The organism is Microbispora sp. H13382 (assembly GCF_014161445.1).
Classification (GTDB): domain Bacteria; phylum Actinomycetota; class Actinomycetes; order Streptosporangiales; family Streptosporangiaceae; genus Microbispora.
Window position 1 is genome coordinate 57,148 of the sequence record NZ_JABBXA010000010.1, and the last position, 228,357, is coordinate 285,504.

Below are 228,357 nucleotides of genomic sequence, written 5' to 3' on the forward strand. Positions count from 1 at the left end.
GCTGACCGTCGTGCTGCTCACCAACAACGTGCATCCCCTCCGGGGGCGGCCCGGCATCCGCGACCTGCGGCACGCCGTCGCGGCGGAGGCGCTGCGCCTGGCGGGCTGATGTTTGCCCCTCCTCGTCCGGGTCAGTAGGGAGACGGTGCAGCAGGCAGACCGATCCGTCCCCCCAAGGAGAGGAGCCGTGATGACGACCGCGCATCAGGCGGGCCGGCGGCTGGAAGGCACGGCCCGGAGAGCGGCCGACCATCCTGTCCTGGAGAAGCTCGCCAAGGTAGGGTTCGCCGCCCGGGGCGTCCTGTACGCGATCATCGGCCTGGTCGCCCTCCAGATCGCCTTCGGCGGGGGAGGGGAGGCCGACAAGAGCAGCGCGCTTCATATCGTCCGCGACGCGCCCTTGGGCGACACGCTGCTGTGGATCATGGCCGTCGGCTTGGCCGCCCTCGCGATCTGGCAGATCTCCGAGGCCGTCTGGGGCCGTCCCGGCGTCAAGGACCGCGTGGAGTCCGTGGCCAGGGCCGTCGTCTACGCGGCCCTCGTGTTCTCGATGGTGGCCCTGCTCACGCGGAACAAGGCCGCCTCCTCGTCCGACAGCCAGTCGCAGGACGTCACCAAGGCGCTGTTCGAGCTGCCGGGCGGACAGTTCCTGGTCGGCCTGATGGCGCTCGGTGTGATCGCCCTCGGCGTCTTCTGGATCTACGAAGGCTGGACCGAGAAGTTCATGAAGGACATGCACGTGACCGGGCCTCGTGCCCGCGGCGTCGTGACCAAGCTCGGCAAGGCCGGCTACATCGCCCGCGGCGTGATCGCGCTGGCCGCCGGCGTCCTGATCGGCCGGGCCGCCCTCACGTACGACCCCGACAAGGCGGCCGGCATCGACGGCGCGCTCAAGGCGCTCGCCGACACCCCGGCCGGTCCGTGGCTGCTCGTCGTGGTCGCGATCGGCCTGGTGCTGTTCGCCGCCTACTGCTTCGCGGAGGCCCGCTGGCACCGCGTGTGAGCGTCTCCGCCGGGGCGGCGTCTCAGGTGGACCTGCTCCACCTGAGATGTCCGCCACGGTCCGCTCCGGATGAGACCTGGCCTCACCTGGGCGGACTCCCTCGGATCTCGGTCTTCTCCCACACGGTCACTGTCCGATCGGTCAGATCCTGTCCGATCGGTCAGCTAGGGTGTCTCCCATGGCGCGTTCCGTAACCACCCTGCGCGCGGACATCCTCGACTCGGCGGTGCGGCTGTTCGCCGCCCACGGTTTCCGCGGCACCTCTCTCCAGGAGATCGCCACGGACGCCGGCTGCTCCAAGGCGTCCTTGCTCTACCACTTCACGAACAAGGACGCGATCTTGACCGAGCTGCTGGCGCCCGTCGGGTCGCAGGTCGCCGAACTCGAGGCACGGCTCGCCGGGCTGGACGGTGAGGCGGCCGCCCGTGCCGCCGTCGCCGCGCTCGTCGACCTGTCCCTGCGCTTCCGGCTGCAGGTGAAGATCCTCATGCAGGACGTCGACGCGCTGATCAACCGGCCGGAACTGCCGGACGTGGACGGCTTCATCGAACGGCTGACGGACGCCCTGTCCGGCCGTTCGGCCGCCCCCGAGGCCCGGGTCTGGGCCTGGATGGCGATGCTGGGGATCATCCTGACCAGCGCCGGCGAGCTCGCGGTTCCGGAGGAGACGCTGCGCGCGGAACTGACCCGCGGGGCGTTGCGGACGCTCGGTCTGCAGGCCGACTGACCTTCAGAAGAAAGAGATCTGTTTTGGCAACCCTGCTGTACCGGCTGGGCCGGTTCTCCTTCCGCAGGCGCGGGCGCGTGGCCGCCGTGTGGCTGCTGCTGCTCGTGGTCCTGGGCCTGGCCGCGGCAGCCTTCCACGGCCCGACCGGCGACAAGTTCGCCATGCCCGGCACCGAGTCGCAGCGGGCGCTGGACGCCCTGGCCAAGGAGTTCCCGCAGGCCAGCGGGGCCACCGGCACCATCGTCGTGGCCGCCCCGCAGGGCCGCAAGCTCGACCCCGCCGCGGTCGCGCCGCTGGTCGAGGAGGCCGCCGCCGTCCCCGGCGTCGTCGCCGCCCTCGACCCGTTCAAGTCCGGCGCCGTCTCCGCCGACGGCCGCCACGCCCTGATCCAGGTGCAGTTCGACCGCGAGGCCCAGGACGTGACCGAGGCGCAGCGCGCGGCGTACCTGAAGGCCGGCTCCTCCGCGCAGGGGCTGCGGGTCGAGCACGGCGGCGAGATCCTGAACGGCGCGCCGGAGGTCGGCGGGTCGGAAGGGATCGGCGTCGTGATCGCCGCGGTGGTCCTCATCGTCACCTTCGGCTCGCTGGTGGCCGCCGGCATGACTCTGCTGAACGCGCTGATCGGCGTGGGGGCCGGCATGGGCGGCCTGTTCGCGCTCAGCGGCGTCGTCGAGCTGACCTCCGTCACGCCCGTGCTGGCGCTGATGCTGGGCCTGGCCGTCGGTATCGACTACTCGCTGTTCATCACCTCCCGCTACCGCCAGTTCCTGGCCGAGGGCGTGACGCCGGAGGAGGCCGCGGGCCGGGCGGTCGGCACCGCCGGATCGGCGGTCGTGTTCGCCGGGGCCACCGTGGTCATCGCGCTCGCCGGCCTGTCGGTGGTCGGCATCCCGTTCCTGAGCGTGATGGGCCTGGCCGCCGCCGGCACCGTGGCCGTCGCCGTCCTGGTCGCCCTCACGCTGCTGCCCGCCTTCCTGTCGTACGCCGGTGCCCGCGTGCTGCCCCGCAAGCAGCGCACCGGTCAGAGCACGGGCGCGGGTGCGGAGGGCTTCGGCTACAGGTGGGGACGGGTCGTCACCCGGCTGCGCGTGCCGATCCTGCTGGCCGGCGTGATCGGCCTCGGCGCGCTCACGCTGCCGGCCCAGGACCTGCGCCTGGCCCTGCCCGACGCCGGCACCGCCGCCCCCGGCACCCCGGCCCGCGAGGCCTACGACCTGACCAGCGAGGGCTTCGGCGAGGGCTTCAACGCCCGCCTGATCGCCGTGGTCTCCGCCGCGGACCCGGCGGCCACGACCGCCGCCGCAGGCGAGGCCGCCAAGATGATCCAGCAGACCCCCGGCGTGCTGGCCGTGGCCCCGCCGCAGCCCAACGCCGCGGGTACCACCGCGCTGCTGACCATCATCCCCAAGGCCGGGCCCACCGCCGCGGCTACCGAGGACGCCGTCCACGCCATCCGCGCCAACGTGGCCTCGATCGAAAACGCCGAGATCGCCGTCACCGGGGCGACGGCCGTGGGCATCGACGTCTCCGACAAGCTCGCCGACGCCATGCCGGTGTACCTGCTGCTCGTGGTCGGCCTGTCGGTGCTGCTGCTCATGCTCGTCTTCCGCTCGATCCTGGTCCCCGTCAAGGCGGCGCTGGGCTTCCTGCTCACCGTCGGCTCGACCTTCGGCATCACGGTGGCGATCTTCCAGGAGGGTCACCTGGCCGGGCTGCTGGGCGTGGACGTGCCGGGCCCGCTGGTCAGCTTCCTGCCGATCCTGCTCATCGGCATCCTGTTCGGCCTGGCCATGGACTACGAGGTGTTCCTGGTCTCGCGCATGCGCGAGGACTACGTGCACGGCGACACTCCCCGCCAGGCCACGATCAACGGCATGGGGCACAACGCGCGGGTCGTCACCGCCGCGGCGCTGATCATGACGGCCGTGTTCGGCGGGTTCGTGTTCATGGACGACCCGATCATCAAGTCGATGGGCTTCGCGCTGGCCATCGGTGTGCTCATCGACGCCTTCGTCGTCCGCATGACCCTCGTCCCCGCCGTGATGTCCATGCTCGGCCGCGCCGCCTGGTGGCTGCCCCGCGCCCTCGACCGGGCGCTGCCCGACCTCGACGTCGAGGGCGAACGCCTGCGCCACCACCTGACCACCGGCGCCGCCGCATCCCCGGAGCGGGCCGGCGTGATGTGACCCGGGGCCGGAGGTCCCGTCCCGGCGGGACCTTCGGCGCTCGCACGCCGCGGAGGGTAAGCGGTCTGATGGAGGGACGGGAGAAGGAGGGCTTCATGATCGTGGTGGGTGTCGACGGTTCGCCCGCTGGCGTCGCGGCGGCGGCTTGGGCGGCCCGGGAGGCCGGTCTGCGCGGCGTCCCCCTGCGGATCGCCAACGCCATCCCCGCCTGGGCGTGCTCGACCGCCCCGCAGGGCCGGTACACGAGAGTCGCCGCGTGGATGCGCGACGGCGCCGCCGACGTGCTCGCCGCCGCCACCGGGCGGGCTCAGGCGGAGGCGCCCGGGGTGGAGGTCGACACCGCGATCCTGGCCGGCGACCCGCGCCCGGCGCTCGTCGAGGCGGCCGCGGACGCCGATCTCCTGGTGCTCGGCAACCACGGGCTCGGCGGCTTCCGCGGCCTGCTGCTCGGCTCGGTCGCGTACGGCGTGACGGGTCGCGCCCCGTGCGACGTGGTCGTCGTGCGGGAGGTGCCCTCGGCGCCGCGCCCGGAGATCGTGGTGGGCGTCGACGGATCGCCCGCCTGCGCGAAGGTGCTCGACTTCGCCTTCGCCGAGGCGGCGCTGCGCGGGGTGGGCCTGCGGGTGGTGCACGCCTACAGGCCGCTGGAGGCGGGCGGCGGCTTCGCGCCGGTGCCGGACGACTTCGACGACGAGAAGGTCGAGGTGCGGATGGTCAGGGAGGCTCTCGCCGGGCGCCGCGAGCACTACCCCGACGTCAAGGTCGTCGAGGAGGTCGTCCGGGGTCATCCCGTGGAGGTGCTGCGGCACGCGTCGGTGGGCGCCGACCTGCTCGTCATCGGCTCCCGGGGCCACGGCCAGTTCACCGGCCTGGTCCTCGGTTCGGTCTGCCAGGCCATGCTGCACTACGCGAGGTGCCCCATGGTCGTCGTCCGCGCGCCGGCGCCGGCCGGCTGAACAGCTGGCCGGCTGAACACGCGAAACGCCCCCGGCGGCCCGGATGATCCGGGCCGCCGGGGGCGTCGTCGGCGTCCTACGCGCTCTTGCGCCGCTGCTCGCGCAGAATGGCGAGCCGCTCGTTCAGCACCTCTTCGAGGTCCTCGATCGAGCGGCGCTCCAGCAGCATGTCCCAATGGGTCCGCGGGGGCTTCGCCTTCTTCTGCTGGGGCTGCTCCGCGTCCACCCGCAGCGCCGGGCTGCCGCAGTGACGGCACTCCCACGTCGTGGGGATCTCGGCCTCGACGGCGAGCGGGACGGTGGTGAGATGGCCCTTCGGGCACGTGTAGGACACCTCCTGGCGCGGGGCCAGGTCGGTGTTGCGGTCGTTCTCGTAGCTGGTCGCGCCGAGCCGGGTACCGCGAAGTGCACGCTCGCCCATGTCTTTAAGCCTCCTGAGGTCCCCGCCTTCGAGGGGTTCGTTCGCCACCGCGTACAACGCCTGATACCGTGTGTGGATTCCCAGCCGAGACCTGATCCAATCGCGCTTTTTCCGTCCCAGTGGTCTCAGATGTGCTCGGGCACCTCGTTCCCCGCCTCACGGATGGCCCGGGGCAGGTTGACAACGGTGAGCAGCACGAATCCGATGACGAAGAACACCACCAGCGAGACGATCGCGGTGCGGTAGCTGTCGGTGAGCTGGAGCGCCAGCGTGAGCACCAGCGAGCCGAGGAACGCCGACCCCTTGTCGCTGATCTGGTAGAGGCTGAAGTACTCCGCCTCCCGGCCGGGCGGGATCACCAGGGAGTACATCGAGCGTGACAGCGCCTGCGTGCCGCCCATGACGATCGCGATGGCGAAGGCGATCGCGTAGAACTGGATCGCCGCGCCCTTCTGCAGGAAGTAGGCCACGCCCACCACCAGTGTCCACACGACCAGGCTGGCCAGGACCGTGCGCTTGGTCCCGATCCTGGCCGCGAGCCGCGCGAGTCCGAGCGCGCCGCCGACGGCGATGAACTGCACCATCAGGATCGCGCCGATCTGGTGCGTCTGGCTCAGGCCCAGCTCCTGGTCGGCGTACGTGGCGGAGAAGCCGATCACCGTCTGCACGCCGTCGTTGTAGACCAGGTAGGCCGCGAGGAACAGCAGCGTGCGGGGGTAGCGCCGCAGGTCGGCGATCGTACGGCCGAGCTGGCGGACGCTGCCGGCCACGGCACGGGCCGCGGTCGCCTCGTGGACGGGCACCCGGCGGTTGCGCAGGCGCAGCATCGGGATGAGCGTGAACGCGCCCCACCACAGGCCCGCCGAGGCCAGGCTGATCCGCACCGCCAGGCCCTCCTCGACCGCGCCGGACAGGTAGACGACCAGGTTGAGCGCGAGCAGCAGGCCGCCGCCGAGGTAGCCGAAGCCCCACCCCCTGCTGGAGATCGCGTCGCGTTCCTCCGCGCCGGAGATCTGCGGCAGGAAGGAGTCGTAGACCACGATCGACGCGCCGAACGCCACGTTGGCGACCAGGAACAGCACGCCGCCGAGCAGATAGGCGTCACCGGACACGAGGTAGAAGCCGAGTGTGGCCGTCGCGCCCAGGTAGGCGAGCACCCCCAGGATCTGCTTCTTGCGTCCCGTGTGGTCCGCCACGGCGCCGATGATCGGCATGACCACGATCTGCAGCAGCACCGAGATCGTCACCAGCGTGGTGAAGTACGCCTTCGGCCGCAGGTCCAGGCCGAGGAACGACACGAAGCCGCCCGCGCCGCCCGCCGCCGTCGTCGCGATCGACGTCAGGTACGGCCCGAGGAAGACGGTCAGGACGGTCGTCTGGAACGCGGAGTTCGCCCAGTCGTACCAGTACCAGCCGCGTTGCTCGCGCCGCCGCGCCTCGGGGATCTCCTCGTGGACGACCTGGGGGGCGGTCATGTTCTCTCCTCGCCGGGGTGGGCGGTCGTACGATCGGTCGGGGGACGGCAGGGGTCCGACGGGCAGGGTTCGAGGGGCGGAGTCAGCGCGTCACGGCGCGGCCGGGCGCGGGTGCCACTGCCCGCGTGACTTGAGCACGTCGCGCAGGCCGCTGACGTTGTCCGTCATGATCCCGTCGACGCCGAGATCGAGCAGGTGGGCCATCGTCACCGGGTCGTTCACCGTCCACACGTGCACCTGCATGCCGATCGCGTGCGCGGTGCGCACGAGGGCGCGGGTGGTCACCCGCAGGCCGCGGAACCCGATGGGCGCCTGCGCGCACGGCACCCCCGCGCGGGCCAGCCCGGACAGCAGCCTGCCGTACCCGCCGCCCACCGCGGCCGTGCGCAGGGCGGCCAGGCCGCGCGGGCCGAGCGAGAAGCAGACCTCCCGGTCGATCGCGCGCCGGGCGCGGGCCAGCCGCACGTCGGAGAACGAGGTCAGGCACACCCGGTCGTAGGCGCGGGTGCGGCGGATGGCCTGGGCGAGCGGCGCGATAGCGGCGCTCTCCTTGACGTCGATGTTGAACCGCGCCTCCGGCCAGGTGCCGAGCAGGTCCTCCATCAGCGGGATCTCGTGCCGGCCGCCGATCCTGGCCTCGCGCACCTCGCGGTAGGGCAGTCGCGAGATGCGGCCGGTGCGGTCGGTGACGCGGTCGAGGGTGCGGTCGTGGAACGCGAGCAGGACGCCGTCGGCGGTCGCGTGCGCGTCGGTCTCCAGGTAGGTGTATCCGAGCTCGATCGCGCGGGAGAACGCCTCCATCGTGTTCTCGCGGGCCTCCGCCGCCCCGCCTCGGTGCGCGAAGGCGAGCGGGCCGGGGTGGTCGAGGAACGCGAAACGGCGGTGCACGAGAGGAGTATGCCGGGTCCCGGCCGTACAGTCAGCGCACGTAGGTGAACATTTGCGTCACAAGAGTCCATTGTCATGCTCGGGATCGAAGGGGTGCCTCTGCGTGTCGCGGTTCACTCCGTGTCCGCCGCCGGCTCTCGCCGGGGCCGATCCCGCGACAGGAGATCGGTCAGGTGTGCGGCGATGTCGTCGATCGTGGGGTGATCCCAGGCCAGCGTCGGCTCGACCAGCAGGCCGACGGCCTCCTCCACGTCGACGCACAGGCTGAGCGCGTGGATCGAGTCCAGGCCGTACGTGCGGAGCTTCACCGTCGCGTCGATCTCCGCGGGTGGCCGCCCGAGATAGGCGGCCACCCGCTCGGTGAGCCACCGGCGCAGGTCGTCTGGGGGCATCGGCTCGGAGGCGGCGTTCATGCGACGGTCTCCAGCAGATCGTTGACCGCGGGTTCCAGTTCGGCGTGCAGTGGGGCGAGGCGTCCGCTGAGGAACAGCTCTCGCATGTGCCGGCGGCGTAGCTTGCCGCTGGTGGTCTGCCGCACCGCGCCACGAGGCACCAGCATCAGGCTCAGCGGGATGCCGAACTCCCGCGTCACCTGGTCCATGACCCGGCCGGCCGTCTCGCCGAGGGCCCCCGGCTGTCCCCGGCGCACCTCCTGGACGAGGACGACGTGTTCCCCGCCGTCGTCGCGCCGGACGCCGAAGGCGGCGCTGCGCCCCGCGGCCGGGTTGGCCCGCGCCGCGGCCTCCTCCAGGTCCTGGGGGTAGAGGTTGCGGCCGTTGACGATGATCACATCCTTGATCCGTCCCGTCACGTAGAGCTGGCCGTCGAGCAGAAACCCCAGGTCCCCGGTGCGCAGCCAGCGGCCGTGCAGCGCCGGATCGCCCGCCCGGAAGGTGGCGCGGGTCTCCGCCGGGCGGCCCCGGTAGCCGAGGGCGACGCTGGGGCCCGCCACCCAGATCTCCCCGATCTCGCCGTCGGCGACGGGGCCGGAGCCGCCCGGATCGACGATTCGCAGATCGAGCCCTGAGACCGGGCCGCAGGCGACCAGGGGCGTCCCTTCGGGCGCCGGGACCGCCCGGTGCCGTTGCAGCGCGGAGGGGTCGAACCGGCGCACGGTCACGCCCTGCCCCTGCGGCACGCAGGTGACCATCAGGGTGCACTCTGCCAGGCCGTAACCGGGATTCCAGGTGGTCGGGCGGAAGCCCGCCGGGGCGAAACGCCGCTCGAAAGCGGCGAGCGTGCCGGCCCGGATCGGCTCGGCTCCGCTGAGGGCCATCGTCAGCGTGGACAGGTCCAGGCCGGCGAGTTGCTCGTCGGTGATCCTGCGCGTGCACCAGGCGTACCCGAAGTCCGGGGACACGGTCCAGTCCGCGCCGTGCCGGCTGATCAGCTCCAGCCAGCGCACCGGCCGCGCGACGAACGCGGCGGGTGACATGAACACCAGGTCGGCGGCCGCGTGGAGCGCCTGTAACTGGAGGCCGACCAGGCCCATGTCATGGTAGTGAGGCAGCCACCCGGCCAGTCGCCGTACCGGCCTCTCCCGTGCCAGCGAGCGGAACAACTCCAGGTTGTGCAGCAGGTTGCCGTGTGAGACCTCGACTCCGCGCGGGTCGCTGGTCGAGCCGGAGGTGTACTGCAGGTAGGCGATGGTGCCGCCGGTCAGGGCCGGTGGAGTCCAGGCGTCCGGATCGGCGGTGGCGGCGTCGGCCACGCGGGCCGAAAGACCGGACAGTCCGGACGCGTGCGCGGGATCGGTCAGGACCAGCCGCGCGCCCGCGTCCCGCATCAGTGTCCGTACGCGGCTCGCGTGCGGTGTGCCCGCGTCCGGCAGGGGGGCGGGGATCGCCGGCACCCGGGCGTAGAGACAGCCGAGGAACGCGACGGTGAAGTCGAGCCCCGCCGGGTAGAGCAGCAGCACCGGCTGGTCGGTCAGGCCGCGTCCGGCGAGCCACACGGCGGTGGCGCGCGCCCGTCGGTCCAGCTCGGCGAAGGTGAGCCGGTTCCGGCCGCCGTCGTCGCGCACGAAGACGAACTCACGATCGTCGCTGATGCGGTTCCGTACGTGGGTGACAAAGTCGGTCATTCGGGCAACCCCTCCCGTACGTACCAGGAGACGAGCCGGTCGAGGGTCGCGGGAGTGACGGCGGGCGGGGCCACCGCGTTCCGCCAGGCGAAGTCGTAGCGGTGCCGGAAATAGGTCGCGGTGTATTTCGCCCGCATGTTGACCAGCGCCTCGAACCGGCCGAACGGCCTGTCGCGGATCTCTTCGGGGGTGGCGGGAACCAGTTCGATCGGCAGCCGGGCGTTGATCACATCGAACAGGTCGCGCACCGGCACGGTGGCCCCGCTCACCACGTGGGAGACCGGACGCGCCCGGTCGGCTGCGGCGAGCGTGAGCAACCGGGAGACCGTGGTGTCCACGGGGGTCAGATGGAGGTTGGCCTCCGGATGGCAGGGGAGGCGGACCCGCTCACCGGGCGTGCGCCGGGCGAAGAAGGCGATCACCCGGAGGAAGTCGTACAGGCCGTAGTCGGTCAGCGCCCGCCCCGTGCGGGAGTGCCCGACCATCACGCCGAGCCGGGCCACCAGGGCGGCGCCCTCGCGGGCGGACCGCGACCGCGCCAGCGCGATCTCCGCTTCGCGTTTGGAGTATTCGTAGAAGTTCCGGAACCGGTCCGGCGGAGCGTGCGACGGCCAGTCCTCGGGAACGGGGCCCTCGGTGTCGAGTCCGCACTGGTAGGCCGTCCCGACGAGGACGTAGCGCGAGCCGGGCCGGGCGTGCCGCTGGTAGGTGGACAGCGCGTTGGCCGATCCCGTCACGTTCACGTTCAGGAGCTCCTCCTCCCGGCGTGGGAAGAAGGTGACGAGCGCGGCGACGTGCCAGTAGACGCAGGGCTCGGCGAAGATCTCGGCGACCGGAAGGCCGAGGTCCGGCTCGTCCAGCGCCAGCCCGCGCACCCGGAGGCGGCCCGCCGGGGACTCGTCGAAGCCGAGGCAGCACAGCGCGTCCGCGACCCGGCGGCGCACCACCTCCGCGGACGCGCGGGCGAGGGCGATCACCTCGTCGCCCCGGGCCAGCAGGGCGCCGATGAGATGGGAGGCCACGAAGCCGTTGGCCCCGTCGATCACGTGGACGCGCACCAACGCACCTTCCCACAAGCGGTAGCGGAAGGTAAAGTCACGATCGCTCACAGTGACTGAACGCGGGAGGGTGCATGCTCAACGACCTGCAGCAGCGCAAGCTGGCCCATCTGTTCACGCTCCTGGACGTGGACGACGACGGGACCGTCGACAAGATGGACTACACCGCCTCGGCCGACCGGCTGGTGAACGCGTTCGGGTTCGCGCCGGGCTCGACGGAGTCGCGGCGGGTCCGGGACCGATACGCGAGGTTGTGGGACGAGGTGACCCTGCCCATGGACGCCGACGGGGACGAGCGCGTCGAGCTGGAAGAGTTCGTGGCCGGCTTCGACCGGTTCGTCACCCAGCCCGAGACGGGCTACCACACCCATGTCGCGCCGGTCGCCGACGCCTTCTACGACCTGATGGACACCGACGGAGACGGCAGGATCACCCGGACCGAGTACCTGCGGATGGCCGCGAGCGCCTTCCGCATGTCGGAGGCGAACGCCGTCGCCGCGTTCGAGCGTCTCGATCTCGACGGCAACGGCTCACTGAGCCGGCAGGAGTTGCACGTGGCCAACGAGCAGTTCTTCCGCAGCTCCGACGCGGAGTGCCACGGCAACTGGCTGTTCGGTCCGCTCCCCGCGCAGGGCTGAGCCGCCGTACGTCGGCTACCCGGCGGCCGACGCCCATTCCTGCCGCCGGGTCTCCGCCATCGCGATGGCCGCGGCGACCGCCACGTTGACCGACCCGACCCTGCCGACCTGGGGGATGTAGGCCACCGAGTCGGCCGCCTCCAGGCCGGCGGGGGAGCAGCCGTGGTCCTCGCTGCCGAGCACCAGGCAGACGTCGCCGTCGAGCTTGGCCTCGTGCAGCGGCACGGCGTCGCCGGTCAGCTCGACGGCGACCACCCGGAAGCCCTCCTCCCTGGCGGCGCGCACGGCCTCGGCCACCGGGACGGGCTCGTGCCACTCGACCAGCCGGTCGGTGCCCAGCGCGGTCTTCTGCGCCTTGGGGTTGGTGGGCGGGGTGGCGTTGCCGGCCAGCCAGACCGTCTGCACGCCGAAGGCGGCGGCCGTACGGAAGATCGATCCGATGTTGAAGGGGCCGGTCACCGATTCGAGGATCAGCGCGAGACGGCCCTCCGTGTTGCGGCGCCAGGTGCGGTTGAGCCGCTTGACGTCGGTCGGCTTGAGCTGCCTGCGCGGGTTGGGAGTGCTCATCGGGCGGTCATCGCTCCTGGGTCTCGATGTCGGCGGGACGGGCGTCGACCCGCAGGACGCGGTAGGCCGACCGCGAGGCCAGCCGGGAGGTGGGCCAGCCCCGGTCGCCCAGCCAGCGCTGCAGGGAGTCGGAGCCGAGGTGCTTCTGCACGACCAGGTAGGCGCTGCCGTCGGGGGTGAGCCGGTCGAGCCATCGGGTGAGCATCTCGTGGAGCGCGGCCTTGCCGATCCGGATGGCGGGGTTCGACCAGATGGCCCGGAACCGGACGTCGTCCGGCATCTCGTCGGCGTGCACTGACCTTACTTTGTCAAGGCCCGCGCTTTTGGCGTTCCGCTCGCACAACTCCACCGAGCGCCGGTTCACGTCGACGGCCCAGACCGTCGCGCCGGGCGCCCGCGACGCCATCGTCAGCGCGATGGGCCCGTAGCCGCAGCCCAGGTCGAGCAGGTCGCCCTCGGCCGGGGGCGGCGGGACGGTCTCCAGCAGAACCCGGGTCCCCGCGTCGACGCGTTCGGGGGAGAACACCCCCCGGTCGGTCTCCAGCCGCAGGTGCAGGTCGGGGAGGACCAGGGTGACCGAGCCCGGCCGGCTCGCCGCCTGGGGGCTCTCCTCGAAGTAATGGGCCACGTGCCCAAACGTACCAACGTCGCGGACCCCTGATCTCCGCGCCCGCGAGGACGCGGGAGAGCTGAAACACTTCCGGCCTTCCGGACACGTACGAGATGGCGGATAAAGCGGTGAAGGGGGAGTATCGGTGGCCCGCTCGGACACGAGGCGTCGCTTCGAGGAGATCTATATGGCGCATTACGCGGATCTTCTCGGATACGTGCGGCGCCGCACGGACACCCCCGAGGACGCCGCCGACGTTCTCGCCGAGACCTTCGCCACGGCGTGGCGGCGCATCGGCGACGTCCCGGCCGGGTCGTCCGCCCGATTATGGCTGTACGGCGTGGCCCGGCGGGTGCTGGCCAACGGCCGCAGGGCCGAGACCCGCAGGAGCGCGCTCGTCGAGAGACTCGGCGCGGAACTCGCCCAACGGGAGGAGCACGATCGGCTGCCGGACCACGAGGATCTCGACGCCGTACGCGCGGCGTTCCGGCGTCTCGGCTCCGACGACCGCGAGGTGCTGGCACTGGCGAGCTGGGAGGGGCTGGGATCGGCGGAGATCGCCACGGTGCTCGGCTGCTCATGCGGAGCCGCCCGCCTCCGGCTGCACCGGGCCCGCAAGCGCCTGACCAAGGAGTTGACCTGCGCGGGGGTGGACGTGGCCCGGTACGGCGTCCGGGTGCCGGCGCTGGCGGGAGGAGAGGTGTGATGACCTACGACCGCGATGACCTGCACCGGCTCGTCGCCGGCATCGCTCCGGCCCCCGGCCCCGGGATGACGCCGGTCGCCCTGGAACTGCTGGAGGAGATCGTCTCCGGCCCGGCTCCGGCGGCCCGCCGCCGGCGGGTGACGGAGGCGCTCACCGGGGCCGCCCGGACCATCCTGCGCGGCCCCCGGCTGGTGCCGGCGATCGTCTCGCTCACCGCCGTTCTGCTCGCCGTGGGCTGGCTCGTGCCCGGGGCGGCCGGCATCGGCCCCGCACCCGCCTCCGCCGCGCTCGACATCAGGCGGGAGGGCGACCACTACGTCGTCATGGTGCGGGACCTGTTCGCCGCTCCCGCGACGTACCAGCGCGAACTGCGCGAACGCGGCCTGGACGTGGAGGTGCGGCTCGTGCCGACGGCGGAGGGCTCGGCGGGGCGGGCGATCGGCTTCGACGGCACGCGGGACACCAGCGGCATCACCGTGATGAAGGCGCCGGGCGAGTGCGAGTGGTTCGGCGGCTGCCCGATCGGCTTCCGTGTCCCGGTGAACTTCCGCGGGCACGCGACCGTGCTGCTCACCCGCACCGCCCGGCCGGGGGAGCGCTACGCGATTGTGGAGGCCATCGACATGGAGGGCCGGCCCTTCCACTGCGTGGACTACGTCAACAAGACCGTCGCGGAGGTCCTGCCCCTGCTGCGGGAACGCGGCGTGCGGGCGGAGTTCACCTCCTACGCCACCAAGGGCGCCAGGCCGTCCGCCCCGGCTTCCTGGTACGTCTACGAGGGGGTCATGGTCGCGGAGGGACAGGCGCTCATGCTGGTCAACCCCACCCCGAACCCCGAGCCGCGGCCCAGGGACGCCTTCTGCGCCGAGCATCCCTGAGACTCCGGCGTCCCTGAGACCTCGGCGTCACTGAGGTCGGCCTGGCGGTCCGCGCCCCGCTCGCGGCGCGGACCGCCAGGCGCCCCTCCGCGCTCCGCTCCAGGCGCCACTTGCCCCCCGCGCCTGCCACGGCGGCGGCGTCGCGGCCGAATCCGGCGCGGCGCCCGGGCCTTCATCCCTGCCCTCAGCGGCCGGTCTTCCAGCGCTGACACCGGCATGCCCACAGTCATTGCCCGACTGCCGCGGCCGTGCGCCGCCCGGCCGGATCTCCCCTCAACGAACGGTCTCGTCATGCCCGCATACGCTCGTGCCCTGCTCCCGGTGCTCGCCGGGATCGGGCGCCACCGGTTCTTCGCGATCGCGCTCACCGCCGCGGCCGTGCTCAGGGTGGTCACGATGCTCGGTTACCCGCCCGCCCGGCTGTACTGGTACGACTCGTTCAGCTACCTGCACAACGCCGTTCACCTGCGGCCCGAGCAGGGGTTCCATCCGATCGGATACCCCCTGCTGCTGCGCGTCCTGCTGCCCTTCCACAGCGTCGAGCTGGTCGTCGTGCTGCAGCACGCGATGGGACTGGCGACGGGCGTCATCGTCTACGCGGCGCTCCGTGGCAGAGGACTGCCCGCCTGGGGCGCCGTGCTCGCCTCGGCCCCGGTGCTGTTCGACGCGTCGTTCCTCCGGCTCGAGCACGCGGTGCTGTCCGATTCGCTGTTCATCCTGCTGGTCGTCGCCGCCACGGCCCTGCTGGTCCGGCGGCCGGTGCCGTCCGCGCGCGCCGCCGCGACCGCCTGTCTGCTGCTCGCGGGCGCCACCCTCACCCGCACGGTCGCGCTGCCGTTGATCCTGCTGGTCCTGATGGTGCTCGCCGTCCGCCGCGTGCCCTGGCGCCGGATCGCCGCGCTCGCCCTGGCCGGGCTGCTGCCGGTCGCGGCGTACGCGACGTGGTACGGCGGGCTCCACGGCCGCTTCGGTGTCAGCGGCACGGACGGAGTGGCGTTGTGGGCCCGTTCGATGACCTTCGCGGACTGCGCGGTCATCCAGCCTCCGCCGGACCTCGCGCCACTGTGCCCGAACGGCACCGTCCTCGACGCCGCGGGGGAGTACGTGTGGGCCGAGGAGTCCTCCCTCAACCGGCTCCCCGGCGGACACATCGCGCTGAACGACCGGGCGCGCGCCTTCGCGCTGCGCGCCATCGCCGCCCAGCCCCTGGACTACCTGCGCGACGTGGTGACGGACACCGCGCTCGCGTTCGCCTGGACCCCCGTCGCCCACCCGGCTCGCACCGTCCCCGCGTTCGGCTTCGCTCTCGGGACCTGGCCGCTCCCCGCCGGCCGGCCGCTCGTCGAGCAGGCCAGACGGGAGTACGACCCCGATCTCACCGGCATGCGGTCCGTCCGGCCGTACGCCGACCTGCTCATCGCCTATCAGCACCCGGCCTACCTGCGCGGGCCGTTGCTGGCCGTCATCCTGCTCATGGGCGCCGCCGGCACTGTGGGCAGGGTGGGCAGGCTGGGCAGGGTGGGCAGGGGGGACACTGTGCGGCGGCCGCGGACGGCGGCGCTGCCCTGGGCGGTCGCCGTGACGCTGCTCGTCGCGCCGGTGGCGGTGCTCGACTTCGACCACCGCTACGTGCTTCCCGCCGTGCCCGTGGCGTGCCTGGCGGCGGGGCTGGCGCTCGCCCGGCCCCCGCGCGCGGCGGCGGGCATCGGAAGTGGCGGCGGGCATCGGAAGTGGCGGCGGGCATCGGAAGTGGCGGCGGGCATTGGGCGCAGCGGCGGGCACTCGTACGGCGGGCATTCGGGAGGCCGGCGCGAGGCGCCCCTCCGCGAAGCGACCGCGGACGCGTGACCACGGGCACTTGACCATGGGCACTTGACCACGGGCACTTGACCCGGAGACGTGATCATCGGGAACAGGGGCGGCCTCTCTGACACTTTCACCGCCTCCGTGCGCACGTCCGTCAGATCGGGTCTAGGCGAAAGTGTCAGAACGGGTTAACTTCCGCAAAGGTAGCGATTCAAGAATCGCTCCCCTCGATTCCGACGGAGGCGCCACCCGGCACTGGCATACCGGCGGCACTGCCGCATCCCCTGCCGCACCCCCTTGGACGCCCCCGTCCCCGGCCGGCGACGCCACACCCCGGCGGACCCGGCCCGCCCACCCCCCTCTCACCCCCCGAGGACCGGCATGAGACCACGTCTGCTCACGCTGGCCGCCATCTTGGCGGCCGCCCTGCTGCCCGCCGCGCCGTCGCACGCCTCCGGCGCATCGGCGCTCGCCCCGCCGAACATCTCGCTGGCGAACGTCAAGGCGCATCTGTCCCAGCTGCAGAGCATCGCCACCGCCAACGGCGGCAACCGGGCCCACGGCCGTCCCGGCTACCTGGCCTCGGCCAACTACGTCAAGGGCAGGCTCGACGCGGCGGGCTTCACCACGACCCTCCAGTCGTTCAGCTACAACGGCGCGACGGGCTACAACGTGATCGCCGACTGGCCGGGCGGTGACCCCAACGACGTCCTCATGGTCGGCGCCCACCTCGACAGCGTGACCGCCGGGCCCGGCATCAACGACAACGGCTCCGGCAGCGCCGCGATCCTGGAGACGGCCCTGGAGGTGTCCCGGCAGGGACTGGCCCCCGCCAAGCACCTGCGGTTCGCCTGGTGGGGCGCGGAGGAGCTCGGCCTGCGCGGCGCGTCGTCCTACGTCACCAACCTGTCCACCACGGAACGGTCGAAGATCAAGGGGTACCTGAACTTCGACATGGTCGGCTCGCCGAACCCGGGCTACTTCGTCTACGACGGCGACAACTCCGACGGCGTCGGCTCGGGCCCCGGTCCCGCGGGCTCGGCGCAGCTGGAGCGCGTCCTGCAGGACTACTTCACCTCGATCGGCGTGCCGACCCGCGGCACCGACTTCGACGGACGCTCCGACTACGGGCCGTTCATCTCGCGCGGCATCCCGGCCGGCGGCACCTTCACCGGCGCCGAGGGCGTCAAGACCAGCGCCCAGGCGTCCCTGTGGGGAGGCACGGCGGGCCAGGCGTTCGACGCCTGCTACCACCGGTCCTGCGACACGACGAGCAACGTCAACGACACCGCGCTCGACCGCAACGCCGACGCGATCGCCTACGCCGTGTGGACCCTCGCCACCGCCACCCCGCCCGTCGCGGTCTGGTCGGACGACTTCGAGACCGACAAGGGCTGGACCGTCGTCCCCGGCACCGCGACCGCCGGCACCTGGGAGCGCGGTGACCCCGAGGCCACGTCGTCCAGCGGCGCCAAGCAGCTCGGCACCACCGTCAGCGGCACCAACGACCTGGTCACCGGCAGGCTCGCCGGTTCCTCGGCCGGTGACTACGACGTCGACGGCGGGACCACCTCCATCCAGTCGCCGCCGATCACTCTGCCGGCCGGTTCGCTGAGCCTGTCGCTGTCGTGGTACCTCGCGCACGGCAGCAACGCCACCAGCGCCGACTTCTTCCGCGTCCGGATCGTCGGCGGCACCACCGCCACGGTGGTCCAGCAGCTCGGCGCCGCGTCCAACCGCGACGGCGCGTGGAGCACGGCCACCGCCGACATCTCCGCCTTCGCCGGGCAGACCGTGCGCGTGGTGATCGAGGCCGGGGACGAGTCGACCGCCAGCCTGGTCGAGGCCGGCGTGGACGACGTACGGATCACTCGCTAGCGACGTATCCGCCATCGTGCCCGTTCCCCCGGGAACGGGCACGACCGTGGGTCAGGGGATGCGGGCGCCCAGGAGGATCGCGGCGGCGGCCGCCAGCAGGCCCGCGACGATCGCGGCGACGAGGAACCGCTGCGTGATCTCCTGGTGCACGACCTTGTATCCGAGCGAGGTGCCGATCTGCGTGTACACGTCGCGCAGCTCGCTGCCCGACTCGGCGGTGTACGCCCGGCCCCCGGTGCCCTCCGACAGCGACTTCAGCGTGGTCTTGTTGACCGGGACCTGCACCGCCCGGTTGTCGATCGTCACCGTGCCCTCCGGCGTGCCGTACGCGATCGTGGACACCGGCACCTTCGCGCCGACCGACGCGTCGATGGCCTCGTTGACCGACCGCCCGGAGGTGTTGTCGCCGTCCGACAGCAGCACGATCGCCGACGGGGGCGGGTCGGTGACCGCCCGCTGGTCGAACGACCTGATCGAGTCGAGCGAGTTGAACACGGCCTCGCCGATCGCCGTGCCGGGCCGGGTGGTCAGGCTGGAGATCGCGGTGTTCACGGCGGCGTGGTCGGTGGTGGGGGAGATGACCACGGCGGCCGATCTCGCGAAGGCCACCACCCCGACGTTGAACCGCTCGGGCAGGTCGCTGACGAACTGCTGGGCGGCCTGCTTGGCCGCGACGAGCCGGGTGGGGGCGACGTCCGCCGACTCCATCGACAGCGACACGTCCACGGCGACCATGATGGTGGCGCGGTCGCGGGGCACCTTCACCGCGCCGGCCGGCCGGGCCGCGCCGAGGACCAGCAGGCTCATCATGACGAGGAACAGCACGGCCGGCACGTGCCGCCGCCAGGAGGGCCGTTCGGGCGCCACCAGCGACAGCAGCGCGAGGTTCGTGAAGCGCACCGTGTAGCGGCGGCGCGCGAACTGCGCCCCGACGTACGCCGCGACCATCGCGGCGACCAGGACGAACAGCCACAGCCAGCCGGGGGCGAGGAACGTCATGCGCCCGCCTTCCCGCCGGCGGCCCGGCGCAGCAGATGAGAGGCCCGCCGCTGCCGCAGCACGAACTCGGCGATGTCGAACACCCAGTCGCGGTCGGTGCGGAGCACGAGATGGGCCGCCCCGGCCCGGCGCAGCGCCGCCCGGGTCCACCCGCGCTGCTCGGCCGCCGCCTCGGCGTACCGCTCCCTGAGCGTGCGCGACAGCTGGACCCCGCGCGAGCGCCCGGTCTCGGGGTCGGCGAGGGTGACGAACCCGACGTCGGGCAGCTCCAGCTCGCGGGGATCGATGATCTCCACGGCGAGCACCTGGTGCCGCGCGGCCAGGCGGCGCAGCGGCGGCTCCCAGGAGTCCGGCGAGTCGAGGAAGTCGGAGACGACGACCCGCAGCCCGCGCTTGCGGTGCGCCGGCGCCATCATCTCCAGAGCCTCCCCGAGGTCCACCGCGCCCTGCGCGGGCGGCGCGCTGAGCAGCGAGTGCAGCAGAGCGTACAGCCGGGGCCGGCCGGACCTGGCCGGATAGCGGTGCACGTCGTCGCCGTACAGGATGTAGGCGCCGAACCGGTCGCCGACCCGGCTCGCGAGGATCCCGATCGCCCCGACGGCGCTGACGACCAGGTCGCGTTTGGACATGCTCGCCGTGCCGAACTCCATGCTGGCCGACAGGTCGGCCACCACCCACGTCTCCAGCTCCCGGTCGGCGATGAGGTCCCGCACGTGCGGGACCGTCGTGCGCGCGGTCACCGCCCAGTCCATGCGGCGCACGTCGTCCTCGCCGGGCACGTAGACGCGGCTGTCCCCCTGCTCGCTGCCGGGCCCGGGGATCAGTCCCTGGTGGCGGCCCTGGAGCAGCCCGTCCAGCCGCCGCACCACCGTCAGCTCCAGCCGCCGCAGCGCCTGGTCGGGGTTGGCCGCGCTCATCGCATGCCCTGGTTCCACACCACGAGCGGCGGCGGCACCGCCTGCAGGACCCGGCGTACGACGTCGTCGGGGTCCACCTCGTCGGCCAGTGCGTCGAAGGTGAGCATCAGCCGGTGCGACATGACGTCGATCGCCACGTCGCGGACGTCGTCGGGCAGCAGGTAGTCGCGCCCGCGCAGCAGGGCCAGGGCCCGCCCGGCGGAGATCAGGCCCAGCGTCGCCCGGGGGCTCACCCCGATCTCGATCGTGTCCTGCAGGTCGGCCAGGCCGTAGTCCGCGGGGGCGCGCGTCGCCATGACGAGCCGTACGACGTAGTCGGCCACGAGCTGGTGGACCGAGACCTCCTCGGCCATGTCCTGCAGCCGCACCAGCGTGGCCGGGTCGAGCACCGGCTTGGGCACGGGCGGGCGCACGCTCATCCGCTGCAGGATCTCCAGCTCCTCGTGCGCGCTCGGGTGGGACACGCGAACCTTGAACAGGAACCGGTCGCGCTGCACCTCCGGCAGCGGGTAGACGCCCTCCGACTCGATCGGGTTCTGCGTGGCGAGCACGACGAACGGCCGGGGCAGCGGGTGGGTGCGCCCCGCGAGCGTCACCTGTCGCTCGGCCATCACCTCCAGCAGGGCCGACTGGACCTTCGCCGGAGCGCGGTTGATCTCGTCGGCGAGCAGGAAGTTGACGAACACCGGCCCGAGCTCGACATCGAACCGCTCGGAGCTCGGGTGGTAGACGCGGGTGCCGACGATGTCGCTGGGCACCAGGTCGGGAGTGAACTGGATGCGGGCGAACGTGCCGCCCACCACGGTGGCCAGCGTCGAGGCGGCCAGCGTCTTGGCGACTCCCGGGACGCCTTCGAGCAGGCAGTGTCCCCGGGCGAGCAGCGCCACCAGCAGCCGCTCGACCATGTGCTCCTGTCCGACGATCACCCGCCGGACCTCGCCCAGCGCCTCCCGCAGGGTGTCCAGCCGGGCCTCGCCCTCCTCCTGCTCCGTCACGCCCTCGCCGGGCTCGGGGTCACTGCGTTCATCGGCAACGGTCATGCTCGTTATTCAATCGTGACTCGGCTGGAGAATCCATTTCTCTCCCATTTGCCCGTCCCGGCGCGCGCCACACCCCCTGCCGCGCCCGTGTGTTTTCATGTGGGGGATGGTCACTCCGCTGCAGTACGGCGACCCGCCCCACGTGGGGCCGTTCGCGCTGCAGGCGCGTCTGCGGACGGCCCCGGCCGGGCTCGTCTACCTGGGGCAGGCGCCGGACGGCCGGGTGGTGTCGGTGGCCGTCCTGTCCAGCGGCGCCGCCCTCGACGCCGCCGCCAGGGACCGGTTCGTCACCGCGATCAAGGACGCACAAAGCAGCGCGATCAGAGAAACACAGGTCAGGGCGGGCGTACGCGCGTGGGGGGCCTCGCTGGTGGACCGGGTGCGCGGCCGGGTTCCCCCCGACACGCCTCCCGTCCTGGCGATGCAGGACGGGCCCGCGCCCTGGGTGGCCGTGCCGTACGTGGTGAACGGCCCGGGGGCCGAGCGGTTCCTCGACCCGGTGCCGGTGTCCGGCACGTTGACGGGTCGGCGGCACGGGCCCGACTTCGTGCACTACTGGCTGGGCGACCGCACCCCCGCGCTGCCCGCCCCGCCCGCCCCGCCCCCGCCGCCGTTGGCGACCCGGCGCTCGGTCGTGCTCGCCTCGGCGCTGCTGGCCACGCTGGTGCTGGTGCTGCTGCTGGTCGTCTCGATGCTGCTGTTCCACGGCGAGGACGAGCAGGAGCCGCCCCGCCCGCTGCCGAACACGCAGTTCGTGCCCACCCCGCCGCCCGAGCCCGCCTCGCCCGAGCCGCAGCAGCCCACGCCCGGCCCGTCCGGCAGCGGAGAGGGCAGCGAGAGCCCCTGGCCCGACGACCTCTTCGGCGGCCGCGGCCCGATCTGACGCGGATCAGGCGGTCATGAGGACCACCGAGGCGTTGTGGCCGCGGAAGCCGAAGGAGTTCACCAGTTTCGGGCCGCGCAGCACCGGCCGTCGCTCAAGGCCAGGGGCCACGGACGGCGATGGGGCAGGGGCGGTTCAGCGGGGGGAGACGAAGCCCGACTCGTAGGCGGCGACCACCGCCTGCGTGCGGTCGCGGGCGCCCAGTTTGGCCAGGACGTTCCCCACGTGGGTCTTGACCGTCTCCGTGCCGACGTGGAGTTCGGCCGCGATCTCCGCGTTCGACAGGCCGCGTGCCATCAGCCGCAGCACGTCCCCCTCACGCGCGGTGAGCCGGTCGATGCCGGGGACGGCGCGGGTGGCGCCGCGGGCCGCGACCAGCGACCGGATGGCGCCGGGGAACAGCAGCGACTCGCCCGCCGCGACCACCCGGATCGCCTGGACGAGCTCGTCCGCCCTCGCCCGCTTGAGCAGGAAGCCGCTCGCGCCGGCCCGCAGCGCCTCGTAGACGTAGTCGTCGTTCTCGAACGTCGTCACCACCACGACCTTGGGCCCGCCCTCGGCGGCCGTGAGGGCCCGCGTCGCCTGGATGCCGTCGACCGCCGGCATGCGCACGTCCATCAGGACGACGTCGGGCCGGAGCGAGCGGGCCAGCGACACCGCCGCCGCGCCGTCGGCCGCCTCGCCCACGACGCTCAGGCCGGGCTCGGACTCGACGATGATCCGCAGGCCGGTGCGGATCAGGTCCTCGTCGTCGGCCAGCAGGACCCCGATGTTCGTGCTCATTCCCCTGTCCGCCCCTCCCCGGAGTCCTCGTCCATGTCCCCGCTCGCGCTCTCGGCACGCGTGTCCGGGAGCCGGGCGGCGTCCGCCCCCGGAAGCGGGACCCTGACCTCGACCCGCCACGTCTCATCGTCGCCTCCCGCCTCGACCCGGCCGCCGAGCAGCGTCACCCGCTCCCGGATGCCGGCCAGCCCGTGCCCCGCCCCGCCGGTCACGCCGCCGCTCCCGCCACGCCGGCGTGGCCCGGTGAGGCCTCGCCTGTGATGCGCACGGACCTCGTTGCGCACGCACACCTCCAGGACGCGGTCGCGCACGCCGGCGTCCACCTCGACGGGGCCGGTGCCGTACCGGATCGCGTTGGTCAACGCCTCCTGCACGACGCGGTAGGCCTCCCGGGAGATCACGGGAGGGATTCCGGACAGCTCGCCCAGTCGCCGGGTGACCGGCCTGTCTCCGGGGCCGGCGGCGTCCAGCAACGCGGGAAGGTCGTCGAGGGACGGTTCCGGCGAGGCCCGCCCCCCGCCCTCCCGCAGCACGCCGATCACGTGGTCGAGCTCGTCCAGCGCGCTCCGGGCGGAGGTCTCGATCGCCTCCAGCGCGGCCCGGGCGGCGGCGGGATCCCGGTCGAGCACCCGGCCGGCCGCGGCGGCCTGCACGGTCACCACGCTGAGGGCGTGGCCCACCGAGTCGTGCAACTCCCTGGCGAGCCGGTTGCGCACCGCGAGCCGGCGCGCGGCCTGCCGCGCAGACGCCAGCCGGTCGGCCGCGGACGGCCCCAGGAACACAGGGGCCAGGCGGGCGAGCAGCGCCCCGGCGCCGGCCGTGAGGAAGAGCAGGCAGACGAGGACGGCCAGCCCCGCGGGCGGACCCCACATCGTGGCCCGGCCGGCGCGGATCCCGCGGTCCACCAGCCCGAGGTGATCCCCGGCCAGCGGGAGGACCGCCAGCCAGACCGAGAACGGCACCATGGCCAGGGTCACCCCGCTCACCAGGCCGCCGACGGCCAGGTGCAGGGTGAACCACGCCGCGGTCCGGCGCCGTTCGGACCAGGTCCGCCGTGCGGAGGACGGCGGGGTCTCGACGGCCGCGCCCAGCAGCGTGCGGGCGGCGGCGACCTCGAAGGCCCGGACCGGCAGGAACAGCCCTGAGGCGGCCACCACCGGAAGCACCCCGATGAAGATCAACGGCTGCACCGACAGCAGCGGATCGCCGACGTCCGGCGTCGGGCGCCACAGCGCCGTCACGACCTCTCCGGCCATCATGTAGGGCATGAGCAGCGCCCCGCCGACGATCAGGCAGGCCCACCTGCGGTAGGTGGCCCTGTCGATGAGCGGGGCGAGGACCTTGTTCATGTTCCGATGGTCCCGCAGTGACGGCGGACGCCGTGCCGTCCGGTCACGGCCTGTGGACGAGCACCCGCCACCCGTGCGCGGGCACGAGGGCGGGATCGCCATCCGGGTCATCCGCCCCGGCGGAGCTCTCGGCCACGGTCAGACGGGAGACGTCCACGGGGAAGCGGCAGGCGTCGTCGCCGATGTTGAGCAGTGTGACGACCTCTCCCTCCGGTCCCTCGCTGCGCAGCGCGAGGGCCGTGTTGGCGACGTGCTCGGCCTTCGTGCGCGCCCGGGCCAGCCAGGGATGCCGCCGGCGCAGCCCGATCAGCCGCTGGTGGAGCCGGTGGACGGGCATGCCGTCCGGCGCCAGATCGCCCGGGCCGTCCGGGAAGGCGGGCCGGATCGCGTCGTCGCCCCCGGCACGTTCCTCCTTGACCCCGGGGAACGCCCGCTCGTCGCCGTAGTAGACGCTCGGCACCCCGCCCACGGTCAGCAGGACGGCCAGCGCGTGCCCGAGGTGCCGCGGATCGGCGAGCCTGCTGGCCAGGCGCGTCACGTCGTGGTTGCCGACGAACGTCATCGGCGCGAACACCTCCAGCAGCCGGTCGTGCCGGTCGAGCGCCCAGGCGAGCTCGAAGAAGTTGCCGTCGTTGAGCGAGCTCCAGATGGCCTTCCACAGCTCGTACTGCGTCACCGAGTCGAGGCCGCCCTCGGTCACGTACGCCGCGTAGTCGCCGTGGATCACCTCGCCGGCGAACCAGGCGTCCGGATGCTCCCGCCGCACCCGCGTGACGGCCTCCCGCCAGAAGACGAGCGGCACCGCGTACGCCGCGTCGAGCCGCCAGCCGGACGCGCCCCGGCCGAGCCAGTGGCTCATCACCCGTACGACGTGGTCGAGCACGGCGGGCTCCGCGTGGTTCAGCGCGACCAGCTGGTCGTGGCCCTCGAACACGGCGAAGCCGCCGGCGCCGTCACCGGGACGGAACCAGCGCGCGGCGGGGGAGTCCGGCCCCTCCGCGAGCGCCCGCGCGAAGACCGGAAACCCCCTGCCCACGTGGTTGAACACCCCGTCGAGCAGCACCCGGAGCCCGCGCCGCCGCGCCTGCGCCACCAGGTGGCCGAAGTCGTCGTCGTCCCCGAGCCGGGGATCGATCCGGAAGTGGTCCACCGTGTCGTACCCGTGCGTCTGCGACGCGAAGATCGGGCCCAACTGGAGACCCGAGCAGCCGAGGTCGACGACGTAGTCGAGCCAGCTCTCCAGACGACGCAGGCGGTGCCGGACCGGCGCTCCCTCGGGCGGCGCCGTCAGCGGGGCGCCGGTGAAGCCCAGAGGATAGACATGCCACCAGATCGCGTGGTCGCTCCATGACGTCACAGCCGCTCCTCGTCGTCGCCCGTCCGGTCACAGTGTCGTCGTCCCTGCCCCCTCTCGTGCCACCGGCACCCCGGTGCCGGTGTGCCGTACGAAGGCGGGACGCCCCCGTCCGCAGGCGCGGCAGATGCCACGCGTGCGGTAGTGGTAGCCGGCGGCCGCCGTTCCCATCGCCAGCCCCCAGGCGAGGAACCAGGGATAGATGACGTCGAACACCCAGGGGGATACCCCCTCCAGGGACGGCCGCGCGAGGCCGAGGGCGACCGCGACACGCAGTCCCGTGCCGAGGACGCCGACCGGGATCAGCATCACGCTGCCCACGAAGGCGGCGGTCAGCGGCATCCACCGCGGCATGCGCAGCGGTGGCCGCCAGGTCCGGGCGAAACCGAGGCCGAGCGCCATGCCGATCAGCGCCAGCACCCCGGTGTCGCCCAGCCCCGGCGTCCACAGGTGCACGTCCCCGAACGCGCGGGGATCGGAGAGGCCGACCGTGCCCCCGAGGCCCCACTGCACCTTCAGCGCACCGTACCCCGCCGCGAGCAGCACGGTCAGGTATCCGGCGCGGACGCTCAGCCTCTGCCACGTCTCCCGGCCCCCGCCGGCGGGAGATGCGTGGCCCGCGTCGCCGCGTCCTTCGTGAACCGCGGCGCCGTGGTCCGCCGCGCCTTGGTCAGGCCGCCGGCCGCAGCGTGCGCAGGCGCCGCGCGCGCGGCGGCGACGCCGTACGGCGGTCACGAGGAGTGTCGTGCCGGCGGCGAGCGCGGCGGCGCGGGCCGCGGCCATCGGCAGGTCGAAGCCCAGGTCGACGACTCCGCTCTCCCCGGTGACCGCCGCGATTCCCGCCATGATCCCGCCCACGACGTCGAAGGCGATCCCGCTCGCCCCGGCGCCGGCCAGCGCGAGACCGGCCACCGTCGTGGCGGCTGTGGTGAGCGCGCCGGTGCGCCCGGGCGGGGACTCCCGGTGATGATGTGCCGTTTCCATGACCAACAGGCTCGCGGACGCATCCTCGCCGGGCCTCCCCACGGGGCGGGAGCCGCATCCCCCGCGCGGGGGAAACTCCCTTGAGCCTCACGTGGCGTGAGCTCTTAGCGTCGCGGCATGGAGATCATCGTTCACGACACGGCCACCGCGATGGCCGGACTGCTGGCCGCCCCCCTCGCGGAACGGCCCGCCGCGCTCACCGGCATGCTCCGGCCGATGTGGGACGCCGTGCCCTGGATGCCCGTCGACGACGTCGTCGGCATGCATCACAAGGGGTCCGGTTTCCGCGTCGACCGGGACGACGAGCGGTACCTGCCCGCGTTGCGGCGGATGCGCGAGGCGGGGGTGTGGGAGCAGGTCCGCGACGCGCTCACCGGCGCGTGGAAGCACCAGCGCGAGGCCGTGCCCGGCGTCCGGCATCCCGAGACGCTGCAGGTCTACGTCGTCCTCGGCGACCCCGACGCGGAGCACCTGGTGCGGCGTAACCACGGCTACCTCGGCATGAGCGGCAAGGGCCTGGTCTACCTGCTGGTCTGGCCGACGGAGGACAACGTCGGCCGCCTCGGGCACTGCGCCGTCCACGAGCTCAACCACAACATCCGGTACTCGAACGTCGTCTGGGACCCCCCGACCGTCACCCTCGGCGAGCAGATCGTCTCCGAAGGGCTCGCCGACGCGTTCGTCCGAGAGTTGTACGGGCCGGAGGGTCTCGGCCCCTGGAGCACCTCCCTGGACGGGCCCGCGCTCGACGCGGCGTACGCCACGATCACCGAGGCCGTGAACCTGACCGGCATGCACAACTTCGCCGCGTACGTGCACGGGGACGCCACGGCGGAGTCGATGGGGCAGCCGCCCGTCGGCCTGCCCGACCACGCGGGCTACCCGGTCGGGCTGCGGATCGTCGACGCGCACCTCGCCGCCTCAGGGCTGACGGCCGCCGAGAGCACGACGTTGCCCCGTCAGAAGATCCTGGCCAACGCCGGGCTGTCCGCCGCCCGCTAGGCTCGCTCGTCGGGCCATGGTCAAACCGGTGCAAAAGGGGGACGGGATGGGTGCCGGACAGGTCGTGCTCCTGCTCCTCGCGGCCGTGGCCGCCGGATGGGTGGACGCCGTCGTCGGCGGGGGAGGGCTGCTGCAACTGCCGGTGCTGCTCCTGGCCGGTCTCACGCCGGTCCAGGCGCTGGCGACGAACAAGTCCGCAGCCATCTTCGGCACGGGGTCGGCCGCCGTCACCTACGCCAGGAAGACGAAGCTCGACCGGGCGGTGGCCGTGCCGGCCGCGGCGCTGGCCGTGGCCTTCGCCGGACTCGGGGCCGCCTCGGCGGCCCTGCTCGACGCGGATGTGCTGAAGCCGCTGGTGATGGTCGTGCTGCTGGGGGTGGGGGCGTTCGTGACCCTGCGGCCGGGGTTCGGCCGCCTGCCCCACCCGCACCTGCGTACGCGTGCGCGGGCGATCGCGGGAGTCGCGGTGGCGGGCGTCGGCATCGCTTACTACGACGGCATCGTCGGGCCCGGCACCGGCACCTTCCTGCTCATCGCGTTCACCTCGATCCTCGGGATGGACTTCGTCCACGCCTCCGCCACAGCGAAGGTCGTCAACACCGGCACCAACCTCGGCGCCCTCGTCGTCTTCGCCGTGCAGGGCCATGTGGTGTGGGCGCTCGGCCTGGCCATGGCGGTCTGCAACATCGCCGGAGCGCAGATCGGCGCGCGGATGGCGCTCAACCGCGGCGCGGGGTTCGTCCGCGTCGTCCTGCTGTGCGTGGTGGCCGCCCTGGTCGCCAAGCTCGGGTACGACCAGTTCTTCAGCTGAGATGCTCCTATAGATGTCAAGCGACACGTTCATGATCGTTTTTGGTGATCACCTGGTAGATCTCGCGGGCGATGTAGCGTTTGAGGCAGCGGATGATCTCTTTCTTCGACAGGCCGTCTTGGATGCGTCGTTCCATGTAAGCGCGGGTGCGGGGATCCCAGCGCAGGCGAACCAAGGCGATGCGGTAGAGGGCGCAGTTGGCTTGACGGTCGCCGCCGCGGTTGAGGCGGTGCCGGTTGGTCTTGCCGCTGGAGGCAGGGATGGGGGCGACGCCGCAGAGCATGGCGAAGGCGGCCTCACTGGTGAGCCGGTCGTGGTTTTCCCCCGCGGTGACCAGGAGTTGGCCGGCGGTGTCGGGACCGACGCCGTGGACGGCGATGAGGTCGGGATTGATACTGGTGACCAGGGGTTCCAGGAGCTCGTCTAGCTCGCCAATCTCGGTGGTGAGCTGCTGGTGTCGGCGGGCGAGGGAGCATAGGGCAATCTTTGCGGCGGTGACCGGCTGGGCGGCGTCGGCGCGGTCCGGGCGCAGGGCCGCGCAGGTCGTGATGAGCTTGGCCACAGGCAGGCCGCGCAGACGTTCGCGCAGCTCGTTCGGCGCGGTGACGATCAGCGCCTTGATCTGGCGCTGGACATCCGCTCGCTGGTCGACCGCGCTACGGCGGGCCACGCGCAGATTCCGCACGGCCTCGATCCGCCCGTCGCGCTGTTTGGGCAGGCCGGTCCGCTCGCCCGCCAGGGCCGTCTTGGCCGCTTGAATGGCGTCGATCGGGTCGGACTTGCCCTGGAACCGGCGGGTCTTGCGATCAGGCCGGTCCACTTCGACCACCTGCACCTGCCGCTCACGCAGCAGCCTGGCGAGCCCGGCCCCGTAGGCCCCGGTCCCCTCCACCCCGACCTTTCCCAGGCGCCCGAACGAGCACATCCAGGCCAGCAGGGCCTCATACCCCACGGAGGTAGCCGGGAACTGCTCGGTGCCCAGCACCCGGCCGACAACGTCGATCACAGCGGCGGTGTGGGTGTCTTGGTGGGTGTCGACGCCACCGGCAACGTCAAAGTCCGGCTCGCGGTGGGATGTAATGGAGGGCATCGTCGTCCTGTGCTCTTGACCGTGGGCAGGGCGGCACGCACCAGTCGGGCAACGCGGACAAGACAGAGAAGGGGCCTCTGGCCAGGCTCCTGACTTATTGAATTAGGACCAGGCGCCCGGGTCTGCAGCCCTAGCGTCCAGGGTGTCGGTCGGCACAGGCTCGCATTGCTCCTTGCCGCCCTGGCGGTTGGCTCACTAATAGCGTGCCCAGCCCGGCCGGCACCCGCCGTGGTGTGGTTCGACAGAGGCATGGCAGCTGAGAGATCTTCAAGTCAGGGTGCCCACCACGGCACGACTGGATTCCGCCGGCCGCCGTGGAGCTTGCCTGTGATCACTATCGGGATCGACCCGCACAAGTCCTCACTCACCGCCGTCGCCATCGACGCCTCCGGCCACCCGATCGGCCAGCGCCGCTTCGCGGTCAACTCCGGTACCTTTCGGCAGCTCACCTCGTGGGCCGAGGCGTGGCCCCAGCGCCGATACGCCGTCGAGGGCGCAAACGGCCTCGGCCGCGGCATCGCCCAGCAGCTGGCCGCCGCCGGCGAGCAGGTTCACGACGTTCCCGCCACGTTGTCGATGCGAGCACGGCTTTTGACCACCGGCGGAGGCCGCAAAAGCGACTCGGCCGACGCCCTTAGCGTCGCCCACGTCGCCCTCTACCGGCACGACCTCAAAGTCGTCACCCCCGAAGACCAGACCACCATCTTGCGGCTACTGTCCGAACGCCGCGATGACCTGGCGCACGAGCGGGCGCGGATCCTCAACCGCTTGCACGCGCTCCTTCGTGAACTGGTCGCCGGCGGCGCGGCCACCGGCCTGTCCGCCGACAAGGCCGCCGCCCTGCTCCGCACGGTCCGCCCGGCGACCGCCACCCAGGCACTCCGTCGCGATCTCGCCCGCGATCTACTGGCCGACCTACGCCGAATCGACCAGCGGCTGAAAGACAACGAGGCACAAACCCGGGACGCGCTTGCGGCTACTGGCAGCACCCTGACCAACATCCACGGCGTCGGCGTCGTCCTGGCCGCCAAGATCCTCGGACATGTCGACGATGTCACTCGCTTCCGCACTGCCGACCACTTCGCCAGCTACACGGGCACCGCTCCACTGGACGCCTCCAGCGGTGACCAGGTCCGCCATCGGCTCAACACCGGCGGCAACCGCCAGCTCAACGCCGCGCTCCACACCATCGCCGTGTGCCAGGCCCGCGACCCTGGCCCCGGCCGTGTCTACTACCAGCGCAAACTCGCAGAAGGCAAGACTCCCGCCGAGGCCCGCCGCGCGCTGAAACGGCGCCTGTCCAACGTCATCTACCGCCGTATACGAAAAGATCAACAACGTGCGGCTGAGAACGTCGCTTGACACACAGAGGCGCTATGAGGTCACAACGCCACGTCCGGTGAGTGCGACGAGCACCTCCCGGCCGAAGCCGACAGATCCCGTTGAGGACCCTAAGTCAGTCAGTCGATGGGTCAGACCCCGGCGGGAGGTGCTCACCTACATCATCTCTGTCAGTCGATGAGGTCGCACAGGCCGGGCCCGAGGTCGTCGTCCACCATGCGCAGCGCGGTCTCCGCCCTCGACGCGAGCGCGAGCGGGGGCACCCCGGCCACCAGATGGGAGTGCGCGATGCGGTCGAGTGCGGCGCCGACCAGCGGCGCCGTGACCCGGAGGGCGGCGGGAAGCGCGACGCCGCCGGTGGAACCGCCGTGGAGCACGATGTTGCGGCACCGGTACAACCGCCGCAGCGACACCTCCAGGTAACCGCGCACCCGCCCCAGCACGGGCCGGCGGTCGGCGAGCAGCGCCTTCATCCGGAAGACCGACGCCACGTCGCTGCCGGTCCGCCAGGACCGCACCAGCGGGAGCCCGTCCCGGCTCTCCAGCTCGGCGGCGACGAGTGTGGAACGTTCCCGATTGGACGCGCAGGCCGCCAGCTTGTCCGCGAGAGCGTCACCGGGCACCTCCCGTATCCGGTAGGAGAGCGCGGTGAGCTCGGCACGCGGCCAGGAGCAGGCGACGAGCGCGGCGGCGCGGGAGGCGGCCACCACCTTCTCCCGCTCGTCGGGATCCCTGGCCTCGGTCAGCAGGGACTCCAGAGCCGCCCAGCCTCCCGCGATGGCGGGCGCGAGCGGCCCCTGGTTGAGCCCGGAGGCGATCTCCAGGGCCTCGTCGACCGTGCTCCTGGCCTGCTCGCCGAACCGCTGCACGTCCTGGCCGACCACGTACAGCTGCCGCTCGGCGGCCAGTGAGAGCACCTGCGCGCCGCGCGAAGGCAGCAAGAGGGGGGAGCGGCCGGTCCTCACCTCCGATGTACGCCTCGCCCAGTGGGACGACCATCCCCGCGGCCGTGAAGCGCGCCCGCGCCTGAAGCCGTTCGACGAGGTCGGAGACGATCTCCACGGCGCGCTCGGCGTCTCTGGCCTCGACCGAGTAGCTGAGCCCGCCGACCACCTCCCGGTGCCGCTCGGCGCTCGCGCCCGCCATCAGGGGCAGCAGCCAGTTGGGCAGCCAACCGGCCAGCTCCTCGTGCCGGCTCAGCGCGCGGAAGGGGACGACGACCCGCCACTGGCGCGGCGGCCGGGCCAGCAGGGCGGACGCCTCGGCGATCAGGTCCGTCGCCGACAGATTCAGATGGCCGGCCCGGAGCAGGTGCGCGGCGACGGCCCGGGCCACGCGTTCGGCCCGGGGCGGCTCCTGCGCCGCGGCGCAGGACGACCAGCGGCCGAGGTAGCCGGGCCGCCCGATGTCGATGAGGTGGCGCAGCTTGCGGCGGCCGTCGCTGGCCAGAGTGAGGGTGGTGCACAGGACCTCGCGCAGCTCACGACGATAGGCCGCGGTGCCCAGGGCAGGATCGTCGCCGAGCAGGCGCTCCAGCGCGTGGCGCTGCCAGTCCACCGCCGCCTGCGACAGCACCCGCCGGTCGACCCACACCCCGGCCTCGTACAGCTCCTCCAGGGCGAGGAAGGAGCTGACGGTCCACAATCGGCGCGCCCAGGGGGTGGCGGCGCTGGTGAAGTCGAGCAGCCGGGTGGTGACGTGCCGGGAGTAGGAGGACCGGGGGTCACGACCGGCGGGAATCGCATGCATGCTGACGCAACCTCGGGGGGTGTGCAGGACATCGGGGGAAATAAAGAGGGCGCGGCCCAGAAAGACCGCGCCCTCGGGGGCGACTGCCCCGGATTAGCCTGTGTTCGCTTGCGCGATGCTCAGAAGATACCCCGTGTCGCGCCCGCCGCACCGGGATTTCGCGAGAACCTTGACGCGTGTCGTGGCGCCTCTGTCGGTGCGGCTGTCAATTCGACCGTGTCTGCCCGTTATGACGCATCGGGCCCTCAGACCTGGGGTTCCACTACGACCTTGAGCCCGCGCCGGGTGACGGCGGCGGCGAAGGCGTCCGCCGCAGCCGCGAGCGGGAAGCGGTCGGTGACCAGCGACGAGACGTCCACCGCGCCGCCGGCGACGAGGCGGATCGCCCGGGGATAGGTGAGGTTCATCCGCCGGACGAGCGCGAGCGTGAGGCCCTTGCGCCGGGCCAGCGAGGCGGGGAACGAGGTGCGGTCGTCGTCGGGAATGCCGGCCAGCACGACCCGGCCGCCGGGACGCACGGCGGTCATGGCGATACGTACCGCGTCGTCGACGCCCGCCACCTCGAAGGCCACCCGTACGCCGAGGCCGTCCAGCCCGTCGATCCCGGCCCACGCGGCCGGTCCCGCGTCCTCGGGGGACAGGGCGTGGTCGGCGCCGAACCGCAGGGCGGCGGCGCGGCGGTGCGGGAGGGGGTCGACGGCGACGACCGCCGAGGCGCCGGCGAGCCGGGCGAGGCGGACGACCAGCAGCCCGATCGGCCCGCACCCGACGACGGCCACGGGCGACCCGAGGCTCACATGTCCCAGGTCCACGGTGTGGAGCGCCACACCGAGCGGTTCGAGCATGGCCCCGTCGCTGTCGGAGAGCGCGTCGGGCAGCGGGTGCAGCAACTCGTCGGGCCAGGTGAGAAACTCGCGCAGGCCGCCGTCGAGCGTGCCGTGCCCGGCGAAGCGGACGTCCGGGCACAGGTTGCCGTATCCCGTCGCGCAGACCGCGCAGCGGCCGCAGGGGATGGCGGGGTCCACCGCGACCCGGGTGCCGTGCCGGGGACCGCCCTCGACGACTCCGGCGATCTCGTGTCCCACGACGAGCGGCTCGTCCAGCACCGCGTCGCCGATGCCGCCCTCCGAGTACCAGTGCAGGTCGGAGCCGCACAGGCCGACGGCGGTGACGCGCACCAGGCTCTCGCCGGGCCCGGGGACGGGCGGCGGCTCGTCGGCCAGCCGGATGTCGCCCGCCTTCTGCAGCCGCGCCGCCCTCACGCCCCCGTCCCCCGCGTCATCGCCGCCTCCTCGATGAGTCCTTCATCTTGATCGTATCCCGGCGTACGACGAGGGCCGGGCCCTCGCTGCTGCCGGCCCGGCCCTCGGAACGTTCCCACGGCCCCCGCTATGACCGGGCCTGCCCGGTCATCTGCCGTGCCTGGTCGCGGGTCTGCTCGGTGACCTGCCGTGCCTGGTCGCGGGCCTCCTCGCCGGTGGTCCTGGTCGCCTCGGCGGCCGTCTCGCGCACCTGCTGGACCGCCTCCCTGGCATCCTCGCCCACCCGCTGGGCGGTCTCCTGGACGGCCTGCTTGACCGGCTCTACCATCTCCTCGGCCCGGTCCTTGACCTGCAGGGCCGCATGCTCCTCCGCGGAGGTCTTCGGCAGCAGGCTCGCGGCCAGCAGCCCCGCGCCGAAGGCGATCAGCCCCGCGGCGAGCGGGTTGCCCTGCGTGCTCCGCATCGCCTGGCGCGGCGTCTCGCGCACGGTATGGGCGGCCTGCTGCGCGCCGTGCCTGACCATCTCGCCGGCCTCCGCCGCGGTCCCGCGCACCGTCTCGCCCGCCTGCGCCGCCGCGTCGCGGACCGTCTCGCCGGCGTGCGCCGCGGCGTCGCGCATCGTCCCCGCGGTCTCACCGGCCTGGTCGCGTACCGTGTGGGTGGCGTGTGCCGGCACTCCCATCACCTTCTCCTTCACCGAGTGCGCCATCCCGCGCATCCTGTCCGTACGGCGCCGCACGATGCGCGCCGGGCTCGTCCGGTCGGCGAGCCGGTCCACGTCGGCGGCGAGTTCCGCCCGCGTGACCTCGATCTCGGCCCTTATCTCCTCTGGGCTCGCGCCCATTGCACGTCCTCCTTCAGCGTCTCGATGGTCTGCTCGGGCGTGGGGTTCACCTCGCGCATGCGCTCCCTGCCGCGCGCGAACAGGACCCCGCCGATCACCGCCCACACGACCGCGACGATGAGCGCGGCCCAGGCCAGGTCCATGACGTTGCCGAGCCCGAACATCACGGCCAGCGTGACGAGAAGCGCCACCATGTATCCGGCGAAACCGGCCCCGCCGAGCATCCCGGCCGCCTTGCCGGCCTTCGTGGCCTCCTGCCGGATCTCGGCCTTCGCGAGCTCCACCTCCTGGCGGAACAGCTTGGACAGGTCCTCGCCGATCTCCCCGACCAGCTTGCCCAGCGAGGGCTCGGCGGGCGGGCTGGGGTAGCTCATCGCGGCTCACCTCCGGCGCCCGGCGCGCCGGGGAAGCCGTCCGAGTCGCCGCGTCCGTCGTCGGCACGGCTGTCCCGGATCTCGTCGGACGGGTAGCGCGCGCCGGTGGTGTAGCCGGTCCCGGTGCCGTTCCGCGTCACGTCGCCGGTCCGGTGCCCGCCGCCGGCCCGGTATCCGTCGCCGGTCCCGTTGCCGTTACCGGTGCCGTACGACGGTGAGGGGGTCACGCCGGTCCCCGGGCCGCCGGTGCCCGTGCTCCCGCTCACCGGCTCTCCGGCCACGGTGTGCCGGGTGCCCGTGCCGTACGTCGTGACCGGGCGCGTGCCGTACGGGGCGGACGAGGGCGACCCGGAACCGTACGCGGCGCCGCTCCCGTCGCCGGAGGCGGAGCCGTACCCAGAGCCGTACGCGGTGCCGGAGTCCGACCACCTGGCGTCACCGTCCGCGGTGCCGACCGCCGGGCCGACCGCCGGGCCGTTCACCGGGCCGTTCGCGTGCGGATCCTCGGCCGAGGCGACGGCCTTGACGGCCCGCCCCACGAGGAATCCCGCGACCACGGCGCCGGCGAGGAACAGCCCGGGGCGGCGCCGCGCGAAGTCCTGCACGTCGCGTACCGCGCCCTGGAGACCCTCGGTCTCCAGGTAGTCGGCGGCGCGGTGGCCCCGCTCGGCGACCTGCTGGACCACGCTCCGCATGGGGGAGTCGGGCTGGGCGTTGTCGCCGATGGCCTCCAGTTCGCCGGTCCACTGCCGGATCGTGCCGGCGGCGCGCCTGCTCTGGTGCCGGGCCTGCTCGTCGGTGTGCCTGCGCAGCTGGTGGAGGACGTGCCGCGTCTGCTCCCTGGCCTCGTGGGCCACCGTCCGCGCCTGGTCCTTCGCGGTCAGCGCCACCTCGCCGGCGGCCGACCTGGCCTCGTGGGCCGTCTCCTGCGCCGTCTGCCGGACCTGCTGCCCGGTGCCTGCTTGAGTGGTGCCTGCTTGAGTGGTGCCTGCTTGAGTGGTGCCTGCTTGAGTGGTGCCCGCCTGCGTGGTGCCCTGCGGTCCGGCCTGCTCGCGGCCGGCGTCCTGCGGCAGCTCGCTTCCCCCGGCGTATGTTCGCGGCTCGGTATGGAAGTCGCTCACTGAAGCCTCCTTGGGTCGAAATCGTCCCTGGAGCGGCGAGCTACCCCCGAAGTTCGAACGGACGCACAAATTGCCCGAAAAAGTCAAGAACGCGTATTGACACGGTAAACGGCGGCCGGGGCGGGACCGCCGACGGAGGCCGGGACGTGCCCGGCGTGCGGCTGGGGAGTGACGACCTCTCTTGGCGGCGAGGGAACAGGAAATGGGAGAGCGCTTTCCCAGAGCCTGGACTCCGACGGCCGCCCTGTCAAGGCGGGGCTCGCGTCGTCGCCGAAACTCCCAGTTCATGCCGACAGGACTGGCGTAGCGCTGGCCGGGCGTCCCCGGGCCGGGGGGTGAGGGGAAGGGCCGCCTCTTGACACGTCCGGCCTTCCGCGACACTCTCCTGCTTGGAGAGCGCTCTCCAAGCCGTGGCGGCGAGGAGAGCCCGTGCTCGCGAGGCGCGTGCCACAACGTGGGGCGGCTTTCGCGCAGGCGGGGGCCCGTCCGCGCCCCGCTGTCGCAGGACATGGACTGTTCACCCCCCAGGCCCCCGCCCCCGCGGGCGGGCGGTCGCACCCCGCAAGAGTGAGGACAACACCCGTGCGCAGACGCAAGCCATATCTCCTCGCCGTCGCCGGAGCCCTCGTGCTCGCCGCGACGGCCTGCGGCGCCGACGACTCGCCGTCCACGGCCGGATCGGCCGGCGGGAGCGCGGCCCAGACGATCACCTACTGGGCGTCCAACCAGGGCACGAGCCTGGAGAACGACAAAGAGGTGCTGAGGCCCGAGCTCGACAGGTTCACCAAGGAGACCGGGATCACGGTGAACCTGGAGGTCGTCCCCTGGGCCGACCTGCTCAACCGGATCCTCGCCGCGACCACGTCGGGCAAGGGCCCTGACGTCGTCAACATCGGCAACACCTGGTCGGCCTCGCTGCAGGCGACCGGGGCGTTCGTGCCATGGGACGACGCGCTGCTCAAGACGCTCGGCGGCAAGGAGCGCTTCCTCGGCCCCAGCCTCGCCGCGACCGGCGCCCCCGGCCAGCCGCCCACCGCCGTGCCGATCTACGGCATGACGTACGGCCTCTTCTACAACAAGAAGATGTTCGAGGAGGCCGGCATCGACAAGCCGCCGGCCACGTGGGACGAGCTGATCGCGGACGGCAAGAAGCTGACCAAGGACGGCAGGTGGGGGCTCGCCGTGGAGGGCGCGAGCGTCAGCGAGAACGCCCACCACGCCTTCATCTTCGGCCGGCAGCACGGCGCCGAGCTGTTCGACGCCTCCGGCAAGCCGCACTTCGACTCCGACCAGGAGACCAGGGCCATCAAGCAGTACCTCGACCTGATGGCCGTCCACAAGATCGTCAACCCGAGCAACGCGGAGTACGCCAACGGCACCGAGGCGGTGCAGGACTTCGTCTCCGGCAAGGCCGGCATGCTCATGTGGCAGTCGATCGCCACGCAGCTCAAGCAGGCCGGCTGGTCCGAGGACGACTACGGCCTGGCCCCGATCCCGCTGCCCGACCCGTCGCAGGGCGGAGAGCAGGTCAACGCCATGGTCGCCGGCATCAACCTCGCCGTGTTCAAGACGGCCGCCAACACGGACGGGGCACTGAAGTTCGCCCAGTTCATGACGTCCAGGCAGACCCAGCAGAACCTCAACAAGGCGTACGGCTCGCTGCCGACCGTCACGGACGCCTACGACGACCCGGCGTTCGAGAGCGAGACCGTCAAGACCTTCCAGCAGATCCTCTCCACCACGGCCGCGCCGCTGCCGCAGGTGGCGCAGGAGAGCCAGTTCGAGACGCTCGTGGGCAACGCCATGAACCAGTTGTTCGCGGACGTCGCGAGCGGCAAGCCGGTCACCCAGGAGGCCGTCAAGGCCAAGCTGACCGAGGCCAACCAGCAGATGGGCGGCTGAGCGGCCCAGGCACCCTCCGGCGCCGGGCGGCGGCCCCGCCCGGCGCCCGCGTGCCTCCCGCCCACCGCACGGAAGTCCCCGGAAAATTCGTCGCCCCCCGGGCGCTTCCTGCTTGTTTCCTCGCCCACTCCGGGCGCCGTCTCCCTGACACCGAGAGGAAGTCCATGGTCGTGTCCACCACGTCCCGGCCCGGCGCGGGACGGAGACCCGCGTCTCCAGGTGGCCCTCCGCCTCCGGGCGGCCTGCGGCGCGGGATCGCCGACCGCGTCCCGGCGCGGCTGCGCCGTCTCGCCCTGCCGTACCTGCTGATCCTTCCGGCCGTGCTGCTCGAACTGCTCGTCCACCTGGTGCCGATGGTGATCGGCATCGGCATGAGCTTCCTCAAGCTCACCCAGTTCTTCCTGCGCAACTGGTCGGCCGCGCCGTCGGCGGGGCTCGGCAACTACCGCGTCGCCGTCGACTTCGACGGCGCGGTCGGCCGCTCGCTGCTGCACTCGTTCCTCGTCACCGTCGCGTTCACCGTGCTCACCGTCGGGCTGTCGTGGCTGCTCGGCATCTGCGGCGCGGTGCTCATGCAGGGCTCGTTCCGGGGCCGGGCCGTGCTGCGCGCGCTGTTCCTCGTGCCGTACGCCCTTCCGGTCTACGCCGGGGTGATCACCTGGAGCTTCCTGCTCCAGCGCGACTCGGGACTGGTCAACCACGTGCTGGTGGACCAGCTGCACCTGTTCGGCGAGCGGCCGTTCTGGCTGATCGGCTCCAACAGCTTCGTGTCCCTCATCGTGGTCTGCGTGTGGCGGTCGTGGCCGTTCGCCTTCCTCGTGCTGATGGCTGGGCTGCAGAACATCTCCGACGACCTGTACGAGGCGGCGGCCATCGACGGCGCGGGCTGGGGCCGGCGGCTGCGCGCGGTCACGCTGCCCATGCTGCGCCCCGTCAACCAGGTGCTCGTCCTGGTGCTGTTCCTGTGGACGTTCAACGACTTCAACACGCCGTACGTGCTGTTCGGCAAGTCGGCCCCGCACGAGGCGGACCTGATCTCGATCCACATCTACCAGAGCTCGTTCGTCACCTGGAACTTCGGCTCGGGCTCGGCCATGTCGGTGCTGCTCCTGCTGTTCCTGCTGCTGGTGACGGCCGTGTATCTGGTCGCGACGTCCCGGAGGAGGAGCGATGCGTGAGCCCCGCTGGCTGCCGTGGGCGCGGTGGGCCGGCCTCGGCCTGCTCGGCCTGTTCACCCTGACCCCGCTGTACGTGATGCTGACCTCGGCGATGAAGCCGTTGCGGGACGTGCAGGGGGACTTCCAGTGGATCCCCACGACGATCACCCTGCGCCCGTTCGCCGACATGTGGCGGACGGTCCCGCTGGCCCGCTACTTCGCCAACAGCCTGATCGTGGCGTCGGTGGCCGCGCTGGTGTCGGTGCTCATCGCGATCTTCGCGGCGTACGCGATCAGCCGCTTCCGCTTCCCCGGACGCCGGATCTTCTCGGTCACGGTGCTGTCCACGCAGATGTTCCCCGGCATCCTCTTCCTGCTCCCGCTGTTCATGATCTACGTGAACCTCGGGACCGCTCTCGGGGTCGAGCTGTACGCCAGCCGCACCGGGCTGATCATCACGTACCTGACCTTCTCGCTGCCGTTCTCGATCTGGATGCTGGCCGGCTACTTCGACTCGATCCCGACGGCCCTGGACGAGGCCGCCCAGGTCGATGGCAGCGGCCCGGTCGGGGCCCTGCTGCGTGTCGTGCTCCCCGCCGCCACCCCCGGTATCGTGGCCGTCGCGATCTACGCGTTCATGACCGCGTGGGGGGAGGTGCTGTTCGCCTCGGTCATGACCGACGAGACGAGCCGCACCCTCGCCGTCGGCCTGCAGGGGTACGCCACCGAGAACGACGTCTACTGGAACCAGATCATGGCGGCCTCCCTGGTCGTCAGCGTCCCCGTGGTGGCGGGGTTCCTGCTGCTGCAGCGCTATCTCGTGCAGGGCCTCACCGCGGGCGCCGTGAAGTGAACGCTCACCATCACCACCATCGAACCAAGGAGAACCAGCGAATGGAGCCGCAGCGCGGCCACGCCCCCGATATAACCGCTTTCGACGACTTCGTCTGGGGCGTCGCCACCTCGGCCTACCAGATCGAGGGCGCGGCTCTCGAGGACGGCAGGCTGCCCTCGATCTGGGACACCTTCTGCGGGGTGCCCGGCGCGATCGACGGCGGCGACACCGGAGACGTGGCCTGCGACCACTACCACCGGTGGCGCGAGGACGTCGGCCTGCTCGGACAACTCGGCGTGGACGCCTACCGCTTCTCGGTGGCCTGGCCGCGCGTGGTGCCCGACGGCGCCGGCCCGGTGAACCCGCGCGGGCTGGCCTTCTACGACCGCCTCGTGGACGCCCTGCTCGACGCCGGCATCCGGCCGTTCGTGACCCTCTACCACTGGGACCTGCCGCAGGCGTTGCAGGACCGCGGCGGGTGGCCCGAGCGCGACACCGTGCAGCGCTTCGCCGAGTACGCCGCGGTCGTGGCCGAACGGCTCGGCGACCGCGTCGCCGACTGGACGACGATCAACGAGCCGCTGTGCTGCTCCTGGCACGGGCACCTTGAGGGCTCCATGGCCCCCGGGGTGCGGAACCTGGAGGCGGCCGTCCGCACCTCCTATCACCTCCACCTCGGGCACGGCCTCGCCGTGCAGGCCGTACGGGCCGCCGCGCGGCTGACGCCGTCGATCGGGATCGTCAACAACCTCAGCCCGATCGACCCCGCGACCGACAGCGAGGAGGACCACGCCGCCGCGCGGCGTCTCGACGGGCACGTCAACCGGTGGTGGCTCGACCCGGTGACCGGCCGCGGCTACCCCGAGGACATGCTCGCGGTGTACGGCGTCGACCTGCCGATCCGGCCGGGCGACCTGGAGACGATCGCGACGCCGCTCGACTACCTGGGCGTGAACTACTACTTCCGTCAGGTCGTGGCGGCCGACCCCGGAGGGCCCGTGCCGTACGCGCGGCAGCTTGAGGTGCCGGGGGCGACGACCACGGCCATGGGCTGGGAGGTCGACGCCGGCGGCCTGGAGCGCCTGCTGGTGCGCCTCACGCGGGAGTACGCCGCACCCCGCCTGTACGTCACCGAGAGCGGGTCGGCCTGGCCCGACACCGTCGGCCCGGACGGCACGGTCGACGACCCGGAGCGCCTGGCCTACCTGGAGGACCACATCGCGGCCTGCGGCCGGGCGATCGAGCAGGGGGCGCCGGTCGCGGGCTATTTCGCGTGGTCGCTGCTGGACAACTTCGAGTGGGCCTACGGCTACGACAAGCGGTTCGGCCTGGTGCACGTCGATTACGAGACCCAGGCGCGGACGGTGAAGGCGAGCGGCCGCCGCTACGCCGAGATCATCGCGGCCGGCAAGCGGCTGCGGGTGGCCTGAAAGACGCGGCGCCGGTGGTCCGTCAGGCCGACTCGCGGACCACCAGCGCCGGCTGCACGATGACCGAGGTGACCCGGAAGCCCGGGTCCGCGACGTGCGCGAGCAGCAGGCGGGCCATCTCGGCGGCCATGTCCTCCATCGGCTGGCGCACGGTCGTCAGCGGCGGGCGGCAGACGGCCGCCGCGCTGTCGTCGAAGCCGACCACCGCGACGTCCTCGGGCACCCGGCGCCCGAGGTCGCGCAGCGCGAGCAGCGCGCCCTGCGCCATCAGGTCGTTGGCGACGAAGACGCCGTCGATGTCCGGGTGCTCCTTCATGAGCCGGTGCATGCCGGCCTCCCCGCTCGCGGGCATGAAGTCGCCCTCCACGGCCGGCACGTACGGGTGGCCGTGACCGGCCATGGCCTCCTGGAATCCCGACAGCCGGTCCTGCGCCGCGGGGACGTCGAAGGGGCCGCTGATCGTGGCGACCCGGCGGCAGCCGCGCGCCACCAGGTGGTCGGCCGCCAGCGCCGCGCCGGCCCGGTGGGCGAGGTCCACGTAGCTGATCGGGATCGGCCGGGCGGGCCGCGCCCACAGCACGGCGGGCAGCCCGGCGTCCACCAGCAGCTTCGGCAGCGGGTCCTCGCCGTGCGTCGAGACGACCAGCGCGCCGTCGGCGCTGCCCTGCCGGAGGAAGGAAACGACGTCGTGGCGGGTCTGCGCCGAGTCCGCCAGCATCAGCACCGGGTGGATGCCCCGCGGCCGCAGATATCCCACCACGCCGCTGGCCACCCGGCCGAAGAACGGGTCGGCGAACACGCGGGACTCGAACGGCTCTCCGCCCTTCGCGTCGCCCGCGCCGGAGACGACCAGTGCCACCGCTCCCGTACGGCGGGTGACGAGGGACCGGGCGGCCCGGTTCGGCACGTACCCGGTCGTCGCGATGGCCCGGTGCACGGCCTCCTGGATTTCGGGCGCCACATTGCGGATACCGTTGATCACGCGCGAGACGGTCGCCCGGGACACCCCCGCCACGCGGGCCACGTCCTCAAGTGTGGGAGTTCCCGAGAGCGGCGGAAGGTCGCTGGTCATGCAGCCATTTATAGCACGGAGGGGGAGAGCGCTCTCCGGTGTCGCCCGGCCGTCCCGCAGCCGACCGACACGTGAGGAGGAGCGACGGGAATGCCCGGCCTACTGGCACTTCGACCCGTCACGGAAGCCGACCTGGACGCCTTCGACGTGGCCTTCCAGAGCGAGAGCGGTGCGACGCCGTACCAGTGGTTCGGCTTCACCCCGACGGCGGGGCTGCGGGAGGCCCTGCGCGCCCGCGGACTGCTGGCGGGAGCCGACAACATGCTCGCCGTGACGGTGGACGGCGAGCTCGCCGGGCGGGTCGAGTGGACGCGTCCAGGCGACCACCGATCCGGAGAACAGGGCCGAGATCAGGTGCCTGGAGAAGATCGGATTCCGCCTGGAGGGCGTCGTACGGCGTGCTCAGTGGCGCGGCGGGCGCTGGCACGACCAGCTCCTCTACTCCATCCTCCGGGACGAGTTGCCGCTAGCGGGCCGTCCCTAGTGGTCCCTCCTTGACCAGGGTGGCGAAACGGGAGGCCACCTCGCCCCAGGAGGCCCGCGAGAGCGGGTCGTCGGCCACGGCGGTGGCATACAGTTCGTCGAGGTCGAGACCTCGCCGCCGGGTGTGGTCGACGTCCCACTGCTGGATGCGTTCGGGCCGCACCTCGGGGTGGAACTGCACGCCCCAGGCCCGGTCGCCCAGCCGGAAGGCCTGGTAGGCGCAGCGTTCGGTCTCCGCCAGCCACACCGCGCCCGGCGGCAGGGCCGTGATGGCGTCGATGTGGTTCTCGATCGCCGGGACGACGGCGGGCAGCCCGCCGAAGACCGGATCGTCCGCCGCCTCGGCCCGGATGGTGATGGACGTGCTGCCGTGCTCGGGCGCCCCGGCGTCGCCCTGGACCTTCCCGCCGCCGACCGAGGCCAGCATCTGCCCGCCGAGGCAGATGCCGAAGAACGGCACCGACTCGGCGAGGGCCTGCTCGACGAGGGCGCGGGTGGCCGGCAGCCAGGGTGCCCTGTCGTCGTCGTCCGGGAGGTAACCGCCGCCGAGCACGAGCAGGCCGTCGTGCTCCAGCCGCGGCGGGAGGGCGGACCCGTCGAAGGCGGTGACCACGTCGACGGCGACCCCGGCGGCGTCCAGCCATTCCCCGAACCGCCCGGGACCCCCGTTCGTTCCGTTCTGTACGGCGAGCACACGCGGCGTTTCCGGCATGAGGCCCGACTCTAGCGCCCCCGTCCGCGCGCACGATTCCGCTTCTCCCATGGCGCGACGGCAGGCGGGATCACGGCGTTCCCGTCATTCACGTGATCTTGACGCGGTGGCGGAGGCACAATGGGGCATGCCCACGACTCGTCTCACCGGCGCGATCCGCCTTCCCGACGGCGCCTGGGTCCGCGGACGGGGCCTGCGGCGTCCCGCCCCCGCGGGCGAGCCGCCCGAGTACGGCCTCTACCTCGGCGGCCCGCGGCTCAGGCGCAGGCACGACCAGGGCCTCACCTGGACGCACGAGTGGATCGACTGGCCCGATTTCCTGCTGCCCCGCGACCGGGAGCAGGCGATCGACCGCATCCGCGCGCTGCACGAGCACGCCCGGGCGGGCAAGGCGGTGGAGGTCGCCTGCGGCGGGGGAGTGGGACGCACCGGCACCGTCATCTCGTGCCTGGCCGTCCTGTCGGGCCTGCCCGCCGACCGGGCCGTCGCGTGGGCGCGGGCCGAATATCACCCGCGGGCCGTCGAGACGCCCTGGCAGCGCCGCTGGGTACTGCGGTTCCCCGCCTCCTGACGGACACGGCGCCCATCCGGCGTTCACCCGCACCGGGGGCGGCGGAGCCGGGCACGGACCGTTTCGGGCCGACCGGTAGGCCGGTTTTTGCTGTCCGAAACCCATATGGTTGGGTTCCCTTGTGCTTGTCGACGTGCTCGGGTTGGCCGGGATCGGCCTGATCGCCGGGATCGTCAGCACGGTCGTGAGTCTGGCTTCGATCGTGTCGTACCCCGCGCTGCTGGCCTTCGGCCTGCCGCCGCTCACCGCGAACGTCACCAACACGGTCGCGCTGCTGTTCACCGGTGTGGGTGCGGCGGCCGGCTCGCGGCCGGAACTGGCGGGCCAGGGGCGTCTCCTCGCCCGGCTCGGCCTCGCCACCGCGCTGGGCGGGGCGACGGGCGCGGCGCTGCTGCTGGTCACGCCGTCGCGGACGTTCGAGACGGCCGCCCCATGGCTGATCGCGGGCGCCTCGCTGCTGCTGCTGTTGCTGCGCCCGCCCCGTCAGGGACGGGTACACCTCGGCGGGGAGAAGGGCCTGGCCCTGCGCGTGGGCGCCTTCTGCGTCGCCGTCTACACCGGCTACTTCGGCGCGGCCGGCGGCATCATGATGTTCGCCGTGCTCGCCGCGGCGCTCGACCGCCCGGCGGCCGGGGTCAACGCGGTCAAGAATGTCGTGGGAGCGTTCGCCAACGCCGTCGCGGCCGTCTGGTTCGCATTGTTCGGGCCGGTCGACTGGGCGGCGGTCGGCCCCCTGGCGGCGGGGTTCCTCGTGGGCGGCTGGCTCGGCCCGGCGGTCGCCCGCCGCCTGCCCGGCGACACGCTGCGCCTCGCCGCGGCCCTCTGCGGACTCGCGGTCGCGGTCAAGCTCGGCGTCGACGCGTACGGCGGCTGAGCGGGCGGCGGTCTTGGCCGGACAGGCAGGCGCCTTCTCCGGACGTCCGCGCTGCCACGTCACCCCGTCACCACGTCGCCACGTCACCCCGTCGCCACGTCGCTCCGCCGCCTCGCCCCGGCGGCGGTGCGTGCTCACCGAGTGGTTGTGCCGGGGGACGCGTCCGCCGCGGCGACGGCCTCGGCGTGCCGGGCGCGCAGGCGATCCCGGATCTCCTCCGGCGTGTACGCGCGCCTGCGGCGCTCGGCCCGGGCGATCACCACACCTGTCGCCGCGACACCCGTGAAGGCCGCCAGACCGAGTATCTTCCACCACCGCATGTGCCTAGGCTACTGCCGTGGCTCATACGCGGATAAGCCTCGACAAGGCACTCGAACTGGCCCGTACCGGTGACGTCTGGGTGTTCCGGGGACGCAGCGTCCCGGACCGCGCCATCCAGGTCACCACCAACAGTCCGGTCAACCACGTGGGCATGGCCGTGGTCATCGAGGACCTGCCGCCGCTCATGTGGCACGCCGAACTCGGCCGGTCGCTGCCCGACATGTGGTCGGGCACCCACCAGCGCGGCGTCCAGCTGCACGACATGCGCGACGCGGTCTGCGTCTGGGCCGCGAGGTACGGCCAGCGTGCCTGGCTGCGCCAGCTGGAGCCGGGCGTGAGCAGGGAGATGGAGGACGCCGTCCTGCGGACGATCGCGCGGCTGGACGGCACGCCGTTCCCGTCCACGGCCCGCCTGGCGGGACGCTGGCTCCGCGGGCGGCTCCCCGCACTCCGGCCCGCGGCGTGGCGCGGGCTCCGGAACGCGGAGCGGCGGACCGCCCGCGACAGGGCTCTGGAGACCGCCTACTGCGCGGAGGTCGTCGCGGTGACCTACGAGGCGATGGGCCTGCTGCCCGAGGGCCGCCGCCCGAACTGGTACGACCCCGGCAGGTTCTGGAGCGGCGACAACCTCGTCCTCGGCGAGGGGCACCGGCTGGGCGGCGAGATCGCGGTCGACGTCCCCGGTGGCGAGGCGCCCTGACCGCGCGTCCGGCGTCTTGATAACGCCCCGGCGAATATTTTCCCGGGGCCGTCAACCTCCGGTGCCGGAGGCGCGTCAGGTGTAGGCACCGTTCGTCCAGACCCGGAGGGCAGAGCCCCATGCCTACTCCTGAGATGAGACGCGAGGATCTCGCCGGAACCACCGACCGAGAGCGGCGGGCGCGTCTCGCGCTCGACGCGATACGCCGCCAGGGTCCAGAGGCGGTGCAGGAGGAGACGTTGCGCCTGAAGTCCGAGCTGTTCCGGCAGTACGGATGGGAGGGATACCAGCGGGTCATCGCCAAGATGGAGAGCGACCTGGCGCGGCTGCACGAGTCGCGCTGACCGCTCAGGCGGACGACGGGCAGGTCAGGTGCCGGCCGAGCCACTCGGTGACGCGCCGCACGAACGTGACCCGGTTGACCCGCCGCCGGATCTCGTGCCCCTCGTCCTCGAACAGCAGCAGCTCGCAGGGCACCCCGCGGGCCCGGGCCGCGCCGACGACCTGTTCGGCCTCGTACACCGGGACGTTGGTGTCCCGCGCGCCGTGCACCACCAGCAGGGGAGCGGCCAGGCGGTCGAAGGCGTGCAGGGGCGACAGCGCGTGCAGCAGGTCGCGGTCGGCCTCCGGATGCCCGTACTCGCTCACCGCGGCCGCGGCGATCCACGGCTCGGTGCGCTCGTAGAAGGTGGCGAAGTCGGCCATCCCGCACACGTCCACCCCGGCCCGGAAGAGCCCCGGATAGGTGACGAGCGCGGCCAGCGTGAGATAGCCGCCGTACGACCAGCCCATGCAGGCCAGCCGGACGGGGTCGGCGAGGCCGGCCCGCACCAGGAAGGCGGCGCAGTCGGCCACGTCGTCGATGGCGCGGAACCGCAGCGCGTGGTTGTCGGCCTCACGGAAGGCCCGGCCGAATCCGGCCGAGCCGCGCACGTTCGGCGCGAAGACGCCGATCCCGGCGGCCACCAGGCACTGGTACAGCGGGGTGAACGCGGGCCGCTCCTGGTCCTCCGGCCCGCCGTGCAGGAAGAGGGCGTACGGCGCCGGGCCCCGCGCGCCGGGCGGGCGGTAGAGCCACCCGCCGATCTCCAGCCCGTCGCGGGCCGGCAGCCGCACGAGTTCGGCGTCCACGGCCGCGGCGACGCGTCCCGCCCCGGCGAGCGTCCGATACCGGCCCGTGTCCAGGTCGCACGACACCACCTGTGCGGGCTGGGCGGGCCCTTCCACGGCGAGCACGGCCGCCCTGTCGTCGAGCGACACGCTGATCGAGGTCACCAGCTCACCCGGAGGAGGGGGCAGCGGGCGCCGTACCGGGTTCTCGGCGGCAGCACCGCCGGTGACGAGGGCGGTGTCGGCGACGCCGCCGGCGTGCCCCCAGCCGTGACCGCCGTCGCCCGGCTCCAGCACCTCCAGCTCCGAGCGGCCCGCGACGTTCCACACCAGCACGAGACGGCGGCCGTCCGCGCTCAGCGCGAAGCGGTCCAGTTCGGCGTCCGGGCGCTCGGCCAGCACCATCGGGCCGCCGCCCCGGCTCACCGCCACCAGCGCGGCGCGGTCCCGGCCCGCGTCGGACAGCAGGTAGGCGGTCTCGCCGTCGGGGGACAGGACGCCGTGGCCGGTCGAGCCGGGCAGGTCCGCCAGCAGCGGCTGCTCCGTGCCGCCCAGGGTCAGGTCCCTGAGATACATGCGCCGCATCCCTCTCGGGCCGCGGCGCAGCAGCACCCGCGCGTGGTCGCGGCTCACCGACTCCGGATGCACGAGCGGCCCGGCCGCGACGGTCTCCCGGCTCCCGGTGCCCGCGTCGACCAGCAGGGCCTCGGCCGGCCCGGCCGCCGAGACCTCGGCCACCAGAAGCAGATCGCCCCGGCCGGTCCACCGGACGAAGCAGGCGGACCCGCCCTCGGGCGCGGCCAGCGGCCGCAGGTCGCCGCCGTCCGGGCGGACCGTCCAGACCTGGGTGTGCTCGCCGCCGCCGGGCACCACGAGCACGGCCAGCCGCTCGCCGGTCGGCGACCAGCTCACCTCGGCGACCGGCTCGGGCCCGGTGTCGACGGCCCGCGCCCCCGCGCCGGGCCGCGTCGGCTGGACCCAGACCCGCGGCGTGCCGTCCCGGTCGCTGACGTACGCGACGGCGCCGCGGTCCGGGGCCAGGGCCGGCGTCCGGCAGTCCCAGGCCTCCAGGAACGCGGTCTCCAGGAACGCGGTCTCCAGGAACGCGGCCCCCAGGAACGCGGCGCCGTGGGACGCGGCCCCCAGGAACGCGGCGCCGTGGGACGCGGCGTCGGCGAGCTCGGTGCCGGGGACGTGCTCCGCCATCAGATCCCTTGCGACTGCAGCCACATCTCCAGCAGCCCGAGCTGCCACAGCGTGTTGACCCCCGTCCTGGCGCGGTCGGCCCCCGGGTCGTCCAGCAGCCTCGCGACGTACGCCGGGTCGAACAGGCCGCGGGAGCGGGCGGCGGGCGCGGTGAGCGCGTCGCGCACCAGGTCGAGGAACGGCCCGTCGATGTGCCGGATGGCGGGCACCGGGAAGTAGCCCTTCGGCCGGTCGACGATCTCGCGCGGCAGCAGCGCCCGCGAGGCCTCCTTCAGGATGCCCTTGCCGCCCCCGGCGAGCTTCAGCTCGGGTGGGCACGCCGCCGCCAGTTCGACCAGCTCGTGGTCGAGGAACGGGGTGCGGGCCTCCAGGCCGTGGGCCATCGTCATGTTGTCCACCCGCTTGACCGGGTCGTCGGCGAGCATCAGCCGGGTCTCCAGGCGCAGGACGGCGTCGAGCGCGGTCTCGGCACCCGGCCGGTCGAGGTGGCGGCGGACGACGCGGGCGCTCTCGTCCTCCCCGGCGAGGTAGGCGGGCGCGACGATGCCGGCGAGGTCCTCGTGCGGCCGGTCGAAGAACTCCCTGGCGTACGCCGCGAAGGCGTCCTCGCGTGGCACGGCGGCCACGGGAGGGAACCAGCGGTACCCGGCGAACACCTCGTCGGCGCCCTGCCCGGACTGCACCACCTTGACGTGCCTGGCCACCTCCCTGGACAGCAGGTGGAAGGCGACGCAGTCGTGGCTGACCATCGGCTCGCTCATCGCCCGCACCGCCTCCGGCAGGCCCGACAGCAGCCGGGAGTCCTCGATGAGGATGCGGTGGTGGGTGGTGCCGAAGCGCTCGGCGACCAGGTCGGAGTAGCGGAACTCGTCGCCCGCGTCGCCGCCGGCCGCGTGGAATCCGATGCTGAACGTCGACAGGTCCCGCTGGCCCTCCTCGGCCAGCAGCGCCGCGATGACGCTGGAGTCCAGGCCGCCCGACAGCAGCACGCCCACGGGCACGTCCGCGACCATCCGCCGGCGGACGGCGGCGCGCAGCCGGTCGAGTACGGCCTCGCGCCAGTCGTGCGCGTCCATCCCCTCGTACCGCGGCAGCCGGGTGAAGGGCGGGTCCCAATAGACCGTGTCGCGGTACGTCCCGTCGGCCTCGACCGTGCGCACGGTCGCCGGCGGCAGCCTGCGCACGCCGGTGAGGATCGTGCGCTCGCCGGGCACCAGCGAGTGGAAGGTCATGTAGTGGTGCAGCGCGACCGGGTCGATGTCGGTGCTCACCTCGCCCCCGGCGAGCAGCGCGGGCAGGGTGGAGGCGAAGCGCAGCCGCCGCCTGTCCCCGGACACGTACATCGGCTTGATCCCGAGGCGGTCGCGGGCGAGCGTCAGCCGGCCCGTCGCCGGTTCGAAGACGGCGAAGGCGAACATCCCCGCGAAGCGGCGCACGCAGTCGGGCCCCCAGTGGTGGAACGCCTTGACCAGGACCTCGGTGTCGGAGCCGGAGAAGAAGTGGTATCCCTCGGCCCGCAGTTCCTCGCGCAGCTCGCGGTAGTTGTAGAGGCAGCCGTTGAAGACCGCGGCCAGGCCGAGGGAGGGGTCGGCCATCGGCTGGGCCGCCTTGTCCGACAGATCGATGATCTTCAGGCGCCGGTGGCCGAGGGCGACCGGGCCCCGCGACCACAGGCCCGACCCGTCCGGGCCGCGATCGTGCATCGCGTCGGTCATCCTGCCCACCGCGCCGATGTCGGCGCGCCGCCCGTCGAACCGGATCTCGCCGGTCAGTCCGCACATGTCGTCCTACCTCCCGGCCCCCGCGAGCCGACGGTCCCCGGACCTCGTCTCGGCGAGGAGAAGGTCCACGACGTCGGTCAGGCGGCCGCCGCGCCGGAAGGCCTCACGCTGCCGCGCGGCCGAGCCGCCGTCGGCCACCGCCCGATCCGCGAGGGACGAGACGAGCGCCCAGTCGCCGGACTCCTCGAGCTGTGGCCGCAGCCCCTCCAGCATCCGGCCGATCACCTCACGGGCCGGCCTCGGCACGCCCTCGACCGGGTCGACCAGCTCGCCGTCCAGTCCCGAACGCGCGGCCCGCCAGGAGGCGGCCCGCACCAGTTCCGTACGCACGGACTCCTCGGCCGCGGAGGGCGAACGGCCGGTGGCGAGGGCGTCCAGCTCCCGCGCGACCAGCGCGCGGAACAGCCCGGCGATCAGCACGATGTCGTCCACCCGGGGGCAGGCGTCGCACACCCGCAGCTCGACCGTGGGCACGTGCGCCGACGGCCGGACGTCGAAGTAGAGCATGCCGGGATCGCTGATCACCCCCGACCGCACCAGCTCGACCACCATCGCGTCGTACTCTTCGGCCGACTCGAACCGCGCCGCCGGCCCGGCGGTGGGCCACCGCTGCCACACCATCGACCGGAAGCTCGCGTATCCGGTGTCGGCGCCCATCCAGTACGGCGAGCTGCAGCTCAGGGCCAGCAGCGGCGGCAGCCAGGGAGCCAGCCGGTGCGTCACGGCCACCGCCAGGTCGCGGTCGCGCACCTCCGCGTGCACCTGCGTGCCGCAGATGAGCTGCTCGCGGGCGAGCGCCTGGTAGTCGGCCAGCATCTGCTCGTAGCGCGGATCAGGGGAGATCTTCATCGTCTCGGGGTCGACCAGCGGGACCGTCCCCGCCGCGACGATGCCCAGGCCGAGGCCGTCCGCCGCCGCGACCACGTCGGCCCGCAGTCCGGCCAGCTCCCGCGACAGGTCCTCCAGGCGGGTGCACGGGCGCGTGTTGGCCTCCACGACCGAGCGTTGCAGCTCCTGGGTGAACCGGTCGGGGGGCAACTGCTGGAGGAGCAGGCCGGCGCGCGGGACGGGCTGCCGTGTTGCCAGGTCCACGACGTGGAACTCCTCTTCGACGCCGACCGCCATGTCCCGCGCGAAATCCGTCATATGGTCGCCCCCCAGGCTGATGAGTGCTTTCGTGTCCTCTGCCCCGAAAGTCGGCTTACGCACGTCTCTGGTTTGCCATGGTGATGAAAGTTACAGGTCCTCACCAGAGGATCGCCCAGCTCACCGGCTCGCCGGCGGGGCCGCCTCGGCCGGGGCCCTTGACGGGAAGGGGTTACGCGGCCACGATCGCCGCGTTCCGAGCCGACCGTGAGCGCAGGGAGCCCGATGAACGGCCGCGCATCTTCCTTCCGACGCCGCGTGTGGGCGGCCGCCGTCGCCGCGGTCCTGCTGACCGCCTGGCCCGCCGCCACGCCGGCCGGGGCGGTCGACGACCCGCCCGCGCCGGTGACCGGCAACGCGACCTACTTCGACGCCCTCGGCTCGCCGTACGGCGGCTGCGGCATCCCGCAGTCGGAGCTGGACTCGCAGGACTTCGTCGCGCTGAACGTGTACGACACGCCCGGGGACTACGCCTTCTATCCGCGGCCCCTGACCGGGGCGAACGCGTCCAAGGCCGGGCTGTGGAACAACGGCCTGAACTGTGGCAGGTACGTCAAGGTGACGATCTCCGACTACTGCACGGGCGTCAACGACGGCGGGGCCGGCCAGGCGTTCTGCCGCAACGGCTCGTGGGTCTCCGACGCCTACAGCGGCGCCACGCTGACCATGATCGTCGCCGACAGCTGCGGCGATCCCAACGGCTGGTGCCGCGACGACCGCTACCACCTCGACCTGTCCAAGCCGTCGCTCAACAGGTTCGTCAAGAACGGGGCGCCCGTCGGGGACATGTACCCCAACCACTGGAACAACCGCCACGTGACCTGGTCGTTCGTCCCGGCGCCCGGCTACAGCGGCGACATCCGCATCGGGTTCATGAAGGGCGCGCAGGCGTGGTGGCCCGCCATCGCGGTCTCCCACCTGCCCAACGGCATCCACGGGGTGGAGTACTACGCCGACGGCGCCTGGAAGCAGGCCCAGATGAACTCCGACATGGGCCAGTCGTACATCATCGGCGGGGTCACGCAGGGCGCCACCCGGTTCCAGATCCGGGTGCGCGACGTGTCCGACGCGCTGGTGAACGGCGGCCGGGTCTACAGCTTCGCCCTGCCCGCGTCCTGCGGATCGCAGTGCGGCGCCGACTACACGGAGGTGAGCTACACCACGACGACGCCCAGTGGGTCGCCCTCGCCCTCGCCCTCGGTGTCCGTCTCGCCCTCCGCCTCACCGTCCGTCTCGCCGTCGGCCTCGCCGTCTGCGTCCCCGTCCGTTTCCCCGTCCGCCTCGCCCAGCCCGTCTCCCTCGGCGAAGCCCGGGAACTGCCAGGTGACCTACCAGGTGGCCAGCTCGTGGCAGGGCGGGTTCACGGCGGACGTCACGGTCAAGAACACCGGCGCAGCGGCCTGGACGGACTGGGCGGTCACCTGGGACATGCCGTCCGGGGTGAGCCTCGTCAATGCCTGGAGCGCGACCGTGACGACCGGCGGCGCCCGCTGGACGGCGAAGGCGCCCTCGTGGGCGAGGAGCCTCGCGCCCGGCGCGTCGGCGAGCTTCGGCTTCCAGGCGTCCGGCCCCTCCACGCCCGGGGCGAGCGGCATCACCTGCTCCTGACCTCCGGCCGGCTCGCCGCCCCCGGACAGCGGTGAGCGGGCCGGCCTCGCTCCGGATTCCCAGCCCTTGTCCCGGGCACCGTACCCGTGGGAGGAGAAAGGTCCCGCGGCGCGGGGACCAGCGGCCCTGCCCCTGACGGGGCGCAGGGGGTCGGATGGGGGCAGGAGCAGAAGGAGGAGCCATGACCCAACCCGTCATCGTGGGCACCGACGGATCGCGCGCCGCGACCGCCGCGGTGGAGTGGGCCGCGGGCGACGCGGCGCGCAAGGGCCTGCCGCTGCGGATCGTCCACGCGGTGGACCGCCTGCCGTACGAGATCGCGCGCTATCCGATCCCGGTGGAGGACCAGCTCGACCGCGCGGGCCGGCGGATCCTGGAGGAGGCCGAGCAGACCGTGCGGGAGACCCATCCGGTCGTCCGCGTCACCACCGCCCTGATCGAGGGCGACCCGTCCCGGGTGCTGCGTCAGGAGGCCGGGAACGCGGCGCAGATCGTGGTCGGCAGCAGGGGACACGGCGGGTTCGCCGGCATGCTGCTCGGATCGGTCAGCATGCACGTCGCCGGCCAGGTCGACGTCCCCGTCGTCGTGGTGCGTCCCGGGGTGTCGGCACCCAACGGGCTGGTCGTCGTCGGCGTCGACGGCTCCGACGAGGCCGGCACCGCGCTGACCTACGCCTTCGAGGAGGCGCGGCTGCGCGACTGCCGTCTGCTCGCTCTGTACGCCTGGCAGCTTCCGGTGCACGCCTTCGCGCCCGAGATCACCTACGACGTCGACGAGGTGCGCAAGGCCCAGGAGGAGTACGTGGCGGACGTGCTGCGGGCCCACCGGGACCGGTACCCCGACGTCCGCGCCGAGATGCGGGCCGTGTGCGCCCACCCCGTCGCCGCGCTGGTGGAGGCGGGAGACAAGGCCGACCTGCTCGTCGTGGGGTCGCGGGGACGCGGAGCCGTCGGCGCGGCGGTGCTCGGCTCGGTGAGCCGGGCGGTCCTGCACCACGCGCACTGCGCCGTCGCGGTGGTGCGGCCTCCCCGGGGCTGAGCCCGGCGCGGCCAAGGTCTCATCCGCGAGTTGAGAGTCGGTGACGGCCCCGCAGTGGATTCTCCGGAAAAGTCTCATAAAGGACTTGAATGGGACACTTGAAGGAGGAATCCCAGCGATAAAAGGACCTCGTGTGACCGAGAACGACGTCATCGAATTCACGACCGGCCTCCCGGGCGTCGTCGCCTTCACCGCCGGCGAGGACAACGGCGCCCCGCGGGCCGCGTGGGGAGACACCTTCTTCTACTACGACCCCGACGACGTGCCGGCCAACCGGAAGATGCCCTTCGCCACGATCGTCGTCAGGGATTACGAGGGGTTCGACACCGCCTCCGACCTGAACCGGCCGGGCGTTTTCCGGGTCAACATCGGCGTCGGCCGCGCCGTGTTCGAGGAACTGCTCGGTTACCCGCCGGCCGCGCACCCCGCCCACCACGAGGCGGTGGACTACCGCGTACCGGACCGGATCCTGCCGCACCCGGTCTACGCCGCCCAGTCCTGGATCTGCGTGCTCAACCCCGGCGACGCCACGGCCGAGCGGGTGCGTACCCTCCTGACCGGCGCGCACGCCCGCGCGGCCGCCCGCCACGGGACCGGTGAGCAGGCCACCCGCGCGTGACCCGGCGGGTGTTAGCGTGACTCCGGAGATGCGATCTTCGGGGAGGTCTCGTGTCGGTTCTCGTCGCGTTCAGCGTCACGCCGATCGGCGCCGGTGAGGATGTCGGCGAAGCGGTGGCGGAGGCCGTGCGCGTGGTCCGCGCGTCCGGGCTGCCCAACCGCACCGACGCCATGTTCACCACAGTCGAGGGCGAGACGTGGGACGAGGTGCTCGGCGTCGTCAAGGACGCCGTCGCCGCCGTCGAGGCCCGCTGCTCCCGCGTCAGCCTGGTGCTCAAGGCCGACGCCCGAGCAGGTCAGGGCAGGCTCGACGCCAAGGTCGCCACGGTGGAGCGCCACCTCGCCGAACGCCCGTCCTGATCACGGCCGGCCAGGCCCGCGCGCCGCACCGCCGCGTACGGCGGGTCGTCGTCAGGGGGAGGCCGCCATGGCGGTCTTCAGCGCCGCGCGCGACAGGCGGTCGGCGGCGCGCGTCGTCTCGGGGAGCCGGTGCCGCGGGGTCAGGGCGAGCACGTGCCGGCAGGCGGTCTCCAAATCGATCCGATGGCCGACGGAGACGAAGACCGGCTTGACGCCGTCCCGGGTGCGCAGCACCCGGCCGGTCACCTGGCCGTCCAGGAGCAGGTCGCTCCACGCGCCGCGTTCCCGGCCGGGCTGGTCGAAGGAGCCGACGAAGGCCGTCTTGCCGACACCGATCGTGGGCAGCCCGGTGAGCACGCCGAGGTGGCAGGCGAGGCCGAACCGCCGGGGATGCGCCAGGCCGTACCCGTCGCAGACGATCAGGCCGGGCGTGACGGTGAGCCGCTCCAGCGCCTCGACCAGGCTGGGCAGCTCGCGGAAGGCGAGCAGGCCGGGCACGTAGTCGAAGGCGGGCCGTCCCGGCACCGTCACCTGCTCGACCACGTCCAGGCTCGCCGCGTCGAGCACGACGACCGCGGCGGCCAGCAGGTCGTCGGCGTAGGCCACGTCCACCCCCGCGACCAGGGCGGGGTCACGGGGACCGGGGCCGGCCAGGTCGAGCCGGGACCGCAGGGCGTCCTGGATCGCCTCCGCCTCCTCGACGGTGGCCGGGGCGGTGATGGAACAGACCTCCATGCGGCGACCATAACGCCCCGGCGACCCGGCGGGCGCAGGGATGCGCGTGGCGCGGTCGCCGGGCACGCCCCCCGGACGATCGGGCTGGTGAACCCGTCCGCGGCGGCACCCGTGCCCGCGGGCCGGACCGGGCCGGACCGGGCCGGGGCGCGGTCCGGTAGACGTCATCGTGAGCGGTGGTGCTCGACCACGCGGTCGCCCTCACCGGGGAACACCATGATCAGAAGGTGCTGGGGTGTTCCCGCCTCCCAGTCCGGCTGCCGGTAGTGGACGCGGATCCGATAATGGCCCTTGCCGCGGAACGCCAGATTCGGCAGGGACTCTCCTCCCATCGGGTCCATGAGCTCGATGTGGCCCGCCGGGCTCTGGTAGCCGATCTCCACCACCCGATGCCACCCTTTCACCTCAACCGGGGGCCTCGTACGGTAGGTCTCGGTGGTCACACAGATGTCGTAGTCGGAGTGACTGAGGATGATCAGGTGTCCCGGAACGGCGGCGACCAGGTCGTCGTCCTGCGCCGTGTCCAGCAGGCCGTCGTCGAACGGGTCCGACGGCGTGTTCTCGTCGTACTCGAAGGATTCCAGGACGCCGTAGTCGGTCCACGTCCGCTTGCGGGCGACGCGTACGGGTCTGATCAGCGGCCGGTGGCGGGAGCGGTCGCACGCCTTCTGGTTGGCGGCCTCCTGCGCCCGATACTCGGCCTCCTCGGCGTCGATCGCCGCCTGGAATCTCGCGGCGGCCGGGGGACAGATGGGGGCGATCAACGCCTCGTCGGCGTGCGGGCCGGGGTAGACCTCACACATCGCCCGCCCGTACGCCAGCAGGTCTCGGTCGGAGACGGTGGCGAACCGCCCGCCCGATCGCGCCCAGCAGATGAACGCCCGTTCGCCGGTCGGCACCCTCGCCGCGTCGCCGTACCGGGGCGCGCACTGGTCGAGGGTGGTGATGCGGCCGTACGCGAGGTCGGTGGCCGGCAGCGTGGCCGGCAGCGCGAGCACCGCGAGCGGCGGCCCGGCTCGCCGGACGGCGCGGGCGATCGCGGAGGTCGGCCAGCCGGCGGCCCGGTCCGGGCTCGTCTGATCGCCGTCGTCCGTCGCGTCGTCGTCATCCGATCCGGCGGCGTCGCCCACCGTGGACCGCCGGGCCCACAGCAGCGGGACCGCGGCGGCCAGCGCGGCGGCGGTGGCGAGCGCCGGCGGCGCGGCGCCGCCCAGATCGGCCAGCCGCCCCGCGGGCCCCTCCAGGAGTTCTCCCGCCTCGCCGGCGACGGTGGTGAGCAGGAGCAGCAGGCCGCCCGTCCGGCCGAGCAGCCGGTTGGGCGTGACGGCCTGCCGGTGGCTGAGCAGGGCGACGGTGGCGATCACCGCGCCGGTCGCCGGGACGCCGCTTCCGAGGACGTACCAGATTCGTTCCGCCCCGGGCCCGGAAAGGGCGAGCAGCAAAGTGAACGGCGCGCTCACGAGCAGGGCCCACCAGGCCAGCCGGAACGCGCCGAGCCTGCGGTGCAGCAGCACCGCCAGCAGCGCCCCGACGACGACAGGGCCGTAGGCCGACGCGATCGCCAGCCGCCAGGGGTACTCGATCGGTGTCGCGCTCAGGCCGAAGAACGCCGTCGCCCGCGCCTCGTCGGTCACCTCGTCGCGAAGTTCGAAAAGCAAGGACGACAGCAGCAGATAGAGGGCGATGGCCCGCAGCGCCGGATGCCGGGCCGTGAACCGGATCCCCTCCGCCGCCTCCCGCCACAGCCCCGCCCTCGGCGGCGATGGCCTCTCGGCGGCGGAGACGCCGCGGAACAGCGCCGCCGCCGCGGCCAGCGCCAGGCCGGCGGCGAACAGGAACTCGGGCCCCTGCCAGATGGTCCCCGTCAGCGTCATCGGCACGACGACGACGCACGGCAGCAGGGTCAGCAGGGCATTGGCCGGAAGCAGGCGCGCACGCCGTACGACGGACGGCAGGTACGCGTCCTGGGCGACCACCGTCACCGACGCCAGGACGCCGCTCGCCGGAATGGTGGCGAGGAGAAGCGGCCAGGTGGGCGCCCCGAGAGCCCCGGCCGCCGCGACGGCCGTGAGGGCCGCGCCCAGCAGCGCGGACACCACCAGGACCGACCGGCGCCGCGCGCGGTCGATCAGCACGCCCAGCGGCAGCGCCAGCACGAGGATCGCTACCGGCTCCACGGTCCGGTCGAACACGTTGAGAAGGTTCGACGAGATCCTCCGGTCAGCGATCCACAGAGCCGGTTCGATCAGCGGGTGGGAGACGCCGACGATGACGGCGGCGAGCGCGAAGAGCGCGAAGCGCAGACGTGCACGGCGGGGGGATGCCACCGGGTGATCTTCGCCGCGACCGCCCGGTCCACGCAAACCGCCTCCGGCCCGCCCGGCCGATCCAGCTCGGCGAGGGAGCCGGGAGGCCACGCGCCCGGCCCATCCACACGCGGGGCCGCCCTATCCGGCGACGGGGCCGTTTCCCATGCCGATCAGGTCCGGCCGGCAGCCTCAGTAGCCCCGCGCGGGGTCGATCAGGCCCAGCAGCGGCTCCCCGCGCAGGTAGCGGGCGACGTTCTCGCGCACCCGCTCGGCGAGGCTTTCGGTGAGGCGGGTCTGCGGGTTGGCGCTGTGCGAGGTGATCAGCACGTTCGGCTCGGCCCACAGGCCGTGCCCGTCCGGCAGCGGCTCCGGGTCGGTGACGTCGAGGGCCGCGCCGCCGATCTCGCCGGCGCGCAGCGCGGCGAGCAGGGCGTCGGTGTCGACGAGCTCACCCCGCGCCACGTTGACCAACCACCCGTGCGGGCCCAGGGCGCGCAGCTCGTCCCGTCCGACCATCCGGTACGTCTGCGAGGTGGCGGGCGCGGCCAGGATGACGTGATCGGCCCGTGGCCAGACGGCGGCCAGGCCCTCGAACGGCACGGTCTCGGCCGCGCCCTCGACCGGCCTGCCCGAGCGGTTGACCGCGAGGACGCCCGCCCCGAGGGCGCACAGCCCGGGGACGACGGCCCTGCCGATCCCGCCCGCGCCGACGACGGCCACCGTGCTCCCGCGCAGCGTCCCCGGCTGGTCGCGCCGCCACGTACGGCTCCGGGCGGCGGCGGGCAGCCGGTGCACCCCGGCCAGCAGCAGGGCGAGGGCGTGCTCGGCGACCTGCGGGGCGTAGGCTCCCGCCGCCGAGCACCACACGCGCGTGGAGTCGACGAGACCCTCCCGGGTCCAGCGTTCGACGCCCGCGGAGGGCAGCTGGACCCAGCGCACGCTCGGCGTCAGGTACTCCCGCACGCCCTCGGGCCGCGAGTCGGTCCAGACCAGCGCCTCCGCCCGGCGCGGATCCGCGACGACCTCACCGCCGGCGGCGCGGACCGACTCGACGATCAGCGGCGGGTCCGCCGGGGCCACGCAGACGGTGAGCACGCGCCCGTCCCTTCCTGGTCGCGCCGGGCGCCCGCGCGCCCGCGGCTTTCCCCCCACATTACGGTCCGCCCGCCTCGGCCGATCACCGGCCCGGTTCGCCGCGATGGGGGGCCGCGCCGTCAGTCGATCTTGTTCGGGTGCAGGACCACCTTGGTCCAGCCCGCTTCCCGCGCGTCGAAGTGCTCGTACGCCTCGGGCGCGTCGTCGAGGTCGAGCTCGTGGGAGACGATCCACGACGGCCGGGCGCCGGCCTCGTGGATGAGGGAGCACAGCTGGCGGTTGTAGTTCTTGACGTTGCACTGGCCGGTGCTCATCGTCTGGCCCTTCGACCAGAAGGTGCCGTAGTCGATGGCCACCTCTCCCCGCTGGTAGAGGTTGTCCCCGCCGCCGGGGTCGCGGGGGACGAACAGGCCGACGACGGCGATGTTCCCGGTGAACTTCACCGATCTGACCAGGTCGTTGAGCGTCATGTTGGGACGCTCGGCGCCCTTCGGATCGTGTGCCTGGAAGCCCACGCACTCGCAGCCCCGGTCGGCGCCCATCCCCTGGGTGAGCTCCAGGACCTGCTCGACCGGGGATGCCTGGGAGTCGTCGATCGTGATCGCGCCGATCTCCTCGGCCTTGCTCAGCCGGTCCGGATGGTGGTCGATGACCATCACGCCGCTCGCGTTCCTGAGCAGGGCCGAGTAGGCGGCCATCAGGCCGACCGGGCCCGCGCCGTAGACCACGACGGTGTCGCCCGGCTGGACGCAGGCGAGCATGGTCGCGTGCCATCCGGTGGGCCACACGTCGGCCAGCATGACGTAGTCGGTCTGCCTCTCATAGGCGTCCTCCGGCAGGACGAGGCAGTTGAAGTCCCCGTACGGCACGCGCAGCAGCTCGGCCTGGCCGCCGTTGTACGGGCCCATGTCGGCGTAGCCGTACGCGGCGCCGGCCAGGCCGGGTGTGGGGTTGGTGGTCAGGCAGAAGGCCGTCAGGCCCTGCTCGCAGTTGGCGCAGAAGCCGCACGAGATGTTGAACGGCAGGCACACCATGTCACCGATCTTGACCCGGTCGACGGCGTCCCCGACTTCGACGACCTCGCCGAGGTTCTCGTGGCCGAGGACCCGGCCCGGCTCGAAGTTGGTCCTGCCCTCGTACATGTGCAGGTCGGAGCCGCAGATGTTGGACGTGGTGACGCGGACGAGGACGTCGGTGTGCCGCTCGATCCGGGCGTCCGGAACGGTGGTGACGCTGACCTGTCGGGGGCCTTCGTAGACCACGGCTTTCATGGCTACCCTCACAGGCGATCGTTACGGGCAGACGCGTGCGACAGGCGCGGCGCGCCGCCTCCCGCTGACGGCGGCCCGGGCCGTTGTGCGCTGTATCGGTGTGAGAGGCCGTACCCCGCCGGGCGGGGCGGAAACCGGCGCGCCCGCGTGGCCGCCCGGCGTCCGGCCGCGCCGGTCACGCGGGAGGGTCCGTGCGACCCGTGATCGGTGGGCCAGCCGCCCGGCCCCCTCGGAGGGGGATGCGGGCGGCGAGCACGAAGCCGCCCTCGGGGGTCGGCCCGGAGAAGAACCGGCCCTGGGCGAGGCAGACGCGCTCCCGGATTCCGGCCAGGCCGTATCCCCCGCCGAGGGAGGGCGCGGCCCTGACCTTCCTCCCGCCGGGCCGGGGGTGCGCCGGCGTGTCGACCACGGAGACCGCCACCTGGTCGCCGCTGACCTCGCAGCTGACCCGCACGCGGGAGTCCGGCGCGTGTTTGCGTACGTTGCTCAGTCCCTCCTGCACCAGGCGGTAGCACGCGTGTGAGACCTGCCTCGGCAGCGTCCCCGGGGGAGCGTCGAGGTGCAGGTCGACCTGGAGCCCGCTCGCCCGCGCCTCGCCGACCAGCCGGGCGATCGCCTCGGTGTCCTCGGCGAGGTCTCCGTTCTCGCGGCGGAGCACGGTGAGCAGCTGCCGCAGCTCGTCGAGCGCCTGCACGCCCTTGTCCTCGATGACCGCCGTCAGCTCGTCGACCTCGCCGGGATCGGTGGCGTCGCGGGCCATGCCGGCGTTGAGCACCATGGCGGTGACCGCGTGGGTGACGGTGTCGTGCATCTCCCTGGCGATCTTGCGGCGTTCCTCGGAGGCGGCGATCTCCTCGCGTTCGCGTACGCCGAGACGCAGCTCCCGGATGAGTCTCCGGTAGGCGTACACCCATGTGCCGACCATCGCGGGCAGGTAGATGAGGGTCAGCGCGCGCACGGCGTTGAGGTAGACCGAGTGGTCGGTGTGGGGGTTGCGGTAGTCGACGGCGAAGTAGACCACCGTCAGGGCCAGGGCGACGTACTGCCACCGGCGCACCCGGTGCTCGGCGGTCATCGAGTAGACGGCGAGGATCATCGGCACGACCTGCCCGGTGACGCAGGCGCACGCGGCCGAGGCGAGGACCGCGGGCCAGGGGGTGCGGCGCCGCACCAGCATGGCCGCCGCGGTGACGATCCCCGTGACGATCTCGACCCCGCCCGGGGCGCCGTCCCAGAGGGAGAAGCTGTAGCCGGTGAGCGTGGTGGGGATGGTGAAGGCGAGAACGGCCGCCGCCAGCGCCGCGTCGACGAGTCGATCACGATGCCTTATGCCCCATTTTCTCCACATTCTGCTAGTTTGCGTCGTTTACCTGGCGGTCGTCACGCCGGGCATCGCGACGGGCTCCGGCAGGACGAGTACGCGGTCTTGACGCAATCAAATGAACAATCATTTAATTCCGTCATGGGGCGGATCGCGGGTGTCACCGCCGCCGAGACGCGGGAGAGGCTGCTGCGCGCGGCCGCCGACGTGTTCGCCCGGCGCGGGTACGAGGGCACACGCGTGGCCGACATCGCCGCCGCCGCCGGCGTGAGCAACGGCGCGCTCTACGCGCACTTCGGCTCGAAGGCCGAGCTGCTGGTCGCCGCGCTGCGCACCCACGGGCCGCGGCTGCTGGCCGACCTGCTGGCCGCCGACCCGGACCGGCCCGTCGCGGACCTGCTGATCGCCGTCGGGCGCAGGCTGCAGCGCCGCCGGGACGCGGGCGGTCACCTCATCGTCGAGGCCATGGTCGCGGCCCGTCGCGACGAGGACGTCGCCCGGCCGATGCGCGGCTACGTCGGCGACCGGGCCGACCGGCTCGCCGGGCTCGTGCGCGCCGCCCAGGACGGCGGCGAACTGGACCCCGCGCTGTCGCCCGCCGCGATCGCCCATTTCTGTCTCCTGCTCGCACTGGGCAGCGCACTCGTCCCGCCGGACGAGCACGCGGTCGACGAGGAGGACTGGAGCGCGCTGCTCACCCGCCTGGTGGCCGCGCTCGCCCCCATCCGGCCGGACTCCACGAAGGGGAGCACGCGGTGAAAGTGACCATCGATCCGCAGCGATGCCAGGGACACGGCCGCTGCTACGACCTCGCCCCGGAGTTGTTCGGCGAGGACGACGAGGGCTACGGGCGGGTCCTCGGCGACGGCGTCGTGCCGCCGGGCGAGGAGCGGGCGGCGCGCGTCGCGGCCGCCAACTGCCCCGAACGGGCGATCGACCTCGCCGAGGAGGCCTGACATGACCGTCGACGACCGTTTCACCCGCGAATTCCGGCAGGAGCCGCCCGCCGGCACGCGCAACGAGGTCATCGCCGGTCCGGTGTCGGACTGGGCGAGCGACTTCTCCCACCTGGAGCCCGAGTGGGCCGCCGATCCGTACCCGATCCAGGACGACCTGCGGGCGCGCTGCCCGATCGCGCACACCGACAGGTTCGGCGGCGGGTGGCTGCCGACGCGGTACGAGGACATCGCGTCGATCGCGTACGACACCGAGCGCTTCTCCTCGCGGTCGATCATCATGAGCAACTACCGGCCGCCGGCGGAGATCGCGCCGGTGGGGGCCGTGCCGCCGATCTCCTCCGACCCGCCTTTCCACCACGACGCGCGCAAGCTGCTGCTCCCGGCGTTCACCAAGAAGGAGGTGGCGAGGCGGGAGGAGGCGACACGCGCCTTCTGCCACTCGCTGATCGACTCGTTCGAGGGCGCCGAGGTCGTCGACGCCGCCCGTGACTACGCGCAGCACATCCCCATGCGGGTCATCGCCGACATGCTGGGTTTCCCTCCCGAGGACGGCCCGCGGTTCCGCAGGTTCGTGGAGAGCGCTCTGGAGGGCGTCAACCTGCCGCCGGAGGAGCGGCTGGCGCGCATGGACGAGCTGTTCGACTACCTGTACGCCCAGATCCGCAACCACGTCGCCGACCCGCGCGACGACCTCACGACCTACCTGATCGACGTGGAGCTGTACGGCCGCAAGCTCGAACCCGCGCACGTCGCGGGCACGATCGCCCTGCTGCTCATCGCCGGCATCGACACGACGTGGAGCGCGATCGGCGCCTCGCTGTGGCACCTGGCGAAGACCCCGGCCGACCGGGAGCGCCTGGTCGCCGAGCCCGGGCTGCTGCCGACCGCGCTGGAGGAGTTCCTCCGGGCGTACGCCCCGGTCACGATGGCGCGGCTGGTCAAGGAGGACATGCACTGGCGCGGCGTCGACATGAAGGCCGACGACTGGGTCCTGCTGTCGTTCCCCGCCGCCAACCGCGACCCCGGCCAGTTCGACCGGGCCGACGAGGTGATCATCGATCGCGAGATCAACCGGCACGCGGCGTTCGGGCTCGGCATCCACCGCTGCGTGGGTTCCCACCTGGCCCGCATGGAGCTCCGGGTCGCGCTGGAGGTCTGGCTGGAGCGGGTTCCCGTGTTCGGCCTCGCCGACCCCTCGGCGGTGACCTGGGCCCCCGGCCAGGTGCGGGGCCCGCGTACGCTCCCGGTCCGCATCGGCTGACCGGGCGGCCGCGCGGCCTGTCAGCGCGCGAGCTGCCGGCGTGGCCGCGCGGCCTCGGCGTACGCCGCCAGGGTACGCGCGGCGGTGCGCGCCCAGCTGTAGCGCTCCCGCACGTACGCGGCGCCCCGCAGAGCGAGCCGGTCCGCCTCCGCGGCGTCGCCGAGGAGGCGCAGCAGAGCGCCGGCCAGCTCGGCGGGGTCGTCGCGGGCGCAGCGCAGCGCCCCGTCGCCGACGACCTCCGGCGAGTAGCCGGGCCCGGCCACCACCGGCCGGGCGAGCGCCATCGCCTCGACGGCGACCAGGCCGAACGGCTCGTAGACGGACGGGAAGACGCAGACGTCGGCGGCCAGGAAGTGCGCGAACACCTCGCCGGGCGGGATGAAGCGGTTGCCCGCGACGACGTGCGCGGTCGCCCCCGTCCGCTCGATCAGCCGGGCCACCGCCGCGGCGTCGTCGGTCTGCGGCGCCGCGGCGCCGACGAGCACGAACCGCGCGTCATCGTGCTCGGCGACGACCCGTGGCACCGCCCGGATCAGCGTGTGCACCCCCTTGTGCGGCGACGGGCGCCCGGCGAACACGACGAGCCGGCCCTGCCCGCCGGGCAGGTAGCGCCGCCGCACCTCCGCCCGGATCCGGTCGCGCTCGTGACCCGGCAGCCCGGCCAGCCGCAGCAGGCCGGGGTCCTCGTAGCCGTGCGGCACGACGAGCAGCCGCCCGGCCGGCCAGCCGCGGGCCGCGAGGTCGTCGCGCATGCGAGCGCTCGGCACCACGATCAGACGTGCCGTCCGGGCCTGGGCCGTCTCCAGCACATCGAGGAGGACGGCGTACGCCGAGCGGCGCCGCTCTCCGGGCGCGTTCAGCTCGCGGGTGTGGACGTGGAACACGACCGGCAGCCGCCCCAGCGCCATGCACAGGAGCCCGGCGAGGCAGCCCATCCAGTCGTGCACGGCGACGACCGCCCCCGTCCGCCCCGCCTCCGCTCGCAGGATCCGGACGGCCGCCCGCACGTTGAACGCGAGCAGCCCGGCGACCCTGGCCAGGCGGCGCACCGGCGCGGGAACGCGGGAGCCGCCCCCGAGGCCGTACCCGGGGGTGGGCAGCCGGTGCAGTGTGACGTCGCCCCGGCGCTCCGCCCGGCAGGCCGAGCCCCGGCGGGCGGCCCCGAAGACCACGACCGGGGTGCCGCCGTCACGCAGGGCGTCCATGATCCGCTCGGCGTACCGGCCGAGCCCGCCGACCACGTCGGGCGGGACCTCCGAGCAGACGGCGTACACCCGGAGGCCGGGGGATGGGTGATCGTCGGTGGGCACGGCGCGAACCTAGTCCCTCACGCGGCGCGCGGCCAACACGCGCCCGGCCGGCGACCGGCGGGCCCGCGACGGCGGCCGCGAACGGCTGTAGTCTCGGCGCGTGCGGCACGAGTCACCGGACGCCGGCGCGGGCCTGCGCCGGCATCTGCCGGACGGCGGGACCCGGCCGGGCCATCGGCTGCGGTTCGGCTCCGGCGCGGCGGGCATCGAGCGGCTGGAGGCGTCGCTCGTCGGCGAGGGATTCGCCACCCACCGCCACGACACGTACGCGATCGGGATGACGCTGCGGGGCGTGCAGACGTTCCGCTACCGCGGCGAGCTGCGGCGCTGTCTGCCGGGGGAGTGGCACGTCCTGCACCCCGACGAACCACACGACGGTGTGGCGGGCACCGACGAGGGGTTCGGCTACCGGATCATCTACCTCGATCCCTGCCTTGTGCAGGAGGCGCTGGGCGGGGGGCCGCTGCCGTTCGTCGCCGACCCCGTGATCGGGCGGCGTGAGGCCGACCCCGCGCTCGCCGCGTGCCTGCGGGACATCGACGAGCCGCTGGACGACGCCGAACGGCTGACGCTCACGCTGCGGGTCGTCCGCACGCTCGTGCGCCACTCCTCAGCGCGGCCGGGCGGGCGGCCCCGGCTGGCGCTGGAGGCGCTGACCCGCGTGCGCGACCTGATCGCCGACGACCCGGCGGTCAGGCATACGCTCGCCGAGCTCGAGCGGGTCTCGGGCCTGGACAGGTGGACGGTGGCGCGGCAGTTCCGCGTCGCGTTCGGCACCAGCCCGACCCGCTTCCGCACGATGCGGCAACTCGACCGGGCCCGCAGTCTGCTGCGCGACGGCGTGCCCCTGGCCGAGGCGGCCCAGCTCGCCGGCTTCGCCGACCAGGCGCACATGTCGCGCATGTTCAAGCGGGCCTACGGTCTCACGCCGGCCCGATGGACGGCCGCGCTCATGTGACCTGCGGGTCGCGTCCGCCCAGCTCGGCGAGGTCGTCGGCGGTGAGGCGGAGACCGGCGGCGCCGACGTTCTCGGTCAGGTGGCCGAGCGAGCCGGTTCCGGGGATGGGCAGTGTCACCGGTGAGGCGGCCAGCAGCCAGGCCAGGGCGACCTGCGCGGTGGTCGCCCGATGCCGGGCGGCGACGCTCGTGAGACGAGCGTGGTCGATCCGTTGCCCGCCTCCGCCGAGCGGAAAATACGGGACGTAGGCGATGCCCTCCCGCTCGCACGTCGCCAGGACGCCGGAGTCGCTCGTGTGGTGGACGTGGAAGTGGTTCTGCACCGCGGCGACCGGGGCGATGGACCGTGCCTCGGCGAGTTGGGCGGCGTCGACATTGCTGACGCCGAGGTGCCGGATCAGCCCTTCGCGGCGGAGCTCCGCGAGCGCGGCGAAGCGTTCGCCGATCGATTCGCCACCGGCCGGGCCCATACCGCCCACCCGCAGGTAGACCAGATCGAGGCGGTCCTGGCCGAGGCGGCGCAGGTCGTCCTCCACCAGAGCGCGCAGCCGATCGGGGCCGGCCTGGCCGGCGGGCGACATGTCGCCGGCGAAGAGCGGACCCACCTTGGTGGCGATCACCAGGTCGTCCGGATAGGGCGACAGCGCCTCCCGGATCAGTTCGTGCGCGTGCAGGTCGCCGAACCCGTAGAAGCCCGCGGTGTCGATGTGGTTCACGCCGAGTTCCACGGCGCGGCGCAGCACCGCGACGCCTGCCTCGGGGGAGCGCGCGGAGCCGCCGAGGGCGAGCCTCATCGCGCCGAAGCCGAGGCGGTTGACGCGCAGGTCGCCGCCCAGGAAGAAGTCGCCGTCGGCGGCGGCCGCAGTGGTGCCCATGTTTCGCTCCTTGTCGTGAGACGCGCGGCCGAGGACCGCGTGATGCCGTCACTCCGATCGCAGGCGGGCCTTCCCGCCGGATCGGGGGCCTCAGACTATACAAAAAGTGCGCGCACGCAAGTTTGCGTGAACGCAACCAGTCTGCGACAGTAGGACCGTGACGGCAGGACGGACGGGGCTGCGCGAGCAGAAGAAGCAGGCCACCCGGCAGGCGTTGCGCGAGGCGGCGTTGCGGCTGGCTCTCGAACGCGGGCCGGACAACGTGCGGGTCGACGACATAGCCGACGCCGCCGGAGTCTCCCCGAGGACCTACAACAACTACTTCTCCAGCCGTGAACAGGCGATCGTCGCCGCTGTCACCGCCGAACGCGAGTCCCGGGTGGCGGCGGCGATCGCCGCCCGCCCGGACGGCGTCCGCCTGGCCGACGCCGTCGTCGACGCGATCGTGGAGCAGTACACCGACCCCGACGCACAGGACGGCGACGCGCTGCTGTTGATCACCACCCGTCCCGCGCTGCGCGAGGCGTTCGTCGATGCCGCCGCCGCGATCGAACACCCCCTCACCGACGCGATCGCCGGCCGCCTCGGCGACGCCGGCCGGGACACCGCCCGCGTGCTCGCGGCGAGCGTCGCCGCCGCGGTCCGGGTCGCGCTCGACCGGTGGGTGGGAGGGACGGCCGCCGCGCCCCCCGTCGCCGGCGGGCTCGTCGTACCGTCCGGATCGCTCCCCGACCTGCTCCGCGCTGCGCTCGCCGCGCTCGCTCCCGCTCTCGACGCGGCCGAACGACGGGCGGCCTCCGCCCGGCACGACCCGGGGCGAATCTAGCCTCAGACTTTCGCCTGGAAGGCTGCCGAGACTGATCCTCGGGAAGCCGGAGGCCCGCGGCCGACAGCCGGTTCGGGGCCTCCACGGGCTCACGAGAGCTGTTGCAGCCCGTGTGGTAGCCGCCCTGTACAGGTGGCGCCGCACCGAGCCCGCTGGCCGCCGACGGGCGATGGCAAGGCCGTGTCAAGTCGGTGTGCCGATGCTCCCGGGTATGAGACACCCCCGGCGGCTGCTCCTCATCGGTGCCACGATCGCCGCCTGCCTGGCCACTCTGCTCACCCCCGCGACCGCCGCGCTGGCCGAGCCGCCCGCGCCCTCCCCGACGCCACCGCCGCAGCAGCTCGAACTGTCGTCCGTCCAGCCGGAGTTGCGCGACCGGGTGCTGGGCGCGAACTGGCAGAAGTCCAGCGACTTCGCCGTCACCACGGCCGGTGACGCGACCGGGTTCCACGTGTTCACGGCGATGGCCGCCACGGGCTACCAGTGGCGGACCGTCGCCACCCTCAGCGAGCCGGGTATGGACACCGACCAGTGGATCGGCAACGCCTGCCTGACCGGATCCGGCACCAGGATCGTGGCCGTCTACGCGCCGCGCTACTTCACCAACCGCTCCTGGCTGTTCGGCCGGGGCGCGTTCGCCGCGATCATCGACGTCAAGACCGGCGCCGTCACCAAGCTCCGGGACCAGGTGACGCTCGCCTACTTCAACCCGGGCTGTGGCGCCGGTGACACGGTCGCGCTCACGCAGGGCGTCAGCGAGCAGCGCGGCACCACCCGCCTGCTCACCGTCGACGCCGCCGCCAAGCGCGTGACCCGGGCCGTCGTGGTCAGCGGCCAGCTCACCTCGGCCGTCCCCGTCGGGGACACCGTGGTGGCGGCCGACGGCGCCCGGCTCGTCGAGGTGCGGGCCGGCGGCGAGCTCACCAAGCTCGCGGCCACCGACTCGGTGCCGTTCGACCTACGGGCGACCGCCGACGGCGGCGTGGCCTTCGCCACCCGCGACGGCGCGTCGGTCAAGGTCCGCCAGTATCTGGGCGGGACGACCCGCGAACTGGCGTCGGGCCGCCTGGGCGAGCTGACGGTCAAGTCGGGCACGAACGGCCGCGTCTTCCTCGTCGGCCGGGCCGACCGGAAGGCCGCCCTGCCGCAGGGCGTGTCGCTCCTGGACGCCCCGGCGGCGGCCGACGTCTCCTCCGAGGGCGGCCTCGCCGTCACGGCGGCGGCCCGGCGCGGCCTGCGCGCGGGCCCCGGCGCCCCGCCGCCCGCGGGACCGCCGGCCGCGACGATCCTGGGCGATGACAAACCCGGTGTCAGCCCCGACGTGCCCGACGCCGAGCCCGTCGACATCACCGCACAGGTCGTCACGACCAAGGCCGACGTCGGCTTCGAGGTGCAGCCGGGCGAGGATCTGCTCCCGGCGGCGGCTTCGGGACGCGCCACCAACCCCAAGCTGGCGCTGGCCCTCAAACTAGTGGGCCCCGCCGCGACCACCGCCGTCAACGGGACCGTCGACACCGGCTACCGGTGCGCCATCCCGCGTAACGACCCGTCGATCCAGGTGTACCAGCCGCACTGGCGGCAGGTGGAGTGGGCGGTCGACCAGCTCGTCTTCAAGAACCGGCTGACCGTGACCCGGCCGACCGGCTGGAAGGGCTCCGGGCTGCCCGCGTGGAACCCGCAGACCGAGTTCCCGGTCCCGGACCTGGAGGGCGGCGGGCGCATCCCGGTGTCGATCATGTTCGGCATCCTCGCGCAGGAGTCGAACCTGTGGCAGGCCCAGCGCAGCGTGCTGGAGGGCGAGACCGGCAACCCGCTGGTCGGCAACTTCTACGGCGTCAACATCTACGACTCCAACCCCGCCAACGACTGGGACGTCGACTTCACCAAGGCCGACTGCGGCTACGGCATCTCCCAGCAGACCGACAACATGCGCGGCGACGCGACCCTGTGGAGCGCGAACAAGCAGAAGCGGGTGGCGATCGACTACGTCACCAACATCGCGGCCGGCATGTCGACCCTGGCCGAGAAGTGGAACCAGATCCGGACCGACACCGACGGGCTGGCGAAGGTCAACGACGGTGACCCGGCGAAGATCGAGAACTGGTACCTGGCGGTGTGGGCGTACAACTCCGGCTGGCACGCCAAGGCCGAGGCCTGGAAGATCGACAACAACGGCACGCCGAACAACGGCGCCTGGGGGGTGGGCTGGCTGAACAACCCCGCCAACCCGTCCTACCGGCAGGACCGCCGTCCCTTCCTCGACAACAACAGCTACGCCGACGCGGCGCACCCGCAGGACTGGCCCTACCAGGAGAAGGTGCTGGGCTGGGCGGCGTGGCCGATCACCAAGACCTACTTCGACGCCGCCCAGAACAAGAACGTCTCCGAGGGCGGCTACAACTACGCGTGGTGGACCACCGAGGGCTACCGCACCATGATCGTGCCGACGGTCTCCAACACGGGGATCGTCGACAACAACGCCTTCTGCGCGCCCGGCAACGAGTGCCAGCCGCCGTCGTCGGGGAACGGGCGCGGCACCTGCCTGCGGTCCGACTCCAAGTGCTGGTGGCACTTCTCCAAGGAATGGAAGGATTGCGCGTCGGCGTGCGGGCATGAGGCGGCTCTCCGGTACGACTCGACCTGGGCCTCGACCGAGCGCGCCGAACCCACCGACCAATGGACGCCCTGCAAGACGCCCGGGCTGCCCGCCGTCGGCGGAGACACGACGAAGGTCCTCATCGTCGACGACGTGACAGTCCCGGCGGTGCGCGGCAACTGCGACAACAGCCAGTGGACCAACCGCGGCACCCTGTCCTTCACATTCGCCCAGGACTCCGCGGGCAGAGTCCCCGCCAGGGCCGACTTCCAGCAGCTCGGCAACGGGTTCGGCGGTCACGAGTGGTTCGGGTACACCCGCACCAGCGCCAGGAACGGCGGCGTCATGCAGGTGACCGGCACCTGGGAGCCGGAGGAGGACATCAACGGGTGGGCCCGTGTCCTGGTCCACATCCCGAAACGGCGCGCGGAGACCCAGCAGGCCCCCTACACCGTCGATCTGGGCAACGGCGCCACGGAGACCCGCTACCTGAACCAGAGCCGGGAGCAGAACCAGTGGTACAACCTCGGCGTCTTCCAGTTCGCCGGGAGACCGAAGGTGTCGCTCACCAACCTGAACGACGAGGGCGACGGCTCGGCCGCCATCGCCTGGGACGCGATCGCCTTCCAGGTGCTCGCGAAACGGCCCAAGCACTTCGTCGTCGCCATGGGCGACTCCATCACTTCGGGTGAAGGAGTCGGAAGCTACACCGCCGAGACCGACTTCGGCTACAAGACGCCGCGCTGGAACGCCTGCCGGCGCAGCAACGACGCCTGGATCAGGCAGACCGTCCTCCCGGGCGAGACCCAGACCGTCGGCCAGCTCGCCGACTCCTTCGACCCTCGGCTGGACTTCGCGTTCGTGGCGTGTTCCGGTGCCGAGTCGCGGGACGTGTTCGTGCCGCGGTACGCGTACATGGACGAGCCGATCGGCGACTGGTCTGACTATCGCGGTCGTGCGGAGGGCAGGTTCCGGGAGGCGGCCCAGATCGAGAGCGGCTTCCTGACCAAGAACACGACCCTGGTCGCCCTGTCGCTCGGAGCCAACGACGCCGACTGGTCCGGCGTCCTGACCGGCTGCTACCTGATCATCTGCAAAGCCGGCGGCAGCCCCTACGAGGACCAGCTCAGGGCTCGCATCACCGACGTGCTGAACACCAAGACGGAGTACAACCTCCCGGCCAACGTCGCCGACATCCTTCAGCAGATCGAGAGCAGGACGCACAACAAGGACGGCAACCGGGGGAAGAAGGCGAAGATCGTCCTCATGGGCTATCCGAACGTGGTCGGCGGCACCGTCTGCCAGCGCTTCGACCAGGACGAGATCGGAATGCTGCAACGGCTCGCCGACCATTTCGTCACCGAGGCGAAGAACACGGTGCGGGTGCTGCGGGACGCCGGGAACGAGGTGTCCTTCGCGGACTCCCTGCCGGCCTTCGCCGGTCACGGAGCGTGCGACGCCGACCCATGGGTCAACAAAGTGATCTTCACCAAGACCGGCCCCGGCGACTTCACCGACATCTGGGACGGCTGCATCGCCGACGGGGGCCGGTGCGCGAGCCGCTCTTCCCTGCACCCCACCAGGAGAGGCGCCCAGGAGTTCGCCACCGTGTTCAAGAACCACCTCGGCAGCCCTGAGGTGAACTACACCGGCTGGTAGCGGCTTGTCAGCCGGTCGCCGGCCACGACCAGCGCCGCGCGGACGCCCTCGACGGCTTGAAGTCGAGCGAGGGGTCCGCGCGGGCCATCCGGTCGTGCAGCTCGTGGAGCTCCCTGGTCGGTTCCAGGCCGAGTTCCCGCACGAAGTCGCCGCGGGCCCGGCGATACCCCGCCAGCGCGTCGGGCCTGCGGCCGTCGCGATAGAGAGCGATCATGTACGCCCGGATCAGCCGCTCCCTGAGCGGATGCAGCCGCACCAGATCGGCGAGGTCGGGCAGCAGCTCCCGGTGCCGCCCACACGCCAGCTCGGCCTCCGCGCGGGCCTCGATCGCGCCCAGCCGCAGCTCCTCCAGCCCGACCCCCAGCCGGTCACGCAGCCGATCGCTCGCGGCGTCGGCCAGCAGCGGCCCCCGCCAGCAGGCCAGGGCGTCTTTCAGCAGCCGCGACCGGACCCCCGGCGCGGCCGACCGGCGGGCCTGCCCGACCAGGTCCCGGAACCGGTGGACGTCGACCGCGCCGACATCGGTCTGGGCCAGATAGCCGTCACCCTGGCGCAACAGCCGGAACCCCCGTGACCCCGTCCGCTTGGGGTCCAGCGTGCCGCGCAGCCGGGTGACGTGGCTGTGCAGGATGCCGCGGGCGTTGGCCGGCGGGCGGTCGTCCCACAGCAGCTCCAGCAACCGGCCCACCGGGACGACCCGTCCCGCGTCGAGCAGCAGCAGGCCGAGCAGGCAGCGCTGGGCGCGCCTGGCGACCGTGATCGTCGTGTCCCCGTGCCCCACTTCGACCGGCCCCAGAAGCCGGAACTCCCAACCCCGATTCGACATGACCACGAGCATCCGACGCCCGGGTATAGACGAGGTATACATGCAGGTGAGGCCCCTTCCGCCGGTCACGATCGGCAGCGGCAAGGCCGTGTCAAGAAAGGCTGCCGAAGCTCTGTGTCGTGCTGCGAATTCATTTCACCGCCGACGACATCGCACGAACCCGCCTGGCGACCGCCCCGCGCGCAGACCACCACGATGACCTGATTCGCGCCAGCGTCGAGGCCGACGTCGCGGCCCGCGTCGGCGCGCTGCTCGCCGGGGGTGTCGAGGCGCTGCTAGGTAGCTTCGAACCGCTGATGCGCTGGCGTGCACCGGTGCTGGAAGTGCGCCACCCCGTCGATCACGACCTGCGCCTCCAGGGCCGGGGCCTGTGGCTGGTGCCGTCGTTCTTCAGGGGCGCGACGCCCCTGCCGCTCGCCGACCAGGACCTGCCACCGGTCCTGGTCTACCCGATCGCGCCCGAACACCGCCGGAACACGATCACCGACCCGGCGGACTCCCTCGCCGACCTCATGGGCGGCACCCGCGCCGCCGTCCTCGCCGCCCTCCGCGACAGTGCCTCCACGACGCAACTCGCCACCAGGCTCCACACCTCACTCGCCGCGATGAGCAGGCACACCAAGACCCTCAGGCAGGCGGGCCTCATCACCAGCACCCGGTGTGGTCCGGCCGTCCTGCACGGCCTCACGCCGCTGGGCCGCAGGCTCCTCGACGGACCCCTTTGCGTTACCGCGCAAAGGTCTTCTCCGAGGTAGGGCGCTGATCGACTCTTACGGCTATGCGACTCACACGACCAATGATCTCGACGGCGATCGCGCTCCTCATCGGCATCTCCATCCCGCTGGTCGCCAGCCAGCCCGCGAACGCGGCGTGCGGAACCGTGAACAGCGCCAGCAGCTACTGGGGCTGGAACGGCACCTGGAGCACGCACGTGGTCGGCACCAACTGTTCCACCCGGTATGGACGCTTGGTCTGGGACACTAGCGACAGCTGCTGCAACCCGTGGTGGGTGAAGATCGAGCGGCAGCTGTGGGGCAGCTATGGCTGGCTGACCACGCACACGCAGACCAAGCGGGTGGAGTTCGGCAACTTCGGCACGCACAACACCGGGACCGTTCCGTCGGATCCCTCGCAGGGCAGCGAGCGGTTCCACGCCTGCTGGGGCATCGGCTCGACCACGCCCAGTTCCTGGACGTGCGGCGGCTGGGTCAGCTAGTGGCGCGTCACGCAACCTTGGCCGGGTAACTGGTCCAGCTTCGGATCGGTGAGCTGGCGGCGAAGTTCGTCTTCGGCTGCGCCCGGGCGTTGCGCCAGCGGACGTAGGCGCCGATCGCTACGTTCTGCTCGTCATGGGTGCGGTGGTCGGTGCCGTTGAGGGCGTAGTACCGCAGCGCGGCGAACTCTGATTCGATCCAGTTCAGCCAGGAGCCATAGGTTGGCAGGAACACCAGCTCAACGTCGTTGCCGGCCGCCCATGAGCGGACCTGCGGGTGTTTGTGCGGCGAGAAGTTGTCGGCGATCACATACAGCTTCTCGCCCGGCCAGCGGGCCCGCAGCGTCTTGAGGAAGGACAACACCTCACGCCAGCGCTTGTGGGTGCGGATGCGGTAATACAGCTTGCCGGTGGCCAGGTCGAGCGCGGCGATCACGTGCATGACGCCGTTGTAGCGGTTGTAGGTGGCCCGCAGCCGGGCCGGCGACCCTGCCGGGCGCCACTGCTTACCCCTGCGCGGCATCAGGTTCAGCGGCCCGAACTCGTCCAGGCAGATCACCCGCCCATCGGCGGGCGGCTGATCGTATAACTCCAGTACACGCTGCATCTTGGCGATGAAGTGCGGGTCGGTGGAGGCTTTCCACGTGGTGGTGGTCTGCCAGCTCACCCCGCCCGCGCGCAGGATCCGCCGCAGGTGCTCGCGGCTGATCGCCGTCACCACCCCGCGACTGATGAGGTGCTCGGCCAACGTGCGCAGGCTCCAGGTGGAGTGCCCCCTGATGCCCCACTCGGCGGGGACCGTCGTGGCGATCAGGCAGATGTGCTCACGCACCCGCTCATTGATCGCCCGTGGACGGCCCCCGCTCCATTTTGGGTCCAGCGCGTCGAACCCCCGCTCGTTGAAGGCGTGGATGACATCCCGTACGTAGTCATCGCTGACCTGCATCAACGAGGTGATGTCCCGGACACTTTGGCCCTGACCGGACATCATCACCACGATCGCCCGCCGCAGCTTCACCGGATCCTTCGCGCTCCTGGTGATCCGCTGTAGCCTGCGGCCTTCCTCCATCGTTAACGGCCGGACGAACACCTCCGGTCGGCGAGCCACGACCACCTCCCAACATCACAGAGGCAGCCAGCCTGACGGGTTCACCACCACAGATCAATTACCCGGCTGAGGTTCAGTGACGGGCCACTAGCGGGACGTCTCAGGTCAAGGCTCGGTCGCCGGTCGCGGCCGAGCCTTCTGCCTCTGTCTGAGGTACGGGGACAGGCGCTTCTCGGAAGGAGGCGTACTAGAGCCCGCCGTCGACGTTCAGCACGGCCCCGGTGACGTAGGACGCCCGGTCCGACAGCAGCCACGCGACCGCCTCGGCGATCTCCTCCGGCCTGCCGGGGCGTCCCATCGGGATCCGCGCCGCGACCCGCTGCGCCCGTCCCGGCTCACCCGCCCGGGCGTGGATCGTGGTGTCGACCGTCCCCGGAGAGACGGCGTTCACCCGGATGCCCGCCGGGGCGAGCTCCCGGGCCAGGCCCACGGTCAGCGTCTCGACCGCGGCCTTGGTCGCGGCGTAGGCGACGTACTCGTGCGGGGAACCGGTGCGCGCCGCGACGGAGGAGACGTTGACGATCACCGGGCCGGTCTCGGGCGCGGCCGTCCGGCTGGTCCAGCGCCGCGCCGCCTCCCGGCACAGCCGCACCGGCGCCATGAGGTTCACCTCGACGACCCTCCGCAGGTCGGCGTCGGTCAGCTCGGCGAACGGCCCGAGCCTGCCGGTCACCCCCGCGTTGTTCACCAGACCCGCGACGTCACCGGCGGACTCGGCCAGCTCGAACAGCCGCTCCGGCGCGTCCTCCTCGGTCACGTCGAGCCGTACGCCGCGGACGAGGGCGCCGCGACGGCCGAGGTCGTCCTCCAGCGCCTTGGCGTCGGCGTCGGAGTTCGAGTGCGTGAAGACCACACCGAATCCGTCCGCGCACAGCCGCTCGACCGTGCACCGGCCGATCCCGCGCGTCCCTCCGGTGACGACGACGATCGGTCGAGAGGTCATCCGCATGTCCTTTCTCCGTGTGTCCTGGCCTCGACGTGTGTGCTGGCCCCGATCTGTGTCCTGGCCTCGATCGCGTGGACGACGGCGGCCATGTCCAGGTCGGCGTGGCCCAGCGCGACGGTCTCGCCGAACAGGGCGTGGCAGACGTCCAGCAGCGGCGAGGCGATGCCGGCCTCCCGCGCGGCCTCGGCGATGAGCCGGTTGTTCTTCAGCACGTCGGCGATGGAGGCCTGGGCGGCGAAGTCGCGCCCGGCCAGCTTGACCGCCTTCACCCGCGACACGTCGCTGGCCATCTGGCCCGAGTTGAGCACGTCCACGAGCAGCCCGAGGTCGAGCCCGTGGCGTTCGCCGAAATGCAGCGACTCCGCCAGGCCGGTGACCGTCGTGATCAGGAAGATGTTGACCGCGAGCTTCGTCAGCAGAGCCCTGGGCGCGGGCCCGCACGCCACCGTCTTGGCGCACATCGGCTTCAGCAGCGGGCGGACCTCCTCAACCGTCCCGGGCCGGCCGGCCAGCATCGCCACCAGCCGCCCCTGCTCGGCGGGCACCCGGGAGCCGGAGATCGGCGCCTCGGCGTAGCGGCCCCCGGCCGCCAGCACGTCGGCCTCCAGCCCGGCCGAGTAGCCGGGGGAGGTGGTGCCCATGTGGACCACGACCCGGTCCGCGACGTTGCGGGCGAAGCCGGGCGTGCCGCGCTCCAGCACCGCGTCGGCCGCGGCCTCGTCGGCCAGCATGAGGAGCACCACCCGCGACCGCCGGAACACCTCGGCCGCGCTGCCCGCCACGTCCGCGCCCGCGGCGCGCAACGGCTCGCTCCTGGCGGCCGTGCGGTTCCACACCACGAGGGGGGTTCCCGCGCGGGCCAGGTTGAGGGCCATGGGCTGCCCCATGATCCCGAGACCGACGAAACCCACGTCCATCCGTTCGCCTCCCCGCACACGTCCCCGTGCCGGCCCGGCGGCACGCCGGGGACCGTTGTAGCCCATGGCGTGGTGGCGGTCTTGAACGATTGTGCCCGTCCCGGCGCCCGCCCTGGAGTCGCCGTCCGGCGGGGGAGCATTTTGACCATCCGTAATGTGCCGTTGGTCGGGTGGCTGTCCGAACGCGTTACAGATATGCGGCATGACCTCCCTTGAGAGAAGAACGCTCCTTCGAGCGGGCATCGCGCTCGGTGGCGGCCTCGCCGTGTCGCCTGTGCTGGGGGCCGTGTCGGCGCGCGCCACGGCGTCCGCGCCCGCGTATGTCGTCTCCGGCCGGCCCGAGCTGAGCCACGGCGTGCAGAGCGGCGACGCGACGGTGGACTCGGCGGTCGTCTGGGGCCGCGCGGACCGGCCGGGGCGGCTCGTCGTCGAGTACGGCACCCGTCCGGACCTGCGGAACGCGGAGACCGTCCGGGGACCCTGGCTCACTCCGGACACCGATCTGACCGGACGGGTGCGCCTGCGTGGACTGCCCGCGGGCCGGCGAATCCACTACCGCGTGCGAGTCGAGAACGAGCGCGGCGCGGCCGGCGAGGCCGTGAGCGGGTCGCTGGTCACCGCGCCGAGGGACAACCAGCGCGCCGATGTGCGATTCGTCTGGTCCGGAGACATCGTCGGGCAGGGCTGGGGGATCAACCCGGACATCGGCGGCATGACCATCTTCGAGGAGATGCGCCGCCTGGGCCCGGACTTCTTCCTGTGCAGCGGCGACACCGTCTACTCCGACGGGCCGCTCACCGCGACCGTGACGCTGCCGGACGGCCGGGTCTGGCGCAACGTCACGACCCCGGAGAAGTCCAAGGTCGCCGAGACGCTCGCCGAGTATCGCGGGCAGTTCGCGTACAACCTGCTGGACGCCAACTATCGTGCGTTCGCCGCCGAGGTGGCGCAGATCAACCAGTGGGACGACCACGAGGTCCGCAACAACTGGTACCCCGGCCAGATCCTCGACGACGCCCGTTACACCGAGAAGAACGTCGACGTGCTCGCCGCCCGTGCCCGGCAGGCGTTCCACGAGTGGGTGCCGATCGGCGACGACCGGGTCTACCGCACGCTGTCCTACGGCCGCCACCTCGACGTCTTCGTCCTGGACATGCGGACCTACAAGGACCCCAACGACGACAACCGCTACGCCGACCCGCGCCGCGGCCTGCTCGGCGACCGGCAGCGGCGCTGGCTGATCGACGGCCTGAGCAGGAGCCGCGCGACCTGGAAGGTCATCGCGGCCGACCTGCCGCTCGGCCTCGTGGTCCCCGACGGGGCCACGGCGCAGGAGGGAGTGGCCCAGGGCGACGCGGGCGCGCCGCTCGGGCGTGAGCTGGAGTTCGCCGAGGTGCTCCGCACGGCCCAGCGGCGCGGCGTGCGCGGGATCGTGTTCGTCACCGCCGACGTCCACTACACCGCCGCGCACAGCTACGACCCCGCCCGCGCGGCTTTCAAGGACTTCGACCCGTTCTGGGAGTTCGTCTCCGGTCCCCTCAACGCCGGCGCGTTCGGGCCCAACGTGCTCGACGGCACGTTCGGACCCCGCGCCGAGTTCGTGCACGCGCCGCCGCAGGCGAACGCATCCCCGATGGAGGGCTTCCACCACTTCGGCGAGATCGAGATCGACGGCCCGAGCGGCGACTTGACGGTACGCCTGCGCGACGCCCGATCCGCGGTGCTGTGGAGCACGACGCTACGCCCCGAGCGCGGACCGAAGCAGAGCCTCGGCGCCGGCTCGCCGCACCGCTGACCGTCGCGCACGCCCCGGAAGTCCTGCGCGAGGGCCGCTCCGGCACCGGCCGGAGCGGCCCTCGCACACGCTCCGCCGGCTCCGGAGGAGGGCGCGACCCTCAGGAGAGCAGCTCGTTGATCTTGTCGCGGGCCACCGTGGCGAGGACGCCGGCCTTGTGCGGCTGTCCGCGCAGGAACGCCTCGGTGAAGTGCTTGGCCTGCTCGTACTTGACCCTGCCCGGCATGGGCGGCTCGTTGGGATTGACGTCACAGTCGACCAGTGCCGGGCCGTCGTGCGCCAGCGCCTCGCGGATCGCGCCCGGCAGGTCCACCGGATCCTTGATCTTCGCGCCGTACGCCCCGCAGGCGCGGGCCCAGGCGGAGAAGTCGGCCTCCGGCTGCCGGTGCCGCACGGCGTACTCGGGATAGCCGAGGATGATCTGCTCCCACAGGATCTGCCCGTAGCTGTTGTTGTTGTTGACCACGACCTTGATGGGCAGCTCGTGCCGTACGGCGGTGAGGAAGTCGGCCATGAGCATGGCGAAGCCCCCGTCGCCCACGAAGGCGATCACCTGCCGCCCGGGGAAGGCGTGCTGCATCCCGACGGCGTACGGCAGGCCCGGGGCCATCGTGGCGAGGTTGCCCGACAGGTAGAACTCCCGCCCGCCGCGGATCGTCCAGTGCCGCGCGGCCCACGTCGCGATGGTCCCGGAGTCGCAGGTCAGGATGGCGTCGTCGGCGGCGGCGTCGTCGACGCAGCCCATGAGGTACTGCGGCGCGATGGGGTGGCGTGAGGGATCCTGCAGCGCCTTCATGTCCTCGCGCCAGGCGTCCATCTTGCGCTGGTACTTCTCCAGGAACGACCGGTCCTTCGCCGGTTCGAGCAGGGGCAGCAGCGCCTGGAGGGCGAGCCTGGCATCGGCGGTGACCGGCGCCTGGGTCGGCCGGCGGATGCCGAGCAGGGTGGGGTCGGCGTCGATCTGCACCACCCGGGCCTGCCCGTCGGGCGGCAGGTACTTCCCGTAGGGGAAGGACGTGCCGACCATGAGCAGCGTGTCGCACTCCTCCATGAGCTCCTCGCTCGGCGCGGTGCCGAGCAGCCCGAGCCCGCCCGTGGTGAGCGGGTGGTCGTCGGGCACCACGAACTTGCCGGGCAGGCTCTTGACGATCGGGCTCGCCAGCCTGTCCGCGACCGCCAGCACCTCCTCGCGGGCGTGCCGGGCTCCGACGCCGACGAGCATGGCGATCCGCTCGCCCTGCCGCAGCACCTCGGCCGCCCTGGTCAGGTCCTCCTCGACGGGGCGCAGGGGCAGGCTGGAGCAGGTCGGCAGGCTCGCGGGCGGGTTGCCCGGCCCGACGTGGCGGTAGGGGTCCTCGCTCGCGGGCGCCACCTGGATGTCGTTGGGGAAGGTCAGATGCGACACCGTCCGCCTGGTCAGCGCGTTGCGCACCGCGAGGTCGACCACCCCGGGCATCTGCTGCGGATTGGTGACCATCAGGTTGTAGGCGGCGAGGTCCTGGTAGAGACGGTCGAGATGGACCTCCTGCTGGTAGTGGGTGCCCAGCACCGAGGTCTCCTGCATGCCGGTCAGGGCCAGCACGGGCACGTGGTCGAGCTTGGCGTCGTACAACCCGTTGAGCAGGTGGATCGCGCCCGGCCCGGAGGTCGCGGCGCACACGCCGAGACGGCCGGTCGCCTTCGCGTAGCCGGTCGCCATGAACGCGGCCGCCTCCTCGTGGTGCACCAGGATGAACCGCAGCCTGTCCCGGTGCCGGCGGAAGCCCTCCATCAGGCCGTTGATCCCGTCTCCCGGGAGCCCGAAGATCGTGTCGACCCCCCACTCCACCAGCCGCCGGGCCAGGCTCTCACCCACGATCTCGGTCATGTCCGCCTCCGGATAGCAAATGAGCCGTACGGGAACGCGGCGTCCGCGGCCCTCAGCGCGTCGCGGCCCGGTGACCGTGCCGCCAGCCAAGGGCGTAGGCGGCGGCGAGGCAGGCGGCGACGGCGAGCGGCTTCGGAGACGACACGGCCGACTTCGCCTGCTTCAGGGCGCCCTTCGGGTCGGCCACGGCGCCCGCGACGCTGCCGATCGCCGACGCCACGGTGTCACCCGCGTTCTTCACCGCGTTGCTCTGCACGTTCATGATCGACTCCGGCATCGAACGGCTCGCCCGGGGTGCCCTTCCCGCCCCCCGTACGCGTAAACGAAACGGCAGGTCATGGGGGCTTTGTCCGCGGCAGACCCGAACATCGCACGGCCCGTATGGGCGAATCCCCGCCGTGCTTTTACCCGCCCCCGTGGTCCTGCCCGCGCTCGGCGGGAAGGGTCGCGCGAGAGGCCGCCGCAGACGCCGCTGTCAGCCATACGCGTCCGGCGGGCCGGCGAGATCCGCGAGGAGGCGGACATGACCCGTGTCTTCCCGAGACCGGAGCCGCCGGCGCCGCCCCGCGCGGGGCCGGGGGCGGCAGAGGCCAGGAACCCGCCGCTGCCCCCGTACGCCGAGGAGCTGCGCGACCGGCTCGCCGAGGCCGTCGCGGGCGAGGTGAGGTTCGGCGGCGGCGACCGGGCCATGTACGCCTATGACGCGTCCGTCTACCGGCAGGTGCCGGTCGGCGTGGTGACGCCCAGGGACGCCGCGGACGTCGAGGCCGCGCTGGAGGTGTGCCGTCGTTTCGGCGCTCCCGTGCTCGCCCGCGGCTGCGGCACCTCGCTGACCGGGCAGACCGTCAACGGGGCCGTGGTGTTCGACTTCACCCGCCACATGGACCCGCATCGCCGAGCTCACCCCCATGCGCCGTACGGCGCGGGTGCAGCCCGGCGTCATCTGCGACCGGCTCAGGGACGCCGCCGCGCCGTACGCCCTGACCTTCGGCCCGGACCCCGCGACCCACGACCACGCGACGATCGGCGGCATGGCCGGCAACAACTCCTGCGGCACCCACTCGGTGACGGCGGGCAAAACGGCCGACAACATCGAGGACCTGGAGGTCGTCACCTACGACGGCACCCGCATGCGGGTCGGCGCCACCGGCGAGGACGAGCTGGAGTGCGTCATCGCGGCCGGTGGGCGGCGCGGCGCGATTTACGCCGGGCTGCGCCACATCCGAGACACCTACGCCGACGTGATCCGCCGGGGCCTGCCCGACATCCCCCGCCGGGTGTCCGGCTACAACCTCGACGCGCTGCTTCCCGAGAACGGCTTCCACGTCGCGCGGGCGCTCGTGGGCTCGGAGGGCACGCTGGCGCTGACCCTCGACGCGACCTGCCGGCTGGTGCGGCTGCCGCCCCGCCGCGCGCTCGTCGTGCTCGGTTACCCCGACATCCCCTCCTCCGGAGACGACGTGCCCTGGCTGCTGCGGTTCGGGGCGATCGGGCTGGAGTTCACCAGCCGCCACGTCGTGACCAACCTCCAGGCCAAGGGCTTCCGCTTCGGCGGGGAGAACCTGCTGCCTTCCGGCCGGGCGTGGCTGCTCGTGGAGTTCGGTGGCGAGACGCAGCGCGAGGCCGACGCGCGGGCCGCGCGGCTGGTCCGCGCCGTCCGGATGCGTCCGCACGGTCCGAGCTGCAGGTTCTACGACGACCCGGCCGACGAGAGCGCGGTGTGGGAGATCCGGCGCCACTCGGCGGGCACCGCTCGCATGCCCGTCGGGCTCGGTGGCCACGGCGGCTGGCCCAACTGGGAGGACGCCGCCGTCCATCCCGACGTCCTCGGGCCCTACCTGCGCGACTTCCTGCGCCTGCTCGACCGGCACGGCTACGACGCCGTCTTCTACGGCCACTGGGGCCAGGGATGCGTGCACAGCCGCATCGACTTCGACCTGCGCAGCCTCGACGGCGTCCGGGCCTTCCGGAGGTTCATGGAGGAGGCCGCCGACCTCGTCGTCGCGTACGGCGGATCGCTGTCGGGGGAGCACGGCGACGGGCACGGGCGGGCCGAGCTGTGGCCGCGCATGTTCCCGCCCGAGCTGATGCGGGCCTTCGAGGAGTTCAAGCGCGTCTGGGACCCCGACGGCCGGATGAACCCCCACAAGCTGATCGACCCCTACCCGCTGGACGCGCACCTGCGTGAGGGGCCGGCGTACCGTCCGCTCGACCTGGAGCACGTCTTCGGCTACCCGCTCGACGGCGGCAGCTTCACCGAGGCGGCCGGCCGCTGCTTCGGCGTGGGCAAGTGCCGTCACCTGTCCGGCGGGGTGATGTGCCCGAGCTTCATGGTCACCCGCGAGGAGAAGCACTCCACCCGGGGCCGGGCCCGGCTGCTGCAGGAGATGGCCGAGAGCGCGGGGCCGGTCGGAGACCGCTGGCGCAGCGAGGCCGTGCACGAGGCCCTCGACCTCTGCCTGGCCTGCAAGGGGTGCAAGAGCGACTGCCCCGTGAAGGTGGACATGGCCACCTACAAGGCCGAGTTCCTCCAACACTACTACGCCGGCAGGCCGCGGCCCCGGCAGGCGTACGCGCTGGGGCTCGTCGACGTGTGGGCCCGGCTGGCCTCGCGCGTCCCGCGCCTGGCCAACGCCGTCACCCACGCGCCGGCGCTCGGGCGGCTGGTCAAGCTGGCCGCCGGGATCGCCGTGGAGCGCGACACGCCGCGCTTCGCGCCCCGCACGTTCCGCCGCGTCATGGCCACGCATGTGCCGCGCAACCCGGGCGGGCCGCCCGTCCTGCTGTGGCCGGACACCTTCACCGAGCACTTCCAGCCGGAGGTGGGGGTCGCGGCCGTGGACGTCCTGGAGGCCGCCGGGTTCCGCGTCATCGTGCCCGAGGGCCCGCTGTGCTGCGGTCGCCCGCTGTACGACTACGGGATGCTCACGCTCGCGCGGCGCTACCTGCGCCGGGTGCTGGACGCGGTCGGCCCGCACGTCGAGGCGGGGATCCCGGTGGTCGGCCTGGAGCCGAGCTGCCTGGCCGTCTTCCGCGACGAGCTGACCAACCTGCTGCCCGACGACCTCGACGCGGGGCGGCTGCGCGCGGGCAGCTACCTGTTGTCGGAGTTCCTCACCCGGCACGCGCCGGGCTGGCCGCGGCCCCGGCTGCGGCGCGAGGCGCTCGTCCAGGTGCACTGTCACCACCACGCGGTGATGGGATTCGAGGCCGAGCGGGCGCTGCTGCGCGACATGGGGCTGGACGTGGAGATCCCGGACTCCGGCTGCTGCGGCATGGCCGGCGGCTTCGGGTACGAGGCCGGCGAGCACTACGCGGTGTCGATGGCGGCGGGGGAGCGGGTGCTGCTTCCGAAGGTGCGCGCCGCCGGCCCCGGCACGCTGATCGTCGCCGACGGGTTCAGCTGCCGCGGGCAGATCACCGCCGGGACCGGCCGCAGGCCTCTGCACCTGGCTCAGGTGCTCGCGCTCGCGATCCGCGAGGGCGAGTCCGGGCCGGCCGGCCACGCCGTCGACAGCGCCGTCGACAGCGCCATCGTGCAGGCCGGAGACGGAGCCGGCGGACGTGGGGGCCCGCGCGCGGCAGCCGCCGTCGGCGTAGGGGCCGCCGTCGCCGTCGCGGCGGCACTCGCCGCCAGACGGCGCGTACGCGTCTCACCGAGGGAGACCCATCATGAGCGATGAGTTCACCGCCGCGGACGTCCTCGTCGACCGGCTGATCCAGTGGGGGGTGGACGTCGTCTTCGGCCTGCCGGGCGACGGCATCAACGGCTTCATGGACGCCCTGCACAACCGCAGGCGGGACCTGCGCTACATCCACTGCCGCCACGAGGAGGTGGCCGCGATGGCGGCGGTCGGCTACGCCAAGTTCACCGGGCGGCTCGGCGTGTGCTTCGCGACCTCGGGTCCCGGCGCGGCGCACCTGCTCAACGGGCTGCTCGACGCGCGGACCGACCAGGCGCCGCTCCTGGCCATCAGCGGCATGACCTACCACGACCTCGTCGGGACCAGCTACCTGCAGGACGTCAACACCGACTACATGTTCGACGACGTGGCGCTGTACAACCAGCGCATCATGGGACCGGCGCACGTGGTCAACGTCACCGACTACGCCGTGCGCACGGCGCTGACCCAGCGCGGCCCGGTCCACCTCACTTTCCCGATCGACTACCAGGCGGCCCCGGCCGGCTCGGGCAGCCGCTTCCGGCGCAACGTCGAGGGCCACACCTCCACCGCGTACCGGCCGCCGATCCGGGTGCCGCGCCGGCAGGACCTCGACGCGGCCGCGCAGGCGCTGTCGGGGCGCAGCAGGCCGCTCATCCTCGCCGGGGCGGGCGCCCGCGGCGCGGTGGACGAACTCGAGGCGGTCGCGGAGAAGCTCGGCGCGCCGATCGTCAAGGCCCAGCTCGGCAAGGACTGCGTGCCCGACGACAACCCCTACACCACGGGGCCCATCGGCCTGGTCGGCAGCCGCCCGAGCGAGGAAGCGATGGAGGAGTGCGACGCGCTGCTGATCGTCGGCTCCACCATGCCGTACATCGAGTACTACCCCGCGCCGGGGCAGGCCGTGGGCGTGCAGATCGACGACAGGCCGGAACGGCTCGGCCTGCGCTACCCGGTGGACGTGCCGCTGGCCGGCGACGCGCGGGCCACCCTCGCCGAGCTCCTGCCACTGCTGACCCGCAACGAGGACAGGTCGTTCCTGACCAGAGCCCAGCAGGGGATGCGCGAGTGGTGGCGGCTCATGGAGGAGCGCGGCACGCGCACCGACATGCCGATGAAGCCACAGGTGCCCGCCTGGGCGCTCAACGGCGCGCTCACGCCGGACGCCATCGTGTGCGGCGACTCGGGCACGGTCACGAGCTGGGCGGCCCGGCAAATCAAGATCCGCCGCGGGCAGATGTTCAGCTTCTCCGGCACGAACTGCTCGATGGCGGCGGCCCTGCCGTACGCCATCGGCGCGCAGGTCGCCTACCCGGGACGGCAGGTCGTCGCCTTCACCGGGGACGGGTCGCTGACGATGCAGCTCGGCGACTTCCTCACCGCCGTGCAGCACGACCTGCCCATCAAGATCGTGGTGGCGAAGAACAACTCTCTCGGACTGATCAAGTGGGAGCAGATGGTGTTCCTCGGCAATCCCGAGTACGGCGTCAACCTCGCCCCCATCGACTTCGTCCAGTTCGCCGAAGCGTGCGGAGCCCGGGGGATGTGCATCACGGACCCGAGAACCTGCGCCGACCAGATGTACGAGGCGCTCTCCTGGGACGGGCCGGTCATCGTCGAGTGCCTGGTCGACCAGCACGAGCCGCCGCTGCCGGCGAAGGTGAAGAGCCACCAGGTGCAGAAGCTGACCGAGGCGCTGGTCCAGGGCACGCCGAACCGCAACCGCATCGCCCTGCAGATGGTCAAGGACATGCTGGACGAGTCGAGCTTCGCGGCCAGCCCGGCGCACGCCGTGCCCCGCAGGGTCGGGCAGGCCGCGGCCACGCTGGTGGGCCGGCTCCGCGACCGCGCCAGAGGCGAGCATCCCGAGTAGGGGCCGCGGCCCGGCCGGGTGCCGGGCTCATCGGGGATGCCGGGCTTATCCAGGGTGCCGGGCTCATCCAGGGTGGCGGGCTCATCCAGGGTGGCGGGCTCATCCAGGGTGCCGGGCTTATCCAGGGTGGCGGTGCAGCAGGAGCATGGCGGCGTCGTCGGGGACCGGGCCGCCGACGTGGCGCAGCAGGTCGGCGCGCAGTCCGTCGAGGGCCGCCTGGGGATCGGCGCCGCGCAGCAGGTGCGCCCGCTCCTTGAGGGGGTAGAAGCGGCCCTCCCGGTTCCGGGCCTCGACCACGCCGTCGGTGTAGAACAAGATCTGGTCGCCCTCCCCGAAGGGCACCCGGTGGGGCTTCGGGCGCGGCGAGCCGAGCATGCCGAGCCCGAGCGGGAGGGCTTCCTCCTGCGGCTCCGCGAATTGGACACCGCCGTCGTGCCGCAGCACGAGGGGAGCCGGGTGGCCGCAGTTCAGCAGCGAGATCTCCCCGTCGTGGACCTGCGCGACGATGGCGGTGACGAACTTCTCGCCGCTCAGGTGCCGGGCCAGGCTGGTCTCGACGCGCTCGACCACGCCGGCGAGTTCGGACTGGTCGTAGGCCGCCTCGCGGAAGGCGCCGAGCACCCACGCCGCGGTCTCCACCGCCTCCAGGCCCTTGCCCTGCACGTCGCCGACGAGGATGCGTACGCCGTCGGGGGTGGTGACGACCTCGTAGAGGTCCCCGCCGATCTGGGCCTCGGCGGCGGCGGAGGTGTAGGAGAGCGCGACCCGGAGGTCGCCGGCGCGGCGGGGGACGGGGCGCAGCAGCACTCGCTGGGCCGCCTCGGCGACCAGGCGGACGTCGGCCAGCTCGCGCTCCCGCCGGTTCCTGAGCCTGCTGGCGAGCATGCTCGCGGCGGTGACGCCGATGATGGCCGCGATGGTGAGGTTGTTCTGCGGTCTGCCGAGGAGACCGTCGTAGACGGCGAGGGGGAGGCAGATGCCCAGGGCCAGCACCCCCACCAGGACGGTGCGCCGCACGCCGCCCGCGACCGAGGCGAAGGCCGGACCGAGGGTGAGGAGCGGCAGGAAGCCCACACCGGGGCCCGTTATCAGGTCGACGACGACGACCAGGAGAATCGCGATGAACGGCAACGCGCGCAGGATGCTCTGGGAACTCATCGCGACTCCATTGCCGGCCCCCACGTCAGCACATGATTCCTTTCCTGATGGGTTTACTCCTTCCCGTCTTGCGATCGGGGCACTCCCCGTCGTCCGCGACGGATGGCACGATTTGGGGCCGGTCCGGTCAAGTCGCGGCGCGCCCCACCTGATCACTACGAGTAGTGACGTTACTCGAATTCGTGACGTGATGGCCGGTGAAGCCGGATATTCGGCCTTCCCGCCACCCCGTCACGGCAGTTCCGCGAAACGTTCGACCTGGTCCGTACGCCCGGACACGATGATCACGTCACCGTAGCCGAGTTCGGTCTCCGCGGTGGCGTAGGTGAACTCCTCGCCCGGCCGCTTGACCGCCACCACCGTCACGCCGTACTTGCGGCGCAGGCTCGACTCGCCGAGGGGGACCCCGACGTACTCCTTGGGCGGGAGGGTCTTGACCAGGGCGAAGTTCTCGTCGACCTCCATGTAGTCGAGCATGCGGCCGCTCACCAGGTGGGCCACGCGCTCGCCCATGTCGTGCTCGGGGAAGACCACGTGCTGGACGCCGATCCGGCTGAGGATGCGGCCGTGCTGACGGCTCACGGCCTTGGCCCAGATGTCGTCGATCTCCATCTCCACCAGCAGCGACGAGGCGAGGATGCTCGCCTCCAGGTCGCTGCCGATGGCGCACACCGCGCGGTAGAAGTCAGGCAGGCCCAGCTGGCGCAACGCCTCGGGGTCGGTGGCGTCGGCAGTGGCGATATGGGTGATCTGTCCCGCGAGGCTCTGCACCACCTTCGGGCGATGGTCGATGGCCAGCACCTCGGTGCCGCGCCGCACCAGCTCCAGGGCGAGCGCGGTGCCGAAGCGGCCGAGACCGATCACCGCGACGGGGTCGTTTCTCATGTCAGCCAACGATGACGTCCTCCTCCGGTAATTCATAACGGCGGCTGCGCTCCTTGAGCGCCAGCGCGGAACCGAGCGTGAGCGGGCCGATCCGGCCCACGAACATCAGCAGCGTGAGCAGTATCTGCGCGGCGGGGGACACGGCGGAGGCGACGCCCACGGACAGCCCGGTCGTGCCGAAGGCGGAGACGACCTCGAACAGCACCCGGTCGAGGGAGTGCGGCGTCAGCACCAGCAGGACGTAGGTGAAGAGCGCGACCAGGCTCACGCTCAGCACGGTGAGCGAGACCGCCTGCCGCTGCGCGGCCTCGGTGAGGCGGCGGTGGCCGATGTTCACCCGGCTCTCGCCGCGGAGCTCCGCCCAGACGATGAACGTGAGCAGGCCAAGGGTGGTGACCTTGATACCGCCCGCGGTGCCCGCGCTGCCGCCGCCGACGAACATCAGCAGCTCGGTGACCAGCCAGCTGGAGGGGTGCATCTGTGCGATGTCGATGCTGTTGAACCCAGCGCTGCGCGGCATGACGGCGGCGAAGAAGGAGGCGAGCAGCTTGCCGTTGCCGTCCATGCCGCCGAGCGTGCTGGGATTGGTCCATTCCGTGACGAGGAAGACCAGCGTGCCCCCGGCCAGCAGGACGGTGGTGACCGCGAGCGTGATGCGGGTGAGCAGCGACCAGCGTCCTGGGCGGCGCCAGGACCGGCGCAGCTCGAACACCACCGGGTAGCCGAGCCCGCCCACGATCACCGCCGTCGCGACGGTCAGGCAGATCCACGGATCCGCGGCGAACCTGACCAGGCTGTCGGGCCAGAGCGCGAAACCGGCGTTGTTGAACGACGAGACCGCGTGGAACATGCCCAGGTACAGGCCGCGCCCGACGGGCTCGCCGTATCCGAGCACGAACCTGAGCGTGAGGACGGTCCCCACGACGGCCTCGCAGAGCAGGTTGAACACGACGACCTTGCCCACCACGCGCCGCAGGTCGCCGGCGTTGAGCACCTTGGCCTCGGCCTGCGCGGACAGCCGGGCGCGCAGGCCCAGCCTACGGGAGACGAGCAGGGTGAAGACGGTCGCGAGGGTCATGATGCCGAGACCGCCCACCTGGATCAGGACGGCGATGACCACCTCGCCGAACGCCGACCAGTGCGTGGCCGTGTCGACGACCGTGAGCCCGTTCACGCACACCGCAGAGGTCGCGGTGAACAGGGCGGTGATCCAGCCCGCTGGCTCGCCCGAGGCCGTGGCCATCGGACTGGACAGCAGGGTGGTCCCCAGGAGGATCGTCACCCCGAACACCGTCGTGATGACCTGCGCAGGATGGTGGAAGCGCCCCAGCACGGCCCAGAACAGTCTCATGGCCGTCGCTCCGCGCTCTCGCGGCCGTCCCCGCGGCCACGAGCGCGTTCGTCGCCGGCGCAGTGCCGGACTGCTGTCCTGCGAATCACCGGAAACCTCCGTACGGGCGATGCGACGACGTCGCCGACCCGACTTCCCGGCACACCGCGGCCTACCGTAACAGCACATTACGGGTCAGGCACATCAGGGTTCGCCACCCCGACGATGCTCGGGGCGCGCCAATATCATGCCTCCCGATATATAGTGGCAACGTGACAGCAGCACGGACGATGACGGAGCCCGCCTTTCTCGTTCTCACCGCACTGGTCGACGAGCCGCGGCACGGCTACGGCATCGCGCAGGAGGTCGAGCGGCTCTCCGGGGGACGCGTCCAGCTCAAGATCGGCACCCTGTACGGCGTGCTGGACCGGCTCGCGGCCGACGGATTCGTGGAGGCGGACCGCGAGGAGGTGCGGCAGGGACGGCTGCGCCGCTACTACCGCCTGACCGACGAGGGGGCGCGGGCGCTGGAGGAGGAAGCCGTACGGCTGGCCGACAACGCGCGCCGCGCCGTCGAGCGGCTGCGGCTCAGGCAGGCGGGAGGTCTGGCATGAGCGAGCGAATCAGTAAGCACAGTGCGATTCGCGAGGTACTGACCTGCGCGCCTTCGGCACGACGTGACCCCGAGCCGCAAGGCGAGGGGGTGGCATGAGCGAGCGAAGCGAGCCAAGCGAGCGAAGCGAGCGAATCAGCGGGCACGGTGCGTTGCGATCAGGCGACCCCGAGCCGCGAGGCGAGGGGGTGGCATGAGCGTTCTGGAGGAGCGTTACCGGCGGTGGCTGCGGCTGTTGCCCGCGTCCTACCGGGCCGAGCGCGAGGAGGAGATGGTCTGGGCCTTCCTCGAAGGCGCCCAGTCCGGGCGGGCGGGCCACGACGACCAGCACCCGCGCTTCCTGGAGATCGCCAGCGTGGCCGCGCTCGCGCTGCGGGTGCGGCTGGGCGGCCCGGGGTCGCCGCCGCGGTCCCACCTGTGGGGTGAGGCGGTCCGCCGGGCCGCCCTGCTCGGCCTCGTCTTCTGGACGGTGATCGGCTGCCTCTACGCCGGGCAGGCCGTGCTCACGTACGGCATCCCCCCGGAGATGCTCCCCGACGGTGTCATGGGGATCGGCGACCCCGGGTCGCCTGAGCGCGTGCGGCTCGTGCTGGCCGAGCTGGCGCCGCTGCTGTGGGCGGTCGCCCTCGGCGCGCTCGTCCGCGGCCGCTCTCGCACGGCCAAGGCGGCGGCCGTGGCGGCCCTGGTCGTGCCGTACATGCTGATGCCGCCGCTGTTCCTCAACTGGGAGAGCGCGGTGCGCTGGGCCTGCTCGATCCTCCCTGCCGTGGTCATGGTGCTGGCTCTGGTGATCGGGTTCCACCGCGACGCGCCGCCGTCCCGTCTGCCCGCGCGGCGGGCCCTGCCCGTGGTCGCGATCCCGGTCGCCGCGGGCCTCCTGCTCGCCCTGGTCGTCGGCGTGCTCGGGGCGGCGACGCGGGCCGGTACGGTCCCGGCGCCGATCCTCGTGCAGGCCTGGATGTGGGTCGACGTCCCGGGCCTCGCCTCCCTGTCGCTGCTGGCGCTGACGGTGTGGTGCGCGGCCATGGGCAGGACGCTGACGTGGCCCGGGCCGGCTGCGCTGGCGGGCGCGATCCTGGCCGTGCCCGCCGTGCTCGCCCGGGCGGGCACGTTGTCTCCGGGCGGGGCCGACCCCGCTCTCGGCATGACCGGCCTCGCCGGTGGCGTGCAGTTGGCCGTGCTCCTGGCGAGCGGGATCACCCTCGCCGTCGTCGGCGTACGCGCTCTGCGCGCGGCGGACGACACCAGGGCACTGTACGGGCGACCATCGGGCGGGCAACCGCGGTGACACCCCGCCTCCCAGTCGTACGGCGACGCGCCTCCTGGCACCGGATGGGGGAGCGGCTGCTCGGTAGGTGATGGCGGAACGGTGGGTGATGGCGGAACGGTGGGTGAGGCGGACCCGGCAGGGCGGATGCCCTGCCGGGTCCGCTCCTCATGCCTCGCCGGTTGCCGCCCGGTCGGCCTCCTTGTGCGCCCGCGCCGTGCGGTCGAGCAGATCGCGTAGCACGCTCTCGTCGACGTCGCCGAGCCGCTTAAGGTAGAGGCAGCCCTTGCCCGCCCTGTACGGGCCGAGCCGGGTGAGCACCGCGGCGAAGCGCTCCTCGAACCCGCCCGTCAGGTAGACGACGAGATGCTGCTTGCGCGGGGAGAAGCCGACCAGGGGCGCCTCGCCCGTGTGCCCGCTTTCGTAGCGGTAGCGGTAGCGGCCGAAGCCGACGATACTCGGCCCCCACATCACCGGCGGCTCACCGGTCACCTCGCGGAGTATCCCGCAGAGGCGTTCCGCGTCGGCCCGCCGGCGTTCGTCGGGGACCGCGGCGAGGAAATCGCCGACGCTCACGTCGGTCGGGGCCGTCACCGGCTGTTTCGATCTCGTCATGACCTCATGCCTACACATCGGGTGCGACAGAAATCGACAATCCCCGCTGTGGCGGTCCCGGCGCGGACGCCCGGGCCCGACCCGCGGCCGGGCAGGCGCTCTAACGGCGGGACCAGTCGACCTGCCGGGGCTCGGAGCGCCAGGGGGACGGCGCGGGGCGACCGGGGTGCGTGGGCCGGGCGGGCCGGTTGGGCCCCACGGGTGAGGTGGCCGCCGACGTGGCGACGCCGGATGCGTAGCCGCGAGCCGACGCCGTCACCCGTACCGACAGCCGGGCGCCGCGGTCGCGGCCCTTGACGTGGTAGGTCCGCCCGGTCGCGCCCCTGATCTCGGCGCCGTCACGCAGCCACTGGTAGCGGATCCGCTTCGGCGACGGCGTCCAGGCGCCGGGGGACGCGGTCAGCGTGCGGCCGGCCTTCGCCACGCCGCGCACGACCGGGAGAGTGGTGTTGACCACCGCGACCGGGCGCGCGTCGTGCAGATCCACCTCGGCCGCGCGGACGAACACCTGCCGGTGGGCGTACCAGAGCTGGTAGTAGCGGTCCTGTCCCTTGAGGTCGGTGCGGTCGCCCGGCGCCGACCCGTCGAACGTCGTCGCCCGGTAGTAGTCGGTGACCACGTCGTCGTCGCTCACGGCGTACGCCTGCCCGGCCGGGACGGCGTACTCCAGCGGCGAGATCGCCTGTACGGGGATGCCGGTGCCGTCGTACGCCGGCGCCTCGGGATAGGCCCGGCCGTACACGGCGGCGGGGGTGGTCGCCCCCGCCTTCACGGTGACCGTCTTGGCCGACGCCGGGATCACGACGGGCCGGTCGGCGGGGTTGCGCAGCCAGGCCAGCGCGCCCGCCCACCACACGCCCAGCCAGTCACCCTGCACCTGCGCGACGACGAGCTTGTGGCCGGAGACGACGCGGGCGCTGATGTCGCTGACGTACGTCGTGCCCGCCTCGCCGGTGGGCTTCCAGCCGGGGTCGGCGGCGAGCGGCGCGGTATCGGACGGCGACTGGTGGAGCGGGACGAAGTTGGTGCCGGCCCCGGCGACGCACTCCGGCGAGGGCGGCGACGCGGCGGCGCAACCGGTCAGCGGCTGCGGGTTGTCGTGGTAGCCGGTCCGCACCTCCACCACGTCGCCCGGCACGACCCGGGTCGTGGCCGCCCGGCCGCCGCCGATCGGCGCGCCGAGCAGCTCGAAGTAGTGGTCCCAGTCCCAGTACGGCCCCGGGTCCCAGTGCATGCTCTCGGTGGCGCCGAGGATCGTCCCCGGCACCTGGTCGTGGCCGATGACGTGCGCCCGGTCGAGCGGGATGCCGTACTTCGCGGCCAGGTGCTTCACCAGCGCGGCCGAGGTCTGGTACATCGACTCGGTGTACCACCCCGCCCCGCCCGCGAAGCCCTCGTGCTCGATGCCGATGGCGTGCATGTTCACGTACCAGTTGCCGGCGTGCCAGCCCACGTCCTTGGCGTCGAGGTGCTGGGCGACGTGGCCGTCGGCGGAGCGGATGGTGTAGTTCCAGGCGAGGTACGTCGGGTCCTGGACGAGCCGCACCGAGGGGTCGTAGTAGCCCTCGGTGTCGTGGATGACGATGTAGTCGAGCTTCGGCCCGCCCGCCCCGGCCCGGTCGGCGACGTCGTGGTTGCCATAGCGCGTCGTGCTGTCCGGGTCGGCCGGGACGTGCTTGGCGTACGGCGCGGGGATCAGCTCGCAGTCGAGGCCGGACGGGCAGTCGGTGCCCGGCCCGGCCGCCTTGGCCTGCGACGGGAGGGCGACCGACTCGTCGGCGGCGAGCGTCACCGTCTGGCCGTCGGCGGTGACGCGGCTCTCGCCGGCGCGCAGCGTCTGGTAGACCTGCCGGACGAACTCGTGCTTCGCGCCGAACCGCGTGACCGCGTCCCGCCAGGAGCCCAGGTCGTCGCCGCCGTCGTGGTAGGAGGCCAGCAGGGCCGCGCCGCCGCAGATGTTGGCGTTCGGCTCCGCGCGCAGCGCGTCGGCCGGCAGCCCGGTCAGCTCGGCCGCCGCCGCGAGCTGGCTCCGCGTCCCGGCCGCCCTGCCCTTGCCGGCCCCGTCTCCCGTCACCGGCGTGTCGTCGCTCAGGTCGAACACGCCGTAGCCGCCGTCGGAGCTCGGCCTGCCCTGGTGGTCGTCCCAGCGGGACAGCATGTAGGCCACGGCCTTCAGCAGCGGTTCGGGCGCGCCCGTCGCCCGCGCGGCCTCGCCGAAGGCCGCCTGCCGCGTCGGCGCCGACAGCGTCGCGGCGCAGGACACGCGAGGCGCGGCGCCGTCCGCGGCCCGCACCGCCGGTACGGCCGGCAGCAGCAGCGCCGCGGCGGCTCCCACGACGGCGCCCGTGATGCCGGTGGTGCGCAGTGCGAGTCTCACGTGTGCGACCCCTTCTCGGATGCCTGTGGGGACCAGACCGGGGCAATCACACCGCCGCGCGGAGCCGGGCGCCAGTGAATCGGGCGAATCTCATCGAGATCGTTAACTGGAACCCGACAAAACCCGTCAAGCGGACATAGGCATGCGCATACCATCCGAGCTTCGGTCGGCTAGAGGGGGTCCTTGGCGAAACCGAGGTAGGGCTCGAGCCCGGGGAAGTCCCGGGTGGCCGTGCCGAAATCCTGGAAGAGGGTCCACTCGTTCTTGCTGCCGAAGATCGAGGTCGTCCTGATGGTGCCCGTGTGGGAACCCATCGCCCGCACCATGCTGGAGTCGCCGGTCAACTCGAAGACGGGCCCACCGCTGTCGCCGCCGACCGTGCTGCCGAGCGGCCGCTTGGCGGAGATCAGGTCGTCGTGGCACTCGTTGTTCCCGTAGACGTCCTCGCCGCAGATCTCGGTGTACTTACCGTCCACCACGTGTCCGCACGTCGCTCCGCTGGTCGCGCCGGAGACGCACAACGACTGTCCCTTGTAGGTCCACCCCCATCCGGCCACCGGCTTGACGAAGTCGTTCACGCCGGGCTTTCCGTCCCAGATCCAGCCCGTGGCGTCGTTCACCGAGACGACGCCCGTCACCCTGATGAGCAGCAGGTCGTGTCCCACGTGCTCGGCCTCGGCGGTGCCGATGGTCTGGCCCGCGGCGTCGGTGAACCGGTCGCCCGGCGCGCCGCAGTGGCCGGCGGTCAGCAGGTAGCGGACCAGGTTGATGTGCACGGCGAAGGCGGCGGTGCAGTGGTAGCCGGGGCCGCTGGTCCCCCCACAGGGGCCACCGGTGCCGATTGTCGCGTTGCGGATCGCCGCCCCGCCGTACCAGGGGGCGTCGTCGTCACAGCGAGTCTTGTTGAGCGTCATGGGCTCCTGCGCGACCATCTCGACCGGAACCCCCACCTTCGGCAGTTCCTGCCGGGCGAGGGCGGCGTCCTGCTCCCTGACCGCCGCGGTGAGCCCACTACCGTCGAGGGCCAGCTTGACGGCGTGCACGCGGCCACCGTGGTCGGCACCGGATGCGGCCCAGAGCCGGTCCGCGGCCTCCGACAGCTCGCTCTGCGAATACTCGGCTGGGCGCACCTCCACCGTGACGGCCTTCCCGGCCCGGCCTATCGCGGCCCGGACCCGCCCGGGCACCTTGTCCTTCCACCAGACGACCACCCGGTCACCGGCCAGCTCGATCCCCGCGTACCCGGCGGACGGGCCGCTCTCCACCGCCTTCCTGATCTCGTCGGCCGCCGCGACCAGGGGTGCCTGCCGCCGGAAAACGTCCTGTTGCTCGGGCGTCAGGTACGCCGGCGCCCGGTTTCCCGGCGCCGGCGCCGCCTGCCCCGCCGGTACGGCGGGTGTCGCGACGGCGGGCGTGGCGACGGCGGGCGTGGCGACGGCGGTCACGGCCGCCGCCGCCAGGATGGCGCCCGTGACCTTCGACTTCAACGACATGCTGTTGGTCCCCCTCGGATGCTGGAGCCTTCGGTGTTCACCGACTTCCAGCGGCCGAAGGTAGGCGGGCGGACTTGTGATCGACTTGTCAGTGATTAGGACCGGAGGCCGCGGCCACGTGCGCGGTGTCCTCCCGCAGCGTGGCGTCCGCCTCGGCCTGGACGGCGTCGAGGTCGTCGGCGATCTCGGCGCCCGCGACCGCGTCGGGCAGCGCGTCCTCCATGAGCCGCAGCGGCCGGAACCACAGCCCCAGCGCGCCCCAGAGCACCAGCAGCGCACCGCAGACGGCCAGCAGCAGCGCGACGCCGCGCCCCGGCCCCACCCCGACGACGTCGCCGACGACCGTGTCCGCGAGCGCGCCGCCGGGGACGAGCAGCGGGCCGAAGACGTCGTCGGCCAGCACCGGCGCAGTGAGGAACGCCAGCGGCGTCATGGACACGGCGAGCATCTGGTTGGTGGCCAGCACCCGCCCCTGCAGCTCCAGCCCGACCTTGAGCTGGATGATGGCGAGCCAGTGCGCGTTCAGCACGCTGAGGAACGCCCACGACATCAGCCCGCCGAAGGCGGCCAGCGGGAGTGAGGGCCGCAGGCCGACGAGCAGCACCCCGGCCCCGAACCCGATCACGAAGCCGACCATGCCGACCGCGCGCCGCTCGGTGCCGCCCCAGAACACCATGGCCAGGGAGCCGAGCACCGCGCCCAGGCCCTGCATGGCGGTCACCGCGCCCACGCCCGCGACGTCGCCGAACGACAGCACCGCGGGCACGGTCACGGCCTGGGCCAGCATGCCGAGGTAGTTCTCCACGACGAAGAACCCGATCATGATCATGAGCGGGCGCCGCCGTACGAGGAAGCGCCACCCGCCGGCGATGGCCTGCCAGAAGGACTCCTCCAGGCGGCGGAACAGCCTGTCGGGGAAACGCACCAGCAGCAGCGTGCCGAGTCCGGCGAGGAACGTGACGACGTCCACCGCCACCACGCCGTGCAGCCCGACGGTCGTGACGAGAGCGGCGCCGCTCAGCGGGCCGGCGAGCATGCCGAGGCCGGTGCCGAGGTTGGCCAGCGCGTTCGCCTGCATGAGGTACGGCTTGGGCACGAGTTGCGCGACGGCCGCCAGATAGGCGGGCCGGTGGAAGGCCGTCACCAGGGACAGCACCCCCGCGATGGCCCCGACCTGCCAGACCTCCAGCCGTCCCAGCCAGAGCAGGATCACCAGGGCCGCGGTGGCCACGGCGGAGACGCCGTCGCAGACCAGCATGACCAGCCGCCGGTCCACCCGGTCGGCGACCGCGCCGCCCAGCGGCGCCGCGAGCAGCGACGGCAGCAGGGCGAGCATGGTGACGAGGGCGTAGTCGAGCACCCGGCCGTTCTCCTGGTAGGCCCACACGCCCAGGGCGAAGGAGGTCAGCGCGGCGCCGAGCAGCGACAGGGTCTGCCCGGCCGCGACCGTGTAGAAGCGGCGCAGGTCCCGCCGGGCGCTCTGCCCGGCCACCTCGACCCGCCCCACCGGATCGGGCAGGTCGCCGCAGGCCCAGCGGTCGAGCCGTTCGTCGATCAGCCGCGCCAGGGTCTCGGCCTGGTGCTTCAGGAAGTAGTGCCCGGCCCGGGGGATCGTGGCGAGCTCGACCCGTTCGGCGAACGCCCCCCACTCGCGGTAGCGCTCCCGGTAGAGCTCGGTCGACCGGTCACGCTCGCCGATCACGCACAGCAGCGGCGCCGCGAGCCTGCGCTCCGCATGCTCCGGGGCGTCCTCGGGGGAGTCCCCGGGGGAGTCGAGGTGGCGGCTGAACCACGTCTGCGCCTCCTCGACGTCGTGCCGCAGGGCGCGCAGCATGATCCCGGTGTCGCCGAAGTCGTCGTCCACGGCGCCGAGCGTGCGCAGGAAGTCGCGCTGGGCGCGGTCGGAGGACCAGCGGTGGGCGGGGAACCTCCGGTTCCACCAGGCCGACAGCCGTCCGGGCAGCCGGGCGTCGGGGAAGCTGCCGCCGACGACGACACCTGCGAGCGGCGTTTCCGCGGCCTCCAGCCGCAACGCCAGCTCCATCGTCGCGGCCGACCCGACGCAGTGCCCGTACAGGGCGATCGGGCCGCGTACCCCGGCCAGTTCGGCCGTGAGGTGGCCGGCCAGCTCCGGGAGCGGCAGCGGGTCCTCCTCGGGCCGCGCCGAGTCGTGCCCGGGCAGCTCGACGGCGACCACCGCCGTGCCGGGCGAGAGGCGGGCCAGCTCGGCGGCGAGCGGCCGGAAGGCGGCGGCCGAACCGCCCCCGTACGGCAGGCAGACGAGGGTGCGGCTCGCCGTACGCGGGCCCGCGAGGTGGTGCAGAAGCCCGGCGGGGGCCTGCGCACCGCCGTCGAGGTGGGCGGCGAGCTCACGCACCGTGGGCCGGGTGAACAGGTCGATCACCCGCAGCGCCGGGTCGATCCCCCGGACGGCGCGGACCGCGCGGAAGGAGTCGCCGCCCAGCGCGAAGAAGTCGTCGTCGACGCCGAAGTCCGCCACGCCGAGGACGTCCGACCACACTGAGGCGATCCGCAGCTCTGTCGGTGTGCTCGGCGCCACGCGTTCCCCGGCGGGCGCAGCCTCGGGCACCGGCAGGCGGGCCCGGTCGATCTTGCCGAGCGGGGTGAGCGGCAGCTCGTCGAGGACGACGATCGCGGACGGGACCATGTAGTCGGGCAGCCGCTCACGCAGCCCGGCCCGCACCGCGGCGAGGTCCACGGTGGCGGGCGCGACCCAGGCGGCCAGCCGCCGCGCGTGTCCCTCGCCGACCGGCAGCACCGCGGCCTCCCGGACGCCGGGCTGCTCCTGCAGGGCGGTCTTCACCTCCCCCAGCTCCACCCGGAAGCCCCTGATCTTGACCTGGTCGTCGACCCGGCCGAGGAACTCCACGAGCCCCTGGGCGTTGAGCCGGACCCGGTCGCCGGTGCGGTAACAGCGGCGCGTTCCGGTCACCGGATCGAAGACGAATCTCTGGGCGGTGAGGTCGGGGCGGTTCAGGTAACCGCGGGCGACGCTGGGGCTCGCCACCCACAGCTCGCCCGGCACCCCGGCGGGCAGCGGGCGGCCGGCGGGATCGACGATGTAGCAGTCCACACCGGGGAACGGGCGGCCGAGCGGCACCGATCCCACCCCCGTGGGCCTGCCGGGCGCCCGGCCGCCGAGCACCGAGACCGTCGTCTCCGTCGGGCCGCAGTGGATCTGCAGCTCCAGGTCGGGCCGGGCCGCGCGGATGCGCTCGGCCAGTTCCCACGACGTGGCCTCCCCGGCGAGGATCAGCAGCCGGCGCGGCAGCATCCTGCCCAGGTCGCCGTGGGCGGCCAGCAGCTCCAGGTGACTCGGCACCATCTTGATCACGTCGACGGGACGCGTGGCGAGATACGCGGCGTACGCCTCGGGGTCGGTGGCGGTCTCCTGGTCCACGAGGTGGACCGCGGCGCCCCGGAACAGCGCGCCGTACAGGCAGGTCAGCCCCAGGTCGGCGGCTGTGGTGGAGACCACGCCGTACGACTCGTACACGTCGGGCACCAGCTCGGCCAGGCCGTGCAGGTAGTGCAGGGCCGACCGGTGCTCGATCCCGGCGCCCTTGGGCCGCCCGGTGGAGCCGGACGTGAAGATCACATGGACCAGCTGGTCCGGAGCGACCTCGACGTCCGGCGGATCCTCGGGTCCGGCGGCCAGCAGCTCGGGCAGGACCAGCGTGCCGGGGAGCCGGCCCGCGTGCTCGGGATCGGCGAGCACGACCCGCGCGCCGGCCGTCTCCAGCATGTGGCCGAGACGGTCGTCGGGATAAAGGGGGTCCATCGGCAGGTACGCCCCGCCCGCGCGCAGCACGCCGAGGAGCGCGGGAACCAGCCCGCGGTGCCGGCCGACGAGGACGCCGACCGGCTCGTCCGGCCGCACCCCTGCCGCGATGAGATGGTGGGCGAGGCGGTTGGCCAGCCGGTCCACCTCGCCGTACGTGAGCGAGCCGGAGGCGTCGGCCACCGCCGTCGCCTCGGGCGTGCGCCGCGCGTGGTCGCCGACGAACGCGTGCAGCGGCCGGGTCAGGTCCATCGGCATCCGCGTGCCGGAGGCCACGGGCCCGGTCACCGGCTCCAGCGGCACGGCCGCCGCGGGCGCGTCGAGGTCGGCGAGCATGCCCTCCAGCAGGGCCGGGTACCAGCCGGCGACGCGCCGGGCCGTCGCCTCGTCGAACAGGTCGACGCGGTAGGCGAGCTCGCCCTCGTACGTCTCGCCCATGTTGTCCAGGGCGAGGTTGAGGTCGTACTTGGTGGTGAGCAGGGGGAACTGCACCTGCTCGGCGGTCAGGCCGGGGAAGTCCGGCGTCTGGGCGCCGTCCTCCAGCACGTTGAGCAGCACCTGGAAGACCGGCGTGGTGGCGAGGTTGCGCTCGGGGTGCAGGTGCTCCACGATCCGGTCGAAGGGCACGTCGCGGTGGGTGAGCGCGTCGAGCACGCCGGCCTTCGTCCGGGCCAGGAGTTCGCGGCCGGTCGGCTCGCCGGACCTGTCCCCCCGCAGGACGAGCGTGTTGACGAAGCAGCCGAGCATGTCCGCGGTGCCGGGGTGGAGCCGTCCCGCCTCGGGCACGCCGACCGGCACGTCGTCGGTGCCGCAGACCCGGCCGAGCAGCTCCTGCCAGGCGGCCAGCAGCACCATGAACGGCGTGCAGCCGGTCTCGGCCGCGGCCTCACGCACCCGGGCGGTCAGCGCCGGCGCGAGCCGCACCGGGACGGTGGCGCCCGTCCAGTCGGCGACCGAGGGCCGCGGCCGGTCCACCGGCAGGTCCAGGACCGGCTCGAGCCCGGCCAGCCGCCCGGTCCACCAGGACAGGTCGCCCTCCGGCTGCCCGGCGAGCCAGGCCGCGTAGTCGGCGTACTGCACCCGCGGCGGCGCGGGCGGGCCGGCGAGCCCGAGCCGTGCCGCGTACAGGGCGGCGAGCTCGGTCAGCGCGAGGTTCCGCGACCAGGCGTCGAAGGCGATGTGGTGCGCGGTCAGCGCCAGCACGTGCTCGCGGGCGCCGAGCCGGAGCAGCAGGGCGCGGGCGGGCGGCTGCGTGTCCAGCGCGAACGGGCGGGCGAGCTCCTCCTGCAGCCGTGCGCCGAGCAGGGCGTCGTCGTCGAGGTCCTCCACCGTGATCGGGACCTGTCCGGCGTCGACGGGGATCGCGCCGTCGTCGGTGAACAGGCTGCGCAGCACCTCGTGCCGGTCGGCCAGATCCCGTACGGCGCCCAGCAGCGCCGCGACGTCCAGCGGCCCGCGCAGCCGTACGACGGTCGGCACGTTGTAGGCGGCCACGTCGTCGAGTTGCGCGAGGAACCACAGCCGGGCCTGCGCGGGCGACAGGGGAGCGGGGCCGTCCCTGTCCCTGACGGGGATCGCCGGGACGGCACGCGCGTGGGCGCGGCGGGCCGCCGCCAGCCGGCCGGCGAGAGCGCTCCTGCGCTCGTCGCTGATGGTCACGGCGTCTCCTCCAGGTCGGCCAGCAGCAGGGCCTCCAGCCCGGCGGCGTAGTCGGCCAGGGTCCGCCGCTCGAACAGCATGCGCACCGGCACGGTCAGGTCCAGGGCGTCGCTCAGCCGGGCCGCCACGAGGGCGGCAGTGGCGGAGTGGCCGCCGAGGGAGAAGAAGTCGTCGTGCGCGCCCGGCTCGGGGCCGTCCAGCACGGCGCTCCACACCTCCGACACCAGCAGCTCGGCCTCGGTGCTCGGCGGCACCCGCGGCGCCCGGTCGCCGGGTTCCGGCAGCGCCGTGCGGTCCACCTTGCCGGAGGCGGTGAGGGGCAGGGCGTCCAGGAGCACCCAGCGGCGGGGAACCATGTAGTCGGGCAGCCGCGCGCTCAGCCGCCGCTCCAGCTCGCGCGTGTCGGTCCCCGGCGGCGCGGCGAGGTAGCCCACGAGGTGGTCGCCGTCGCGCACGGCGACGGCCGCGTCGGCGACGCTCTCGCGGAGCGCGGACTCGATTTCACCGAGTTCGATCCGGTGGCCGCGGACCTTCACCTGCCCGTCGCGCCGCCCGAGGAAGTCGAGCGTGCCGTCGGGCCGCCAGCGGGCCAGGTCGCCGGTGCGGTAGCGGCGCCCGCCCGATGGATCGTCCGGGTCGTCGGTGAAGGCGGCCGCGGTCAGCTCCGGCCGGCCGCGATAGCCGCCGGCCACGCCGGCGCCGCCGATCCACAGCTCGCCGGTCACTCCGGCGGGCAGCATGCGCCCCGCCCGGTCGAGCACGTACGCCCGTTCCCCGGCCAGCGGCCGGCCGATGGACACCCGGTCGCCGACCGGCGCGGTCACCCGGACCATGGTGGAGTAGATCGTGGTCTCGGTGGGCCCGTAGGCGTTCCACAGATCGACCCCGCGGTCCAGCAGCTCGGCGGCGAGGGCCGGGTCGAGCACCTCGCCGATGCTGATCACCCGCACGTCCCCGCCGCGCTCCGGGGGGTCGTCCCGCCAGCCGGAGGCGACGAGCATGCGCAGCGTGGTCGGCGTCGCGGTCATCAGCGTGACCCCCGACTCCTCGACGCGCCGCGCCACGGCCCGCCCGTCGAGCGCCTCGTCGCGGCCGAGCAGCTCCAGCCGCAGCCCCCGGCACAGGCTCACCCACACGTCGAAGCCGAACACGTCGAACGAGAACGGCGTGAGGCCGAGCATCACGTCGTCGGGCCCGACCCCCGGTGTGACCGTCATCGAGGCGACGAACGCCGCGAGGTTGGCATGGGTGATCTCCACGCCCTTCGGCCTGCCGGTGGAGCCCGAGGTGTAGAGGACGTAGGCGAGATCGCCGGGGTCCACCTCGACGCCGTCCGGCACCACCTCCGACGGGGACAGCTGAGCCAGGTCGACGACGACGCCGCCCAGATCGCGGGCCACCGCCAGCCCCTCGCCCGCCGCGACGATCACCTTCGCGCCGCAGTCGTCCACCTGGTCGCGGAGCCGCCGGAGCGGGTGGCCGGGATCGAGCGGGACGTAGGCGGCGCCGGCGAGCAGCACGCCCAGCAGCGCGGCGGGCAGACGACGGTCGCGCGGCAGGCAGACCCCCACGCAGGAGCCGGCGGACTCCGGCCCCAGGGCCGCGGCCACCCGTCGTGCCCAGCCGGCCAGTTCGCCGTAGGTGAGGACGCCCTCCCCGTCGGCGACCGCCGGGGCGTGCGGGCGTCGCACCGCCTGCCCGAGCACCGCCTCCACGACGGTCCGGGGCGCGTCCGCGGGCAGCGGCGCACCGGCTCCCGCCTCCAGCAGCGCCGCCCGTTCCGCCGCGCCGATCACCTCGAACGCCGACAGTGGCCGGTCCGGGTGCGCCAGGGCGTCGTCCAGCAGGCCGGCCAGGCGGCCGGTCAGGGTCTCGGCCGCGGCCCGGTCCAGGTGCTCCAGGTCGTACTCCACCTGCAGCTCGGGTCCGGCCGCCGTGGCGTTGACGTAGACGATCAGCGGGACCTGCACGCTGCCCGCGTCCAGCTCGCCGATCAGGTCCACGCCGACGCCCCCGAGATCAAGCGAGAGGGGCACCTCGGGCGGCTGCATCGAGAGCGTGACGGGGGTCGGCACCCAGCCGGGCGGGCGCTCGACGCCCGCCGCCTCGGTCAGCTCCTGCTCGGTCAGCCCCCTGTGGTCCATGGCACGGGCGGTCGCCGCCCCCGCCTGCCGTACGGCCGCGCGCAGCGACAGCTCGTCATCCAGGCGCAGCCGCACCGGGAGCACGTCGACGAGCACGCCGACCACGCCTTCCAGGCCCGGGGCGGCGCGGTCGGCGACGGCGGCGCCGAGGACCACGTCCCGCCGGTCGGTCAGCCCCGCCACCAGCATGCCGAGCACGGTCAGGTAGACCGCGAACGGCGTGGCGCCGCAGCCGGTCGCGAGCTCGCCGACCCGCGCGACCGTCGCCGGGTCCAGGCGGCGCACCAGACGCTCACCGCGCAGGCGGCTCGGCCGGTCGTCCCGGCGGGGCAGCAGCTCGTAAGGCGGGACCGCCCCGGCGAGCTCCCGGGCCCAGAAGGCCCGCAACGCCTCGGTGTCCCGGGTGCTCTCCTGCTCGCGCACCGCGACGTCGCCGATCTGCAGCGGCGGCTCCGGCAGGAGGACCTCGCCGCCGCCCGCGAGCCCGTCGAGGAGCTCCCGCATGACGATCCCCAGCGACGCGCCGTCGAACACGGTGTGGTCGGTGAGCAGCACCAGCTCCGCGCTGTCCGGCCCGGACCACAGCAGGGTGGCCCGCAGCAGCGGCGAGTCGCCGGAGGACAGGTCGAAATCGTGGGCGACCGCGGCCCGCCGCAGCTCGTCGGCCTCCTGCGGACCGGCCGGCCGATGCTCCTCGAGTGGCACCGGCGACGGGGGCCCGACCTCGACGGCGACGCCGTCCACGACGACGGAGCGGAGGGCCTCGTGCCGCCGGACGATGGCGTCCAGGGCGGCCCGCAGCGGCTCCGCCGAGGTGAGCCCGCGCAGCCCCAGCCGGAAGGCGATCGCGGTGGCGTGCGGATTCTGGCTCACCTCGCGCAGCAGCAGCTTGCCGCGCTGCCCGGCGGACAGCGGATAGCGGGTCCGGCCGGTGTGGCGGACCAGCGGCGGCACGGCGCCTGTCACGGTGCCTGTCACGGCTGTTACGGCGCCCGGCGCGGCGGACGCCGCGGCCTCGCCGACGTACTCGGCCAGCTCAGCGACCGTGGGCCGGGCCAGGAAGGTCGTCAGCGCGACGTGGACGCCCAGCGCCTGCTCGATCCCGGCGCAGATCCTCGCGGCGGCCAGAGAGTGCCCGCCCAGGTCGAGGAAGTGGTCGTGGACGCCGACCCGCTCGACGCCGAGCGTCTCGGCGGTGATGGCGGCGATCCGCCGCTCGGTGTCGTCGCGCGGCGCGGTGTCGTCGCGCGGCGCGACGTGACCCCGCGTCTCGGTGTCGCCCCGCTGCCACTCTGTATCGTTCCGCTGCCGCTCGGCGCTGCCCCGCTGCCGCTCGGTGTCCTTGCGCTGCTGCTCGGTGTCGTCGCGCGGCGCGGAGAAGGAGACCCCGGGCAGGCGGGAGCGGTCCACTTTGCCCGTGGGACCGATCGGGACGGCGTCGAGGAAGACGATCCTGGCGGGGATCATGTAGTCGGGCAGCCACTCGCGCAGCCAGGCCCGCAGCCGGCCCTCGTCCAGGCCGGGCCCGGCCGGCTCGACGTAGGCGACGAGCCTGCGGGTGCCCTCCTCGTCGGCCGGGGCGAGCACGACGGCCTGGCCGACCAGCGGGTGGCGTTCCAGCCTGCCCCGCACCTCGCCGAGCTCGACGCGGAAGCCCGCGACTTTCACCTGGTCGTCGATCCGCCCCTCGTAGTGGTAGACGCCGTCCTCCCGGCGGACCAGGTCACCGGTGCGGTAGTGGCGCACGCCCCCGGCATCGGTCACGAACCGCTCCGCGGTCAGCTCGGGCCGGTTCAGGTAACCCCGGCCGACCAGCGGCCCGGCCACCCACAGCTCGCCGAGCTCCCCGTCGCCCAGCGCCTCGCCGGCGGCGCCCCGCACCGACAGCCGCGACCAGGCGTACGGCGCGCCGATCGGCGGCTCGCCCGGCTCGTCCCTGGCGATCTCGTGCGCGCAGCAGTGCACGGTGCACTCGGTCGGGCCGTACAGGTTCACCATGCGCCGCACGCCGGGATTGGCGAAGACGCGGTCGGCCAGGGCCCGGCTCACCGGCTCACCGCTGGACAGCACCGTACGCACGTTCGGCGGCAACGGCTCCCGCAGCAGCGCGGTCAGCGCGGAGGCCGCGGCGCTGATCATCGTGACCTCGTCCCTGGCGGGCAGGGTGTGCAGCGCGAGGGGATTGTCCGCCATGATCACCGTGCCGCCCAGCAGCAGCGGGAGGTAGAGCTGCGGGACGGACGGATCGAAGCAGACCGACGTCGAGGCGAGGAATCCGGCCAGTTCCTCCGCGGTGAAGTAGCCGGCGTCCCAGCGCAGCAGCGTCATCACGTTGCGGTGCTCGATCGCGACGCCCTTGGGACGGCCGGTCGATCCGGAGGTGTAGATGACGTAGGCCAGATCGGCCGGGTCGCTCGGCAGGTCCGGATCCGAGCCGGGGCGGTCGCCGGCGTCGCCGAGCAGGACGAGTTCGCGTCGTGGCAGACGCGCGGCGAGCTCGGCGGAGGTGACCGTGTGCGAGACCCCGGCGTCCTCGATCATGAACTCCAGCCGCTCGGGCGGGTAGGCCGGGTCCAGCGGCACGTAGGCGGCGCCCGTCTTCCACACGCCCAGCAGCGCCGCGATCAGGTTCTCGTCGCGGTGCAGGCACACGCCGACCGCCGAGCCTCGCCGCACTCCGCGGGAGATCAGCTCGTGGGCGATGCGGTTGGCCTGGGCGTTGAGAGCGGCGTAGGTCGTGCGGGTCGTGCCGGAGACGACCGCCGTGCGGAGCGGGGTTTGGCGCGCCTGCCGTTCGAAGGCCTTGTGGGCCGGTTCGAACGATGCGAGGGTGTCGGCCACCTGCGATCTCCTAGGTTGTAAGGAAAGGTGGTGGATACATCGCACGCATCGTCACAAATGGCGTGTGGAACGAGTTAGACCGAAGATCATTCTGTTATCTCAGTGATGTCGGAACGATTTCTACATGTAACCATCCGAAATCCTGACAACATCGGTAACTCCCCGTGAAGACGGGAAGCCGCCCCCGGCGGACCGGGGACGGCTTCGGTGGTCGCGGGAATCTACCCCCAGGGCTGGGAGACGACCCAGCTCACGTCGGCGTTCCACGCGGTGGCGTTGTCGAAGGTGTTCGAGCCGCCGTTGCTCGCGATGTAGACGATGTTGTTGTAGTGGCGGAGGAACCGGGTCGGGAAGTTGTAGGAGGCGAACGACGTGCCCTGGCCGCTCTTACCGGCTTGCGGGCAGAATGTGGCGTCCGCCGCGAACAGCGCGCTGCCGTCGTCGCGCTGCCGGTAGAGCTGGTAGTTCTGGTGGCGCAGATAGTCGCCGGGGTAGTTCCTCGACTCGAACGACACGCACGACCCGCTGGCCAGGCCGCTGCGCACGATCCAGGTGGCGTCGCTCTTGTCGAGGGACGAGCTGGACGAGGTGATCACCGACGTGAGGACCTGGTCGTTCTGGTGCCGGATGTAGCGGTCGGTGTAGCCGGACGTCGTCGCGCGCAGCGAGATCGCCGAGCCGGGGGTGAGCGTGCCGTTCTGGGCGCCGCCGGTGGACGTGGAGTATCCGGCGGCCACGATGTTGGCCTGCACGGCGTTCTCGGTGGCGTCGGACGGGTAGCCCGAGGTCATGACGCCCTCGTAGAACGTGCCCCTCGCGCCGACGCTGTTGTCGCCGCCGATGCCGAGGATGATCGCGCCTTCCTTCTTCATCGGGTTGTAGCCCGGGACGTTGGGCCGCACGCCGTTGTAGAAGGTGCCCAGGCCGCCGGATTCGGCGTTGCCGCCGCGGATGGCCCAGTGGTTGGGCTCGCCCTTGACGATCGCGGTCAGGAAGCGGTGGCTGATGGACGGGTTGCCCGCGTTGTACTTCTGGTTGACGCCGGAGAACAGGCCGTTCTCGAGGTCGGCCATGATCCAGGGGCCGTTGCCGGCGCCGTAGCCCCAGACCTTGTTGTTGCCGAAGTAGATGGCCTCCATGGTGCCGTTGCCGTTGTCGCGGCTGTTGGTCTCGGCGTTGCCGTAGTCGAAGCAGCAGCCGCCGTTGTAGTGGGTGCCGTCGAAGACGGCGTACATGCCCTCGGGCTGGTCGCCCTTGGCCACGCCGTTGGTGGTGTTGTTGCGGTAGCCCGTGCCGGGGGCGACGTACACGCCGTACGCCTTGTGCCCGCCGACCGTGATCGGCGCGGCGGTCGCGACCGCGAGGTTGTCGTACCCGCCCGCCGCCGGACCGGAGAACCCGCCGGGAGGAGCCTGGGTGAGCCGGTTGTTACGGCCGGACTGGTCGTAGATGATCGTGATCAGGCAGGTCGTGCCGGTGCAGAACGAGTCCTGCGCGGCGGCGTCGGCGACCCCGCCCGCGCTCAGCACGCCGATGTCGCGGGTGGCGTTGTCGGAGGAGCGGCGCACCTGGTAAAGCGGGCCGCTGTAGTTGCCGTACAGGGCGCGGGTCGTGCTGTGCGCCGCCACACACGGCGTGCCGCCCGCGGCGTAGATGTCACACGGACCCTGCCCGGCGGCCTGCGACGGCGTGGCGACGCCGGCCAGCAGACCGGCGGAGAGCGCGACCGCCGCGCCCGCGGACAACAGTGCCTTCCTCAGGCGCCGTAAGTCGGAGATCATGCTGGTCCTCCGTGCCTTTCTGGATGGTGGTGGTGGTGGAAATCCGGGGGCCGTCTCGGTAGCCGAGACGGAAGGCGGCGTCCTGCCTGTCCGAGGTGCTCGAACCGGAGGAGACGGGGTCTCGACGCGCAGCACGTAGCCGGCGTGCCGTGGGTGGCGGGCCGGGATCGCCGGGCGGAACGGCACGCCGACGAGTCGGCGAGGGCTCCGGACGAGCCTCAACTGCGTGCCGGAGCCGGAATCGCCTGGCCCGCGGGTCAGTAGACGTAGGGCCAGCCCGCGCCGTCCCAGCCGAGCTTGTTGATGCCGAGGCGCGAGGACCCGTCGTCGGCGTACCAGTGGTAGAAGAGGACGTCTCCGTCGCTGTCGGCGAGCACGGCCTGGTGACCGGGGCCGTGGATGCTCCCGTGGCCGGCCAGGATCTGCGTGCCGCCGCCGGACGTCATCGCCGTTCCGTTCCGGTCGACGTACGGACCGGTGACCGAGGTCGAGCGACCCACCATGATGCGGTAGGTGCTGGACGCGCCCCTGCAGCACAGGTCGAAGGAGACGAACTGGTAGTAGTAGCCGCCGTGCCGGTAGATGAACGGCGCCTCGATCGCGCCGCCGTTACGGCCCGAGATGCTGAGGATCGTGCTGTTCGACCGCTTGCCGGTGGCCGGGTCGAGCTGGATCATCTTGATCCCCGACCAGAACGAGCCGAAGTCGAGCCACCAGCGGCCCTGGTCGTCGACGACCAGGTTGGGGTCGATGGCGTTCCAGTTGTCGGAGGTGTTCGACTCGATGACCAGGCCCTGGTTGGTCCACGATCCGGACGCCCCGGTCGTGCTGGTGGCCAGGAAGATGCCCGAGTGGTTGGAGCCGAAGGTCGAGGCCGAGTAGTACATGTAGTACTTGCCGTTGACGTAGGTGATGTCCGGCGCCCACAGCTCGTTGCTCCCGTTGGTGTACCCGTGCGCCCAGGAGGCCCCGCCGGGGAACGCCGCGCCCGCGTTGCGCCAGGTGGTCCGGTCGGTGGAGGTCTTGAGCTGGATGCCGTTGCCGGTGTAGGCGAGCAGGTAGCTCCCGTCCGGCCTCTTGGTCACCTCCGGGTCGTGCGTGGTGACGTCGCCGTTCACCGCACCGGGGTTCGGGTAGGAGGGCGGCGGTGTGCTCGTACCCCCACCGATCTTGACGAGCTGCCACTGCTGGTTGGCGCCGCCCAGGTCGGTGTATTGGGAGATGCGGCCGCCGTCGGCGGTGGACCACTCCCAGACTTCGAGGGCCTTGCCGCTGTTGCGGTTGATCAGCTTGATGTGGCCGTTGTCGGTGTCGACGACGCGGAACTGCTGGTTGGTGGCGTTCTTGTCGGTGTACTGGATGACGTCGGCGCCGTCGGCGGTGGAGCGGCCGGAGACGTCGACGACCTTGCCGCTGTGGCGGGACTTGAGGCGGTAGTAGCCGCCGCCGGAGTCGACGAACTGCCACTGCTGCCAGGCGCCGTCGTTGCGGGCCCACTGGACCAGCGGAGCGCCGTCGTTGGTGGCCATGTTGTAGACGTCCAGGGCCTTGCCGCTGTTGCGGTTGACCAGCACGTACGACGCGTTCGTGTCGATCGCCGCAGCACGGGCCGGACCCGAGGCGAGGATGCCGAGGCCCAGAGCCAGCAGCATCGCGACCACCGCCGCCACGGCGGGGCGTACGGGCGAAAGGAGGTTCATGGGGGGTGCCTCCTGCGATTGTGAGCGTTAACAACATCTCCCGAGGTGCGAAGACGCCGAAATCTCACAGTCGGTATCGGGGGGGTGGTGCGCTCAGTGTTGGCCCTTGACGGGGGTGCGTCAAGACCGACGCCCCGGGCCGGGCGATCCGGCCGCCGGGGTGCGGACGACGTCGCCACAGGTGGGCACCGGGGCCACGGCGGCTCGCCGTACGACGGTTGGTGGCGCGTTTTCCCTGCTGCACGGCGTGCGCGGCGGACGTGGCACGTTCCCGGCGACTGAGGCGGCTGGGGGACGCGCGACCCTGAAACTTTCAGAGCCCGCCCCGGTCTCCGTGCGCCGTCCCCGCCCCGCCTGGGGCGGACGCGGCCGCTCCGGCATGCCGGCGGCGTCCCCCGCTCGCGGTGTGCGGCCGGACGACGGCGAGCTGTGGATGCCGGGCGACGCGCTCCACCGCGGTCGTCCGGTCATCTGAAAGTTTCAATGGCTTTCGGCCTGGTTGCGGGGCGTTTCCCGGACGAGTGTCCCCGGTTGTCCGCTGCTTCGAACAGGGCTGACGTGCGTTGCCTCCAGCATAAGGTTTCCGCGGCATTACGGGAATCGTTGACAACTGGACAAGACTGGTCCGATACTTTCGCCGATGTTCCGATAGTTTTCGGTTGCGTGTGACGGTGAGTGCCGGTGGCCACGGCCCGCCCACTGACGGCCCCGCCGACTCTTCGCACGTCACCCGCCCCCCGTCAGCCTTCTCGAGGAGGAAGCGCGCACATGATCGATGCCCCCTTGCACTGGAGAGGCCGCAGACGCGGCCGCATCAGACGGCTGGTCGTCCGAGCCTGCACCGTGGCCGCGGCGCTGGCCGTGGCGATTCTGTCGCCCGGCATCGCCAACGCGGCCGTGACCACGAACCAGACGGGCACCAACAACGGGTACTTCTACTCGTTCTGGACCGACAGCCAGGGCACCGTGTCCATGGAGCTGGGGTCCGGCGGCAACTACAGCACCTCCTGGCGCAACACCGGCAACTTCGTCGCCGGTAAGGGCTGGAGCACCGGCGGACGCAGGACCGTGACCTACTCCGGCAGCTTCAACCCGTCGGGCAACGCCTACCTGACGCTGTACGGGTGGACGAGGAACCCGCTCGTCGAGTACTACATCGTCGACAACTGGGGCACCTACCGGCCCACCGGCACCTACAAGGGCACCGTCACCACCGACGGCGGCACCTACGACATCTACCAGACCACCCGCTACAACGCCCCCTCCATCGAGGGCAACAAGACCTTCAACCAGTACTGGAGCGTCCGGCAGCAGAAGAAGACCGGCGGTACCATCACCGCCGGCAACCACTTCGACGCGTGGGCCCGTTACGGCATGAACCTGGGCAGCCACGACTACCAGATCCTCGCCACCGAGGGCTACCAGAGCAGCGGAAGCTCCAACGTGACCGTCGGCGGCACCTCCGGCGGCGACGGCGGCGGTGGCGGCGGTGGCGGCGGTGGCGGTGGCGGTGGTGGCGGAGGCGGTGGCTGCACCGCGACGCTGTCCGCCGGCCAGTCGTGGAGCGACCGCTACAACCTCAACGTCTCGGTCAGCGGCTCCAGCAACTGGACCGTGACGATGAACGTCCCGTCCCCGGCGAAGGTCATCGCCACCTGGAACATCAGCGCCAGCTACCCCAGCGCGCAGCAACTGGTCGCCCGGCCCAACGGCAGCGGCAACAACTTCGGTGTGACCATCCAGCACAACGGCAACTACACCTGGCCGTCCGTCTCCTGCAGCGCGAGCTGATCCTCGCCCTGTAGAACCGCAACACCGCAACACCCAACGCGTGGCGCGGCGGTCCATGACCGCCGCGCCACTTCGCTGCGCGGCCGGAGGCGGATCGGCGACGACATCCGCCGACGGCGCACCGGACCGTCAGCCCCCGGTCGCGACCGGTGTCCCGGAGAGGCGGCGCGGCGCGCGAGCAGGACCAGGGTCAGCACGAGGCGCGCCGTGTCCCCGGCGTCTCCCGGTCGAGCCGCCGGTAGCAGGCGACGGCCCGCTCGGCGGCGCCGTACGCCTCGTCGCCTGAGGACATCACGGCCGTCATGTGCAGGGCCTGTCCGAGGTCCGGCAGGACGTCGGTGCCGCCGGCGGCGTCGAGGAGCGCCACCGCCCGGCGGAGCAGATCGAGCCCCTCCCCGGTCTCGCCGAGGCGGCACGTGGCGGGACCGGCCAGCACCAGGCACCGCCCGGCCCGCGCGGCCGCGTCCTCCTCCTCCGGAAGTCGCCGCGCGACATCGGCGGCGCGCAGGGCCACGTGCTGACAGGAGGCTTGTAGGGTGCGGTGCGTGACCGGTGAGACCGATCTGCACACGCTGCTGACCACGATGCGCCCGCGGCTCAACCCTGGCCGCTACGTGTTCACCACGGTCGACGGCGACGTCCCGCCGGGCGTCAGGCCCGTCGTCACGGTCGCCGAGGAGGAGGGCCTGACACTGGTCCTGCCGCAGCGGGACGCCGACGCGGCAGGACTGACGTACGACTACGTGGCGGGCTGGATCACGCTGCGCGTCCACTCGGCACTCGAAGCCGTCGGCCTGACCGCCGCCTTCGCGCAGGCACTCGCCGCCGCGGGCCTGAGCTGCAACGTCGTCGCCGGATTCCACCACGACCACCTCTTCGTGCCGTACGAGCGCGCCGGCGAGGCGGTCGAGGTGCTGGAGGACCTCGCCCGGCGGTCCGCCTGACGACTCACCGGCGGGACCGCCGCCCTCCCCGCAGGCGGTCGCAGCATGGGCACCCGAAGCTAAGGTCCGGGGTTTCGCTGGTCCTGCTCGTAGCGGACCAGCATGCCCCGGGCAGCACCCTGCGACCGGGCCCGATCTCCCAGGCGACCTCCAGCATGTCGCCGTACCGGCCGTCCTCGACGCTCTGCGGGGTCGGCAGCGTGCTGCTCTCGCCGACCACCCAGTGCCGACCGCGTACAGCGACCAACTCGCCGCCCAAGCCGGCCAAGCCCGCCCGCGCCCGCAAGGACCCCGAAGCCGCCCCGCCCGGCCTGTTCTGAACCGGTAGCGGCTCTCCCCGACAGCGGTCATAGTTCGAGTGCGCCTCGGCGCATCCGCAGGAACCAGAGCGATTGCCTTGACCAGCAGTATCGGTGAGGGGCAGGGAAACTCCTCCCTGCCCACCCGGCGCTGCGAAAGGAGCGAAGGGATGTCAGACCTTCCCCAGGTGATCACCACGAGGGGCAGTGACCGTTACCACGTCAGCGAGGAATGCCCCATGTGGCTGGCCGGCCGGCTCGGCAGCGAAAGCCAGGGCAACCGCCTGCACAACGTCCTGCGGATGTCCGAAGCGGAGGCCCGGGCCGACGGCTGGACGCCCTGTCCCGGCTGTGTCGGCACCGGACACATGTGAGCTGTTAAGCGAGAGGAGTACCTTCTCGGCCTTTTCCCTTCCTGGAGAGGCCGGGATTCCAAGGGCTCGCGAGCGGAGGTAGCCTGCGTGGGTTTCGCTGACACAGAAAGGTCTTTTACGGCACCTTCCTGAGGCCCCCGGATCAGCTCTGTCCCGTGGGTATGCCGCAACCGATAGGAGCCCCCAGCGCCGCCGTTCCCGGCTGGCGTGACCTCGCCCAGCATGATCAAGATGAAGAGCACACACGGTCACGGACTTGATTCCGGTTGGGTCGAAATCGGTTTTCCGGCGCCTTTGCCACTGTGACGTCTTTTATCGGCATAGTAGTTTGCGTTCATGTTCAGCCCATTTGCTGCATGCCGGGCAGCCGCTCTGCGGCCCACGGTCGTCTGGGCGGCCGTCGCCGGGGTCATCGCCGCCGGGTCGCCGATCGCGCTGGGCTCATCTCCCGCGTACGCACGGGATCCGGGCTCCTCCGCCAACGCCGTCATCGTCTGGGACCGGAACGCTCAGACCGCGATCTGGGACATCGCCGGTCAGCAGCCGCAGGTCCAGGCGCGTAGCTTCGCGATGGTCCACGGAGCGGTCTACGACGCGGTGAACGCGATCGCCGGTGCTCCCTACCAGCCATACCTGGTCGCACCGGCCGCCGATGGCACCGAGTCGACGGACGCGGCCGTCGCGACCGCGGGCTACCTGGTGCTGCACGCGCTGTTTCCCGACCAGCAGGCGAGCTTGAAGGCCCAGTACGACGAGTCGCTGGGCGCGGTACCCGACGGCGCCGCGAAACAGCGTGGAATCAGCGTGGGCACGCAGGCGGCCGATGCGATGATCGCAGCGCGGCGGAACGACGGGGCGTTCGGCGACCAGACCTGGCCCGTGGGCACCCGCCCTGGTCAGTGGCGGCCGGCGCCGCCCGCGTTCGCCTCGGACGGGGCCTGGGTCGGTCACCTCAAGCCGTTCCTCATCCCGAGGGCGTCCATGTTCCGTACGTCCGGCCCGCCGGCGCTCACCAGCCGCCGGTACGCCCGGGACTTCAACGAAGTCAAGACGGTCGGCTCGGCGACCAGCACGGTCAGGACGGCCGACCAGACGAAGGCCGCGATCTGGTGGCACGACCGGCATCTGGCCGAATGGGAGATCAAGCGCCAGCTCGCGACGCGGCAGCGACTGAACACCCTTCAGACGGCGCGGATGTTCGCCATGGTCGACCTGGCCGAAGCCGACGCCACAATCGCCTGCTACAACGAGAAGGCGGCATGGAACTTCTGGCGGCCGGTCACCGCGATCCGGCTGGCCGACACGGACGGCAACCCGGAGACGTCCGCCGACCCCGAGTGGACGCCGCTGCTCGTCACGCCGCCGCACCCCGACTACACGTCCGGGCACACCTGTTTCACCGCGGCGAGCATGTCGGCGCTGAGGTACTTCTTCGGACGGGATGACATCCCCTTCAGCGGCTACAGCGCCGACTCGGGTACGACCAGGTATTTCCGCGGTTTCTCCCAGGCGCTCGCCGAGGTCGTCGAGGCCCGAGTCTGGGGCGGCATCCACACCCGTACGGCGGACGTGCAGGGCGCGAAGATCGGTGCGCAGGTCACCGCCTACATGGTCACGCACTATTTCAAGCAGAGGCCGAGGAGCCGGTAGAGCCCACCACGCAGGAGACTCCTGCGGCCAGGAGATGCGTCTTCTTCGACGTCGACGGCACTCTTATCGATGCCCTGGACAACCAGCGGCGAGTTTGGGCGGCATGGGCGGTGCGGTTCGGCCTGGATCCCGACGAGGTCTATCGCGTCGCGCTGCGGACCCGGCCGGTGGAGACCTTCGCTCTCGTCGCGCCGGACCGGGATCCGCGTGCTTGCCTGGCCGCGCTGCACGAACTGGAGGACGAGGACGTGCGGTCCGGCGTCTACACGGCTTTCGATGGCGCGTCGGCGTTGCTGCATGCCCTGCCGCCGGGCTCGTGGGCGCTGGTGACGTCGAACTACGCCCACCGGGTTCGTGGGCGCTTCGCCCGCACAGGGTTGCCCGTACCCGAGGTCATCGTGGACGCGGCGGCGGTCGAGCAGGGCAAGCCCTCTCCCGGCCCCTATCTGCTTGCCGCCGAGCGGGTCGACGCCACCCCAGGGCATCCTGGCCTTTGCCACAGGCGAGAAGTGGACCTGACTGCACGGACTCAACCCGCCTGAAGCGCGGCCGGGGCCGGGCGGAGCTACGGCGATCCGCCCGGCCTTGGTGGTGATTCATTAAGGTCACGGACAGTTGCCGATGTCGCTTTCGGCGGAGGCCAGGACGACGTTGGTCTTGGCCAGCCCGAGGGCGTCGACGGTGACGTGGACGGCGTTGACGGTCAGGCCCTTGTCGGGCGTGGTGAATGGAATCTGCTCGTTGAGGACGAGCTTGACGACACCGACGTTGACCGTGGTGTTCGGTTGGACATTGGTGGGTTCTGCGATGACCACCGTGTTGCCGACCTTGAGAGAGGCGATCGTGGTGGTTCCGGTGGAGCCGTCGCAGGTGGTGGTGGAGCTGGATTTGATGGCCCCGACGGTGATCACCGGGATGCCGGTGATTCCGATGGTGGTGTCGTCGATGGAGGCGGTGGCCACGGACTTGCCGGGGAACTCAGTGGTGGCGACCTTGGCGCACAGGGCGTGCGCGCTGATCAGCCCGCTGAGGGTGGCGGTGCAGGGCACCGAGGTGGCGCCGGTCGAAGTGGTGGAGATGGGGCCGGTGTCGGGGGTGCGTGCGATGTTGACCAGTTGGATGCCGGCCAGGGCGGCGCTGGCGGTCAGGCCGTAGGCCCGTCCGGTCAGCCGCTGCGGCGTGACGGTGACGTGTTCGTCGCTGCACGGTGAGGTGACGGAGTTGTTGTTGGCGTCGCTGCCGTAGGTGGCGGTCCACCGGTAGGTGCCGGCCGCGCCGATGGTCACGTTGCCGGATGCGGCGGTGCCGCTGCCGGACAGGTCGTCGGTGCGGGTGGCGATCGGCGTCGTGCAGTCGGTGTCGCCGGGGGCGTACAGCTTGAACGTCACGGTACCGGTGGGGTGGAACCCGCCGGAGATGGTGGCGGTGTCGGACACGGCGCCACCGGCCGGCACGGACCCCGATGGGGTGGTGGCGATGCCCGGGGTCGCCTTGACGACCACGACCTCTTCATCGCCGCACTCGGAGGTGACCGGGTTGTTGGCGTCATCGCCGCTGTAGGAGGCCACCCACCGGTAGGTACCCACCCCGCCCGCGGCGATGTTCCCGGACGCGGCGGTGCCGCTGCCCGACACCGTCCCGGTACGCGTCTCGATGGGCGTCGCACAGTCGGTGTCACCAGGCCCGAACAGCTCGAACGTGACGGTGCCCGTCGGATGGAACCCACCGGACAGGGTCGCCGTATCCGAGACGTTCCCGCCCGCGGGCACCTGGCCCGACGGCGTTGTGGCGATCGACGGGGTCACCTTCGGAACGTGTTCGGTGATCGTTTCAGTGAAACCTGGTGACAGGACGCCGTTGAGCAGGAAGTCCACCCTGCAGGTAAGGGTGCTTCCCGGTGTGGCTCCGGCGCCGACGGAGACGGTCTCGGTGAAGGTGGCGTCATCGCCGCTGGTCACCGTACGGCTGCCCGGGGTCAGGGACACCGACAGGTTCGGATCGCAGTCGCGCAGCTGGTGGGTGACCGTGACCGGCAGGTTGTGCAGGGCCGCCAGGATGGTGTCGCTGACCTCCGAGGCGTTGAGGCCGGAGAACAGCTGTCCATCCGTGGCATCGGTGATCGCGGTCGCCTGCCCGGTCGAGTTCAGCCCGGACAGGTCGAACGCGAGCACGGTGATGTCGGCCGCCTGCAGGGCGCTGATCGCATTGGCCAGCGTGTGGCCGTTGCTGGGGTCATGGCTGGGGGCGTCCCCGATCAGCAGCACGATCCGGGTGCTGTTCGACCGGAAGGCGACCGCCCCGGACGCGACCTGGAACAGACCGTTGATGCCGTCCTCGGGGAAGTCGCCGCCGCCCGACGCGACCAGCGAGTTGAGACCGTTGGTGACGTCGGTCTGATTGGCGGTGAGGTTCTGCGCCACCCGGAACGGCGTCGCGTCCCCCATGTCCTTGTACTCGGCGACCGCGAACTGCGCGTCCGGCTGCGCCGAAGCGACGGTGGACAAGATGGTGTTCGCATTGGTCCGCACGTTCGAGATGACCCCGCCCATGCTCCCCGTTGTGTCGATCAGGAAGGTGATATCCGGCTTGGGGGGGACCGCCGGAGTGGACACGGTCTTGGCGATCGTCGTCGATCCGCCCGGAGCCAGTTCCAGCTTCACGTTCGCCGGGGTGACCCCGGGCGCGGCGGACGCCGTCCCCACTCCGGCCACCAGCATCGCACCGGCCACCGCCACGCACACGGCGGCCCGTAATCTTCGCGTCGTTCTCACGGTGTCATTCCTTCTGGTGTGGCGTTATGCCACAACGAATTCGGGATTGCTGGCCGTGCAGAATTTCTATGATTGCGCCACCCCGGGACGTCCTCTCCTCGCGTGTCGGCGCAATCGGTTACCAAATTGCATTTGTTGACGACCTCGGCGACCTTTTCGGCGCAGCCGCTGATCAGCGAGGGGGTGTGGCCACGGTCATATGGTGACTGGTCATTGAATAGATGTAAATAGGCCACTTACAGCAAGTTCCCGACTGGCCACAGTCGGCCACCCCTTGCCGGTGAGAGGTGCCTGCGAGTAGTGAATCTTTTTCAGATACGCCGAATGAAATGCGTGATCGGCCGTTTGCCGCTGAGAAAAGAGCGGCCGTTTCCCGTCCTCTGGACCGTCTGAATCGCGGTTATGAGCATCGCCGCAGAGTCGACCGACAGCTCCCCAGTCCATTCGGCATCGGTCGGATCCGACGGATACGCCGGCTTCCGGTCATGACTCCGGCACCTCGGCGAGGCGCAATCGCGGCGTCCTCAACCGTGGGCGTCCAAACAGACCCACGCATTTCCGGCTGCAGAGGCCTGGCAGGTTCAACCGGTCGCCGCATCCGGCCGCACCAGGTTGTGGTGGATCGGGGAGTGCCTCGGACGCGGCCGGGTCGTCGCCCACTCCGGCGTCTGCCAGATGACCTCCTACGAACCGGTCCGCTGCGGCCGCGTCTACCAGTTCCGCCGCCGCGCCCTCGCTCGTCACGACGTGCTGCTCGTGTCCTGGACGGCCGGATGGTGGCGTCACGAGGAGGCGTACGGGTGGCCGGACGCCGGAACGCTCCGCTTCACGGGCGACGAGCTTCACGCGGCCGGTATGACCGCCAACCTGTAGCCGCCTCGACGAGGCGGGGTGCGGCCCCTGCCCGGTGATAGCAGGCAGGGACCGCACCCCGCACCCACTGTAACGACCACGTCCGAGGGTCCTCATGCATCCGCGCTGCTACTTCTGGACGGGAGTCGGCGACGACCGCCGCAACGAGGCCGAACGCGGCCTGCCCCCGCCCTCCGGTGATCCCGGGCCGTTCCTGGCCTCGCCGCTGCCGCCGACGTGCGACTGGCTGCTCAAGCCCCGCACCCGCATCGACGTCTCTCCGGGCTCGGCGGGGGAGGCGCGGGAGTGGCTGACCGAGCGCTACCGCGCGGCCGAGTCGCACCGCTGTCCGGCATCCTGAGCCGCCCGCCGCCGGAAGGGACATCAAACTTCTGCACGCATCACCCCAGGGGTGTGGTAGCGTACATGGCGTTGCAGTTGTGGTACCCATGAAACTTGTGTGCGCCTGACGGTATGTGACCTTCAGGCGCATTTTTGTTTTCCCGGCCATCTCCGGAGGGGGCCTCATCCGGCGACACGGGATCCGCGCGGTGCGGATTTCGGTTCGGTCCCTGATAAAGGAGATTCATTATGGCTATCGGAACCGTGAAGTGGTTCAACGCGGAAAAGGGCTTCGGCTTCATCGAGCAGGAGGGTGGCGGCCCCGACGTCTTCGCCCACTACTCGAACATCGCCGCCCGCGGCTACCGTGAGCTGCAGGAGGGCCAGAAGGTGTCGTTCGACATCACCCAGGGCCAGAAGGGCCCCCAGGCCGAGAACATCGTGCCCGCCTGAACCCAGGCCCGCATCTGATTCGGGGTCCGCGCTCGACGAGCGCGGGCCCCGACTCATGTCCGGGCAGACGCTCCCTCGTGCCGCACCTCGTCGATCCTGCAAGCGCCGCTGCTCATTCTGGGCAGGTGAGCTTGCCGCGAGGGCGGATGGAGATTCAATCCTGGCCGCGAGGGAGGGCGCCGGTGCGTGGACGCCCGCCGGCATGCCGCCGGCGGAGTCGTACTCGCGCGACGCGCTTCCCTACGGCGCAGCTGTCTCAGAGCTTGTGCAGCTTTTTGTACGGGGTCGTGATTCGTTCCTGCTGCGATCGGAAATCGACGATCACAGCAACCCCATCCTCTACATCCACGACCACGCCGAGACCGTACCGATCATGGGTGACCTGGTCGTTCACACTGAACTGCTCGACAGGTGGGGCAGGAGGCGGGGGCTTGAAGGGACTTGTGGGCAGGTGACGGCGGGACGCGCCGCTGGCTGGTTTCATTCCATCCAGTATGTGCTGCTCGCCGAGATGGTCACAACCAACCTGTGGTCTCGGGCCGATGACGTCGTCATCGCCGCGGTCCGCTTCGGCGGCCCGGGGGATGACGCGAGGACCTTGGTCGGCATGCGCTCACTGCTCACGCTCGCCCGGACGGTGGACGGAACGGAGAGATCCGTCGTGCGTCACGGCCGCCATTTGTCCTGGTAGCCGCTGTGCCAGTTGTACGCCGATGCCTCCAGCTTCAGCAGGTGCTCCGCCTGGGCGTGTTCCTCGAGCGCCAGGTAGAGCTCGCCCACGAGTACGGACTCCAGGAAGTCCACGCGGTCCCGCTTCGCGGTCAGGTCCCGCTCCGCTTTGTGCGAGTCGGGCTTCCCGGCGTCCGCGGACCTGTCCACCTGGTTCAGATCCTCGGCGATGCGGGCACGCAGGAACGCGATCAACCCCTCGAACACGGCTTCCGCCTGGTGCGCACGGGCCCGGCGCGCGTCGGCCACGATCTCGCGGTAGCGGGCGGCCAGGGCGGGCTCGTCCGCGCTGGTGAGTTCCGGCCGGGGGAATCGCCGCAGGAGGGTTCCTCCATCGGCCGCCTCTTCGTCGCCGGCGGCCAGAGCGTCCCCGAGGAGCTCCGCCGCGAGCAGGGGGCGGTTGCGGACCAGCTCCAGGAGCGTCCCCCGATTGATCGTTGTCATGGCCAGGAGGTTACATGGAGTAGTCACGTGCGCGCCAAGGGTGGCCGACGTGGCCTGAGGTGGTTTCCTTCCCTCCGGTGGAAGCTCTTTTCAACCAAGTGGGCCTTGACCACACGATCGCGGGTTCGCTTCGTTCGTCAACCGGGCCTCGCGGACCATGTGGAGTCTGGTTTGTACCCGATGGGCTGCAGCCGGGCCAGGGCAAGCCGGTCGTGCTGGAGCTGGACCCCGAGGTGGCATGCCGGCCGAGCACGGCAGCCTCGCGACCGCCCGCAAACTGCTGCGCTAACCCGCCGTGTCGGACGGGTTCGCGGCGCCGCTCACGCCTGAAGAGGTGGAGGTCGCGCGGCACCGCCTCGGACATTTCGGCTGGAGCGCCGCCGTCGCCTGACCCGCTAGCGTTGTGGATCGTGAAGGAGCCCTCGTCGTACCTGCTGATTCTGGGTGACCGCCAGGCCATCGCCTGGGTGCTGCGCGAGCAGCGGATGGCCTTCCCGCCGACCTCGCGAACCGAAATCGGGCAGGTACGACCGGGTGACGAGCTGCTGATCTACACCACGCGCGGCGCGTACCGCAATCCGACCAGGGACAGGGGCCGGATCATCGGGCGGGCGGTGGTGACGACCGAGGTCCGGCGCTTCGACGAGCCGGTGCACATCGCCGGTCGTGACTTCCCGAGCGGGTGCGGTCTGCGGATCGACCGGCTGGCGCCGTGGGGGAGCGGCGTGGAGCTGCGGCCGTTCGTCGCGCGGCTCGACGCGTTCCCCAATCCGGCGGCGTGGAGCATCATGCTGCGCCGGGCGCTGCTCCGGCTCCCGGGGCAGGACGCCGCGTTCCTGCGGGATGAGCTGGCGCCGCTGACGGGGAGTCGTGACGCCAATCTGCCCGGGTATCTCGCCCAGGACCGTCCGCCCGCGCCACAGTCCTCTCGGCACGCCTGAAACACCGCAAGGAACCCGCGGAACGGCCGGAGATGAGCGTCGAGATGCGCGCTCCGGGCCTGCCGCAGGTCGAATCCAGGAAATGACGCGAATTTGTCTGCTTTCGGCTCGGCATGGCCTGTAGTCTCGTCGCCCGTGAAACAGACCATGATCGCGCTCACCTCCGCAATGGCTGTGGTGCTCGTCCCGGCGACTTCCGCCGAGGCCCGCCCCGTGAAAAGCAAGACGCTGACGCAGAACGCGCTGTACAAGGCAGGAGCCCTGCCCGTCACCGCCTGTCCGGAAAAGCCCGTCAAGAAGCTCGATCCGAAATCGGCGAGAAGTTACCTCAACGGAGTCCTCGCCTGCCTCAACCGGACCTGGACGGGGGAATTCAACGCAGCGGGACTGAAGTGGTCCACGCCCAAGGTCGTGTACGCCACCAAGGCACCGGTGAAATTCTGTGGGGCGAAGTGGAACGACTGGGGCGGCTACTACTGTGACTCCTCCCACGTGATGGAGATCGTGCTGGACGAGGACCTCCTTGGTGCCGGCGACCTGTTCCTGTTCTTCCTGACGACCTCGCTTTACGGCGAGCACGTTCAGAACCTGGCCGGCATCACCCACGGCCTGGACGTGCTTCCTCGCAGCAACAAGGCGGAATCGGCTGAGCGGTACCGGCGACACAACCTGCAGAACTTCTGCCTCGCGAGCGCCTTCGTCGCGAGCGTCTGGAAGTCCCTCGGCCGCGGCCGGGAGGACTGGGACGACATGCTCTCCTACATGCGTGCCTGGGCGGGCAAGAACGCCGGGAGCAGGAAGTCGATCACCTACTGGGCAGGCCAGGGCTTCGCGACCGGCGACCCCGGCGCCTGCAACACGTGGACCGCGCCGTCCGCCAAGGTGGCCTGACGGCTCCATCCCCGCGGCGTCCGAGTGATCACAGGGTCAGCAGCCGCCGCATCCGCAGCCGGACGGGCCGCACCCCGCGCTGCCGTTGCGGGTGGTCTTGCGGCGGTGCAGCCACCACATGCCCGCGGCGGCGGCCAGCAGCAGTCCGGCCACGGCCGGCAGCGCCTGCTCGGCCAGCGCCGCGCCCGCGCTGGTCAGCAGTCCGGCACCGATCAGCACCGGCAGTGCGCAGCAGGCCGCGCACGCCAGCACCGCCAGCGCGGCGGCGACCTTGCTGCGCCGCGGCGGCTCGCTGTCGTCGGAGGGGCGGTCCTTCGACGCGTGAGCGGTGGCGGTGAGCGACACCGCGACCGGCTCCGCCGCACGCCTCGCGGGCTGCGTCGAAGAGCCCGAGGTCGGGACCGCGACCGGCGTACGGTGGTGGTCGTCGTGGGTGCTCACCGTTCAGCTCTCCTTGGGGGGCGGCCTTCGGCCAGGTCGGCGAAGGGCAGCGGGCAGTCGGGGCAGGTGCAGTGGGTCAGGCTGTCGCATCCGGCGGTGACCACCTGGGTCAGCGCGTGGCGGATCGTGGTCAGATCGGCGATCTTCGCGTCCACCTCGGCGATCTTTGCCTGGGCGCGGGCCCGCAGATCCGGGGTGGGGTGGCCACGCCTGCCGGTGTCGAGCAGTTCGGCCACCTCCTCCAGGGTGAAGCCGAGCCGCTGCGCGGCTTTGATCACCGTCAGCAGAGTGACGGTCTCGGGCGGGTAGGCGCGGTGGCCGCCGGGGCTGCGCGCGGGTTCGGCGATCAGGCCTCTCCGTTCGTAGTAGCGCAGCGTCTGGATGTTGACCCCGGCCTGCTCGGCCACCTGCCCACTGCGCAGGTACGAATCGCCCGGGCCCTGCAGCACGAGGTCCTGTTTCACGCCGGCCGCCTCACCCCGGCGGGCGCACCTGTGCGGCTGCCCTCGCGAGCCCGCTCGGCGCGGGCCTGCAGCGCGTCCAGCACCTCGACATGCTCGGGCGGGACGGCCACGTCCAGCGTCAGGCCGCCGCCGGCGACGGTCAGGGTGAAGGTGAAGAAGGAGCAGCAGCCGTTCTCCCGGACGGTCAGCTCGGCCGCTCGCGCGGCGTGCTCCGGGTCGAAGACGAGGTCCAGTCGCAGCCGCTCACGCTCTTCGCGCCGAACCGCCTGGACCGCCTCGGCGAACAACGCGTCGAACTCGGCCACCCGCAGCGGCTGCTCGGCGGTGGGCAGTGTGCACGCGGATGGCACCCATCCCTGGTCGATGACGATGTCTTGGGTCATGCCTCGACGGTAAGCCTGTACCTGGGTACCGGATGCAACCCCCGGCGCCGCCAGAATCACTGATCGTTCGCGCGCGGCCTGGGGGTCAGGTGGATTCGGAGCGGCCGCATGACTGAGCGGAAACCCGGACCCGGGAGCGATTCTGAGCGCGACGAGCGAGACCGGGAAGACTTATACCTATGGCCCGCGAATGTGCAAGGGGACCTCCTGGCTGATAGGGAAATAGCGAGCGCCGAGGGCCCTCCCCTGGCAGCACGATTCCCAGTCATGACGCACATCGGATGTCGGGCGAGGGTGAGCTGTCACAGTTCATTCGATGTCTTGATGGTTGGCGGGACGGCGCTCGACTCGCGGACGACGAGGTGGCAGGGCAGGGCGTGCCAGCCGGGGGAGGGGGTGCCGTTGATGGCGGCCAGGAGCATCTCGGCCGCCGCTCGGCCCAGCCCCTCGAGGTTCATGTCCACGCTCGTCAGCGGCGGCTGGCAGCCCTCGGTCATGACGTCCCAGTTGTCGAAGCCGACGAGGGCGACGTCCTGCGGCACCCGGCGGCCCGCGGCGCGCAGCGCGTCGCACACGCCTCGGGCGATCTGGTCGCTGCCGCAGAAGACCGCGTCGAACTCCGCCCGCCCCGCCAGCAGGATGCCGACGGCCTGGCGACCCCACGCCTCGCTCCAGCCGCCGAACAGTGGCGGCGCGGCCGGTTCGAGCCCGTCCTCCGCCAGCCGCTCCCGCGCCGCCGCGGCGCGGACCCGGGCGGAGTTGTGATGCTCCGGCCCGGTGACGTGCGCGATCCGGGTGCGGCCGACGGCCAGCAGGTGCTCGACCGCCTTGCGGGCGCCGCCCGCCTCGTCCGGGACGACCGAGCAGTCGCCGGGGTCGGCCGAACTGATGAACGCGTACACCACGGGCACGGGCAGGTCCGCGGCGATCGGCGCGCGTGCCTCGGTCCGCCGGCCGGTCACGATGATCCCGTCGACCCGGCGGCTGAGGAGCGTCCTGACGTAGTACTGCTCGCGGATCGGGTCGTCCCGCCCGTCGCAGAGGAAGACCGACATCTCCCCGGCGCCCAGCGCGTCCTCCGCGCCGATCAGGACGGGGATGCTGAACCGGCCGATCGTGTCCGTCGTGATCATGCCGACGGTGTAGGTGCGCCCCGAGTGCAGGCTGCGGGCGCCGGCGTTCGCCTCGAAACTGAGCTGCCGTGCGGCCTCCCGGACGCGCATGCGGGTCTCCTCCCGCAGTGATCCGCGTCCGTTGAGCGCTTTGGAGGCCGTGCCCACCGACACCCCGGCCAGTGCCGCGACGTCGGCGATCGTGGCGTGACGCTCCAGTTTTCCCACGTTTCCTCCACTTTCCGATGGCGTTGCCTCAGACCACTGTATCGCCGGACCGTTCCGATGTCGGTGGGCCCGTTTAACACGGGGGAAACCCGCTATTGACGACCCGGGAGGGCGTTGGTAGCTTTCCGGCAACCGTTTTCCTTATTTTCCTAGGTTTCCTTCCGCGGGGCCGTCCCCGGCGGAGTCTCGCACGTCCCGCGTCACGACACGAGAGATCAGGGATGACCCAGCAGAAGCTGTCAGACACCGTCCCGGCCGCGCCCGGCCTCGAGGCCGCCGGGCCCGTGACCCCGACTCCGGGCGCCCTGTCCGCGTTGCGGCCGCTCGGCCTCGGCCAGGCCCGGTTGGGGGCAGGCGGCCTGCTCGGGCGATGGCGGCGGCGCAACGCCGAGGCCACGCTGCCGCACTGCGTGGACAACCTCCACGGCAGCGGCAACATCGGCAACCTCCGCGCCGCCGCGGGGGAGTCCGGGGACGAGTTCGCCGGCATGTGGTTCGCCGACTCCGACGTACACAAGACGCTGGAGGCGGCGGCCTGGCAGCTCGCGACCTCGCCCGAAGACGTCGGCCTGCGGTCGTTCGTCGACGGCACGACCGCGCTGCTCGCCCGCGCCCAGCGGGCGGACGGCTACCTCAACTCCTACTTCACCGTCGTCGCTCCGCAGGAGCGGTGGGCCAGGCCCGACTGGAGCCACGAGCTGTACTGCGCGGGCCACCTCTTCCAGGCGGCGGTGGCCGCGGCCCGCACCGGGGTGAGCCCCGATCTGCTGACCGTCGCCCGGCGGTTCGCCGACCTGCTGGTCGAGCGGTTCGGCCCGGAGGGAGTGGAGGAGGTCTGCGGGCATCCCGAGGTCGAGACGGCCCTCGCCGAGCTGTACCGGGTGACCGGCCACCGGCCGTACCTGGATCTGGCGCGGCGCTTCCTCGACCTGCGCGGGCGCGGCCTGCTCGGCCACGGCCGGTTCGGCCCCCGCTACTACCAGGACCACCAGCCGGTACGCGAGGTGCGGGAGGTAACCGGGCACGCCGTACGGCAGTTGTACCTGCTGGCCGGGATGGTCGACGTGGCCGTGGAGACCGGCGACCTGGCGCTGCTGGACGCGGCGGAGCGGCTGTGGGCCGACGCCTTCCGCTCGCGGACCTACGTCACCGGCGCACACGGCTCGCGCCACCGTGAGGAGGCGTACGGCGACCCGTACGAGCTGCCGCCGGACCGGGCCTACGGCGAGACCTGCGCGGCGATCGCGAGCTTCCAGTGGAACTGGCGGTTGCTGCTCGCGACCGGACGGGCCCGCTACGCCGACGAGATGGAACGGGTGCTGTACAACGCGGTCGCCGCCGCCGTCTCGTCCGACGGCAGGCACTTCTTCTACTCCAACCCCCTGCACCTGCGCACCGGGCACGCCAGCACGGGCGAGGAGGCGGCGGCGCGCCGCCTGCCCTGGTACTCGTGCGCCTGCTGCCCGCCGAACATCGCCCGCCTCATGGCCTCGCTGCCCGGCTACCTGTCGACCGCCGACGACGGCGGCCTGCAGATCCACCTGTACGGCGACGCCTCCCTGACCACCCCCGACGGGCGCCGAGTGGAGATGCGCACGGACTACCCCTGGCAGGGACGCGTCGAGCTGGCCGTGACCTCCGAGGCCGACGCGCCCTGGACACTCGCGCTGCGGGTGCCCGCCTGGTGCGCCGCGTACACGGTGAGCGTCGACGGGGAACCGGTTCGGGCGCCCGTACGGGACGGTTACGTCCGGCTCACCCGCGCCTGGAGGCCGGGCGCGACCGTCGTCCTCGACCTCGACATGCCCGTCCGGCAGGTAGCCGCCCACCCACGGGTCGACGCGGTGCGCGGGTGCGTCGCCCTGGCGCGCGGCCCGCTCGTGTACTGCCTGGAACAGGCCGACCTGCCGCCCGGCACGGTCCTGGAGGACGTGCGGCTCGACCCTGCCGCCCCTGCCGTTCCGATCACACCGGGTGACCGGGAGGACCTGCCGGACGTCCCGGTCGTCCTCACCGCCCGCGGGCTGGTCGCCGACGCCGGCGATTCGCTGTACACCGCCGGACCCAGGCGGGAGCGGACGGGCGCGCCGCTCACGCTCACGGCGGTGCCGTACTTCCTGTGGGGCAACCGGAGCGAGGGCCCGATGCGGGTCTGGATCCCGGTCGCCGCCGCCGGATGACCGCGGCGGGCCGGCCCCCACCGGGCCGGACCGCCCGCATGGGGACCGTCCACGGCGTCCGCCGGTCCGGGGAGGACGGTCCCGCTTCACCTCCTGCTCTACCCCCCACCTAAGCACAGAAAGAGCGAGGTCGTTCATGCGCAGACCCCGAAGCACGGTCCTGCTGTCCGCGCTGGCCGTGTCACTGACCACGGCGCTCGTCCCACTGGCGCCCGCCGAAGCGGCGGGCGCCACCCTCACGGTGAACGTCGCCCAGCCCTTCCGGCCCGTCACCCATGTCGCCGCCGGCGGCCTGTACGGCCTGGCGGAGAACAGCCGCCCGGCCGACTCCACACTGCTGCCGCTGAAACTCAACTCGCTGACGCAGCCCGCCCCCGGCGTGGGGCAGCGACCCAACGGCCAGCCGCCCGGAGGCGACTCCCTGCTCGTGGCCCCGCAGGCCACCCGCGTCGGCGCCGGGGAGTTCATCCGGATGCCGGACATCTACCCGGACTTCCCGTACCGGTGGGTGAGCTGGAACGACTGGCTGGCCAAGATCGACACGATGGTCCGCGCCCGTCTCAACGCGACCTCGGTGACCAACGTCATCGGCTGGGAGCTGTGGAACGAGCCCGACTGGACGTGGAACACCTCCGCCGCCGGGTCCTTCAACGACGGCTGGACGCGCACCTACCGGGCCGTGCGGGCACTGGACACCACGACGCCGATCGTCGGCCCGAGCACCTCCTACTACAACCGCTCCTGGTTGTCGTCCTTCCTGAGCAGCGCCAAGGCCGCGGGCACGCTGCCCGACGTCATCTGCTGGCACGAGCTGGGCGATCCCACCGCCATCGCCGCGCACATCGCCGACTACCGCGCGCTGGAAAGCTCGCTCGGCATCAGCCCTCGGCGCATCTCGATCAACGAGTACGCCGCGACGAGCGAGGTGGACGTCCCCGGCCGGATCGCCAGCTACGTGGCCAAGCTGGAGCGCGGCGGCGTCGAGTCCGCGCACCGGGCGTTCTGGTACGAGTACGGCACGATGAACGGGCTGGTCGTCAACAACAGCCAGCCCACCGGCACCTGGTGGCTGTACAAGTGGTACGGCGACATGGCCGGCCGCATGGTGACCACCACCCCCGCCACCCAGACCGGGCTGGACGGCTTCGCCTCCTACGACTCCACCCGGAAGATCGTCAACGTGGTCTTCGGCAACGAGTCCGGCACCAACACGGTCCGCGTCACCGGCATCGGCGCGCTGGGCTCCTCGGTCCGGGTCACGCTGCAGTCGACCCCCGCGAGTGGCCGCTTCACCGCCGTGACCGCGCCCACGACCGTCTCGACGAGCACGTACACCGTGAGCAACGGGCAGATCAGCGTCTCGGTGCCGAACATGTCGGCGACAAGCGCCTACAACCTGGTGATCGAGCCGGTGAGCGGGGTGCCGTCCTACCAGCAGCGGTACGAGGCGGAGAACGCCGCCGTCTTCCGCGCCCAGCGGCTGACGAGCTCCAGCGCGTCCGAGGGCGGCTACGTCGGCCGCATCGACAACAACACGAGCACGCACAGCACCGACAGCTACGTCGACTTCGTGGTGAACGTGCCCACGGCACGCGCGTACACCATGACCATCGGCTACGCCAACGCCACCGGGGCGACCGCGACACAGGGCCTGGCCTACAACGGCGGCGCCTGGACGACGGTCAGCTACCCGCCCACCGCGGCGTGGGGCCAGTTCGGCGCCACCATCAGCACCACGGTCAACCTGCGGGCGGGCTACAACGTGATCCGCCTGGCCAAGGGGTCCCCCAACTTCGCCGGCGGCACCGGCTACGCCGAGCTGGACTACATCCAGCTGACCTGAGCCGCGCCGGACATCGAAAGGAAGAGCGATATGGAAAGCCTCGACAGGGGCCGGCGCGCCGCCGGCCTGGGCCTGGTGGTCCTCGCCGTCACCGGCGGGCTCACCGCGTGCTCCGGGTCGCCCGGCGGTGACGGCGGCGCCCCGGCGGGCGCGGGCCAGGCCGCAGGCGGAGGGACCTACACGATCTGGGACCCGTACCCGCAGTTCGACGACTCCTCCGACTGGGTGAAGCTGCTCACCCAGTGCGGCACGCAGGCCGGGGTGACCGTCAAGCGGACCGCCTACGACACCACCGACCTGACCAACAAGGCGCTGCTCGCGGCCCAGCAGGGCAACTCGCCGGACGTGCTGATCGTGGACAACCCGGTCGTCTCGACGCTGGTCGAGGCGGGCGTGCTGACCTCGACCGACGAGACGAAGATCGACACCTCGGCCGTCTCGCCGAACCTGCTGGCCGCGGGCCAGATCGGCGGCAAGACGTACGGCATCCCCATCGGGGCGAACACCCTTGCCCTCTACTACAACAAGCAGGTGCTGAAGAAGGCCGGGGTGGACGCGGCCGCGGTGAAGGACTGGGCGTCGATGACGGCGGCGCTGGAGAAGGTGAAGGCGGCGGGCAAGAAGGGCATCACGTTCTCCGCCATCGGTACCGAGGAGGGCAGCTTCCAGTTCCTGCCGTGGTTCTGGGGCGCGGGCGCGAACCTCACCAAGCTGGACTCGGCGGAGGGCGTGGCGGCGCTGTCGCTGTGGACCGACTGGGTGAAGAAGGGGTACGCCCCCACCTCGGTGATCAACAACACTCAGACCACGAGCTGGCAGGAGTTCGCGACCGGCGATTTCGCGTTCGGCGAGAACGGCACCTGGCAGCTGGCCAACGCCAAGAAGACCGGTTTCGAGTACGGGATCATCCCGATCCCCGCCAAGGGCGGCGGCACCGCCCCGGCGCCGACCGGAGGCGAGTTCGTCAGCGTGCCCGTGCAGAAGGACATCGCACGTTACGTCGCCTCGCAGAAGCTGGTGACGTGCGTGGCCAGCACCGGCAACTCGCTGACCACCACGACGACGCTGTCGTACATCGCGCCGACCGAGGAGGTGCAGGCCACGCAGGTCGAGCAGAACGCCGAGCTGAAGGTGTGGGTGGAGGCGGTCAAGGCGGCCAAGGGCCGCACCAGCGACGATCTCGGCACCAAGTACCCGAAGATCTCCGAGCCCATGTGGAAGGCGATGCAGGCCGCGCTGAGCGGGTCGCAGCCGCCGCAGGAGGCGCTGACGGCCGCCCAGGCCACGGCGGCGAGCGCCGTTCAATAGGCGCGGCTCATTAGGCGGCTCGGTAGGCGCGGCGCGCGGGCCCGGAGCATCCGGGCCCGCCCTCTCGTCAGACGAAGGAAAGCATGAAACACGCAACACAGACGCCGGCTCCGCGCGCGGGGGAGAACCGGCGGGAGCGGGTTCCGGCGCCGCGTTCCCAGGGCGCCGGCAGCGCTCACCGCGCGCCCGCACGGCGATCGGGCCAGTGGGCGGCATGGGCGTTCCTCGCGCCGATGGTGGTCTATCTGCTCGCGTTCTACGTCTACCCGCTGTACCGCAACGTCGACCTGAGCCTGCGCGACTACACGGTGCGGTCGTTCGTCCGGGGGGACGCGCCGTTCACCGGGCTCGCCAACTACGCGAAGGTCGTCCGCGACGCCACGTTCGGGCCGGCGCTGTGGCACACGGTGGTGTTCACCGTGGTGTCGCTGGCCTTCCAGTTCACCATCGGGCTCGCCCTGGCCATGTTCTTCACCCGGAGCTTCCGGCTGTCGGCGACGTTGCGCGCGCTGTTCCTGGTGCCGTGGCTGCTGCCGCTGATCGTGTCGTCCTCGACGTGGTCGTGGATGCTCAACAGCGAGTCGGGCGTGGTCAACGCGGTGCTCGCGGCGGTGGGCATCGACCCGGTCAACTGGCTGACGTCGCCGGACTGGTCGCTGTGGTCGGTGACCATCGCCAACATCTGGATCGGGATCCCGTTCAACCTCGTCGTGCTGTACAGCGGCCTGCAGGCGATCCCGTCCCACATCCACGAGGCGGCCGAGCTGGACGGTGCGACCGGCTGGCAGCGGTTCTGGAAGGTGACGTTCCCGCTGCTGCGGCCGGTCTCGGCGATCACGCTGCTGCTCGGGCTGGTCTACACGCTGAAGGTGTTCGACATCATCTGGATCATGACGAAGGGCGGGCCCAGCGACGCGTCCACGACGCTTGCCACCTGGTCCTACCGGCTGGGCTTCGGCAACCTGCTGCCCTCCTTCGGGCCGGGCGCGGCGGTCGGCAATCTGCTGATCGTGATCGCGCTGGTCTTCGGCCTCGTCTACATCCGCGCGCAGCGAAGGCAGGGAGCGGCATGAGGGCGGCCGGGCGTGGCTGGTGGCGGACCGGCCTGGGAGTGGTGTTCACCGCGCTCATGCTGTTCCCCGTCTACTGGATGGTCAACGTGTCGTTCACCCGGGACCAGGACATGCGCAAGTCGCCGCCGTACTGGTTCCCCGTGCACGGGACGCTCGAGGGGTACCGCGCGGTGCTGGAGCAGCAGTTGCCGTACCTCGGGGTGAGTCTGGTCGTCGGGCTGGGCACCGTGGCCCTGACGCTGGCGATCGCGGTGCCCGCGGCGTACTCGCTGGCCAAGCTGCGGCCGCGCGGCCGTGGCGTGCTGGGCTTCGTGCTGCTGATCGCGCAGATGATCCCCGGTGTGATCATGGCGATGGGGTTCTACGCCATCTTCCTCGCCACCGGTGTGCTCAACACCGTGCCGGGGCTGATCGTGGCGGACTCGACACTGGCGGTGCCGTTCGCGGTGCTGATCTTCACGGCGTTCATGTCCGGCATCCCCGAGGAGTTGCTGCAGGCGGCCCGGGTCGACGGAGCCGGTGCCCTGCGCACCTTCTGGTCGGTGGTCCTGCCGGTCAGCCGCAACTCGGTCATCACGGTGTCGCTGTTCGCGTTCCTGTGGGCGTGGTCGGACTTCGTCTTCGCCTCCACCCTCGACCAGGGCGGCGCCCACCAGCCGATCACGCTCGGCATCTACCACTACATCGGCAACAACAACCAGCAGTGGAACGCCATCATGGCCACCGCCGTGATCGCCTCCATCCCCGCCGCCGTGCTGCTCGTCATCGCGCAGCGCTACGTCGCCGCGGGCGTCACCGCCGGCGCGGTCAAGGACTGAGCGCGTCCGGGAACATGAGTTAGTTGGGCAACTGACTGAGAGTCGACAAGCGGATCCGCGACCGCTACGGTTGCTCCAAGTAAGTCAGTGAACTAACTTATTGGAGCGACGATGATTGTCGTGACGGGCGCCACCGGGAACGTCGGGGGCCGGTTGGTCGCGCTGCTCGCCGCCGCGGGCGAGCGGGTGACCGCCGTCTCGCGGCGGGCCGCCGAACTCCCCGAGGGGGTACGCCATGTGCGGGGCGACCTGGAGGACCCCGCCGGGCTGAAGGACGCCTTCGACGGAGCGGACGCACTGTTCCTGCTGGTGGCCGGTCAGGACCCGCGGGCCGTCCTCGACGCCGCCCGGGCCGGCGGGGTAGGCCGGGTCGTCCTGCTGTCCTCCCAGGGGGCGGGGACCAGGCCGGAGTTCTACCGCCACTCCGCCGCCTTCGAGGACGCGGTGCGCCGGTCCGGGCTGGAGTGGACGATCCTGCGTCCCGGCGGCTTCCACTCCAACGCCTACGCCTGGGCCGAGTCCGTCCGCGGCGGCCGTACCGTCGCCGCTCCGTTCGGCGACGTCGGCCTGCCGACCGTCGACCCGGGCGACATCGCCGAGGTCGCCGCGGCCGTCCTGCGTGAGGACGGGCACGCGGGCCGCGTCTACGAACTGACCGGGCCCGCGCCGACCACGCCGCGGGAACGCGCGGCGGCGATCGGGGCCGCGCTGGGCACGCCGGTGCGGTTCGCCGAGCAGACCCGGGAGGAGGCGCGGGCGCAGATGCTGCACGTCATGCCCGAGCAGGTGGTGGAGGGGACGCTCGCCATCCTGGGGGAGCCGCTGGAGGCCGAGCGGAGGGCCGGTCCGGACGTCGAACGCGTCCTCGGCCGCGCTCCCCGGTCCTTCGCCGACTGGGCCGTACGCAACGTGGCCGCCTTCCGGTGAGACCGGCCGGATCACGCACTTCGACATCTGAGAGGAATCCGTCGTGCCCGTTCAGAGTGTGCTCGGCGCAACCATCCACTATCGGGAAGCCGGTTCCGGGGCGCCGATGGTCTTCCTGCACGGCAACCCCACGTCCTCCTACCTGTGGCGGCACGTCATGCCCGCTGTCGGCGAGGGCCGGCTACTGGCGCCCGACCTGATCGGCATGGGTGGTTCCGGCAAGCCCGGCATCGCCTACACCTTCGCGGATCACGCGCGCTATCTGGATGCCTGGTTCGACGCCCTCGATCTTCGCGACGTGGTCCTCGTCGGCCACGACTGGGGCGGCGCCCTGGCCTTCGACTGGGCCTCCCGTCATCCGGATCGCGTGCGGGGCATCGCCTTCACCGAAACCATCGTCAAGCCGATGACCTGGGAGGAGTTCCCCGAAGGGGGCCGGGAGCTGTTCGCGGCCATCAAGACCGAGGGTGTCGGCGAGAAGATGATCCTCGACGACGACGCGTTCATCGAACAGGGGCTGCCGGGGACCGTCGCCACCCCGATCGACCGGAGCGACCTGGCCGTCTATCGCGAGCCGTACCCGACGCGGGAGAGCCGCCTCCCGCTGCTGCGGTGGGCGCGCTCGATGCCGCTGGGCGGCGAGCCGGCCGACGTGGTGGCACGCGTGGAGGCGTACGGCGCGTGGCTGGCCGCCAGCCCGCAGGTGCCGAAGCTGCTGCTCGCCTTCGCGCCCGGACCCGGCACGATGATGCACCGGGACATGATCGACTGGTGCGCGGCCACCATGACCGGCCTCGAGATTCGCCGGTACGACGTGGTCGCGGGGCACCACACCCCCGAGGATCATCCGGAGCTGATCGGCAGGGCCGTCGCGGATTGGGTGAGGACGCACGGGCCGCGAGAGCTCTGAGCCTGGAAGTTTCACCGGCGCCCCGCGCGCGGCCGGGCTTGACCAGGGGAGTCGGAGATGTTGTCACGCCGGGGTTTCCTCGACGGGCTCGCGGTCCTACGGTGACCCCACTCCCGGCGTCGAAGGTTTCGGACCGTCGAAATGCCGTCGAAGCGCTTCGACGTCGCGGATTCGACGGCGCCGCCCGCCGCGGGCGGCGCCGGAAGGGACTACGGCGGAGAGGAAGACCATGCTCAGAACGCTGCGTCTGCTCGTCTCGGCATCGACGCTCATGGCGGTCGTCGGGCTGCTCGCCAGCCCGGCCCAGGCGGCCGTGTGGTCCTCGTCGGACCAGTGGGGCACCTGGACCAACGGCGGCTACACGCTCTACAACAACATCTGGGGCGGCGGCGCCGGTCCCCAGACGATCTGGGCGAACTCGTACAGCAACTGGGGCGTGTGGGCGAACCACCCCAACACCGGCGGCGTCAAGTCCTACCCCAACGTCAGCCGGAACGTGAACCGGCGCATCAGCGCGCTGCGCTCGGCGACCAGCGGCTTCAACGTCACCGTGCCGAACGGCGGCGCGTACACGGCGGCGTATGACATCTGGTGCGACGGCCACACCTACGAAATCATGCTCTGGATGAACAAGTACGGCCCGGTCGGGCCGCTCGGCTCCCGGCAGACGAGCGTGACGGTCGGCGGCCACAGCTGGGACGTGTACCGCGGCTCCAACGGCTCCAACCAGGTGTTCTCGTTCGTCCGGCGGGGCAACGCCACCTCCGGCACCGTGGACATCAAGGCGGTGCTGACCTGGCTCAGGACGAACAACTGGTTCGGCGACGTGACTCTGGGCGACGTCCAGTTCGGCTACGAGATCACTTCGTCGAGCGGCGGGATGGACTTCCGCACCAACAGCTACTCCCTGACGGTGAGCTGACGAATCTCGGCAGGAACCGCGGCGGGCCACGGGTGCCGGTCGGAACTGTCGGTGCCCTCCAATACGGTCGTCTCGGCACGCGGAGCCCCGCCCGCGATCTGGCGGGCGGGACTCCGCGATCGGGCGGGTGCGTCACGGATTTCCGGCATGGATCCGTGACACGGATTGGGGGGCCGGATGGCGGAACGCAGGGCGCTTGACCTCGACTCGCTGGCGATCAGCGATCGGTTCAGGCTGTTCAACTTCACCAGGCGTGACGACCATGTGGCCTATCTGTGGGTGCTGCGGGCCATGGACCGGCTGCGGGAGGTGCACCAGGTCCAGGTGGACGCGGGTGAGGTGCAGGCGGCCCTCACCGAGCTCGCCCGGCTCCACGACGAGGTGCCCACCTTCGACGGCAACCTGCGCGACCGGCTGGACGCCCTGTACGAGGACGGGGTGGTGCACCGGTTCGACGACGCCTCGCGGGCCGGCGACCTCGTCCGCTACCGCAACAGGCAGTCGGTCTACCAGTTCAGCGAGCTCGGCTACTGGGCGTACACCTCGGTGGAGGGCCTGCTCGCGGCCCGCATCCAGGACGCGAACCTGTCGCGGCTGGTCTTCTCCGACATCCTGGAGGACCTCAAGGCACTGGCGGCGGCCAACCGCGCGGGGGAGGGCGAGCAGGTCTACCGCCGGCTGTCCCGGCTGGACTCGGTCATGGAGGACATGGGACGCCGCTCCGCGCACTTCCACGTGACACTCGGCGAGATCATCCGCTCCACCGACGCCTCTCCGGAGACGTTCCTGCGCTACAAGAACGCCCTGCTGACGCACATGTCCGAGTTCATGGCGGAGCTCGACCGATATCTGCCCCGCCTGGCCGCGGCCGTACGGGACGTCGAGACGAGTGGCCTGGTCTCCCTGCTCGACCGCGCGGCGGCGGTGGACGAACGGCCCTTCATGGACCGCGACGAGCGGCTGGAGGACTGGCGCCGCCGCTGGTCCGTCCTGCGGGCGTGGTTCGCGCCCGAGGGGCCGGAGGAGTCCCGCGCGGGGGAGCTGCGCAACGCGACGCGCGTCGCGGTGTCGGGGGTGATCGCGCTGCTGCGGCAGATCTCGGAGGCGCAGCGCGGCGGCGTCAACCGGGCCACCCAGCTGCGGCACCTGGCCGAGTGGGTCTGGAACGCACCGGACGAGGGGGCCGCCCACGCGCTGATGGGGGCGGCGTTCAACCTGCGCAGCGCGCGGCACCTGGGCGCGGCCCACGAGGACACCGAACAGATCTCGCCCAGGAACACGTGGTGGGACGCGCCGGGGGTGGAGGTGTCGGTCACGCTCTTCCGCAGTGGGAAGGCGCCCACGACGGGCGTGCCTACTCCGGTGCGCGGCAACCCCGGCGCGCGGGCCGCGCTGCGCCGCGAGCAGGCCGCGGAGCGCGCGGCCGAGCGCGAGGCCGCGGGACACCTGGTGGGGCTGGGCGCGCACGGCCGGGAGCTCGACGACGCGGAGACCAGGGTCCTGCTGAAGCTGATGACGCGGGCGCTGGAGGGACGCACGGTCGTCGCCGGCCGCCTGAAGAGGGGCTCCGGCGCCGACGACGCCGTGATGATCCGGCTCGTGCCGTCCGGCAGCGGGAGCGCGGTGCGCACCGCGCGGGGACTGTTGCACCTGCCCGGGTTCCGGGTCGAGATCGCCGGGCGGACGCCGGCGGCGGGTTCGGGGGCGGGGGGTTCCCGGTGACGACTCCTCGCGCCCGGGCCGCCATCGGCGTCTCCGCCGCCGACCTCGGCTCCTACCAGCAGGCGGTCCGCCGGGTGCTGACCTGCGACCTGATCACCAGGGAGCGGCCGCGCCCCGGCGTGCTCGACCAGGTGCTGCGGTGGGCCGACGAGATGACGCGCGACTTCCGCGAACTGCTCGGCTACACGCTGATCGCCACGACCCACCACGTGCGGCTGGTCCGCCATCTCGACGTCCTGGACGAGACGCAGCGGTCGATCTTCTCCCGCAAGGGCAAGCCGTTCGACCGCCGCCGGCTGGCCTACCTGTGCCTGGTGCTCGGGTCGTTCCAGCGCTCCCGCATCGAGATCAGCCTGGCGGACCTGGTGCGGATCTTCACGCCGCTGGCCAACTCCATCGACGGTCTCGGCTTCGACCCCGCGCTCGGCTCGCACAAGGCCGCCGCCGTCGACGTGCTGGGCTGGCTGGTGGACCGCGGCGCGCTCCGGCTGTCCGACGGCAGCCTGGAGTGGTGGGCGCGCGACACCGAGCGCGGCGACGCGCTGTACGACATCGACCATGACATCTGCGCGGTGCTGTTCAAACCGGCCCGGCCCGTCCAGCACCTCACCAGCGCGGCCGGCCTGGTGCACGAGCCGCCGCACGCGAACCCCGTCCGCAGGGCCAGGCGGTTGCTCGTCGAGTTCCCCGTGGTGTACTACGCGGACGTCGACCCCGAGGTGGCCGACGCGCTGCGGTCCCCGGGTCTCGCCGAGGACCTCGTCCGGCTCACCGGCCTGGCCTTGGAACGGCGCGCGGAGGGCGTCATGCTCGCCGATCCGGGCGGCGTCTTCACCGACCGGCCGTTCCCGGGCCGGGGCAACGCGGTGAGCCGGGCCGCCGGCCTCCTGCTGGCCAAGATCGCCGACCTGCTGGAGGATCCCGAGCACTTTCCGAAGAGGCTGCCCGTCCCCGCGCTCGCCGACGACCAGGCCGGCCTCGTCGCGCGGATGGACGCGGGCCTGCCCCGCGACGGCGTCGTCTCCGAACTCGCCTGGTCCGCGGCGGAGGCGGAGCCGTTTTCCCCCGGCGACCCGCCCGCGCCCGCCGAGGCGCCGTTCGTGGAGCGCGGCCGCCTCGAGTCGATGACGACCGAGATGTACGACGAGTTCGGGGCGGCCTCGTTCACGACCGCCTGGCAGCAGGACCCCCGGGGGCTGCTCGACGCGGTCGTCGGCTTCCTCGCGGACCTGATGCTGCTCAGGCCGGTGCCCGGCGGCGTGCTCGTCCTGCCCGCCGCGCTGCGGTACCGCAACATCCGGGCCGCCCTGCCCACCCGGACCTCGGGCGGCCAGTTGGCGCTGGTGGCGCTGCCCGAGCCGGCCACACAGAAGGACCCCTCGGCGCGGGAGGACGCGCCGGCGCAGGAGGAGGAGCGATGACGCCGCCGAGCGACCGGTTCCAGCCCAGCAGGGCCGGTGTGATCAACGTGTGGGACTACGTCGACGAGGAGTTCGCCTTCGCCGACGGGCGCCTGGTCCTGCGCGGGCACAACGGCTCGGGCAAGACCAAGGCGCTGGAGGTGCTCTTCCCGTTCATCCTCGACGGTGTGGCGGACGCCCGGCGGCTCGACCCGTTCAGCGGCGAGAACAGGACGATGAAGTCCAACCTGCTCTATCGGGGGCAGGAGGCCGAGTACGGCTACGTGTGGATGGAGTTCGCCCGGCGGGAGATCGGGGCGGAGCCCGCCGAGACCGACGAGACCGTCACCCTCGTCATCGGCATCCGCGCGCACCGGCACCGCGACGGGGTGCGGACCTCGTTCTTCGTCACCGACAAGCGCCTCGGCGTCGACTTCGGGCTGCTGGCGCCCGACTCCCGGCCGCTCACCGAGCGGCAGCTCAAGGCCGTTCTCGGGCCGGATGCCCACAGCGAGACCGCCACGCAGTATCGCGACGCGGTGGACGCCCGGCTGTTCGGGCTGGGCAGGGAGCGCTACACCCAGCTTCTCGACCTGCTGCTGGCGCTGCGCCGCCCGCTGCTGGCCAAGGACCTCGACCCCGACAAGGTGTCCGCCACGCTCACCTCGGGTCTCAGCCCTCTCGACGAGGAGCTCGTCGACCAGGCGGCCCGCGACTTCGAGAACCTCGCGGCGGTGCAGAAGCAGTTCGACGACTTCGCCGCCGCGGATGAGGCCGTACGGGCGTTCCTGACCGACTACGTCGCCTACCTGCGCACCCACGCGAAGGCACGGCTGTCCCGCATCCAGACCGAGATGGCCGGCGCGGTGGAGCACGCCCGCACGCTGGTGCGGGCCGAGGACGCGCGGAAGACGGCCGCGGCCGCACGCGAGACCGCGACGGCGGCGGCCGCCGCGGCGGAGGCCGAGCGGGAGGGCCTGGAGCGCCGCCTCGCCGTGTTGCGCGCGGACGACGCCTACCGCGCCCGGGGCGAGCTGGACCTGCGCCGCCGTCAGGTCGCCAAGACGGGCGAGGAGATCGAACGGGAGCGGGCCCGGCTGACGGACGTCGCCGATCACCTGGCCGCCCTCGAAGGAGAGGCGGGCGAGCTCGCGGAGCGGCTGGAGGGCGCCCGGGCGGCGATCGTCCGCCACGCCACGGACCTCGCCGACGCGGCGGAGCGGGCCGGAGTCTCCCAAGACGGGGACGGTCCGGCCGACACGGGGGAGGACCTGCTCACGACGGCGAGGGCCCGGGCCACCGCCCGCCGGGACGACGTCGCGAAGGTCCGCGACGAGGTCGCCAGAGTGTCCGCGGCGGAACGGGACCGGCTACGGGCCGAGACCGACCATGACAAGGCCGACAAGGACGTCGGGGAACGGGAAGGGCGGTGCGAGGCCGCCGACGCCGCGCTGGCGGCAGCGCGTCGCGATGCGCGGGAGGCACTCGGTGCCTGGGCCGTCCGCTGGGCCGGTGCGCCGGTGCCGCCAAAGAAGGAGCGCGCGGAACGGGAGCTTTCGGAGAAGGAGCTCTCAGAGAACGGGCGGCCCGCGGACGCGCGCCCAGAGGACGAGCGCCCAGAGGACGAGCACACGGGGGACGAGCACACGGGGGACGAGCACGCGGGGGACGAGCACGCGGGGGACGAGCACGCGGGGGACGACGGGGCCGTGGCCGGGCCGGCCGACGTGGAGGCCCTGGCCGAGGCCCTCGACCACGCCGGTGACGCCGGAGCGCCGTCCCCGGCCGAGGTCTACAGCGTGCGGACCGAGGAACGGCGCACGGAGGCGGCCAGGTCCGCCGAACGCCTGTCCGCCCGGGTCCGCGACCTCGCCGCCGAGCTCGTCCGCCTGCGCCGCGAGCGGGAGGAGATCGCGGCGGAGCGCGACGAGGCGCCGCCGCACGACGACCGCCGGACGGCGGACCGCGACGGACGCCCGGGGGCGCCCCTGTGGCGGCTCGTCCGGTTCGCCGACGGCCTCGGCGAGCAGGACGCGGCCGGTCTCGAAGGAGCCCTGTACGGCGCGGGACTGCTGACCGCCTGGGTGCACCCGCAGGCGCGGCACACCCTCGACGCCGTCGCGGTCCCGGAGCCCGACGGTTACCTGCTCCCGCTTCCCGAGGAGAGCCGCCCGTCCGGCCGTACGCTCGCCGACGTGCTCGTGCCGGAGGAGCAGGACCTGGTTCCGGCGGCGGTCGTCGCGGACGTGCTGCGGTCGGTCGCGGTCTCCGACACGATCACGCCCCGCCGGGATCTAGAGGGTGGACCGGTGCCGGTGGTGACCGGCCGGGCCCAGTTCGGCCTCGGTCTCCTCGTCGGCGCTAGGCCCAAGCCGTCGCCCGAATATATCGGCGCCACGAACCGGGCCAACCGCCGTGCGGCCAGGCTCGCCGAGTACGACGAGATGATCGTTGAGACGAGCCGGGCGCACGAGGCCGCCGAGCGGGACCTGGCGGGTGCCAACCGGCGCCTGGAGGACTTCGCCCGGGCACGGCGGGAGCTTCCGCCCGCCACGGCGGTCGCCGCGGCCGTCGCCCGCGTGTCGCGCGAGTCCGCCCTGCTGGCCCAGGCACGGTCGGCACTGGCCGGCCGCCGCCGCGACCTGGACGCCGCGGTGGCCCAGGTCGACGCGGCGCGCCGGCGGCTCCGGCAGGTCGCGGCCGAACGCGGCATGCCCGTCGCCGAGCAGGAGGTCGACGCGGTCGCGCGGGCCGTCGACGACTTCCTCGCGACGGCGCAGCGGCTGCACGACGGCCGCGAGCGGGCCGCGTCCGAGGAGCGGGACCTGGCCTCCCGGCAGGCCGCGATCTCCCGGCAGCGCGAGCGGCACGACGCGGACTCCCGCGCTCTGGAGGACAAGGAGCGGGAGCACCGGGCCGACGTCGAGGAGCTCAGGGCGGGCGAGGAGGCCCTCGACGCGCCGCTGCGCGAGGTGCTCGCCCAGGTCGACGAGGCCGAGCGTCACCTCGCCGAGGTCCGCCGGCGGTGCGAGGAGCACGCCGCCGCGGCGGCGCGGGAGGACAGGGCGCTGATCGTCGCCGAGAACGACCTCAAACACGGCCAGGCGTCTGTCGGCCAGGCCCTCGGGCACCTCTTCGAGCACGCCGCGTCGTTCGGGCCGTACGCGCACCTGGAGCTGCGCCCGCTGCTCGGTGTCGCCGCCACCGCGCCCTGGCCCGCCCACGTCGGCTGGCCCGAGCCCGCCGAGGCGGCCGCGTCGGTGGCGGCGGAGTTGTCCGCCCACGCCATCGCCGGAGAGGGGGGCGGGCCGCCGCCCGACCCCGCCGCTCTCGTCGGCCGAGTGCTGCCGGGAGAGGTCGCCGCCCTGCTGGACGCGTTCGCCGCGGAGATGGCCGACATCCGCGTGCCGGGGGAGAGCGCGCTCAAGAGCTCCGCGAGCCGGCTGTCGGCCTCGCTGCGGACCTTCCAGGACGCGCTCGACGGCTGCGCCGAGGACTACCGCCTGGAGCACGACCCCACCGGCGTCGTGATGGTCTACGTCAGCGACGAGGGAGGCCGCAATCCCGTCGCCGCGTTCGCCCGGCGCGTCGCCGACCGCGTCCAGGAGCAGGGCATCCTGCTCGAGGAGCGGGAGCGGACGGTGCTGGAGGACGAGCTGCTCACCGCGCTCGCCCAGCAGGTGCACGACCGGGTCCGCACCGCGCGCGACCTCGTGCGCGGGATGAACGAGGACACCCGGTCCCGGCCCATGTCGTCCGGCACCAGGATCGGCATCCGCTGGGGCCGTTCCGACAGGCTGAACGACCGGCAGGTCGCGGTCGCGCGGCTCCTCGACCGGGACGCGCAGGGGCTCGGCGCGGCCGGGCTGGCCGAGCTGCGCGGCCTGCTGCGGGAGATGATCCGCGGCTACCGGGCCGCCCATCCGCGCGCCACGTACAGGCAGGCCCTCGCCGACGTGCTCGACTACCGCACCTGGTACGGCTTCGAGCTGGTGCTCGCCGTGCCGGGGGAGAAGGAGGCGAAGCTCACCCGGGCCAAGCACGAGCAGATGTCCGGCGGGGAGAAGTCGGCGGCCATCCACCTTCCGCTGTTCGCGGCGGCCAACGCCCTCTATTCCTCCGCCAAGCCCACCTGCCCGCGCATGATCGCGCTGGACGAGGCGTTCGCCGGCATCGACGACCGGTACAAGCCCGAGCTGCTGGGCCTGACCGTGAAGTTCGGCCTCGACCTGTTCATGACCGGCCACGACCTGTGGATCCACTTCGACACCGTGCCGATGGCCGCGCACTACGACATGCACCATGACAAGAGCGCCCACGCGGTCTCGGCGATGTTGATGCTCTGGGACGGTGACCAGACCATCGACGCCGACGCCGGTTTCGCCGGCAACGAGGAACTGGCCGAGACGCTGCTCGGTTTCCGGCCGAGCCGCCGCGCTCCCGCCCTCACCGAGGGCACTCTCCTCGCCGCGGCCGATCACGATAAGGCCGACGAGATGGAGGAAGAGGTATGAGCGGCGGCCCCGAGGCGGTGAAGCGCTACCACGCGCCGGAATACCGGCGCCTGCTCCGCGCCGCGCGGCGGCGCCTGGAGAACAACGGCGGCAGCCTGGACGGGCCGCCGGTCCGGCTCGGCGGTCCCGACGAGGCGGAACGGAACGCGATCATCGGCATCACCGGCCGCCATCGCGGTCTCGGCGCCGGGACCGTCTCCGTGACGCTGCGTGAACTCGACGCCGTCGTACGCGCCGGCACCGGGCTCACCCTCGCCGGACTGCTGGAGGCCCTCGACGGCCGCCCGCTGGCGAACCGCCCCGCCGAAGCCGCCCGCGCCCTCGCCGCCCGGCGTGAGGCCCTGGGGCCTGCCGAGCAGAGCCCGCTGCACGAGAGCGCCGAGTGGTTCCGCACCTGGCTGGGTGCGGTGCGTCGTAACGGCACGGTGGGCAGACTCATCGCGCGGCCGGAGACCGTCGGCGTGCTCCCACAGGCCGTCGCAGTTCTGGAGTTCCTGGAGGCCCGTCCCGAGGGCCGCGCGCCCGTCACCCTCGCCGGGCTGGCTGCCGAGGTCACCGGCGATCCCAAGGCCCTCAACCATCGGACCACCCTGTCCACCCTGGTCCTGCGGGCGCTCGCGATCCGCGAGGGTGTTCCGCTTCCGGGGACGGCAGAGGGGCGCCGTGAACTGTGGGACCACTACGAGGTCGTCGTCGACGACCTCGCCAGCCGGATCCTCGTCCTGAACCTGCCGGCGGAGGGGGAGGGACTGGGGGAGTGGCTCACCGGCGCCGCCCGGTTCGGCACGCCGTTCCAGGTCACGCTCCACCAGCTGAGCACCTTCTCGATCACTCTGCGGGCCCCGGTCGTCCATGTCTGCGAGAACCCGGCCGTCCTGCGGCGCGCGGCGGCGGAGCTGGGGCCGGGATGCCCGCCACTCGTCTGCACCGAGGGACGCCCGTCGACGGCGTTCCACCGGCTGGCGGCGGTCGCCGTGCGCGGCGGGGCCCGGCTGCGTTACCACGGCGACTTCGACTGGCCGGGAGTGGACATGGCCGGAGCCGTCGCGCGGCGCCACGGTGCGGAGCTCTGGCGCATGACCGCCGCCGACTACCTCGCCGGTCTCGGCGACGCGGTGAAGGCCGGGGACAGGGAGGCCGGGGACGGAGCGGCCGGGGACAGGGAGGCCGGGGACGGGGAGGCCGCTGACGGCGAGGGGCGTGTCGGGCTCACCGGGCGACCGGTGCCCACGCCATGGGATCCGGCCCTCGCGGAGGCGATGCGTGAGCACGGGGCCGCGGTCTACGAGGAGGCCGTCGCCGATGCGCTGCTCGCGGATCTTCGGGAGTGACACCGCGCGGGTGACGGCCGTACGTTGACGGCTGGGACCGCTTCGACGATGAGGAGTTCCGCGTGAGCGAGACGACCGGCACCAACGCCTTCCGGGAAGCCCGCGACCTGCTGCTCCGCTTACGGGAGGACCCTGAGGGGGCGGCGCGTGAGTTCGCGTGGCCGGGGTTCGGCGACAGGTTCAACTGGGCCACCGACTGGTTCGACGTCATCGCCCGGGGGAACGACCGCACGGCCCTGTGGATCGTGGAGGAGGACGGCTCCGAGCGGCGTTACTCCTTCGACGAGATGGCCCGCCGCTCCGATCAGGTGGCGGCCTGGCTGGCCGCCCAGGGGGTCGGCAAGGGCGACCACGTGTTGCTGATGCTCGGCAACCAGGTCGAGCTCTGGGAGTCGATGCTGGCGGTGATGAAGCTCGGCGCGGTGATCATGCCGGCGACCACCGCCCTCGGCACGGCGGACCTCGCCGACCGCGTACGGCGGGGACGGGTCCGGCACGTCGTCGCCAACGCGGCCGACACGCACAAGTTCGACGGCGTCCCGGGCGAGTACGGACGCGTCTGCGTGGGCGAGGCGGCCGGCTGGCTCCGGTACGGCGACGCCTACGCGATGCCGGAGCCGGAGCCGTTCGAGGCCCGGACCTCTCCCGGCGACCCGCTGCTGCTGTACTTCACCTCGGGGACGACCAGCAGGCCCAAGCTCGTGCGGCACACGCAGGTGTCCTATCCGGTGGGGCACCTGACGACGATGTACTTCGTCGGAGTGCGGCCGGGCGACGTCCACCTCAACATCAGCTCGCCCGGCTGGGCCAAGCACGCCTGGAGTTGCTTCTTCGCCCCGTGGAACGCCGAGGCGACGGTGTTCGTGCACAACTACTCCCGCTTCGACGCCGCCGCCCTGCTGGCGCTGATCCGCCGGGCGGAGGTGACCACGTTCTGCGCGCCGCCGACCGTGTGGCGGATGCTCATCCAGGCCGACCTCGGGGACGGGCCGGGCCGCCTGCGTGAGGCGGTCGCCGCGGGGGAGCCGCTGAACCCCGAGGTCATCACCCAGGTGGAGCGGGCGTGGGGGCTGACCGTCCGCGACGGGTACGGCCAGACCGAGACGACCGCCCTGATCGCCAACACCCCCGGCACGCCGGTGAAGGCGGGCTCGATGGGCCGCCCCCTTCCCGGCGTCCCGGTCGTGGTCGTCGATCCGGTGACCGGCCGGCCGGCGGACGAGGGTGAGATCTGCCTCGACCTCGCCGCCCGCCCGGTCAACCTGATGACCGGATACCTGGACGGTGACGATGAGGCCATGGCCGGCGGGCTGTACCACACGGGCGACGTCGCGGTCCGGGACGCCGACGGCTCGATCACCTTCGTGGGACGCACCGACGACGTGTTCAAGGCGTCCGACTACAAGATCTCGCCGTTCGAGCTGGAAAGCGTGCTCATCGAGCATCCCGCCGTGGCGGAGGCGGCGGTCGTGCCCGCCCCCGACCCGATCCGCCTCGCCGTGCCCAAGGCGTACGTGGTGCCTGCCGCGGGCTGGGAGCCGAACCGGGAGACCGCCGCGGCCATCCTGCGGCACGCCCGTGAGAGGCTCGCGCCGTACCAGCGGGTGCGCCGGATCGAGTTCGCCGACCTGCCCAAGACGATCTCGGGGAAGATCCGCCGGGTCGAGTTGCGGGCCAGGGAGACCTCCGCGGCGCAGGAGGGGGCCGGGCCGTCGAGGGAGTGGCGGGACGACGAGTTCCCCGAGTTGCGCGCCTGAGCGGCCGCCCGTGCCGTCCCCGCCGGGGCGTGGCGTTCCGCGCCCCGGCGGTCCGGCCGTTCTCGCCCTGCCTGCCCGAGAGGATAGGTTGGCTCCCGATCATCTGGGCGCGAGTCGCTATGGGGAGGTGCGGGACGTGGTGCCGTCCACGCTCGGCGGTCGTTACGAGCTGGAGGAACTGATCGGCCAGGGCGGGATGGGCGAGGTCTGGCGGGGCCGGGACCTGCGTGCCCACCGCCCTGTGGCGGTCAAGATCCTCGCGCCGCAGGTCGCCGGGGTCGCCTCGCGGGAGCGCTTCGCCCGCGAGGCACGCGCCGCCGCCCGCGTCGTCCATCCGAACGTGGTGACCGTGCTGGACGTCGGCGAGCAGGACGCGCGGCCCTACCTGGTGATGGAGCTGCTCACCGGCCGCAGCCTGGCCGCGGAGCTGCTCGACCGGGGCCGGTACGGCGTGGCGGAGGCGTGCGACCTCATGAGCCAGGCCGCCGCGGGGCTGGACGCCGCCCACCGCGCCGGGGTCGTGCACCGGGACGTCAAACCCGCGAACCTGCACCGCACCGCGAGCGGCGTGCTCAAGGTGGTCGACTTCGGCGTCGCCCAGGTGGCGACCGAGGCGGCGCGGCTGACGATGGTGGGCACCGTCGTCGGCACCGCCGCGTATCTCGCGCCGGAGCAGATCGACGGCCGGGGCGGCGGGGCCGCCTGCGACCTCTACGCGCTGGGGTGCGTCTGCTACGAGCTGCTGTGCGGGCACCCGCCGTTCACCGGGTCGGCCCCGGAGCTGGTGTATCAGCACATGCACCAGGCTCCGGTGCCGCCCGGCCGGCACCGGCCCGACATCCCCGCCGAGCTGGAACACCTGATCATGGCGCTGCTGGCGAAGGACCCCGCCGCACGGCCCGCCGACGCGGAGGTCGTGCGCCGGGTCCTGGCGGCCGTCGCCCTCTCCGCGGCGGAGCCGGCGTGGGATGGCGGGACAGCGGCGGCGTGGGAAGGCGGGACGGCTGCGGCGTGGGAAGGCGGGACGGCTGCGTGGGAGGCCGGGGTGACGGCATCGCCCCCGCCGCAGGGGCCGTATCCGGGCGGCGCGCGTGCGGGCGACACGGCGCTGCTCGACGTTCCGCCGCCCGCCGTCCCGGCTGGCCGTGCTCGGGGGTCGTCGCTCGAACGGCGGACGCTGATCCGGCTCGGCGCCGCGGTGGCGGGGCTCGCCGTGGTCACGATCGGGGTGGCGGCGCTGTCCGACGGCGGCGGGCGGGCCGAACCCGCGGTCGCGGCCCAGTCCCCGACGGCCACCCGCGCTGAGACGTCACCCACTGAGCCGGGGAAGGCCTCGGCGAGTCCGTCACCCCGGGTGTCCAGGACACCGTCCTTCAGGCCGTCACCGGAGCCGTCTCCTACGCCGACCGCGACGCGGCGCGTCTACCGCAGCTACATGGAGTGGCTGGCCGCCTTCGACCACGCCGTACAGGCACAGGAGAGCAGGGGCGGCATCGATCCGAAGCTGGCCCGCGAAGCCCACGAGGAGATCAGGAAGACCGCCAGGGACCTGGCCAGGGGCCGGGGCGGGGACAAGGGCGACAAGGCCGCGCGGCGCGTCCGCGACCTGCTCATCAAGCTGCAGCGGGCGCACCGGACGGGCAGGCTCGCCGACGGCCCGCTGATCGACTTCGTGAACTCCGCCGGCATCAGCTCCCGAGGGGACGACGACTGAGGTCCTCGACCGGCCCGACGTCGCGGGTCCACGACCCCAGCACGAGCAGGGTCTTGGTGCCGGTCACGTCGCCGGCGCGGCGCAGCCGGTCGATGACCTGCTGGAGATGACCGAGGTCGCGGACCCGGACGTGGATGAGCGCGTCCGGGTCGCCGGCGATCGTGAACACCTCCTGCACCTCCGGCACGTCCGTGGCGGTACGGACGATCTTGCCGACCGGGGTGGTGCCGGGGTAGCGCAGTTCGGTGAACGCCTCGATGCCCCAACCGAGCTTGGCGTAGTCGATCCGCACGGTGAAGCCCGTGATGACGCCGATCTCCCGCAGGCGGTCGACCCTCCGCTTCACCGCGGCCACCGACAACCCGATCTCGGCGGCCATCTCCGAGAAGGTCCTGCGCCCGTCCTCACGCAGCAGGCGCAGCAGCCGGTGGTCGATGTCGTCGATCTCCGCCATGGGCACGCTCCCTCTCCACCCGGTGCCGGCCCGGCACCGGCGCAAAGAACAGTAGCGTTCCGGGCAAACCTCTCTATCTTTTTGCGTCTTCGCGGCTGTTTCCCGCGCGATGCTTGCGCCGACGCCGGGCGCGTTGGTGTGCTGTGGGTCACCCCCAGACCTCAGGAGGTTCGCGTGTCCTCGCCCGTGCCCTCGCCGGCCGTCTCGCTCGACGACAAGTACGCGGCCGAGAACGGCACCGTGCTGATCTCCGGCGTCCAGGCCCTCGTCCGGCTCACCCTGGAGCAGCGCCGCCTCGACGCCGCGCGCGGCCTGGACACGCGGGTGTTCGTCTCCGGATATCCCGGCTCGCCGCTGGGCGGCGTCGACCTGGAGATGGCACGGGCCGCGCGGTTCCTGGAGGAGGCGGGGGTGGTGGCCCGGCCCGGCCTCAACGAGGAGCTCGCGGCCACGGCGGTGGCGGGCACGCAACTGCTCGCCCAGGTGCCGGGCCGCCGGCACGAGGGGGTGACCGGGTTCTGGTACGGGAAGAACCCGGGCCTCGACCGGGCCGCGGACGCGATCCGGCACGGCAACCTCGCCGGCACCGCGCCGCTCGGCGGGGCGGTGGCCTGGATCGGCGACGACCCGGGCAGCAAGTCGTCGACCGTGCCCAGCTCCTGCGAGCCGATGTGCCAGAGCCTGTCGATGCCGCTGCTCGCCCCCGGCTCCGTGGCGGAGGTCGTCGAGCTCGGGCTGCACGCGGTGGCGCTGTCGCGGGCCACCGGACTGTGGGCCGGCCTGAAGATCGTCGCCGACGTCGCCGACGCCTCGGCCACCGTCGACCTCGGGCCGCTGCGCGAGAACATCCGTTCCGGCGTCCCGGTGCCGGACCGCGCCGACCGCGGGGCGCCGCCCACCCTGGTCGGCCCCGCCTCGCTCGACGCCGAGCACGACATGCTCACCCGCAGGCTCGGCCTGGCCCGCGAATACGCCCGCGCGCACGGCCTCAACCGGATCACGCACGACGCGCCCCGGGCCACGACGGGCGTGCTCGCGTCCGGCGCCTCCTACGCCCTGGTCCTGCGCGCCCTGGCCGACCTCGGCCTGGACGAGGCCGCGATGGACCACCTCGGCCTGCGGCTGATCCGGCTCGCCATGCCGTTCCCGCTCGCCTACGACGACCTCGCCGCCATGACCGCCGGGCTCGACCGGGTGCTCGTGGTCGAGGACAAGGTGCCGTTCCTGGAGGGGCACCTCAAGCAGGCGTTGTACGACACCGGGCAGCGCCCCGACATCGTCGGCCGGGAACTGCTGACGGCGCGCGGCACGCTCGGCGGCGAGGACGTGGCCGGGGCGCTCGCCACCTGCCTCGGCCCCGACCGCCTGCCCCGTCAGACGGCGATCCTGTCGCCCGCCCCCGCGAGGCGTCGCATCATGCTCCCCCTGGTCGCCGCCCGAACGCCGTACTTCTGCTCGGGGTGCCCGCACAACGCCTCTACGCGCGCCTCCGACGACACGCTGGTCGGCCCGGGCATCGGCTGCCACGCCATGATCGCCCTGGACGGCGACGGACGCGGCAGGCGGGTCGGCCTGACGCAGATGGGAGGCGAGGGCGCCCAGTGGTTCGGCCTCGCCCCCTTCACCTCCGACCGCCACTTCACCCAGAACCTCGGCGACGGCACCTTCCACCACTCCGGCTCGCTCGCCGTGCGCGCCGCCGTAGCCGCCGGCGTCTCGATGACGTACAAGCTGCTCTACAACGACGCGGTGGCGATGACCGGCGGGCAGCGCGCCGAGGGCCGCCTCGACGTCCCGGCGCTGACGCGGTGGCTGGCCGCCGAGGGGGTGCGCCGCGTGGTGGTCACCACGCCGGAGCCGGAGACCTACCGGGGCGTGCGGCTGGCGCCGATCGCGTCCGTACGGCACCGCGACGACCTCCCGGCGGTGGAGAAGGAGCTCGCCGCGATCGACGGGGTGACCGTGCTGATCCACGACGACCGCTGCGCGGCCGAGGAGCGGCGGCTGCGCAAGCGCGGAAAGCTGCCCACGCCGAAGGCCAGGGTCGTGGTCAACGAGCGCGTGTGCGAGGGCTGCGGCGACTGCGGGGACGCCTCCACCTGCCTGTCGGTGCAGCCGGTGGAGACCGAGTTCGGCCGCAAGACCCGCATCCACCAGGCGTCGTGCAACTCCGACCTGAGCTGCCTGAAGGGCGACTGCCCGTCGTTCCTGCTCGTCGAGCCCCGCTCCGCGGTGTCGCGTATGGTGCCCGAGCCGCCGGTGGCGCTGACCGAGCCGGCGCCGCGGTTCCCGGAGCGCTCGGTGCTGCTGCGGATGCCCGGTATCGGCGGCACCGGAGTGGTCACCGTCTCGCAGATCCTGCAGATGGCCGCCCATCTCGACGGCCTGCACGCCGCCGGGCTGGACCAGACCGGGCTGGCGCAGAAGGGCGGTCCCGTCATCAGCGACGTGCGGGTGTCCCCGCATCGGATCGGCGGGTCGGTCCGCGCTGCCCGCGGCACCGCCGACGTCCTCCTCTGCTTCGACGTGCTCGGCGCCGCCGCGGACGACACGCTCGCCGTCGCCTCGCCCGGCCGTACGGTCGCCGTCGTGAACACCGCGATCGTGCCGACCGCCGCCATGGTCACCGGCCGCGCCGCCCTCTCCGGACCCGAGGACGCGGTCACCCGCATCGCGTCGGCCACCCTGCCCGAGGTCGGCCTCCAGGTGGACGCCGGCGCGCTGTCCGAGGCGTTGTTCGGCGACCACATGCCCGCCAACCTCGTGCTCGTCGGCGCCGCCTACCAGCACGGCTGCATCCCGATCTCGGCCGAGGCGATCGAGCGGGCCATCCGCCTCAACAAGGCGGCGGTGGAGCAGAACCTGGCGGCCTTCCGCTGGGGGCGGGCCGCCGTGATCGACCGCGAGGCCGTTTTCCGGGCCGCGATCCCCCCGGCCCCTCCCGCCGTCCCGGTCGACGACGCCGCCCTGCGCGAGGCGGCCGGGACCGGGGCGCTGGAGGAGACGCTCGCGGTGCGGATCGCCGACCTGACCGGCTACCAGAACGCGGCCTACGCCCGCTCGTACGCGCGCGACGTGCGGCGGGTGGCCGCGCTGGCCGCCGAGCGGGCGGGGGAGGAGGCGGGCACGCGGATCGGGCTCGCGTACGCCCGGGGACTGCACAAGCTCATGGCGTACAAGGACGAGTACGAGGTCGCCCGGCTGCACCTCGACCCGGTGGAGCGGGCCCGGCGCGAGCGGGAGTTCGGCCCCGGCGCGGCCGTGTCGGTGCTGCTGCACCCGCCGCTGCTGCGGGCGATGGGCCTGAAGCGCAAGATCAGGCTGCGCCGGTCCGCCGATGTCGTGTTCCGCGGGCTGCGGGCCGCCCGAGTGCTGCGCGGCACCGCGTTCGACGTGTTCGGGCACGCCGGCGTCCGCCGCGTGGAGCGTACGCTGGTCGGGGAGTACCGCGAGCTGGTACGGCGCGCGCTCGACCGGCTCACTCCGGCGACCGCTCAGACCGTCGCGGAGATCGCCGCACTGCCGGACGTGATCCGCGGCTACGAGGGCATAAAGCTCGCCCGTGTCGCGGAGTTCCGCGACCGCGCGACGACCCTGTTCGCCCGGCTGGACGACCCCGCACTGGTGGAGGTGCTGTGACTGTCGACCGTCTGCTGCCCGGCCAGGACGCCCGGGACCTCGTCGAGCTGACGCGTGAGATCGCCGACAAGGAACTGGCCCGCCGGGTCGACGAGCACGAACGGGCCGAGACCTACCCCGAGGGCCTGTTCGCCACGCTCGGCGCGGCCGGGCTCCTCGGCCTGCCCTATCCGGAGGAGTACGGCGGCGGCGGCCAGCCGTACGAGGTGTATCTCCAGGTGATCGAGGAGCTGGCCGCGCGGTGGGCCGCCGTCGCGGTCGCCGTCAGCGTGCACACGCTGTCCTGCTTCCCCGTCGCGATGTACGGCACGCCCGAGCAGCGGGAGCGCTGGCTGCCGGACATGCTCGCGGGGCGGCTGATCGGCGGCTACAGCCTGTCCGAACCGCAGGCCGGGTCGGACGCGGCGGCCCTGACCTGCAGGGCCGACAAGACGGAGGACGGCTACCGGATCACCGGCACGAAGGCGTGGATCACCCACGGCGGCCGGGCCGACTTCTACGCGCTGTTCGCCCGGACGGGCGAGGGCAGCCGGGGCGTCTCCTGCTTCCTCGCCCCGGGCGCCGCCGAGGGCCTGACCTTCGGCCGCCCCGAGGAGAAGATGGGCCTGCACGCGATCCCCACCACCACCGCCCACTGGGACGGCGTGCCGATCGAGGCCGACCGCCTCATCGGCGCGGAGGGCCAGGGACTGCCCATCGCCTTCGGCGCGCTCGACTCCGGCAGGCTGGGCATCGCCGCCTGCGCCACCGGCCTCGCCCAGGCCGCGCTCGACGAGGCCGTCGCGTACGCCAAGGAGCGCGAGACGTTCGGCAAGAAGATCATCGACCATCAGGGGCTCGGCTTCCTGCTCGCGGACATGGCCGCGGGCGTGGACTGCGCCCGGGCGACCTACATCGACGCGGCCCGCCGCCGCGACGCCGGCCTGCCGTACGGCAGGCAGGCCAGCGTCGCCAAGCTGGTCGCGACCGACACCGCGATGCGGGTCACCACCGACGCGGTCCAGGTCTTCGGCGGGTACGGCTACACGCGCGAGTTCCGCGTCGAGCGCTACATGCGCGAGGCGAAGATCATGCAGATCTTCGAGGGCACCAACCAGATCCAGCGCCTCGTCATCAGCCGCCACCTGGCCCGCTGAGGCGGTCACCGGTCGGGATTCAGCGAGCGCCGCCCGGACGCGCTCGCTAAAGCCGCGGACGCCCCCCACCGCGTCGAGCCGCACGTCGCGAGCTTCTCCACATCCGTTTCTGTGCGTGTGGGCGGACCCGGTCGATGGCCAAATGGACCAAGGCGTACTGTTGGGGCGTTCAATCCCGTTAGTCATGATTTGGGGGAATTATGGCGAAGCCAGTTCTGCAGATCGTCATCGCCAGCACGCGTCCCGGGCGCGTCGGGCTACCGGTGGCGGAGTGGTTCCGCGACCGCGCGGTCGCCCAGGACGCCTTCGAGGTCGAGCTCGTCGACCTGGCGGAGGTGAAGCTGCCGTTCCTGGACGAGCCGAACCACCCCCGGCTCCGGCAGTACGTCCACCAGCACACCAAGGAGTGGAGCGCGACCGTCGAACGCGGCGACGCGTTCGTGTTCGTCACGCCGGAGTACAACTACGGCTTCAACGCCGTCCTGAAGAACGCCATCGACTACCTGCACCACGAGTGGCAGTACAAGCCGGCCGGGTTCGTCAGCTATGGCGGCGTCTCCGCGGGCACCCGGGCCGTGCAGATGCTCAAGCAGGTCGTCACCACGCTGAAGATGGTGCCGGTGTTCGACGCGGTCTCGATCCCGTTCGTCGCCCAGCTCCTCGACGAGGAGGGCCGCCTGCGGCCCAACGAGGTCATGAGCTCGGCGGCGGACGCGATGGTGGCCGAGCTGGAGCGACTCGCCGCCGCGCTGCGGCACCTGCGCCCCGCCGCCTGACGGTCACCCCGGCAGTGAGCCGGTCTCCGGGTCCCGGCGCGTGAGGCAGTAGACACCGCCCGCCGGGTCGCGCATGACGAGCCAGTGCCGCCCCCGCGCCACGAGCACCGCGCCGTGCCGCTCGTGCCGTACGCGAGCGGCGTCGGGGTCGGCGCAGGCCAGGTCGATGTGGGCGGACCGGCCGGGACCCTCGCCGAGCCGCTGCAGGAGGATCCGCACCGGCATCCCCGGCATCGCCAGCACCGTGAACTCGGGCAGCGACCCCCGGCGCGGGGGCCACCCGGTCAGCGCCGCCCAGAAGGCCACCTCCTCCTCGTACGCGCCGGGGGCGATGTCGAGGCAGACCTGGTCGAGGCGGGTGCCGGCGAAGACGGGCGGCCGCCGCGTCGTCCCCTCTCCGGGGACGAGACAGAACGCCCTGCCCTCCGGGGAGCGCAGCACGGCCCAGTCGCCGTGGTCGTCGGCGACGGCGGCGCCGAGCGCCACGGCCCGGGCCATCGCGGCACGGACGTCGTCCACCTCCAGATCGAGGTGGGCGCCGCCCCCGTCGCCCACCGCCTGGATCTTCACGCAGGCGTCGCCGGTCTCCGGCAGCAGCGTGGCGAACTCCCCGCCATCGCCCCGCCGTGGAGACAGGCGCGTGCCGGTGACGGCCGTCCAGAACGCGGCGGCTTCCCCGAACCGCTCCCCGGGCCTGTCGATGAAGGCCAGCACCCGCCGCACCGCCATCAGAGAGCCTCCCCTATCAGCGGGAGCAGCGCCCCCGCCAGGTCCGCCGGGGCGCGGTAGACGACCCCGGTCATGCCGAGCACCCTCGCCGCATCGACGTTCTCGGCCCGGTCGTCGACGAACAGGCAACGCCGGGCGGGGACACCGGCGCGGCCGGCGGCGATCTCGAAGATCCGCGGGTCGGGCTTGGCCACCCCCACGTCGTAGCTGCTGACGACGTGGTCGAAGGCGTCGTGCAGCTCCAGCTCACGCAGGTGGGCGGCCAGCTCCGAGGTGGCGTTGCTGACGAGCACGACGGGGACGCGGGCGCGGGCCCGCGTGAGCAGTGCGAGCACCTCCTCGTCCGCCCACGTGCGGGCCGCCAGCCAGTCGGCGGTCAGCGCGCTCGCCCGCGCGGGCGAGCCCACCAGCTCGGCGAGGACGGGAACGGCCGACGCCAGCCACTCCTCGCGGGTCACCAGCCCGGTCAGGGCCGGAACCACCAGCGTGGACCCACCGGTCACCCGCGCCACCGTCCCCGGCTCCACCCCGTACGCCCGCTCGATCTCCGCCTGCTGCTCGAGATCGATAAATTTCACGACACCGTCGAAGTCGCACAGCACCGCGTCGAAGGGTCTGATCACCACGCTCCGAGCCTACGACGCGAGCGTCTCGTACAGCGCGATGTGCCGTTCGGCGGCGGCCGGCCAGGTATGGCGTGCGGCGAGCGCCCGGCCCGCCGCACGCCTGCCGGGATCGGCGAAGCCGAGGGCGTCGGCGAGCTCGGCGGCGAGGGCGCCAGGGGTGGCGGCGAAGCGCGCGGCGGAGCCGAAGACCTCACGCAGGACGGGCAGGTCGCGCACCACCAGGGGGACGCCCGCCGCCAGGGCCTCCATCGCGGCGAGCCCGAAGCCCTCCTTCACCGACGGGAAGGCGAAGGCGCCCGCGCCCGCCACGAGCGGCGGCAGGTCCGGGTCGATGACCGGGCCGAGCACCGTCGGCTCGACGCCGAGTTCGGCCGCCCGGGCCTCCCACCGCGCGCGGTAGCCGCGGTAGTCGAAGAGCGTCTCACCGCCGGCGATCACCAGCTGGACGTCCGGGCGCGCCTCCCGCAGCAGCGCGTACGCCTCCAGCAGGTCGAGCGAGCCCTTGCGCGGCTCGATGCCGCCGACCGTCAGGACGTACGTCCCGAGCCGCCGGCGCCACATCCGGGTGGCGACCGGATCGGCGGACGCGAAGCGCTCGTACGCGACGCCGTTGGGGATCACCGCCGCCGTGATGCCCCACCCGGCCGCGAGCTCGGCCGCCACCGCCGCCGACACGCAGACGTGCGCGTACGGCGTGACGATGGCGCGCTCGTGGCAGGCGGCCAGCTCGGGCGTGGTGAAGTGGTCGACGTGGTGGACGGTCCGTACGCACCGGCCCGCCGCGTTGGCGCTGATGCAGTCCTGGGCGTGCACGACGTCGTAGGACGCCGCCTCCGGGGCGAACGCCCTGCGCAGCACCGCGATCGACCGCAGCACGCGCGGGCCGACGCCCTCCCCGGCGATGCCGGGGAACGGCACGACGCGCAACCGCACGGCCGGGTCGACCGGGCGGAAGAAGCCCGCGTCGCCGCCCCGGCCGAGCGTCCACACCGTCACCTGCTGCCCCGCCGCCGCGAGCGCCTCGGCGAGGGCGAGGGTGTGCACGACCCCGCCGCGGGGCCTGGTCGAGTAGCTGAGCAGCGCGATTCTCACCCGCGCGCCTCCCGGTAGACGTCGGCCCTGCGCTCGTGAAGGTGATGGAGGATCCGCCGGGCGCGGTCGATCTCGGCGGCGACGTCGAGCTCGGCCACGGCCAGCCCGGCCTTCGACCAGGTGCGGGCGAGCACGTCACCGCCCGGGCCGACGACCTTGGCCTGGCCCAGGAAACGCATGCCGCCCATCACGCCGGTCTGGTTGGAGGAGGCGAGCACGACCTGGTTCTCGGCGGCCCGCGCCTGGTCGTACAGGTCGAAGAGCCGCGACTGCCGGTCCTGGGCCATCCGGGGCGCGCGGTTGGTGACGCTGGCGGGCCACGCCGACAGGCACGCCAGGATCTGCGCGCCGTCGAGCGCGAGGCTGCGGGCCGACTCCGGGAAGGTCTTGTCGTAGTCGATCAGCATGCCGATCCGCCCGGCCGGAGTGTCGAAGGCGTCGAACCGGCCGCCCGGACCGTAGGCCGCGGTCTCGCCCGCGGGCAGGTGGACCTTGCGGTGCAGGCCGAGCACCCCGTCGCCGCTGACGCACACGGCCGCGTTGTAGCGGACGTCGCCGCCGTCCTCGCAGAAGCCGACGCACACCACCATCTCGGCGGCCAGCGCCGCCACCCGCGCGATCACCGGGTCGTCGGGCTTCAGCGCGGGCGGCAGCGCGTCGGGGTCCGGCCGGCGCAGGTCGGCGAGGTAGCCGCCGAGCGCGGCGTCGGGCAGCACGAGCAGCCGGGCGCCCGCGGCGCGGGCGTCGTCGATCAGCTTGGCGATGCGGGCCAGGTCGAAGGCGAGGTCGCGGCCGAAGTGGGCGGCCGCCGCGGCGATCCGCAGGACGCTCATGCCCCGTACGTCTCCGGCCGGCGGTCGCGCAGGTGCCCCATCGACCGGCGCGCGGTCTCCAGCGCCCGCGGCACGTCGATATCGGCGACCGCCGTGCCGGGCCCGACGCCCGTCGCCGAGACGATCTCGCCGCCTGGGTCCACGACCTTCGCGCTGCCGACGAAGCGCAGCGACCCGAACGTGCCCGCCTGGTTGGCCGACAGCCACACGATCTGGTTCTCCAGCGCCCGGGCCCGGTCGAACAGGTCGAAGCGCCGTTTCCAGCGGTCCCGCTCCAGGTCCCGCGCCGCGTTCGTGCGCGAGCCCGGCCAGGCCGACACGCACACCCCGATCTGCGCGCCGTCGAGGGCCAGCGCGCGGGCGGACTCCGGGAACGCTTTGTCGTAGCAGATCATCATGCCGATCCTGCCGACGGGTGTGTCGAAGGCGCGGAAGCCGTCACCCGAGGCGTAGCTGGCGTTCTCGCCGAGCGGCTGGTGGACCTTGCGGTGGTTGCCCAGCACGCCGTCGCCGCTGACGCACACCACGCTGTTGTAGCGGGCGTCGCCGCCGTCCTCGCAGTAGCCCGCGACCACGACCATGTCGCCGGCCAGCGCGGCCAGCCGCCGGATCTCGGGGCCGTCCACGGCGAGCGGGGGCGGCCCGGCGTCCGCCGCGTCGCCGTCGAGGCTGAGCAGGTAGCCGCCGAGGCACGCCTCGGGCAGCGCGAGGAGCCGCACGTCCTCGTTGCGCGCCTCCTTGATGAGGCGTCCGGCGATTCCGAAGTCCTCCTCGAGGTCGCGGCCGAACGCGGCCGCCACCGCCGCCATGCGCAGGGCGCTCACGCGGTCCCCAATCCGGTCACCGGGCCGCCGACGGCCTCCGTGACCTGTCCATCGGGCCAGCGCAGCCAGACGCCCCGGCCGGTGGTCAACTCCCCGCACACCGCCGAGGCGGCCGGCCCCGCCGGAGGCGCCGGCGCGCCCGGCTCGTCCGCCGTGAGCATCGCGAAGCCGGGAAAGCAGGTGAGCCAGTCGCCCGTGGAGGCGGCGGCCGGGCGGGGCACCGCCGCCACGTCCAGCACGGCCGCGCAACCGCTCGCCTCGGCCAGCATGCCGAGCGTGCCGGCGATCCCGGCCATCGACACGTCCTTGGCGGCAGCGGCCGCGCCGGCCGCGACCGCACCGAGCATCACGCGCAGCTCGTCCGTACGCCGGGAGGTGGTCGAGTCCCATTGGCGGCCCCGGTATCCGGCCCGCCAGCCGCCGCCGAGGTCCGCCGTGAGGCGCACCTCGTGGCCGGGGCGCCCGCCGCCACCCGGCACGGGACGCGCGGCGCGGCCGAGCGCGGTCACCGACAGCGCGGCCGGCACCCCGAGCTGCGTGTGCCCGCCGAGCACCGGCACCCCGTACGCGCGGGCGGCCCGCGCGAGGCCGTCCAGCACCCGGGCGGCGTGCGCGGCGTCGGGGGCGGCGAGCGCGTCGAGCAGCCCCGCCGGGGCGGCGCCCATCGCGGCCAGGTCGTTGAGGTTGACCAGGACCGAGCACCAGCCGGCCCATTCCGGGTCGCGTTCGACCATGGACGGCACGATCGCGTCGCAGGCGGCGACGACGTCGCTGCCGGGCACCGGCGCTCCGTCGTCGCCGGTGAAGCCCGGGCCGCCGAGGGCGTGCGGGACCTGTCCGGCGAGGGCGGCGAGCAGCGGGCCGAGCGCCGACTTCGCCGCCGCGGCCTGGGCCGCGATCCGGCCGATCGGGTGGCGCATCAGCACGTGCGGCGCGCCCGCGACCGTCACCGGCCGCACCCGCGTCCACCCCAGGCGGCGGAAGAACGCCTCGGCCCCGGCCCGCACGCTCGCCTCGAAGCGCAGCACGCCCTCCGCCTCGGCGCGGGCGCACGCGGCCCGCACCAGCGCCGCGCCGGCGCCCCGGACGCCGCGCGCGGCGGGTGCCACGACCAGGCGCCCGCCCGTCCACCAGCCGATGTCGGGGCCGTCGCAGGCGGGCCCGAGCCGCACGCCGCCGACGACCGTGCCCGCCGGGTCCCTGGCCACCAGCGTGACCGTGCGGGGGTCGTCGTCCCTGTCGTCGAGGTCGTGCCCGTCGAACAGCCCCTGCTCCCGGACGAACGCCTCGTGCCGCAGCCGCCGGTAGGCGCGAAGGGACGCGGCGTCCGCGGCCTGCTCGATCCGTAGGCCGGGGCTGCGGGCGAGCGTGCTGTGGTCGCCGAGCAGCGCGAGGATGTCGGGCGCCTCCTCCCGCGCCGGGGCCCGAGTGTTCCCGTCGAGGTACATCGGCGCCTCACCCGCCCGCCGCGCTCAGCACACCGCACGCACCGCAGGCCGCGCAGCCCGCCCCCTGGTCCGCGCCGCGCATGCCGGCCGCGCGCAGCAGCGCCGCCACGCCCTCGGTGACGTACGTCAGCAGGGCGGCGCCGGGCGCCCCGATGCCGTCGCGGGCGGCGAGCGTGCCCCGCATCGGGCGGAACGGGACCACGAAGGGGTAGACGCCGCGCCGGATGAGCCGGCCCGCGCCCGCGATCAGCTCGTCGGGGTCCTCGCCCAGCCCCACCAGCAGGTACGTCGAGACGCGGTTGCGCCCGAACACCCGGACCGCCTCGTCCCAGGCGGCCTCGTAGCCGGCGAGCGGCACCGACGACTTGCCCGGCATCCAGCGCCGCCGGACCTCCTCGTCCAGCGACTCCACGTGGATGCCGATCGCGGTGGCCCCGGCCTCGCGCAGCGCGCCGATCCAGGCCAGGTCGCCCGGCGGCTCGCATTGCACCTGGATCGGCAGGTGCGGCACGGCGTCCAGCACGCCGCGCACGCACCGCGCCAGAGCGCGCGCGCCCCGATCGGGCCCGGTGGTCGTGCCGGTGGTCATCACCATCTGCCGTACGCCGTCGAGCCGCACCGCCGCCTCCGCCACCTCGGCGAGCTGGGCGGGCGTCTTGGCGGCGACCGTGGCGCCCGACCGCAGCGACTCCTCGATGGTGCAGAAACGGCAGCGGTCGGCCTCGCCGTACCGGACGCACGTCTGCACGACGGTCGTGGCGAGCACGTCCGCGCCGTGCAGCCGGGCGATCTTCTCGTAGGGGACGCCGTCGGCGGTGGTCAGGTCGTAGAACCTCGGCCGCCGCACGGGCACCAGCGAGACCCCGGTGTCCTGGTCGCCGAGCCAGACCGTGCCGTCGCGCACCGTGTAGGGGCTGCCGGGGTCGACGGGCAGTGCCGCGCCGGCGCCGTCCACGAGGACGTGGCCGTCGCCGCTCGGCCCCGCGCCGTCCGGCCGCCGTACGGGCGTGTCGAAGGCCACGCCGCGCAGGGCCAGTTCGGCGCGGGTCATGATCCGCAGATCGACGGTCACGGCACTACAGCTGGTAGGTGGAGTTGATGACGGCGCCCTTGCGGGCGTAGTGGATCAGCGCGTCCTGCACGTCCAGCGGGTGGGTCGGGATCACGCCCTCGATGAGGTCCTCCTCGCGGGCGCCGTGCAGGGACAGGCCGAACCGGCAGCAGTAGACCTTCCCGCCCTCGGCGATGAACGTCTTGAGCTGGTTGTTGATGTTGTGCTCGCCCGGGAACGCCGAGTTGCCTGTCGTCGGGAAGCCGCGGGTGGCCAGGCAGTTCAGCGAGCCCGGGCCGTAGAAGTAGATGGCGGTCTCGAAGCCCTTGCGCAGTGCGCGGGTGGCCTGCAGCACGGCCACGAAGCTGACCGACGACTCGTGCGCGATGCCGTGGACGAGCGTGAAGTACGACTCTCCGTCCTCGGCCTTGTAGTCGGGGAAGACCTTGGTGCTGCCGTAGATGCTGGAGCCCTCGGGCAGGGACGGATGGGGGATCTCGCCCATGCTCTTCTTCTCGAGGTCGGTCAGGTCGACGGACATGGTGTCTCTCCTTGGGTGAGCGGGGTCAGTCGTAGAGGGAGGCGAAGGTGCCGCGGAAGACGAGCGCGCCCAGCTCGCCGTCCCCGGCCGCGGCGCGCATCCGGGCGTGCTCGCCCGCGAAGTCGCCCCACGGCTGGTCGCTGGCGAACAGCACGCGGTCGTGCCCGAGGCCGCGCCGCTCGATCTCCCGGGCCAGCCAGTAGGGCGCGAAGCCGATGGCCCAGGACAGGTCGGTGTAGACGCGCTTGCCGGCCGTGATCCAGTCGAAGAACCGGGAGCCGGCCAGCTTGACGTGGCCGCTCATACCGCCGCCGAAGTGCACGAGGTGCACCGGCACGCGGTCGGCGTACCACTCGACCAGGTGCCCGACCTCGTCGACGTCCGAGGCGGCGCCGGGGGAGGTGTGGACGTGGACGACCAGGCCGTGGCGTTCGGCCGCGGCGAAGATCCGGTCGAGGCCTGGACGGCAGGCGGGGTCGGTGGAGCGGCCGCCGAGCAGGAAGCTCAGCTTCAGCGCCCGCACGCCCCGCTCGCCCGCCAGACCGAGGGCGCGGGAGGTGCGTTCCTCGTCGCGGGGCAGCGGCGAGACCCACAGCCCGGCGCGGATCCGGTCGTCGGCCTGCGCGGCCTCCAGGACGAGATCGTTGAGCGCGAAGGCGACCGCCGGGTCCGGTACGCCGTAGTTGGGCAGCACCAGCGCACGCTCCGTGCCCTCCGCGTCGAGGTCGGCGATCAGCTGCCTGACCGTGGCCCGCGCGGTGACGTCGGGGTTGACCGCGGGGCCGCCGTAGAAGGGATGGGCGGGCAGTACGCCGATGTGGCGGTGCGCGTCGAAGACCATCCGGCTCACCCGACCGGCAGGGCGGGGGAGAGCTCGGCGGGCGCGCCGGTCAGCGCGCCGCACACGTCGGCGAGCCGCCGGGACGCCTCGATGTGGCCGGCCAGGAACTCGGCGTCCCGGCCCACCGCCTCGAACCGGCCGGAGCCCCAGGTGTGCTGCCAGGGCAGCCCGAGGAAGTAGAGCCCGGGACAGTTCGTGACGCCGCGCCAGTGCATCGGATAGCCCCGGCCGTCGAAGGCGGGGATCTCGATCCAGCGGTGGTCGCGGGTGAACCCGGTCGCCCAGACGACCGAGGTGATCCCGGCCGCCGCCGGGTCGAGGGAGCGTACCGGCCCGTCCGGTTCCCACACCGGCACGTAGCGGGGCTCGGCGGGGGCGTCGACGCCGCGCGCCGCGATGTACGCGTCGATGGCGTCCTTGATCCCCTCGGCCACGGCGTCGGCCCGGTCGAGGTTGTCCTTCAGGTCGCCGGCGAACTCCAGCGTCGTGCCGGTCACGCCGGTCAGCCGGCCGTACAGGCGCATCCCGTCGCGGGCGAAGGCCCGCAGGTCGATGTCGCGCCCGCCGTCGCGGCCCGTGACGTAGTGGTTGGCCCGCAGGCGTACGGCGTCCGCGTCGTCGAACTCGTCGATGCTCCTGGCGTAGTGGCCCATGTCGTGCAGCCACGCCACGCAGTCCCGGCCCCGGTAGAAGCGGGCGACCCGGGGCGCGCTCCCGACGGCGAGGTGGACCCGGCGCCCGGCGAGATGCAGGTCCTCGGCGATCTGGCAGCCCGACTGCCCGGTGCCGATCACGAGGACCTCGCCTTCGGGAAGCTGCGCGGGACGGCGGTACCGCGAGGAGTGGATCTGCTCGATCCCCGCGGGCAGTCGTTCCGCCAGCCGGGGGACGGAGGGCGCGTGGTAGGGGCCGGTGGCCACCACGATCTGGTCGGCGGTGAGGTCCCCGGCGGTGGTCGCGAGCTCGAACGTCCCGCTCGCGGCCCTCCGTAAGCGGGTGACGCGCACGCCCTCGGCGAGCGGGGGCCCGAAGGAGGCGGCGTAGTCCTCCAGATAGCGGACGATCTCCTCGCGGACCATGAAACCGTCGGGATCGGGCCCGGGGTAGGGGAAGCCCGGCAGGTCGCACTGCCAGTTGGGCGTCACCAGGCAGAAGGAGTCCCAGCGGCGCTCGCGCCATTCGTGCCCGACCCGCCGCGCCTCGATGACGACGTGCTCGATGCCGCGCCGGCCCAGGCAGTGGCTGACCGACAGCCCGGCCTGGCCGCCGCCGACGACCGCGACGGGGTGGTGCGCCCCGGCGATCCGCGGTGTGCTGGTTTCCGCCGCCGCTTGCATGACGGCCACTTCAGTCCGGCCGGGTTTCCGGACCGCGGCATCCGGAATAAAAAGCCGTTACCGCCACGTCACCCCGCGTGACGCCGCCCGGTGCGTGAACTGATGTCGCGGTGTGTCAGGTGATGAGGCGGTGGCCGCCGGGGCTCAGGGAACTCAGGAACAGCCGGTCGGCTCCGGGGAGGGAGGCCAGCCGCAGCAGCCAGTCGCGGGCCATGATGCGCAGGCGGCTGGAGGGCGCCATCCAGGGAAGGAACCGCCGGCCGAACGACTGGACGTCGGCGACGACCGGCCGCATGCGTGCGGCGTACCGGTCGAGGGCGGGGGCCAGGTCGCCCGCGGGGGCCGCGCGGAGCTCGCCGGCGAGCACCCAGGCCGCGGCGATCGCGAGGGACGCGCCGTGACCGGCGAACAGGGAGACCGCCTGACAGGCGTCGCCGAGCAGGGCCACGCGGCCGCTGCTCCATTGTGGGGCCTCGACCTGCGTCACCTGGTCGTAGTAGAGCTCGGGCGGCTGCGGGCACCTGTCCAGCACCTCGGGCAGGATCCAGCCGAGGCCGCCGAAGTGGCGGCGCAGCGAGGCGGCCGGGTCGGCGGGAACGGCGGGATCGGGCTCGCGGCGCAGGAACAGCAGGGCGAGCCGGTCCTCGCCCACCGCGTAGGCTCCGGCCATCAGACCCGGCACGGTCAGCATCCGGTAGCGCGCGCCGACCCGCCGGCTGAGGTCCTCGTCCTCGACCACGTACGCGGCCACGTGATGGCCGAGATAACGGATGAAGCGGTCCTCGGGCCCGAAGACGAGCTCCCTGACCCGTGAGTGCACGCCGTCGGCGCCGACCAGCAGGTCCACCTCGTGGCGGCTGCCGTCGGTCAGCTCGACGCGGACGCCTCCGTCGCCCTGGCTGACGGCCGCGACCGTCGTCCCGTACCGGACCGGCGCGCGCACCTGCTCGGCGAGCACGCGGGCGAGGTCGCCCCGCAGCAGGCTGACCACCTCGGCGTACCCCGCCTCGACGGCGAGACGGCTGGTCTGCCGCCCCGCGCCGTCGACGTAGCCGATCTCGTGCACGGGGTGGCGGAGCTCCTCCAGCCGGGGGCGGAGCCCCATCCGCCCGGCCGCCTCGAGCCCGGGGCCGTAGAAGTCGATCATGTATCCGCCCTCGCGGAACGCCGGGGCGCGCTCGGCCAGTTCGACGTCCCAGCCCGCGCGTTCCAGGTGCCACGCCAGGGCGGTCCCGGCTATCCCGGCGCCGCAGATGATCGCTCTCATGTGCTTCGTCCCTTCTCGTGTCCGCTGGTACGCACCATCGCCCGCAGCGGCCCGGCCAGAGCGGTGAGGTCGAGAGCGGGGTCGAGACCGCGGTGGAGCATCAGGCCGTCCACCGCCGCGACGAGGACCGCGGCGGCCGCCTCGGCGTCGCCGGCGTGCCCTCCGCCGCGCAGCCAGGCGGCGACCCGGGCGCGGGAGGCTGTGACGAGCTCCTGCAACTGCTCGCGGAGATCGGGTAGCCGGGCGGCCGCGAGGTACATCTCCACGATCAGCAGCGAGGAGGGATCGGTCCCCGTGTACCGGGACAGCTCGCCCAGCAGCCACTCGACACCGGCCTCGGGGCCGGGCTGCTCCGTCAGCCGCCCGGTCAGCTCCTCCAGCATCCCGCGCGCGGCGCCGGTCGAGGCCGCGATCAGCAGGTCGGTGAGCGACGCGTAGTGATAGTGCACGACCCCGGGGGCGACCCCGGCCCGCTCGGCCACCATCCGCGTGCTGACGCCACCCCAGCCGACCTCGGCGATCAGGGCCGCCGCCGCGCCGAGCAGCCGCTGCCGCGTGGTCCTGCCCCGGTCCGCGGACGCCTCCGTCATCTCCCACGTGCTCCGTTCAGCTCTCGTACGACCGCTTGGTCGAACGCCTTGGACAATTGACTTGTACGACTGCCCAAAAACCATATCCCGGACATGAGGCCGTCGTCACTGGGGATGGCCGGATAGGTATGGCAGACCCGGGCGCCGAGGGGAGTGACCGATCATGATGCCGAGGGCTCCGGCGCCGTGATCGTCACGGTGGTTCTCGGCCTCGCGGCCGCGGCGCTGCTCGGGCTGGGCTGGGTCGCGCAGCAGCACGTCGCGTACACAGAGCCGCTGGGCGAGATGCTGCACGTCCGGCTGCTGTTCGACCTGGCGCGCAAGCCGATCTGGCTGGCCGGGATCGCCGCGATGGTCGGCGGGCAGGTTCTCGGGGCGCTGGCCCTGCGGGGCGCCGACGTGGCCCGCGTGGAGCCGCTCCTGGCGACCAATCTCATCTTCGCCCTCGCCTCGGCGGCCCTGATCTACCAGGAGCGCCTGGGCGCGACGGAGTGGCTGGGGGCGGTGCTGGTCAGCGGCGGCGTCGCCGCCTTCCTCCTGACCGGGCGTCCCCACGGCGGCGGGATGCCGGCGTCGGACACCATGCTCTGGGTCGCGGTGCTCATCGTGGCGGGAGTGGCCGCGGGCATGGTCGCGGTGGCCCTGCGGATGCCCCTGCAGGTCAAGGCGATGCTGCTCGCCGGGGCGGCGGGGACGTTGTACGGCCTCCAGGACGCACTGACCCGCGGGTCCCTGCTGACCCTGGCGCGGGGGCCGGCCGCGCTGTTCACCTCCTGGCAGCCCTACCTGCTGCCCGTGATCGCCGCGACCGGCATCCTGCTGAACCAGAGCGCCTTCGACGCCGCGCCGCTGCGGATCTCGCTGCCCGCCACGACCGCGACCGAGCCGATCATCGGCATCGTCCTGGGAGTGGCGATCTTCGGCGAGCAGCTGCACGTTGATCCGCCGGCCCTCGCGGGCGCGGTCGGCGGTCTGGTGGCGCTCGTGGCGGGCATCGTCATCCTCGGCCGCTCGCCGTTCCTGGCGAAGTCGGAGCAGGGGCAGAGCGCCCCTCCCGCCAGAAGGTGAACCGCGGGCGTGGCAGGTGCACGGACCTGACGTGCTCCAGGCATCGCAGGATGAAACGTGCACGATGCTCCCCCTGGGCTTCGCGGGGAAACACGAGGTCGGAGGCGCCCACGTCTTGACTGTAGTTGGTCGAGTAGTCAAACAAACGGTGGTGAACTAGCATCGCGCGTCAGGGAGCGCTCCCCATCTGGCCCGGAAACCCCCCACCGGAAGATGGAGACCCAACAGTGAACGCGCATTCGAATTCCCGGATCCGCCGCTGGGCCCTGCGCCTCACGGCCCTGCTGACCGCGTCGATCACCTGCCTGGTCACCTGGGCGGGCGCGGCCTCCGCCCACGGCTCGATCGTGGACCCGGCCTCCCGCAACTACGGCTGCTGGCAGCGCTGGGGCAGCGACTTCCAGAACCCGTCCATGGCCCAGCAGGACCCGATGTGCTGGCAGGCGTGGCAGGCCGACACCACCGCCATGTGGAACTGGAACGGCCTCTACCGCATGAACCTCGGCGGCAACTTCCAGGCCGCGATCCCGAACGGCCAGCTGTGCAGCGGCGGCCACGCGGAGAACGGCCGGTACAACGCCATGGACGTCCCCGGCGCGTGGAAGGCGACCGACGTCCGCAACAACTTCACGATCAAGCTGTGGGACCAGGCCGGGCACGGCGCCGACTACCTGCTCGTCTACGTCACCAAGCAGGGCTTCGACCCGACCCGGCAGGCGGTCGGCTGGAACGACCTGCAGCTGCTCACCAAGACCGGCAGGTACGCCCCCGGGCAGTACTACTCGGTCAACCTCAGCACCTCGGGCCGCAGCGGCCGGGCCGTGGTCTACACGATCTGGCAGGCCTCGCACATGGACCAGACGTTCTTCTTCTGCAGCGACGTGAACTTCACGGGCTGACGACCACATGACGGGGCCCCGCCGGACGATCGACGTCCGGCGGGGCCCGCGTGCGGCTACCGCGTACGGATCACTGGGCGGGCACGCCGTGCGCCCCGACGGCGTGGGCCGCGGGGGCGGCGGCGGTGGTGCGCGCGGCCGCCGCGGTGGTGCGGCTGTCCGGACCGGGCAGGTCCCGGCTGAAGGCGTAGACCACGGCGGCGGTGGCGATCGCTCCGGTGTTCAGCGCGAGCGCCTTGTCGTTGATGTTGGCGATGGTGTCGCAGGCCTGGTGGTAGCAGGAGTCGTACGCCTCGCCGGCGGTGCCGCCGAACAACGCCTGCTCCTGCGGCGTCTTGACGCCCTCGGCGCCGGTGAACAGGCCGCCGGACGGGATGCCCGCCGCGATGAAGGCGCCGTAGTCCGACCGTCCGTCGAAGTCGGTGCCCACGTGGCCCTGGCGGAGCGTGTCGAAGTACTTCTCGAAGAGCTTCTCGATCTCGTCGGAGCCCGCGGGGCCCGGGCCGGAGCCGGTGGCGTCGGAGTCGTCGCCGTCGTAGATCTTCAGCGCGTAGTTCGGGGAGGCGACCATGTCGAAGTTCAGGTACAGCTTGATCCTGGCCTGCTCCTCGGCGGACAGGTTCGCGACGTAGTGCTCGGAGCCGAGCGTGCCGAACTCCTCGGCGCTCCAGAAGGAGAAGCGCAGCTTGTTCCTGGTCGGGATCTTGCCGAGCGCGGAGGCGACCTCCAGGATCGCGGCGCTGCCGGAGCCGTTGTCGTTGATGCCGGGTCCCGGGACCACGCTGTCCAGGTGCGCCCCGAGCTGCACCACCTTGTTCGGGTCACCCCAGCGGGAGTCGGCGATGACGTTGTGCGTGGGCCGCATCTCGCTGGCCGTGTCGGTCTTCACCCGCACGGACGTCCCGGCGGCGGCCAGCTCCTGGCCGACCGCGAAGCTCACGCCCACGACAGGGATGTGCACGGTGGGCTCGCCCAAAGTGCCCTGCAGGGTGGCCGTGCGCCCGGGCTGGCCCTCGTTCATGATGATCACGGCGGTGGCGCCGGCGGCCTGCGCGTTCTCGGCCTTCGCTTGGAAGGTGCAGGTGCCGCGCTGGACCAGCGCGACCGCGCCCGCCGGGAAGCCGGCGAAGTCGGCGGCCTCGCAGCCGGAGCTGGACGTGTTGGCCTCCGCTCCCGGCGGCAGCACGAGGTCGACGCCCCGGACGGCCGCTGTGACGTCGCCCGACCCGGAGTAGGTCATCGTGGCGAAGTCGCCGACGGTGCTGCCGTCGGGCGGGGTGGGGGTGTACGTCTTGGGGGAGGGCGCGGTGCGCTGCAGGACGGCGGTGGAGTTCTCGTTGAAGAACGGGAAGTCGAACTTCTGCAGGGTCACCTTGTAGCCGGCCTTCTTCAGCACCCCGGCGACGTAGTCGCGGGAGGCCGCGAAGCCGGGAGTGCCGGCGGCGCGGGTGCCGCCGTTGGCGTTCGCGATGTCCTGCAGCTTGCGCAGGTGCTTCTTCACCGCGGACGCGACCACGGTCTGCGCGATCTGCGCCGGATCGGGGTCGGCGTTGGCCGGCGCGGCCGGCACGAGGGGAAGCACGAGGGCGGACGCCGCGGTGGCGACGACGGCCCGCATGCCGAGCGAGGCGCGCATTGGGCTCTCCTTCGGGTCCAATGACGGTCCGAACGGTTCCAGTTGTCAGGCCCCCCGATGGACACTGATCGGGAACCTAACCGGGATTGACCGATCGCGGAAGGCCCTGTTTTCTGGCCCGCCGGGGTATTGCGCGGGCCTGCTCACTCGTCGTACGCCGAGCCGTACGGCGGCTCAGCGGCCGGACTCGGTCGCCCAGGACTCGGATGCCCAGTCGAGCAGTCTCTCGGCGGTGTCCCAGCGGCGGCTGCCGACGCTCTCGCCGAGGATGATCCCGATCAGCCGGCGGCCGTCCCGGTCGGCCGCGAAGGCCAGGCACAACCCGGCGGCGTTCGTGAATCCGGTCTTCACGCCGATGGCGCCCGGCAGGCCGAGCATGCGGTTGGTGTTGTACCAGTCGTACCGGCCGTCCTCGGTCTCGTGGTGGCGAGTCGAGGTGATCTCGGTGAACACGGGGTTCCGGAGCGCGACCTCCGCGAGCCTGGCCTGGTCGCGGGCGGTGGAGTAGCCGTCGCCGCGGGAGGTCGGCAGCCCGTCGGCGTTGACGTAGAGGGTGTCGTTCAGGCCGAGTTCGCGCGCCGTGGCGTTCATCTTGTCCACGAAGCCGCGCACCCCGGGGCCGTACACGCGGGCCAGGGCGTGCGCGGCGTCCGCGCCGGAGGGGAGCATCAACGCGTACAGCAGGTCGCCGACCCGCAGGGTGTCGCCGGCTTCGAGGTCGGCTGTCGTGCCGTCGTTGTTCCAGGCGTACACGAGGTCCTCGCGCTTGATCTTGACCTCGTCGTCGAGGTTCGCCTCCCGCAGCACGATGTACGCGGTCATGATCTTGGTCAGGCTCGCGACCGGCATGCGCTTGCCGGCGTTCTTGTCCAGCAGGTCCCGCCCGGTCGTGGCGTCCCACAGATAGACGGCCCGCCCGTACACGCGCGGCGGCGCGTACGCGTGCTCGGAAACGTGCTGCGCCACGCCGGAAGAGGCCAGGGCGGGAGGGGCGAGAACCGGTGATGCCATCCCCGTGACCAGGGCAAAGGCGGTCATAGAGACACCAAGAGAAAGCTTTCGGGCGAACATGCGAATCAGCGTGCCATGACTATTCGGGCCTTTCGGGCGAAACTTCGCAAAAAGTCAGCAAAGCGCCCGAACGCGTGTGATATGGGAGGTTTAAGGGGTGCTGCGGGCGATCGGGCGTGACCTGTCCGGTTCCGCTGACCGGGATCGCGCTCCGCCCACCGCGGGGTGGGGAGACACGATGACGCCCACACCCCCGACACGAGAACGAGAGAGCGCATGGGAACTCCGGTCATCGTCGATGCCGCGCGGACGCCGTTCGGGCGCCGGGGCGGATGGCTCTCGGGACTGCACGCGGCCGAGCTGCTCGGCATCGCGCAGCGCGGGGCGCTGGAGCGCCTCGGCGTCGACCCCGAACTGGTCGAGCAGGTGATAGGCGGCTGCGTCACCCAGGCGGGGGAGCAGTCCGGCAGCGTCACCCGCACCGCCTGGCTGCACGCGGGACTGCCGGAGCAGACCGGCGTGACCACGATCGACTGCCAGTGCGGCTCGGCCCAGCAGGCCGTGCACCTGATCGCCGCGCAGATCGCCGCCGGGGTGATCGACGTCGGCATGGCGTGCGGCGTCGAGGTGATGTCCCGGGTGCCGCTGATGGCCAACCTCGGCGAGGGCGTCGGCAGGCCCCGGCCGGACTCGTGGGACCGCGACATGCCCGCGCAGTACGTCGCCGCCGACCGGATCGCCCGCCGACGCGGCTTCACCCGCGAGCAGCTCGACGCCTTCGGGCTCCGCTCCCAGGAGCGGGCCGCGCGGGCGTGGGCCGAGGGCAGGTGCGACGGGCAGATCATCCCCGTGACGGCGCCCGCCGGCCGGTCCGCCGGGGACGGGCCCGCCGCCGTCACCAGGGACCAGGGGCTGCGCGAGACCAGCACGGAGGCGCTGGCCGGGCTCAAGCCGATCCTGGACGGCGGCCTGCACACCGCCGGGACCGCCTCGCAGATCTCCGACGGGGCGAGCGCGGCCGTGTTGATGGACGAGGACCGGGCCCGCGGGCTGGGCCTGCGCCCGCGCGCCCGCATCGTGGCCCAGTGCCTGGTCGGCGCGGAGACCGAGTTCCTGCTCGACGGCCCGGTCAAGGCCGCCGAGAAGCTGCTCGCCCGCACCGGCATGAAGATCGGGGACATCGACCTGTTCGAGGTCAACGAGGCGTTCGCCTCGGTTCCCATGTCGTTCGCGCGGGTCCACGGCGTCGACCAGGACCGGCTCAACGTCAACGGCGGCGCGATCGCGATCGGCCACCCCGTGGGGGCGACCGGCATCCGGCTGATCGCCGCCGCGATCGGCGAGCTGGAGCGGCGCGACCAGGAGACCGCGATGGTCGCCATCTGCGCCGGCGGCGCGCTGGCCACCGGCGCGATCATCCAGCGGGTCTGACCGAGCGCCCCCGGCCGCGACGCCAAGACGCGCCGCGTGCTGCCGTCAAGCGGAGACCTCGCCCCGGCGCGCCGCCAGGGCACGCAGAGTGGCAGGCCGGAAATCCCTCGTGAATGATCCTCGAAGCCATTCGGTCAGCCATTCGGCGAGGGTCATGTTCTGCGGCGTCAGCGCGGAGCGGTCCAGTCCGATATCCGCCTGATCCGGCGGATCCGACTGCGGATAAGGACCGATCGGGTCCCATATCCACATGGGGCCCGCGGGGTCGCGGCAATCCACGAGCGACCAGATCGCGGTCCCCCAACGGCACAGCCAGACGAAGCCAGGAGGGACGAGAGGATTCCGCCCGGCAGTCCATACCTCATAGTAGAAAACGATCCCGGTCCCTTGATAAGCATCTGGCGTGGGCACCCCCTGAATGCCCCGGCCCGGGCCCACCCCGCCATCGGCCACCTCCAGGTACAGCCGGCGAAGCAACGGAGGCAGGGAAAGCCCCATCGCCCGTTCCGCCTCGATGACCGCCGCCGAGGACGCGGGTGGGGGCAGGCAGGGCAGCGTGGACATGGCCGCGATGAGCTCATCGTCCGTCAGGCACTCGGGCGGGGTGTATTCCAGCTCGCCGGGACACACGTCGGACGATGCCCGGCGTTCGGCGATGGCATCAAGACTCGAGGTCTCGAACGCCTTTTCCAGATTTCCGTCGAGTGACTCCGTGAGCCATTCGGCCAGGGTCATGTTCTGAGGAGTCAGCAGGGGTCCGTCGGGAAACAATTCTGGATCGATGTTCGGATCCCATACCCCCAGTCGAACAACCAGAGCATGCCGGGGAACTCGTCACGTGAATCCCGGTAGAAGGAGAGGATGTCGGCCGCTTCGACATGATGCTCGTATTCGCTGCCGGCCACCCCCAGCACTCCGTCGCGCGGGCCGAAGCCTCCGTTCGCTGCTTCGAGATACAGGCGGCGGAGCAACGGAGGCAGCGGGTGCCCGATGACCTGCTCCACCTCGTCGACCGCCTCGGGCGATGCGGGAGGGAGAAGACCGGGGATCGCGCGGATCGCCTCGACGAGCTCGTCCTCGGTCATATGGGCTATCGCCTGTCCCTCCTGGTGCTTCGCCGGACACTCGTCCGCCGGACCCGGGCCCCCTCGGCCCTCTCCAGATGATCCCGCACGATACGGGCGGATCAGCCGCCGAGGACGGCGGGGGCGAGGCGGGCCCGGTGCCAGGCGGCGTCGCCGAACAGCTGCGCCGCCGAGTGGGCCCGCTTGAAGTACAGGTGCGCCTCGTGCTCCCAGGTGAAACCGATGCCGCCGTGCAGCTGGACGGTCTCGGCCGCCACCGCGGAGAACGCCTCGGCGCAGTACGCCTGCGCCGCCGCGGCCCGCACCCGCAGGTCGGCGGCGTCCTCGGCGAGCGCGCGTGCCGCGTCGTAGCTCATGGACCTGGCCGACTCGACCAGCACGTAGAGGTCGGCCAGGCGGTGCTTGACCGCCTGGAACGAGCCGATCGGCCGGCCGAACTGCTCCCTGGTCTTCACGTACTCCAGCGTGATCTCCAGGCAGCGCGACGCCCCGCCGAGCTGTTCGGCGCTCAGCGCGGTCGCGGCCACGGCGAGCAGGCGGTCCAGCACGCGGTGCCCGTCGGTGCCCAGGAGCCGCGCCGGGGCGCCGTCGAAGGTCACGCGCGCCTGTGGCCGGGTCCGGTCCAGCGTGACCAGCGGCTCGGCCCGCACACCCGGCGCGGTGGCTTCGACCGCGTAGACGCCGAGACCGCCCTCGGGGGTGAGGGCGGGCAGGACGAACAGGCCGGCGCGCGTGCCGTCGAGCACGTGCTCCTTGACACCGGTGAGCAGGCCGTCCGTCACGCGGGCGCGGATCGCGGCCGGATCCCACGTGCCGCCCTCGGCCCAGGCCAGCGCGCCGACGAGGCCGCCGCCGGCGATCCCGGGAAGGTCGCCGGTCGCGTCGCAGGCCAGCAGCGCGTCGGCGGTGAGCACGGCCGAGCCCAGGTAGGGCACCGTGGCGAGGGCGCGGCCCAGCTCCTCGCACACCACGTGCGTCTCGGCGTAGGAGAAGCCCGCTCCGCCGTGCTCCTCGGGAACAGCCAGGCCGAAGGCCCCCACCTGGTCGGCGAGCAGCCGCCAGACGGTCTCGTCGTACTCCGGCGTCTCGTCGGGCGCCGGGCGGGCCGCGGGGTTGCGCTCGAGCACGGCGCGTACGGTGCGCCGCAGCTCCTCCTGCTCCTCGGTGGTGAACATGGCAGTCATTCTAACAACTGTTTGGTAGAGTGTCAGCTGTGAGTGAGACGTTCAGGCGAGAGGTACGGGCCTGGCTGGAGGACAACCTGTCGGGCGAGTTCGCCGGTGCCCGGGGGCTGGGCGGGCCCGGCCGCGAGCACGAGGCGTTCGACGTCCGGCTGGCCTGGGAGCGGCACATGGCCGAGGCCGGGTGGACCTGCCTGGGCTGGCCCGAGCGCTACGGCGGGCGGGGCGCGAGCGTCGAGGAGCAGGTGGTCTTCCACGAAGAGTACGCGCTGGCCGGCGCGCCCGCCCGGGTCGGTCACATCGGCGAGAACCTGCTCGGCCCGACGATCATCGCGTTCGGCACCGACGAGCAGCGCGCCCGCTTCCTGCCGCCGATCGTGGCCGCCCGGGAGCTGTGGTGCCAGGGCTACTCCGAGCCGAACGCCGGGTCCGACCTGGCCGGTGTGCAGACCCGCGCCGAGCTGGACGGCGACCGCTGGCGGGTCACCGGCCAGAAGGTGTGGACCTCCCTGGCCATGGAGGCCGACTGGTGCTTCGTGGTCTGCCGCACCGAGCCGGGGTCGTCGCGTCATCACGGCCTGTCCTACCTGCTCGTGCCCATGCGGCAGGAGGGCGTGGAGATCCGGCCCATCGTGCAGATGACGGGGACCAGCGAGTTCAACGAGGTGTTCTTCGACGGCGCGGTGACGGACGCGGCGAACATCGTGGGCGCGCCCGGCGACGGCTGGAAGATCGCCATGGCGACGCTCGGCTTCGAGCGCGGCGTGGCCACGCTCGGCCAGCAGGTGGGCTTCCGCCGCGAGCTGGAGGCGGTCATCGCGCTGGCCCGCAGGACGGGCGCCGTCGACGATCCCCTGCTGCGCGACCGGCTCGTCCGCTCCTGGATCGGCCTGGAGGCCATGCGCCTCAACGCCGTCCGCACGATGGCGGGCATCGCGGCGGGCGCGCCCGGCCCGGAGTCGTCCATCTCCAAACTGGTGTGGGGCGTGTGGCACCGCGAGCTCGGCGAGCTGGCCATGGACGTGCTCGGCGCGGCCGGCATGGTCGCAGACGGCCCGCCGTACGACCTGAGCGACGAGCAGCGGCTCTACCTGTTCTCCCGATCCGACACGATCTACGCGGGCTCGAACGAGATCCAGCGCAACATCATCAGTGAGCGCGTGCTGGGCCTGCCGCGCGAACGCCGGTAGCGGATACGTATTCCTGCCGATGCGCGGGAGGGCGGCAGGTCTCTAGCGTCGGGGACGCCGACGACACCCCGAGGTGAGCCATGCGCGTGCCGAGCGTGTTCCTGCCCGTGTTCCTGTCCGCCCTCCTGACGACCTCCGCCCTCACCATTCCGGCCACGGCCGCCGAGGCCGCGGCACAACCCCCGGCGTCCGCCGTCGACGTCGTCTACCAGCGGGCCCACTTCGGCCCCGGCCTCCGCGAGGGCGTGAAGGCGGGGAACACCCTGTCCTTCGCCGCCCCCGTGGGCACGATCTCCTACACCGACGCGCTCGGCACGAAGACCTGGGAGTACGCCCGGTGGACCGGCGCCGAGCGGCCCGTCGGGTTCGCCGCCACCGAGCTGGTGGCCTCCTGGAACGCCGACGTGCCCGCGGGAAGCTGGCTGCAGGTCGAGATGCGCGGCCGCCACGCCGCCGGGCAGACGAAGTGGTACGTGCTCGGCCGCTGGGCGTACGGCGACGAGGACATCCGGCGCACGTCGCTGTCCGGGCAGCGGGACGCCGACGGCACCGTCTCGGTCGACACGTTCGTGGCCGCGGCGGGCAAGGCGATCACCTCCTACCAGCTGCGCGTCACGCTCTACCGCGCGCCGGGCTCGGCCGCGAATCCGGTCGTGCGCGCGCTCGGCGCGATGGCGTCGGCCGTGCCCGACCGGCAGACCGTCCCGGTGAGCCCCGGCGGCATCGCCTGGGGCGTCGAGCTGCCCGTGCCCCGCCGCTCGCAGAACGTCCACGAGGGCCACTACCCCGAGTGGGACGGCGGGGGAGAGGCGTGGTGCAGCCCGACCTCGACCACCATGGTCCTCGGCTACTGGGGCAAGTGGCCCAGCAAGCAGGACACCTCCTGGGTGGACCCCTCCGACCCCGACCCCGAGGTCGACTACGCCGCCCGGTACACCTACGACTACGCCTACGAGGGCGCGGGCAACTGGCCGTTCAACACCGCCTACGCGGGACGGTACGGGCTGGAGGGCTTCGTCACCCGGCTCCGCTCGCTGACCGAGCTGGAGCGGCTGATCCGGGCCGGCATTCCGGTGGTGACCTCCCAGTCGTTCAAGGCGGAGGAGCTGCCCGGCGCGGGATACAGCACAAACGGTCACCTCATGGTCATCATCGGCTTCACCGCCGACGGTGACGTGATCGCCAACGACCCCGCCTCGCCGGACAACGAAGCGGTGCGCCGCGTCTACCCGCGGGCCGACTTCGAGAACGTCTGGCTCCGCAGCTCCGGCAGCGGCGGGGTCGTGTACGTCATCCACCCGAAGAACCGCCCCCTGCCCCCCACGACCCCGGGACTGCCGGCCAACTGGTGACGCGGAGCACGTCCTATAGTCAGTCAGGTGACTGACTCGACGAGTGCCCGGGTGAAGTCCGCGAGCGCCAAGCGGCGGCGGCTCATGGCCGCCGCCGCCGAGGTCGTGCACCGGCAGGGCGCCGAGCGAACGACCATCGCCGACATCGCCCGCGCCGCCGACGTCCCCGTGGGCAACGTCTACTACTACTTCAAGACCAAGGACGAGCTCGTCGCCGCCGCGCTGGACGAGCACGCCCGGCACCTCGGGGAGCTCACCGCGCGGCTGGAGCGGCTGCCGGACCCGCGTGAGCGGCTCAAGGGGCTCGTGGAGGCGTGGGTCGGCCAGCGCGACGTCGCGGCACGGTGGGGCTGCCCGACCGGCACGCTCGCCGCCGAGCTGGACAAACGCGACGAGGGCGGCTTGGACGCGGAGGCGGGCCGGGTGATCCGGCTGCTGCTCGACTGGGTGGAGGGCCAGTTCCGCGAGCTCGGCCTGCCCGGGCCGGACGGCCTCGCGCTGACCCTGGTGGGCGCCTACCAGGGCATGTCGCTGCTGGCCAACGCCCTGCGCGACCCCGGGATCATGACGCGTGAGGGAGCCCGGCTGCTCGCCTGGCTCGACTCACTGGAGGCCTGAAGCGGGGTGGCGGTGCGCGATCAGTGCGGTCAGCGCCGCCGTCCGCACGTCGTCCCACCCGGCCGGCGGCGCGATCCGCGCCCACGCGGCGATCACCTCGCCGTCGTAGTCGTGGCCGTGCCCCGCCGGCGCGTCGAGGGAGAACACCAGGTCGGCGGTGATCTGCCAGAACGTCACGAACGGATACCACCGGATCCACGGCAGCACGTCGTCGCCGCGGCGCTCCTCCAGCCAGTCGGGCCGGGTGAGGACGAGCCGGGGCGTCCACCACACGATCGGGTCGGAGGGATGCTGCAGGTAGACGACCCGCGGCGGGTTCCACGGCGACGCCGGGGCGTCCAGGTCCGAGGGCCGGTTGGCGAAGCGCACGGTCTCGCCGTCCCGGTGGACGGGCAGCGCCTCCCGGCTGCCGGGGTCGCGGCCGTCCACGAGCCGCCGCCACAGCGCGCTGCTGTCCGGCGGCCCGACGAACAGCGCGCCGTCGGTGCGCTCACGAAGGTCCCGGTCGCCGCCGAACGCCGACTCCGCGCCGAACGCCCCCAGGCTCTCCCCGAAGACCAGCAGCTTGGGCCGGTGCCCCGCGGGCAGCGCCGACCAGCGGGCGTACACCTGGTCGAACAGCTCCCGCCCGGCCGTCCTGGCCCGGTCGCGGTCGACCAGGAACGACAGCCAGCTCGGCAGGTAGGAGTACTGCATCGAGACCAGCGCCGTGTCGCCGCCGTACATGAACTCCAGGGCGGCGGCCGCCTGCGGGTCCACCCAGCCGGTGCCGGTCGTCGTGATCACGCAGATCACCGCGCGGCCGAACGCGCCGGTCCGTTCCAGTTCCCGTACGGCCAGGGCGGCCCGCGCGCGCGTGGTCGCGGCGGAGTCGAGCCCGGCGTAGACGCGGATCGGGGCGATGGCGGGCCGCCCGCCGAACCGGCTCAGCTCGTCCGTCGTGGGCGCGTCCGCGACGAAGGCGCGGCCCTCCAGGCCGAGGGACGCCCACGGGACCAGTGAAGAGGGGCTGCCCGACAGCGTGTCGGCACGCGGCCGGGTGGCGCCCGGCGCCGTCTCGCTGTTGATCGCGGCGAAGCTGCGGTCGGCCCCCTTGAGCAGGGCCTCGGTGAGGACCCCGTCGGTCAGGAAGACGGCCAGCACGCCCACTCCGAGCCCGGCGGCGAACTGCGCGGCCGTCGCGGGGAACCACCGCCCGAGGAGGCGGCCCAGCGCCCGCGCCGCGATCCGCAGCGTCCTGGCGGCGGCCAGCAGGGCCAGGAACAGGGCCGCCGCGACGAGCGGGACGCCGAGATAGCCGAGCCGCTCCGGCGGTTCCAGCCCCATCAGCAGGTAGATGTCCCGCTGTGCGCGCACACCCAGGACCAGCGAGGCGGCGCCGAGACCGCAGCCGAACGTCGCGACCACGCGCCGGACCCGCCGCCGTCCCGTGCGGTTCCACCCCTCGCGCCATCGCACCATGATCTGCACCGTGATCCGGGCCGCGGCCGGGCGTACGAGCGCGCCGGCGATCACTCCCACCAGGTATCCGGTGGCGGAGAGCACGCCCGCGATGATCCCCTGCAGCGACCAGGGGCGGGGCAGCAGCGACGGCGTGAGCGACAGGCAGAAGAAGGTCGTGGCGAGGACGATCCCGGCCGTGTCGAGCGGCGCACCGAGCCGTACCCGTCGCCCTTCCCCCATCGGGCCCCCGATCCCCGTGCCTTTCGGAGCAGGCAGGCTATCAAGGTCACGAATCGATCACGGCGCGGGTGGGGGAGCGTCCCGGTCATCGGGAGGAGCGCGGTCCGGCCCCGGACCGCGCCGATAACTTCCCAGCGTGAGCGGAGCGATGAGATACGCCGTGCTGGCGCCGGTGGCGGCGAACACGACAGCCGACCCGGAGTGGATCGCGGGCTTCGCCCGGCATGCCGAGGCGTGCGGGTTCGAGTCCGTCGTGGTGGTCGAGCACACGGTCGTGATGAGCCGCTACTCCAGCGTCTACCCCTACGACAGCTCGGGCCGGATGGAACTGCCCGACGACTGCGACATCCCCGACCCGCTCGACCTGCTCGCCTTCCTGGCCGGCCGTACGAGCGAGATCGGGCTGGCCACCGGCGTCCTGGTGCTGCCCAACCACCATCCGGTCGTGCTGGCCAAGCGCCTGGCGACCGTGGACGCGCTGTCCGGCGGGCGCCTGCGGGTGTGCGTGGGCATGGGCTGGATGAAGGAGGAGATCGAGGCCTGCGGCACCGACTTCGCCACCCGCGGCCGCCGGGCCGACGAGCAGATCCGCGTGATGCGCGCGCTGTGGGCCGGTGGCGGCCCGGACGGGGTCGACCACCATGGCGAGTTCTTCCGCTTCGACGGCGCGATGACCTACCCCAAGCCGGCGCGCGGGGCCGTGCCGATCCACATCGGCGGGCACAGCGTCGCGGCGGCCCGGCGCGCCGGACGCCTGGGCGACGGTTTCCAGCCGCTCGGCGTCGTGGGAGACGACCTGCGCCGGCTGCTCGACGTGATGCGCGCCGAGGCGGAGGCCTGCGGGCGCGACCCCGGAGCGCTGGAGCTCACGCTCGGCCACCTGGTCTCCCGCATCACCCCGGAGAAGGCCGCCTCGCTGGCCGCGCTGGGCGCCGATCGCATCCTGCTGTCACCCACCCCGACGGCCGACCTCGGGGCGGCGACCGACGAGCTGTCGGCCTGCGCCGCCCGCCTCGGGCTGACCCCGAGATGAGCACGCGATGACCCTGGACACGGCCGACGCCGTCGCGCTGTCCGACCTCGTGGCCCGGTACGCGTTGTACGCCGACCAGCGCGACATCCCGCGCCTGATCCACCTGTTCACCCCCGACGGGGTGCTCGTGCTGCCGGACCCGCCGCGCGCGCTCGGCCCGGTCGGCACGCGTACGGGCCGTGACGAGATCGCCGGCGCGATGGCCGCGCTGCGGGACCTCACGATGACCTTCCATGCGATCGCCGGGCAGGTCTTCGACGCAGGGCCGGAGCCCGGCACCGCCACCGGCGCGGTGGCCTGCGTGGCCCACCACCTGTCCAGTCGCCCCTCCGTACCCGACGGCGGGCCGTCCGACCTGGTCTGGCACCTGCGGTACGCCGACACGTACCGGCGGCACGACGGCGCCTGGCGCATCGCCCGCCGCGAGGTGCGGATCGACTGGATCGAGACCAGGCCGGTACGGCGCGTACGCGGCCGGGAGGAGGAGCGGTGAGGGCGGTCCGAGGGCGGCCCTCACCGCGATGCCTCATCCCGGCTGGAGAACCCCGAAGTCGCCGGTCGACATCGTCATGCCGAACACCCGGGACGCGAGCATCCAGCCCTCGGACGTGCGCTGCCAGTGGTCCTCGTACTCGCCGAAGCACTCGTAGAAGCGGCCCTCGTACGCCCCGGCGCCCTGGTGGTACACCCGCGCGTACGTCAGCGACCTGGCCCGGTCGCCGTCGATCTCGACGCGGTGGTTGCCCAGCAGGTGCTGGGAGGGGCCGCAGCCGCCGAGATGCGCCCGGATCGTGGCGACGATCTCCGTACGTCCCTTGCGGCGGTAGCCGGTGGCGTCCGGGGTGAAGATGCCCGCGATCGCGTCCCAGTCGCGCCGGTCCAGTGCGGCGGCGAGCCGGGCCAGCCGCTCGACGATCAGGGCGTGGTCGTTCCTGTCACGGTCGATCCTGTCGCGGTCGTTCACGCGGGCCTCCCGGCGACGCCGTCCGCCAGCAGCCGCGGGGACTCCGGCCGCCCGTCGAGCACCCGGGCGGTGCGGTTGACCACCCGCCAGCCCTCCGGGCCGCGGCGCAGGGTCCAGTGGTGGGCCGTGGCCCGGCGCAGCGTGAAGCCCTCGGGCCGGTTCACCACCATCAGCGAGTAGCCGATCGCGGTCGCCTCGTCGCCGGACACCGTCACGTGCGGCGCGCCGTTGAAGTGCGCGCAGCCCCCCGCGATCCAGCCCTGGTGGGCATCGGAGCGGACCATGGCCGCGATCTGCTCCCGCCCCCGCATCAGCAGCTCGTCCACGTCGTAGACGCCGTCGGGCTCCCACAGCTCGGCGACCTCGTCCGCGCTGCCGCTGTCCACCAGCGGCCCGTAGGAAAGGATGAGCCGGGTCACCTCCCGCTCGTCCTCCAGCACGCGGACGCGCTCCTCCAGGCGGGCGAGCCGCCGTTCGACGTCGGTCCCGGTCATCGCCGTGTCAGCCATCGGTCCTCCCGAAGTCGGCGCCCATCGCGGTCGCGAGGGCGTGCAGCGCCTCCAATTGCTCCTGGTAGTGCTCCGCCGAGGTCGCGGCGACGGTGACGCCGGTCACGGTCGCGCCCGCGTCGCGCACCCGCTCCAGCGCGCGCCGTGTGGCGTCGGAAGCGCCGATGGGGTCCACCGGGCGTCCGGCGGACAGCACGACGTCGAAGGCGTCCGGCAGGTCCGCCTCGCGGACCATCGACGCGAGCGTGTCCAGGGGCAGGCCGAACGGCACCCACCCGTCACCGTAGGTCGCGGCCCGTCGCAGCGACCGCGGGGTGCGCCCGCCGATCCACAGCGGCACCCGCGGCTGCACGGCGTGCGGCTCCACCACGAATCCCGAGAAGTCGTAGAACTCGCCGTGGAACTCCGGCTCCCGCTCCGACAGCGAGGCGCGCAGGGCCTCGATGGCCTCGTCGGCCCGTGCCCCCCGGCCCTCGAACGGCACGCCGAGTAGCTCGAACTCCTCCTTGAGGCTGCCCACGCCCAAGCCCAGCGTGAGCCGTCCGCCGCTGACGCGATCGAGCGTGCCGTACCGCTTGGCGATGGCGAGAGGGTGGTGGTAGCCCAGCACCAGCACCTGCGTGACCAGCCGGATCCGCCGCGTGCGGGCGGCGAGGTAGCCGAAGGTCGCCAGCGGATCCCAGTAGACGGCGCCCCGCTCGGCGGCGATGCCGGCCGGGACGGCCACGTGCTCACTGCAGGTGAGGTGGTGATAGCCCAGCCGGTCGGCGGTCTCGGCGATCCGGGCCAGGTCCTCCACGCTCGCCTCGCACTCCCAATCGGAGTGGATCCCGGGCAGCCGGACCACTACAGGACTGACGATGCCGATCCGCACCGGCGCACCTCCACATCCACCAGGAACAGGGCCTCACGTCGGGAAACACGCTTGGCAGAAATCTTTCTAGTGGAGGAGCACGCCCCTGCCGCCGCTCGTCCCGCTGACCGGAACCGGACAGCGGTCGACATAACGGGATGCCTCTTCCCCTCTTCCCAGAGGCGCTGAGCGTTGCTACATTCCAAAGCAAGAATTCATTTCAGTTTTGGGAGGTGCGATGACCGCTCTCCGCGCCGAGCAGGAGGCGATGGCGCCCGCGCGGCGAGAGCTGCCGCCGTCGATGGTCGAACGGATGACGCTGATCATGGACGCGTTCACCGGTCGCTCCACCCGCCTCACCCTCGAGGACGTGGCTCGCTGCACCCACCTCCCGCGCTCGACGGCTCATCGCATCCTCGACCAGCTCGTACGGCTGAACTGGCTGGACCACACGTCGTTCGGCTACAGCCTGGGCAAGCGGGCGCTCGGGCTCGGCGGCCGGGACGGCAGCCACGGCGAGATCCGCGAGGCGGCCGCGCCGCTGCTGCACAACCTGCAGATCAGGACCGGGATGGTCGTCCACCTCGCCGTGCTCGACGGCGCCGAGGTCTTCTACCTCGACAAGGTCGGCGGGCGCTTCGCCCTGTCGGTGCCGTCGCGCGTCGGAGGCCGGGCCCCCGCCCACTGCACCGCCCTCGGCAAGGCGATCCTCGCCTGGCTGGAACCCGAGCAGGTCGAGGTGCTCATCGACGGGCACATCAGCCGCCTGACCAACCGGACCATCGGCGACATCGGCACCCTGCACCAGGAGCTCAACCGCATCCGGCAGCGCCGGGGCCTCGCCTTCGAGCGGGGGGAGTGCTTCCCCGACATCTCCTGCGTCGCCGCCGCCGTGCGCGGTCATGAGGGGCCGGTGGCCAGCATCTCCCTGGTCGGCGACGCCCGCACCCCGCTGGAGAAGGTGGCCCCGCTCGTGGTCGACGCCGCGCGTCAGGTCTCGCTCGCCCTTTTCCCCGATCTGGAGTCCCAGCGCAGGTCCCGGGCCGTCCACCGCGTGCCCGACCGGACCTGGTCCCCGGAGACCATGAACCGCCTGCTCGCCGTCGGCCAGAACGGCGACTGGCTCTGATCTGCTAGCTCTGATCCGCGCCACTCGCTGCACGCCGGCCGCCCGGTCCTGACTTCGTCTGGGTTCGCCGTCTAGATTCGCAGCCGCCTGGTCCGGGCTGGGTGGTAGGTGAAGGCCCAGCGGTCTGTGCCGGTCTTGTGGCGGGTGTAGCGGTCGGGGTGCTGGTAGCGGTCGCGGTTGTGGAACTGGCAGGCCGGGCCCAGGAGTTTGAGGTCGGTCAGGCCGCCGGTGCTCCAGTTGTCGGCGTGGTCGATCTGGCACCTGGTGGCGGGCAGGGGGCAGCCGTCGATCCAGCAGGTGGCGTAGCGGGCGTAGATCGCCCGCCGCTGGGCGGGGGTGGCCAGGCGGACTTTGCGGCCCATGTCCAGGACCTGCCCGTCGGCGTTCATGACGATCCGTACCAGGGTGGAGGTGCGGGCCAGCCGGTGCACGCTGGAGACGGGCAGCACCTGCCCGGTCGCCAGCAGCAACCCCGGCGCCGTCCCCAACACCGCCCCCAGCGGCGCGTCCGCCAAATTGCCCGGCTCTGTCCCCGGTGACGCCCCCGGCTCTGGTCCCGGTGGCCTCTCCGGCTCTGGTCCCAGCACGCCCTGCGGCGACCCTGGCTCTGGTCCCGGTGGCGGCCCCGGTTCTGGTCCCCACGCGCCGGGCGCTCCCGGCGTCCTCGGTGTTTCCGGCGCTGTGGTCGAGCACCGCGCCCTACTGCCGCACCCGCACACGGCCTCGCCTTGGCCGGACCACTGGTGCTCGTGTCGTCCGGTCGTGTCATCGCCGGACTGCACTTCATGGGGGCCGGTCGCAAGGTCGTCGCTGTTAACGGCGCTCCCGCCGGTGCTCTCGACGGTGCTCTCGACGGTGGCCTCTGTGGCCTCATCGGCCCCGGCACCTACCGCAGAAGCGGCCTCCCCGGCCTCCCCGGCAGCACCGGTCTCGGCATGGCCGACAGGGTCGGTGCTGGCGACGTCAGTCGTGTCCCCCTCGGCGGGGGCGCTGGTGTCCTCGCTGTCCCGGCTGTCCTCAGCCGCCTCGGCGTTCCGAGCGCTCTCGGCGTCCTGGGCGCTGTGGCTGTCCTGAGTGTCTTCCGGGGCCTCGGGGTGCTCGGAGGTCTCAGGGCCGGGGGTGGGGTCGGCAGGGAGGGATTCGGCGTTGACCAGGACCAGGAGCTCGGCGGCGATCTTCTCCTCCAGCAACGCCATGAACGCATCCGCCTGACGCACCCTCAATGGCCGGTCATCGCCCTCCGCCTTCGGCCTGGCATACGCATCCAGCAACGCCTGCAACCGGGCGGCCGCCTCGCGCGGCAGATAGAACTCCCCCTCAAGCCCCCCGCCCTTGCCGGGGCGGACCCGAAGGAACCGCCGCCCGTAATCGGCCCGCTCATCGCGGTCCTCACCATCGGGGTCCAGCACCGCCCGCAGATAACGGCCGGCCCTGGCCACCTCCGCCGCCCCCGCCTTGCCCGCCAGCTCCAGCAGAATCGGCTCAGCCAAGGCGGCCTGCTCATCGGACAGGCCAGAGATCGCCGCGCAGATGGCCTCCACCACCCCCGCCGCCAACCCACCCGCGGCGAACTTCTCCCGCCGCTCGCGAACATGCCCAGCGCGCGCCGGAACTCGGCGGGCGTGGGCGGCGCCACCTCGGTGAACTCGGGGTCGGCCGGTGCAGCGGTCATGGACTCACCTCGCGTGGGTGTCGGTGCCTCAGGTAACGAACTTACAAACCCCCTTGGGGGCGGCTCGCAAGGGGATCCCGGTCAATGGAAGGCGCGTACGGGCGTGGGCGTGGTCCGGGCAGGTCACGGGGCCTGCCCGTGCCGGTCTCGCTCATCGGGATGATCGCCCTGTTCGCGCCGTCTGTCCAGTTAGCGTCACGGAATCCGACACTGCGATTCGGGACGGACAATGACGGAGCTGACCTACGAGTCGACCCTGCGGGAACTCGTGACCGACCAGGGCGTGCTGCGCTACCACGAGGCCGGACAGGGCCCGCCGCTGCTGCTCCTGCACGGTTCGGGGCCCGGGGTAACCGGCTGGCGCAACTACCGCGGCAACCTGGCGGCGTTCGCCGAGCACTTCCGCTGCCTGGTGCTGGAGTTTCCCGGATTCGGGGTCAGCGACCCGACCGACCAGCACCCGATGATGGCCGCGAACGGCGCGGTGATCCGATTCCTGGACGGGCTCGGACTCCAGCAGGTCGACGTGATCGGCAACTCCATGGGAGGGATCGTGGGCACCCAGGTGGCGCTCGCCCACCCCGACCGGATCCGGCGCCTCGTGACCATCGGCGGCATGGGCCGCAACATCTTCAGCCCCTCGCCGGGCGAGGGCATCAAGCTCCTGATGGAGTTCACCGAGGAGCCCACCCGTGAGCGGCTCATCCAGTGGCTGCACTCCATGGTGTACGACCCGGCCCTCGTCACCGAGGAGCTGATCGAGGAGCGCTGGGCCCTCGCCACCGAGCCGGAGACGCTGGCCGCCGCGCGCCGCATGTACGGCAGGGCCGCCTTCGCCGCCGGCCAGAAGGCCGCCGCGAAGTCGGACACCCCGCCGTACTGGGCGATGCTGCACAAGCTGAAGGCCAGGACGCTCATCACCTGGGGCCGCGACGACCGGGTCAGCCCCGTCGACATGGCGCTCCTGCCGATGCGTACGGTCCCCGACGTCGAGGTCCACATCTTCCCCAACTGCGGCCACTGGGTGATGATCGAGCAGAAAGCCGCCTGGGAGAGCGTCGTGCTGGCCTTCCTCACCCGGAAGGACGAGCGGTGACCACATGGGATGAGGAGTTCGACCTCGTCATCGTCGGCAGCGGCGGCGGAGGCATGGCCGCCGCGCTGACCGCGCACGACAGCGGGCTGTCGTGCGTGGTGGTCGAGAAGGGCGGCAAGTTCGGCGGGAGCACCGGCATCTCCGGCGGCGGGATCTGGATCCCCAACAACCCGACCCTGCGGGCCAGGGGGCACGACGACAGCCGCGAGTCGATCCGGCGCTACCTCGACCTGCTGACCGAGGGCCGTGTTCCGGCCGCCCGGCTCGACGCGTACGTCGACAACGGCCCGGCGGCGATGGAGCTGCTCGAGAAGAGCAGGTGGATGCGGTTCTTCTGGGTGAAGGGCTACGCCGACTACCACCCCGAGTACGAGGGCGGCCGGCCGCTCGGCCGCTCGATCGAGGCACTGCCGTTCGACACCCGCAAGCTGGGCGAGGACGAGAAGTACCAGCGGCCGAACAACATGAAGGGCCCGCTCGGCCTGTGGATCACCGCCAAGGACTACCACGACCTGGCCATGGTCAAGCGCACCTGGCGCGGCCGCTGGGCCTCGGTCGTCGCGGCCTGGCGGGTGTCGTCCAACGTGGTCCGCCGCCGGCACATGGCCACCGGCGGGCGCGCGCTCGTCGCCCGGCTGCGCATGGCGCTCAAGGACGCCGGGATCCCGCTGTGGCTGAAGACGCCGATGACCGACCTCGTCACCGACGAGAGTGGCGCGGTCACCGGCATTGTGGCGCGGCGTGAGGGCAGGACGGTCCGCGTCCGCGGCCGGTACGGCGTGCTGCTGGCGACCGGCGGCTTCGACCACAACACGCAGTTGCGCGAGAGGTACCTGCCCGAGGGCGCCAGGCCCGACTTCGGCATGGGCGCCAGGGAGAACACCGGCGACGGCATCCTCGCCGGCGAGCGCGCCGGCGCCGCCCTCGACCTGATGGACGACGCCTGGTGGATGCCGGCCGTACGGCATCCGGCCGGGGCGACGATCCCGCTGGTGTCCGAGCGGTGCATCCCGCCGTCGGTCATCGTCTCGCGGGACGGCCGGCGGTTCACCAACGAGTCCGCGCCGTACGTGAACTTCGTGCACGACCAACTGGCCGGCGGCCACGTCCCGGCCTGGTTCGTGATGGACGCGAAGGCCCGGGCGCGCTATCCCTTCGCGCAGATCCTGCCGGGCATGCCGATCCCGCAGGAGTTCTACGACCAGGGCATCGCGTTCCGGGCGGACACCCTCGCCGGGCTGGCGGACAAGATCGGCGTCCCGGCGGGCGCGCTGACCGAGACCGTCCAGCGCTTCAACGGGTTCGCCCGGGTGGGCAAGGACGAGGACTTCGGCCGCGGCGACAGCGCCTACGACCGCTACTACGGTGACCCGACGCTGAGGAACCCCAACCTCGACGTGATCGACAAGGCGCCCTTCTACGCGTTCCGGCTCGAGGTCGGCGACCTCGGCACCAAGGGCGGTCTGGTGTGCGACGAGCACGGCCGGGTGCTGCGGGCAGGCGGCGCGCCCATCGAGGGCCTGTACGCGACCGGCAACACCTCGGCGTCGGTGATGGGCAACGAGTACGCCGGGCCGGGGGCCACGATCGGCCCGTCCATCGTCTTCGGCTACATCGCCGCGCGGCACGCCGCCCTGCGGGCACGCGCGACCGGCACGACCAGCACCGCCGGCACCACGAACACGGCATGACGGTGGGGGAGATGACGCAGGGGGGAGCGCTCAGGGTCCGGGTGGTCGAGGTGGTCAAGGAGACCGCCGACGCCCACTCGCTGGTCCTCGAGCCCGCGGAGGGGGACCCGTCCAAGTTCTCGTACAAGCCGGGGCAGTTCCTGACGATCCGGGTGCCGACCACCCGGCCGGAAGGCGCCGCGCGCTGCTACTCGCTGAGCAGCTCGCCGCTGTGCGACGACAAGCTCAAGGTCACGGTGAAGCGCACCCGGGGCGGCTACGGCTCGAACTGGATCTGCGACAACGTCACCGAGGGCGACGTGCTGGAGGTGCTGCGGCCGTCGGGGCTGTTCACCCCCGGGTCGCTGGACGAGGACCTGCTGCTGCTGGCGGGCGGCAGCGGTGTCACCCCGGTGATGTCGATCCTCAAGTCGTGCCTGCGCGCCGGGACCGGCTCGGTCGTGCTCGTCTACGCCAACCGGGACGAGAACTCCGTGATCTTCCGGGACGAGCTGGTCGCGCTGGCCGCCGAGCACGGCGAGCGGCTGACGGTGATCCACTGGCTGGAGTCCGTGCAGGGCCTGCCCACCGCGGCGGGCCTGGCCGCGCTGACCCGGCCGTACGCCGGGCGGGAGGCGTTCGTCTGCGGGCCCGGGCCGTTCATGGACCTGGCCGTCGACGTGCTGACCCGGCACGGCACGCGGCCCGAGCGCGTCCACGTGGAGAAGTTCGAGTCGCTGGCCACCGACCCGTTCGCGGAGACCGAGGTGGTGCTCGACGCGGCGGGTCCCGTCAGCACCGTCGAGGTCGAGCTCGACGGCGAGACGAGGACGCTGACCTGGCCGCGCGGCAACAAGCTGCTCGACGTGCTGCTCGAGGCCGGCCTCGACGCGCCCTACTCCTGCCGTGAGGGCTCGTGCAGCGCGTGCGCGTGCGTGCTGCTTGAGGGCGAGGTCGAGCTGGAGCACAACACGGTGCTCGACAGGCAGGACCTCGCCGACGGCCTGATCCTGGGCTGCCAGGCGATCCCGCTCAGCGACCGGCTCAAGGTCACCTACGACGCGTGACCTCGCGCGCAGCGGCTCCACTCCCACTGCGCTCCCACTGTGCTCCCACTGTGCTCCCACTGCGCTCCCACTGCGCTCCCACTGAGCGGGAGACGGACGGGCGGGGCGGCGGGCATGACGCGACCCTTTGACCATCAGTAGGACACGAGGAGGACCGATGCTGGACGAGGCACTGCGGGCGGAGGCGGCCGGGCGGCTGCGGGCGGCCGAGCGGGACCGCTCGCCGATCGAGCCGCTGACCGACGCCTACCCGGGCATCGACGTGGTGGACGCCTACGAGATCCAGCTTGCCAACATCCGGCGGCGCCTGGCGGCCGGGTCCCGGGTGTACGGGCACAAGGTGGGCCTGTCCTCCCCGGTCATGCAGCGGATGATGGGCGTGGACGAGCCCGACTACGGCCACCTGCTCGACGACATGGTGCTGTCGCAGGACGAGCCGATCGAGGCCGCGCGCTACTGCTACCCCCGGGTCGAGGTCGAGATCGGGTACGTGCTCGGGGCGAGCCTGCCCGGCGAGGGCTGCACCGAGGAGGACGTGCTCGCCGCGACCGAGTACGTCGTGCCGAGCATCGAGCTGATCGACAGCCGCATCACGGACTGGCGGATCCGCCTGGCCGACACGATCGCGGACAACGCGTCCTCGGCCGGGGTGATCCTCGGCGACGCCCGGGTGAGCCCCAAGGGCATGGACCTGGCCGGCATCGAGGCCGTGCTCCACGACGGGACCGGCGCGGAGGTCGCCCGGGGCAACACCAGCGCCGTGCTCGGGAACCCCACCACCGCCGTGGCCTGGCTGGCCAGGAAGGTCGCCTCGTTCGGGGTCAAGCTCGAGGCCGGGCACGTCGTCCTCCCCGGATCCTGCACCAGGGCCGTCGACGTGCGCCCCGGCGACGTCTTCCGCGCCGAGTTCGCCGGGCTCGGCTCCGTCACCGCTCGATTCGAATAAGAGGACCTCATGAGTAAGGCGACCGCCGCGATCGTCGGCTCGGGCAACATCGGGACCGACCTGATGTACAAGCTGCTGCGCTCGGCGCACATCGAGCCGCGCTGGATGATCGGCGTGGACCCCGACAGCCCGGGCCTCAAGCGGGCCGCCGACCATGGCCTGATCACCTCGGCCGACGGCGTGGACTGGCTCCTCGGCCGGGACGAGCGGCCCGACATCGTCTTCGAGGCGACCTCGGCGTACGTGCACAGGGAGAACGCGCCGAAGTACCGCGAGCTGGGCATCCAGGCCGTCGACCTGACGCCGGCCGCGATCGGCCCGGCGGTGGTGCCCGCGGTCAACCTCGGCGCCCACCTCGACGCCCCCAACGTCAGCCTGATCACCTGCGGCGGCCAGGCGACGATCCCGATCGTGCACGCGGTCTCGCGGGTCACCGAGGTGGCGTACGCGGAGATCGTGGCCAGCGTGGCCTCTCCGTCGGCCGGTCCCGGCACCCGCGCCAACATCGACGAGTTCACCAAGACGACCGCGCGCGGCATCGAGACGATCGGCGGCGCCAGGCGGGGCAAGGCCATCATCATCCTCAACCCGGCCGAGCCGCCGATGCTCATGCAGGACACGATCTTCTGCTCGATCCCCGTCGACGCCGACCGGGACGCGATCGCGGCCTCGATCAAGGAGGTCGCCGCCGACGTCGCCTCCTACGTGCCCGGCTACCGGCTGCGGACCGAGCCCCAGTTCGACGACCCGACGGCGGTCAGCGGCGGGCTCGCCCGCGTCGCGGTGTTCGTCGAGGTCGAGGGCGCCGGCGACTTCCTGCCGCCCTACTCCGGCAACCTCGACATCATGACGGCCGCCGCCACCAAGGTCGGCGAGGGCTTCGCGCAGCGCATCCACTCGTAAGGAGACCGACCCATGCCCTACAGCGCCGACCTCGACATCAGGGTCACCGACTCGTGCCTGCGGGACGGCTCGCACGCCAAGCAGCACCAGTTCACCGTCGAGCACGTACGGTCCATCGTCGCCGCGCTGGACGACGCGGGCGTGCCGGTCATCGAGGTGACGCACGGCGACGGCCTCGGCGGCTCGTCGTTCAACTACGGGTTCAGCCACACGCCCGAGCAGGAGCTCATCAAGGCCGCGGTCGACACGGCCAGGCGCGCGAAGATCGCGTTCCTGATGCTGCCCGGCGTCGGCGTCAAGGACGACATCCGCGAGGCCGCCGACAACGGCGCGAGCATCTGCAGGATCGCCACCCACTGCACCGAGGCCGACGTCTCGATCCAGCACTTCGGGCTGGCCAGGGAGCTCGGCCTGGAGACGGTCGGCTTCCTGATGATGTCGCACAGCCAGTCGCCGGAGGTTCTAACCAAGCAGGCCCGCATCATGGCCGACGCGGGCTGCCAGTGCGTCTACGTCGTCGACTCGGCCGGGGCGCTGATCATGGAGCAGACGGGCGACCGCATCGCCGCGCTCGTGGCCGAGCTGGGGGACGACGCCCAGGTCGGCTTCCACGGCCACGAGAACCTCGGGCTCGGGGTGGCCAACTCGATCCTCGCCGTACGGGCCGGGGCCAAGCAGATCGACGGCTCGGTGCGGCGGTTCGGCGCCGGCGCGGGCAACACGCCGCTGGAGGCCTTCGCCGCCGTCACCGACAAGCTCGGCATCCGCACCGGCATCGACACCCTCAAGATCATCGATGCCGCCGAGGACGTGGTCCGCCCGATCATGGACGGCGAGTGCCTGCTCGACCGGCTGACCCTGACCATGGGCTACGCCGGGGTCTACTCCAGCTTTCTCAAGCACGCCGACCGTCAGGCGAGGAAGTACGGCGTGTCCGGCGCCGAGATCCTCATGGAGGCCGGGCGCCGCAAGCTCATCGGCGGTCAGGAAGACCAGCTCATCGAAATCGCAGTCGCCCTCGCGGCGAAGAAGTGAGAACAGCCATGGCCAACCCGGTACTCGAAGCGATCACCCAGCGCGCCGAGGAGATCAGCGCCCTCGGCCCCTCCAACGAGACGCTGTGCCGGCTGGACGACCAGGCCGCCAAGGTGCTGCGCGAAGCGGGCGTCATCCGCATGCTCCAGCCGAAGATCCACGGTGGCTTCGAGTTCCACCCGCGCGACTACGCCGAGACGATCATGAAGCTGGCGAGCCTCGACGGCTCGACCGGCTGGGTCGCGGGCGTCGTGGGCGTGCACCCCTGGGAGATGGCCTTCGCCGACCCGCGGGTCCAGCAGGAGATCTGGGGCGAGAACCAGGACACCTGGATCGCCTCGCCGTACGCGCCGATGGGCATCGCCCGGCCGGTCGACGGCGGCTACGTCTTCAACGGCCGCTGGCAGTTCTCCTCCGGCACCGACCACTGTGACTGGATCTTCCTGGGCGGCATGCTCGGCGACGCCGAGGGCAAGATGGCCCAGCCGCCGGTCTCGCTGCACCTCATCCTGCCGCGGTCGGACTACGAGATCGTCGAGGACTCCTGGAACGTCGTCGGCCTGCGCGGCACCGGCAGCAAGGACATCATCGTCAAGGACGCGTTCGTCCCCGGCTACCGGGTGATCCCCTACAACAAGGTCGTGGACGGCAGCCAGGCCAAGGAGGCCGGGCTGACCAACCCGCTCTACCACATGCCGTTCTCCGCGGCGTTCCCGCTCGGGATCACCGCCGCGGTCGTCGGCATCGCCGAGGGCGCGCTCGCGCACCACATGGCGTACCAGAGGAGCCGCGTGCAGATCACCGGCACCAGGATCAAGGACGACCCGTACGTCCTGTACGCGATCAGCGAGGCGGCGGCCGAGATCGCGGCGGCCCGCTCGGCGCTGCTCGACAACGCCTCGCGGATGTACGACATCGTGGCCTCCGGCCGCGAGGTGACCTTCGACGAGCGGGCCGTGGGCCGCCGCACCCAGGTCCAGGCGGCCTGGCGCGCGGTGCGGGCGATGGACGAGATCGTGGCCCGGTCGGGCGGCAACGCGATGCGCGTGGACAACCCGATCCAGCGCTTCTGGCGGGACGCCCACGTCGGGCTGGCCCACGCGATCCACGTGCCCGGCTCGGTCTTCCACGTCTCCGCCCTGACGCAGCTCGGCATCGAGCCGCCGCACGGCCCGATGCGCTCGATGATCTGAAGAGTGCCGGTTCCCGCCGGCGAGCGTGCCGGAGTCGAAGCCGTCAGGACTGGGCGAACATCTGGTCGTAGACGCCGGAGTGCCGGCGTCCGGCCATGAAGTCCAGGAACCGGCGGACGAACTCGCCACGGGTCAGCCGTTCGCCGACGTCTCCGCCGCCCGGGTCCTGATCGAAGGCCGTCCGGAAGAGAGCCCGGCACTCCCGGGCGTCGATGACCTGGTCGTCGTCCGTGTCGGTGACGTCGAACAGGACCTCGGCGATCCTGATGAGGGCGGGGCCGGCCATGGCGGCCGCCGCCGCGGCGTACTCGCCGCCGGTGATGCGTCCGTCGCCGTCGGTGTCGAGCTCCTTCTGCAGCTCGCGCCACCAGTCGGCGAAGGCGGCGAACAGGCGATCCTCGTCCTGGGTGTCCAGGTCGAGACGGGTGGCGATCTCCCGGGCCATCGCGGCGAGGTCGGGCCAGCGGAGGTGGCCGTCGCCGGTCTGATCGAGGACCTCGGAGAAGAAGCGCGAGGCGGAGCGCACCGCTGAGTCGCCGGCGGCCGCCGTCTCCTGACCGGGCGTGATGAGGCGCAGGAGCGCCCCGGCTTTCGCCATGCCACGGCGTAGCCCCGCCAGTGCCTCGCCGCCCCGCTGCGGCGTGTAGCCCGGGTCGAGCATGGTCATGACCGTGTCGAGCCGTGTCCACGACTCCGGCAGCAGCCGCGTCGCGAGACTCGTGGACAGGCAGGCGGCGTGCATCAGCGTGCGCGTGCCGGGCACCTCGGCGAGGCCCAGTCGCGCGCGGAGCGACTCGGGCAGCGACGCCACGATGATCGCGCTGGCCGTGGGGCCGGCGATCGCCCTGCCCGCCGCCCACACGGCCGGCCGGTCGCGGAGCAGAGGGGGCGCGGGTACCTGCGCGAAAAGGCGGTCGAGGATGACGTGGACCGCTTCGGTGTTCTCCAGCCGCTCCTCGACGACGGACGTGTAGTAGCGCCAGAACTCCCGCAATGTGGGCGGAAGCTTGCCGCCGTAGGGGTCCATCAGTGCGAGGAACGCCTGGAACTCGGCGTACAGCCGGTCCAGGGCGGGGCCGTCGAGGGACTCGCCGCTGAGCCGGTACATCGTGACAGTGGACTCGAACAGCGTCGCCACCACCCAGGCGCGAACCTCGGGATCCGCGGCGTTGAACGGACGGTTCTCCGCGTCGGTGCCGGTGATGCGGGCGTGCAGACGGTTGAGCCGGGCCGCCTCCCGCCGCCGTACTTCGCTGTCGGGGTCGACCATCCGCTGCGCGCTGAGCACGGTGTTGCGCAGGCGCCGCCACGGGTGCGCGACGAAGGTCGAGTTGGTGATCAGCGCGGCGCCGATCTGCGGGTGCGCGGCCTCCAGGACAATGGCCCGGGTCGCCACCAGCCCCCAGCGTGTCTGGTGGGTCAACCGGTGGAGCATCGATCCCGGGCCGAGCGGATCGGCGTCGGTTCCGGCGGGTGCGGCGTCGCTCATCGACATTCCTTTCCTGTCAGGGCCGGTGCCTGCACACCGCCGAACCGGCGGTCGCGCCGCCGGTAGGTCTCCAGGCATTCCCAGAAGTGCCCGGCGCGGAAGTCCGGCCACAGCACCCGGGGGAAGACCCATTCGGCGTAGGCCACCTGCCACAGCATGAAGTTGGAGATCCGCTGCTCTCCGGAGGTGCGGATGACCAGGTCCACCTCCGGCATGTCGGGGTGGGGCAGACGACGGGCGAAACTCTCCTCGGTGACCTGCTCGGGCGGCACCCCGTCGCGGATCAGCGACCGGGCGGCCTCGACGATGTCGCGGCGACCGCCGTGGTCGAACGCCACCGTCAGCGTCATCCGCCGGTTGTCGCGGGTCAGCGTCGTCAGGTCGGCGATGTCCCGGGCCAGCGCGGGCGGGATCCGCGGATCGGTGACACCGAGGAACCGGCAGCGGATTCCGCGTGTGTGCAGGGACAGGGCGTGTTTGCGGAGGGCGCGGCGAACCAGCCGAAGCAGGTCGTCGACCTCGGCGGCCGGACGTCGCCAGTTCTCCGTGGAGAAGGCGTACAGGCTCAGCCACCCGACGCCGGCCGTGTGGGCCGCCTCGATGACATCGATCACGGCGGTCTCCGCCGCCCGATGCCCCTCGACGCGGGGCAGCGACCGCTGCGCGGCCCACCGGCCGTTCCCGTCCATGACGCACGCCACGTGATGAGGCACGCCTCTCACATCGCCCGCCTCGGGGAGGAGTACATGGTCACTTCCGTCGTTCGCCGCCATCCCCGGCCCTGGTTCGGGGAGGGGAGGAGAGTGATCTCTCCGGTGACGGACTCTTTCACGCTGCGAGATGAAATGACTACTTACCGTTAGTAGTCATGATCCTTACCCTGGGTGCCGGGCGAGGGGATTCGGGTGCCGTCCCTGTGAGTGGGTCCGGGTTGTCGCAGGTAAAGACGTGTTTTGTCCCGTTTACACCATTCTGGTGGTGTGTGTACCTTTAGGGCACACGGTTTGGGGTACCGACCGGCCTCCGGTGCCGTATCCCTTGCCGTGTCGTTGCCCGGTCCGCGCGGTGCCATGACCGTGCGGCCGCCGAATCCGCGATCTGCGGAGCCGGGGACCCACTTCTCTCCGGGGTGAATCGGGAGCAGCCCCCAGATGCGCTCGTAGGGCACTTCCTGCCCGAACCCGTCAGCTAACCCGGTAGGCGGCATGGAAGCAAGGAGTCAACCCCGACATGTCCACCCACCGCCCCTCCCTCGGTCGCCGGCCCTCCGGCCGGCGCCTGCGCTCCGCCCTCGCGGCGGCGACCCTCGCGGTTTCGGCCGCCACGGCCGGCGTCACGGCGGCCGTCGTCCTGCCCGCTCCGGCCTACGCCAACCCGCACACGTACGGCCAGGACGTCTCCGGCTACGAGGCCGACCACGACTGGATGAACAGCCGTGCGCAGTTCGGCTTCATCAAGGCGACCGAGGGCACGTCCTGGGTCGACTCGTCCTTCCCCCGGCACTGGCGTGAGCTGGACAAGAAGGGCATCGTCCGCGGCGTCTACCACTACGGTCATCCCAAGAACGACCCCATCGCCGAGGCCGACCACTTCCTCGACGTGGTGAGCTCGCAGCCGGGCAAGCCCGGCGACATCCTGGTGCTCGACCTGGAGACCAGCGACGGCCAGTCGGTCGAGCACGTCAACGAGTGGGCCAAGGCCTGGCTGGAGTACGTGACGGCCAAGACCGGGACCAAGCCGATGTTCTACAGCGGCTGGAACTTCGCCGACAAGTACGGCCGCGGCCTCGGCGACTACCCGCTCTGGGTGGCCCACTACAGCAAGGCTCCGGGCGACATCACGCCGCCCGCCGACTGGAAGGCCTGGGCGATCCATCAGTACACCGACTCGCCCATCGACCAGAACGTCTCCGCGCTGACGCCCGCCGAGTTGCGCGCGCTCGGCCGCCAGTAGCCGCACGGCCCCCGGGGCGGGCGTCCCGCCCCGGGGGCCGTGCCGGCCTCAGACCACCGCGCCGGAGCCGTCGCGCCGCGCGGGCTTGACCCGCGGTGCGGCGGGAGCCGGCGGCGGCTGACCGGAGCGCCGCTCCAGCGCGATCGCCACCGGCCCGGCCACGAACGACGACGACAGCGTGCCCACGACGATGCCGATCAGCAGGGCGACGGCGAAGTCCCGCAGCGAGTCGCCGCCGAACACCGCCAGCGCCGCCAGGATGAACAGCGCCCCGAGTCCGGTGTTGACCGTGCGCGGCGCGGTCTGCAGGATCGCGGCGTTCACCACGCGGCCGAACGGCTCGCCGCGCCGCACCGGCCACAGCTCGCGCACCCGGTCGAACAGCACGACCTTGTCGTTGACCGAGTAACCGATGATCGTGAGCATCGCGGCCAGGAACACCCCGTCGATCGGCTTGCCCAGCCAGGCGAACGTGCCGATGACGACGGCGGCGTCCACGAACAGCGCCGCCACGGCCGCCGTGCCGAACGTCCACCGGAACCGGAACGCCAGGTAGGCGAGCTGCGCGGCGAGCGCGACGGCGAGCGCGATGATCGCGTTGCGGCGCAGCTCCTCGCCCAGGCTCGGCCCGATGAGCTCGTCGCGCTGCTTGGTGACCTCGCCCACGCTCCGGTCCAGCGCCTCCTCCACGCGGACCACGTCGTCGGCGCTGATCTGCCCGGTGCGCACCGAGATCGCGTCGTCCGACCGCTGCACGACGGCCGAGGGGAACCCGGCGTCCGCCACCGCCTGCCTGGCCGCCGCGACGTCGACGGGCCTGCTCGTGCCGAACTCCACGATCCGCCCGCCGGTGAACTCGACGCCGTAGTTCAGCCCACGGGTGACCAGCCCCGCACCCGCCAGCACGAGCAGCCCGGCCGCGACGGCGAGCCACAGCCGCCTGCCCCGCATGAGGTCCGGGTCGCGCCGGGTGAGCCAGCTCCTGACCCGGCCGATGGAGCCGATGCCGGACGCCCGCGGGCCGATCCTGCTGATCAGCATGTGGGTGAGCACCCGGGTGATCAGCATGGCCGAGACCAGCGAGGCCAGCACGCCGATGGCCAGTGTCACGCCGAAGCCCTTCACCGGTCCCGAAGCCAGCCAGAACAGCAGCCCGGCGGCGAGCAGGGTGGTGATGTTGGAGTCGGCGATCGCGCTCCAGGCGTTCTTGAACCCTCGTTCGAGGGCCGCCTTGAGGCCCCGGCGGGGCGCCTCGCCGTACTCCTCCCTGGCCCGTTCGAAGACCAGCACGTTGGCGTCCACCGCCATACCGATCGCCAGGACGAACCCGGCCAGGCCGGGCAGTGTGAGCGTGGCTCCCATGGCGACGAGCCCGGCGTAGGAGATCAGGCCGTAGCAGGCGAGCGCGACCGCGGCCAGCACGCCCACCACCCGGTAGACGACGCCGATGAACAGCGCGGTCAGGATCACTCCGACGATGCCGGCCTTGGCGCTCGCCGCGATGGCGTCGGCGCCGAGGGTCGGGCCGACCGTGCGCTGCTCGACCATTTCCAGCGGCACAGGGAGCGAGCCGCCCTTGACCAGCACCGCGAGGTTCTGCGCCTCCTGGGCGGTGAACGACCCGGTGATCTGCGTGGTGCCGCCGCTGATCCCCGCCTCGCAGGCGATCGACTCGTCCACCTGCGGCGAGGAGATGATCTCGTTGTCGAGGACGATGGCGACGCGGCGCTTGTGGTCGCCGGGAGGCGCGCAGGCCGCCGTCCCGGTCAGCTCCCGCCAGGGTCCGGGCTCCTTGAAGTCGATCGTGACGAACCAGCCGGGCCCCAGCTGGGGGTCGGTGCGCGCGGCGGCGTCGGTGACGCCGGCCCCGCTGAGCGCGACCGGTCCGAGCTTCAGCTTCTGGCCGCTCTCGTCGGCGATCGCGTCCTTGTCGCCGGCCTCCGCGGGACCGAGCACCGGATGGAAGTTGAGCTGGGCGGTCTTGCCGATGACCGCGGCGGCCTCGCGCGGGTCGAGCACGCCGGGCAGTTCGACGATGATCCGCTTCTCGCCGGAGCGGACCAGCGTGGGATCGACGACTCCGAGGGCGTCCGCCCGGCGCCGGAGCACGTCGAGGGCACGGTCGGTGGCGTCGGCGTCGGCCTTGACCGTGGGAGAGTCCTTCGTCTCGAAGACGAGCTGGGTGCCGCCGCGCAGGTCGAGGCCGAGGCGCGGGGCCATGGTGAGGGCGAGCAGCAATGAGGTCGCGATGACGGCGAGCGCCGCCACCGCACGCCACATGGGCGCACGGGACATGAAGCCTCCACAGGCGTACGAGTGGGAAAGGTCTCAGTACGCGGTGGAGGGAGGAGCGCGGGCCGGGGCGGCCCGGCGCGGGCACTGGGCGGGCGGGCCGTCGTGGTGCGGCCCGGCCCGGGTGACCCGGGTGCCGCCGCGCGGCGCCGCGGGGTTGGGCAGCACGACCGGCCCGCCGGACAGGCCTGGGCCGCCCGCGCCCGACTGGACGCGGGGCGGGTCGCCCTGGGCCGGCCGCGTCGCGTGGGCCGGGGCGCAGATCCGCGTGTCCGTGAGCCGTGCGCCGTCACGCGCCGGGGCCTGGCGGAGGGCCCCCTGGCGCAGGCCGCTCGCCGTGGCCGCCACACGACTCGTGGTGTGGGGGCCCGCGACGTGGAGACCGGCGGCGCGATGCGGCGTCTCCCACGCGGACGCGGACGCGGGCACGCCGCCGGCGGTCAGGACGATCGCGTGCAGCAGGAGCAGCAGCGCGGCGGTCAGCCTGCGTCGCACGATCGTTGCCTCCCTTCCGCGTTCGCCCGGTCCTCCGGCCACCGTAGCGAGTTCCGCGCGCATATGCCGCATGCCGTACGGGCGGTAACGGGAAACGCACCCGTGCGGAGGGGGCCGTCCCGCCGGAAACGGGTACACCGAACGGATGGCGGAAACCGGGCAGGCACCGAGCGGGAGAAACGGGCGGTGGGAAACGCGGATGACCGTTTCGCGAAGGTGGGTTATGGTCGGTCTCATGGCGACCTCACGACGTGACACGTGCGGGTCCACCGCCTTCACGTTGGTGGTGGGCCTGCTGATGCTCGCCCTCGCGCTGGTCGCCTCCACCCCCGCCTGGTACGGCGGGGATCCCGCTCAGCGTACCCCGCAGGCCGCGGCCGAGGTGTGGACACCGGGGGCGTGGACGCCGCAGTCGGCGACCCTGCCCGCGGGCCCCGCCGGTCCCGAGCACCTGCCGTTCCCGTTCCGGTCGCGCGTCGCCGTGGCCGTGGCTCCCGTCTCCGCACCGGTGCCCGCCCGGAGCCACGAGGACATCGTCCTCAGCCCGCAACAGACCGGGCACCGCACCGCCGGCTCGCGCAGCCCACCACAGGTCAGGTGACACGAGCTCGCTCGGAGCGCGCCGGAACCGCGGCACCGTCCCGGTCCTCGTCGTCGCGCGCCTGACCCGTACCCGGCGACACCCGCCCGGCAGGTCAGGCGACCGGCGACGCGACCTGTGACGCGTGCCGGCTTTCGCGCATCCGCACCCCGCCGTGCCGCCGTGGCCGCCCGGCGCGCGACTGCGCGTCGTGCCCCCGGCGGTCGTCGCGGCGCGCCCTCCCGAGCAGAGCCTCCTGACCGCCGTCCCGCGGGCCTGCCCGCGTACTCGTCTCGCGCACCGGCGACCGGTGCGCCGAAGGCGCGCGCTCGCGCGCCGACATCGTCCTTCACCTGGAGTGATGCCGCTTATGGCAGAGATCAGGTCGCCGCGCCTCCTCTTCGAGGAGTGCCGGCGGTACACCGCGCAGCTGTCCGAACTGCGCATGCTGCTCGAGGAGCGGCTCCACGAGGCCCGGGCCGAGCTGGCCCGGGTGCGCGACCCGTACGACACGCGCGTACGGCAGGCACGGCACGACGTCGCCGCGATCGAGGCGGCGCTGGAGCGGATGGATCGGGGCCTCTACGGCACCTGCACCCGATGCGAGGCGTTCCTGCCGCTCGACCGGCTCCGGCTCGCGCCGCACGTGCAGCAGTGCGCGGCCTGCGCCGGAGAGGCCCGGATGTCGGCATGACGGTCATGACCGGCATGACCGGTGTCAACGGGAGGAGAGGCGGGGGAGCGGCCCTCGCCATCGACCTCGGGACCGCGCGGACCCGGCTGCTGCTGTCCGGCAGCACGGCGATCAAGGAGCGGCCTTCGGCGTGCGGCGATCCAGGGGCGCGCCGGTGGCCGGTGCGGCACGGCATGGTCGCCGACATGCCCGGATGCGCGCGGCTGGTCCGCACGGCGCTGCGGGACGCCGTGACCGAGCGGCACCCGCCCCTCGAACGCGTCCTGCTCGGCGTGCCGGTCGCGGCCTCGCGGCTGGACCGGCGAGCCGCGTACGCGGCGGTCAGCAGCGCCGCCGGCTGCCGGGTGACGATCGTCGAGGAGCCGCTGGCCGCGGCGGTCGGCTGCGGCGTGGACATCGCCGACCCGAGGCCGCGGCTCCTGCTCGACGCCGGGGCGGGGATCGCCGAGGCCGTCGTCATCCGGGCCGGCGAGATCGCCGACGCGGGTGCCGTACAGGTCGCCGTGGGCGGCCCGGCGGAGGGCGCCGGCTGCCCGCCGTTCGCGCGGGAACGCGTCGTGGCGATGGTCGCCGACCTGATCGCGCGCGTTCCCGCCGCTCTACGGGCCATCGCCAGGCAGCAGGGCCTGCTGATCACGGGCGGCGGCGCCCTCGACCCGGAGCTGGCCCGCAAGCTCTGCGCGGAGCTGCGGATCACCGTCAGCCCCGCGGCCGATCCCGCCAACGCGACCGTCAGAGGGCTGGCCTTCCTGCTGGCCACGGTCGAGCACCGCACTCCCGGCATTTCTGCCATCGGACGAGAGGACGTCGACGATGACCACCAGTGACGAGTTCACCGCCATCAGCAGGCCGCAGATGCAGGCCATGCGCGCCGACCTGGAGGAGCAGCTCCAGTGGCGTGAGGTGCAGCTGCGCGATCTGCGGGCCGCCGTCGACGGCGGCAACGACGGCGCGGCCAGGCTCGCCCTGCTCGCCGACGTCGCCGCCACCGAGCGGGCGACCGCCGAGCTGCGCAAGGCGCTGGAGCGGATCGAGGAGGGCAGCTACGGCCAGTGCGCCGACTGCGCCGCCGCCATCCCGTTCGGCCGGCTGAAGATCCGGCCCATGGCCCGCTACTGCATCACCTGCCAGCGGCGCCACGAGGCGCGCTGACGCAGGCGCGCCCGCTCCGCCCCCGCACGCCGGGGGCGGAGCGGCCCCGGGCCGGGTCAGGAGGCGTCGAGGTCGGGCGCCCACACGACGCCGTTGATGTGCGCGCCGCCGTCCACGAACAGCGTGTTCCCGGTCAGATAGCGCGCGTCCTCACCGCACAGGAACAGCACGACGGGCGCGATGTCCTGCTCGGGGTCGCCCATCCGGCCCATCGGGTTGGACCGGCCGGCCGCCGCCTCCAGCTCGGGGTTCCCGGCCATCCTGCGGGCGAAGGCGGCGCTCTTCGCGCCCGGGCAGACCGCGTTCACCACCACGCCGGTCGGCGCCCACTCCCGGGCCGCCGTTCGGGTGAGGGCGCGTAGCGCCTCCTTGGCCGAGTTGTACTCCAGCGTGCCCATGTGGGCGTTGACGCCGTTGAGCGAGCACATGTTGACCACGCGGCCCCAGCCCTGGCGCTTCATGTGCGGAAACGCGGCCCGCATCGCCCAGAAGGGGCCGTAGTAGCCCATCGCGAAGCCCCGGACGAGCTGTTCGTCGCTCTTGTTCTCCACCCGGCCGAGCGGCCCGGCGCTGCCCCAGGCGTTGTTGACCAGGATGTCGACGCGGTCCCACGCCTCGGCTGCGGCCTCGACCATCGCCTCGACCTGGGCCCGGTCGGTGACGTCGGTGCGGAGAAACCTGGCGTCCGCCCCGAACTCGCCGGCCAGCTCCCGCGCGGTCCGCGCGCCGGTCTCCTCGTCGATCTCCGCCACCAGCACCCGGGCGCCCTCGGCGGCGAACCGCCGCGCCACGCCCCTGCCGATCCCGTCGCCGGCCCCCGTGATGATCGCCGTACGCCCGGCCAGCCGCCCGTCGCCCATGCGCCCGCCTTCCACGTGCCCACCTTCCTTTCGGCCGCCATGGTCGGCCGTACGGGCGGGCCGGCGCGGCGGGGACTCTCACTGAGCGGGAGGGCCGGGGCGGCCGGACGCGGGGTCTGTCACGGTGGGGATCGACGATCGGCTCCCCCCGACCGGCAGATTGGATTGAGCACAAGTGACGCAGATCCGAGGACTCGGCTACCTCAAGGTGCAGACGCGTGACATCGGGCGCTGGCGCGACCTCCTCATCGACGGACTCGGCTTCGCCGAGGGGTCCGGGCCGGATCCGGACGGGCTGTACCTGCGCATGGACGAGCGCCGTGCGCGGCTCGCCGTGCTGCCCGGCGACACCGACCGGGTGCTCGCGGTCGGCTGGGAGGTGCGCGACCAGTTCGCGCTCGCCGCCGTCGGCCGCGCGGTCGAGGCGTCCGGCACGCCGGTCAAGGTGCTGTCCGACGAGGAGTCCGCCGAGCGCGACGCCGAGGCGGTCATCGCCTTCACCGACCCCGCGGGCGTGCCCGTCGAGGTCTTCTTCGGGCCCGTGCTCGACCACAGCCCGGTCGTGACCGGTCTGGGCCAGCGCTTCGTGACCGGCGCGCAGGGGATGGGCCACGTCGTGGTGCCCACCACCGCGATGGACGAGACGGTCTCCTTCTACACCGAGGTGCTCGGCTTCCTGCCCCGGGGCGCCATCAAGATGGGCGGTGGGAAGCCGCCGTACCGCCGGGTGCGCTTCATGGGCGTCAACCAGCGCCACCACAGCCTCGCGATCTGCCCCGCCGGGTACGCCGGCGACCCCGGCCTGGTGCACCTGATGGTCGAGGTGGACAGCCTCGACGCGGTGGGCATGGCGCTCGACCGGGTGCGCAAGGCGGGCTTCTCGATCTCCTCCACCCTCGGCCGGCACACCAACGACAAGATGGTGTCCTTCTACGTCCGCGCCCCCGGAGGCTGGGACATCGAGTACGGCACCGAGGGAATGCGCGTCGACGAGACGTACTACACGGCCGAGGAGATCACCGCCGACAGCTACTGGGGCCATGACTGGTCCGGGTCCGAGCCGCTGGCCACCTTCGTCCCCAAGAAGTGAGCCGGGCATGACCCCCCTGCCCTCGGTCGACCCCGTGCCGGCGGCCTCCGTGGCGGCGTTCGACCACGAGTGCGACGTGCTCGTCGTCGGCTTCGGCTGCGCCGGGGCGGCCGCCGCGTACGAGGCCGCGACGGCGGGCGCGGACGTGCTCGTGCTGGAGCGGGCGGGCGGCCCCGGCGGCTCGTCCGCCATGTCCGGCGGCGAGCTGTACCTCGGCGGCGGCACGGCCGTCCAGCGGGCCTGCGGGTTCGAGGACGACCCGGACAACATGTTCGCCTACCTCGCGGCGGCGCTCGGCCCGCACGCCGACGAGGAGAAACTGCGGCTGTACTGCGACGGCAGCGTCGAGCACTTCGAGTGGTTCCGGGCCAGGGGCGTGCCGTTCAACGAGTCGTTCTACGACGCGCCGAGCTGGATGCCGCCGACGAGCGACGGCCTCATGTGGCTGGGGGAGAACGCCTGGCCGTACACCACCCTCGCACGGCCGGTGCCGCGCGGCCACCGCCCGGCCGTCGAGAGCTGGGGCGGGCGGCTGCTCATGGAGAAGCTGATCGGGGCGGCGCGGGCGGCCGGAGCCGCGTGTCACACCGACACCCGCGCCACCAATCTCGTCCTCGACGCCGACGGCCGGGTCGCCGGGGTCGTGGCCCGCCGGTACGGCGAACGGGTGACCTACCGCGCCCGCAGGGGAGTGGTGCTCACCACCGGCGGGTTCGTCGACAACGAGGAGATGCTCGCCGACCACGCCCCGGTGCTGATCGGGCACGGCAAGGTCAGCGACGGCCTGGACGACGGCGGCGGCATCCGCATGGCCACCGCCGTCGGCGCGGCCACCCGCCGCATGGGCGAGGTCGAGATCGCGATGACGGCGCTGCCCGCGATGCTGGTGCGCGGCATGCTCGTCAACGGGCTCGGCCGCCGCTTCGTCAACGAGGACGTCTATCCCGGCCTGTTCAGCGTCGCCGCCGTACGGCACCAGCCGGGGCCGTACTGGGCGATCATCGACGAGGAGGGCTACGAGGACATCCCGGCGCGGGACCTGTGGGGCGTCCGTCCGGTCTTCGTGGCCGAGACCCTCGCGGAGCTGGAGGAGTCGCTCGGCATGCCGCCCGGTGCGCTGGAGGACACCGTCGCGGTGTACAACAGGCACGCCGAGCAGGGTGAGGACCCCTACTTCCACAAGGACCCGAAGTGGCTGCGCCCGTTGAAGGGGCCGTTCGCCGCCGCCGACCCGCGCCTGGGGTTCGGCATGGGCGACCGCGACAGCGCGGGCAGGGGAACCGGAGCCGCGGGCTTCACGCTCGGCGGCTTGCGGACGACCGTGGACGGCGAGGTGCTGAACCAGTCCGGACGGCCCATCCCGGGCCTCTACGCGGCGGGCCGCGCCTCCTCGGGCATGCACGGCGAGGGTTACATCAGCGGCACGTCACTTGGTGACGGCACCTTCTTCGGCCGCCGCGCCGGCCGCGCAGTCGCCAGGGAGGCGTGATGAACCGGTTCGACGGTAAGAACGTGCTGCTCACCGGGGCGGCGTCGGGCATCGGCAGGGCGGCGGCCGTACGGCTGCTGAACGAGGGCGCCACGGTGTTCGCCGTGGACCGGGACGAGGACGGGCTCGCGGAGACCGGCAAGCTCGCGGGCGGGACCGATCGCTTCATCCCCTGGCAGGCGGACCTGGCGGACGAGCCGGCGGTGGAGTCGGCCGCGGCCGAGGCCGTCGCCCGCCTCGGCCGGGTGGACGTGCTGGCCAACGTCGCCGGCGTGCTGCGGGTGACCCCGATGGAGTCGCTGCGGCTCGACGACTACCGGCAGATCTTCGCGATCAACGTGTTCGCCCCGGTCGTGTTCTGCCGGGAGGTGCTGCCGCACGTTCCGGACGGCACGGGCGTGGTGGTGAACGTCACCTCGACGGCGGCGACGAAGGCGCATCCCTGGATGACCGGCTACGCGGCGTCCAAGGGCGCGCTGCTGTCGTTCTCGATCAGCCTCGCCGCCGAGCTGGCGCCGCGCCGCATCCGCGTCGTCCCGATCTCGCCCGGCGGCGTCGCCACGCCGCTGACCGCCAACCGGGAGACGTTCGCCGGCATCGACACCTCCTGGTACGCGCGCACCTATCCCCTCTGGGGGAGGCCGGGCCGCCCGGAGGACATCGCCGGGACCATCGCGTACGCCGCCTCGGCGGACGGCGCCTACCTCAACGGGGTGGAGGTCCGCGTGGACGGCGGCTCGCACAGCTGACCGTCGTCCCGGCCCCGGTCACGTCCGGTCGTACCAGGTGACGGTGGCGCCGTTGCCGAAGGAGCGGCTGCGGGCCGGGGTGAACAGGGTGGGGCGGAAGGTTCCGGTGAACGCGGAGATCCCGTCGCCGGCCACGACCGGGTAGCTCTTGACGATCAGTTCGTCGATCTCCGGGAGCAGCGCGCCCGCGAGCTGTCCGCCGCCGCAGAGCCAGATGTCGCCGCCCTCCTCCTTCTTCAGCCGCTGCACGAGGCCGCCGCGTGCCCGTCAGCTCGCCGCCACCGGGTCCGGCGCCGCCGGCCGTGTCCCGGAGAGTTGAGCCCCGGAGAGTTGAGCCCCGGAGAGTTGAGCCCCGGAGAGTTGAGCACGGTACAGCCGGGCGTAGGCGCCGCCCGCCGCCAGCAGTTCGTCGTGCGTGCCCTGCTCCACGATCCGCCCCTCGTCCAGCACGAGGATCAGGTCGGCGTTCCTGATGGTCGACAGCCGGTGGGCGATGACGAATCCCGTGCGCCCGGCCCGCAGCGAGGTCATGGCCCGTTGCACGAGCGCCTCGGTGCGGGTGTCGAGCGCGCTGGTGGCCTCGTCGAGCACCAGGATCGGGGGATCGGCCAGGAACGCGCGGGCGATCGTGACGAGCTGCCGCTCGCCCGTGCTGAGGCTCTCGCCGTCGTCGTCGACCACCGTGTCGTACCCGTCGGGCAGCGTGCGCACGAGGTGGTCGACGCCGGTGGCCCTGGCCACCTCGACGATCCGCTCGCGCGGCACGTCGCCGGCGCCGTACGCGATGTTGTCGGCGATCGTGCCGTGGCGCAGCCAGGTGTCCTGCAGCACCATGCCGATCCTGGCGCGCAGCTCCTGTCTGGACACCCGGGCGACGTCCACCCCGTCGACGGTGATCCGCCCGCCCGTGACGTCGTAGAAGCGCATGAGCAGGTTGATCAGCGTGGTCTTGCCCGCGCCGGTCGGGCCGACGATCGCGACGGTCTGCCCCGGCTCCGCGACGAGGGACAGGTCCTCGATGAGGGGACGATCCGGCGCATACCGGAACGAGACGTTCTCGAACGTCACTCGCCCGGTGGCCGTGGCCGGAAGGCGGACGGGGTCGGCGACGGGCTCCTCCTCGTCCTCGTCGAGCAGCTCGAAGATCCGCCCGGCCGAGGCGAGCACCGACTGCAGAAGGGTGGACATCGACGTGACCTGGTTCACCGGCTGCCCGAACTGCAGGCAGTACTGGATGAACGCCTGCACGTCGCCGACCGACAGCGCGCCGGCCGCCACCCGCAGGCCGCCGATCACGGCGACGAGCACGTAGTTGAGGTTCATGACGAGCGACATCGACGGGCCGATCAGGCTGGACAGCAGCTGCGCCCGGAACCCCGCGCGGAACACCGCGTCGTTGTGCTCGCCGAACTCCCGTACGGCCTCGCGCCGCCGGCCGAAGACCCTGACCAGGGCGTGCCCGGTGTAGGTCTCCTCGATGTGGGCGCCCAGCCTGCCCGTGGCGGCGAACTGCTCGGCGAACCTCGGCTGCGCCCGCCTGCCGACCACCCTGGCCGCCACGACGGACAGCGGCACCATGACGACCGAGACCAGGGCGAGCAGCGGCGAGGTCCACACCATCATCACCAGCACGCCGACGAGCGTGAGCAGCGCGGTGACCGCCACGCCGAGTACCTGCTGCAGCGTCTGCCCGATGTTGTCGACGTCGTTGGTGGCACGGGAGAGCACGTCGCCCCGCTGCCGCCCGTCGAAGTAGGCCAGCGGCAGCCGCGCGAGCTTGGCCTGGGTCCGCTCCCGCAGCCGGAAGACCAGCCGCTGCGCGATGGTCGCGGTCGTCCGCTGCTGGACGAAGGAGAGACCGAACGCGGCCAGGTAGCAGGTGAGGGCGCCCAGCAGGACCCGGCCGGTCGCGGCGAAGTCCACCCGGCGGTGCCCGGACACGGCGGACAGCACCAGGTCGGTGGCCGCGCCGAGCAGCCGGGGGACCGCCACGGTCAGGGCCACGGCCGCTGCCGCGCAGGCCAGGGCGGCCACGGCGAGCGGGAGTTCCGGCCGGGCCGTCTCCAGCAGACGCCGTACGGCGCTTCGCTTCCGGGCTGTCATGCGGCCACCTCCTGGCCTGTCTGGGAGAACACGATCTCGCGGTAGGCGGGGCACGAGGCCAGCAGCTCCTCGTGGGTTCCGGACCCGGCGACGCGGCCCTCGTCGAGCACCACCAGCCGGTCGGCGTGCCGGGTCGAGGAGATTCGCTGGGCGACCAGGACGACGGCGACGTCGCGGGTCTCCCGCGCCAGCGCGTCGGCGAGCGCCCGCTCGGTGATCGGGTCGAGCGCGGAGAACGGGTCGTCGAGCAGCAGGACCCGGGGCCGGGCGACCAGGGCCCGCGCCACCGTCAAACGCTGCCGCTGGCCGCCGGACAGCGACGCGCCCCCCTGCCCGAGCGGCGTCTCCAGGCCCTCCGGCAGCGCCTCGACGAAGTCGCGCGCCTGCGCGACCTCCAGCGCGTGCCACAGCTCGGCGTCGGTCGCCTCGGGCCTGCCGTACCTGAGGTTGGCGGCGATGGTCCCGGAGAACAGGTACGGCCGCTGCGGCACCAGGCCGACGACGCCGGCCGGTTCCTCCGGGGGCAGCGACGCGAGGTCCGTCCCGTCCGGGAGCACCTGCCCGCCGGTCGGGCCGAGCAGCCGGGCCACGAGGTTCAGCAGGGTCGTCTTGCCCGCGCCGGTGGAGCCGACGACCGCGACGGTCTCGCCGGGGCGGACGAGGAGGTTCACGCCCCGCAGCACCGGATCTTCGGCTCCCGGATAGCGCATGTGCGCGTCGCGGACCTCCACCTCGCCCTGCCAAATCCGGCCCCGCCGGGTCCGATCGGTGCCGGCCGGGGACGCGAGCGGTTCCGTCCCGGTCTGCAGCACCTCGCGCACCCGCAGGGCGGAGACCCGGGCGCGCGGCGCGGCCAGGACGGTGAAGGTCGCGAGCAGGGCGGATCCCAGGATCACGGCCAGGTAGTTGAGGAACGCCACCAGCGAGCCCACCTGGGTGACGCCGTCGTCGACGAGGTGCCCGCCGAACCAGACCACCGCCACGCCGCACAGGTTGCCGATCAGCATCCCGGCGGGATACATCACGGCCGCCAGCCGTGCGGCGCGTACGGCGAAGCCCGTCAGCGCGCCGTTGGCCTCGGCGAACCTCGCGCGTTCGCGGTCCTCGGCGGCGAAGGCCCGGACGACCCGGACCCCGGCGATCTGCTCGCGCACCAGCCGGTTGACCTGGTCGACGCCACGCTGCGCCGCCTGTGACAGCGGGGTGAGCCGGCGCAGGATCGCCCACAGGACGGCCGACAGCGCGGGCAGCGCGACCAGCAGCAGGGTGGACAGGCGCAGGTCCTGCCGCAGCGCCATGACCACCCCGCCGAGGAAGATCATGGGCGTGGCGGCCAGGCCGGTCAGTCCCATGAAGACCAGCGTCTGCACCTGCTGCACGTCGCCGACGGTGCGGGTGATCAGGGACGGCACGCCGAACCGGCCCATCTCCCGGGAGGAGAACGACTGGACCTTCGCGTAGACGGCCGCGCGGAGGTCCTGGCCGACGGCGGCGGCGGTCCTGGCGGCGAGGGCGCCCACCACGGCCGAGCACAGGACCTGTGCCAGCGTCCCGGCCGCCATGAGGCCGCCCAGACGCAGGATCAGCCCGGTGTCGCCGCGCAGCACGCCGTCGTCGATGAGCGTGGCGTTGATCGTGGGCAGCAGGAGGGCGGCGAGTGCCTGCGCGATCTGGAGCACGCCGATCAGGGCGACGGCGCCGCGACGGGGCCGCAGAACGGAGCGGAGCAGGGAGCCCATCTCAGCCCCCGTACGGCCGGGCCGCCCGCGCCTCGCGCAGGGCCCGCCCGAACCAGACGAGCTCGTCGAGCATGACCTTGGCGGCGCCCTCGGGGCCCGCGGGGTCCTTCGGCCAGTTCCCCTCCGCGTCGAACAGCGTCCAGGGGCTCTGGAAGGCGACGGAGTCGCGGATCGTCACGGCGTGCAGCTCGGCGAAGACGAGCCTGAGCTGCTCGACGGCCCGCAGGCCGCTGGACATTCCGCCGTAGCAGACGAACCCGACGGGCTTGGCCGCCCACTCCCGGTGGTAGCTGTCGATCATCAGCTTGAGCGCGGCGGGAAAGCTGCGGTTGTACTCCGGGGTCACGACGACGAAGGCGTCCGCGGCCTCCACCCGGGGCCGGAGCCCGGCGACCTCTTCCGGCTTCTCGCCGCCGAAGTGCCCGCGCAGCCCGTCCGGGAGCCGGGTCTCGGCCAGGTCGATCACGTCGAGCGCGACGTCGTCGCGCCGTTCCGCCTGGCCGGCGAACCAGTTGGCGGCGAGCGGCGCCACCCTCCCGTCCCGGACGCTGCCGATGATCATCGCCACGTTGAGCCGGTTGTTCCCGGACATGGTTTCCTCCTTGAGGTGTGTACGTCGTACGCAACGAGTACACCGTACGCTCAAGTGCGTACGGCGTACAAGTCCAAGTACGATGTACACACCGAACCGGGAGGAGCACGACGATGGCCGGGAAGAGAGCGGACGACGGCGCGCAGGAGTCCATCTGGCAGCGGATGGAGCGCCCCGCCCGGCCGCCCCGCGCGGCGCTGACCCACGCGCAGATCGCCGCGGCCGCCGTGGAGATCGCGGACGCCGAGGGGCTGGACGCGGTCTCGATGCGCCGGCTGGCCGAGCGGCTCGGCGTCGCCACCATGGGCCTCTACCGCTACGTGCGCGGCAAGGACGACGTGATCGAGCTGATGGTGGACGCGGTCTACGCCGAGGAGGCGCGGGCCGCGGAGGGGCGCGACTGGCGGGAGGTCCTGCGGGTGTCCGCCCTGCGGCTGCGCGCCCTCATGCTGCGCCATCCCTGGCTGGTGGAGACCACGGCCCAGGCCGGGCCGCTGACACCCAACTTCGTCGCGCGCACCGACCGGCTGCTCGCGTCGCTCGACGGCCTCGGCCTCGACGCCGACACGGCGATGACCGTCATCGGCACGGTCACGGCGTTCGTCACCGGGGCGACCACCGCCCGGATCAGGATGGCCCGGCTGATGCGCAAGGAGGGCGCCGAGAAGATGGACGACCTGCGCACCATCTACTCGTCCCGGATGAAGTGGCTGCTGGAGTCGGGCCGCTATCCCGCGTTCGAGCGCTACATCCGCGAGGGCGTCAGGAAGGACGACGACGACTGGCAGTTCGAGCTGGGCCTGGAGTCCGTGCTCGACGGCGTCGCCGCCCGGCTGACGATATGAAAGACGACAGGCGGCCACCCGGATGGGTGCCGCCTGTCGTGCCGGCGAGGTTCAGGAACTGGGCGGGGGAATCATCCGCCTGGTCGCCTCGTGGGCCCTGCGGACCATCTCGGCCCGGGGGAAGCCGCTCCGCTTGCGGGCCGTCTCCTCGTTGCCGCCGGCGATCCAGACCGGGCCGTCGGCGAGGTGCTCCAGGCCCTCGCGGGCCACGTCGCCGGGCTCGGCCACGTTGAGCCCGGGCAGGTCCATCCGCAGCCCCGCCCGCTCCATCGCCGGAGTGCGGGTCACGCCGAGGACGAGTTCGAGGACGTGCACGCCGTGCTCGCCCAGCTCCAGCCACAGCCCTTCCGCGAAGACGCGGCTGAACGCCTTGACCGCGGAGTAGACGCTGATCTGCGCCTGGCCCATGTACCCGGCGAGCGAGCCGACCAGGATGATCCCGCCGCGGCGGCGCTCGCGCATCAGCGCGCCGAAGTGGTGGGCGAGCGCGAGCTGGGCGGTGATGTTGAGGTCGATGACCCCGTGCACCCGGTCGAGGTCGCCGGTCACGAACTCGTGACCGTAGCTGTTGGCGCCCGCGTTGAAGATCAGCAGGCCCACCTCGACGTCGTCGGTCGCCGCGCGGACGGTCTTGAGCGCGCCCGGGTCGGTCAGGTCGAGCTCCAGCGTGCGCACCTCGACGCCCTTGGCCCTGACCTGCTCGGCCGTCTCGGCCAGCGGGCCGGGCTTGCGGGCGACGAGCACGAGGTTGAGCCCGGCGTCGGCGAGCTGGTGGGCGAACGACGCGCCCACTCCCTCGGAGCCGCCCGCGACGACGGCCCAGGGGCCGTACACGTCCTTGTCGATCACGATTCCTCCGGTACGGCGATCTCGCCGTCGAGCGCGGCCTGGACGATGGAGTCCCGCAGCGCCGCGCAGCCGGCGAAGACTCCCGCACCGGCGGTGCGGCGCTCCTGGCAGGTCCCGGTCGCGTCGGCGTTCCACTGGACGCTGGTCTGGTGCCAGCTCGCCTTGCGCACCTGGACCCCGGCGCCGCACCGGCGGCAGGTAAGCGGCTGCATGGGCGCGTCGAGCAGCCGGTCGTCGGGGCGGATCGTCATGCGGGCCGGCCCGTGCTCGCCGACAGCTCCGCGGCCTTACGGGCGAGGTTCTCCTCGACCTCCCTCTTCCACGCCTCGACCGGGCGGGTGGTGTCGAGCTCGAACTCGAAGCGCTCCACCATCTCCGGCCTGACGTCGGCGACGTCCACGTAGAACTGCTCGTACCAGCGGCGCAGCTGGTAGACCGGCCCGTCCTCCTCGCACAGCAGCGGGTTGTCGATGCGGGCCTTGTTCTTCCAGATCTGCACGTCCTGGTCGAAGCCCTTGAGGATGAAGGAGCTCATCTTCCTGGCCATCTCGTCGGCCGCGGGCCCGGGCAGCGTGTCGGTGCGCTGCACGATGATCCCCGAGTGCAGCACGAACGAGTTCGCGTCGATCGGGTAGTGGGCGTTGATCAGGACCGAGTTGATGTCCATCGTGTCGTAGTGGTAGGTCAACTCGTCGATCATGAACGACGGCCCGTGGTACGACGCCACCGAGTCGTTGCCGAGCAGCTTCGGCTCGCCGTCCTTCGCGGGCGGGCGGGTGTCCTGCCGGCCGGTGCCCTTCATGATCTGCGTGGCGACGTGGCCCTCGAAGATGTTCTTGAAGTACGTCGGGAACGAGTAGTGGACGTAGAAGAAGTGCGCCATGTCGACGACGTTGTCCACGACCTCGCGGCAGTTGGTGTGCACGACGGTCTCGGTCCAGACCCAGTCGGTCCAGTCGTCGCGGGTCGCGCCTTCCATCCGGGGGATCGTGACCTCCGGCGGCGGCGGGTTGCCCTCCGGGTCGTTCCACACGAACAGCAGGCCGTCCTGGTCCATGGTGACCCAGGAGGCGGTGCGGGCGCGCAGCGGGACGCGGCGCGAGTAGGGGATCTTCTTGCAGCGGCCGTCGCCGCCCCAGCGCCAGTCGTGGAACGGGCAGGCGATCTCGTCGCCCTTGATCTCGCCCTGCGACAGGTCCCCGCCCATGTGCCGGCAGTAGGCGTCGAGCACGTTGAGCTTGCCGTCGCCGCTCTGGAAGACCACGAGCTTCTGGCCGAAGGCCTTGACCGTGTGCGGCTTGCCGTCCTTGAACTTCTCCGACAGGCCCAGGCAGTGCCAGCCCCGGGCGAACCGGGTGGGCACCGCCTCCGCCTCGATTCTGCGGATGTCGTCGTTCCCGGCTTCTACTGCAGTCACCTTGATCCGACCCTTCAGGACGCACGTTCTCTCAGTCCGTCAAGGTAGGAGGTGCGGGGGTCCACGGACGGGTGAGTCCCATTGGCCGGGATGGTCCTGACATGCGTTCATCGGCGCCGCGCACCATCATGGACGGCATCTGACCGACGAGCGCGACACGGAGAACTCCCACATGAGCAACGAGGTCCTGGACGCGGTTCGCACGCTGTTGCCGAAGATCGCCGAACGGGCCCGGTCCACCGACGAGGACCGCCGGGTCCCCGCCGAGTCGATCAGGGAGCTGGTCCAGGCAGGGGTCTTCCGCATGCTGCAGCCCAAGAGGTACGGCGGCGCGGAGAGCGACCCGGTGAGCTTCTACGAGGTGGTCAGGGAGATCTCGGCGGTGTGCGGGTCCACCGGCTGGACCGTCTCCGTCCTCGGCGTGCACCCCTGGCAGCTGGCCCTGTTCGACGAGGCCGCCCAGGACGAGGTGTGGGGGAGCGACCAGGACGCGCTGATCTCCTCGTCGTACGCGCCGGTCGGGCGGCTCGTCCCCGCCGAGGGCGGCTACCGGCTGTCCGGCCGGTGGCGGTTCTCCTCCGGCTGTGAGCACGCGTCCTGGGCGATGGTGGGCGGCCTGGTCCTCGGCGACCAGGGCAAGCCGGTGGACTTCATGACCGTGCTGGTGCCCCGCTCCGACTATCTGATCGCGGACGTGTGGGACGTCATCGGGCTGCGCGGCACGGGCAGCAACGACATCGTCGTCGAGGACGCCTTCGTGCCCGCGCACCGCGTGATGCGCAACTACGAGATGGCGCAGCTGCGCGGCCCCGGCCAGAAGGTGAACCCGGGTCCGCTCTACCGCATCCCGTTCGGCACCGTGTTCACCACCACGATCACCGCCCCGGTCATCGGGATGGCGGCCGGCTGCTACCGGTCGTACGTGACCGCGATGCGCGACCGCGTACGGCTCAGCCTGGGCGGCGGCCGGTTCGCCGAGGACCAGTTCGCGCAGGTGGCGGTCGCCCGGGCGGCGTCGGAGATCGACGCGGCGATCCTGCAGACCGACCGCAACGTGCGGGAGGTGTACGAGCACGCGGTGCGGGGCGAGACGATCCCGGTCGAGCTGCGGCTGCGGGTGCGGCGGGACCAGGTGCGCGCCACCGAGCGGGCGCTGGAGGAGATCGACATCCTGTTCAAGACCGCCGGGGGCAACTCCCTCAGCCGGGGCAACCCGATCGAGCGGGCCTGGCGCGACGCCCACGCGGGCAGCGTCCACGTGGCCAACGACGTCGAGCGGGCCCTCGCGATGTACGGCAAGGGCGAGTTCGGCCTGGCCGTCGAGGACAACCTGATCTGACGCCGCGACGCGGGAGCCCGGGCGCACGCCGCGCCCGGGCTTCTTCTTCGTGCGCGTCCTTCGCAGACGGGGTGTTGACGGTCTCCTAACGCCGTGTGATAGTCCTAATCGTGTTAGGAGAACCGATTCGGGATAGAAGATCTGAACGGCATGAGCGAACGAAGGCCGAGATCCTCGACGCGGCGTGGGAGATCGCCCGTGCCGGCGGCCTGGCCGGACTGACGCTGCGGGATGTGGCGCGCAAGGTCGGGATGCGCCCGCCGTCGGTGTACTCCTATTTCGCGTCCAAGCACGCCGTCTACGACGCCATGTACGCCCAGGGCTGCCGGGAGTTCCTCGGGCGGGTGTCGCGGCTCGATCTCACCGGCGACCCCTTGCGCGATCTGACCACCGGCGCGTGGATCTTCATCGACTTCTGCGTTGAGGACCCGGCTCGCTACCAGCTGATGTTCCAGCGGACGGTTCCGGGGTTCGAACCGTCCGCCGAGTCCTACGCCCTGGCGGTTCAGGCACTGGAGTCGTTGCGGGCGGGGCTGGTGAAGATCGGCATAACCGCCCCCGAAGCGCTCGACATGCTCACCGCGCTCACCACGGGCCTGGTCGACCAGCAGATCTCCAACGACCCGGGTGGAGACCGCTGGCTCAAGCTGGTCGACGAGGCCATGGAGATGTTTCTCGCCCACATGCGCAGCCGAACGCACAGGAAGGTCCGCTGATGCCCGACACCGCGACGGCGATCGAGTCCGTACGATCACTCGGCCGCTCACAGGCCGCCATGCTGGCCGAGGCCGAGAACGAGCGTTTCGTCGACCTCGTCCGATCGCTGGAGGGCGACGACTGGGCCCTACAGACCGACTGCCCGGCCTGGGACGTGCGGGCCGTGGTCGCGCACGTGCTGGGTGCGATGGAGTCCCCTGTCTCCCTGCGTGAGTTCGTCCACCAGGTCCGAGCGGGCGGCAGGGCGGCGGGCGACCGTCCCCTCATCGACGGCATCACCGAGGTGCAGGTCGCCGAGCGCGCCCATCTGAGCACGTCCCAGCTCGTCGAACGGCTCACCGCCATGGCGCCCCGCGCCGCTCGCGCCCGGCGCGGGCTGCCGGCGCCGCTGCGCCGGATGCCGCTCAGGCAAGACGTCGGGGGCGTGACGGAGACCTGGACGCTGGGCTACCTGTACGACGTCGTCTACACCCGTGACACGTGGATGCACCGTGTCGACATCGCCAGGGCGGCGGGCCGCTCCCTCGTGCTCACGGCCGATCACGACGGCCGCATCGTGGCGGACGTGGCCGCCGAGTGGGCACGGCGCCACGGCCGGCCGTTCCGGCTTCACCTGACAGGGCCCGCTGGAGGCACCTTCACCGGTGGCGACGGCGGCGGCGAGCAGATCACCCTGGACGCCGTCGAGTTCTGCCGGATCCTCTCCGGCAGGGGCGGCGGAACCGGGCTGCTCACCCAGCCCGTGCCCTTCTGACGCGTATCGGCGCGAAGCCGCCACATGTGCGGGCGCCGGTCGGGGAGTGACATCAATGGTCCTTTCAACGTGCCATGTCCCTGGCGGCCCGGTAGGCGAAGACCATGGCCGAGCCGATCGGGACACCGGGGCCGGGGTAGCGGCGCCCGGAGAACGAGGCGCTGGTGTTGCCCGCGGCGTACAGGCCGGGGAGCGGCCGTCCATCCCCGTGGAGCACCCGCGCGTCGGGGTCGGTGCGCAGGCCGCCCTTGGTGCCGAGGTCGCTGAGCACCACCCGGGCGGCGTAGTAGGGCGGGGTGTCCAGCGGGACCAGGCAGGGGTTCGGCGCCTCGGACCTCGCGGTGAAGAACCGGTCGTAGGGGTCCTCGCCGCGGTGGAAGTCCTCGTCCACGCCGGTCGCGGCGAAGCCGTTGAACCGCTCGACGGTGTGCTTCAGCGCCTCGCCCGGCACGCCGATGAGCTCCGCCAGCTCCTCCAGGGTGCCGGCACGCACCCAGGTGCCGGCCTCCAGGTGCTCCTCGGCGCGGCGTCCCGGCAGTGAGATCGCCGGGAGCCGCCCGCCGAAGCGGGAGTCGAAGATCAGGTGGGCGGGCACGCGGCCGGGCTCGGCGAGCATCTCGCGGCCCATCCGGTCGTACGGCAGCGACTCGTTGGCGAAGCGGCGGCCCGACGCGTCGACCATGAGCCCGCCGTGGAAGCCCAGCGTGAAGGCGGCCCGGCCGTCCGGCAGCGCCACGCCCGGGCACCACCAGGCCTCGTCCATCAGGCCGGTGGCCGCGCCGATCGCGGCGGCGGCCCGGATCGGGTCGCCGGTGTTCGCGCCCGCCGGGGCCATCGACCACTCGGTCGTTCCGGGGACGCCGTGGGCCGCCCGCATCGTCGCGTCGCCCTCGAAGCCGCCGGCCGCCAGCAGCACGCCCTTCCGGGCGCGCAGCCGTACGGTGCCCTCCGCGGTGGCGGCCTCGACGCCGGTCACCCGGCCGTCCTCCACGACGAGCCGGGTGAGGGCGGTGCCGGTGCGCACGGTGCCGTTGCCGGTGTTCACGAGGGCGAGCAGCAGCCGCCCGATCAACGCCCGCCCGGCCGACAGCGGGCCCTCGCCGTGGCCGCGGCCCTCGCGGTCGCGGTCCACCGGCGGCCGGACCAGCGCGGCGAGGTCGCCGAGCCGTTCGGCGGGCAGGTCCAGCGGCACGAACGACCGCCCCGCGTCGAGCCGTCCCGGGGCGGGGAAGTAGTCGGGGAAGGCCCGCCACTCGAACTCGATCGCCGGGTCGCGCTCCAGGAACTCGGCCACCTCGGGCGCGGTCGCGAGGAACGCCTCCCGCCGGTCGGCCTCCGCCTCGCCGAGCAGAGCGGTGAGGTAGGCGCGGGCCGACTCCGTCGAGTCGCCGATCCCGGCACGGCGCTGCACCTGGGTGCCGGGCAGCCAGACGGCGGCGCCCGAGTACGCGGACGTGCCGCCGAGCAGCGCCGTCTTCTCCAGCACCACGGTGCGCAGCCCGCCCGCCGCCGCCGTCAGCGCGCCGGTCATGGCGCCCGCGCCGGACCCGGCCACCACCACGTCGTACTCGTCGTCCCAGGCCCGGGTGGGTGCGCCCGCCATGCCGCTCCTCCTGTCGTCGCTGATAGTGGTGGGTACAGGCAAGCGCAGCGGACGCGTGACCGGCCCGTTCGTCCCACTCAGTGGTATGGACCAGTGGCGGGTGGGCGAGCTCCGCTGTGTATCGTCGTTGCGACACACGAACGACCAGGGGGAGACGTGCCGAGGATCGCCGAGGTCAGGGCGCCGGCCGAGCCGAGCTCACCCGAGCAGCGCGCCCGTCATCTGCGCATCCTGCGCGCCGCCGCCCGGATGGGCGCCGAGAAGGGGCTCGAGCGGGTCCAGATGCACGAGGTGGCCAAGGAGGCCGGGGTGGCGATCGCCACGCTGTACCGGTACTTCCCCTCGAAGACCCATCTGTTCACCGCGGTGATGGCCGAGCAGATCGACAGGTTCGGCGAGACCGTCCAGCAGCCCAAGCCGGGGATGACGCCGGAGGACGCCGTCGGCGAGGTGCTCGTGCTCGCCAGCAGGCAACTGCTGCGCCGCCCCGCGCTCGCCACCGCGATGCTGCAGTCGGCGAACTCCGCCAACGCCGCCGCGGTGGCCGACGCGGGCCGGATCGACCTGATGTTCCGGCAGATCGTCCTGCGGACGCTCGGCATCGCCGAGCCCACCGTCATGGACGTCACGTTGATCCGGCTGCTGATGCAGTGCTGGTACGGCGTGCTGCAGATGAGCCTGAACGGCCGGGCGTCGGTCACCGACACCGAAAGCGACATCCGGATCGCCTGCCGGCTGCTGCTGGCGCCCCGATCGAACGCGCCCTCCGGCCCCGTCTCCCGCTGACCGGGACGCGCCCCGGGCCGCTCTCGCCGCGCGCCGCTAGCGTGCGCGTATGAATCGCTTCGACGGGGTGAAGGTCCTGCTCACGGGGGCCGGCTCGGGGATCGGGCGGGCCACCGCGGTCAGGCTCGCCGCCGAGGGAGCGGACCTCTTCGCGGTGGACCGGGCGGCCGAGGGGCTCGCGGAGACCGGCTCGCTGATCGAAGGTCCCGGCCGGTACGTCCCGCACGTGGCCGACGTGACCGACGAGGCCGCCGTGGTGGCGGCCGTGGACGCGGCGGCGGCCGCGTTCGGCGGCATCGACGTGCTCGTCAACGTCGCGGGGATCCAGCGGACGACGCCGATCGAGTCGCTGACCGTGGCCGACCTGAACCTGCTGTTCTCGGTCAACCTCGTCGGCACCGCGCTGTTCTGCCGGGAGGCGCTGCGTCACCTGCCCGACCGGACCGGCGTCATCGTGAACGTCGCGTCGATCGCGGCCACCCAGGGCAACCCGTACATGACGGCGTACGCCGCGTCGAAGGGCGCCGTGCTGGCCTTCTCGCTGAGCCTGGCCGCCGAGGTGGTGGGGCGCGGCATCCGCGTGGTGCCGATCTCCCCGGGCACGGTGGCGACCCCGCTGACGCGCGACATCGAGTTTCCCGAGGGCGCGGACCTGCGGTACTTCGGGCGGATCCGCTCGCTGCTCGGCAGCGCCGCCCCCGAGCAGATCGCGGCCGCGATCGCGTTCGCGGCCTCCTGCGACGGCGGATATCTCACGGGTGCGAACCTCCGGGTCGACGGCGGCTCCGGAACCTGACGCGCCCCCTTCGACAAGGAGTGACGACGTGACACGGACGATCGCGGTGACCGGTTCGGCCTCGGGCATCGGCAGGGCGCTGGCCGCCTCGCTGCGGGAGCGAGGCGAGGAGGTGATCGGCGTCGACCTGAAGGACGCCGAGGTGTGCGCCGACCTGTCCGCCCCCGAAGGCCGCGCCCGCGCGGTGCACGAGGTGCTGGAGCGGGCGGGCGGCGCGCTGGACGCCGTCGTGGCCTGCGCCGGCCTCTCGGGGGTGACCGTGGGCACGGTCACCGTCAACTTCTTCGGCGTGACCGCGATCCTGGAGGGGCTGCGTCCGGCGCTCGCCCGCGCGGAGCGGCCCCGCGCCGCCGCGGTGGCCTCGATCTCCGCCACCCAGCCGGCCGACCCCGAAGTGGTCCGCGCCTGCCTCGACGGCGACGAACCGCGGGCGGTCGCGCTGTCGGAGCGGGTGGTCGAGCGCGGCCAGGGCCGGCTGCTCTACCCCTCCTCGAAGTCCGCCCTGGCCCGCTGGCTGCGCGCCCGGGCGGTGTCGCCGGAATGGGCCGGATGCGGCATTCCGCTCAACGCGGTGGCGCCGGGCGTCGTGCTGACCCCGATGTCGGCGCCGCTGTTCGAGGACGAGGCGATGCGCGAGGTCATGGACCGGGCGGTGCCGATGCCACTGAACGGCTACGCCGAGCCCGAGGTGGTCGCCGGCGCGCTGCGCTGGCTGGTGAGCCCGGAGAACTCCCACATGGCCGGGCAGATCGTCTTCGTGGACGGCGGCGCCGAGGCCACGCTGCGCGGCCCCGACGTGTACTGACGGCCGGCGCGCGGCCTTCCCGGTCGCAACCGTTCGACTCCTACCGCCCGCACCGGCCGCTCACTACGATGCGGCCGTGGCGGAGATCCTCACGTTCCTTTTCGCGGGATTCGGGCTCGGCTCGGTGGTGCTCGCGGCGCGGTCGGTCCCGTCCGCCCCCGGCGCGCTCGTACGCCGGCGTCCCCTGGTCTGGGGATCGGCGCTCCTCGTGAGCGGCTGCGTGATCATGGTGCTCGCCGCGTGGTCCACTCACGAGGACGGGCACTACGACGACTTCGGGTCGGCCATGATCCTGCTGGCGGCCATGACGGGCGGCGCCCTGGTCCTCCTCGGCCTGGGACCGTTCCTCGCATTGCTGCTGGGGGTCGCCGGGCGATGGTCCGTCCGGCCGCTGCCGCCGATCCGCCTCGCGGCCCATGACCTCGCGCGTGATCGTGCCCGGACCGCTCCCGCGCTCGTGACGACGATGGTCGCCACGGCCCTCGCGGTCACGGTGATCATCGTGGCCGCCGCCGCGGCGGAACAGAACAGGGCCGACTACAAACCCGAGGCCCGGTCCGGCGCCCTCCTCGTGCGCTATTTCTCCGCGGCGGACGCGCCGGCCGTGCTCGCGGCCGTCCGGCGCGAACTGCCGGGCGTTCCCGTCGTCCAGACCTACCGTCACCGTGAGATCCGGCCCTACAGCCTGCACGCCGGCGACGTGGATCTGCCGGAGCGGCACGGCGTCATCACGTCGGGCGTCATCGGCGACGGCGCGCTGCTCCGCTACCTCACGGGAGACCCGTCGACGCCCTATGAGGAGAACACGGCCGTGGTGGTCACGGCCGACGACGTCGAGGTCGGCTCCGTGACGATCAGGTACGACCTCCTCGGCGAGGATACGACGGCGCCGGTGATCAAGCAGGTCCCCGCGACCGCCGCGAGGCCGGCCGACCCTTCGACGAAGGAGGTCTTCCTCCCGGCGCGGATCTTCCGGGATCTCGGCCAGAACCTGGAGCCCGATGAACTGATCGTCGACCCCTCCGTCCACAGCACCTCGGAGATGGAGCAGCAGCGGCTGGACCGGCGGCTCGGCGACGTGGCGCAGACCTACGTCGAACGGGGGTACCAACCTCCGTCCGGCTGGCGGATCGTCGTCGCGGTGGCGGTCGTCGTCGCACTCGGAGGGGCGCTGGTCGCGGCCGGCCGGGTCCCCGGCGCCCGGTCGCGACGCGTACCACCGCGGGCCGGCGGCCCGGACGCACGGCCGCGGTGGTCCGCCGCGTGCCGTGCGGGACTGGCCGCCGCCATCGGCACGGCGGTGGGTGTGGCCGCCGGCTGCCTCATCGGCCTGCTCCTGGCGTGGCCGGTCACGACCTCCTCCGGGTGGGAGCCGGCGCCCCGGGCGGGCTTCGCGACGCCGTGGCCGTCGATCGCCGCTCTGGCCGCCGGCCTGCCCGTTCTCGCCGCGGCCGTCGCCGCTTCAGCCTGTACGGCCGTACGGCCGGTTCGGTCCCGCACGCCGGCTCCCGGCTGAGCGGGCGACGGCGCGCGGCCCGCCTTCCTCACTTCGCGTGCGCGACGTTCCGCACGCCGGTGGTGTCGAGTTGCGCGACCGAGTAGGCCGCGTAGGTCCGGTACGGGTCCCGCCCGCTGAAGTGCGGGGTGACCTGCGCGTCCAGCTCCTCGACGGAGAACACGCCGTCGCCGGCGGTGAACTTGCGTTCCACGGTCGGGGCCGCCATCAGGGCCACCATGTCGCCGTACACCACGAACACCTGGCCGTTGATCTCCTCGGAGGCGGGGGAGGCGAGGTAGCCGACGAACGTGGCCACCCGCTCGGGAGCGAGGACGTCCAGCCCGCCGACCTCGCCGCCGTCGCCGAACACGCCGGCCGTCATGTTCGTCCGGGCCCGGGGGCAGATCGCGTTGGCCCGCACGCCGTACCGGGACAGGCCCTGGGCGGTCGCGAGCGTCAGCGCGACGATGCCGGCCTTGGCGGCGGCGTAGTTCGGCTGGCCGGCCGACCCGAACAGGAACGCCTCGGAGGAGGTGTTGATCACACGGCCGTAGACCGGGCCGCCCGCGGCCTTGCTCGCCGCCCGCCAGTGGACGGCCGCGGCCCGCGACAGCCCGGCGTGCCCCTTGAGGTGCACGCGGATGACGTCGTCCCAGTCGGACTCGGTCAGGTTGAACAGCATCTTGTCGCGCAGCACGCCGGCGTTGTTCACCACGATGTCGAGGCGGCCGAAGGACTCCACGGCGGTCTGGACGAGGCGGTCGCCCATGGACCAGTCGCCGATGTCGCCGGTCACCGCGACCGCCTTGCGGCCGAGCGCCCTGATCTCGGCCGCGACGTCCTCGGCCGCCGGGCCGACGTCGTTGACCACGACGTTCGCGCCGCGTTCGGCGAGGGCGAGGGCCTCGCTGCGGCCCAGGCCCGCCCCGGCGCCGGTGACGACGGCGGTCTTGTCCTCCAGGCTCGTGTTCGAGCTCATCCGCGCACTCCTGCCCGCTCGGTGATCATAGTCAGAACTAGTATGTATTCTAGTTCTCGCCCAGTGGGTGGCCTCTCAGTCGCGGGTGTCCCACTCAGTGACACAAGGATGGGTCCATGCAGCACGGCGAGCGATCGGCGGCACCACTGAGCGGGACCGGGCCGTTGCCTGAAACAGAAATGATTTCTAGCCTCACCCCATGACGCTGAACGTGGCATCCCTGTTCGAGGCCGTCGCCGCGGCGGTCCCCGAACGCCTCGCACTGGTCTGCGACACCCGGCGGCTGAGCTTCGCGGAGCTCGACGCCCGGGCGAACGCCCTGGCCAACCACCTGCGCGCGGCCGGTGTGCGGCCGGAGGAGCACGTGGGCGTGCACATGCTCAACGGGGTGGAGTTCGTCGAGGCCCTGCTCGCCTGCCTGAAGATCAGAGCCGTCCCGATCAACATCAACTACCGGTACACCGACCGGGAGCTGCACTACATCTACCAGGACGCCGGCCTGGTCGCCCTCGTCATCGGCGGCGAGTTCGCCCCGTCCGCCGCCGCCCTCACCGACCGGTGCCCGAAGCTGCGCCACGTGGTGGTCGTGGACGACGGCACGCGGGCGCCCGACTGGCCGGCCGGCGTCGAGGTCGTGGACTACGAGAAGGCGGTCGCCGCCCGGCCCGCCGCCGTCCCGATGGCCGGCGAGCGCGGCCCCGACGACCACTACGTGCTCTACACGGGCGGGACGACCGGGATGCCCAAGGGCGTCGTGTGGCGGCACGAGGACTTCTACTTCGCCGCGCTCAAGGGCGGCAACCACTACGGCCCGCCGTACCGGACGGCGGAGGAACTGGCCGCGGCCGCGGCGGCGGGCACGCCCGTCGTCTACCTGCTCACCGCCCCGCTCATGCACGGCGCGGCCTGCTACACGCTGTTGAGCGCGCTGCTGGCCGGCTCGACAACGGTCCTGCTGCGGCGGTTCGACCCGGTCGAGACGCTGCGGCTGATCGAAAGCGAGCACGCCGTGATCGTCACCGTGGTCGGCGACGCCATCGCCCGCCCGCTGGTCGACGCCATCCGCGAGCACGGCGCGGAGCACGACCTGAGCTCGATGAAGGTGCTCGGCTCGGGAGGGGCGCTGCTGTCGCGCAGCGTGCGCGAGGAGGCCACCTCGCTGGTTCCCGGTCTCTACGTCAACGACGGCTTCGGCTCGTCGGAGTCCGGCGTGGACGGCACGATCGGGATCGGCCCCGACGGGCTGATGCGGCTGGCCGCCGGCCCCCGGATCAAGGTGGTCGACGAGGGCTTCCGGCCGATCGAGCCCGGCTCCGATCGGCTGGGGTACGTCGCGCGGACCGGGCACGTCCCGCTGCGCTATCACAACGACCCGGACAGGACGGCGAAGACGTTCCCGGTCGTCGACGGCGTGCGCTGGGCGGTGCTCGGCGACATGGCCCGGATCGAGGAGGACGGCACGATCGTGCTGCTCGGCCGCGGATCGGGCTGCATCAACACCGGCGGGGAGAAGGTCTTCCCCGAGGAGGTCGAGCAGGCGCTGAAGTCCCACCCGGCGGTCATGGACGCGCTGGTCGCGGGCGTGCCCGACGAGCGGTTCGGCGAGCGGGTCGCCGCCGTGGTGGAGCTGCGCCCCGGCGTGGCGGCGGACGCCGGGGAACTGCGCGCGCACTGCCGCACCCAGATCGCCGGCTACAAGGTGCCCGCCTCGATCGTCGTCGTCGACACGGTCGAACGCTCGCCCAGCGGCAAGGCCGACTACCGGTGGGCCAAGAACGTTTTGTCCACCCACACGAGGAGGAACGATGGCTGAGGCCGTCAACGGGGCCGTCACTGGGGCCGTCATCGTCGACGCGGTGCGCACACCGGTCGGCAAGCGCTACGGCGCCCTGTCCGGGCTGCACCCGGCCGAGCTGCTCGGCACGGTGCACCGGGCTCTGATCGAGCGCAACGGCCTCGCCCCCGACGCGGTCGCGCAGGTCGTCGGCGGCTGCGTCACCCAGGCCGGGGAGCAGGCCAACAACGTCACCCGCCAGGCCTGGCTGCACGCGGGCCTGCCGTACACCACGGCCTGTACGTCGATCGACTGCGCCTGCGGCTCCGGCCAGCAGTCCGTGCATCTGGTCGCCGGGCTGATCGCGGCCGGCGCGATCGACATCGGCATCGGCTGCGGGGTCGAGTCGATGAGCCGGGTCTTCCTCGGCGCCGCGGTCACCCCGGGCGCCGGCAGCCCGCTCCCGGCGTCCTGGTCCCTGGACATGCCCGACCAGTTCACCGCGGCCGAGCGGATCGCGCAGCGGCGCGGCATCACCCGTGAGGACGCGGACGCGCTCGGCCTGCGCTCCCAGCGGCGCGCCGCGCAGGCGTGGGCGGAGGGCAGGTTCGACGGCCAGGTCCTCGCGGTCGAGGCGCCGGTGATGGGACCCGAGGGACCGACGGGGGAGACCGCCGTCGTCACCAGGGACCAAGGGCTGCGCGACACCAGCATGGAGGCATTGGCGAGATTGCAGCCGGTGATGCCGGGCGGCATCCACACCGCGGGCAACTCCTCGCAGATCAGCGACGGCGCGGCCGGTGTGCTGCTGATGAGCGCGGACCGGGCGCGCGCGCTCGGACTGCGCCCGCGGGCGCGCATCGTCGCCTCCGGCATGGTCGGCTCCGACCCCTACTACCACCTCGACGGGCCGATCGACGCGACCCGGCACGTGCTGGACAAGGCGGGCATGAAGCTGTCCGACGTCGATCTCGTCGAGATCAACGAGGCGTTCGCCTCGGTCGTGCTCTCCTGGGCGCGGGTGCTCGACGCCGACATGGACAAGGTCAACGTGAACGGCGGCGCGATCGCGCTCGGGCACGCGGTCGGCTCGACCGGCTCCCGCCTGATCACCCAGGCGCTGTGCGAACTGGAGCGCACCGGAGGCTCGACGGCCCTCGTGACCATGTGCGCCGGCGGCGCGCACGCCACGGCGACCATCATCGAACGGATCTGAGGCACATGTCGATCGGACTGACCGACGAGCAGCGCGACCTGCGCGACGCCGTACGCGCCTTCGCCACGCGGCACGTCACGTCCGCCGTGGTGCGCGGCGCGGTGGACGCCGCGCACGAGGAGCTGCCGAAGTTCTGGCCGCTGCTGGCCGAGCAGGGCCTGCTCGGGCTGCACCTGCCCGAGGAGGCCGGCGGCGCGGGCTCCGGGCTGCTCGAACTCGCCGTCGTGCTGGAGGAGCTGGGCCGGGCGATGGTCCCCGGGCCGTTCCTGCCCACGGTTCTCGCCGGCGCGGTGCTGCACCGCGCCGGGCACGGCGCCCTGCTGGAAGGCCTGGTGAGCGGCACGACGGTCGGCGCGGTCGGCCTGCGCCCGGGCGGGCTCACGCTCACCCGCGGTGCGGACGGGAGCGGCACGGTCTCCGGCATGTCCGAGCCTGTCCTCGGAGGCCACGTCGCCGACGTGTTTGTGCTGCCCGCGGCCGACGGGACCGGCACGGCCTGGGTCGTGCTGCCGCGCGCGGCCGTGACGACCGAGGACCTGCCAGGTCACGACCTCACCCGCCGCCCGTCGCGGGTCCGGGCGGACGGCGTCGCCGTGCCGGCGGCCGACGTGCTGGACGGCCTCGCCGACGGCGCGGTGCTCGACCTGGCCGCCGCGCTGTTCGCGGCCGAGGCGTCCGGCCTGGCCGACTGGGCGACGGTCACCGCCGCTGAGTACGCCAAGGTGCGCCACCAGTTCGGCCGTCCGATCGGCCAGTTCCAGGGCGTCAAGCACCGCTGCGCCCGCATGCTGACCCGGGCCGAGCAGGCCAGGGTGTGCGCCTGGGACGCGGCGCGGGCCCTCGACGAGGCCGGCGCTCACGGTGAGGCGTCGCTCGCGGCGGCGGTCGCGGGGGCGACCAGCCCGGAGGCGGCCTTCTCCGTCACCAAGGACTGCATCCAGACGCTGGGCGGCATCGGCTTCACCTGGGAGCACGACGCCGGTCTGTACCTGCGCCGGGCGCAGACGCTGCGCATCACGCTCGGATCGGGCTCGTGGTGGCGCCGCAGGGTGGCCCGGCTCACGCTGGACGGCGTGCGCCGCGAGCTCGGCGTCGAGCTGCCGCCGGAGGCCGAGCGGATCCGCGCGGAGGTGCGCGCGGAGCTGCGGCCCGCGCTCGACCTCGCCGGCCGGGACCGGCTGAGGTACCTGGCCGAGCACGGCTACACCGCGCCGCACCTGCCCGCGCCCTGGGGCAAGGGCGCCGACGCGGTCACGCAGCTCGTCGTCGCCGAGGAGATGCGGGCCGGTGGCCTCCGCGCCGCCGACATGGTCATCGGCGCCTGGGTGGTGCCGACCCTGATCGCGCACGGCAGCCCCGAGCAGCAGGGACGGTTCCTGCCGCCGACGCTGCGCGGCGACCTGGTGTGGTGCCAGCTGTTCAGCGAGCCCGGCGCGGGCTCCGACCTGGCCGCGCTGAGCACCCGGGCCGAGAAGGTCGAGGGCGGCTGGAAGATCAACGGCCAGAAGGTCTGGACGTCGATGGCCCGCGAGGCGCAGTGGGGCATCCTGCTCGCCCGCACCGACCCGGACGCCCCCAAGCACAAGGGCCTGTCGTACTTCCTCCTCGACATGTCCAGTCCCGGCATCGACATCCGGCCGCTGCGCGAGCTGACCGGCGAGGCGCTGTTCAACGAGGTCTTCCTCGACGACGTGTTCGTCCCCGACGACATGATCGTGGCGCGGTCCGGGGACGGCTGGAAGCTGGCCCGTACGACGCTGGCCAACGAACGGGTGTCGCTGTCACACGACTCTTCCCTCGGCAGCGGCGGCGAGGCGCTGCTCGACATCGCCGCGGCACGCCCGGACGAGATGGACGACGAGCGGCTGACCCGGCTCGGCGGCATCCTCTGCGACGCCCAGTCCGGCGCCCTGTTCGCGCTGCGGACCACGCTGCGGTCGCTGACCGGGCAGCAGCCCGGCGCGGAGTCCAGCGTCGCCAAGCTGATCGGCGTCGAGCACGTCCAGGAGGTCTGGGAGACCGCCATGGACTGGATCGGCCCGGAGTCGCTGACCGGCGAGGGCATGGACCGGTGGTCCGACCCCACGCTGCGCTTCCTCAGCTCCCGCTGCATGTCCATCGCCGGGGGCACCACCGACGTGCAGCTCAACATCATCGGGGAGCGCCTGCTCGGCCTGCCCCGCGACCCGGAGGTGAAGTCATGAGCAGGGCGTTCGCCGAGGCCGGTCCGCGCCAGGTCGAGGGCGCGCGGGTCGGGCTGCAGCACAACCTGGGTCTCGGCGGCGCCTGTGTCGTGACCCTCTACCGCGGCCCTGCCGAAGGCCGTCGAGACGACGAGGAGGGCTGAGACATGCCGATCGACCTCGGCACGGCGCTCGGGGCGCCGCCGGCGACCCGGGAGATCGCCTGGACCGGCAGGGACGTGCTGCTCTATCACCTCAGCCTGGGAGCGGGGGCGGACGCGGCCTCCGATCCCGAGCTGTCCTACACCTACGAGCGCGGGCTGCGCGTGCTGCCCACCTTCGCCATGGTCGCCGGACAGGGCGTCTCCTCCGGCGACCGGCCGCCGGCGGCGATGAGCATGCCCGGGATCGACATCGACCTGCGCAGGATCCTGCACGCCGGGCAGGCGCTCACCGTGCACCGGCCGCTGCCCGCCGCCGGGCGGGCCGTCGTGTCCTCCCGCGTCGCGAACGTCTGGGACAAGGGCAAGGCCGCGGTGATCGAGATGGAGCAGTCCGCGACGGACGGCGAGGGCTGCCCGCTGTGGACCACGACCATGCGGATCTGGGCGCGGGGCGAGGGCGGCTTCGGCGGCGAGCCGGGACCGGAGACCCCCTGGGCGGCGCCGGACCGTGCGCCCGACTTCGTGCTCGACTCGCCGACCACCCCCGGGCAGGCGCTGCTGTACCGGCTCAACGGCGACCTCAACCCGCTGCACGCGGACCCCGGGTTCGCGCGGGCGGCCGGCTTCGACCGCCCGATCCTGCACGGCCTCGCGTCGTACGGCATCGTGGCCAAGGCGATCGTGGACGGCGTCCTCGGGGGCGAGGTGACCGGGCTGACCGGGCTGTCGGTACGCTTCGCCGGGGTGCTGTTCCCCGGTGAGACGATCCGGACCAGCGTGTGGCGTGAGGGCGACCGGCTGGTGTTCCGGTCCACCTGCCCGGAGCGCGGCGACGCCGCCGTGCTCACCCACGCGACAGCGGAGATTTCATGACGGAGACGCGGATCGATCGTACCGAGCTGACGGCGACCCCGAACAACGAGGGCGTGGACGCGGCGGTCGCCGCGGCCCGCCGCGTGATCGACGCGCTGCTCCACTCCGGCGACCTGTCGGCGGTCGAGATGACCCAGGTCGCCGAGCAGCTGAACGCCGTGGCCGACCACCTGCAGGCGCACGCCCCCACGGTGGGCGAGCGCATGGTCGACATGTGGCGGGGGGAGGGCGTGACCCGGCACGACCCGGTGACAGGGCCGGAGAACGCGATCGCCCCGCCGCTGCGCCTGTACGGCAAGGACGACGGCTCGATCGAGGGCACGGTCGTGCTGGGCATGCCGTACCAGGGACCTCCCGGGTGCGTGCACGGCGGCGTGTCGGCGCTGCTGCTCGACCACACGCTGGGCGTCGCGAACGCCTGGGCGGGGACCTCGGGAATGACGGGCACGCTGACGCTGCGCTACCACCGGGTCACCCCGCTGTTCGAGCCGCTGACGGTCACCGGGCGGCAGACCTCGGTGGACGGGCGCAAGATCCACACCACGGGGTCGATCAGCGCGGGCGGGCAGGTGTGCGTCAGCGCCGAGGGCCTGTTCATCGACAAGCAGCTCGACCGGCCCCGCTGATCACGCCGATCGGGGAAACGCTCTCCCGAACGGCTTCGGCTTCTCGCGGCGATAGACAGGCGTCAGAAGGTATTGACGAGCGGTCAGTTAACAGTAAAGTTACTTTTCTGAGAGCGCTCTCATGGCTTGTCTTCGCACCCCCCAGAGGAGCCGAGAGATGCACATG

At 72.5% G+C, this 228,357-nt stretch carries 203 protein-coding genes, 2 pseudogenes and 1 riboswitch (2 of these 206 cut by a window edge); of the genes and pseudogenes, 110 read left to right on the forward strand and 95 right to left on the reverse strand.

The genetic code is table 11. The annotated features are described in order from the left end of the window. The 5 genes from HHX41_RS20880 to HHX41_RS20900 all read left to right on the forward strand — a co-directional run. A protein-coding gene (locus tag HHX41_RS20880; RefSeq protein ID WP_182907334.1) for a serine hydrolase crosses the window boundary here: on the forward strand, positions 1-109 show its final stretch. Its footprint begins 917 nt before the window's first position; 109 of the gene's 1,026 nt are visible here — the last part of the coding sequence; the start codon falls outside the window, past its left edge; it ends in the stop codon at positions 107-109. 81 nt (positions 110-190) lie between these two features. Then, positions 191-1,003, forward strand: a complete 813-nt coding sequence (locus HHX41_RS20885) for a DUF1206 domain-containing protein (RefSeq protein WP_182907335.1) — start codon at positions 191-193, stop codon at positions 1,001-1,003. Between the two features lie 178 nt (positions 1,004-1,181). Next, on the forward strand, positions 1,182-1,730 hold the full coding sequence (locus HHX41_RS20890) for a TetR/AcrR family transcriptional regulator (RefSeq protein WP_182907336.1): 549 nt from the start codon (positions 1,182-1,184) through the stop codon (positions 1,728-1,730). 23 nt (positions 1,731-1,753) lie between these two features. Beyond that, positions 1,754-3,916, forward strand: a complete 2,163-nt coding sequence (locus HHX41_RS20895) for an MMPL family transporter (protein WP_182907337.1) — start codon at positions 1,754-1,756, stop codon at positions 3,914-3,916. Positions 3,917-4,011: 95 nt separating this feature from the next. After that, a complete protein-coding gene (locus HHX41_RS20900; protein WP_182907338.1) occupies positions 4,012-4,872 on the forward strand; it encodes a universal stress protein in 861 nt (286 codons plus the stop codon). A gap of 76 nt (positions 4,873-4,948) precedes the next feature. Here HHX41_RS20900 and HHX41_RS20905 read toward each other — a convergent pair whose 3' ends face one another. The 6 genes from HHX41_RS20905 to HHX41_RS20930 form a co-directional block, all read right to left on the reverse strand. Continuing rightward, complete coding sequence (locus tag HHX41_RS20905; RefSeq protein ID WP_030509898.1) at positions 4,949-5,293, reverse strand: RNA polymerase-binding protein RbpA; 345 nt, start codon at positions 5,291-5,293, stop codon at positions 4,949-4,951. 125 nt (positions 5,294-5,418) lie between these two features. Further along, positions 5,419-6,768, reverse strand: a complete 1,350-nt coding sequence (locus tag HHX41_RS20910) for an MFS transporter (RefSeq protein ID WP_182907339.1) — start codon at positions 6,766-6,768, stop codon at positions 5,419-5,421. 90 nt (positions 6,769-6,858) lie between these two features. Then, on the reverse strand, positions 6,859-7,656 hold the full coding sequence (locus tag HHX41_RS20915; RefSeq protein ID WP_169988333.1) for a glycerophosphodiester phosphodiesterase: 798 nt from the start codon (positions 7,654-7,656) through the stop codon (positions 6,859-6,861). Between the two features lie 113 nt (positions 7,657-7,769). Continuing rightward, positions 7,770-8,069, reverse strand: a complete 300-nt coding sequence (locus tag HHX41_RS20920) for an acyl carrier protein (protein WP_182907340.1) — start codon at positions 8,067-8,069, stop codon at positions 7,770-7,772. Further along, on the reverse strand, positions 8,066-9,739 hold the full coding sequence (locus HHX41_RS20925) for a fatty acyl-AMP ligase (protein ID WP_182907341.1): 1,674 nt from the start codon (positions 9,737-9,739) through the stop codon (positions 8,066-8,068). The genes HHX41_RS20920 and HHX41_RS20925 overlap by 4 nt, the downstream gene beginning before the upstream one ends. After that, entirely contained in the window at positions 9,736-10,797 is a 1,062-nt protein-coding gene (locus HHX41_RS20930; protein ID WP_182907342.1) for an SDR family oxidoreductase, read from the reverse strand. Before HHX41_RS20930 ends, HHX41_RS20925 begins: the two co-directional genes overlap by 4 nt. Before the next feature lie 74 nt (positions 10,798-10,871). On the opposite strand from HHX41_RS20930, the gene HHX41_RS20935 reads away from it, so the two are divergent. Further along, positions 10,872-11,435 (forward strand): EF-hand domain-containing protein, encoded by a 564-nt coding sequence (locus tag HHX41_RS20935; RefSeq protein WP_169988326.1) that lies wholly within the window; start codon positions 10,872-10,874, stop codon positions 11,433-11,435. A gap of 15 nt (positions 11,436-11,450) precedes the next feature. Here the strand turns inward: HHX41_RS20935 and HHX41_RS20940 are convergent, their stop codons facing one another. Both HHX41_RS20940 and HHX41_RS20945 read right to left on the reverse strand, forming a co-directional pair. Next, positions 11,451-12,002 (reverse strand): TrmH family RNA methyltransferase, encoded by a 552-nt coding sequence (locus HHX41_RS20940; protein ID WP_169988324.1) that lies wholly within the window; start codon positions 12,000-12,002, stop codon positions 11,451-11,453. Between the two features lie 7 nt (positions 12,003-12,009). After that, a complete protein-coding gene (locus HHX41_RS20945; protein WP_182907343.1) occupies positions 12,010-12,630 on the reverse strand; it encodes a methyltransferase in 621 nt (206 codons plus the stop codon). Between the two features lie 169 nt (positions 12,631-12,799). Between HHX41_RS20945 and HHX41_RS20950 the strand changes: the two genes are divergently transcribed. From HHX41_RS20950 to HHX41_RS20965, 4 genes are all read left to right on the forward strand, one after another. Beyond that, on the forward strand, positions 12,800-13,318 hold the full coding sequence (locus tag HHX41_RS20950) for an RNA polymerase sigma factor (protein WP_182907344.1): 519 nt from the start codon (positions 12,800-12,802) through the stop codon (positions 13,316-13,318). Further along, positions 13,318-14,196: a hypothetical protein gene (locus HHX41_RS20955; RefSeq protein WP_182907345.1), complete on the forward strand. Its 879-nt coding sequence runs from the start codon at positions 13,318-13,320 to the stop codon at positions 14,194-14,196. The genes HHX41_RS20950 and HHX41_RS20955 overlap by 1 nt, the downstream gene beginning before the upstream one ends. Before the next feature lie 291 nt (positions 14,197-14,487). Further along, positions 14,488-16,044, forward strand: coding sequence for a hypothetical protein (locus HHX41_RS20960; RefSeq protein WP_182907346.1), 1,557 nt, complete (start codon positions 14,488-14,490; stop codon positions 16,042-16,044). 339 nt (positions 16,045-16,383) lie between these two features. Further along, entirely contained in the window at positions 16,384-17,880 is a 1,497-nt protein-coding gene (locus HHX41_RS20965) for a M28 family metallopeptidase (protein WP_182907347.1), read from the forward strand. A gap of 51 nt (positions 17,881-17,931) precedes the next feature. On the opposite strand, the gene HHX41_RS20970 is transcribed toward HHX41_RS20965, so the two are convergent. From HHX41_RS20970 to HHX41_RS20980, 3 genes are read right to left on the reverse strand one after another with little or no spacing between them, the layout of a single operon-like run. Beyond that, the gene (locus tag HHX41_RS20970) at positions 17,932-18,879 is read right to left on the reverse strand and encodes a VWA domain-containing protein (RefSeq protein ID WP_169988315.1); all 948 of its coding nucleotides are present in this window, start codon (positions 18,877-18,879) and stop codon (positions 17,932-17,934) included. Next, positions 18,876-19,796 carry a DUF58 domain-containing protein gene (locus HHX41_RS20975; RefSeq protein WP_169988313.1) on the reverse strand — a complete coding sequence of 307 codons (921 nt, stop codon included), beginning with the start codon at positions 19,794-19,796 and terminating at the stop codon, positions 18,876-18,878. Before HHX41_RS20975 ends, HHX41_RS20970 begins: the two co-directional genes overlap by 4 nt. Continuing rightward, positions 19,793-20,836 (reverse strand): MoxR family ATPase, encoded by a 1,044-nt coding sequence (locus HHX41_RS20980; protein WP_169988311.1) that lies wholly within the window; start codon positions 20,834-20,836, stop codon positions 19,793-19,795. The genes HHX41_RS20975 and HHX41_RS20980 overlap by 4 nt, the downstream gene beginning before the upstream one ends. 106 nt (positions 20,837-20,942) lie before the next feature. Between HHX41_RS20980 and HHX41_RS20985 the strand changes: the two genes are divergently transcribed. Beyond that, positions 20,943-21,719 carry a hypothetical protein gene (locus HHX41_RS20985; RefSeq protein ID WP_259401173.1) on the forward strand — a complete coding sequence of 259 codons (777 nt, stop codon included), beginning with the start codon at positions 20,943-20,945 and terminating at the stop codon, positions 21,717-21,719. 135 nt (positions 21,720-21,854) lie between these two features. Here HHX41_RS20985 and HHX41_RS20990 read toward each other — a convergent pair whose 3' ends face one another. From HHX41_RS20990 to HHX41_RS21005, 4 genes are read right to left on the reverse strand one after another with little or no spacing between them, the layout of a single operon-like run. Further along, positions 21,855-22,502 carry a response regulator transcription factor gene (locus HHX41_RS20990; protein WP_169988307.1) on the reverse strand — a complete coding sequence of 216 codons (648 nt, stop codon included), beginning with the start codon at positions 22,500-22,502 and terminating at the stop codon, positions 21,855-21,857. Continuing rightward, complete coding sequence (locus tag HHX41_RS20995) at positions 22,499-23,851, reverse strand: sensor histidine kinase (RefSeq protein ID WP_169988305.1); 1,353 nt, start codon at positions 23,849-23,851, stop codon at positions 22,499-22,501. The genes HHX41_RS20990 and HHX41_RS20995 overlap by 4 nt, the downstream gene beginning before the upstream one ends. A gap of 43 nt (positions 23,852-23,894) precedes the next feature. Next, on the reverse strand, positions 23,895-25,208 hold the full coding sequence (locus HHX41_RS21000) for an alpha-amylase family protein (protein WP_182907349.1): 1,314 nt from the start codon (positions 25,206-25,208) through the stop codon (positions 23,895-23,897). 27 nt (positions 25,209-25,235) lie between these two features. Beyond that, positions 25,236-26,189, reverse strand: a complete 954-nt coding sequence (locus tag HHX41_RS21005) for a hypothetical protein (RefSeq protein ID WP_182907350.1) — start codon at positions 26,187-26,189, stop codon at positions 25,236-25,238. A 117-nt stretch (positions 26,190-26,306) separates the two neighbouring features. Between HHX41_RS21005 and HHX41_RS21010 the strand changes: the two genes are divergently transcribed. Beyond that, a complete protein-coding gene (locus tag HHX41_RS21010) occupies positions 26,307-27,191 on the forward strand; it encodes a DUF2268 domain-containing protein (RefSeq protein WP_182907351.1) in 885 nt (294 codons plus the stop codon). 46 nt (positions 27,192-27,237) lie between these two features. Further along, positions 27,238-28,002, forward strand: a complete 765-nt coding sequence (locus HHX41_RS21015) for a TSUP family transporter (RefSeq protein WP_182907352.1) — start codon at positions 27,238-27,240, stop codon at positions 28,000-28,002. A gap of 16 nt (positions 28,003-28,018) precedes the next feature. Here the strand turns inward: HHX41_RS21015 and HHX41_RS21020 are convergent, their stop codons facing one another. Next, on the reverse strand, positions 28,019-29,083 hold the full coding sequence (locus tag HHX41_RS21020; protein WP_396794969.1) for an IS110 family transposase: 1,065 nt from the start codon (positions 29,081-29,083) through the stop codon (positions 28,019-28,021). Between the two features lie 336 nt (positions 29,084-29,419). Between HHX41_RS21020 and HHX41_RS21025 the strand changes: the two genes are divergently transcribed. Then, on the forward strand, positions 29,420-30,454 hold the full coding sequence (locus HHX41_RS21025) for an IS110 family transposase (protein ID WP_182907354.1): 1,035 nt from the start codon (positions 29,420-29,422) through the stop codon (positions 30,452-30,454). A gap of 149 nt (positions 30,455-30,603) precedes the next feature. On the opposite strand, the gene HHX41_RS21030 is transcribed toward HHX41_RS21025, so the two are convergent. Next, on the reverse strand, positions 30,604-31,374 hold the full coding sequence (locus HHX41_RS21030; protein ID WP_182907355.1) for a hypothetical protein: 771 nt from the start codon (positions 31,372-31,374) through the stop codon (positions 30,604-30,606). Positions 31,375-31,931: 557 nt separating this feature from the next. Here HHX41_RS21030 and HHX41_RS21035 point away from each other — a divergent pair. After that, positions 31,932-32,144 carry a hypothetical protein gene (locus HHX41_RS21035; RefSeq protein WP_182907356.1) on the forward strand — a complete coding sequence of 71 codons (213 nt, stop codon included), beginning with the start codon at positions 31,932-31,934 and terminating at the stop codon, positions 32,142-32,144. Positions 32,145-32,427: 283 nt separating this feature from the next. On the opposite strand, the gene HHX41_RS21040 is transcribed toward HHX41_RS21035, so the two are convergent. The 4 genes from HHX41_RS21040 to HHX41_RS21055 all read right to left on the reverse strand — a co-directional run bounded on the left by HHX41_RS21040 (position 32,428) and on the right by HHX41_RS21055 (position 35,552). Beyond that, on the reverse strand, positions 32,428-33,444 hold the full coding sequence (locus tag HHX41_RS21040; protein WP_182907357.1) for an alcohol dehydrogenase catalytic domain-containing protein: 1,017 nt from the start codon (positions 33,442-33,444) through the stop codon (positions 32,428-32,430). A gap of 127 nt (positions 33,445-33,571) precedes the next feature. Next, complete coding sequence (locus HHX41_RS21045) at positions 33,572-34,288, reverse strand: DUF3618 domain-containing protein (RefSeq protein ID WP_182907358.1); 717 nt, start codon at positions 34,286-34,288, stop codon at positions 33,572-33,574. After that, the gene (locus tag HHX41_RS21050) at positions 34,264-34,662 is read right to left on the reverse strand and encodes a phage holin family protein (protein ID WP_169988861.1); all 399 of its coding nucleotides are present in this window, start codon (positions 34,660-34,662) and stop codon (positions 34,264-34,266) included. The genes HHX41_RS21045 and HHX41_RS21050 overlap by 25 nt, the downstream gene beginning before the upstream one ends. After that, entirely contained in the window at positions 34,659-35,552 is an 894-nt protein-coding gene (locus HHX41_RS21055) for a hypothetical protein (RefSeq protein ID WP_182907359.1), read from the reverse strand. The genes HHX41_RS21050 and HHX41_RS21055 overlap by 4 nt, the downstream gene beginning before the upstream one ends. Positions 35,553-35,576: 24 nt before the next feature. Between HHX41_RS21055 and HHX41_RS42355 the strand changes: the two genes are divergently transcribed. From HHX41_RS42355 to HHX41_RS21080, 5 genes are all read left to right on the forward strand, one after another. After that, a complete protein-coding gene (locus tag HHX41_RS42355; RefSeq protein ID WP_182907360.1) occupies positions 35,577-35,786 on the forward strand; it encodes a pentapeptide repeat-containing protein in 210 nt (69 codons plus the stop codon). Positions 35,787-36,365: 579 nt separating this feature from the next. Continuing rightward, entirely contained in the window at positions 36,366-37,685 is a 1,320-nt protein-coding gene (locus HHX41_RS21065) for an extracellular solute-binding protein (RefSeq protein WP_182907361.1), read from the forward strand. A gap of 164 nt (positions 37,686-37,849) precedes the next feature. Then, positions 37,850-38,863: a carbohydrate ABC transporter permease gene (locus HHX41_RS21070; RefSeq protein ID WP_182907362.1), complete on the forward strand. Its 1,014-nt coding sequence runs from the start codon at positions 37,850-37,852 to the stop codon at positions 38,861-38,863. Continuing rightward, on the forward strand, positions 38,856-39,695 hold the full coding sequence (locus HHX41_RS21075; protein WP_169988866.1) for a carbohydrate ABC transporter permease: 840 nt from the start codon (positions 38,856-38,858) through the stop codon (positions 39,693-39,695). The genes HHX41_RS21070 and HHX41_RS21075 overlap by 8 nt, the downstream gene beginning before the upstream one ends. Positions 39,696-39,736: 41 nt before the next feature. Next, positions 39,737-41,107 carry a GH1 family beta-glucosidase gene (locus HHX41_RS21080; RefSeq protein ID WP_182907363.1) on the forward strand — a complete coding sequence of 457 codons (1,371 nt, stop codon included), beginning with the start codon at positions 39,737-39,739 and terminating at the stop codon, positions 41,105-41,107. A 22-nt stretch (positions 41,108-41,129) separates the two neighbouring features. Here the strand turns inward: HHX41_RS21080 and HHX41_RS21085 are convergent, their stop codons facing one another. Beyond that, positions 41,130-42,179, reverse strand: coding sequence for a LacI family DNA-binding transcriptional regulator (locus HHX41_RS21085; protein ID WP_169988868.1), 1,050 nt, complete (start codon positions 42,177-42,179; stop codon positions 41,130-41,132). 466 nt (positions 42,180-42,645) lie between these two features. Continuing rightward, entirely contained in the window at positions 42,646-43,374 is a 729-nt protein-coding gene (locus HHX41_RS21090) for a type 1 glutamine amidotransferase (RefSeq protein ID WP_182907364.1), read from the reverse strand. A gap of 127 nt (positions 43,375-43,501) precedes the next feature. Between HHX41_RS21090 and HHX41_RS21095 the strand changes: the two genes are divergently transcribed. After that, positions 43,502-43,945 carry a protein-tyrosine phosphatase family protein gene (locus HHX41_RS21095; RefSeq protein WP_169988870.1) on the forward strand — a complete coding sequence of 148 codons (444 nt, stop codon included), beginning with the start codon at positions 43,502-43,504 and terminating at the stop codon, positions 43,943-43,945. Positions 43,946-44,078: 133 nt separating this feature from the next. Beyond that, on the forward strand, positions 44,079-44,819 hold the full coding sequence (locus HHX41_RS21100; protein WP_182907365.1) for a sulfite exporter TauE/SafE family protein: 741 nt from the start codon (positions 44,079-44,081) through the stop codon (positions 44,817-44,819). A gap of 134 nt (positions 44,820-44,953) precedes the next feature. Here the strand turns inward: HHX41_RS21100 and HHX41_RS21105 are convergent, their stop codons facing one another. Continuing rightward, positions 44,954-45,139, reverse strand: coding sequence for a hypothetical protein (locus HHX41_RS21105; RefSeq protein ID WP_182907366.1), 186 nt, complete (start codon positions 45,137-45,139; stop codon positions 44,954-44,956). Positions 45,140-45,156: 17 nt separating this feature from the next. Between HHX41_RS21105 and HHX41_RS21110 the strand changes: the two genes are divergently transcribed. Next, positions 45,157-45,840, forward strand: coding sequence for a hypothetical protein (locus HHX41_RS21110; protein WP_169988873.1), 684 nt, complete (start codon positions 45,157-45,159; stop codon positions 45,838-45,840). Positions 45,841-45,974: 134 nt separating this feature from the next. Then, positions 45,975-46,184: a hypothetical protein gene (locus HHX41_RS21115; protein ID WP_169988874.1), complete on the forward strand. Its 210-nt coding sequence runs from the start codon at positions 45,975-45,977 to the stop codon at positions 46,182-46,184. A 4-nt stretch (positions 46,185-46,188) separates the two neighbouring features. Here the strand turns inward: HHX41_RS21115 and HHX41_RS21120 are convergent, their stop codons facing one another. The 3 genes from HHX41_RS21120 to HHX41_RS21130 are packed head-to-tail and all read right to left on the reverse strand — an operon-like array spanning position 46,189 to position 51,083. After that, positions 46,189-48,156 carry a prolyl oligopeptidase family serine peptidase gene (locus HHX41_RS21120; protein ID WP_182907367.1) on the reverse strand — a complete coding sequence of 656 codons (1,968 nt, stop codon included), beginning with the start codon at positions 48,154-48,156 and terminating at the stop codon, positions 46,189-46,191. After that, positions 48,156-49,937, reverse strand: coding sequence for an N-acetylglutaminylglutamine amidotransferase (locus tag HHX41_RS21125; RefSeq protein ID WP_182907368.1), 1,782 nt, complete (start codon positions 49,935-49,937; stop codon positions 48,156-48,158). The genes HHX41_RS21120 and HHX41_RS21125 overlap by 1 nt, the downstream gene beginning before the upstream one ends. 6 nt (positions 49,938-49,943) lie before the next feature. Further along, positions 49,944-51,083: a glutamate--cysteine ligase gene (locus HHX41_RS21130; RefSeq protein ID WP_182907369.1), complete on the reverse strand. Its 1,140-nt coding sequence runs from the start codon at positions 51,081-51,083 to the stop codon at positions 49,944-49,946. Positions 51,084-51,308: 225 nt separating this feature from the next. Here HHX41_RS21130 and HHX41_RS21135 point away from each other — a divergent pair, with 225 nt between their 5' ends. From HHX41_RS21135 to HHX41_RS21150, 4 genes are all read left to right on the forward strand, one after another. Then, positions 51,309-52,691 (forward strand): cellulose binding domain-containing protein, encoded by a 1,383-nt coding sequence (locus HHX41_RS21135; protein ID WP_182907370.1) that lies wholly within the window; start codon positions 51,309-51,311, stop codon positions 52,689-52,691. 181 nt (positions 52,692-52,872) lie between these two features. Beyond that, positions 52,873-53,730 carry a universal stress protein gene (locus HHX41_RS21140; protein WP_182907371.1) on the forward strand — a complete coding sequence of 286 codons (858 nt, stop codon included), beginning with the start codon at positions 52,873-52,875 and terminating at the stop codon, positions 53,728-53,730. Positions 53,731-53,863: 133 nt separating this feature from the next. Further along, a complete protein-coding gene (locus tag HHX41_RS21145; RefSeq protein ID WP_182907372.1) occupies positions 53,864-54,349 on the forward strand; it encodes a DUF6194 family protein in 486 nt (161 codons plus the stop codon). 50 nt (positions 54,350-54,399) lie between these two features. Beyond that, positions 54,400-54,708 carry a thiamine-binding protein gene (locus HHX41_RS21150; protein ID WP_169988881.1) on the forward strand — a complete coding sequence of 103 codons (309 nt, stop codon included), beginning with the start codon at positions 54,400-54,402 and terminating at the stop codon, positions 54,706-54,708. A gap of 51 nt (positions 54,709-54,759) precedes the next feature. Here HHX41_RS21150 and HHX41_RS21155 read toward each other — a convergent pair whose 3' ends face one another. The 5 genes from HHX41_RS21155 to HHX41_RS21175 form a co-directional block, all read right to left on the reverse strand. Further along, positions 54,760-55,443: an endonuclease V gene (locus HHX41_RS21155; protein WP_182907373.1), complete on the reverse strand. Its 684-nt coding sequence runs from the start codon at positions 55,441-55,443 to the stop codon at positions 54,760-54,762. Between the two features lie 164 nt (positions 55,444-55,607). Next, complete coding sequence (locus HHX41_RS21160) at positions 55,608-57,770, reverse strand: MFS transporter (protein WP_182907374.1); 2,163 nt, start codon at positions 57,768-57,770, stop codon at positions 55,608-55,610. 171 nt (positions 57,771-57,941) lie between these two features. After that, positions 57,942-58,847 (reverse strand): D-isomer specific 2-hydroxyacid dehydrogenase family protein, encoded by a 906-nt coding sequence (locus HHX41_RS21165; protein ID WP_182907375.1) that lies wholly within the window; start codon positions 58,845-58,847, stop codon positions 57,942-57,944. Positions 58,848-58,966: 119 nt separating this feature from the next. Further along, positions 58,967-60,118 (reverse strand): glutathione-independent formaldehyde dehydrogenase, encoded by a 1,152-nt coding sequence (locus HHX41_RS21170; RefSeq protein WP_182907376.1) that lies wholly within the window; start codon positions 60,116-60,118, stop codon positions 58,967-58,969. Between the two features lie 175 nt (positions 60,119-60,293). Then, entirely contained in the window at positions 60,294-61,466 is a 1,173-nt protein-coding gene (locus tag HHX41_RS21175; RefSeq protein WP_182907377.1) for a sensor histidine kinase, read from the reverse strand. Between the two features lie 114 nt (positions 61,467-61,580). On the opposite strand from HHX41_RS21175, the gene HHX41_RS21180 reads away from it, so the two are divergent. The 3 genes from HHX41_RS21180 to HHX41_RS21190 are packed head-to-tail and all read left to right on the forward strand — an operon-like array spanning position 61,581 to position 63,659. Beyond that, a complete protein-coding gene (locus HHX41_RS21180) occupies positions 61,581-62,198 on the forward strand; it encodes a TetR/AcrR family transcriptional regulator (RefSeq protein ID WP_169988887.1) in 618 nt (205 codons plus the stop codon). After that, positions 62,195-62,395 carry a ferredoxin gene (locus HHX41_RS21185; RefSeq protein ID WP_182907378.1) on the forward strand — a complete coding sequence of 67 codons (201 nt, stop codon included), beginning with the start codon at positions 62,195-62,197 and terminating at the stop codon, positions 62,393-62,395. The genes HHX41_RS21180 and HHX41_RS21185 overlap by 4 nt, the downstream gene beginning before the upstream one ends. Before the next feature lies 1 nt (position 62,396). Then, a complete protein-coding gene (locus HHX41_RS21190; RefSeq protein WP_182907379.1) occupies positions 62,397-63,659 on the forward strand; it encodes a cytochrome P450 in 1,263 nt (420 codons plus the stop codon). 20 nt (positions 63,660-63,679) lie between these two features. Here the strand turns inward: HHX41_RS21190 and HHX41_RS41880 are convergent, their stop codons facing one another. Continuing rightward, positions 63,680-64,969, reverse strand: a complete 1,290-nt coding sequence (locus tag HHX41_RS41880) for a glycosyltransferase family 4 protein (RefSeq protein ID WP_182907380.1) — start codon at positions 64,967-64,969, stop codon at positions 63,680-63,682. A gap of 100 nt (positions 64,970-65,069) precedes the next feature. Here HHX41_RS41880 and HHX41_RS21200 point away from each other — a divergent pair, with 100 nt between their 5' ends. Then, entirely contained in the window at positions 65,070-65,927 is an 858-nt protein-coding gene (locus HHX41_RS21200) for an AraC family transcriptional regulator (protein ID WP_310742106.1), read from the forward strand. On the opposite strand, the gene HHX41_RS21205 is transcribed toward HHX41_RS21200, so the two are convergent. Continuing rightward, positions 65,920-66,801, reverse strand: coding sequence for an aldo/keto reductase (locus HHX41_RS21205; RefSeq protein ID WP_182907381.1), 882 nt, complete (start codon positions 66,799-66,801; stop codon positions 65,920-65,922). The two genes, HHX41_RS21200 and HHX41_RS21205, sit on opposite strands and share 8 nt — an antisense overlap. Positions 66,802-66,958: 157 nt before the next feature. Here HHX41_RS21205 and HHX41_RS21210 point away from each other — a divergent pair, with 157 nt between their 5' ends. After that, on the forward strand, positions 66,959-67,627 hold the full coding sequence (locus tag HHX41_RS21210) for a TetR/AcrR family transcriptional regulator (RefSeq protein WP_182907382.1): 669 nt from the start codon (positions 66,959-66,961) through the stop codon (positions 67,625-67,627). Positions 67,628-67,838: 211 nt separating this feature from the next. Continuing rightward, the gene (locus tag HHX41_RS21215) at positions 67,839-71,882 is read left to right on the forward strand and encodes a hypothetical protein (protein ID WP_182907383.1); all 4,044 of its coding nucleotides are present in this window, start codon (positions 67,839-67,841) and stop codon (positions 71,880-71,882) included. A gap of 7 nt (positions 71,883-71,889) precedes the next feature. On the opposite strand, the gene HHX41_RS21220 is transcribed toward HHX41_RS21215, so the two are convergent. After that, entirely contained in the window at positions 71,890-72,708 is an 819-nt protein-coding gene (locus HHX41_RS21220; protein WP_182907384.1) for an AfsR/SARP family transcriptional regulator, read from the reverse strand. Between the two features lie 119 nt (positions 72,709-72,827). Here HHX41_RS21220 and HHX41_RS21225 point away from each other — a divergent pair, with 119 nt between their 5' ends. Next, entirely contained in the window at positions 72,828-73,463 is a 636-nt protein-coding gene (locus HHX41_RS21225) for a helix-turn-helix transcriptional regulator (protein WP_182907385.1), read from the forward strand. 23 nt (positions 73,464-73,486) lie between these two features. Then, the gene (locus tag HHX41_RS21230) at positions 73,487-73,924 is read left to right on the forward strand and encodes a hypothetical protein (RefSeq protein ID WP_169988895.1); all 438 of its coding nucleotides are present in this window, start codon (positions 73,487-73,489) and stop codon (positions 73,922-73,924) included. A gap of 7 nt (positions 73,925-73,931) precedes the next feature. Here HHX41_RS21230 and HHX41_RS21235 read toward each other — a convergent pair whose 3' ends face one another. From HHX41_RS21235 to HHX41_RS21245, 3 genes are all read right to left on the reverse strand, one after another. Beyond that, positions 73,932-74,939, reverse strand: coding sequence for an IS630 family transposase (locus tag HHX41_RS21235; protein ID WP_310742107.1), 1,008 nt, complete (start codon positions 74,937-74,939; stop codon positions 73,932-73,934). A 277-nt stretch (positions 74,940-75,216) separates the two neighbouring features. Beyond that, complete coding sequence (locus HHX41_RS21240) at positions 75,217-75,972, reverse strand: SDR family NAD(P)-dependent oxidoreductase (RefSeq protein WP_182907386.1); 756 nt, start codon at positions 75,970-75,972, stop codon at positions 75,217-75,219. Next, positions 75,969-76,892 (reverse strand): NAD(P)-dependent oxidoreductase, encoded by a 924-nt coding sequence (locus HHX41_RS21245; protein WP_182907387.1) that lies wholly within the window; start codon positions 76,890-76,892, stop codon positions 75,969-75,971. Before HHX41_RS21245 ends, HHX41_RS21240 begins: the two co-directional genes overlap by 4 nt. A gap of 202 nt (positions 76,893-77,094) precedes the next feature. On the opposite strand from HHX41_RS21245, the gene HHX41_RS21250 reads away from it, so the two are divergent. Next, positions 77,095-78,687 (forward strand): alkaline phosphatase, encoded by a 1,593-nt coding sequence (locus HHX41_RS21250; RefSeq protein ID WP_182907388.1) that lies wholly within the window; start codon positions 77,095-77,097, stop codon positions 78,685-78,687. A gap of 100 nt (positions 78,688-78,787) precedes the next feature. Here the strand turns inward: HHX41_RS21250 and HHX41_RS21255 are convergent, their stop codons facing one another. Next, on the reverse strand, positions 78,788-80,554 hold the full coding sequence (locus tag HHX41_RS21255; RefSeq protein ID WP_182907389.1) for a thiamine pyrophosphate-dependent enzyme: 1,767 nt from the start codon (positions 80,552-80,554) through the stop codon (positions 78,788-78,790). A gap of 52 nt (positions 80,555-80,606) precedes the next feature. Further along, entirely contained in the window at positions 80,607-80,816 is a 210-nt protein-coding gene (locus HHX41_RS21260) for a hypothetical protein (RefSeq protein ID WP_169988899.1), read from the reverse strand. A gap of 426 nt (positions 80,817-81,242) precedes the next feature. On the opposite strand from HHX41_RS21260, the pseudogene HHX41_RS40800 reads away from it, so the two are divergent. The 3 genes and pseudogenes from HHX41_RS40800 to HHX41_RS21270 form a co-directional block, all read left to right on the forward strand. After that, positions 81,243-81,374, forward strand: a pseudogene (locus HHX41_RS40800) (hypothetical protein); the annotation flags it as partial. An 88-nt stretch (positions 81,375-81,462) separates the two neighbouring features. Next, positions 81,463-84,237 (forward strand): FAD-binding and (Fe-S)-binding domain-containing protein, encoded by a 2,775-nt coding sequence (locus HHX41_RS21265; protein ID WP_259401177.1) that lies wholly within the window; start codon positions 81,463-81,465, stop codon positions 84,235-84,237. Next, the gene (locus tag HHX41_RS21270) at positions 84,227-86,089 is read left to right on the forward strand and encodes a thiamine pyrophosphate-dependent enzyme (RefSeq protein WP_182907390.1); all 1,863 of its coding nucleotides are present in this window, start codon (positions 84,227-84,229) and stop codon (positions 86,087-86,089) included. The genes HHX41_RS21265 and HHX41_RS21270 overlap by 11 nt, the downstream gene beginning before the upstream one ends. 117 nt (positions 86,090-86,206) lie before the next feature. Here HHX41_RS21270 and HHX41_RS21275 read toward each other — a convergent pair whose 3' ends face one another. From HHX41_RS21275 to HHX41_RS21285, 3 genes are all read right to left on the reverse strand, one after another. Next, on the reverse strand, positions 86,207-87,247 hold the full coding sequence (locus tag HHX41_RS21275) for a PP2C family protein-serine/threonine phosphatase (protein ID WP_169988901.1): 1,041 nt from the start codon (positions 87,245-87,247) through the stop codon (positions 86,207-86,209). A 231-nt stretch (positions 87,248-87,478) separates the two neighbouring features. Next, positions 87,479-88,132: a TrkA family potassium uptake protein gene (locus tag HHX41_RS21280; RefSeq protein ID WP_182907391.1), complete on the reverse strand. Its 654-nt coding sequence runs from the start codon at positions 88,130-88,132 to the stop codon at positions 87,479-87,481. Between the two features lies 1 nt (position 88,133). After that, positions 88,134-89,483 carry a TrkH family potassium uptake protein gene (locus HHX41_RS21285; RefSeq protein WP_182907392.1) on the reverse strand — a complete coding sequence of 450 codons (1,350 nt, stop codon included), beginning with the start codon at positions 89,481-89,483 and terminating at the stop codon, positions 88,134-88,136. Between the two features lie 251 nt (positions 89,484-89,734). Between HHX41_RS21285 and HHX41_RS21290 the strand changes: the two genes are divergently transcribed. Both HHX41_RS21290 and HHX41_RS21295 read left to right on the forward strand, forming a co-directional pair. Then, complete coding sequence (locus tag HHX41_RS21290) at positions 89,735-90,076, forward strand: PadR family transcriptional regulator (RefSeq protein ID WP_310742108.1); 342 nt, start codon at positions 89,735-89,737, stop codon at positions 90,074-90,076. A gap of 192 nt (positions 90,077-90,268) precedes the next feature. Then, complete coding sequence (locus HHX41_RS21295) at positions 90,269-91,363, forward strand: hypothetical protein (RefSeq protein WP_182907393.1); 1,095 nt, start codon at positions 90,269-90,271, stop codon at positions 91,361-91,363. Positions 91,364-91,510: 147 nt separating this feature from the next. Here HHX41_RS21295 and HHX41_RS21300 read toward each other — a convergent pair whose 3' ends face one another. The 7 genes from HHX41_RS21300 to HHX41_RS21330 form a co-directional block, all read right to left on the reverse strand. After that, positions 91,511-91,957 (reverse strand): DUF1801 domain-containing protein, encoded by a 447-nt coding sequence (locus HHX41_RS21300; protein WP_182907394.1) that lies wholly within the window; start codon positions 91,955-91,957, stop codon positions 91,511-91,513. A 100-nt stretch (positions 91,958-92,057) separates the two neighbouring features. After that, the gene (locus HHX41_RS21305; RefSeq protein WP_182907395.1) at positions 92,058-94,334 is read right to left on the reverse strand and encodes an N-acetylmuramoyl-L-alanine amidase; all 2,277 of its coding nucleotides are present in this window, start codon (positions 94,332-94,334) and stop codon (positions 92,058-92,060) included. A 170-nt stretch (positions 94,335-94,504) separates the two neighbouring features. Continuing rightward, entirely contained in the window at positions 94,505-95,827 is a 1,323-nt protein-coding gene (locus HHX41_RS21310; protein ID WP_182907396.1) for a trypsin-like serine protease, read from the reverse strand. 88 nt (positions 95,828-95,915) lie between these two features. Beyond that, positions 95,916-101,288: a non-ribosomal peptide synthetase/MFS transporter gene (locus HHX41_RS21315; protein ID WP_182907397.1), complete on the reverse strand. Its 5,373-nt coding sequence runs from the start codon at positions 101,286-101,288 to the stop codon at positions 95,916-95,918. Further along, positions 101,285-106,273, reverse strand: coding sequence for a non-ribosomal peptide synthetase (locus tag HHX41_RS21320; RefSeq protein ID WP_182907398.1), 4,989 nt, complete (start codon positions 106,271-106,273; stop codon positions 101,285-101,287). The genes HHX41_RS21315 and HHX41_RS21320 overlap by 4 nt, the downstream gene beginning before the upstream one ends. A 221-nt stretch (positions 106,274-106,494) precedes the next feature. Further along, positions 106,495-108,054, reverse strand: a complete 1,560-nt coding sequence (locus tag HHX41_RS21325; protein WP_182907399.1) for an alpha-L-arabinofuranosidase B — start codon at positions 108,052-108,054, stop codon at positions 106,495-106,497. A 257-nt stretch (positions 108,055-108,311) separates the two neighbouring features. Further along, positions 108,312-109,754: an RICIN domain-containing protein gene (locus tag HHX41_RS21330; RefSeq protein ID WP_259401178.1), complete on the reverse strand. Its 1,443-nt coding sequence runs from the start codon at positions 109,752-109,754 to the stop codon at positions 108,312-108,314. Between the two features lie 768 nt (positions 109,755-110,522). Between HHX41_RS21330 and HHX41_RS21335 the strand changes: the two genes are divergently transcribed. After that, positions 110,523-111,545, forward strand: a complete 1,023-nt coding sequence (locus HHX41_RS21335; RefSeq protein WP_182907400.1) for a glycoside hydrolase family 11 protein — start codon at positions 110,523-110,525, stop codon at positions 111,543-111,545. Between the two features lie 190 nt (positions 111,546-111,735). Here the strand turns inward: HHX41_RS21335 and HHX41_RS21340 are convergent, their stop codons facing one another. Next, positions 111,736-112,059 carry a hypothetical protein gene (locus HHX41_RS21340; RefSeq protein WP_182907401.1) on the reverse strand — a complete coding sequence of 108 codons (324 nt, stop codon included), beginning with the start codon at positions 112,057-112,059 and terminating at the stop codon, positions 111,736-111,738. Positions 112,060-112,090: 31 nt separating this feature from the next. Between HHX41_RS21340 and HHX41_RS21345 the strand changes: the two genes are divergently transcribed. The 5 genes from HHX41_RS21345 (at position 112,091) to HHX41_RS21365 (ending at position 115,354) form a co-directional block, all read left to right on the forward strand. After that, positions 112,091-112,489: an ACT domain-containing protein gene (locus tag HHX41_RS21345; RefSeq protein WP_182907402.1), complete on the forward strand. Its 399-nt coding sequence runs from the start codon at positions 112,091-112,093 to the stop codon at positions 112,487-112,489. A 155-nt stretch (positions 112,490-112,644) separates the two neighbouring features. Further along, a complete protein-coding gene (locus HHX41_RS21350; RefSeq protein WP_182907403.1) occupies positions 112,645-112,809 on the forward strand; it encodes a hypothetical protein in 165 nt (54 codons plus the stop codon). Positions 112,810-112,958: 149 nt separating this feature from the next. Beyond that, entirely contained in the window at positions 112,959-113,162 is a 204-nt protein-coding gene (locus HHX41_RS21355; protein WP_182907404.1) for a hypothetical protein, read from the forward strand. A 336-nt stretch (positions 113,163-113,498) separates the two neighbouring features. Beyond that, complete coding sequence (locus HHX41_RS21360) at positions 113,499-114,812, forward strand: vanadium-dependent haloperoxidase (protein WP_182907405.1); 1,314 nt, start codon at positions 113,499-113,501, stop codon at positions 114,810-114,812. Continuing rightward, positions 114,701-115,354 (forward strand): HAD family hydrolase, encoded by a 654-nt coding sequence (locus tag HHX41_RS21365; RefSeq protein WP_182907505.1) that lies wholly within the window; start codon positions 114,701-114,703, stop codon positions 115,352-115,354. Before HHX41_RS21360 ends, HHX41_RS21365 begins: the two co-directional genes overlap by 112 nt. Before the next feature lie 63 nt (positions 115,355-115,417). On the opposite strand, the gene HHX41_RS21370 is transcribed toward HHX41_RS21365, so the two are convergent. Then, on the reverse strand, positions 115,418-117,583 hold the full coding sequence (locus HHX41_RS21370) for a vWA domain-containing protein (RefSeq protein WP_182907406.1): 2,166 nt from the start codon (positions 117,581-117,583) through the stop codon (positions 115,418-115,420). 675 nt (positions 117,584-118,258) lie between these two features. On the opposite strand from HHX41_RS21370, the gene HHX41_RS21375 reads away from it, so the two are divergent. From HHX41_RS21375 to HHX41_RS21390, 4 genes are all read left to right on the forward strand, one after another. Continuing rightward, positions 118,259-118,456: a hypothetical protein gene (locus tag HHX41_RS21375; RefSeq protein WP_182907407.1), complete on the forward strand. Its 198-nt coding sequence runs from the start codon at positions 118,259-118,261 to the stop codon at positions 118,454-118,456. 94 nt (positions 118,457-118,550) lie between these two features. Then, positions 118,551-118,796: a hypothetical protein gene (locus HHX41_RS21380; RefSeq protein WP_182907408.1), complete on the forward strand. Its 246-nt coding sequence runs from the start codon at positions 118,551-118,553 to the stop codon at positions 118,794-118,796. 230 nt (positions 118,797-119,026) lie between these two features. Continuing rightward, on the forward strand, positions 119,027-119,230 hold the full coding sequence (locus HHX41_RS21385) for a cold-shock protein (protein ID WP_182907409.1): 204 nt from the start codon (positions 119,027-119,029) through the stop codon (positions 119,228-119,230). A 202-nt stretch (positions 119,231-119,432) separates the two neighbouring features. Then, on the forward strand, positions 119,433-119,921 hold the full coding sequence (locus tag HHX41_RS21390; RefSeq protein WP_182907410.1) for a hypothetical protein: 489 nt from the start codon (positions 119,433-119,435) through the stop codon (positions 119,919-119,921). Here HHX41_RS21390 and HHX41_RS21395 read toward each other — a convergent pair. Further along, the gene (locus HHX41_RS21395) at positions 119,897-120,403 is read right to left on the reverse strand and encodes a hypothetical protein (RefSeq protein WP_169987031.1); all 507 of its coding nucleotides are present in this window, start codon (positions 120,401-120,403) and stop codon (positions 119,897-119,899) included. The genes HHX41_RS21390 and HHX41_RS21395 overlap by 25 nt on opposite strands. A gap of 410 nt (positions 120,404-120,813) precedes the next feature. Between HHX41_RS21395 and HHX41_RS21400 the strand changes: the two genes are divergently transcribed. Together HHX41_RS21400 and HHX41_RS21405 are read left to right on the forward strand one after the other, a co-directional pair. Next, a complete protein-coding gene (locus tag HHX41_RS21400) occupies positions 120,814-121,344 on the forward strand; it encodes a hypothetical protein (RefSeq protein WP_182907411.1) in 531 nt (176 codons plus the stop codon). Positions 121,345-121,491: 147 nt separating this feature from the next. Then, positions 121,492-122,235: a neutral zinc metallopeptidase gene (locus HHX41_RS21405; RefSeq protein ID WP_182907412.1), complete on the forward strand. Its 744-nt coding sequence runs from the start codon at positions 121,492-121,494 to the stop codon at positions 122,233-122,235. A 36-nt stretch (positions 122,236-122,271) separates the two neighbouring features. Here the strand turns inward: HHX41_RS21405 and HHX41_RS21410 are convergent, their stop codons facing one another. From HHX41_RS21410 to HHX41_RS21425, 4 genes are all read right to left on the reverse strand, one after another. After that, positions 122,272-122,676, reverse strand: a complete 405-nt coding sequence (locus tag HHX41_RS21410; protein WP_182907413.1) for a hypothetical protein — start codon at positions 122,674-122,676, stop codon at positions 122,272-122,274. Beyond that, positions 122,673-123,140, reverse strand: coding sequence for a MerR family transcriptional regulator (locus HHX41_RS21415; RefSeq protein WP_310742109.1), 468 nt, complete (start codon positions 123,138-123,140; stop codon positions 122,673-122,675). Before HHX41_RS21415 ends, HHX41_RS21410 begins: the two co-directional genes overlap by 4 nt. Next, positions 123,137-123,523: a hypothetical protein gene (locus HHX41_RS21420; RefSeq protein WP_182907414.1), complete on the reverse strand. Its 387-nt coding sequence runs from the start codon at positions 123,521-123,523 to the stop codon at positions 123,137-123,139. The genes HHX41_RS21415 and HHX41_RS21420 overlap by 4 nt, the downstream gene beginning before the upstream one ends. 302 nt (positions 123,524-123,825) lie before the next feature. After that, complete coding sequence (locus HHX41_RS21425) at positions 123,826-124,863, reverse strand: LacI family DNA-binding transcriptional regulator (RefSeq protein ID WP_310742110.1); 1,038 nt, start codon at positions 124,861-124,863, stop codon at positions 123,826-123,828. 221 nt (positions 124,864-125,084) lie between these two features. On the opposite strand from HHX41_RS21425, the gene HHX41_RS21430 reads away from it, so the two are divergent. The 14 genes from HHX41_RS21430 (at position 125,085) to HHX41_RS21495 (ending at position 147,282) form a co-directional block, all read left to right on the forward strand. Beyond that, positions 125,085-127,043 (forward strand): glycoside hydrolase family 127 protein, encoded by a 1,959-nt coding sequence (locus tag HHX41_RS21430; protein WP_182907415.1) that lies wholly within the window; start codon positions 125,085-125,087, stop codon positions 127,041-127,043. A gap of 136 nt (positions 127,044-127,179) precedes the next feature. Then, entirely contained in the window at positions 127,180-128,886 is a 1,707-nt protein-coding gene (locus tag HHX41_RS21435) for a hypothetical protein (protein ID WP_220504292.1), read from the forward strand. A 30-nt stretch (positions 128,887-128,916) separates the two neighbouring features. Next, complete coding sequence (locus HHX41_RS21440; protein ID WP_182907416.1) at positions 128,917-130,194, forward strand: extracellular solute-binding protein; 1,278 nt, start codon at positions 128,917-128,919, stop codon at positions 130,192-130,194. An 83-nt stretch (positions 130,195-130,277) separates the two neighbouring features. Next, positions 130,278-131,267 carry a carbohydrate ABC transporter permease gene (locus HHX41_RS21445; RefSeq protein WP_182907417.1) on the forward strand — a complete coding sequence of 330 codons (990 nt, stop codon included), beginning with the start codon at positions 130,278-130,280 and terminating at the stop codon, positions 131,265-131,267. Further along, positions 131,264-132,085 (forward strand): carbohydrate ABC transporter permease, encoded by an 822-nt coding sequence (locus tag HHX41_RS21450; RefSeq protein ID WP_182907418.1) that lies wholly within the window; start codon positions 131,264-131,266, stop codon positions 132,083-132,085. Before HHX41_RS21445 ends, HHX41_RS21450 begins: the two co-directional genes overlap by 4 nt. A 111-nt stretch (positions 132,086-132,196) precedes the next feature. Beyond that, positions 132,197-133,012 (forward strand): SDR family oxidoreductase, encoded by an 816-nt coding sequence (locus tag HHX41_RS21455; protein WP_182907419.1) that lies wholly within the window; start codon positions 132,197-132,199, stop codon positions 133,010-133,012. Positions 133,013-133,055: 43 nt separating this feature from the next. Continuing rightward, positions 133,056-133,922 carry a haloalkane dehalogenase gene (locus HHX41_RS21460; RefSeq protein WP_182907420.1) on the forward strand — a complete coding sequence of 289 codons (867 nt, stop codon included), beginning with the start codon at positions 133,056-133,058 and terminating at the stop codon, positions 133,920-133,922. A gap of 169 nt (positions 133,923-134,091) precedes the next feature. Then, positions 134,092-134,844 (forward strand): GH12 family glycosyl hydrolase domain-containing protein, encoded by a 753-nt coding sequence (locus HHX41_RS21465; protein ID WP_310742119.1) that lies wholly within the window; start codon positions 134,092-134,094, stop codon positions 134,842-134,844. Positions 134,845-135,021: 177 nt separating this feature from the next. Next, positions 135,022-136,566, forward strand: coding sequence for a TIGR02677 family protein (locus tag HHX41_RS21470; RefSeq protein ID WP_182907422.1), 1,545 nt, complete (start codon positions 135,022-135,024; stop codon positions 136,564-136,566). Further along, the gene (locus tag HHX41_RS21475; protein WP_310742111.1) at positions 136,563-137,987 is read left to right on the forward strand and encodes a DUF2398 family protein; all 1,425 of its coding nucleotides are present in this window, start codon (positions 136,563-136,565) and stop codon (positions 137,985-137,987) included. The genes HHX41_RS21470 and HHX41_RS21475 overlap by 4 nt, the downstream gene beginning before the upstream one ends. After that, the gene (locus HHX41_RS21480; protein WP_182907423.1) at positions 137,984-142,480 is read left to right on the forward strand and encodes an SbcC/MukB-like Walker B domain-containing protein; all 4,497 of its coding nucleotides are present in this window, start codon (positions 137,984-137,986) and stop codon (positions 142,478-142,480) included. The genes HHX41_RS21475 and HHX41_RS21480 overlap by 4 nt, the downstream gene beginning before the upstream one ends. Beyond that, entirely contained in the window at positions 142,477-143,811 is a 1,335-nt protein-coding gene (locus HHX41_RS21485) for a TIGR02679 family protein (protein ID WP_182907424.1), read from the forward strand. Before HHX41_RS21480 ends, HHX41_RS21485 begins: the two co-directional genes overlap by 4 nt. Positions 143,812-143,873: 62 nt before the next feature. Further along, positions 143,874-145,568 (forward strand): AMP-binding protein, encoded by a 1,695-nt coding sequence (locus tag HHX41_RS21490; protein ID WP_182907425.1) that lies wholly within the window; start codon positions 143,874-143,876, stop codon positions 145,566-145,568. Between the two features lie 88 nt (positions 145,569-145,656). Then, complete coding sequence (locus HHX41_RS21495; protein ID WP_182907426.1) at positions 145,657-147,282, forward strand: serine/threonine-protein kinase; 1,626 nt, start codon at positions 145,657-145,659, stop codon at positions 147,280-147,282. On the opposite strand, the gene HHX41_RS21500 is transcribed toward HHX41_RS21495, so the two are convergent. Next, positions 147,257-147,736: an Lrp/AsnC family transcriptional regulator gene (locus tag HHX41_RS21500; protein WP_182907427.1), complete on the reverse strand. Its 480-nt coding sequence runs from the start codon at positions 147,734-147,736 to the stop codon at positions 147,257-147,259. The genes HHX41_RS21495 and HHX41_RS21500 overlap by 26 nt on opposite strands. A gap of 174 nt (positions 147,737-147,910) precedes the next feature. Here HHX41_RS21500 and HHX41_RS21505 point away from each other — a divergent pair, with 174 nt between their 5' ends. The 3 genes from HHX41_RS21505 (at position 147,911) to HHX41_RS21515 (ending at position 153,287) form a co-directional block, all read left to right on the forward strand. Next, positions 147,911-151,375, forward strand: a complete 3,465-nt coding sequence (locus tag HHX41_RS21505) for an indolepyruvate ferredoxin oxidoreductase family protein (RefSeq protein ID WP_182907428.1) — start codon at positions 147,911-147,913, stop codon at positions 151,373-151,375. Further along, complete coding sequence (locus HHX41_RS21510; RefSeq protein WP_182907429.1) at positions 151,372-152,511, forward strand: acyl-CoA dehydrogenase family protein; 1,140 nt, start codon at positions 151,372-151,374, stop codon at positions 152,509-152,511. Before HHX41_RS21505 ends, HHX41_RS21510 begins: the two co-directional genes overlap by 4 nt. A gap of 200 nt (positions 152,512-152,711) precedes the next feature. Further along, positions 152,712-153,287 carry an NADPH-dependent FMN reductase gene (locus HHX41_RS21515; protein WP_182907430.1) on the forward strand — a complete coding sequence of 192 codons (576 nt, stop codon included), beginning with the start codon at positions 152,712-152,714 and terminating at the stop codon, positions 153,285-153,287. Positions 153,288-153,290: 3 nt separating this feature from the next. On the opposite strand, the gene HHX41_RS21520 is transcribed toward HHX41_RS21515, so the two are convergent. The 12 genes from HHX41_RS21520 to HHX41_RS21575 form a co-directional block, all read right to left on the reverse strand. Next, entirely contained in the window at positions 153,291-154,016 is a 726-nt protein-coding gene (locus HHX41_RS21520) for a VOC family protein (RefSeq protein ID WP_182907431.1), read from the reverse strand. Next, positions 154,016-154,642 carry an HAD-IA family hydrolase gene (locus HHX41_RS21525; protein WP_182907432.1) on the reverse strand — a complete coding sequence of 209 codons (627 nt, stop codon included), beginning with the start codon at positions 154,640-154,642 and terminating at the stop codon, positions 154,016-154,018. Before HHX41_RS21525 ends, HHX41_RS21520 begins: the two co-directional genes overlap by 1 nt. A 9-nt stretch (positions 154,643-154,651) precedes the next feature. Then, positions 154,652-155,734 (reverse strand): MSMEG_0565 family glycosyltransferase, encoded by a 1,083-nt coding sequence (locus tag HHX41_RS21530; protein ID WP_182907433.1) that lies wholly within the window; start codon positions 155,732-155,734, stop codon positions 154,652-154,654. Further along, entirely contained in the window at positions 155,731-156,567 is an 837-nt protein-coding gene (locus tag HHX41_RS21535) for a carbon-nitrogen hydrolase family protein (protein ID WP_182907434.1), read from the reverse strand. The genes HHX41_RS21530 and HHX41_RS21535 overlap by 4 nt, the downstream gene beginning before the upstream one ends. Further along, positions 156,564-157,391, reverse strand: a complete 828-nt coding sequence (locus tag HHX41_RS21540; RefSeq protein ID WP_182907435.1) for a carbon-nitrogen hydrolase family protein — start codon at positions 157,389-157,391, stop codon at positions 156,564-156,566. The genes HHX41_RS21535 and HHX41_RS21540 overlap by 4 nt, the downstream gene beginning before the upstream one ends. After that, positions 157,388-158,839, reverse strand: a complete 1,452-nt coding sequence (locus HHX41_RS21545; protein ID WP_182907436.1) for an MSMEG_0567/sll0787 family protein — start codon at positions 158,837-158,839, stop codon at positions 157,388-157,390. Before HHX41_RS21545 ends, HHX41_RS21540 begins: the two co-directional genes overlap by 4 nt. Before the next feature lie 7 nt (positions 158,840-158,846). Beyond that, entirely contained in the window at positions 158,847-159,911 is a 1,065-nt protein-coding gene (locus tag HHX41_RS21550) for an MSMEG_0568 family radical SAM protein (RefSeq protein ID WP_220504293.1), read from the reverse strand. A 4-nt stretch (positions 159,912-159,915) separates the two neighbouring features. Further along, complete coding sequence (locus tag HHX41_RS21555) at positions 159,916-160,431, reverse strand: MSMEG_0572/Sll0783 family nitrogen starvation response protein (protein WP_169986978.1); 516 nt, start codon at positions 160,429-160,431, stop codon at positions 159,916-159,918. Between the two features lie 25 nt (positions 160,432-160,456). After that, positions 160,457-161,272, reverse strand: coding sequence for an amidohydrolase family protein (locus tag HHX41_RS21560; protein WP_182907437.1), 816 nt, complete (start codon positions 161,270-161,272; stop codon positions 160,457-160,459). A 5-nt stretch (positions 161,273-161,277) separates the two neighbouring features. Further along, positions 161,278-162,609, reverse strand: a complete 1,332-nt coding sequence (locus tag HHX41_RS21565) for an MSMEG_0569 family flavin-dependent oxidoreductase (RefSeq protein WP_182907438.1) — start codon at positions 162,607-162,609, stop codon at positions 161,278-161,280. Positions 162,610-162,724: 115 nt separating this feature from the next. Continuing rightward, the gene (locus HHX41_RS21570) at positions 162,725-163,876 is read right to left on the reverse strand and encodes an FAD-dependent monooxygenase (RefSeq protein WP_182907439.1); all 1,152 of its coding nucleotides are present in this window, start codon (positions 163,874-163,876) and stop codon (positions 162,725-162,727) included. Next, entirely contained in the window at positions 163,873-164,466 is a 594-nt protein-coding gene (locus tag HHX41_RS21575) for a TetR/AcrR family transcriptional regulator (RefSeq protein ID WP_182907440.1), read from the reverse strand. The genes HHX41_RS21570 and HHX41_RS21575 overlap by 4 nt, the downstream gene beginning before the upstream one ends. Before the next feature lie 153 nt (positions 164,467-164,619). Between HHX41_RS21575 and HHX41_RS21580 the strand changes: the two genes are divergently transcribed. Next, positions 164,620-165,534, forward strand: a complete 915-nt coding sequence (locus tag HHX41_RS21580; RefSeq protein ID WP_220504294.1) for a DMT family transporter — start codon at positions 164,620-164,622, stop codon at positions 165,532-165,534. Positions 165,535-165,761: 227 nt separating this feature from the next. Next, complete coding sequence (locus HHX41_RS21585) at positions 165,762-166,433, forward strand: lytic polysaccharide monooxygenase (RefSeq protein ID WP_396794943.1); 672 nt, start codon at positions 165,762-165,764, stop codon at positions 166,431-166,433. A 70-nt stretch (positions 166,434-166,503) separates the two neighbouring features. Here HHX41_RS21585 and HHX41_RS21590 read toward each other — a convergent pair whose 3' ends face one another. Further along, positions 166,504-168,069: a M28 family metallopeptidase gene (locus HHX41_RS21590; protein WP_182907441.1), complete on the reverse strand. Its 1,566-nt coding sequence runs from the start codon at positions 168,067-168,069 to the stop codon at positions 166,504-166,506. Positions 168,070-168,243: 174 nt separating this feature from the next. Then, complete coding sequence (locus HHX41_RS21595) at positions 168,244-169,035, reverse strand: D-alanyl-D-alanine carboxypeptidase family protein (RefSeq protein ID WP_310742112.1); 792 nt, start codon at positions 169,033-169,035, stop codon at positions 168,244-168,246. A 321-nt stretch (positions 169,036-169,356) separates the two neighbouring features. Here HHX41_RS21595 and HHX41_RS21600 point away from each other — a divergent pair, with 321 nt between their 5' ends. Beyond that, positions 169,357-170,511, forward strand: a complete 1,155-nt coding sequence (locus HHX41_RS21600; RefSeq protein ID WP_182907443.1) for a steroid 3-ketoacyl-CoA thiolase — start codon at positions 169,357-169,359, stop codon at positions 170,509-170,511. Between the two features lie 45 nt (positions 170,512-170,556). On the opposite strand, the gene HHX41_RS21605 is transcribed toward HHX41_RS21600, so the two are convergent. From HHX41_RS21605 to HHX41_RS21615, 3 genes are all read right to left on the reverse strand, one after another. Further along, a complete protein-coding gene (locus HHX41_RS21605; protein ID WP_182907444.1) occupies positions 170,557-171,246 on the reverse strand; it encodes a hypothetical protein in 690 nt (229 codons plus the stop codon). A gap of 11 nt (positions 171,247-171,257) precedes the next feature. Next, entirely contained in the window at positions 171,258-171,596 is a 339-nt protein-coding gene (locus tag HHX41_RS21610; RefSeq protein ID WP_182907445.1) for a hypothetical protein, read from the reverse strand. Positions 171,597-171,697: 101 nt separating this feature from the next. Continuing rightward, entirely contained in the window at positions 171,698-172,771 is a 1,074-nt protein-coding gene (locus HHX41_RS21615; protein ID WP_182907446.1) for an acyl-CoA dehydrogenase family protein, read from the reverse strand. A 38-nt stretch (positions 172,772-172,809) separates the two neighbouring features. Between HHX41_RS21615 and HHX41_RS21620 the strand changes: the two genes are divergently transcribed. The 3 genes from HHX41_RS21620 (at position 172,810) to HHX41_RS21630 (ending at position 175,937) form a co-directional block, all read left to right on the forward strand. Further along, positions 172,810-173,967 carry an acyl-CoA dehydrogenase family protein gene (locus HHX41_RS21620; protein ID WP_396794947.1) on the forward strand — a complete coding sequence of 386 codons (1,158 nt, stop codon included), beginning with the start codon at positions 172,810-172,812 and terminating at the stop codon, positions 173,965-173,967. 80 nt (positions 173,968-174,047) lie between these two features. After that, positions 174,048-175,319, forward strand: coding sequence for a C39 family peptidase (locus tag HHX41_RS21625; RefSeq protein ID WP_182907448.1), 1,272 nt, complete (start codon positions 174,048-174,050; stop codon positions 175,317-175,319). Positions 175,320-175,346: 27 nt separating this feature from the next. After that, the gene (locus tag HHX41_RS21630; RefSeq protein WP_169986955.1) at positions 175,347-175,937 is read left to right on the forward strand and encodes a TetR/AcrR family transcriptional regulator; all 591 of its coding nucleotides are present in this window, start codon (positions 175,347-175,349) and stop codon (positions 175,935-175,937) included. On the opposite strand, the gene HHX41_RS21635 is transcribed toward HHX41_RS21630, so the two are convergent. Then, the gene (locus tag HHX41_RS21635; RefSeq protein WP_182907449.1) at positions 175,923-177,620 is read right to left on the reverse strand and encodes an alpha/beta-hydrolase family protein; all 1,698 of its coding nucleotides are present in this window, start codon (positions 177,618-177,620) and stop codon (positions 175,923-175,925) included. The two genes, HHX41_RS21630 and HHX41_RS21635, sit on opposite strands and share 15 nt — an antisense overlap. 136 nt (positions 177,621-177,756) lie before the next feature. Here HHX41_RS21635 and HHX41_RS21640 point away from each other — a divergent pair, with 136 nt between their 5' ends. Together HHX41_RS21640 and HHX41_RS21645 are read left to right on the forward strand one after the other, a co-directional pair. Continuing rightward, positions 177,757-178,653, forward strand: a complete 897-nt coding sequence (locus tag HHX41_RS21640; protein ID WP_310742113.1) for an LLM class F420-dependent oxidoreductase — start codon at positions 177,757-177,759, stop codon at positions 178,651-178,653. Positions 178,654-178,660: 7 nt separating this feature from the next. After that, positions 178,661-179,146, forward strand: coding sequence for a nuclear transport factor 2 family protein (locus HHX41_RS21645; RefSeq protein ID WP_182907450.1), 486 nt, complete (start codon positions 178,661-178,663; stop codon positions 179,144-179,146). A 33-nt stretch (positions 179,147-179,179) separates the two neighbouring features. Here HHX41_RS21645 and HHX41_RS21650 read toward each other — a convergent pair whose 3' ends face one another. The 3 genes from HHX41_RS21650 to HHX41_RS21660 are packed head-to-tail and all read right to left on the reverse strand — an operon-like array spanning position 179,180 to position 181,000. Then, positions 179,180-179,617: a nuclear transport factor 2 family protein gene (locus HHX41_RS21650; RefSeq protein WP_310742114.1), complete on the reverse strand. Its 438-nt coding sequence runs from the start codon at positions 179,615-179,617 to the stop codon at positions 179,180-179,182. Beyond that, a complete protein-coding gene (locus HHX41_RS21655; RefSeq protein WP_211592926.1) occupies positions 179,614-180,126 on the reverse strand; it encodes a nuclear transport factor 2 family protein in 513 nt (170 codons plus the stop codon). Before HHX41_RS21655 ends, HHX41_RS21650 begins: the two co-directional genes overlap by 4 nt. Beyond that, positions 180,119-181,000 (reverse strand): LLM class F420-dependent oxidoreductase, encoded by an 882-nt coding sequence (locus HHX41_RS21660; protein WP_182907451.1) that lies wholly within the window; start codon positions 180,998-181,000, stop codon positions 180,119-180,121. The genes HHX41_RS21655 and HHX41_RS21660 overlap by 8 nt, the downstream gene beginning before the upstream one ends. A gap of 217 nt (positions 181,001-181,217) precedes the next feature. Between HHX41_RS21660 and HHX41_RS21665 the strand changes: the two genes are divergently transcribed. Then, a complete protein-coding gene (locus HHX41_RS21665) occupies positions 181,218-182,108 on the forward strand; it encodes an IclR family transcriptional regulator (protein WP_249350697.1) in 891 nt (296 codons plus the stop codon). A gap of 71 nt (positions 182,109-182,179) precedes the next feature. On the opposite strand, the gene HHX41_RS21670 is transcribed toward HHX41_RS21665, so the two are convergent. Then, complete coding sequence (locus HHX41_RS21670; protein WP_259401203.1) at positions 182,180-183,304, reverse strand: DUF222 domain-containing protein; 1,125 nt, start codon at positions 183,302-183,304, stop codon at positions 182,180-182,182. Further along, a pseudogene (locus HHX41_RS40810) lies at positions 183,284-183,676 on the reverse strand (DUF222 domain-containing protein); the annotation flags it as partial. The gene HHX41_RS21670 and the pseudogene HHX41_RS40810, both read right to left, overlap by 21 nt. 333 nt (positions 183,677-184,009) lie before the next feature. Between HHX41_RS40810 and HHX41_RS21675 the strand changes: the two are divergent. The 7 genes from HHX41_RS21675 to HHX41_RS21705 all read left to right on the forward strand — a co-directional run bounded on the left by HHX41_RS21675 (position 184,010) and on the right by HHX41_RS21705 (position 191,690). Continuing rightward, complete coding sequence (locus HHX41_RS21675; RefSeq protein WP_182907453.1) at positions 184,010-184,876, forward strand: alpha/beta fold hydrolase; 867 nt, start codon at positions 184,010-184,012, stop codon at positions 184,874-184,876. Then, on the forward strand, positions 184,873-186,567 hold the full coding sequence (locus HHX41_RS21680; RefSeq protein WP_182907454.1) for an FAD-binding protein: 1,695 nt from the start codon (positions 184,873-184,875) through the stop codon (positions 186,565-186,567). The genes HHX41_RS21675 and HHX41_RS21680 overlap by 4 nt, the downstream gene beginning before the upstream one ends. A gap of 11 nt (positions 186,568-186,578) precedes the next feature. After that, positions 186,579-187,613 (forward strand): ferredoxin--NADP reductase, encoded by a 1,035-nt coding sequence (locus tag HHX41_RS41885; protein WP_310742115.1) that lies wholly within the window; start codon positions 186,579-186,581, stop codon positions 187,611-187,613. A gap of 157 nt (positions 187,614-187,770) precedes the next feature. Continuing rightward, positions 187,771-188,559, forward strand: a complete 789-nt coding sequence (locus tag HHX41_RS21690) for a 2-keto-4-pentenoate hydratase (RefSeq protein ID WP_182907456.1) — start codon at positions 187,771-187,773, stop codon at positions 188,557-188,559. A gap of 9 nt (positions 188,560-188,568) precedes the next feature. Further along, positions 188,569-189,462: an acetaldehyde dehydrogenase (acetylating) gene (locus HHX41_RS21695; RefSeq protein WP_182907457.1), complete on the forward strand. Its 894-nt coding sequence runs from the start codon at positions 188,569-188,571 to the stop codon at positions 189,460-189,462. 12 nt (positions 189,463-189,474) lie between these two features. Further along, complete coding sequence (dmpG, locus tag HHX41_RS21700; RefSeq protein ID WP_182907458.1) at positions 189,475-190,497, forward strand: 4-hydroxy-2-oxovalerate aldolase; 1,023 nt, start codon at positions 189,475-189,477, stop codon at positions 190,495-190,497. A gap of 8 nt (positions 190,498-190,505) precedes the next feature. Then, positions 190,506-191,690, forward strand: a complete 1,185-nt coding sequence (locus HHX41_RS21705) for an acyl-CoA dehydrogenase family protein (RefSeq protein WP_182907459.1) — start codon at positions 190,506-190,508, stop codon at positions 191,688-191,690. Positions 191,691-191,733: 43 nt separating this feature from the next. Here the strand turns inward: HHX41_RS21705 and HHX41_RS21710 are convergent, their stop codons facing one another. Both HHX41_RS21710 and uppS read right to left on the reverse strand, forming a co-directional pair. Then, entirely contained in the window at positions 191,734-193,179 is a 1,446-nt protein-coding gene (locus tag HHX41_RS21710) for an oxygenase MpaB family protein (RefSeq protein WP_182907460.1), read from the reverse strand. Beyond that, on the reverse strand, positions 193,176-193,892 hold the full coding sequence (gene uppS, locus HHX41_RS21715; protein WP_310742116.1) for a polyprenyl diphosphate synthase: 717 nt from the start codon (positions 193,890-193,892) through the stop codon (positions 193,176-193,178). The genes HHX41_RS21710 and uppS overlap by 4 nt, the downstream gene beginning before the upstream one ends. A gap of 360 nt (positions 193,893-194,252) precedes the next feature. Continuing rightward, a riboswitch (cyclic di-AMP (ydaO/yuaA leader) is annotated at positions 194,253-194,397 on the forward strand. 12 nt (positions 194,398-194,409) lie between these two features. Between uppS and HHX41_RS21720 the strand changes: the two genes are divergently transcribed. Next, positions 194,410-195,132 (forward strand): glycoside hydrolase family 25 protein, encoded by a 723-nt coding sequence (locus HHX41_RS21720; protein ID WP_182907462.1) that lies wholly within the window; start codon positions 194,410-194,412, stop codon positions 195,130-195,132. Between the two features lie 48 nt (positions 195,133-195,180). Here the strand turns inward: HHX41_RS21720 and secD are convergent, their stop codons facing one another. Together secD and HHX41_RS21730 are read right to left on the reverse strand one after the other, a co-directional pair. Further along, the gene (secD, locus tag HHX41_RS21725) at positions 195,181-197,427 is read right to left on the reverse strand and encodes a protein translocase subunit SecD (RefSeq protein WP_182907463.1); all 2,247 of its coding nucleotides are present in this window, start codon (positions 197,425-197,427) and stop codon (positions 195,181-195,183) included. Positions 197,428-197,460: 33 nt separating this feature from the next. Beyond that, positions 197,461-197,919 carry a hypothetical protein gene (locus HHX41_RS21730; RefSeq protein ID WP_182907464.1) on the reverse strand — a complete coding sequence of 153 codons (459 nt, stop codon included), beginning with the start codon at positions 197,917-197,919 and terminating at the stop codon, positions 197,461-197,463. Positions 197,920-198,154: 235 nt separating this feature from the next. On the opposite strand from HHX41_RS21730, the gene HHX41_RS21735 reads away from it, so the two are divergent. The 4 genes from HHX41_RS21735 to HHX41_RS21750 all read left to right on the forward strand — a co-directional run bounded on the left by HHX41_RS21735 (position 198,155) and on the right by HHX41_RS21750 (position 200,345). Continuing rightward, positions 198,155-198,520: a hypothetical protein gene (locus HHX41_RS21735; protein ID WP_169986917.1), complete on the forward strand. Its 366-nt coding sequence runs from the start codon at positions 198,155-198,157 to the stop codon at positions 198,518-198,520. Positions 198,521-198,869: 349 nt separating this feature from the next. Next, positions 198,870-199,193, forward strand: coding sequence for a TraR/DksA C4-type zinc finger protein (locus HHX41_RS21740; protein ID WP_182907465.1), 324 nt, complete (start codon positions 198,870-198,872; stop codon positions 199,191-199,193). Then, a complete protein-coding gene (locus tag HHX41_RS21745; protein ID WP_169986913.1) occupies positions 199,190-200,020 on the forward strand; it encodes a rod shape-determining protein in 831 nt (276 codons plus the stop codon). The genes HHX41_RS21740 and HHX41_RS21745 overlap by 4 nt, the downstream gene beginning before the upstream one ends. Next, positions 200,007-200,345, forward strand: coding sequence for a TraR/DksA family transcriptional regulator (locus HHX41_RS21750; protein ID WP_169986911.1), 339 nt, complete (start codon positions 200,007-200,009; stop codon positions 200,343-200,345). The genes HHX41_RS21745 and HHX41_RS21750 overlap by 14 nt, the downstream gene beginning before the upstream one ends. A gap of 56 nt (positions 200,346-200,401) precedes the next feature. Here the strand turns inward: HHX41_RS21750 and HHX41_RS21755 are convergent, their stop codons facing one another. Next, a complete protein-coding gene (locus HHX41_RS21755) occupies positions 200,402-201,220 on the reverse strand; it encodes an SDR family NAD(P)-dependent oxidoreductase (protein ID WP_220504296.1) in 819 nt (272 codons plus the stop codon). A 160-nt stretch (positions 201,221-201,380) separates the two neighbouring features. Between HHX41_RS21755 and HHX41_RS41890 the strand changes: the two genes are divergently transcribed. The 3 genes from HHX41_RS41890 to HHX41_RS21770 are packed head-to-tail and all read left to right on the forward strand — an operon-like array spanning position 201,381 to position 204,533. Further along, positions 201,381-202,295 carry a VOC family protein gene (locus tag HHX41_RS41890; RefSeq protein ID WP_182907466.1) on the forward strand — a complete coding sequence of 305 codons (915 nt, stop codon included), beginning with the start codon at positions 201,381-201,383 and terminating at the stop codon, positions 202,293-202,295. Between the two features lie 7 nt (positions 202,296-202,302). After that, entirely contained in the window at positions 202,303-203,784 is a 1,482-nt protein-coding gene (locus HHX41_RS21765; protein ID WP_182907467.1) for an FAD-dependent oxidoreductase, read from the forward strand. After that, positions 203,784-204,533 carry an SDR family NAD(P)-dependent oxidoreductase gene (locus tag HHX41_RS21770; protein ID WP_182907468.1) on the forward strand — a complete coding sequence of 250 codons (750 nt, stop codon included), beginning with the start codon at positions 203,784-203,786 and terminating at the stop codon, positions 204,531-204,533. The genes HHX41_RS21765 and HHX41_RS21770 overlap by 1 nt, the downstream gene beginning before the upstream one ends. Positions 204,534-204,551: 18 nt before the next feature. On the opposite strand, the gene HHX41_RS21775 is transcribed toward HHX41_RS21770, so the two are convergent. The 4 genes from HHX41_RS21775 to HHX41_RS21790 are packed head-to-tail and all read right to left on the reverse strand — an operon-like array spanning position 204,552 to position 208,967. After that, positions 204,552-204,782, reverse strand: coding sequence for a dihydrofolate reductase family protein (locus HHX41_RS21775; protein WP_182907469.1), 231 nt, complete (start codon positions 204,780-204,782; stop codon positions 204,552-204,554). An 18-nt stretch (positions 204,783-204,800) separates the two neighbouring features. Next, positions 204,801-206,636 carry an ABC transporter ATP-binding protein gene (locus HHX41_RS21780; protein WP_182907470.1) on the reverse strand — a complete coding sequence of 612 codons (1,836 nt, stop codon included), beginning with the start codon at positions 206,634-206,636 and terminating at the stop codon, positions 204,801-204,803. Next, positions 206,633-208,375 (reverse strand): ABC transporter ATP-binding protein, encoded by a 1,743-nt coding sequence (locus tag HHX41_RS21785; RefSeq protein WP_182907471.1) that lies wholly within the window; start codon positions 208,373-208,375, stop codon positions 206,633-206,635. Before HHX41_RS21785 ends, HHX41_RS21780 begins: the two co-directional genes overlap by 4 nt. Position 208,376: 1 nt before the next feature. Continuing rightward, entirely contained in the window at positions 208,377-208,967 is a 591-nt protein-coding gene (locus tag HHX41_RS21790) for an NADPH-dependent FMN reductase (RefSeq protein WP_182907472.1), read from the reverse strand. A gap of 113 nt (positions 208,968-209,080) precedes the next feature. Between HHX41_RS21790 and HHX41_RS21795 the strand changes: the two genes are divergently transcribed. Continuing rightward, positions 209,081-209,812, forward strand: coding sequence for a TetR/AcrR family transcriptional regulator (locus tag HHX41_RS21795; RefSeq protein ID WP_182907473.1), 732 nt, complete (start codon positions 209,081-209,083; stop codon positions 209,810-209,812). A gap of 51 nt (positions 209,813-209,863) precedes the next feature. On the opposite strand, the gene HHX41_RS21800 is transcribed toward HHX41_RS21795, so the two are convergent. Genes HHX41_RS21800 through HHX41_RS21810 form a run of 3 tightly spaced genes read right to left on the reverse strand, consistent with a single transcriptional unit; the run spans position 209,864 to position 212,078 of the window. Then, positions 209,864-210,661, reverse strand: a complete 798-nt coding sequence (locus tag HHX41_RS21800) for an SDR family oxidoreductase (RefSeq protein WP_182907474.1) — start codon at positions 210,659-210,661, stop codon at positions 209,864-209,866. After that, on the reverse strand, positions 210,658-210,912 hold the full coding sequence (locus tag HHX41_RS21805) for a ferredoxin (protein ID WP_182907475.1): 255 nt from the start codon (positions 210,910-210,912) through the stop codon (positions 210,658-210,660). Before HHX41_RS21805 ends, HHX41_RS21800 begins: the two co-directional genes overlap by 4 nt. After that, positions 210,909-212,078, reverse strand: coding sequence for a Rieske 2Fe-2S domain-containing protein (locus HHX41_RS21810; protein WP_182907476.1), 1,170 nt, complete (start codon positions 212,076-212,078; stop codon positions 210,909-210,911). Before HHX41_RS21810 ends, HHX41_RS21805 begins: the two co-directional genes overlap by 4 nt. A 172-nt stretch (positions 212,079-212,250) precedes the next feature. Here HHX41_RS21810 and hsaA point away from each other — a divergent pair, with 172 nt between their 5' ends. From hsaA to HHX41_RS21825, 3 genes are all read left to right on the forward strand, one after another. Further along, on the forward strand, positions 212,251-213,417 hold the full coding sequence (gene hsaA, locus HHX41_RS21815; protein ID WP_182907477.1) for a 3-hydroxy-9,10-secoandrosta-1,3,5(10)-triene-9,17-dione monooxygenase oxygenase subunit: 1,167 nt from the start codon (positions 212,251-212,253) through the stop codon (positions 213,415-213,417). Between the two features lie 110 nt (positions 213,418-213,527). Then, positions 213,528-214,133 (forward strand): TetR/AcrR family transcriptional regulator, encoded by a 606-nt coding sequence (locus HHX41_RS21820; RefSeq protein WP_310742117.1) that lies wholly within the window; start codon positions 213,528-213,530, stop codon positions 214,131-214,133. Next, complete coding sequence (locus HHX41_RS21825; protein WP_182907478.1) at positions 214,133-214,888, forward strand: maleylpyruvate isomerase family mycothiol-dependent enzyme; 756 nt, start codon at positions 214,133-214,135, stop codon at positions 214,886-214,888. Before HHX41_RS21820 ends, HHX41_RS21825 begins: the two co-directional genes overlap by 1 nt. 64 nt (positions 214,889-214,952) lie before the next feature. Here HHX41_RS21825 and HHX41_RS21830 read toward each other — a convergent pair whose 3' ends face one another. Further along, a complete protein-coding gene (locus tag HHX41_RS21830; RefSeq protein ID WP_182907479.1) occupies positions 214,953-216,491 on the reverse strand; it encodes an FAD-binding protein in 1,539 nt (512 codons plus the stop codon). Between the two features lie 156 nt (positions 216,492-216,647). Between HHX41_RS21830 and HHX41_RS21835 the strand changes: the two genes are divergently transcribed. From HHX41_RS21835 to HHX41_RS21850, 4 genes are all read left to right on the forward strand, one after another. Beyond that, positions 216,648-217,277 (forward strand): TetR family transcriptional regulator, encoded by a 630-nt coding sequence (locus HHX41_RS21835; protein WP_182907480.1) that lies wholly within the window; start codon positions 216,648-216,650, stop codon positions 217,275-217,277. 49 nt (positions 217,278-217,326) lie between these two features. Next, positions 217,327-218,073, forward strand: coding sequence for an SDR family NAD(P)-dependent oxidoreductase (locus tag HHX41_RS21840; RefSeq protein WP_182907481.1), 747 nt, complete (start codon positions 217,327-217,329; stop codon positions 218,071-218,073). Positions 218,074-218,101: 28 nt separating this feature from the next. Then, positions 218,102-218,878: an SDR family oxidoreductase gene (locus HHX41_RS41895; protein WP_182907482.1), complete on the forward strand. Its 777-nt coding sequence runs from the start codon at positions 218,102-218,104 to the stop codon at positions 218,876-218,878. Between the two features lie 76 nt (positions 218,879-218,954). After that, positions 218,955-220,394, forward strand: coding sequence for a hypothetical protein (locus tag HHX41_RS21850; RefSeq protein ID WP_182907483.1), 1,440 nt, complete (start codon positions 218,955-218,957; stop codon positions 220,392-220,394). Between the two features lie 28 nt (positions 220,395-220,422). On the opposite strand, the gene HHX41_RS21855 is transcribed toward HHX41_RS21850, so the two are convergent. Beyond that, complete coding sequence (locus HHX41_RS21855; RefSeq protein WP_169986875.1) at positions 220,423-221,355, reverse strand: 3-oxoacyl-ACP reductase; 933 nt, start codon at positions 221,353-221,355, stop codon at positions 220,423-220,425. A gap of 199 nt (positions 221,356-221,554) precedes the next feature. On the opposite strand from HHX41_RS21855, the gene HHX41_RS21860 reads away from it, so the two are divergent. The 7 genes from HHX41_RS21860 to HHX41_RS21890 form a co-directional block, all read left to right on the forward strand. After that, positions 221,555-223,168: an acyl-CoA synthetase gene (locus HHX41_RS21860; RefSeq protein WP_182907484.1), complete on the forward strand. Its 1,614-nt coding sequence runs from the start codon at positions 221,555-221,557 to the stop codon at positions 223,166-223,168. Then, on the forward strand, positions 223,161-224,345 hold the full coding sequence (locus tag HHX41_RS21865) for a steroid 3-ketoacyl-CoA thiolase (protein WP_182907485.1): 1,185 nt from the start codon (positions 223,161-223,163) through the stop codon (positions 224,343-224,345). Before HHX41_RS21860 ends, HHX41_RS21865 begins: the two co-directional genes overlap by 8 nt. Before the next feature lie 5 nt (positions 224,346-224,350). Beyond that, entirely contained in the window at positions 224,351-226,549 is a 2,199-nt protein-coding gene (locus HHX41_RS21870; protein WP_182907486.1) for an acyl-CoA dehydrogenase, read from the forward strand. Then, positions 226,546-226,692 carry a hypothetical protein gene (locus HHX41_RS21875; RefSeq protein ID WP_182907517.1) on the forward strand — a complete coding sequence of 49 codons (147 nt, stop codon included), beginning with the start codon at positions 226,546-226,548 and terminating at the stop codon, positions 226,690-226,692. Before HHX41_RS21870 ends, HHX41_RS21875 begins: the two co-directional genes overlap by 4 nt. 3 nt (positions 226,693-226,695) lie before the next feature. Next, positions 226,696-227,565: a MaoC/PaaZ C-terminal domain-containing protein gene (locus tag HHX41_RS21880; RefSeq protein ID WP_182907487.1), complete on the forward strand. Its 870-nt coding sequence runs from the start codon at positions 226,696-226,698 to the stop codon at positions 227,563-227,565. Then, a complete protein-coding gene (locus tag HHX41_RS21885; RefSeq protein WP_169986864.1) occupies positions 227,562-228,191 on the forward strand; it encodes a PaaI family thioesterase in 630 nt (209 codons plus the stop codon). Before HHX41_RS21880 ends, HHX41_RS21885 begins: the two co-directional genes overlap by 4 nt. 157 nt (positions 228,192-228,348) lie before the next feature. After that, positions 228,349-228,357 carry the start of a beta-1,3-glucanase family protein gene (locus HHX41_RS21890; protein ID WP_182907488.1) on the forward strand. It continues 1,620 nt past the right edge of the window, so 9 of the gene's 1,629 nt are visible here — the first part of the coding sequence; its start codon is at positions 228,349-228,351; the stop codon falls past the right edge of the window.

What these genes read in the sequence shown, in the direction of transcription:
- HHX41_RS20885 (WP_182907335.1), top strand. Translation starts at nt 191, where the DNA reads ATGACGACCGCGCATCAGGCGGGCCGGCGGCTGGAAGGCACGGCCCGG.
- HHX41_RS20890 (WP_182907336.1), top strand. Translation starts at nt 1,182, where the DNA reads ATGGCGCGTTCCGTAACCACCCTGCGCGCGGACATCCTCGACTCGGCG.
- HHX41_RS20900 (WP_182907338.1), top strand. Translation starts at nt 4,012, where the DNA reads ATGATCGTGGTGGGTGTCGACGGTTCGCCCGCTGGCGTCGCGGCGGCG.
- HHX41_RS20905 (WP_030509898.1), bottom strand. Translation starts at nt 5,293, where the DNA reads ATGGGCGAGCGTGCACTTCGCGGTACCCGGCTCGGCGCGACCAGCTAC.
- HHX41_RS20910 (WP_182907339.1), bottom strand. Translation starts at nt 6,768, where the DNA reads ATGACCGCCCCCCAGGTCGTCCACGAGGAGATCCCCGAGGCGCGGCGG.
- HHX41_RS20920 (WP_182907340.1), bottom strand. Translation starts at nt 8,069, where the DNA reads ATGAACGCCGCCTCCGAGCCGATGCCCCCAGACGACCTGCGCCGGTGG.
- HHX41_RS20925 (WP_182907341.1), bottom strand. Translation starts at nt 9,739, where the DNA reads ATGACCGACTTTGTCACCCACGTACGGAACCGCATCAGCGACGATCGT.
- HHX41_RS20935 (WP_169988326.1), top strand. Translation starts at nt 10,872, where the DNA reads ATGCTCAACGACCTGCAGCAGCGCAAGCTGGCCCATCTGTTCACGCTC.
- HHX41_RS20940 (WP_169988324.1), bottom strand. Translation starts at nt 12,002, where the DNA reads ATGAGCACTCCCAACCCGCGCAGGCAGCTCAAGCCGACCGACGTCAAG.
- HHX41_RS20950 (WP_182907344.1), top strand. Translation starts at nt 12,800, where the DNA reads ATGGCGCATTACGCGGATCTTCTCGGATACGTGCGGCGCCGCACGGAC.
- HHX41_RS20955 (WP_182907345.1), top strand. Translation starts at nt 13,318, where the DNA reads ATGACCTACGACCGCGATGACCTGCACCGGCTCGTCGCCGGCATCGCT.
- HHX41_RS20960 (WP_182907346.1), top strand. Translation starts at nt 14,488, where the DNA reads ATGCCCGCATACGCTCGTGCCCTGCTCCCGGTGCTCGCCGGGATCGGG.
- HHX41_RS20965 (WP_182907347.1), top strand. Translation starts at nt 16,384, where the DNA reads ATGAGACCACGTCTGCTCACGCTGGCCGCCATCTTGGCGGCCGCCCTG.
- HHX41_RS20970 (WP_169988315.1), bottom strand. Translation starts at nt 18,879, where the DNA reads ATGACGTTCCTCGCCCCCGGCTGGCTGTGGCTGTTCGTCCTGGTCGCC.
- HHX41_RS20975 (WP_169988313.1), bottom strand. Translation starts at nt 19,796, where the DNA reads ATGAGCGCGGCCAACCCCGACCAGGCGCTGCGGCGGCTGGAGCTGACG.
- HHX41_RS20980 (WP_169988311.1), bottom strand. Translation starts at nt 20,836, where the DNA reads ATGACCGTTGCCGATGAACGCAGTGACCCCGAGCCCGGCGAGGGCGTG.
- HHX41_RS20985 (WP_259401173.1), top strand. Translation starts at nt 20,943, where the DNA reads ATGGTCACTCCGCTGCAGTACGGCGACCCGCCCCACGTGGGGCCGTTC.
- HHX41_RS20990 (WP_169988307.1), bottom strand. Translation starts at nt 22,502, where the DNA reads ATGAGCACGAACATCGGGGTCCTGCTGGCCGACGACGAGGACCTGATC.
- HHX41_RS20995 (WP_169988305.1), bottom strand. Translation starts at nt 23,851, where the DNA reads ATGAACAAGGTCCTCGCCCCGCTCATCGACAGGGCCACCTACCGCAGG.
- HHX41_RS21005 (WP_182907350.1), bottom strand. Translation starts at nt 26,189, where the DNA reads ATGGAAACGGCACATCATCACCGGGAGTCCCCGCCCGGGCGCACCGGC.
- HHX41_RS21010 (WP_182907351.1), top strand. Translation starts at nt 26,307, where the DNA reads ATGGAGATCATCGTTCACGACACGGCCACCGCGATGGCCGGACTGCTG.
- HHX41_RS21015 (WP_182907352.1), top strand. Translation starts at nt 27,238, where the DNA reads ATGGGTGCCGGACAGGTCGTGCTCCTGCTCCTCGCGGCCGTGGCCGCC.
- HHX41_RS21045 (WP_182907358.1), bottom strand. Translation starts at nt 34,288, where the DNA reads ATGGGCGCGAGCCCAGAGGAGATAAGGGCCGAGATCGAGGTCACGCGG.
- HHX41_RS21050 (WP_169988861.1), bottom strand. Translation starts at nt 34,662, where the DNA reads ATGAGCTACCCCAGCCCGCCCGCCGAGCCCTCGCTGGGCAAGCTGGTC.
- HHX41_RS21070 (WP_182907362.1), top strand. Translation starts at nt 37,850, where the DNA reads ATGGTCGTGTCCACCACGTCCCGGCCCGGCGCGGGACGGAGACCCGCG.
- HHX41_RS21075 (WP_169988866.1), top strand. Translation starts at nt 38,856, where the DNA reads ATGCGTGAGCCCCGCTGGCTGCCGTGGGCGCGGTGGGCCGGCCTCGGC.
- HHX41_RS21080 (WP_182907363.1), top strand. Translation starts at nt 39,737, where the DNA reads ATGGAGCCGCAGCGCGGCCACGCCCCCGATATAACCGCTTTCGACGAC.
- HHX41_RS21085 (WP_169988868.1), bottom strand. Translation starts at nt 42,179, where the DNA reads ATGACCAGCGACCTTCCGCCGCTCTCGGGAACTCCCACACTTGAGGAC.
- HHX41_RS21090 (WP_182907364.1), bottom strand. Translation starts at nt 43,374, where the DNA reads ATGCCGGAAACGCCGCGTGTGCTCGCCGTACAGAACGGAACGAACGGG.
- HHX41_RS21095 (WP_169988870.1), top strand. Translation starts at nt 43,502, where the DNA reads ATGCCCACGACTCGTCTCACCGGCGCGATCCGCCTTCCCGACGGCGCC.
- HHX41_RS21105 (WP_182907366.1), bottom strand. Translation starts at nt 45,139, where the DNA reads ATGCGGTGGTGGAAGATACTCGGTCTGGCGGCCTTCACGGGTGTCGCG.
- HHX41_RS21115 (WP_169988874.1), top strand. Translation starts at nt 45,975, where the DNA reads ATGAGACGCGAGGATCTCGCCGGAACCACCGACCGAGAGCGGCGGGCG.
- HHX41_RS21120 (WP_182907367.1), bottom strand. Translation starts at nt 48,156, where the DNA reads ATGGCGGAGCACGTCCCCGGCACCGAGCTCGCCGACGCCGCGTCCCAC.
- HHX41_RS21125 (WP_182907368.1), bottom strand. Translation starts at nt 49,937, where the DNA reads ATGTGCGGACTGACCGGCGAGATCCGGTTCGACGGGCGGCGCGCCGAC.
- HHX41_RS21130 (WP_182907369.1), bottom strand. Translation starts at nt 51,083, where the DNA reads ATGACGGATTTCGCGCGGGACATGGCGGTCGGCGTCGAAGAGGAGTTC.
- HHX41_RS21135 (WP_182907370.1), top strand. Translation starts at nt 51,309, where the DNA reads ATGAACGGCCGCGCATCTTCCTTCCGACGCCGCGTGTGGGCGGCCGCC.
- HHX41_RS21140 (WP_182907371.1), top strand. Translation starts at nt 52,873, where the DNA reads ATGACCCAACCCGTCATCGTGGGCACCGACGGATCGCGCGCCGCGACC.
- HHX41_RS21155 (WP_182907373.1), bottom strand. Translation starts at nt 55,443, where the DNA reads ATGGAGGTCTGTTCCATCACCGCCCCGGCCACCGTCGAGGAGGCGGAG.
- HHX41_RS21170 (WP_182907376.1), bottom strand. Translation starts at nt 60,118, where the DNA reads ATGAAAGCCGTGGTCTACGAAGGCCCCCGACAGGTCAGCGTCACCACC.
- HHX41_RS21175 (WP_182907377.1), bottom strand. Translation starts at nt 61,466, where the DNA reads ATGTGGAGAAAATGGGGCATAAGGCATCGTGATCGACTCGTCGACGCG.
- HHX41_RS21180 (WP_169988887.1), top strand. Translation starts at nt 61,581, where the DNA reads ATGGGGCGGATCGCGGGTGTCACCGCCGCCGAGACGCGGGAGAGGCTG.
- HHX41_RS21190 (WP_182907379.1), top strand. Translation starts at nt 62,397, where the DNA reads ATGACCGTCGACGACCGTTTCACCCGCGAATTCCGGCAGGAGCCGCCC.
- HHX41_RS21205 (WP_182907381.1), bottom strand. Translation starts at nt 66,801, where the DNA reads ATGGGCACCACTGCGGCCGCCGCCGACGGCGACTTCTTCCTGGGCGGC.
- HHX41_RS21215 (WP_182907383.1), top strand. Translation starts at nt 67,839, where the DNA reads ATGAGACACCCCCGGCGGCTGCTCCTCATCGGTGCCACGATCGCCGCC.
- HHX41_RS21220 (WP_182907384.1), bottom strand. Translation starts at nt 72,708, where the DNA reads ATGTCGAATCGGGGTTGGGAGTTCCGGCTTCTGGGGCCGGTCGAAGTG.
- HHX41_RS21230 (WP_169988895.1), top strand. Translation starts at nt 73,487, where the DNA reads ATGCGACTCACACGACCAATGATCTCGACGGCGATCGCGCTCCTCATC.
- HHX41_RS21240 (WP_182907386.1), bottom strand. Translation starts at nt 75,972, where the DNA reads ATGACCTCTCGACCGATCGTCGTCGTCACCGGAGGGACGCGCGGGATC.
- HHX41_RS21245 (WP_182907387.1), bottom strand. Translation starts at nt 76,892, where the DNA reads ATGGACGTGGGTTTCGTCGGTCTCGGGATCATGGGGCAGCCCATGGCC.
- HHX41_RS21250 (WP_182907388.1), top strand. Translation starts at nt 77,095, where the DNA reads ATGACCTCCCTTGAGAGAAGAACGCTCCTTCGAGCGGGCATCGCGCTC.
- HHX41_RS21255 (WP_182907389.1), bottom strand. Translation starts at nt 80,554, where the DNA reads ATGACCGAGATCGTGGGTGAGAGCCTGGCCCGGCGGCTGGTGGAGTGG.
- HHX41_RS21260 (WP_169988899.1), bottom strand. Translation starts at nt 80,816, where the DNA reads ATGAACGTGCAGAGCAACGCGGTGAAGAACGCGGGTGACACCGTGGCG.
- HHX41_RS21265 (WP_259401177.1), top strand. Translation starts at nt 81,463, where the DNA reads ATGCGCCGTACGGCGCGGGTGCAGCCCGGCGTCATCTGCGACCGGCTC.
- HHX41_RS21270 (WP_182907390.1), top strand. Translation starts at nt 84,227, where the DNA reads ATGAGCGATGAGTTCACCGCCGCGGACGTCCTCGTCGACCGGCTGATC.
- HHX41_RS21275 (WP_169988901.1), bottom strand. Translation starts at nt 87,247, where the DNA reads ATGAGTTCCCAGAGCATCCTGCGCGCGTTGCCGTTCATCGCGATTCTC.
- HHX41_RS21280 (WP_182907391.1), bottom strand. Translation starts at nt 88,132, where the DNA reads ATGAGAAACGACCCCGTCGCGGTGATCGGTCTCGGCCGCTTCGGCACC.
- HHX41_RS21285 (WP_182907392.1), bottom strand. Translation starts at nt 89,483, where the DNA reads ATGAGACTGTTCTGGGCCGTGCTGGGGCGCTTCCACCATCCTGCGCAG.
- HHX41_RS21295 (WP_182907393.1), top strand. Translation starts at nt 90,269, where the DNA reads ATGAGCGTTCTGGAGGAGCGTTACCGGCGGTGGCTGCGGCTGTTGCCC.
- HHX41_RS21300 (WP_182907394.1), bottom strand. Translation starts at nt 91,957, where the DNA reads ATGACGAGATCGAAACAGCCGGTGACGGCCCCGACCGACGTGAGCGTC.
- HHX41_RS21310 (WP_182907396.1), bottom strand. Translation starts at nt 95,827, where the DNA reads ATGTCGTTGAAGTCGAAGGTCACGGGCGCCATCCTGGCGGCGGCGGCC.
- HHX41_RS21325 (WP_182907399.1), bottom strand. Translation starts at nt 108,054, where the DNA reads ATGATCTCCGACTTACGGCGCCTGAGGAAGGCACTGTTGTCCGCGGGC.
- HHX41_RS21330 (WP_259401178.1), bottom strand. Translation starts at nt 109,754, where the DNA reads ATGAACCTCCTTTCGCCCGTACGCCCCGCCGTGGCGGCGGTGGTCGCG.
- HHX41_RS21335 (WP_182907400.1), top strand. Translation starts at nt 110,523, where the DNA reads ATGATCGATGCCCCCTTGCACTGGAGAGGCCGCAGACGCGGCCGCATC.
- HHX41_RS21350 (WP_182907403.1), top strand. Translation starts at nt 112,645, where the DNA reads ATGTCGCCGTACCGGCCGTCCTCGACGCTCTGCGGGGTCGGCAGCGTG.
- HHX41_RS21355 (WP_182907404.1), top strand. Translation starts at nt 112,959, where the DNA reads ATGTCAGACCTTCCCCAGGTGATCACCACGAGGGGCAGTGACCGTTAC.
- HHX41_RS21360 (WP_182907405.1), top strand. Translation starts at nt 113,499, where the DNA reads ATGTTCAGCCCATTTGCTGCATGCCGGGCAGCCGCTCTGCGGCCCACG.
- HHX41_RS21375 (WP_182907407.1), top strand. Translation starts at nt 118,259, where the DNA reads ATGACCTCCTACGAACCGGTCCGCTGCGGCCGCGTCTACCAGTTCCGC.
- HHX41_RS21380 (WP_182907408.1), top strand. Translation starts at nt 118,551, where the DNA reads ATGCATCCGCGCTGCTACTTCTGGACGGGAGTCGGCGACGACCGCCGC.
- HHX41_RS21385 (WP_182907409.1), top strand. Translation starts at nt 119,027, where the DNA reads ATGGCTATCGGAACCGTGAAGTGGTTCAACGCGGAAAAGGGCTTCGGC.
- HHX41_RS21390 (WP_182907410.1), top strand. Translation starts at nt 119,433, where the DNA reads ATGCCGCCGGCGGAGTCGTACTCGCGCGACGCGCTTCCCTACGGCGCA.
- HHX41_RS21395 (WP_169987031.1), bottom strand. Translation starts at nt 120,403, where the DNA reads ATGACAACGATCAATCGGGGGACGCTCCTGGAGCTGGTCCGCAACCGC.
- HHX41_RS21405 (WP_182907412.1), top strand. Translation starts at nt 121,492, where the DNA reads ATGATCGCGCTCACCTCCGCAATGGCTGTGGTGCTCGTCCCGGCGACT.
- HHX41_RS21420 (WP_182907414.1), bottom strand. Translation starts at nt 123,523, where the DNA reads ATGACCCAAGACATCGTCATCGACCAGGGATGGGTGCCATCCGCGTGC.
- HHX41_RS21430 (WP_182907415.1), top strand. Translation starts at nt 125,085, where the DNA reads ATGACCCAGCAGAAGCTGTCAGACACCGTCCCGGCCGCGCCCGGCCTC.
- HHX41_RS21435 (WP_220504292.1), top strand. Translation starts at nt 127,180, where the DNA reads ATGCGCAGACCCCGAAGCACGGTCCTGCTGTCCGCGCTGGCCGTGTCA.
- HHX41_RS21440 (WP_182907416.1), top strand. Translation starts at nt 128,917, where the DNA reads ATGGAAAGCCTCGACAGGGGCCGGCGCGCCGCCGGCCTGGGCCTGGTG.
- HHX41_RS21445 (WP_182907417.1), top strand. Translation starts at nt 130,278, where the DNA reads ATGAAACACGCAACACAGACGCCGGCTCCGCGCGCGGGGGAGAACCGG.
- HHX41_RS21450 (WP_182907418.1), top strand. Translation starts at nt 131,264, where the DNA reads ATGAGGGCGGCCGGGCGTGGCTGGTGGCGGACCGGCCTGGGAGTGGTG.
- HHX41_RS21455 (WP_182907419.1), top strand. Translation starts at nt 132,197, where the DNA reads ATGATTGTCGTGACGGGCGCCACCGGGAACGTCGGGGGCCGGTTGGTC.
- HHX41_RS21470 (WP_182907422.1), top strand. Translation starts at nt 135,022, where the DNA reads ATGGCGGAACGCAGGGCGCTTGACCTCGACTCGCTGGCGATCAGCGAT.
- HHX41_RS21480 (WP_182907423.1), top strand. Translation starts at nt 137,984, where the DNA reads ATGACGCCGCCGAGCGACCGGTTCCAGCCCAGCAGGGCCGGTGTGATC.
- HHX41_RS21485 (WP_182907424.1), top strand. Translation starts at nt 142,477, where the DNA reads ATGAGCGGCGGCCCCGAGGCGGTGAAGCGCTACCACGCGCCGGAATAC.
- HHX41_RS21500 (WP_182907427.1), bottom strand. Translation starts at nt 147,736, where the DNA reads ATGGCGGAGATCGACGACATCGACCACCGGCTGCTGCGCCTGCTGCGT.
- HHX41_RS21515 (WP_182907430.1), top strand. Translation starts at nt 152,712, where the DNA reads ATGGCGAAGCCAGTTCTGCAGATCGTCATCGCCAGCACGCGTCCCGGG.
- HHX41_RS21520 (WP_182907431.1), bottom strand. Translation starts at nt 154,016, where the DNA reads ATGGCGGTGCGGCGGGTGCTGGCCTTCATCGACAGGCCCGGGGAGCGG.
- HHX41_RS21535 (WP_182907434.1), bottom strand. Translation starts at nt 156,567, where the DNA reads ATGAGCGTCCTGCGGATCGCCGCGGCGGCCGCCCACTTCGGCCGCGAC.
- HHX41_RS21545 (WP_182907436.1), bottom strand. Translation starts at nt 158,839, where the DNA reads ATGTACCTCGACGGGAACACTCGGGCCCCGGCGCGGGAGGAGGCGCCC.
- HHX41_RS21555 (WP_169986978.1), bottom strand. Translation starts at nt 160,431, where the DNA reads ATGTCCGTCGACCTGACCGACCTCGAGAAGAAGAGCATGGGCGAGATC.
- HHX41_RS21560 (WP_182907437.1), bottom strand. Translation starts at nt 161,272, where the DNA reads ATGGTCTTCGACGCGCACCGCCACATCGGCGTACTGCCCGCCCATCCC.
- HHX41_RS21565 (WP_182907438.1), bottom strand. Translation starts at nt 162,609, where the DNA reads ATGCAAGCGGCGGCGGAAACCAGCACACCGCGGATCGCCGGGGCGCAC.
- HHX41_RS21570 (WP_182907439.1), bottom strand. Translation starts at nt 163,876, where the DNA reads ATGAGAGCGATCATCTGCGGCGCCGGGATAGCCGGGACCGCCCTGGCG.
- HHX41_RS21575 (WP_182907440.1), bottom strand. Translation starts at nt 164,466, where the DNA reads ATGACGGAGGCGTCCGCGGACCGGGGCAGGACCACGCGGCAGCGGCTG.
- HHX41_RS21590 (WP_182907441.1), bottom strand. Translation starts at nt 168,069, where the DNA reads ATGCGCGCCTCGCTCGGCATGCGGGCCGTCGTCGCCACCGCGGCGTCC.
- HHX41_RS21600 (WP_182907443.1), top strand. Translation starts at nt 169,357, where the DNA reads ATGGGAACTCCGGTCATCGTCGATGCCGCGCGGACGCCGTTCGGGCGC.
- HHX41_RS21605 (WP_182907444.1), bottom strand. Translation starts at nt 171,246, where the DNA reads ATGACCCTGGCCGAATGGCTCACGGAGTCACTCGACGGAAATCTGGAA.
- HHX41_RS21610 (WP_182907445.1), bottom strand. Translation starts at nt 171,596, where the DNA reads ATGACCGAGGACGAGCTCGTCGAGGCGATCCGCGCGATCCCCGGTCTT.
- HHX41_RS21615 (WP_182907446.1), bottom strand. Translation starts at nt 172,771, where the DNA reads ATGTTCACCACCGAGGAGCAGGAGGAGCTGCGGCGCACCGTACGCGCC.
- HHX41_RS21625 (WP_182907448.1), top strand. Translation starts at nt 174,048, where the DNA reads ATGCGCGTGCCGAGCGTGTTCCTGCCCGTGTTCCTGTCCGCCCTCCTG.
- HHX41_RS21635 (WP_182907449.1), bottom strand. Translation starts at nt 177,620, where the DNA reads ATGGGGGAAGGGCGACGGGTACGGCTCGGTGCGCCGCTCGACACGGCC.
- HHX41_RS21645 (WP_182907450.1), top strand. Translation starts at nt 178,661, where the DNA reads ATGACCCTGGACACGGCCGACGCCGTCGCGCTGTCCGACCTCGTGGCC.
- HHX41_RS21655 (WP_211592926.1), bottom strand. Translation starts at nt 180,126, where the DNA reads ATGGCTGACACGGCGATGACCGGGACCGACGTCGAACGGCGGCTCGCC.
- HHX41_RS21665 (WP_249350697.1), top strand. Translation starts at nt 181,218, where the DNA reads ATGACCGCTCTCCGCGCCGAGCAGGAGGCGATGGCGCCCGCGCGGCGA.
- HHX41_RS21670 (WP_259401203.1), bottom strand. Translation starts at nt 183,304, where the DNA reads ATGGCGTTGCTGGAGGAGAAGATCGCCGCCGAGCTCCTGGTCCTGGTC.
- HHX41_RS21675 (WP_182907453.1), top strand. Translation starts at nt 184,010, where the DNA reads ATGACGGAGCTGACCTACGAGTCGACCCTGCGGGAACTCGTGACCGAC.
- HHX41_RS41885 (WP_310742115.1), top strand. Translation starts at nt 186,579, where the DNA reads ATGACGCAGGGGGGAGCGCTCAGGGTCCGGGTGGTCGAGGTGGTCAAG.
- HHX41_RS21690 (WP_182907456.1), top strand. Translation starts at nt 187,771, where the DNA reads ATGCTGGACGAGGCACTGCGGGCGGAGGCGGCCGGGCGGCTGCGGGCG.
- HHX41_RS21695 (WP_182907457.1), top strand. Translation starts at nt 188,569, where the DNA reads ATGAGTAAGGCGACCGCCGCGATCGTCGGCTCGGGCAACATCGGGACC.
- dmpG (WP_182907458.1), top strand. Translation starts at nt 189,475, where the DNA reads ATGCCCTACAGCGCCGACCTCGACATCAGGGTCACCGACTCGTGCCTG.
- HHX41_RS21705 (WP_182907459.1), top strand. Translation starts at nt 190,506, where the DNA reads ATGGCCAACCCGGTACTCGAAGCGATCACCCAGCGCGCCGAGGAGATC.
- HHX41_RS21710 (WP_182907460.1), bottom strand. Translation starts at nt 193,179, where the DNA reads ATGAGCGACGCCGCACCCGCCGGAACCGACGCCGATCCGCTCGGCCCG.
- HHX41_RS21720 (WP_182907462.1), top strand. Translation starts at nt 194,410, where the DNA reads ATGTCCACCCACCGCCCCTCCCTCGGTCGCCGGCCCTCCGGCCGGCGC.
- secD (WP_182907463.1), bottom strand. Translation starts at nt 197,427, where the DNA reads ATGTCCCGTGCGCCCATGTGGCGTGCGGTGGCGGCGCTCGCCGTCATC.
- HHX41_RS21735 (WP_169986917.1), top strand. Translation starts at nt 198,155, where the DNA reads ATGGCGACCTCACGACGTGACACGTGCGGGTCCACCGCCTTCACGTTG.
- HHX41_RS21740 (WP_182907465.1), top strand. Translation starts at nt 198,870, where the DNA reads ATGGCAGAGATCAGGTCGCCGCGCCTCCTCTTCGAGGAGTGCCGGCGG.
- HHX41_RS21745 (WP_169986913.1), top strand. Translation starts at nt 199,190, where the DNA reads ATGACGGTCATGACCGGCATGACCGGTGTCAACGGGAGGAGAGGCGGG.
- HHX41_RS21750 (WP_169986911.1), top strand. Translation starts at nt 200,007, where the DNA reads ATGACCACCAGTGACGAGTTCACCGCCATCAGCAGGCCGCAGATGCAG.
- HHX41_RS21765 (WP_182907467.1), top strand. Translation starts at nt 202,303, where the DNA reads ATGACCCCCCTGCCCTCGGTCGACCCCGTGCCGGCGGCCTCCGTGGCG.
- HHX41_RS21770 (WP_182907468.1), top strand. Translation starts at nt 203,784, where the DNA reads ATGAACCGGTTCGACGGTAAGAACGTGCTGCTCACCGGGGCGGCGTCG.
- HHX41_RS21780 (WP_182907470.1), bottom strand. Translation starts at nt 206,636, where the DNA reads ATGACAGCCCGGAAGCGAAGCGCCGTACGGCGTCTGCTGGAGACGGCC.
- HHX41_RS21785 (WP_182907471.1), bottom strand. Translation starts at nt 208,375, where the DNA reads ATGGGCTCCCTGCTCCGCTCCGTTCTGCGGCCCCGTCGCGGCGCCGTC.
- HHX41_RS21790 (WP_182907472.1), bottom strand. Translation starts at nt 208,967, where the DNA reads ATGTCCGGGAACAACCGGCTCAACGTGGCGATGATCATCGGCAGCGTC.
- HHX41_RS21795 (WP_182907473.1), top strand. Translation starts at nt 209,081, where the DNA reads ATGGCCGGGAAGAGAGCGGACGACGGCGCGCAGGAGTCCATCTGGCAG.
- HHX41_RS21805 (WP_182907475.1), bottom strand. Translation starts at nt 210,912, where the DNA reads ATGACGATCCGCCCCGACGACCGGCTGCTCGACGCGCCCATGCAGCCG.
- hsaA (WP_182907477.1), top strand. Translation starts at nt 212,251, where the DNA reads ATGAGCAACGAGGTCCTGGACGCGGTTCGCACGCTGTTGCCGAAGATC.
- HHX41_RS21825 (WP_182907478.1), top strand. Translation starts at nt 214,133, where the DNA reads ATGCCCGACACCGCGACGGCGATCGAGTCCGTACGATCACTCGGCCGC.
- HHX41_RS21830 (WP_182907479.1), bottom strand. Translation starts at nt 216,491, where the DNA reads ATGGCGGGCGCACCCACCCGGGCCTGGGACGACGAGTACGACGTGGTG.
- HHX41_RS21840 (WP_182907481.1), top strand. Translation starts at nt 217,327, where the DNA reads ATGAATCGCTTCGACGGGGTGAAGGTCCTGCTCACGGGGGCCGGCTCG.
- HHX41_RS21855 (WP_169986875.1), bottom strand. Translation starts at nt 221,355, where the DNA reads ATGAGCTCGAACACGAGCCTGGAGGACAAGACCGCCGTCGTCACCGGC.
- HHX41_RS21860 (WP_182907484.1), top strand. Translation starts at nt 221,555, where the DNA reads ATGACGCTGAACGTGGCATCCCTGTTCGAGGCCGTCGCCGCGGCGGTC.
- HHX41_RS21865 (WP_182907485.1), top strand. Translation starts at nt 223,161, where the DNA reads ATGGCTGAGGCCGTCAACGGGGCCGTCACTGGGGCCGTCATCGTCGAC.
- HHX41_RS21870 (WP_182907486.1), top strand. Translation starts at nt 224,351, where the DNA reads ATGTCGATCGGACTGACCGACGAGCAGCGCGACCTGCGCGACGCCGTA.
- HHX41_RS21875 (WP_182907517.1), top strand. Translation starts at nt 226,546, where the DNA reads ATGAGCAGGGCGTTCGCCGAGGCCGGTCCGCGCCAGGTCGAGGGCGCG.
- HHX41_RS21880 (WP_182907487.1), top strand. Translation starts at nt 226,696, where the DNA reads ATGCCGATCGACCTCGGCACGGCGCTCGGGGCGCCGCCGGCGACCCGG.
- HHX41_RS21885 (WP_169986864.1), top strand. Translation starts at nt 227,562, where the DNA reads ATGACGGAGACGCGGATCGATCGTACCGAGCTGACGGCGACCCCGAAC.